General features: G+C 50.5%; 146 protein-coding genes and 1 tRNA gene (1 of these 147 running past the window's edge). 98 read left to right on the top strand and 49 right to left on the bottom strand.

Features of this window, described 5'->3' with window-relative positions:
• Positions 1-386 precede the first annotated feature (386 nt).
• Positions 387-974, top strand: coding sequence for a helix-turn-helix domain-containing protein (locus tag ACEVG1_RS09390; protein ID WP_374743408.1), 588 nt, complete (start codon positions 387-389; stop codon positions 972-974).
• A gap of 33 nt (positions 975-1,007) precedes the next feature.
• Here the strand turns inward: ACEVG1_RS09390 and ACEVG1_RS09385 are convergent, their stop codons facing one another.
• Complete coding sequence (locus ACEVG1_RS09385) at positions 1,008-1,937, bottom strand: Rpn family recombination-promoting nuclease/putative transposase (protein ID WP_374743407.1); 930 nt, start codon at positions 1,935-1,937, stop codon at positions 1,008-1,010.
• A gap of 156 nt (positions 1,938-2,093) precedes the next feature.
• Between ACEVG1_RS09385 and ACEVG1_RS09380 the strand changes: the two genes are divergently transcribed.
• Both ACEVG1_RS09380 and ACEVG1_RS09375 read left to right on the top strand, forming a co-directional pair.
• Positions 2,094-2,303, top strand: coding sequence for a hypothetical protein (locus ACEVG1_RS09380; protein WP_374743406.1), 210 nt, complete (start codon positions 2,094-2,096; stop codon positions 2,301-2,303).
• Between the two features lie 310 nt (positions 2,304-2,613).
• Complete coding sequence (locus ACEVG1_RS09375) at positions 2,614-3,447, top strand: DUF3667 domain-containing protein (RefSeq protein ID WP_374743405.1); 834 nt, start codon at positions 2,614-2,616, stop codon at positions 3,445-3,447.
• A 7-nt stretch (positions 3,448-3,454) separates the two neighbouring features.
• On the opposite strand, the gene ACEVG1_RS09370 is transcribed toward ACEVG1_RS09375, so the two are convergent.
• On the bottom strand, positions 3,455-4,864 hold the full coding sequence (locus tag ACEVG1_RS09370) for a glycoside hydrolase family 140 protein (RefSeq protein ID WP_374743404.1): 1,410 nt from the start codon (positions 4,862-4,864) through the stop codon (positions 3,455-3,457).
• A gap of 120 nt (positions 4,865-4,984) precedes the next feature.
• Between ACEVG1_RS09370 and pruA the strand changes: the two genes are divergently transcribed.
• Positions 4,985-6,619, top strand: coding sequence for an L-glutamate gamma-semialdehyde dehydrogenase (gene pruA / locus ACEVG1_RS09365; RefSeq protein ID WP_374743403.1), 1,635 nt, complete (start codon positions 4,985-4,987; stop codon positions 6,617-6,619).
• 49 nt (positions 6,620-6,668) lie between these two features.
• Here the strand turns inward: pruA and ACEVG1_RS09360 are convergent, their stop codons facing one another.
• From ACEVG1_RS09360 to ACEVG1_RS09350, 3 genes are all read right to left on the bottom strand, one after another.
• Positions 6,669-7,331, bottom strand: a complete 663-nt coding sequence (locus ACEVG1_RS09360) for a carbonic anhydrase (protein ID WP_374743402.1) — start codon at positions 7,329-7,331, stop codon at positions 6,669-6,671.
• 12 nt (positions 7,332-7,343) lie between these two features.
• On the bottom strand, positions 7,344-8,984 hold the full coding sequence (locus tag ACEVG1_RS09355; protein ID WP_374743401.1) for a SulP family inorganic anion transporter: 1,641 nt from the start codon (positions 8,982-8,984) through the stop codon (positions 7,344-7,346).
• A 157-nt stretch (positions 8,985-9,141) separates the two neighbouring features.
• On the bottom strand, positions 9,142-9,486 hold the full coding sequence (locus ACEVG1_RS09350; protein WP_374743400.1) for a hypothetical protein: 345 nt from the start codon (positions 9,484-9,486) through the stop codon (positions 9,142-9,144).
• A 272-nt stretch (positions 9,487-9,758) separates the two neighbouring features.
• Between ACEVG1_RS09350 and ACEVG1_RS09345 the strand changes: the two genes are divergently transcribed.
• A complete protein-coding gene (locus tag ACEVG1_RS09345) occupies positions 9,759-11,615 on the top strand; it encodes a glycoside hydrolase family 2 protein (RefSeq protein WP_374743399.1) in 1,857 nt (618 codons plus the stop codon).
• Positions 11,616-11,655: 40 nt separating this feature from the next.
• Here ACEVG1_RS09345 and ACEVG1_RS09340 read toward each other — a convergent pair whose 3' ends face one another.
• Positions 11,656-12,405: a GntR family transcriptional regulator gene (locus tag ACEVG1_RS09340; protein ID WP_374743398.1), complete on the bottom strand. Its 750-nt coding sequence runs from the start codon at positions 12,403-12,405 to the stop codon at positions 11,656-11,658.
• A 237-nt stretch (positions 12,406-12,642) separates the two neighbouring features.
• Here ACEVG1_RS09340 and ACEVG1_RS09335 point away from each other — a divergent pair, with 237 nt between their 5' ends.
• From ACEVG1_RS09335 to ACEVG1_RS09300, 8 genes are all read left to right on the top strand, one after another.
• Positions 12,643-15,690, top strand: a complete 3,048-nt coding sequence (locus tag ACEVG1_RS09335; protein WP_374743397.1) for a SusC/RagA family TonB-linked outer membrane protein — start codon at positions 12,643-12,645, stop codon at positions 15,688-15,690.
• An 18-nt stretch (positions 15,691-15,708) separates the two neighbouring features.
• Positions 15,709-17,289, top strand: a complete 1,581-nt coding sequence (locus tag ACEVG1_RS09330; protein WP_374743396.1) for a RagB/SusD family nutrient uptake outer membrane protein — start codon at positions 15,709-15,711, stop codon at positions 17,287-17,289.
• A 14-nt stretch (positions 17,290-17,303) separates the two neighbouring features.
• Positions 17,304-20,474 carry a GH92 family glycosyl hydrolase gene (locus tag ACEVG1_RS09325; protein ID WP_374743395.1) on the top strand — a complete coding sequence of 1,057 codons (3,171 nt, stop codon included), beginning with the start codon at positions 17,304-17,306 and terminating at the stop codon, positions 20,472-20,474.
• A 24-nt stretch (positions 20,475-20,498) separates the two neighbouring features.
• Entirely contained in the window at positions 20,499-21,800 is a 1,302-nt protein-coding gene (locus ACEVG1_RS09320; protein WP_374743394.1) for a hypothetical protein, read from the top strand.
• 103 nt (positions 21,801-21,903) lie between these two features.
• Positions 21,904-23,730: a class I mannose-6-phosphate isomerase gene (locus tag ACEVG1_RS09315; RefSeq protein WP_374743393.1), complete on the top strand. Its 1,827-nt coding sequence runs from the start codon at positions 21,904-21,906 to the stop codon at positions 23,728-23,730.
• On the top strand, positions 23,708-25,108 hold the full coding sequence (locus ACEVG1_RS09310) for a sugar porter family MFS transporter (RefSeq protein ID WP_374743392.1): 1,401 nt from the start codon (positions 23,708-23,710) through the stop codon (positions 25,106-25,108). The genes ACEVG1_RS09315 and ACEVG1_RS09310 overlap by 23 nt, the downstream gene beginning before the upstream one ends.
• 29 nt (positions 25,109-25,137) lie before the next feature.
• Complete coding sequence (locus ACEVG1_RS09305) at positions 25,138-26,052, top strand: endonuclease/exonuclease/phosphatase family protein (protein WP_374743391.1); 915 nt, start codon at positions 25,138-25,140, stop codon at positions 26,050-26,052.
• Positions 26,053-26,082: 30 nt separating this feature from the next.
• Positions 26,083-28,350 (top strand): GH92 family glycosyl hydrolase, encoded by a 2,268-nt coding sequence (locus ACEVG1_RS09300; protein ID WP_374743390.1) that lies wholly within the window; start codon positions 26,083-26,085, stop codon positions 28,348-28,350.
• Here the strand turns inward: ACEVG1_RS09300 and ACEVG1_RS09295 are convergent.
• From ACEVG1_RS09295 to ACEVG1_RS09285, 3 genes are read right to left on the bottom strand one after another with little or no spacing between them, the layout of a single operon-like run.
• Positions 28,347-29,141, bottom strand: coding sequence for a response regulator (locus ACEVG1_RS09295; RefSeq protein ID WP_374743389.1), 795 nt, complete (start codon positions 29,139-29,141; stop codon positions 28,347-28,349). The two genes, ACEVG1_RS09300 and ACEVG1_RS09295, sit on opposite strands and share 4 nt — an antisense overlap.
• Positions 29,116-31,842 carry a two-component regulator propeller domain-containing protein gene (locus ACEVG1_RS09290; protein ID WP_374743388.1) on the bottom strand — a complete coding sequence of 909 codons (2,727 nt, stop codon included), beginning with the start codon at positions 31,840-31,842 and terminating at the stop codon, positions 29,116-29,118. The genes ACEVG1_RS09295 and ACEVG1_RS09290 overlap by 26 nt, the downstream gene beginning before the upstream one ends.
• 57 nt (positions 31,843-31,899) lie before the next feature.
• On the bottom strand, positions 31,900-32,310 hold the full coding sequence (locus ACEVG1_RS09285; RefSeq protein WP_374743387.1) for a two-component regulator propeller domain-containing protein: 411 nt from the start codon (positions 32,308-32,310) through the stop codon (positions 31,900-31,902).
• Between the two features lie 222 nt (positions 32,311-32,532).
• Here ACEVG1_RS09285 and ACEVG1_RS09280 point away from each other — a divergent pair, with 222 nt between their 5' ends.
• The 9 genes from ACEVG1_RS09280 (at position 32,533) to ACEVG1_RS09240 (ending at position 45,322) form a co-directional block, all read left to right on the top strand.
• The gene (locus ACEVG1_RS09280; protein ID WP_374743386.1) at positions 32,533-33,681 is read left to right on the top strand and encodes a cellulase family glycosylhydrolase; all 1,149 of its coding nucleotides are present in this window, start codon (positions 32,533-32,535) and stop codon (positions 33,679-33,681) included.
• Between the two features lie 86 nt (positions 33,682-33,767).
• Positions 33,768-36,884, top strand: a complete 3,117-nt coding sequence (locus ACEVG1_RS09275) for a SusC/RagA family TonB-linked outer membrane protein (RefSeq protein WP_374743385.1) — start codon at positions 33,768-33,770, stop codon at positions 36,882-36,884.
• A 17-nt stretch (positions 36,885-36,901) separates the two neighbouring features.
• Positions 36,902-38,695 carry a RagB/SusD family nutrient uptake outer membrane protein gene (locus tag ACEVG1_RS09270; protein ID WP_374743384.1) on the top strand — a complete coding sequence of 598 codons (1,794 nt, stop codon included), beginning with the start codon at positions 36,902-36,904 and terminating at the stop codon, positions 38,693-38,695.
• Positions 38,682-39,902, top strand: a complete 1,221-nt coding sequence (locus tag ACEVG1_RS09265) for a sialidase family protein (RefSeq protein ID WP_374743383.1) — start codon at positions 38,682-38,684, stop codon at positions 39,900-39,902. The genes ACEVG1_RS09270 and ACEVG1_RS09265 overlap by 14 nt, the downstream gene beginning before the upstream one ends.
• 112 nt (positions 39,903-40,014) lie before the next feature.
• Positions 40,015-40,968, top strand: coding sequence for a right-handed parallel beta-helix repeat-containing protein (locus tag ACEVG1_RS09260; RefSeq protein WP_374743382.1), 954 nt, complete (start codon positions 40,015-40,017; stop codon positions 40,966-40,968).
• Between the two features lie 42 nt (positions 40,969-41,010).
• Complete coding sequence (locus tag ACEVG1_RS09255; protein WP_374743381.1) at positions 41,011-42,048, top strand: hypothetical protein; 1,038 nt, start codon at positions 41,011-41,013, stop codon at positions 42,046-42,048.
• A 4-nt stretch (positions 42,049-42,052) separates the two neighbouring features.
• Complete coding sequence (locus tag ACEVG1_RS09250; RefSeq protein ID WP_374743380.1) at positions 42,053-43,021, top strand: glycoside hydrolase family 43 protein; 969 nt, start codon at positions 42,053-42,055, stop codon at positions 43,019-43,021.
• Positions 43,022-43,227: 206 nt separating this feature from the next.
• Entirely contained in the window at positions 43,228-44,223 is a 996-nt protein-coding gene (locus ACEVG1_RS09245; RefSeq protein ID WP_374743379.1) for a glycoside hydrolase family 43 protein, read from the top strand.
• A 28-nt stretch (positions 44,224-44,251) separates the two neighbouring features.
• Positions 44,252-45,322 carry a family 43 glycosylhydrolase gene (locus ACEVG1_RS09240; protein WP_374743378.1) on the top strand — a complete coding sequence of 357 codons (1,071 nt, stop codon included), beginning with the start codon at positions 44,252-44,254 and terminating at the stop codon, positions 45,320-45,322.
• Here ACEVG1_RS09240 and ACEVG1_RS09235 read toward each other — a convergent pair.
• Positions 45,316-46,218 (bottom strand): AraC family transcriptional regulator, encoded by a 903-nt coding sequence (locus ACEVG1_RS09235; RefSeq protein WP_374743377.1) that lies wholly within the window; start codon positions 46,216-46,218, stop codon positions 45,316-45,318. The two genes, ACEVG1_RS09240 and ACEVG1_RS09235, sit on opposite strands and share 7 nt — an antisense overlap.
• A 218-nt stretch (positions 46,219-46,436) precedes the next feature.
• Here ACEVG1_RS09235 and ACEVG1_RS09230 point away from each other — a divergent pair, with 218 nt between their 5' ends.
• The 20 genes from ACEVG1_RS09230 to ACEVG1_RS09135 all read left to right on the top strand — a co-directional run bounded on the left by ACEVG1_RS09230 (position 46,437) and on the right by ACEVG1_RS09135 (position 78,960).
• Entirely contained in the window at positions 46,437-49,781 is a 3,345-nt protein-coding gene (locus ACEVG1_RS09230) for a PVC-type heme-binding CxxCH protein (protein ID WP_374743376.1), read from the top strand.
• 14 nt (positions 49,782-49,795) lie between these two features.
• A complete protein-coding gene (locus ACEVG1_RS09225; RefSeq protein WP_374743375.1) occupies positions 49,796-50,518 on the top strand; it encodes a ThuA domain-containing protein in 723 nt (240 codons plus the stop codon).
• 37 nt (positions 50,519-50,555) lie between these two features.
• Positions 50,556-51,665, top strand: coding sequence for a Gfo/Idh/MocA family protein (locus ACEVG1_RS09220; protein ID WP_374743374.1), 1,110 nt, complete (start codon positions 50,556-50,558; stop codon positions 51,663-51,665).
• A gap of 35 nt (positions 51,666-51,700) precedes the next feature.
• Entirely contained in the window at positions 51,701-52,549 is an 849-nt protein-coding gene (locus ACEVG1_RS09215) for a sugar phosphate isomerase/epimerase family protein (protein ID WP_374743373.1), read from the top strand.
• 48 nt (positions 52,550-52,597) lie between these two features.
• Positions 52,598-53,806 carry an enolase C-terminal domain-like protein gene (locus ACEVG1_RS09210; RefSeq protein ID WP_374743372.1) on the top strand — a complete coding sequence of 403 codons (1,209 nt, stop codon included), beginning with the start codon at positions 52,598-52,600 and terminating at the stop codon, positions 53,804-53,806.
• Between the two features lie 147 nt (positions 53,807-53,953).
• Positions 53,954-57,067 carry a SusC/RagA family TonB-linked outer membrane protein gene (locus tag ACEVG1_RS09205; RefSeq protein ID WP_374743371.1) on the top strand — a complete coding sequence of 1,038 codons (3,114 nt, stop codon included), beginning with the start codon at positions 53,954-53,956 and terminating at the stop codon, positions 57,065-57,067.
• A 31-nt stretch (positions 57,068-57,098) separates the two neighbouring features.
• On the top strand, positions 57,099-58,943 hold the full coding sequence (locus ACEVG1_RS09200; RefSeq protein ID WP_374743370.1) for a RagB/SusD family nutrient uptake outer membrane protein: 1,845 nt from the start codon (positions 57,099-57,101) through the stop codon (positions 58,941-58,943).
• A gap of 5 nt (positions 58,944-58,948) precedes the next feature.
• The gene (locus ACEVG1_RS09195; RefSeq protein WP_374743369.1) at positions 58,949-59,635 is read left to right on the top strand and encodes a DUF3823 domain-containing protein; all 687 of its coding nucleotides are present in this window, start codon (positions 58,949-58,951) and stop codon (positions 59,633-59,635) included.
• 132 nt (positions 59,636-59,767) lie between these two features.
• The gene (locus ACEVG1_RS09190) at positions 59,768-62,626 is read left to right on the top strand and encodes a hypothetical protein (protein WP_374743368.1); all 2,859 of its coding nucleotides are present in this window, start codon (positions 59,768-59,770) and stop codon (positions 62,624-62,626) included.
• A gap of 366 nt (positions 62,627-62,992) precedes the next feature.
• Positions 62,993-64,378, top strand: a complete 1,386-nt coding sequence (locus ACEVG1_RS09185) for a sulfatase (RefSeq protein ID WP_374743367.1) — start codon at positions 62,993-62,995, stop codon at positions 64,376-64,378.
• A 96-nt stretch (positions 64,379-64,474) separates the two neighbouring features.
• A complete protein-coding gene (locus ACEVG1_RS09180; protein WP_374743366.1) occupies positions 64,475-65,056 on the top strand; it encodes an RNA polymerase sigma factor in 582 nt (193 codons plus the stop codon).
• 42 nt (positions 65,057-65,098) lie between these two features.
• Positions 65,099-66,187 carry a FecR family protein gene (locus ACEVG1_RS09175; protein WP_374743364.1) on the top strand — a complete coding sequence of 363 codons (1,089 nt, stop codon included), beginning with the start codon at positions 65,099-65,101 and terminating at the stop codon, positions 66,185-66,187.
• 259 nt (positions 66,188-66,446) lie between these two features.
• Positions 66,447-69,776 (top strand): TonB-dependent receptor, encoded by a 3,330-nt coding sequence (locus ACEVG1_RS09170; RefSeq protein WP_374743363.1) that lies wholly within the window; start codon positions 66,447-66,449, stop codon positions 69,774-69,776.
• Positions 69,777-69,794: 18 nt separating this feature from the next.
• A complete protein-coding gene (locus ACEVG1_RS09165; protein WP_374743362.1) occupies positions 69,795-71,288 on the top strand; it encodes a RagB/SusD family nutrient uptake outer membrane protein in 1,494 nt (497 codons plus the stop codon).
• 36 nt (positions 71,289-71,324) lie between these two features.
• Positions 71,325-72,860 carry a sulfatase gene (locus ACEVG1_RS09160; RefSeq protein WP_374743361.1) on the top strand — a complete coding sequence of 512 codons (1,536 nt, stop codon included), beginning with the start codon at positions 71,325-71,327 and terminating at the stop codon, positions 72,858-72,860.
• A 41-nt stretch (positions 72,861-72,901) separates the two neighbouring features.
• A complete protein-coding gene (locus ACEVG1_RS09155) occupies positions 72,902-74,296 on the top strand; it encodes a sulfatase (RefSeq protein ID WP_374743360.1) in 1,395 nt (464 codons plus the stop codon).
• An 80-nt stretch (positions 74,297-74,376) separates the two neighbouring features.
• Positions 74,377-75,222, top strand: a complete 846-nt coding sequence (locus tag ACEVG1_RS09150; protein ID WP_374743359.1) for an alpha/beta hydrolase — start codon at positions 74,377-74,379, stop codon at positions 75,220-75,222.
• An 8-nt stretch (positions 75,223-75,230) separates the two neighbouring features.
• Entirely contained in the window at positions 75,231-76,343 is a 1,113-nt protein-coding gene (locus tag ACEVG1_RS09145; RefSeq protein WP_374743358.1) for a glycoside hydrolase family 43 protein, read from the top strand.
• Between the two features lie 71 nt (positions 76,344-76,414).
• Positions 76,415-77,953, top strand: coding sequence for a helicase HerA-like domain-containing protein (locus ACEVG1_RS09140; RefSeq protein ID WP_374743357.1), 1,539 nt, complete (start codon positions 76,415-76,417; stop codon positions 77,951-77,953).
• A 95-nt stretch (positions 77,954-78,048) separates the two neighbouring features.
• Positions 78,049-78,960, top strand: a complete 912-nt coding sequence (locus ACEVG1_RS09135) for an NDP-sugar synthase (protein WP_374743356.1) — start codon at positions 78,049-78,051, stop codon at positions 78,958-78,960.
• Positions 78,961-79,055: 95 nt separating this feature from the next.
• On the opposite strand, the gene dnaK is transcribed toward ACEVG1_RS09135, so the two are convergent.
• On the bottom strand, positions 79,056-80,978 hold the full coding sequence (dnaK, locus tag ACEVG1_RS09130; protein ID WP_374743355.1) for a molecular chaperone DnaK: 1,923 nt from the start codon (positions 80,976-80,978) through the stop codon (positions 79,056-79,058).
• Positions 80,979-81,262: 284 nt separating this feature from the next.
• Between dnaK and ACEVG1_RS09125 the strand changes: the two genes are divergently transcribed.
• Together ACEVG1_RS09125 and ACEVG1_RS09120 are read left to right on the top strand one after the other, a co-directional pair.
• Complete coding sequence (locus ACEVG1_RS09125) at positions 81,263-81,622, top strand: MmcQ/YjbR family DNA-binding protein (protein WP_374743353.1); 360 nt, start codon at positions 81,263-81,265, stop codon at positions 81,620-81,622.
• A 30-nt stretch (positions 81,623-81,652) separates the two neighbouring features.
• Positions 81,653-83,080: an arylsulfatase gene (locus tag ACEVG1_RS09120; RefSeq protein WP_374743352.1), complete on the top strand. Its 1,428-nt coding sequence runs from the start codon at positions 81,653-81,655 to the stop codon at positions 83,078-83,080.
• A gap of 69 nt (positions 83,081-83,149) precedes the next feature.
• Here ACEVG1_RS09120 and ACEVG1_RS09115 read toward each other — a convergent pair whose 3' ends face one another.
• Both ACEVG1_RS09115 and ACEVG1_RS09110 read right to left on the bottom strand, forming a co-directional pair.
• The gene (locus tag ACEVG1_RS09115; protein WP_374743410.1) at positions 83,150-85,390 is read right to left on the bottom strand and encodes a multicopper oxidase family protein; all 2,241 of its coding nucleotides are present in this window, start codon (positions 85,388-85,390) and stop codon (positions 83,150-83,152) included.
• A 47-nt stretch (positions 85,391-85,437) separates the two neighbouring features.
• Positions 85,438-86,292: a DUF3347 domain-containing protein gene (locus ACEVG1_RS09110; protein ID WP_374743351.1), complete on the bottom strand. Its 855-nt coding sequence runs from the start codon at positions 86,290-86,292 to the stop codon at positions 85,438-85,440.
• A 634-nt stretch (positions 86,293-86,926) separates the two neighbouring features.
• On the opposite strand from ACEVG1_RS09110, the gene ACEVG1_RS09105 reads away from it, so the two are divergent.
• Positions 86,927-87,484 (top strand): thioredoxin family protein, encoded by a 558-nt coding sequence (locus tag ACEVG1_RS09105; protein WP_374743350.1) that lies wholly within the window; start codon positions 86,927-86,929, stop codon positions 87,482-87,484.
• Positions 87,485-87,489: 5 nt separating this feature from the next.
• On the opposite strand, the gene ACEVG1_RS09100 is transcribed toward ACEVG1_RS09105, so the two are convergent.
• Genes ACEVG1_RS09100 through nirB form a run of 3 tightly spaced genes read right to left on the bottom strand, consistent with a single transcriptional unit; the run spans position 87,490 to position 91,380 of the window.
• Positions 87,490-88,416, bottom strand: a complete 927-nt coding sequence (locus tag ACEVG1_RS09100; RefSeq protein ID WP_374743349.1) for an isopenicillin N synthase family dioxygenase — start codon at positions 88,414-88,416, stop codon at positions 87,490-87,492.
• Positions 88,417-88,471: 55 nt separating this feature from the next.
• Complete coding sequence (nirD, locus tag ACEVG1_RS09095; protein ID WP_374743348.1) at positions 88,472-88,822, bottom strand: nitrite reductase small subunit NirD; 351 nt, start codon at positions 88,820-88,822, stop codon at positions 88,472-88,474.
• 38 nt (positions 88,823-88,860) lie between these two features.
• Positions 88,861-91,380, bottom strand: a complete 2,520-nt coding sequence (gene nirB, locus ACEVG1_RS09090; protein ID WP_374743347.1) for a nitrite reductase large subunit NirB — start codon at positions 91,378-91,380, stop codon at positions 88,861-88,863.
• 168 nt (positions 91,381-91,548) lie between these two features.
• Here nirB and cobA point away from each other — a divergent pair, with 168 nt between their 5' ends.
• The 10 genes from cobA (at position 91,549) to ACEVG1_RS09040 (ending at position 105,882) form a co-directional block, all read left to right on the top strand.
• On the top strand, positions 91,549-92,289 hold the full coding sequence (cobA, locus tag ACEVG1_RS09085) for a uroporphyrinogen-III C-methyltransferase (protein WP_374743346.1): 741 nt from the start codon (positions 91,549-91,551) through the stop codon (positions 92,287-92,289).
• 111 nt (positions 92,290-92,400) lie between these two features.
• Positions 92,401-93,657: an MFS transporter gene (locus ACEVG1_RS09080; RefSeq protein WP_374743345.1), complete on the top strand. Its 1,257-nt coding sequence runs from the start codon at positions 92,401-92,403 to the stop codon at positions 93,655-93,657.
• Between the two features lie 29 nt (positions 93,658-93,686).
• Positions 93,687-97,199 (top strand): molybdopterin-dependent oxidoreductase, encoded by a 3,513-nt coding sequence (locus ACEVG1_RS09075; RefSeq protein WP_374743344.1) that lies wholly within the window; start codon positions 93,687-93,689, stop codon positions 97,197-97,199.
• Entirely contained in the window at positions 97,192-98,685 is a 1,494-nt protein-coding gene (locus ACEVG1_RS09070; RefSeq protein WP_374743343.1) for a rubredoxin, read from the top strand. The genes ACEVG1_RS09075 and ACEVG1_RS09070 overlap by 8 nt, the downstream gene beginning before the upstream one ends.
• A gap of 142 nt (positions 98,686-98,827) precedes the next feature.
• Positions 98,828-99,322: a molybdopterin-dependent oxidoreductase gene (locus ACEVG1_RS09065; RefSeq protein WP_374743342.1), complete on the top strand. Its 495-nt coding sequence runs from the start codon at positions 98,828-98,830 to the stop codon at positions 99,320-99,322.
• Positions 99,323-99,541: 219 nt separating this feature from the next.
• Positions 99,542-99,973, top strand: coding sequence for a MarR family winged helix-turn-helix transcriptional regulator (locus tag ACEVG1_RS09060; protein ID WP_374743341.1), 432 nt, complete (start codon positions 99,542-99,544; stop codon positions 99,971-99,973).
• Between the two features lie 19 nt (positions 99,974-99,992).
• Positions 99,993-102,437: a 3-hydroxyacyl-CoA dehydrogenase NAD-binding domain-containing protein gene (locus tag ACEVG1_RS09055; RefSeq protein WP_374743339.1), complete on the top strand. Its 2,445-nt coding sequence runs from the start codon at positions 99,993-99,995 to the stop codon at positions 102,435-102,437.
• A gap of 2 nt (positions 102,438-102,439) precedes the next feature.
• Positions 102,440-103,615 (top strand): acetyl-CoA C-acyltransferase, encoded by a 1,176-nt coding sequence (locus ACEVG1_RS09050; RefSeq protein ID WP_374743338.1) that lies wholly within the window; start codon positions 102,440-102,442, stop codon positions 103,613-103,615.
• A gap of 70 nt (positions 103,616-103,685) precedes the next feature.
• A complete protein-coding gene (locus ACEVG1_RS09045; protein WP_374743337.1) occupies positions 103,686-104,072 on the top strand; it encodes a four helix bundle protein in 387 nt (128 codons plus the stop codon).
• Positions 104,056-105,882 carry an acyl-CoA dehydrogenase family protein gene (locus ACEVG1_RS09040; protein WP_374743336.1) on the top strand — a complete coding sequence of 609 codons (1,827 nt, stop codon included), beginning with the start codon at positions 104,056-104,058 and terminating at the stop codon, positions 105,880-105,882. Before ACEVG1_RS09045 ends, ACEVG1_RS09040 begins: the two co-directional genes overlap by 17 nt.
• A 64-nt stretch (positions 105,883-105,946) precedes the next feature.
• Here ACEVG1_RS09040 and ACEVG1_RS09035 read toward each other — a convergent pair whose 3' ends face one another.
• The 3 genes from ACEVG1_RS09035 to ACEVG1_RS09025 all read right to left on the bottom strand — a co-directional run bounded on the left by ACEVG1_RS09035 (position 105,947) and on the right by ACEVG1_RS09025 (position 108,729).
• Positions 105,947-106,582 carry a YceI family protein gene (locus ACEVG1_RS09035; protein WP_374743334.1) on the bottom strand — a complete coding sequence of 212 codons (636 nt, stop codon included), beginning with the start codon at positions 106,580-106,582 and terminating at the stop codon, positions 105,947-105,949.
• A 125-nt stretch (positions 106,583-106,707) separates the two neighbouring features.
• Positions 106,708-108,096 carry a hypothetical protein gene (locus ACEVG1_RS09030; RefSeq protein ID WP_374743333.1) on the bottom strand — a complete coding sequence of 463 codons (1,389 nt, stop codon included), beginning with the start codon at positions 108,094-108,096 and terminating at the stop codon, positions 106,708-106,710.
• A 39-nt stretch (positions 108,097-108,135) separates the two neighbouring features.
• On the bottom strand, positions 108,136-108,729 hold the full coding sequence (locus ACEVG1_RS09025; protein ID WP_374743332.1) for a YceI family protein: 594 nt from the start codon (positions 108,727-108,729) through the stop codon (positions 108,136-108,138).
• 315 nt (positions 108,730-109,044) lie between these two features.
• Between ACEVG1_RS09025 and ACEVG1_RS09020 the strand changes: the two genes are divergently transcribed.
• Both ACEVG1_RS09020 and ACEVG1_RS09015 read left to right on the top strand, forming a co-directional pair.
• Positions 109,045-109,605 (top strand): RNA polymerase sigma factor, encoded by a 561-nt coding sequence (locus ACEVG1_RS09020; RefSeq protein WP_374743331.1) that lies wholly within the window; start codon positions 109,045-109,047, stop codon positions 109,603-109,605.
• The gene (locus tag ACEVG1_RS09015) at positions 109,598-110,251 is read left to right on the top strand and encodes a hypothetical protein (RefSeq protein ID WP_374743330.1); all 654 of its coding nucleotides are present in this window, start codon (positions 109,598-109,600) and stop codon (positions 110,249-110,251) included. The genes ACEVG1_RS09020 and ACEVG1_RS09015 overlap by 8 nt, the downstream gene beginning before the upstream one ends.
• Before the next feature lie 18 nt (positions 110,252-110,269).
• Here ACEVG1_RS09015 and ACEVG1_RS09010 read toward each other — a convergent pair whose 3' ends face one another.
• Together ACEVG1_RS09010 and pepT are read right to left on the bottom strand one after the other, a co-directional pair.
• On the bottom strand, positions 110,270-110,845 hold the full coding sequence (locus tag ACEVG1_RS09010; protein ID WP_374743329.1) for a nitroreductase: 576 nt from the start codon (positions 110,843-110,845) through the stop codon (positions 110,270-110,272).
• A gap of 9 nt (positions 110,846-110,854) precedes the next feature.
• Entirely contained in the window at positions 110,855-112,120 is a 1,266-nt protein-coding gene (gene pepT, locus ACEVG1_RS09005) for a peptidase T (RefSeq protein WP_374743328.1), read from the bottom strand.
• A 46-nt stretch (positions 112,121-112,166) separates the two neighbouring features.
• Between pepT and ACEVG1_RS09000 the strand changes: the two genes are divergently transcribed.
• On the top strand, positions 112,167-112,538 hold the full coding sequence (locus ACEVG1_RS09000) for a hypothetical protein (RefSeq protein ID WP_374743327.1): 372 nt from the start codon (positions 112,167-112,169) through the stop codon (positions 112,536-112,538).
• 127 nt (positions 112,539-112,665) lie between these two features.
• Here ACEVG1_RS09000 and ACEVG1_RS08995 read toward each other — a convergent pair whose 3' ends face one another.
• From ACEVG1_RS08995 to ACEVG1_RS08975, 5 genes are all read right to left on the bottom strand, one after another.
• A complete protein-coding gene (locus ACEVG1_RS08995; RefSeq protein WP_374743326.1) occupies positions 112,666-113,160 on the bottom strand; it encodes a DinB family protein in 495 nt (164 codons plus the stop codon).
• A 202-nt stretch (positions 113,161-113,362) separates the two neighbouring features.
• The gene (locus tag ACEVG1_RS08990; RefSeq protein ID WP_374743325.1) at positions 113,363-114,169 is read right to left on the bottom strand and encodes a hypothetical protein; all 807 of its coding nucleotides are present in this window, start codon (positions 114,167-114,169) and stop codon (positions 113,363-113,365) included.
• Positions 114,170-114,184: 15 nt separating this feature from the next.
• The gene (locus ACEVG1_RS08985) at positions 114,185-115,042 is read right to left on the bottom strand and encodes a hypothetical protein (RefSeq protein WP_374743324.1); all 858 of its coding nucleotides are present in this window, start codon (positions 115,040-115,042) and stop codon (positions 114,185-114,187) included.
• 114 nt (positions 115,043-115,156) lie between these two features.
• Positions 115,157-116,587, bottom strand: coding sequence for an NAD-dependent succinate-semialdehyde dehydrogenase (locus tag ACEVG1_RS08980; protein WP_374743323.1), 1,431 nt, complete (start codon positions 116,585-116,587; stop codon positions 115,157-115,159).
• A gap of 71 nt (positions 116,588-116,658) precedes the next feature.
• A complete protein-coding gene (locus ACEVG1_RS08975; RefSeq protein WP_374743322.1) occupies positions 116,659-117,492 on the bottom strand; it encodes a 2OG-Fe(II) oxygenase in 834 nt (277 codons plus the stop codon).
• Positions 117,493-117,630: 138 nt separating this feature from the next.
• On the opposite strand from ACEVG1_RS08975, the gene ACEVG1_RS08970 reads away from it, so the two are divergent.
• The 11 genes from ACEVG1_RS08970 (at position 117,631) to ACEVG1_RS08920 (ending at position 130,901) form a co-directional block, all read left to right on the top strand.
• Positions 117,631-119,229, top strand: a complete 1,599-nt coding sequence (locus ACEVG1_RS08970) for a lipid II flippase MurJ (protein WP_374743321.1) — start codon at positions 117,631-117,633, stop codon at positions 119,227-119,229.
• Positions 119,230-119,240: 11 nt separating this feature from the next.
• A complete protein-coding gene (locus ACEVG1_RS08965) occupies positions 119,241-120,137 on the top strand; it encodes a glycosyltransferase family 2 protein (protein WP_374743320.1) in 897 nt (298 codons plus the stop codon).
• Positions 120,134-121,264, top strand: coding sequence for a non-hydrolyzing UDP-N-acetylglucosamine 2-epimerase (gene wecB, locus ACEVG1_RS08960; RefSeq protein WP_374743319.1), 1,131 nt, complete (start codon positions 120,134-120,136; stop codon positions 121,262-121,264). The genes ACEVG1_RS08965 and wecB overlap by 4 nt, the downstream gene beginning before the upstream one ends.
• The gene (locus tag ACEVG1_RS08955; RefSeq protein WP_374743318.1) at positions 121,212-122,339 is read left to right on the top strand and encodes a hypothetical protein; all 1,128 of its coding nucleotides are present in this window, start codon (positions 121,212-121,214) and stop codon (positions 122,337-122,339) included. Before wecB ends, ACEVG1_RS08955 begins: the two co-directional genes overlap by 53 nt.
• Positions 122,340-122,358: 19 nt before the next feature.
• Positions 122,359-123,246 (top strand): glycosyltransferase family 2 protein, encoded by an 888-nt coding sequence (locus ACEVG1_RS08950; protein ID WP_374743317.1) that lies wholly within the window; start codon positions 122,359-122,361, stop codon positions 123,244-123,246.
• Between the two features lie 9 nt (positions 123,247-123,255).
• The gene (locus tag ACEVG1_RS08945; protein WP_374743316.1) at positions 123,256-124,158 is read left to right on the top strand and encodes a glycosyltransferase family 2 protein; all 903 of its coding nucleotides are present in this window, start codon (positions 123,256-123,258) and stop codon (positions 124,156-124,158) included.
• 119 nt (positions 124,159-124,277) lie between these two features.
• A complete protein-coding gene (locus ACEVG1_RS08940) occupies positions 124,278-125,252 on the top strand; it encodes an EpsG family protein (RefSeq protein ID WP_374743315.1) in 975 nt (324 codons plus the stop codon).
• Positions 125,249-125,992 carry a glycosyltransferase family 32 protein gene (locus ACEVG1_RS08935; protein WP_374743313.1) on the top strand — a complete coding sequence of 248 codons (744 nt, stop codon included), beginning with the start codon at positions 125,249-125,251 and terminating at the stop codon, positions 125,990-125,992. The genes ACEVG1_RS08940 and ACEVG1_RS08935 overlap by 4 nt, the downstream gene beginning before the upstream one ends.
• A gap of 45 nt (positions 125,993-126,037) precedes the next feature.
• Positions 126,038-127,180, top strand: a complete 1,143-nt coding sequence (locus tag ACEVG1_RS08930; RefSeq protein ID WP_374743312.1) for a glycosyltransferase family 4 protein — start codon at positions 126,038-126,040, stop codon at positions 127,178-127,180.
• Between the two features lie 100 nt (positions 127,181-127,280).
• Complete coding sequence (locus tag ACEVG1_RS08925) at positions 127,281-129,788, top strand: SLBB domain-containing protein (protein WP_374743311.1); 2,508 nt, start codon at positions 127,281-127,283, stop codon at positions 129,786-129,788.
• A 15-nt stretch (positions 129,789-129,803) separates the two neighbouring features.
• Positions 129,804-130,901: a Wzz/FepE/Etk N-terminal domain-containing protein gene (locus ACEVG1_RS08920; RefSeq protein WP_374743310.1), complete on the top strand. Its 1,098-nt coding sequence runs from the start codon at positions 129,804-129,806 to the stop codon at positions 130,899-130,901.
• Here the strand turns inward: ACEVG1_RS08920 and ACEVG1_RS08915 are convergent.
• From ACEVG1_RS08915 to ACEVG1_RS08905, 3 genes are read right to left on the bottom strand one after another with little or no spacing between them, the layout of a single operon-like run.
• Positions 130,879-132,099, bottom strand: coding sequence for a bifunctional 3,4-dihydroxy-2-butanone-4-phosphate synthase/GTP cyclohydrolase II (locus ACEVG1_RS08915; protein WP_374743309.1), 1,221 nt, complete (start codon positions 132,097-132,099; stop codon positions 130,879-130,881). The two genes, ACEVG1_RS08920 and ACEVG1_RS08915, sit on opposite strands and share 23 nt — an antisense overlap.
• Before the next feature lie 35 nt (positions 132,100-132,134).
• Positions 132,135-133,646, bottom strand: a complete 1,512-nt coding sequence (locus ACEVG1_RS08910; RefSeq protein ID WP_374743308.1) for an LptF/LptG family permease — start codon at positions 133,644-133,646, stop codon at positions 132,135-132,137.
• Between the two features lie 45 nt (positions 133,647-133,691).
• Positions 133,692-134,069, bottom strand: a complete 378-nt coding sequence (locus tag ACEVG1_RS08905; RefSeq protein ID WP_374743307.1) for an START-like domain-containing protein — start codon at positions 134,067-134,069, stop codon at positions 133,692-133,694.
• Between the two features lie 99 nt (positions 134,070-134,168).
• On the opposite strand from ACEVG1_RS08905, the gene ACEVG1_RS08900 reads away from it, so the two are divergent.
• The 5 genes from ACEVG1_RS08900 (at position 134,169) to ACEVG1_RS08880 (ending at position 139,754) form a co-directional block, all read left to right on the top strand.
• Positions 134,169-134,242: transfer RNA gene (locus ACEVG1_RS08900), tRNA-Met, on the top strand.
• A 365-nt stretch (positions 134,243-134,607) separates the two neighbouring features.
• Positions 134,608-135,729 (top strand): ThiF family adenylyltransferase, encoded by a 1,122-nt coding sequence (locus ACEVG1_RS08895; protein ID WP_374743306.1) that lies wholly within the window; start codon positions 134,608-134,610, stop codon positions 135,727-135,729.
• Positions 135,726-136,427 (top strand): hypothetical protein, encoded by a 702-nt coding sequence (locus ACEVG1_RS08890; protein ID WP_374743304.1) that lies wholly within the window; start codon positions 135,726-135,728, stop codon positions 136,425-136,427. Before ACEVG1_RS08895 ends, ACEVG1_RS08890 begins: the two co-directional genes overlap by 4 nt.
• Entirely contained in the window at positions 136,424-138,592 is a 2,169-nt protein-coding gene (locus ACEVG1_RS08885; protein WP_374743303.1) for a 7TM diverse intracellular signaling domain-containing protein, read from the top strand. The genes ACEVG1_RS08890 and ACEVG1_RS08885 overlap by 4 nt, the downstream gene beginning before the upstream one ends.
• 76 nt (positions 138,593-138,668) lie before the next feature.
• Positions 138,669-139,754, top strand: coding sequence for a hybrid sensor histidine kinase/response regulator (locus ACEVG1_RS08880; RefSeq protein WP_374743409.1), 1,086 nt, complete (start codon positions 138,669-138,671; stop codon positions 139,752-139,754).
• Positions 139,755-139,777: 23 nt separating this feature from the next.
• On the opposite strand, the gene ACEVG1_RS08875 is transcribed toward ACEVG1_RS08880, so the two are convergent.
• The 5 genes from ACEVG1_RS08875 to rplM form a co-directional block, all read right to left on the bottom strand.
• On the bottom strand, positions 139,778-140,239 hold the full coding sequence (locus ACEVG1_RS08875) for a response regulator (RefSeq protein WP_374743302.1): 462 nt from the start codon (positions 140,237-140,239) through the stop codon (positions 139,778-139,780).
• 375 nt (positions 140,240-140,614) lie between these two features.
• Positions 140,615-141,454, bottom strand: a complete 840-nt coding sequence (gene tsf / locus ACEVG1_RS08870) for a translation elongation factor Ts (protein ID WP_374743301.1) — start codon at positions 141,452-141,454, stop codon at positions 140,615-140,617.
• A gap of 148 nt (positions 141,455-141,602) precedes the next feature.
• Positions 141,603-142,466, bottom strand: coding sequence for a 30S ribosomal protein S2 (gene rpsB, locus ACEVG1_RS08865; protein ID WP_374743300.1), 864 nt, complete (start codon positions 142,464-142,466; stop codon positions 141,603-141,605).
• Positions 142,467-142,487: 21 nt separating this feature from the next.
• Positions 142,488-142,874: a 30S ribosomal protein S9 gene (gene rpsI / locus ACEVG1_RS08860; RefSeq protein ID WP_374743299.1), complete on the bottom strand. Its 387-nt coding sequence runs from the start codon at positions 142,872-142,874 to the stop codon at positions 142,488-142,490.
• A gap of 11 nt (positions 142,875-142,885) precedes the next feature.
• On the bottom strand, positions 142,886-143,329 hold the full coding sequence (gene rplM / locus ACEVG1_RS08855) for a 50S ribosomal protein L13 (RefSeq protein WP_374743298.1): 444 nt from the start codon (positions 143,327-143,329) through the stop codon (positions 142,886-142,888).
• 92 nt (positions 143,330-143,421) lie between these two features.
• On the opposite strand from rplM, the gene ACEVG1_RS08850 reads away from it, so the two are divergent.
• From ACEVG1_RS08850 to ACEVG1_RS08830, 5 genes are all read left to right on the top strand, one after another.
• Positions 143,422-145,170 carry a tetratricopeptide repeat protein gene (locus ACEVG1_RS08850; RefSeq protein ID WP_374743297.1) on the top strand — a complete coding sequence of 583 codons (1,749 nt, stop codon included), beginning with the start codon at positions 143,422-143,424 and terminating at the stop codon, positions 145,168-145,170.
• Positions 145,160-145,939 (top strand): DUF4292 domain-containing protein, encoded by a 780-nt coding sequence (locus ACEVG1_RS08845; RefSeq protein WP_374743296.1) that lies wholly within the window; start codon positions 145,160-145,162, stop codon positions 145,937-145,939. The genes ACEVG1_RS08850 and ACEVG1_RS08845 overlap by 11 nt, the downstream gene beginning before the upstream one ends.
• A gap of 117 nt (positions 145,940-146,056) precedes the next feature.
• Positions 146,057-147,343, top strand: coding sequence for a murein hydrolase activator EnvC (locus ACEVG1_RS08840; protein WP_374743295.1), 1,287 nt, complete (start codon positions 146,057-146,059; stop codon positions 147,341-147,343).
• Between the two features lie 124 nt (positions 147,344-147,467).
• A complete protein-coding gene (tatA, locus tag ACEVG1_RS08835; RefSeq protein WP_374743294.1) occupies positions 147,468-147,653 on the top strand; it encodes a twin-arginine translocase TatA/TatE family subunit in 186 nt (61 codons plus the stop codon).
• Positions 147,654-147,895: 242 nt separating this feature from the next.
• Positions 147,896-149,338, top strand: coding sequence for a LysM peptidoglycan-binding domain-containing protein (locus ACEVG1_RS08830; protein WP_374743292.1), 1,443 nt, complete (start codon positions 147,896-147,898; stop codon positions 149,336-149,338).
• A gap of 18 nt (positions 149,339-149,356) precedes the next feature.
• Here the strand turns inward: ACEVG1_RS08830 and ACEVG1_RS08825 are convergent, their stop codons facing one another.
• Together ACEVG1_RS08825 and ACEVG1_RS08820 are read right to left on the bottom strand one after the other, a co-directional pair.
• Positions 149,357-149,869 carry a phosphoribosyltransferase family protein gene (locus ACEVG1_RS08825; RefSeq protein WP_374743291.1) on the bottom strand — a complete coding sequence of 171 codons (513 nt, stop codon included), beginning with the start codon at positions 149,867-149,869 and terminating at the stop codon, positions 149,357-149,359.
• 36 nt (positions 149,870-149,905) lie between these two features.
• The gene (locus tag ACEVG1_RS08820; protein WP_374743290.1) at positions 149,906-150,493 is read right to left on the bottom strand and encodes a C40 family peptidase; all 588 of its coding nucleotides are present in this window, start codon (positions 150,491-150,493) and stop codon (positions 149,906-149,908) included.
• 126 nt (positions 150,494-150,619) lie between these two features.
• On the opposite strand from ACEVG1_RS08820, the gene ACEVG1_RS08815 reads away from it, so the two are divergent.
• Both ACEVG1_RS08815 and ACEVG1_RS08810 read left to right on the top strand, forming a co-directional pair.
• Positions 150,620-152,941 (top strand): DUF4886 domain-containing protein, encoded by a 2,322-nt coding sequence (locus ACEVG1_RS08815; protein WP_374743289.1) that lies wholly within the window; start codon positions 150,620-150,622, stop codon positions 152,939-152,941.
• Between the two features lie 70 nt (positions 152,942-153,011).
• Positions 153,012-153,299: a hypothetical protein gene (locus tag ACEVG1_RS08810; RefSeq protein ID WP_374743288.1), complete on the top strand. Its 288-nt coding sequence runs from the start codon at positions 153,012-153,014 to the stop codon at positions 153,297-153,299.
• Here ACEVG1_RS08810 and ACEVG1_RS08805 read toward each other — a convergent pair.
• The gene (locus tag ACEVG1_RS08805) at positions 153,255-153,878 is read right to left on the bottom strand and encodes a TetR family transcriptional regulator (protein ID WP_374743287.1); all 624 of its coding nucleotides are present in this window, start codon (positions 153,876-153,878) and stop codon (positions 153,255-153,257) included. The genes ACEVG1_RS08810 and ACEVG1_RS08805 overlap by 45 nt on opposite strands.
• Positions 153,879-154,202: 324 nt before the next feature.
• Between ACEVG1_RS08805 and ACEVG1_RS08800 the strand changes: the two genes are divergently transcribed.
• The 3 genes from ACEVG1_RS08800 to ACEVG1_RS08790 are packed head-to-tail and all read left to right on the top strand — an operon-like array spanning position 154,203 to position 160,157.
• Entirely contained in the window at positions 154,203-157,469 is a 3,267-nt protein-coding gene (locus ACEVG1_RS08800; RefSeq protein ID WP_374743286.1) for a SusC/RagA family TonB-linked outer membrane protein, read from the top strand.
• Positions 157,470-157,487: 18 nt separating this feature from the next.
• The gene (locus ACEVG1_RS08795; RefSeq protein WP_374743285.1) at positions 157,488-159,278 is read left to right on the top strand and encodes a RagB/SusD family nutrient uptake outer membrane protein; all 1,791 of its coding nucleotides are present in this window, start codon (positions 157,488-157,490) and stop codon (positions 159,276-159,278) included.
• A 15-nt stretch (positions 159,279-159,293) separates the two neighbouring features.
• Positions 159,294-160,157 (top strand): metallophosphoesterase, encoded by an 864-nt coding sequence (locus ACEVG1_RS08790; protein WP_374743284.1) that lies wholly within the window; start codon positions 159,294-159,296, stop codon positions 160,155-160,157.
• A 24-nt stretch (positions 160,158-160,181) separates the two neighbouring features.
• Here ACEVG1_RS08790 and ACEVG1_RS08785 read toward each other — a convergent pair whose 3' ends face one another.
• On the bottom strand, positions 160,182-160,961 hold the full coding sequence (locus ACEVG1_RS08785; RefSeq protein ID WP_374743283.1) for an MBL fold metallo-hydrolase: 780 nt from the start codon (positions 160,959-160,961) through the stop codon (positions 160,182-160,184).
• A gap of 188 nt (positions 160,962-161,149) precedes the next feature.
• Between ACEVG1_RS08785 and recJ the strand changes: the two genes are divergently transcribed.
• The 4 genes from recJ (at position 161,150) to der (ending at position 166,589) form a co-directional block, all read left to right on the top strand.
• Positions 161,150-162,850 carry a single-stranded-DNA-specific exonuclease RecJ gene (gene recJ, locus ACEVG1_RS08780; RefSeq protein WP_374743281.1) on the top strand — a complete coding sequence of 567 codons (1,701 nt, stop codon included), beginning with the start codon at positions 161,150-161,152 and terminating at the stop codon, positions 162,848-162,850.
• Between the two features lie 68 nt (positions 162,851-162,918).
• Positions 162,919-163,653, top strand: coding sequence for an LPS export ABC transporter ATP-binding protein (lptB, locus tag ACEVG1_RS08775; protein WP_374743280.1), 735 nt, complete (start codon positions 162,919-162,921; stop codon positions 163,651-163,653).
• Positions 163,654-163,732: 79 nt separating this feature from the next.
• Positions 163,733-165,250: a GH3 auxin-responsive promoter family protein gene (locus tag ACEVG1_RS08770; RefSeq protein ID WP_374743278.1), complete on the top strand. Its 1,518-nt coding sequence runs from the start codon at positions 163,733-163,735 to the stop codon at positions 165,248-165,250.
• Between the two features lie 37 nt (positions 165,251-165,287).
• The gene (gene der, locus ACEVG1_RS08765; protein WP_374743277.1) at positions 165,288-166,589 is read left to right on the top strand and encodes a ribosome biogenesis GTPase Der; all 1,302 of its coding nucleotides are present in this window, start codon (positions 165,288-165,290) and stop codon (positions 166,587-166,589) included.
• Between the two features lie 68 nt (positions 166,590-166,657).
• Here der and ACEVG1_RS08760 read toward each other — a convergent pair whose 3' ends face one another.
• The 4 genes from ACEVG1_RS08760 to ACEVG1_RS08745 form a co-directional block, all read right to left on the bottom strand.
• Entirely contained in the window at positions 166,658-167,002 is a 345-nt protein-coding gene (locus ACEVG1_RS08760) for a hypothetical protein (protein WP_374743276.1), read from the bottom strand.
• Between the two features lie 288 nt (positions 167,003-167,290).
• On the bottom strand, positions 167,291-169,273 hold the full coding sequence (locus ACEVG1_RS08755) for a sensor histidine kinase (protein ID WP_374743275.1): 1,983 nt from the start codon (positions 169,271-169,273) through the stop codon (positions 167,291-167,293).
• The gene (locus ACEVG1_RS08750) at positions 169,260-171,044 is read right to left on the bottom strand and encodes a sensor histidine kinase (RefSeq protein ID WP_374743274.1); all 1,785 of its coding nucleotides are present in this window, start codon (positions 171,042-171,044) and stop codon (positions 169,260-169,262) included. The genes ACEVG1_RS08755 and ACEVG1_RS08750 overlap by 14 nt, the downstream gene beginning before the upstream one ends.
• Positions 171,045-171,144: 100 nt before the next feature.
• Complete coding sequence (locus ACEVG1_RS08745) at positions 171,145-171,267, bottom strand: hypothetical protein (RefSeq protein WP_374743272.1); 123 nt, start codon at positions 171,265-171,267, stop codon at positions 171,145-171,147.
• 572 nt (positions 171,268-171,839) lie between these two features.
• Here ACEVG1_RS08745 and ACEVG1_RS08740 point away from each other — a divergent pair.
• A complete protein-coding gene (locus tag ACEVG1_RS08740) occupies positions 171,840-171,998 on the top strand; it encodes a hypothetical protein (protein WP_374743271.1) in 159 nt (52 codons plus the stop codon).
• Positions 171,999-172,010: 12 nt separating this feature from the next.
• On the opposite strand, the gene ACEVG1_RS08735 is transcribed toward ACEVG1_RS08740, so the two are convergent.
• Both ACEVG1_RS08735 and ACEVG1_RS08730 read right to left on the bottom strand, forming a co-directional pair.
• Positions 172,011-172,652: a LuxR C-terminal-related transcriptional regulator gene (locus tag ACEVG1_RS08735; RefSeq protein WP_374743270.1), complete on the bottom strand. Its 642-nt coding sequence runs from the start codon at positions 172,650-172,652 to the stop codon at positions 172,011-172,013.
• Positions 172,653-172,779: 127 nt separating this feature from the next.
• Positions 172,780-174,729: a sensor histidine kinase gene (locus tag ACEVG1_RS08730; RefSeq protein WP_374743269.1), complete on the bottom strand. Its 1,950-nt coding sequence runs from the start codon at positions 174,727-174,729 to the stop codon at positions 172,780-172,782.
• 417 nt (positions 174,730-175,146) lie between these two features.
• Here ACEVG1_RS08730 and ACEVG1_RS08725 point away from each other — a divergent pair, with 417 nt between their 5' ends.
• The 3 genes from ACEVG1_RS08725 to ACEVG1_RS08715 are packed head-to-tail and all read left to right on the top strand — an operon-like array spanning position 175,147 to position 188,320.
• Positions 175,147-185,325, top strand: a complete 10,179-nt coding sequence (locus tag ACEVG1_RS08725) for a gliding motility-associated C-terminal domain-containing protein (RefSeq protein WP_374743268.1) — start codon at positions 175,147-175,149, stop codon at positions 185,323-185,325.
• On the top strand, positions 185,326-186,336 hold the full coding sequence (locus tag ACEVG1_RS08720) for a type IX secretion system membrane protein PorP/SprF (protein ID WP_374743267.1): 1,011 nt from the start codon (positions 185,326-185,328) through the stop codon (positions 186,334-186,336).
• Between the two features lie 34 nt (positions 186,337-186,370).
• On the top strand, positions 186,371-188,320 hold the full coding sequence (locus ACEVG1_RS08715; protein WP_374743266.1) for an OmpA family protein: 1,950 nt from the start codon (positions 186,371-186,373) through the stop codon (positions 188,318-188,320).
• 149 nt (positions 188,321-188,469) lie between these two features.
• On the opposite strand, the gene ACEVG1_RS08710 is transcribed toward ACEVG1_RS08715, so the two are convergent.
• Together ACEVG1_RS08710 and ACEVG1_RS08705 are read right to left on the bottom strand one after the other, a co-directional pair.
• On the bottom strand, positions 188,470-189,078 hold the full coding sequence (locus ACEVG1_RS08710) for a hypothetical protein (protein ID WP_374743265.1): 609 nt from the start codon (positions 189,076-189,078) through the stop codon (positions 188,470-188,472).
• Complete coding sequence (locus tag ACEVG1_RS08705; RefSeq protein ID WP_374743264.1) at positions 189,065-189,562, bottom strand: RNA polymerase sigma factor; 498 nt, start codon at positions 189,560-189,562, stop codon at positions 189,065-189,067. Before ACEVG1_RS08705 ends, ACEVG1_RS08710 begins: the two co-directional genes overlap by 14 nt.
• Positions 189,563-189,712: 150 nt before the next feature.
• Here ACEVG1_RS08705 and ACEVG1_RS08700 point away from each other — a divergent pair, with 150 nt between their 5' ends.
• Positions 189,713-190,090: a hypothetical protein gene (locus tag ACEVG1_RS08700; RefSeq protein ID WP_374743263.1), complete on the top strand. Its 378-nt coding sequence runs from the start codon at positions 189,713-189,715 to the stop codon at positions 190,088-190,090.
• Between the two features lie 46 nt (positions 190,091-190,136).
• On the opposite strand, the gene ACEVG1_RS08695 is transcribed toward ACEVG1_RS08700, so the two are convergent.
• Both ACEVG1_RS08695 and ACEVG1_RS08690 read right to left on the bottom strand, forming a co-directional pair.
• Positions 190,137-190,931: an amidohydrolase gene (locus ACEVG1_RS08695; protein ID WP_374743262.1), complete on the bottom strand. Its 795-nt coding sequence runs from the start codon at positions 190,929-190,931 to the stop codon at positions 190,137-190,139.
• Positions 190,932-191,062: 131 nt separating this feature from the next.
• Complete coding sequence (locus ACEVG1_RS08690; protein ID WP_374743261.1) at positions 191,063-192,037, bottom strand: polyprenyl synthetase family protein; 975 nt, start codon at positions 192,035-192,037, stop codon at positions 191,063-191,065.
• Positions 192,038-192,151: 114 nt separating this feature from the next.
• On the opposite strand from ACEVG1_RS08690, the gene ACEVG1_RS08685 reads away from it, so the two are divergent.
• Both ACEVG1_RS08685 and ACEVG1_RS08680 read left to right on the top strand, forming a co-directional pair.
• Entirely contained in the window at positions 192,152-192,724 is a 573-nt protein-coding gene (locus ACEVG1_RS08685) for an RNA polymerase sigma factor (protein WP_374743260.1), read from the top strand.
• 6 nt (positions 192,725-192,730) lie between these two features.
• A complete protein-coding gene (locus ACEVG1_RS08680) occupies positions 192,731-193,840 on the top strand; it encodes a trypsin-like peptidase domain-containing protein (protein WP_374743259.1) in 1,110 nt (369 codons plus the stop codon).
• An 86-nt stretch (positions 193,841-193,926) separates the two neighbouring features.
• On the opposite strand, the gene ACEVG1_RS08675 is transcribed toward ACEVG1_RS08680, so the two are convergent.
• Positions 193,927-194,562, bottom strand: coding sequence for a peroxiredoxin (locus tag ACEVG1_RS08675; protein ID WP_374743258.1), 636 nt, complete (start codon positions 194,560-194,562; stop codon positions 193,927-193,929).
• 299 nt (positions 194,563-194,861) lie between these two features.
• Here ACEVG1_RS08675 and ACEVG1_RS08670 point away from each other — a divergent pair, with 299 nt between their 5' ends.
• The 3 genes from ACEVG1_RS08670 to ACEVG1_RS08660 form a co-directional block, all read left to right on the top strand.
• On the top strand, positions 194,862-195,236 hold the full coding sequence (locus tag ACEVG1_RS08670) for a helix-turn-helix domain-containing protein (RefSeq protein ID WP_374743256.1): 375 nt from the start codon (positions 194,862-194,864) through the stop codon (positions 195,234-195,236).
• A gap of 126 nt (positions 195,237-195,362) precedes the next feature.
• Positions 195,363-196,118: an SDR family oxidoreductase gene (locus ACEVG1_RS08665; protein WP_374743255.1), complete on the top strand. Its 756-nt coding sequence runs from the start codon at positions 195,363-195,365 to the stop codon at positions 196,116-196,118.
• Positions 196,119-196,193: 75 nt separating this feature from the next.
• Positions 196,194-196,354: the 5' end (the start) of a DoxX family protein gene (locus ACEVG1_RS08660; protein WP_374743254.1), read on the top strand. Its footprint extends 190 nt past the window's final position; only the first 161 of its 351 coding nucleotides appear in the window; its start codon is at positions 196,194-196,196; its stop codon lies beyond the right edge, outside the window.

The raw sequence follows: 196,354 nt of genomic DNA, 5'->3' as shown, positions 1-196,354 counted from the left end.
TTTTGACCAATAAAGGATTGCCAAGCCAAGGGTTGTATGGAATTTCTCGCCGGTAAAGTAAGGCTGCGACTTTTAGGTCCAAAGAGTTGTGTTGCTAAGCGATTTTGGCTATATTCCTCTATAAAAAGTGCTATTTGTTGATCGTGTCGGGGTATAATTCTGCTGCCTTACCACTCGGCTTGAGAACGGGGTGTAAGACTTTAAGTAATACCTCTTCTTAAAAATTGAAACTATCTCTTTATCAGCTCCGGCATACTATATCCCGGAATACAAATGAATTGAATCTTGTCTTTTTTTACACAAATAATTTCATGACAAAAAATAAACTGTGTGTAAAAACCAAAAAGTATCTAGTAAAAAATGTATGAATTTTATTTAGTCATATTTTGGGAAAAGTAGTCAACAAAGTATTAGCTCAAAAAATAACTTCTAGAATCGAAGAATTATTATGTTCTTCTGGATTAACCTTGTTAGGTCTGGCCGTGCTTTGTGACATAGGAAGGAGTTCGATAAAAAGTTACTACAGTGCCACACTGCCAATTTCAGCTGAAATTTTAGATAAAATCTGTAAACCTTTTAGAATCGATTTGTCTCATTTCTTTGCGTTTGATAATTCATTACCCGCGAACCTTAAGAATCAACCTACCATAAAAGCCTTCTACAAAAAATACGAAGGGAAAGGTCTTGGATATTTCCGGTCGGAAGAAGAGGTGCCCCAAAAGCCGGTCGAGCAGACCCGGAAGTACGAGCGTGACACCATCGCCCATATCGTGCTAAAAACCAACTATTTTGACACTGAGCATCTCGTGGGGCAGATGATAACTGACTTTGCCAGGGATCATGACCTGATCCTGGAGTCGGGGAGGCTTTATGAGCTGTTGGCGAAATACGTAGATAAGGAATTGGAGAAAAGAGAAACCACCAAAACAACCAAGGGGGCAAGGTCTCGAAAAAGAAGGTGTTTGCCTACGTGAGGAAGAAGTGAAAGAAAGAACTGTAGGTCTCCGCTATTTCTTCTTCTTGGCTAAATCAGCACGAACCTTGCGCACGAAGTCAACCGAGACTTCCGCTACTCCGGCCGCAGCCGCATCATCAAAGCCCAACTGCTGTATAAGATTGGCTACCACATTGTAGCTCTTCTGCTTGGCACCTTTCTCAAATCCTTTTTCAATTCCTTTTTCTTCACCCTCCCTGCGGGCATATTCAAGCGCACCGGCCGTATCCCACTTACGTTTCAGACTCGTATCATACATCTCCTTCTCCTCCTTTGTCAATTTGCTGTATTCAGCAATATTGAATAGCTTTTCAAAAATCGGCTTCCGTAGATAGAGCGGTATCTTGTTCAGCTTGCTCATGTTCTTCAGCACATACAACCAACCATCAAGATCTGTCTCCAACTCGGACTCCTCTTTGGCAAAGTTACGTAACTCTAGGTAAATAAACCCAAGGTCATCGTAAAAAACTTCGCCCGTATCCCTGTTACACAAGCAAATATCGTGCAGGTACCGGTCGTCATGGCCGCCGCCGGGCATGGCGAACCCGTCCATGAGTACGATGACGTATACTTCGGGGATCGCGTAATCCCATTCTTTCCGCCTGCCTTTGGGAGCCTGATCGGAAATCAGTTTACTTCCATAATACAGCATCCGGCGTTTCAGGTTAATTTGGGCCGTACGCTGCACCTCGATGATGAATTGCTCACCATCGCTGGCTGTACAGGTGAGGTCGAAAATGACGCTACCAAGCTCATCAGTATCACCCACGTGTTCATTTTTATTGTAGACTAAACGTTTGATGTCCTTACGGCCATGGAAGACGCCATTCAGAAAGGCAATTAAGAGATCCTGGTTAGGCTCCGTACCGAATATCCGCTTAAAGCTGAAGTCCAAGAGCGGATCAATGAACTTGCCTACACTAGGTTGCTGAGATTTGGTCATAGGCAAAGATAAAATAATCTGACGAAGATCGCCCTCCCTACCTTCTTCAACTTCGACAAACCTCTTCCCTCCGCTGAAAAACTAAAGGCGCAACTCATCAAATTCCACAAGGCACACGGCTCAGACGCCTACCTAAAACTGTTCAAAGACCCGAAGTTGATTGACCTATTGGAAGAGGAACTGATCCCGTCGGGGTATTTCAAAACTCCGCGAGATGTGCCCGAAGTACAGCAGCATTGCCGCAACACCTATGGTTATAATTACCCCAGTGCCACCGGCACGCTGAACGCGGCAGTTGAAAAAGGGTGGTTAGTGAAGGATGAGAAAACCTCGCCCATGAAGTATAAGCAGGGACCGAAGCGGTAATCTAAAAGTAGTTTTTCCATAGTAATGGCAAATAAATAGAAACAGTTAATAGTTATGAAGATGATTAAGGAACCATCGTTGCATAGGGCAAAGCTATCTGCGAATAATCAGGCTGGCAATACCTAAAACGGTGTATTCTTGGGTTCCTGTAAACACTAGGTTCCACTAAGACCTAGATGGCCACAGGTGTAGGTCTGGCTTCACAAGTCATTCCCCAACTCAAGTAGCGGCGTGTTTTTCTACTTGGCCAATTGCAAGTTGCCGCGGATTTATTTAAGTTTACGCCTTACAATTACAATGGACGATTACCATGGGACAAACCTGCACCAATTGTGGCCATACGTTAACAGGTAAGTATTGCTCCTCTTGTGGCCAAAAGGCCTTTCGGTTGGATGATTGGTCCTTAAAGCGTCTTGTCGTCGGCGTATTTAAGGATTTTTCCCATTTTGACTTCAAGTTGTTCAAAGACATCCCCAAGTTAGTTTTTAACCCGGGGTATCTAACCAATGAATTCGTTGAGGGTCGTATAAACAGCCATATCAAACCAATAACGATGTTTGTTTGGCTCAATATATTATTCTTTATCGGCGGTTACCGGTACGTTTTGCCGCAGAATAAGCTAAGCGCGGCCGATTATTACGTGGCTGGTTTGGAAGAGCGGGTGCTTGCAAAGGCTTCACTGATGCAATTGAGTGAGGCAGCGGGTACCTTGCGTTTCAACACGTTGCTTGAGGGTGCCCAAAAATCGCTCTTCTTTTGGCTGATACCGGTTTTCGCGATGTTGACGATGGTGTTTTTTCTCTTTCAGAAGCGGAATTATTACGTCAAACATTTCGTGTACAGCGTGCATTTTTGGAGCTATTTCTTCTTATTCTTTACGGTAGTGCCGATTCTTCTGGAAATCGTCGGTATTGGGTGGCGATGGCTTACCGGCGCGCCGTTGTTTTCTACGGTAGATGGTTGGGTTTTCTTGACGCTATTTGCCCTTTGCGTTTATCCATATACCTTGCTGGCTATCAAAAAGGTATTCGCCATACGATGGTTTGCTGCAATTTCGCTCGCCTTTTTGATTTCGATTGGCGTACATTTTCTCCGTGAATGGGCGATTGCGTTTACTTACTATCTAGCCTATTGGCGGATGTGACGACCTTCTAAAATTCAGGAATGGAATATCTTGCCGCTTTATGATCGATCACCAATACCCAGTCGTTGCCGAAACCCTGTGTGGGCGTTGTCAGTTCCAAAGGGCGGGTATGGCTTAGCGTGCCCATGTCGATGGTCCGTGCCGTGGCGGGGTTGAACCACCAGCCCCGTAATGCCCCGGCTTTTAGCGACGATACATCCACGGTGATGGTGCGCCCCTGTGGGATGTAGGCCATGAGGTAGCTGCCCGCATCATCCCTAAACGCCCGGATATGCTGTCCCTTTTCTCCCTGTCCGTCTACGATGATGGTTTGGTCGGGTATGCGGTGGGCAGATGGACGCGACTCGATAAGCTGCCGCAAGTAGCCGACCTGGAAAGCCCCCGGTCGATCCAGCGCTTCGGTCCAGTACCGGTTCGCATGGTTGATTTTTTCTTCCCGTGCGCTCCAGAACTGCCAAATGCTATGATGCCCGTAGGTTACACCGCATGCGCCTGCAAATACGGAGCGGTAGGTTTGTTTGCGTACGTCGTAATCATCGAAATATCCATTTTCGGGGTCCCACTGCGGCCAGGGGTTTACGGGGTGGTCCTCGTAGTTGGGTTCGGCATCCAACGTAGGCTTGGTGGGCACCATGGCGCGGTCGCGTGTTATCCAGTCCCATACCGGAACGTCGTGGCCCGACCCGTGGCCGGATTGCATCATGTTTATGTGTAGCCACGGTTCGTCATGGATCTGCTGCGAGCTAGACGCGCCGCCCGAAATGTGGTAAGAGATAAGGGCCTTGCCACTCGTAGCTTCGAGAATACCCCGTGCCATGGCGCGCCATATGGGGCGGGTATCCACCGAATCGTGGATAGCCGGCCGGTCGCCGCCCAGTATCCAGATGATGTTTTCCTTTTCCATATAGCGCTGGCCGAGCCAATGACCATATTTGTAGGCATTCTCGGTTGTGAACACCTCGGGCCCACCACCCCACATACGTGTCACCTTATCGCCCCATGTCGGCAGTAATCCGATGAAGAGGGCTCTATCGCAAGCCGATTGAACCACGTAATCCACCAGCTGGAAATACGATTCATTCGGTTTCTCGGGGTCTTGGTCAATCAATGGGATATCACCATATTGATTGGGTCGGTACAGCCCGTCCATTTCTGCCAGTACCACGGCCTGGATTACATTGAATCCTTTTTCCATCCGGTTGTCGAGGTATCGGATGATTTCTTCTTTCGTCAAGCGATGGAACAGCTCCCAAGCGGTATCACCGAGCCAGAAAAACGGGCTCCCATCTTCATATTGCAGGTAGTGGCCATCGGGTGCGACGGTCAATCGGCCATGCGGCCAATTACCCTGACCGTGGGTGGCTAGTGCGATGGTAACAGCAACCAGTGCCAATAACAAGGAGCGGAGTGGACGCATAACGTAAAAGTAGTAACTTTTGGCTAAAGTTTTACGACGGTGCCGGGATTAGGCGCCAAATAAATTGCAGAGTCTTCCGGGTTTTGGTAGTTTTGTAGCATCACACAAAATGAATGAACAATGTTAAAAGGATTTTTCAATGTACCCGATCCGGTCAATGAGCCGATCTTGTCATACGCCGTGGGAAGCAATGAACGTAAACTGTTGCAGCAGGCCATCCAGGCCGCACTCGCCCAGGAAGTAGACATTCCGATGTATATCGGGGGCAAGGAGGTACGTACGGACCAGAAGATCTCCATCCATCCCCCCCACCAGCACAAACATACTTTGGGGTACTATTCCGAAGGTGACCAAACCCACGTACGAGCAGCCATCGATGCCGCGTTGGCAGCTAAGGAAGACTGGGAAAATCTGCCCTGGGAACAGCGCGCGGCCATATTCCTGAAGGCAGCCGACCTGATCGCCGGCCCTTATCGGTATAAGCTCAATGCGGCGACGATGCTGGGGCAGTCAAAAAGCGCATTCCAGGCAGAAATTGATTCCGCCTGTGAGATTGTCGACTTTTTGCGCTTCAATGTACAGTACATGAGTGAGATATATAGGCAGCAGCCACCGGTTTCGCCAAGGGGCAATTGGAACCGTGTGGAGCAACGGCCGTTGGAAGGGTTCGTGTTTGCACTAACCCCCTTCAACTTCACCGCCATAGCGGGCAACCTACCCACCTCTGCTGCGATGATGGGCAATGTGGTAGTGTGGAAACCGGCCAATACACAGGTTTATTCGGCCAATGTGCTCATGGAGGTATTCCGCGAAGCGGGCGTACCAGACGGCGTTATCAACTTGGTGTATGTGGATGGACCGGCGGCCGGTGAGGTCATTTTCAAGCATCCCGATTTTGCTGGGATTCACTTTACCGGATCTACCGCTGTATTCCAGCACATCTGGAAGACGATTGGCGAAAACATCCACCGGTACCGTTCATACCCCCGTATTGTGGGCGAAACGGGCGGGAAGGATTTTATATTGGTGCACCCATCCGCCGATATCAAGGCCTCGGCAACTGCTATCGTGCGGGGCGCGTTTGAGTACCAGGGGCAGAAATGCTCGGCGGCCTCACGCGTATACATTCCCGAATCGCTGTGGCCGGAGTTGAAGGAGTTGATCATTTCGGATGTTAAGTCGTTCAAAATCGGCCCAACGGACGATTTCACCAACTTCATCAATGCGGTCATCGATGAGAAATCGTTCGATAAACTGGCGAAATACATTGACCAGGCGAAGGAAGACAGCGATGCTGAGATTGTGGTGGGCGGCACGTACGACAAGAGCGAAGGGTATTACATCCACCCCACGGTAATCGAGGCCAAACGGCCCGATTACGTAACGATGTGCGAAGAGCTATTCGGTCCGGTACTGACCGTGTATGTATACAGCGATGAAAAATGGGAAGAAACGCTGAAAGTCATCGACAGCACGTCCATATACGCACTCACCGGGGCGGTAATCGCACAAGACCGGTACGCCATTAGCCAAGCGACCCACGCACTGCGCAATGCGGCGGGCAACTTTTACATCAACGATAAATGTACGGGTGCTGTGGTAGGCCAGCAGCCATTCGGCGGGGCGAGGGGCTCGGGTACCAACGATAAGGCGGGGTCCATGATTAACCTGCTGCGTTGGGTATCGCCACGAACCATCAAGGAAACGTTCGACCCGCCAACGGACTACCGGTATCCGTTCTTAGGAGTGGAATAAATAGGAAGGGCGTCTACCGATTGGCAGACGCCCTTAGCTTTCGAGCTGTTTATTTATAGGCAAACACTTTGCCCAACCCCACGCTATCCGTAAATGTAATATCGAGGTCAATCAATTTGCCAGTGGCGATGTCGATGACCATGCCGTGTACGGCCAGGTCGTTGCGCTCTTTCCATGCATTCTGCACGATGGAGGTGGTGCACAGGTTGAAAACCTGCTCGGCCACATTGAGTTCAACCAGTCGGTTTACCTTTTGCTTTTCATCCGTTATGGCGTCAATCTCCTCGCTATGGAAGCGGTATACATCTTTGATGTGGCAAAGCCAATTGTCTATAATGCCGAATTGCTGCCTGCTCAACGAGGCCGCTACACCTCCACACCCGTAATGTCCGGCTACCACGACGTGTTTCACTTTCAATACGTTTACCGCATAGTCAAGCACGCTGAGCATATTCATGTCCGAATGGACGCACATATTGGCGATATTGCGGTGCACAAAAACCTCGCCCGGTTGTGTGTTAGTGATCTGGTTGGCCGGTACGCGGCTATCCGCGCACCCGATCCAAAGTAACTCGGGGCTTTGCCCCTCGGCTAGTTGTTTTAATTTGCCGGTGGTATCCTCTTCCACTTGTTTGACCCATTCGGCATTGCCGGCAAGGATTTTTTCGAAACTCGCTTTTAATTCGGGGTTATTTAATTGTTTTTTGAACATAGCTTATTATAATTATTGGATTGTATTTGAAGGTCGTTTTACCGACCTGCGTTTCAATGAATCGTTTTGCAGGATACTTTGCGTAAAGCGCCTGATATTGGGGACGTTTTTCTTGTTTACAATGCCCACCAGCTCGATAGAATTCCCTTTGCTTACCGCGTGTTGCTCGAAATCCCGGAGGACTTCAATCACGTCTTTATCGATAAAGCGGCTCTGCGATCCGTCAATGATGATTTCGTTTATACGCCGGGGGAGGCCGTATAGCGCCTTCTGTATCGCCGCCTTGTTAAGGAATGTCACTTCTTCGGCTAAGGTAAAGGTTATTTTGGCTCCTTCCTCATTTTCTTTTATTGTAAATTCAAATACGTTGGAAAGATTGTTCCGCAGGATATAGAACATGGCTACCAATAGGCCGATACCCACACCGGTGAGCAGATCGGTGAATACCACCGCGACGATGGTTACCATAAACGGGATGAACTGATCCAATCCCTTGTGCCACATGCGTTTGAACGTGGATGCCTGCGCCAGCTTGTAGCCGGTATGGAGTAAGATGGCCGCCAAGCACGCGAGGGGGATGAGGTTGATGATGGCGGGAATAAGCAACACGGCCAGGATGAGCCATAATCCATGAAGCATGGCACTCTGCCGGGACCTTCCGCCCGCGTTTACGTTGGCAGACGAACGTACAATGACCGCTGTTAGCGGCAAGCCACCCAACAAGCCAGAGGTCATGTTGCCCACGCCTTGTGCCATTAACTCCCGGTTGGTAGGGGAGACCCGCTTGAATGGATCTATTTTATCCACGGCTTCCAAACTGAGCAGCGTTTCCAAGCTAGCAATGATCGCTATCGTAATCGCTGCCATCCACACATCCTGATTGGCTATCTGGGTAAAATCGGGGAAGGTGAAGAGCCCTAAAAATTCATTGAAGGAATTGACGACGGGGATAACGACAAGGTGATTCGGAGCCAGCTCGAAACCACTGCCAACAAAAAGCAGACCCAACAGTACACCCAAAATAACCACTACAAGCGGTGCTGGTATAATGGTCAATTTCTTGAACCTTGGCCACACGATCAAAATGGCCAACGAAATCGCACAGATGATGAAGGCGCCGTAGTTGATTGCGCCGAAGGCTTTCTGCAGCGCAGAAAACGTATTATCGTTATTCAGCTGAACAAAGCTCTCTTCCCCAAAGAAGCTGGAATCATATCCCACTGCGTGGGGCAGCTGCTTGAGTATAATGATGATGCCAATTGCCGCCAGCATGCCGATGATGACCGACGATGGAAAATAGTTGCCGATCATCCCTGCGCGGATGATGCCCAATGCGAGCTGGATTAATCCAGCCAGCAAAACGGCCAATAAGAAGGTTTCAAAGGCACCCAACTGTTCAATGGCGCCCAATACAATGACCGTGAGCCCGGCCGCAGGCCCGCTTACGCTAAGCTGAGAGCCGCTGAGTGAAGCGACGACGATGCCGCCGATAATTCCTGTTAATAATCCGGCGAATAAGGGAGCCCCAGAGGCTAACGCTATCCCCAAGCACAATGGCAGGGCGACAAGGAAAACCACAACACTCGCCGGCAAATCGTATTTCAAGTCGCGCCTTGATAATTTCAAGAACGCAGACGTACGTGTACCAAACATAGTAGTAAATATGTGTAAATCGTAAGTTGTTCATTTTGTAACCGTTGTACACGAAAGGTTGCTTTAGGTATGCATACTACTGCACGACCATATAGGCATTGAAATTACGTGTAAATGGTTACTCATCAAATGGCCCATCGACTGATGGGATAGAGGCTTACATGAGGCCGTTTGGAGGCGGGGTGGGTACAGATGGATAAAAAGCACGGATGTGCCGGGCGTCGTCCGTGACGAAATTTGCTTCGATCGTGTAGTCGGCCGGCGGCTGGAGGCTGGTTGCACTTGCGAGTTTGAAATAACCTTTGGCAAAAATATCCTTCACAGGGTCACCCAGTCCGGATTTACCATTGTTGTTTTCTATTTCGAGCTGTAAAACAACCTGTAACAACGCCTCCTTGTCAAAACCGTGTACAAAAATAGGGGCAGTGGAGATGGCCATCTTCGCAAAGAAGATGGCGAAGAATAATTTTGCGTATATTTCTCTTGTTATCGCGGTGGACATCTAATATTACCTGCCGTTTGCTACAAAAAAACGAAAAAAATGGCATTTTCTGTGTGGGACACGTTAAAAAGTTACAAAAAAATAACATAAACAGGGGAGCTGTTGAACGCACGCTTGCATAAGAGGGTTTGGGCCGGCATGCGTTGCTGCTAAGGTTATGTATTGGAAATAGTGAGAAGAACAACCGAATGAAAAATATGCAATTGTCTGTTATTTTGCGTAGCATTGTCCGTATTTTCGCAAAAAGTACACCAACAATAAGCACAGATACAATGATGAGAACGATTTATTCCTTCCTTTTCTTCTTCACCTGCATGCAGCTTGGACAGCTGAATGCACAGGAATCACCGTCGTGGCGGCCCGCGGGCGACAAAATCAAATCGCCCTGGGCTACCCACATCGATGTGGCGAAACCGTTGCCCGAATATCCGCGACCGCAATTGGTGCGCGCACATTGGCAAAACCTGAATGGCCTTTGGGACTATGCCATTGTGGCGGGTAAGCTGGGCGCTGCCCCCGGCAACTACGATGGCCAACTGCTGGTGCCTTTTGCTATTGAGTCGGCGCTTTCGGGCGTGGGCAGAACAGTTGGAAAGGACAGCACCCTTTGGTATAAGCAGACCGTTACGATCGACAAGGCAATCCGCAAACAGCGGGTCCTCTTGCATTTCGGTGCGGTCGATTGGCAATGCGAGGTATACGTGAACGGCCAGAAGGCTGGTGCGCATGAAGGCGGATACGACCCTTTTTCCATCGACATCACCCCACACTTGGCAAAAGGTGCCAAACAGGAAATCGTTGTGGGCGTATGGGACCCTACAAATGACGGCCCCCAACCTAATGGCAAACAGGTGGTTCGGCCACACGGTATTTGGTATACGCCCGTTACGGGCATCTGGCAAACGGTATGGTTAGAAGGAGTGCCCGAAACCCACATTACCGCCACCAAGCACACTCCGGATATCGACAACAGCACCCTCTCGGTGCAAACCACGGTGGCAGATGCGCGCGAAGGCGACCAAGTGCAGGTATCCGCATGGAAAGAGGGTGCGAAAGTCGCTGAAGAGACGGTTGCTGTTGGTACGGATGCCACTTTGAAGATTAGCAATGCTGAGCTGTGGTCGCCGGTATCACCGGCGCTGTATGACCTCAAGGTGGCCGTATTGCGCAAAGGGAAGGTTGTCGACGAAGCCGCTTCTTATTTTGCCATGCGCAAGATATCCATGGGCAAAGATGCAAACGGTATCCAACGGATGCTGCTCAATAATCAATTCGTGTTCCAGTACGGGCCACTCGATCAAGGTTGGTGGCCGGATGGATTATATACTGCTCCTACGGATGAAGCCTTGCGTTTTGACGTGGAGAAGACCAAAGCAATGGGTTTCAATATGATCCGTAAGCACATCAAAGTGGAACCGGCCCGTTGGTACTACCACTGCGATCAACTGGGCATGCTGGTATGGCAGGATATGCCGAGTGGCGATCTGGGCGGCAACCATTGGGATATGCGACCGGGTATCACGTCAGGACGGCAGCACGATAAGGACCGTAGTGCCGCATCGGAAGCCATCTACCGCAAGGAATGGAAAGCCATTATGGATGCGCTGCACAACTTTCCCAGCATTGTGGTATGGGTGCCTTTCAATGAAGCGTGGGGGCAGTTCAAAACCAAGGAAATCACCGAGTGGACGGTGGCTTACGACCCCTCACGCTTGGTGAATAGTGCGAGCGGCGGCAACTTCTTCCCAACCGGGCATATCATAGATATCCACAACTATCCAGATGCGGTGATGCCGCGCCCTGAATTGTATGGCGACAAGCAGATTTTGGTGCTCGGTGAGTTTGGCGGATTGGGACTGCCTGTGGAGGGGCATACCTGGCAGAATAAAGACAATTGGGGGTACCAAAGCTTTAAGAATGTAGACGAGCTGAAGCGCCGTTACCGCGGGCTGGTCAACGACCTAGCCCGCTTAATACCCATGGGTCTGTCCGCTGCCGTATATACGCAGACCACCGATGTGGAAGTGGAAACCAACGGGTTGATGACGTATGACCGTGAAGTGGTAAAGATGCCCGAAGCGGAATTGAACGGGTGGCACCAGCAATTGTACCGCGTAAAGGTCGATTGATTGCAGCAACAGTAATGACGGCAGCAGGGTGCATACAGGGTCAGCGTGCGCCTTGCCGCCTGCTTTCTACGGTATAGATAAAGCTGTCCGCTTTGTAATACCCCAAGTTAAATTCCAGCGGACGGTCGGCTTGGTCAAAAACATGCCGTTTGCGGAAAAGTATAGCGGCGCCAACTTGGGTGTCCAATTTGTTCGCAAGGAATTTGTCGGCCACCATCGCACTGATTTCTTCCTTTGATAAATCCGCCACGGTATGGTGGTCGTTCTCCAGGATGTCGTACAATGGCCGTTTGAAATCCTCATCGCCGGTAAGGCCGATGCGTGGGTGGAAATATGAAATAAAGTAAACGAATGGGCCTTCCAGTCCGCCCCGTACGCGCTCCAGCTTCAGGATTTTCTGATCCGGGCTGATACCGAAGAAACTCATTAACCCCTCGTTAGGGGTTTCCCAGGAAATATGGAGCTCGAAATTCTTAACCGGAATACCCCGGGCGGCCATCTCCTGCGAAAAGCTGAGCCAGTTGTTGGAGCGCGAGCTGAAGCGCTTTTTAACGACTTTTGTACCCACCCCTTTCTTGCGTTCCAGCAACTCCTCAAAAACGAGCTTGTTGATGGCCTGCCGCAGCGTGGCCCGCGAAATGGCCAGCCGCTTGGCAAGGTCAACTTCATTGGGCAGCAGTTTCCCCTCTTGGTATTCCGGGGTCTCGATTAGTCTGCGTAGCAGGTTTTCCGCTTGTACGTGCAATGGGATCGGGCTCTTATGATCGATCTTGAAGTTCAATTTTGCCATAATGGATAAAAATGTAAGCTAATTTAAAAAAATGATTTGGTGTTTTAAAACAAAGTCATACATTTGTATGTATGTACATATAGACATTGTTATATAATATTGGTTTTATGAGTTTTATATAGATGTATTCCGAAATCATTTTGACTATCCTGTTTATGTGTATACATAGTTATTCTTTTAAATCACCAATTATTGTGAATTATGGTACAAAATCTAATTATCCTAAAAGCAAAAAGTATGCGATTCGCGTGTTTTTTTGCCATGATGCTGGCGTTGTTGCCATGGATGGGCCATGCACAGGACACGTTCACGGCTACGGGTACGGTCCGGTCGGCCGACGCATCGCAGAACAATCCGGCCTTACAAGGTGTAAGCGTCACATTAAAAGGAAGCAATGCAGGCACCACCACCGATCAGTCGGGCAGGTTCAGTATCGAAGCGCCTTCAACAGGCGCTATCCTTGTTTTTAATTACCTTGGCTACGAAACCCGGGAGGTATCGGTATCGGCTGGTCAGTCGATCGATGTATTGCTGTCGCCTGTCGATCAGCAACTGGAAGAAGTGGTGGTGGTCGGTTACGGTACACAGCGGAAATCCGACCTGACCGGCTCGGTGGGGTTGGTGTCGGGTAAAGAACTGTTGCAGGCCCCCGTCACAAATGCTTTGCAGGGCCTGAAAGGGCGGGTTGCAGGTGTAAATGTTTTTCTAAATTCAGGGTCGCCGACAAGCAGCCCGCGTATCCTCATCCGTGGACTGGGCACCATCAACTCGTCATCCAATCCATTGTTTGTTGTCGACGGTGTCGTGATGGAAAACATTCAATTTCTCAACCCTAATGACATCGAACGCATGGAAGTACTCAAGGATGCCTCCTCCACCGCCATTTACGGTGCGCGGGGTGCGAATGGCGTCGTACTGATCACCACCCGGAGGGGGGCTAGTGTCAACGGAACCATCGTGGGATACGAAGGGTTCATGAATGTGGGCGTGTTGCCCCGTAAACTCGACGTGCTCAATGCTGCCGAATTTATGGAAGTGCTGGAACGCGGGTTTGCCAACCACTCGAAATACCGCACCAGCAACATACCCGCTTTCACGCGCAACGACCCGCGGCTATTCGATGCACAGGGCAACCCCCTGTACGATACGGACTGGCAGGAGGAGGCTACGCGGACAGCGATGTCGCATAACCACCAGTTTTCCGTGCAGACCAAGGGCGACAATTCTTCATTCGGCGCATTTCTCAACTATGCCGACATGCAGGGTATTATGCTCCGCAGCGATCTGGAGCGGATAAATGGCAAAGTTGCCTATGACGCGAAGCCGAAAGACTGGTTGTCACTGGGCGTCAATCTATTGGCTAATTACACCCGCGATAATGAAACGGAAGAAGGTGGGGGCCACCAGATGCCCCGGCGGTCCATGCTGGAGATGCCACCGATATTCCCTGTCAAATTCCCGGATGGCACGTGGTCCAATAGCAGTATGATCACCGACCTGTACGGCCTCGAAGCCATACCCAACCCTGTGCATGTGCTGGAGACGCAGGATCGTATCCGCAAGCGGCAGCAACTGTTCGGCAATGCTTACCTCACATTCCACATACTGCCGGGACTGGACTTGCGCACGCAGTTTGGTTTTGACAAGCACGATACGAATATCCAAGAGTACAGTCCCACTGACTTGATCAATATTTCGGCACCGTTGGGCTCCGCCCGGTTGGAAAACCAGCAGTCGTTTTACTGGCAAGAGGAAACCTACCTCAATTACAATACGGAAATCGGCGATCACCGCATCAACTCCGTATTGGGCTTAAGCTGGCAGCAGCGCGTTTACCAAGGTAACTGGATTACCGCGCAGGGGTTTGCGGACGACTTCTTCCGCTTCAACGCCATCCAATCGGCCAGCCAGCCCGGCGCACCCGGTTCCTCGCACGATAAGTGGGCCATGAATTCTTACTTCTTGCGCGGCAGTTATAGCTACAAGAACCGGTACCTGCTTACCGTGACGGGCCGCGTCGATGGCTCCTCCCGGTTCGGCGAGAATAATAAGTACGGAATATTTCCTTCGGCGGGCCTGGGATGGGTGCTTTCAGAAGAGCCGTTCCTGAGCGATGCCGCAGGGCTGGACGAACTCAAAATCCGGTCGAGCTACGGGATCACCGGGAACACGGAAATCCCAACGTACCAGTCGCTCGGAACGATATCTACCAGTACAACATTGCTCAACGGTACGCGCGTATCGCAAAGCTATATCAACCGGTTGCCCAACCCCAACCTGGAATGGGAAAAGACCAATCAGTTCGACGTCGGTTTCGACCTCGCATTGTTCAACCGACGCCTCAATGCGAGCTTCGATTATTATTACAAGCTCACTACCGACCTGCTCCTTGATAAGCCCGTGCCCACTTCAACCGGCTTCCAGGGTGTGCGGGACAATATCGGATCGGTCTCCAACCGGGGGATAGAGCTCATGCTAAGCGGTACGCCCGTGGCCAATGATGTCTTTGGCTGGCAGTCCACGCTCAATTTCAACTTCAACAAAAATCGCATTGAGGCGCTGGGTGAAAACGATGAAGACATCTTCCCGGGGCCGAACTGGGTATCCGGTAGCCAAACCATCCTGCGTGTGGGCGAGCCGCTCAGCTCGTTCTGGGGCTATCGGCGCTTGGGCATCTGGGGAACGGACGAAGCTGACGAAGCAGCGGCCGTGGGCGCGATACCGGGTGTGGCGAAACGGAGCAGCGAACGGCAGATCATCGGTAACGGGCTTCCCGACTGGATGGGCAGTTTCGTAAACAATGTACGTTACAAAAACTTCGACCTCACCGTGGATGTCCAATTCGTGTTCGGGGTGGATATCCTCCAGCAATTCACGCATTCCATGGAAGACCGTACGGGTTACTCCAACGGATTGGCGGCCACTCTCTACGATAGCTGGACCGAAGATAACCAGAACACCATGATCCAGCAGATCAGAAATGGCCCTTATACGGGGCAGAACAGTGAGGTGGACGATCATTGGGTAGCTGATGGATCATATATCCGGGGCAACTTGATCTCGTTGGGGTATAACTTCGGCGGCGTGTCGCTCAATAGACTCAATCTCAAAGGTCTGCGTATTTACGCGAGTGTGCAGAATGCGTTTCTCATCAAATCGGACGACTTTAAGGGCTACGATCCCGAAGCGACCTCGTGGGGAGGAGACCAGTGGGGGCAGAATATTTTCTTTCACCAATACCCCAATCCACGCACGTTCACCTTGGGCACAAGTTTCCAATTTTAAACGATAACATACGAGATTATGAAGAAGTTAATCACCATTATAGTTGCAGTTGGGGCGTTGGCAACTTCCTGCTCGGATTTTCTTACGGAAATACCGAAAGATGAGATAGCCCCCAGCCAGTTTTTCAAAAATCCTGACCATGCCTATAACGCTGTCAATGCGCTTTACCGGTCGGGCTTGCCTTCGCTGTTCAGCGGAGGGGTGTATTCCGGTTCCCGGATCATGTTTGGCCCCTACACGTCGGGGCTGATCGATAATGAATATAAGGGGCAGGAAGTGCATGTGCAGCACGCCCAGCAATTAACCATGAATGCGGTCAACATGTCGAGCTATCTCGGCGGGATATGGCGGGATCTTTACCTCGGCGTATCACGGGCGAACAACGCGATCAAATATGTACCCACAACGCCCGGTCTGGCCGAGGCGGAAGCCAATAAACTACAGGCGGAAGCGCGGTTTTTCCGGGCATTGAACTATTATTACCTGGTCCGTTTCTTTGGCGGCGTACCGTTGATCACCGAGCCTTATGAAAGCTTGGAGAACCTCTATGTGGCACGTGCGGCTGTTGGCGATGTATATGCCTTGATCGTGGAGGATCTCCAATATGCCGTGCAGTCGGGTATCCTGCCGAACACGACCATGGACGGCAACGGGAACCGCATCACCCATGGCATCGCTAAGTCTTTGCTTGCCGAGGTTTACCTTACCATGAGCGGATATCCGCTCCAAGCCAACCACTACGCGGATGCGGCCCAACAAGCCCGCTCATTAATCAACGATGGTGTCTTTAGCCTTACGCCGCACGACCGGGATGGGTCGGGGAACGTTATTCCTACGGCGAGTGCCTACAACAAAGCGCGGTTGGCCGATCACCTACCCAACGAACACATCTATTATTTCGAGTATACGGTAGGTATCGCTACTTCGGGGTACGCGCAGTGGGCGTTCCCCACGAATATTTCCCCCGAATTGGAATACGCCATCGCCAACAATGCCTATGCGCCTACAGATGATCTATTGGCTGCCTATAGCCCGACCGACGATTTGCGCGGACAGGAGAAGCAATATTTCCATTCTTCGTTTACGCGGGCAAACGGTACGGTAGTCAATTTCCAGGAAGCTCCGTATCTTTGGTATGACGAACAGGCCGCATTTGAAACAGCGACGTCAGAAAAGGACTTACCCATCTACACGTATGCCAATGTACTGCTCATCGCTGCCGAATCGATCGCCCTATCCGAAGGGGTCACGGCTGAGGCTGTCGATTACTTATCACAGGTACGGGCACGTGCTTATTGGAAACAGTCGGCCGAACAGGTCAAAGCGAGTTTGGCCGGTTTAACGCCACAGCAATTCGTGGCCGAAGTATGGAAGGAACGGTTGCGTGAACTGATTTTTGAATTCCACGTCTGGTTCGATATACAGCGCACGCGGCAATTCCCGGTAACAGACAATGGGCAGATCAACTTCGTGGATGTAGTGGGGCATCGCAACGCTTTTGAGGCCACTTATACGGAAGACCATTTGTTGTACCCTATTCCGGATGATGAGATACAGCGTAATCCTGCGCTCGAACCAAATCCGGGTTACACCGAGTAAACGGAGGTTAGTAGATGAAGAAAACGATGCGTTTATCAAGCGTCTTGGCCGCGGTCCTGTGGTCGATGGTCCAATTCGCTTTCGGCCAAAACCATACCATCTGGCAAATCGGGCAGCAAGACGGTTCGCCGGAGGGTATGGCGCTTGCGCCGGGTGAATATACCCAATTCGTGGGGCATGATTTCGGTTACGAAGACCGCTTTTTTCTCGTAGGCCATTCTTCGCCCGAAAGCGATTGGCCTTACGTGCTGCCCGGCCCGGCCAACGGCTGGGGCGGGACGGGCCGAACTGCCGGGATACGCTCACACGTCCTTCAAGCTTATTTCGTGATGAACGAAATCCCGCCGCATGGGGCTTGCAAGTTAGTCGTAGCTATCCTCGATACGGAACAACAGGCGCCGCCCTTACTGAAAGTTACGGTAAATAACCAGTCGTGGACCCACCAATTGAGCGGCGGAAGCGGGAGGGAAGAACCCAAAGGACCGTATACACCTGCGGACACCCAGCATGTCGTGATCGATTTACCGGCGGGCAGCATAAAGGCCGGGTATAATGAGATCAGGTTAACCACGCTCATCGGTGGCTGGTCGGTGTTTGACAACATCCGCCTGGAGGGTCCCTCGGATGCACGTATCGCCACTCCGGGCGATGCCTTGGTAAAGCGGGTGGCAGCGGCCGAATATGAAGTGGCGCAAGATGGCCGGCACCATCAGCCCCTGCTCATCGATGTGGCCCATGTGAAGAACAGTCCCGTGCTTACGGTCGAGATTGATGGTAAGGTCGCATTCAGTGAGCGTATCGAGCGTGGCGAATATGGCTTTGAAGTGCCCATGCCCCACGTAGCTTCCCGCACAACCAGCCGTTACGCATTGTTTCTGGATGGTGAGGCAATCGGCGGAGGCAAAATTGAACGCACACCCCAGCCGTTGATTACGCCCGCCGATTACGTGAATACCATGATGGGTACCGCTCATTCGCGCTGGATGATCGCTCCCGGCCCATGGATGCCGTTCAGTATGGTGAAAATCAGTCCCGACAACCAGAACCGCGGCTGGCAGGCCGGTTATGACCCCACGTTCGAGTCGATCGGTACCTTCAGCCATATCCACGAATGGACAATGGCCGGGTTGGGCACCTTCCCGGTAACCGGCGTACTGACCACGCAGATCGGGGACCAGTCCGATCCCGATTCGGGTTACCGCTCGCGGATCGATAAAGATTCCGAGCAGGCTCCGCTGGGTTACTATAAAGTGCACTTAACGGATTACGACATCACCGCGGAATTGACGGCTACCACCCGCGCCAGCCTGCAACGATACACCTACCACGATGCCGACACAGGCCGTGTGATGGTCGATTTTACCATTCCGGCAGAATACGGCTATCAAGTGGAAGAACTGGATGTGAAACAAGTGTCTCCCTATCGGTTGGAAGGATACAGCAAGCAATTGTCCCCTGGGGTTTGGTCAAAAGATGCCGACCAAGCCTATACCGTTTATTTTGTGATGGAATTTGACCAGCCCATTCTTCGCGCGGGGAATTGGTTGGATGGGCAGGTTGAAACCAAGGGCGAACTTCATGCAACGGCCATAGAAACCGCGGGGATGTATGTCGAGTTCAATACGAAGCAGTCACCCATCGTTCAGGTGCGTACCGCTATTTCGTATGTGAGCACAGCCAATGCCGCAGCTAATTTGGCGACGGAGATTTCAAAACCATTCGGCTGGGACTTCGATGCCGTGCGCAAGCACCAGCGCGACCTGTGGAATGATCTGCTGGCGCGTGTTGCGGTAACCAGTAACGACCGTCGGGAGAAAATGCGGTTCTATACGAACATGTACCGTAGTTTGGCCAGCCGGAACATCTTCAGCGATGTGGACGGAAAATGGCGGGATGCGGACGAACGCGTCCAACAGTTCAGTAATCCAGATGATGTAGCGTTGGGCTGTGATGCGTTTTGGAATACTTTTTGGAACCTCAACCAATTCTGGAATTTAGTAACGCCCGAATGGTCGAACCGTTGGGTGCGCTCCCAACTGGCCATGTATGATGCGAACGGCTGGCTGGCCAAGGGGCCTGCCGGAATGGAGTATATCCCGGTGATGGTCGCCGAGCATGAAATCCCGTTGATTGTAGGCGCATACCAAATGGGTATCCGTGATTTTGATGCCCAGAAAGCATTCGAAGCCGTCTACAAAATGCAAACCACGCCTGCCGAACGCGTGGCCGGCGGTTTGGCGGGCAACCGCGATTTGGTGACTTACCTCAAGCACCGCTATGTGCCTTATGACGAAGGCAGGTTTTCCAATTCATTGGAATACAGCTATGATGACTGGACAGTCTCCCAGTTTGCCAGATCACTGGGAAAGCAGGCCGAATACCGGCAATTTCAGGAACGGGGCCAATGGTGGCGCAACGCCATAGACCCGGCCACAGGGTATGCCCGTATGAAAGATGCTGCCGGTAATTGGTTCCCCGATTTCGATCCGTTCAAATCGGGTGCTAATAAGCACTATGTGGAAGGTAATGCATGGCAGTTGACTTATTTTGTGCCGCAGGACATCCCCGGGCTGGCAACGCTCATCGGTCGGGACACGTTCATCAGCCGGCTGCAATGGGGGTTTGAGGAAAGCTATAAATGGCGGTTCAACGGCCCCAACGACCAATACTGGGATTACCCCGTGGTACAGGGAAACCAACAGTCCATGCATTTTGCCTATTTATTCAATTGGGTGGGCAGACCGTGGCTTACGCAACACTGGAGCCGGGCCATCATGGACCGCTACTATGGGTACGGCGTTTCCAATGCTTACCTCGGCGATGAAGACCAGGGCCAGATGAGCGCCTGGTTCGTGATGAGTGCACTGGGGTTATTCCAGATAGACGGCGGTGCCCGGGAAAATCCCATCTACGAAATCGGCAGCCCCATCTTTGAGCGTGTGGATATCGACCTTGGCAAGCGCTTCGGACGGGGGGAACGCTTTACCATAATAGCTAAAAACACCTCTAAGAAAAACCGTTATGTCCAGCAGGCTCGGCTCAATGGGAAGCCGTTGGAGAATTGCTGGTTCCCCGCATCCGAATTGCTTAAAGGTGGGCAGCTTGAATTGGTTATGGGACCAGAACCAAACACCGATTGGGGTGCAGCAGTCTCACCACCTGTGAGCAATTATGCAACTAAGTAAGAAATACGCAAACACGAATATACAATGAAGAGTGCGTTAGTTTTAATGTTGTCAGTAGGGCTCGGTATAACCGCATGCGGGCCCCGTTCGCAGGCCGACCGTGCGTTGGCCGCTCAAATCAGCAAAGATACGCTGATGCAAACGGTTAAATCCATGGCGCAGGCCACCGTGGGCTCGGGATTCAACGCGGGCGATGGATATGCCGAGGTATGGATCCGCGATTACAATACGTTCATTACACTGGCCACCGAGCTACACCCCGCTGAAACCATCAAGGAAAATCTCCGCGTGTTTTTCCGTCTCCAGGGCGAAGACGGCAACATCGTCGACGGGTTTGTCCCCAAGGATAGGGCCCAGGATGCAAGTGTTGGATATGCCTATATCTATTCCGCATTGGAACCCCATTATGCCGGGCATAAGAATACGGTCGAGACCGACCAGGAAAGCTCGTTGGTGCAGGCGGTGTACAAATACATCGCGAGCAGTGGGGATAATGCCTTTTTGCTCGATACCGTGGGCGGGCAAACCGTTGCCCGGCGCATGGAGCGGGCCATGGATTTCCTGATGGCGCATCGGTACGACCGGAATTACGGCTTGCTGTGGGGTGCTACCACGGCCGATTGGGGAGATGTGCAACCCGAACATCCCTGGGGTGTTTACCTCACCGACAGTACGCATTACGCCATTGATATCTATGATAATGCCATGTTTTTGATTGCGCTTGACAATTTGATGGAGTTACGCCCGGATATGCGGCCGAAGTGGAGCGCGATCCGTGACGAGATTGCTACGCGCTGCATGGCCCATCTATGGGATGGCGAGCGCGAAAAGTTCATCCCGCACATCTACTTGGATGGTTCGCCCTTTCCCGATGGATTCGATGAAATGGAAGTCTACTACCATGGGGGCACGGCCGTGGCCATCGAGGCGGGCTTGTTATCAAAAGCACAGGTAAAGCAAGCGCTTGATCGGATGGTGGCCAACGTCCAGCAATCCGGTGCCGCAACCATCGGGCTCACCTTATATCCCACTTACCCCGAAGGCAGTTTTAAAAACAAGGGCATGTACCCTTATGGCTATCAGAATGGGGGCGACTGGGATTGGTTTGGCGGCCGGATGATTCAACAACTTATCCATTACGGTTTCATGGCCGAAGCGTATGAACAGGTACAACCCATGCTGCGCCGTGCCGTTGACAACCACGGTTTCTATGAGTGGTATACCGTAGATAATCTGCCTAATGGCTCGGGAACTTTCCGTGGGGCTGCGGGGGTGCTTTATGATGCCATCGTTTTGTTTGAGGAGTTTGCTGCCGCGAATCATTGATTTGTTTCGGTAAATGTGCTGCAATGGCGGGCACGGGTCGTTGACCCCAACGGTTCGCTGTGCATTGCTATATGTATTATTGCGTAATTTAATTTTTTTGTGAATGGAAAAGGAAAACGGTGAAACGGAAACAATGGCGTTGAATGCTTCCGCGACATGGAGAAACACGAAACAGGAAATCATGCCTGCCACGGCACGGGCAATGGATAAGAGCGGCTACGCCATCTATCCCTCCCATCCGTTGGAAGATGGGACAATTTACAATGGTTATGAGCCATTGGCCCAATGGATCATCCAGCAAAAAACGGTGGTCATAGACGGCTATGTGGGGGTTTTTTGGAATCGCATCATCGATGAGCTAACCCTGACGTTTAAAGAGCAGGGAGCCGAGGTGAACTGGTGCATGATGGATGATTTCCTGAAACCGGAGGCCACTGTCGAGAAGCTGGTGCAGCCCTTTTTGGGTACGGAGGATTCCGTATGGGGCACAAAGACCTCGCTTCAGTTAGCCGATTTCTACCAAATGGATGCCCTGGCCGCGCTTAAGCCCAACCCCGATTTTCCCGTCAACATCCTCATCGGAACAGGGGCTGCTTTGAGCGGATGGGGGGGGGGCATGATATACGTCGACCTGCCCAAGAATGAATTACAGCACCGTATGAATGCCGGTTCGATTACCAACTTGGGAAAATCGGCCCCCGAAAAACCGGCAGCGATGTACAAACGGTTCTACTTTGTGGATTGGGTGGTTTGTAACCAGCATAAGGCATCCATGCTTCATCGGGCAGATGTGTTGGCCGATGGGCAAGGGATTGACTGGATAACCTGGGCCTTCGCACCGGATATGCGCAACGGTTTAAAAGGGCTTGGCCAATCGGTATTCCGGCCGCGCCCATGGTTTACACCCGGGTCGTGGGGCGGGAAATGGCTGATGGAGCACATCCCGCAAATTAGCGGGGAAGAGCCAAACTATGCCTGGTCTTTCGAACTCATTGCCCCTGAAAACGGCCTGGTTTTCGAGCAGGATGGCGTCAGATTGGAAGTATCCTTCGATTGTTTGATGGTACTTGCCGGAGCACAGGTTTTGGGTAAACACCACGCACGATTCGGCAGTGCGTTCCCCATCCGGTTCGATTTCCTCGACACATTCGATGGCGGCAACCTGTCTATCCAATGCCATCCCTCACTGTCCTATATCCAGGAGCATTTCGGTGAGGTGCTCACACAGGATGAGACCTACTATATGCTGGATTGCGCACCGGATGCGAAGGTTTACCTGGGCTTTCAGGATGATATTGATCCCGCTGTCTTCAAGCGGGAATTAGAACACAGTTTGGCCAACGATACCGAAGTGGCGATTACCGATTATGTACAGTCATTCCCGGCCAAAAAACACGACCTGTACCTCATCCCAAACGGCACAGTACACAGTTCGGGGCGGAACAATTTGGTGCTTGAGATCAGCGCGACACCCTATATTTTTACGTTCAAGATGTATGATTGGTTGAGCAAGGACCTGAATGGCGACCCCCGGCCGATCAATATCGAGCATGCCTTCAATAACCTGCGGTTTGACCGGAAAGGACAACGGGTACCCCGGGAACTCATTTCCAAACCGTATGTTTTGGAGCAGGGGGCCGATTGGAAGACCGTCCACCTGCCTACGCACGAGGATCACTTTTACGACGTGCACCGAATCGAGTTTGAAAATGAGGTGACTGTGCAAACCGACCGGGCCTGCCATGTGATGATGCTGGTGGAAGGTACGGCAATCAAGGTACGGATAGGCAACCGGAAAACGGTGTTCCAGTATGCGGAAACATTCGTTATCCCGGCGGCCGTATCCCAATATACGCTGATCAACACCAGTGGTGTGACAGCCAAGGTAGTGAAAGCGTTTGTAAAAGATGACGATGAAACAACACCGTAGATTACCCAAAATCCTCTGGTGGGCCTGTGCCGTTGCGGCACTTGGGGGCTTCCTGTTTGGATTTGACATGGCCGTGGTATCGGGGATACTGCCGTTGGTTACGAAGCAGTTTTCGCTTTCGGCGTTCCAGCAAGGCTGGTTTGTTTCCTCGGCGCTGGTGGGGTGCATAGCGGGCGTAGCAGTGTCGGGCGAACTCGGCGACCGGTACGGCCGCCGCCCGGTACTGGTGTTGGCCGCCATTTTATTTTTGGCATCCGCCTTGGGGTGCGGATTGCTGCCCACGTTTCAAACGATTATCGTGGCCCGTATCCTAGGGGGTGTTGGCGTGGGCATCGCATCCAGCATGGTGCCGCTGTACATTTCCGAAATCGCACCGGCCAACATTAGAGGGCGGTTGGTGACGTATTACCAATTGGCTGTTACATTGGGCATCCTGGTGGCGTACCTAAGCAACGCTTTTTTAGTGCAGACCCTGTCCGGCGCGGTAGCGCTATCGGGCTGGATCGGTGTATGGTTTCAAGAAGAGGTGTGGCGCGCGATGTTTATTGTGGGGGCTTTGCCTGCACTGGTGTTCCTGCTGGGGTTATTGGGCATTCCGGAAAGCCCACGATGGTTGCTGCAAAAGGGACGGGTAGCCGCAGGGACAGCACTGCTCACCCGGTTCGTGGGGGAAGCAGAAGCCACCGCAGACGCACAAAGCAGGCAGCGGCAGCAAGGGCAGCGCCGAGGGTCTTACCGCGATTTGTTTTCACCGCGGTTGCGGAAGCCGCTCCTCTTGGGGTTACTGCTGCCGTTCTTTTCACAGTTCTGCGGCATCAACGCGATTATTTATTATGGTCCAAGTATATTGAACGACGCGGGCGTGAGCTTATCAAACTCCCTGCAAAGCCAGATTATCTTTGGTGCAGCCAACCTCGCCTTTACATTGATCGCGGTTTGGAAGGTTGATCAGCTGGGTAGGCGGCCGCTCTACTTGATCGGTACCGCGGCGGCGGCATTGAGCCTAATGGCAGTCGGTGCGTGCATGTATACAGAAAACACACAGGGCCTGCTATTGCTATTCTCGGTCGTCATATTCTTGGCGAGCTTTGCTTTTTCAATCGGCCCCCTTAAGTTTGTGGTCGCAGCCGAGATTTTTCCCGCCCATATCCGCGGCAGGGCAATCGCGCTCAGCATCATGGTCATGTGGGTCGCCGACACCGTCATCGGGCAATTGACACCCGTATTACTTGAAAGCATCGGCGCGGGCTTCACCTTTTGGTTTTTTGCGTTTTGGTGTATACTCGCCTTTGTGGTGGTTTACCGGCTATTGCCCGAGACCAAGGGCAAATCGCTGGAAGATATCCAGGATGAATGGTTCGCGAAAAATAGTGGCTAGTTTAATCGATTTAGCTTAACTTTGACAGGATGATACGACTTCTTACACCTTTTATACTGGCCGTTTGCTTTGCCTTAACCGGCCATAGCCAACAGTTGACGATTGCTTCATACAATGTACGCTATCAAAACAGCAATGACGCGAAGGAGGGCAATGGTTGGGAACAGCGCTTACCCGCTATCTGCAACCTTGTGCAGTATCATGACTTTGATATCTGGGGTGCCCAAGAGGTACTGCACGGCCAGCTCAGGGACCTGCTGGATGGTTTGTCCGACTATACCTACGTGGGCGTCGGTCGCGACGACGGCAAGACCGAGGGCGAATATGCGCCGATTTTCTGGAAGAAAGATAAGTTTGACCTGCTGGACTCCGGGCATTTCTGGTTATCCGAAGACCCCACATATTCCAACAAAGGATGGGATGCCGCACTTCCGCGGATATGCACGTGGGGGCATTTCAGGGAGAAAGAAGAAGGTACCCTTTTCTGGTTCTTCAACCTGCACATGGATCACCGGGGTGTAGTAGCCCGCGAGAAGAGTGCCACGTTGGTGCTGGAGAAAATACAGGCAATGGTTCAGTCGGAACCTGTTGTGCTCACCGGCGATTTCAATGTCGATCAGACACATGCTAACTATGCCGTGATTCACGATTCGGGCCTATTGGTCGATGCGTACGAAGCCGCGGCATTCCGGTATGCGCCCACGGGAACATTCAACAACTTCGATATCAATCTCAAAACCAATAGCCGGATAGACCATGTTTTTCTAAGTCCAAGCCTTCGCGTAGACCGATACGGGTTGCTCACCGATTTTTACTTTTCAACCAGCGATACCCCCGCCGATTCCATCCAATCGGCCAATTTCCCCGATGAGGTTTCGCTGATCAAGCATCGGGCAAGGCTTCCTTCCGACCATAACCCCGTGGTCGTAACCGTAAATTTTTAATCATTCAGCACGAAAAATAACGTTCAACTTATGGTATACCTGAGAAAATTAGCTGGCTTGTTTTTGTTGTTTGCACCCGTGGCAGGATCGGCCCAAGACCCTGTGGATTATGTCAATACGCTCATGGGCACGATGTCTAAATACGAGCTTTCCACGGGCAATACCTATCCCGTCATCGCCATGCCCTGGGGCATGAATTTCTGGTCGCCCCAGACGGGCAAAATGGGCAACGGATGGCTGTACACGTATACCGCCGACAAAATCCGGGGTTTCAAGCAAACACATCAACCCAGTCCCTGGATGAACGATTACGGACAGTTCGCCATCATGCCCGTCACCGGAGAAGCCACGTTCGACGAAGACGAGCGCGCAAGTTGGTTTTCGCACAAAGCCGAAATCTCCAAACCGTATTATTACAAAGTGTATTTGGCCGATCATGACGTAACCACGGAGATCGCGCCAACCGAGCGGGCGGCGATGTTCCGGTTTACATTTCCCGAGTCGGACGATGCGTATGTTGTTATCGATGCATTCGACAAAGGGTCATACGTCAAGGTTATCCCTTCGGAGCATAAAATCATCGGGTATACCACACGCAACAGCGGCGGCGTGCCTGAAAATTTCAAAAACTTTTTCGTCATCCATTTTGATAAGCCGTTTACCTACCGGGCAACGGTGGCCGATAGCGTCATCCGCGAGGACGAGCTGGAAGCGGATGAAAACCACGCCGGTGCCATTGTGGGCTTTCGGACCAAGCGTGGTGAACAGGTCCACGCCCGGGTCGCTTCGTCGTTTATCAGCTTTGAACAGGCTGAGCGGAACCTGAACGAACTTGGGAACGATTCCTTCGACCGCGTGGCCGAAAAGGGAAGGGCCCGGTGGAATGACGTGCTTGGCCGCATCGAAGTGGAAGACGGAAACGTCGATAACCTGCGCACGTTCTATTCGTGCCTATACCGTTCGGTACTCTTTCCCCGTGCTTTCTATGAAATCGATAAAGATGGTCAGATTGTCCATTACAGCCCCTATGACGGCAGCGTCCACGCCGGCTATATGTTCACCGATACCGGATTTTGGGATACGTTCCGAAGTTTGTTTCCCCTGTTGAACCTCGTGTATCCATCCATGGGCGTAAAGATGCAGGAAGGGCTGATCAATGCCTACAAACAAAGTGGGTTCCTTCCCGAGTGGGCCAGCCCGGGGCACCGGAATATCATGATCGGCAACAATTCGGCTTCCGTTGTCGCAGACGCCTACATCAAAGGCCTGCGTGGCTATGACATTGAGCTGCTTTGGGGAGCCCTGAAACACGGAGCCAATAATCACCTCAAAGGCACGGCATCCGGCCGTGTGGGTTACGAATACTACAACCAGATCGGTTACGTGCCTGCCAATGTAGACATCAGGCACAGTACGGCACGTACACTGGAATACGCCTACAACGACTGGACCATCTACACGCTGGGTAAAGCATTGGGAAAGCCGGAAAGCGAGATCGGTATCTATGCCCAACGTGCGATGAACTACAAGAACGTCTACCATCCCGGCCATCGGCTGATGACGGGGCGCGATGATCGGGGCGTGTTCGATCCCGATTTCAACCCTGCCGATTGGAGCTGGCCGTTTTGCGAGGGCAACAGCTGGCACTGGAGCTTTTGCGTGTTCCACGATCCGCAGGGGCTGATCGATCTGATGGGCGGGGATCATATGTTCAATACGATGATGGATTCGGTGTTCATCGTGCCCAGCAACGAAGGGATGAAAAGTCGGCGGATGATTCATGAAATGCGGGAAATGCAGGTCATGAACATGGGGCAGTACGCGCACGGTAACCAGCCCATCCAGCACATGATCTATTTGTACAATTACTCCAAACAGCCCTGGAAAGCGCAATATTGGGTGCGGGAAGTAATGGACAAACTCTATTCGCCCGCTGCGGATGGTTACTGCGGCGATGAGGATAATGGCCAGACCTCCGCATGGTACGTGTTTTCCGCATTGGGATTCTACCCGGTATGCCCCGGATCGGATCAATATGTGGTCGGCTCACCGCTTTTCCGGAAGGCAACATTGCATTTGGAGAACGGAGAAACGGTTACCATCTCAGCCGCAAATAACCAGCCGCAAAACCGTTACATCGAATTATTGGCGGTAGATGGTAGTCCGTATACCAGAAATTATGTAACGCATGAAACGCTGACCGCAGGCGCTGACCTTGTTTTCACCATGGGAAGCGATGCCAATACGTCACGCGGAACCGGCGACGAAGATGTTCCTTATTCGTTTTCAGATAACTAATTTTCTTCACGCTTATGCTTCGCTATATACTCGCTGGGTGACATACCAAATTGTTTCTGGAAATTCCGGCCGAAATGGGTCTGTGAACTGTAGCCAACGCGATAGGAAACCTCATAGATTTTGTACCGCCCTTCACTAAGCAGCTCAGCTGCCTTCTTGAGGCGGGCTACGTTGATGAGATCGTTGGGTGTCAAGTCAGATATCCCCTTGATTTTACGATACAACGTGGGGCGGCTGATGTTCATCATATCGGCGAGATGTTCCACATCGAAGCCAACCTCATCCATGTGTTCATGGATCAGCGTGCTCAGTTCTTCCAGGAAAAGTGCGTCAGCCTTGCTATGCGCCATGGTGTTGATGTGTGCCAACGGTGAGTGGGCAAAATATGCACGGATTTTATTCCGATTGGCCAATAAGCTGCCAATTTGTGCCTGGAGGTGTTCAGGCGAGAAAGGTTTTTCGATGTAAGCATCGGCACCGTGCTCCAGCCCTTCGATTTTAGATTTCAACGTATTCTTGGCCGTCAGCAGGATAATGGGAGTATGGCTATAGGCCACGTCGGATTTGATGCGTCTGCACAGTTCATAACCGTCCATTTCGGGCATCATCACATCACTTACCATCAATTGTACCGGGTGGGCTGCAAGGACCTCCAAGGCCTGTTTTCCATTTTCGGCTTGCAGCACTTCGTAATGCTCGCTGAGGTCATCCACGATGAAATCGAGGATTTCCACGTGATCATCTACTACCAAGATGGTCGGTCTATCAATCGTCGGCAATTTCGGTTCCATTTTGTCGTTTATTTCGTCGCCTTTGGTTAGGTTTTTTAAGTGGCAGCGTAAGTACAAATACATTCATCCTGTTTTCTGGGTTTGCCAGCCGGAGATGGCCCCTATGCAGTTGCGCCAGCGAGCGGGCCAACGCCAGGCCTAGCCCTGCCCCATGTTGGCTGTCGGTCATTTTAAGCCGCACAAATGTTTCGAAGATTTTTTCCCGCATCGATAGCGGGATGAGGTAGCCGTCATTTTTTACCAAGATCACGACGGTGCCGGTTGGCGGATCGGCTTGCAGGGCAATTTCAATCGTGCGCTCCGCATATTTCAAGGCGTTGGTCAACAGGTTGCCGATGATTTGGGTAAACGCTTCTTTATCTACCGCTGCTATGCACGAAGCTGCGGGCAAAGTAAGTGCGAGCCGGATGCCTTTCTGTGTAGCTACGAGTTTGAAGGCGGTATAATTTTCCTTCACCAATTTGGCCACGTCCATATCGGTGAAGTGCAACCGATGTCCGTTCACCTCTGTTTTCCTGAAATCGAGCAGCCGGTCGGTCAATTCCAGCAGCCGTTGGGTGTTGCGTTCCATCGTTTGCAGGTGCTTGCGTACGGTGGGCAGTTCCTCGGCCCTTTTCATCACTTTTTCCAAAGGCGCTTTGATGAGGGTAAGCGGTGTCCGTATCTCGTGTGTTACATTTGTGAAGAAGTCGATTTTGGCCCGATAAAGCTCCTCTTCTTTGCGGTGTCGCAACTGCTCCAATTTACGCTTGTTTTTTTCTTTGATTCGACGGTGGTAGCTCCTTATGGCATACCAAACCCCGGCAATAATCAGTAGCGCATAAAGTAAAAAGGCTGGAACACTCGCCCAGAAAGGCGGTAAGATGGTAATGCGGAGTGTCGTTTCCTTGCCCTTGAGATCACCATTGCTGCCGACCACGTTTACCCGGAATAGGTAGTCGCCGGGAGATAATTTGGTGAAATACGCTTTTCGGTTGGTCTGGATATGCGTCCACTCGTTGTCCAGGCCTTCCATCTTATAGGCGTATTCGGTCATGTCTGGCGAGATATAACTCAATGCCGCAAAATCGATGCTGAAAGAAGATTGGTTATGGGTGAGTTCCAGGTGGTCCATGAACGTGATCGACTGCGTGAGCGGCGATCCCTTCCGGTTGATTTCCAGTTCGCGGTCATACACCTGCAGCCCGGTGATGTATACCGGTGGTTGAAAAGTGTTCTCTAGGTACTGCGCCGGGTTGAACCGGATCAGCCCTTTCACGCTGCCGAAATACAAGACGCCATCCGGTGCCCGGTACGCCGAATTGTAGTTGAACTGGTCGCCCAATAAGCCGTTGGCTTTCGTAAAGACCTTGATATCGCCCGTGGTAGAAGTAAATCGTACCAGCCCTTTCGAGGTGGTTACCCATAGCTTCCCTTCGTAGTCTTCCAATAGCGCAAGGATGAGGTTGCTGGGGAATCCTTGGGTGGTGCCATACCGCAGGAAATTGCCATCGCTTGGATTGAACTTGCACAGGCCGCCCTCCGTGGCTACCCAAAGGGTACCACTGCTATCTTCGAATATGCGGTTTACCCGGTTGCTGCCGAGACTGCTAGGGACGTGCGCATCGTGCGAAAAAGAACCTTTATCCCCCGATTGGGGTTTTGAATAGTATAAGCCATTACGCCAGGTTCCGGCCCATATCGTGCCGTGGCTATCTTCAAACAAGGTGGTATAAAAAAGATGTTCGGGGAAATCCGGCAGGTGTTGGAAGCGCTTGGTCAATGTGCTATACGTATATAACCCGCCATCCGTGGCTAGCAGTATGCGCCCGTTTTTCGTGCGGTAAATGTTAAAGATAAAATTGTGGTGCAAGGAGCCGTCCCTGTTTTCCGCATTGTAATGGTCGATGACCTTTCCCGAGCGGATATCGAGCAAATCGAGGCCATGCTCGAATGTGCCTACCCACAGAGTGTCACCGGTAATCAGCAAACCATGGATGTTGGAATGGGTAAGACTCCCCGGTTCGCCCGTTGGCCGATAGCTGGTCACCTGGCCGCTCTTGATATCCATCTTGTTGAGTCCGTCGTCTTCTGTGCCGATCCATAGGTTCCCGTATCGATCGGAACATAGTTCCCGGACGGCATTCCCGGAGATGGTGTTTCCGTTGCCCAACGGGAAGAATTTTTCGAAGAAGGTATTCGCACGAGCGTAGTGGTTGATACCGCCGAAGTAGGTGCCGGCCCAAATGCTGTTTTCCTTGTCTTTGCAAAGCGTATATACCGCATTGTCTGACAACGACCAAGGGTTGCCCCTTTCTTTTTTGAGGTTCGTGTATGTTCCGTTAAGGTGTTGGTAGATGAAAATACCCGATTCGGTAGCCAGCCAGTACTCGTCGGGATGATGTTCAATGATATCCCTAATGAACATATCAGTACCATCTTCATCCTGCGTCAGCAAGTCAGTATACGTGCCCTTTTCGGTATCGAATACTTTAACACCTTGTTTAGACGTGCCTACAAGCACGTAACCTTTTGTAGTGCAAAATACCCGCTCAATCCATTGCGATACCACTTTGGGGGAGTGTTTGAAGAGTTGGTACGGCCGCTGGAAGCCGGTTGCAGGTCGGTAACAAAGCAAGTCGCCGTTGGCGGTGCCCACCCATACGTTGCCCGTTTCGGTGAGGCCGAATGCGCTCACCGAGACGGTAGCGCGATCCGTCACGGATACCAAGCTGTCGGCCGCAGCCGAATAGCGGAATAAGGTCAGGTTGGTGATGAATCAGATATTTCCTAGATTATCGCCTTGTATATCAAGTATTTCGGTGGTAATGGATGGGTTGAAAAATGAAAAGGTTTCCGATTTCGGATCGAATAGGTAGATGCCCTGGTCGGTACCCACCCATATGTATCCGGTTTTGTCTACATACAATGCCCGCACAAAGTTGCTCCCCAGCCCGTTGGGGTTATCCGGGTCATTGTGGAATACCTTGAAAGAATAGCCATCAAAACGGTTGAGCCCATCTTTGGTGCCAAACCACATGAAGCCCATCGGGTCTTGGACGCTACAGAGTACAGCGTTGTTTGACAGCCCGTTCTCTACCTGGTAGTGTGTGAAATAAAAGGGTTGGCCATAGGCGTAGCCCATGGATATCCACGCCAATACAATATATTTTAACAGCAATGGTCTCATCAGTTAACCCAACCCATAATTGGTAGCCAAAGATAATGGTAAATTAATGCTGCAAGATAATATAAAAACTCGTGGCGAAGGTTGTGCGTATCAAGGCAGGCAATTCCAATGAGACAAAATAGAGAAAGATTGAAACAAATTGGTATAACAGCCGGTAGCGATAATGCCGTGATTTGTGGAGAAGAAGGCACAGTGCCGATTTATTAACCAAATGATACGCCAATGAGTAAACGGATTACCAGTACATTTTTGATTTTCTCCACGTTCCTTACCTTACTGTGCAGTTGCCAGAGCGGTAACACCAGCATTGACACTGAATTGCCGAGGGGCATCTGGACGGCCGAGGAGGCCAATGCCTGGCAGGCTGAGCAAGGTTGGCTTGTAGGGCCAAACTACACACCGGCCACGGCCATTAACCAGTTGGAGATGTGGCAGGAAGAAACCTTCGATCCGGAAACCATCGACGAAGAACTGGGGTGGGCTGCCGATCTCGGTATGAACACGGCCCGTGTTTACCTGCATGACCTGCCATACGAGGAAGATTCCACGGGTTTCATTACCCGGATAGACCATTTCCTGCGTTTGGCCGATAAGCACGGCATCCGGCCGTTGCTCGTGTTCTTCGATTCCTGCTGGGATCCATTTCCGGCAGCCGGCAAACAGCGTGCCCCCCAACCACATGTGCATAACTCGGGGTGGGTGCAGAGCCCGGGGCAGCATGTGCTCAAGGACAGCACGCAGTATCCGCGTTTGCAACGCTATGTGAAAGGCATCGTAACCCATTTTGCCAATGACAAACGTATTCTGGGTTGGGACATATGGAACGAACCCGATAACATGACCGGCCCTTCTTACGAGGCCGTGGAGATCAAGGATAAGGTAGACTACGTGTTGCCGCTGTTGGAGCAGGCGTTCGCGTGGGCACGGGCAGCAGACCCCTCACAGCCGCTCACGTCGGGCATCTGGGCGGGCGATTGGTCTACCCACGCAGGGTTGAAGCCTATCGAAAAACTGCAGATCGAGCAGTCGGATATCATCAGTTTCCATAACTACGATGCGCCCGAAGATTTTGAAAAGCGCATACAGCAGCTGCAGCGCTACAATAAGCCGCTGTGGTGCACCGAGTACATGGCACGCCCCAATGGTAGCACGTTTGAAGGCTTCCTGCCGATTGCCAAGAAGTATGATGTAGCCATGTTTAACTGGGGGTTTGTAGATGGGAAGACGCAGACCATCTATCCATGGGATAGTTGGACCAAAACCTACACGGATGAGCCGACGCTATGGTTCCATGATATTTTCCGCGGTGACGGTAGCCCGTACAAACAGGAAGAAGTCGAATTGATCAAATCGATGCTTAAGAGCGAATAAGGCTCGCGGCCTGCATGATTTCCGGTGGGTGCCGCGACCGCGCTATCAATTAAAAACTAACATTCAACATATAAAAGCTAATAATTATGAAAATGGTTAATCACGATTATTTTTTTCTGGTCTGTTGGCATAGGATATTGGCCAACTGCCGGTTTGGTTATCGAAGAATACCGCTGCTGTTATTCACTGCGTTGGCCTGCATGGCCATGCATACGGATGCTTACGCGCAATACGTACTGAATGGGCAAGTAGTGGATGAGCAAGGGGCTCCGTTACCGGGCGCGTCCGTAAAGATTTTGAATACCGACCAGGGCACCGTGGCTGGTGTGGATGGGAAGTTTCTATTGGAAGTGCCGTCCAATTCGACCACCATACAAATCTCCTACCAAGGGTATTTTCCCCTGCAGGTAGTGGTAGGAAGCGCTCGCGAACAGGTATTCACCCTCAAATTTGACGAAGAACAGAGCCGATTGGATGAAGTGGTGGTGGTAGGGTTCGGGACACAGAAGAAAGTGACCGTAACCGGTGCGGTATCTACGGTATCCGTGAAATCCATCCAAGAGGCTTCAACGCCTTCTCTTTCGAATTCGATTGGTGGTAAGTTGCCCGGCATCATCACCCGCCAGTCGTCGGGTGAACCCGGATACGATGCAGCCGCGGTTTACATCCGCGGATTCGGTACATGGGTAGGCCGGACTCCGCTGATCCTGGTCGATGGTGTGGAGCGCGACATGAACCTGGTGAATGCGCAGGAAATAGAGAGTTTTTCCGTATTGAAAGATGCCTCCGCCACTGCGGTATACGGCGTGCGGGGTGCCAATGGTGTCATCTTGATCAATACCAAGCGGGGTGTGCAAGGGAAGCCCAAGGTTACGTTACGGGTAGAGAATGCCATGCTGCAAAGTAAAAGGCTGCCCGACTATATTAACGGTTATGAATATGCGTCGTTGGTGAACGAAGCATTGGCCAATGTGGAGTTATCGGCACGCTATACCAACGAGGAGTTGGAAAAATTCCGTACCGGTAGCGACCCCTATCTCTATCCCAGCGTAAATTGGGTGGATGAAATTTTCCGGAAAAACACCTCCCAATCCATCAATAACCTGAGTATTTCCGGGGGGAATGAATTTACCCGTTATTTTATAAACACAGGGTTTACCCAGCAAAGCGGCATCTATAAGGAAAGTAACCTGAATGATTACAACAGCAATCCGAAGGTTAACCGGTATAATTTCCGCTCCAATGTAGACGTTGATCTTTCCAAGAATCTCGTGTTGTCGCTCGGTCTCGGGGCGGTTATCCAGAAAGGTCATTACCCCGGTGTGGGCGCCCCTACCATCTGGAGCGCATTGCGGCAGACGCCTCCTACTTGGTTCCCTGTACAAAACCCGGATGGTACCCCCGGTGGCGTTTTGGCATTTCTTGGCTCCAACCCGTGGGCATTGGTAACCCAATCCGGATACGAGCGTCAGGATAGAAGTACGTTGCAGGGTACATTCAGTTCAAAGTGGGATTTATCGGAACAGGTGACCAAAGGGTTGTCTGTTCGCGGATTGTTCTCTTTCGACCGCTACGCAGCGACCCATGTGATCCGGAACAAGGTGTACCCCGTTAAACAATACTTGGGTGTGGATCCCGTAAGCGGAGAAGACATGTACCAAGTGTACCGGGAAGAACAGTCGTTGGGGTATACAAGGAATGAGACCGGCAATCAAGCACTTTACTATGAAGTAGGTTTAAACTATGATAATGATTTTGGATCGCATCATCTTTCGGGTATGTTTTTGGGCAATAGGCGCGAATACATCGATTTGACTGCCGGGAGTTCAATCAATAATATCCCTTACCGGAGGCAAGGTGTCGCAGCGCGTTTGACCTACAATTTCGCCGAGCGTTACCTTGTTGAGTTTAACGCGGGTTATAATGGAAGCGAAAACTTCCCGAAAGGTAAGCGGTACGGCTTTTTCCCTTCCATATCTGCCGGCTGGATTGTGTCTAACGAAGCATTTTGGGGATTGGATGCTGTCAATAGCTTGAAAATAAGAGGCTCGTATGGTAAGGTAGGTAATGATGCGGTGGGCGGTTCCAGGTTCTTATACCTCAGTACGGTGAATAGGAGCACAACGGGTTACCGTTATGGCGAAAGTGGCGAGGCCTACTTCAATGGATTTGCCGAAGCGCAGACTGGCTACGAAAACCTGACTTGGGAAACATCACTCAAAACGAACCTCGGTTTCGATTTAGGTCTGTGGGATGACAAGTTGGTATTGCAAGTGGATGCGTTCAGGGAACTGCGCGACGGGATTCTTATCCAACGGGAACAGATCCCATCGTATGCCGGGTATGGTGGCGGGTCCGTTCCCTACGGTAACCTGGGGCGTGTGTTGAATAGAGGGGTAGAAGGGCAATTGGAATTTAAAAACTCCTTGCAGAACGGGTTATTTTACTCGTTGAGAGGTACGCTATCATTTGCACGGAACCGCATTGAATATAACGATCAACCCACGCCGGCTTATGATTACCTGTCAGAAGCCGGCCTTCCAATAGACCAGCCCTTCGGGTATGTAGCATTGGGATTATTTAAAGACGACGCAGACATCGCCAATAGCCCTAAGCAGGAATTGACCGAAACGGTCCGGCCGGGCGATATCAAGTACAAGGATTTAAATGGCGATAACGTAATCAACAGTTACGATAGACAGGCCATAGGGTATGCGCGGACACCCGAAATCATGTATGGTTTCGGCGGAACGATTGCCTGGAAAGGCGTGGATTTGAGTTTATTTTTTGCCGGTGCAGCACGTACGAGCTTTTTCCTACAAGGCAATGTGATGTGGCCATTCAGTGACAACCTGGGGTCGTATAACGTGATGCGTGAATATTACGATAACCGCTGGACAGCAGACAATCCCGATGCTACCTATCCACGGATTATCAACGGTACAAGTCCGAACAATTACGTCCAGTCTACTTTTTGGGAGCGCAATGGAAGTTACTTACGCTTAAAGAACGCGGAGATTGGTTATGACTTTATGCCTGATTTGATGAAACGTTGGGGCATCGGTTCTACGCGTTTGTTTTTGAACGGCATGAACCTGGCCTTATGGGATTCGCTGAAGATTGTTGATCCGGAGTCGGATAGCGGCACCGGATACTATCCGATCCAAGCTACCTACAACCTAGGGTTTCAGATTAATTTTTAACTTTTTTCAGAATGGCAATGAAAGCTAAATCATATATACAACTATTGGTGTTCGTGGGGCTCGCATTCACCGTTACGTCCTGTGAAAAGGACTACCTCGATAAAACACCCGACGAAGACTTGTCATTGGACGATGTGTTCGCAAATAGGAATTACACGGAACAGTTCTTGAATAACATTTATAGCAATCTTCCGGAAGAAGGGAGCTTCAATGAAAACTGGGCACGAAATCCGTTTGTTTGTGCTGCGGACGAGATGAAGATCACATGGACCTATCCGTTTGCCCAACAGATGAATGCGGGTGCATGGAACCCCGTGAATACGCCTACCAATATTTGGGATGCGAGCTACCAAGGTGTCCGTAAGGCAAACCTGTTTTTAGAACGCATCGATGGAGCATCGTTTGATGCGAACCTGAAACAGCGCTGGAAAGGGGAAGCCTATTTCTTGAGGGCCTTTTATCATTTTTGGCTCTTGCGTACATACGGGCCGATTCCGTTGTTGGATGTTTCTGTGTCTACCGATGCCGATTTCAAGCAATTTGTTAGGCGTCCAATTGGCGAGTGTGTTGATTTTATCGCCGCCGATTGCGATAAGGCGGCCGAACTGCTCCAGCTCAGGCTGACCACCGATATGTATGGCCATGCTACGGCCGCGGCCGCTTTGGCGCTGAAGTCGCGGTTATTACTCTACGCAGCAAGTCCGCTATGGAATGGCAATGCTGATTATGCAAAGATGCAAAACCCCGACGGCACCCAATTGATTCCCGCTACTTACGACGAATCAAAATGGCAAGCAGCTGCCACTGCGGCACAAGCAGCCATCACCGCAGCGTCTGGGGCTGGATATAAACTGTTCAAAGATCCAAGTGGCAATCCGGTGTTGAACTATCAGAACGTTTTTCTGGAAACGTGGAATGACGAGGTGTTGTTTGCCCGGAACCAGGGGAATTGGGATTTCTTGGAACGCCTCACTACACCCACCAGTTTGGGAGGCTGGTCTGGCTACTGCCCTACGCAAGGCCTTGTGGATGCCTATGAGATGCGGAACGGTGAGCGGCCCATATTGGGGTACAACGCCGATGGTTCGCCGATCATCAACGCGGCATCGGGTTATGTCGAATCCGGATATGCTACTGAAGATGGGCCGTCTGGTACCTGGTTGGCGGGCCAACGCAATATGTACGTGAATCGTGATCCCCGTTTTTATGCCAGCATCAACTACAATGGCCAGGTTTGGAGGGAGACGACCCTCAGGTTCTACCTTACCGGCGCGGATGGTAAAGGCAAAGGTGGCCCCGATTTTTCGGTCTCCGGTTACACGATGAAGAAAATGTCTGGCCCCACGGTCAATATTCCTCAAGGGAGGTGGATTCCGAATACGTGGATATTTTTCCGTTTGGGTGAATTGTACCTGAACTTGGCGGAGGCGATGAACGAAGCGCAGGGCCCCGTTGCACAGGTTTACGAGTATGTCAACGCCATTCGCGATCGGTCAGGGATGCCGGCGTTGCCTGCGGACCTGTCAAAGGATGAAATGCGGGAGCGGATCAGGCATGAGCGTAGGGTCGAATTTGCATTCGAAACCCATCGGTATTTCGATACGCACCGTTGGAAAATTGCTGAACAAACCGATAACGGACAGGTGTACGGCATGAACATCAATGCAGGTACCTCGTTACAGGATGATAGCTATTACCAACGTATCGTGATTGATAATCGGGTGTTTATAGCTCCCAAACACTACTTGTGGCCCATGCCGCAGAATGAACGGGATATTAACCCTGATTTGGTACAGAATGAAGGGTGGTAATGTGTATTCATTGATGGCAATGTTGGCTAACGCATTTCTCGGTATATTGATCAGTGTTTCTTGTGCCAAGAATACGGTGAAGGAACCCGATGTCGTTGACCAAGTGGATACGACGGCAGCGAAAGGATTGACCATCGAATGGGATATCAGTACACTGCAAAGGTTAGCCCCTGCAGGTAACCGGCATCTTTCGTATGCTGGTTACCCACGGGTTAAGCGCTTGGCGGATGGCCGGGCATTGGCCGTGTACGAAGCCGATGGCAACATAGAGCTTATCATGTCATCAGACGAGGCGTTGTCATGGACGGACCCGCTGATTCTTTTCCGCAAACACGATGTGGTTACCGATAAGGGAACGACCAGCGTGAATACGGCTAATCCGGAGCTGGTGATGCTGGAAAACGGCTGGTTGGTTGCTGCCTGTAATTACCGCCCTTCGCGCGATGAGTACACGCCCTTTTCAATAGCCATAAGCCGAAGTGAAGATGGTGGATATACCTGGTCGGAGCCCGAGGTCGTATTCGAGGCGGAACCCCGCTTTTCAGACGGGTGTTGGGAACCGTCATTTTTGCAGCTGCCCGATGGCACGTTGCAGCTATATTTTGCCAATGAGAAACCATATACCGCATCTAGCGAGCAGGAAATTTCGGTGTTGGAATCCCGTAGTAACGGGTTGACATGGGAGCGTGAACCCCGTACCGTCAGCTTCCGCCAAGGGCGCCGGGACGGCATGCCCGTTCCGTTGTTGGTCGGAAACGAGATCTTAGTGGCGATCGAAGACAATAAAGTAGGGCAGTTTAAACCCTATATTGTTCGCTCATCGGTAGAAAATAATTGGGTAGACCCGGTATATGGCGCCTCGCCGCTAAGGGAATATGCATTGACCACGTCGCTGCCCGATGATGTGTATGCCGGTGCGCCCTATCTAACGCGGCTGCCTTCGGGCGAAATCTTGCTCTCTTACCAAACCACCAGGGGCCGCACGAATGATTGGGAGAAATCTACCATGGAAGTTGCCATCGGTGATGCCAACGGCCGCAATTTCAGGATAAACAGCCAGCCCTTCCCTGTGTCGATAGAGCGGGAAGCCAAGTGGAATGCTATCGCCGTTTGGGATCAAAATACCGTTGTGGCAACCTCAGCTTCCAATATGGAAGGAGGGAGTATTGGCGCTTGGATGATTTTGGGGCATATAAAGCAAAACTAATCAAGCGCGTGTATGTAATAGTATAATATGGTCATGTAAACATCTTTTATAAACCTGAAATTATATCGTTATGTTTAAATCGCCTTTTATCTTATTAGCGGTGTTAGCCGTTATGTTCGCAGCCTGTGAAAAATCCGATTCTTTGACCTGGTCTTCTACTGCTGAACGGGCAGCCGACTTTAACACAGAAATTAATCAGCTGGCTGCATTGGCAGGGACAACCAGGTACCTGCCTGCGTTGAACGGGCCAGACGAAACAAGCGCTTTCCAGACATTGATCAATCAATCTGCCCCGGGAGATGAGATCGTTATCATGGCGGGTAATCATTATTTTAGTGGTACCGTTCATATCAACAAAAATGGCTTAACGATACGGGGCGAGCAAAGTGGCGGTAATCCAACGAGCTGTCTGCGAAAAGCGTCGGCCACACCGGGTGCCGGTGTGTCGGTTATCGATGTCGATGCGGGTGCGATCAACAATGTTTTCGATTGGATCTATATCGATGGAGGGATGCTTCCCGAACCGAATATGCGTGTGTTCGGTAATGGTACAAAAATATACAACAGCCATTTCCGGAATAGTGGGCATTCGGGCATTTTAATCCATCAGGCACATGGACTATGGATAGAAGGGGTAAAAGCGTATTACAATTACATCGTTGGGATTTCACAATGGGGCAGTTCGGATAATTACATCAAGAACAGCCAAGTGTATGAAAATGGGGGGGAAGGAATCACGATCGATGGCGGATCGCATAATTGCTTTGTTGAGAACGTATGGGTTTACAAAAATAACATGTATAATCGGGGTGTGGGTGGTATAGGAATTGATCAGGCCAACGGTGCCAATATATTCAATTGCACGATAGACCAAACATACGGGCACGCCATCCGCTTTCAGAATAACCTTGACCAACCTGACGACGGCTGCCAGATCTACGACAATACGATTACCAACAGCCAAGGTTGCGCCATCAGTATACGTAAGCCCTATTTGGTGACAAATTTGGGTGTATGGGGTAATACGATGGTGGGAAATACGGGTACGATTTGTTACGAGCCCTAAGAAACCAAATAATTCCTTGGCGAATTTATCTAAGTTTGAAAAATGATGATGAAGCAAATCCAAGCCAGCATTGTGCTGTTGTTGACTCCGGTTTTTATGGTAGCCCTCGCCCAGCAACCCGATCCCCCGGGGCAGGTAGAACAGTCCGCGGATGCCGTAAACAAGGCCTACCTGTTTGCCCACATGACCCACCGGGATTATGGCAAGTTATATTACTCGGTGAGCACCGATGGTCTTCACTGGCATGCGCTGAACCGAAAAAAACGCGTATTTGACGAGTATCGGGGGCATCCCGATATCTGCAAGGGGCACGATGGCCGGTATTACATAGCTGGGAACACCAGTGATTCGTCGCCGGATATCAACATCTGGGTATCTGCCGACTTGATTGATTGGCAAATGTACAGCACCTACACGCCCAACCTAAAAAGTACGCCCGAATATACGCAGGCATTGCAACGCATCGGCGCGCCAAAGCTGTATTTCGATGCGCCGTCGCAGCAATACATCCTTACCTGGCATACACCACACAAGGAAGGCACCAAGGAAGATCCCGAACGCTACTGGGCAAGCCAGCGCACGCTGTACGTGCTTTCCAAGGACCTCAAGTCGTTTTCGGACCATCCCACCAAATTGTTTGATTGGGACATGGGCACCATCGATGTGTTTATACGCAAGGTAGGCAGAAACTATTATGCGGTCATCAAAGACGAAACGTATCCCACATTGTATTGGCCTACCGGAAAGACCATCCGTATCTCACGTGCACCGGCACTCACCGGCCCGTATTCAGAACCCTTGGCACCCATCAGCCCCAACTTCCGCGAAGCACCGATGCTGATCCCTTCGCCCGATAACCAGGTGTGGTATATGTATTATGAACAATACCCTGGCGTATCTTATGGCTTGTCGATTGCCGATAAGTTGGAAGGGCCGTGGTACCAGGCATCGGGATATACGTTCCATTCAACGTGGGACAAATATGGCCTGCCGGCATCCGTGCGCCACGGTTGCATGATTACCATCTCCAAAGCCGAATATGATGCATTGGTAAATAAGTTTGGAATTGATAATGAATAGGGAGATGCGAATAATTTTTTTGGTTACACTAGCCATCAGCGTCAATGTGCTTGCATGTTCGTCAAACCATACCGGTTCGGAGCCCAATGTGCGCCAAGAACCCGTTGAAACGAACGTGCTTTTCGGAGACCCTTTTATTATGTTGTACGGTGACACCTACTACGCATACGGTACGTATGCCGAGGATGGGATTGCGGTCTATGTGTCGCAAGACCTGCTTACGTGGGAGGCGGTGCCGGGCAACCGGTTGGCATTGGATAAAAAAGATTCGTGGGGCGACCGTTGGTTTTGGGCACCGGAAGTTTATCACGTGGATGGAAAATTCTATATGTATTATTCGGCCGACGAACATATCTGTGTAGCCACCAGCGACCATCCGTTGGGTCCTTTCAAGCAGGAAGTGAAGCAACCGATGATTACCGACGAGAAATGTATCGATAATTCATTGTTTATCGACGATGACGGCAAGCCTTACCTACTTTATGACCGGTTTAACGACGGCTTGAACGTGTGGGTAGCGGAACTAGAAGATAACCTGACGGAGATACGGCCGGAAACGGCGGTCAAGTGCATCAACGTATCGCAAACATGGGAAGAGGTTTGGCCACGCGTCAATGAAGGCCCTTTTGTCTTAAAACATGGGGGGAAATACTACATGACCTATTCGGCCAATAGCTACGAAAGTCCTTTCTATGGCATCGGTTTCGCTACGGCAGCGCAGATTACCGGGCCCTGGATAAAGTATGAAGGGAACCCAATTTTACAGAAGCCGGGCGACTTGGTTGGGGTGGGCCACAGCGCTATGTTCACGGATAAGGAAGGCAATTTAAGGATTGTATTCCATGCGCATCATAGCGAAACGGAAATACACCCACGCATCATGCACATCAGCACGGTGACCTTTGCCAAAAAGGACGGCGAGACGGTGATGCAGATCGATAAGGATTACATGACCCCGGTGCTTCTGGATTAACTCACTGATTTATCATTGAGGGAGTGTAAGGGTTTCGCACGATGATATAATTTGACCATAAAGGGGCAACATACCGCGGTTTTCCTGCAGCTAATCGGCCTATTTTTGTATAGTTTACGATTATAATACTATTTATGCGGTTTCTTGAACTCATTTGATGTTTAGCATTAACGCATCCATACGGGCCCTTTAAAATAAACAATAGCATGAAACACTTTATTTTCTGTTGCACCTTGCTTATCGCAGGGCTGTTAATCCCCGGCGTTCAACTCGTGGCGCAGGAAAAGCAAGAACTATTTTTTGCGGACCCAACCATCTATATTGAAAATGGAAAATACTACCTCACGGGCACCGGCGGAAGCGGAAAGAGTGCAGCCTCGGGGTTTGCCGTGCTGGAATCGACCGACTTGAAAACCTGGAGAACGCCTGCGGCTACTGGTAGGGTACACATGCTCCTTACCAAGGGAGAGCAAGCCTTTGGTACCCAAGGATTCTGGGCCCCGCAGCTATTCAAAGAAAGCGGTACCTATTATTTGACGTATACTGCCAATGAGCAGACCGTATTGACACAGTCTTCCTCCTTGCTAGGCCCATACACACAAGCGGAAGTTGCTCCCATTGATGGCACGGAGAAGAATATCGACTCCTATATTTTCAAGGATAGCGATGGTAAGCATTATCTATACCACGTTCGGTTTTCCAATGGTAATTACTTGTGGGTAGCCGAATTTGACTTGGAAAAGGGAAAAATCAAGCCGGAAACACTACGGAAATGCTTTGACCAAACCGAGCCGTGGGAAGCGACTCCCGCCTACGAGTCGGCCCCCATCATGGAGGGACCTACCGTTATCAAGTTAGCCGATAAATATTATATGTTCTATTCGGCAAACCACTATCTGAACATCGATTATGCGGTGGGCTATGCCGTGGCAGATTCGCCATACGGCCCTTGGGTCAAACAAAGCGATAGCCCGATTATCCACCGTTCGATTGTTGGCGAAAACGGTTCCGGACACGGTGATTTGTTTGAAGGATTGGACGGTCAATTGTATTACGTATACCACGTTCATTTTGACCAACAACAGGTAACGCCCAGGCGCACGCGCATTGTTCCTGTAACCAAGCGGTGGGATGCCGGAGCGGGTCTTTATAAATTCAGCGTGGACGGTAATGGCGTGATGATCCCTTTGTTGGAAGAATAGTGATATTTCCCATTCAATTTCAAAAGGCATGTTAATCCACAATTTTCTCATCGTGTTGTTGCTTCTGGCGGGGTGCGCCCGTTCCGGCGAGCAATCGGACACGGACAATCCCCAGCAGCCCGGTACGTCCGTAGCAACGTATACCAACCCCGTTTTCGAACCCATCCTAGCGGACCCCACGGTTATCCGTGACCCGGAAACAGGACTCTTTTATGCGTACGGTACCCAGGATAATTGGGGTGACGGGCAAGGTAGCCGGCTGGTGCCCATCCTGCGGTCGACCAACTTGGTAAACTGGCAAGTGGTAGGGCCGGCATTCGAAGAGAAACCCAACTGGAAAGATGACGGCGGGATATGGGCGCCGGATGTAAACCTGGTGAATGGGAAATACCACCTCTACTATGCCTACTCCACGTGGGGCGACCCCAATCCGGGTATCGGTGTAGCCGTTGCAGAAAAGCCAACCGGCCCGTTTACCGACCATGGCAAGGTATTCAATAGTGAGGAAGTAGGCGTGCCTAATTCCATCGATGCTTTCTATTTTGAAGAGGAGGGGGAGAAGTACCTTTTTTGGGGTAGCTTCAGCAATGCGCCCACGCAGGGTACGTATGTCGTGAAGCTGGCAGACGATGGTCTTTCCGTACCTGATCTGTCGCAAAAGGTAAAAATTGCCGCAGGCGACTATGAAGCCGTCATGATCCATAAACGCGGCGGTTATTATTATTTCTTTGGTTCCAAAGGCAGCTGCTGCGAGGGGGCCGACAGCAAATACCACGTGTTGGTAGCACGGTCGGAAAGCCTCATGGGACCGTACTTAGATAAAGGTGGGCAGGCCATCACCGAACGCGGCAGGGGTACGCTTTTCATGGAAGGCAACGCAAGTATTGCCGGGCCCGGCCATAATGCCCGGCTGATAGCCGATGACGAAGGAACGGATTGGTTCCTTTACCACGGTATAGACCGCGATAAAGGCAAGGTGGCAAGTGGTGCGAGCCGGCGGATGCTGATGCTGGATAAGGTTATCTGGCAGGATGGTTGGCCGGAAATCGATGGCCGTTCGCCAAGTACCACACCCCAAAAGGCTTCCGTATTTCAGTGATATTGGTGGTATGAATCGAGTGCGACTTTCTGATATTCGTTGCGGTACTGATGGGGTTGTTTGCCCGTAACCTTCTTGAATTGCTTATTGAAATTGGTCATGGATTGGAAACCGCAAGCAAAGCCGATGTGGTCAATGTTCATCTTGTCTTCTTTGAGCAGCTTGCATGCGTACTCAATGCGGATTTCTTTCAGAAAGTCCGAAAAAGATTGATTAACACGCGATTTGAAATACCGGCTGAAAGAGGTATTCGTCATGCTCGCGATGGAAGCGACCTCCTCCAAGTGGATTTTCCGGTTGAAATTTTTCATGATGAACTCATATACCTTGTTCATCCGGTCCGTTTCGGCCTCGGTATTGTACGATTTGGAATGCGTATCGGTAATGAGGTGGCATTCGTCAGATAGGGCAATGGTATTCAATATCCTGAGGAGTTGGATAATGCTGTCTGCACCTTTCAACTCAAGCAATTCCTTCATCATGCGCATAACGGCGATTTTGGTCTTGCCGGCAATTTCGATACCGCATTGTGAACGTTGAAAAAGATGCTTGATGTGTTCGAATTCTTCTTTTTTGTGGATGTTCTCGCCGAGGAAATGGTCTAAGAAATAAATGACGATGACGGTTGTACTTAGCTGGCTGTCTTTTTCAAAATAGCTGTTGTGGCTGCGCCATACATGGGGTAAGTTGGGGCCGATGAGTACCAGGTCATTCGCTTTGAAGGGCTTTATGCTGTCGCCCACAAACCGATTCCCTTCGCCTTCCATTACGTAAGATAGCTGGAACTCGGGATGAAGGTGGAAGGTGGGGTCAAAGTAAGGTTCCACCTGCTTACGCACTACGAACGTCCGGTTTTCGGGGATGAGTGCCTTGGGTATGACGTGTGTCTTTTTCATCGATTTTGTTTTTTTTTATTGCCGATGAGCGCTCGACGTAAATAATTATTGCCCTATGTATCAATATTATTTACGTTCTCGGTTTCATGATTTGTCATTGCAAATATATAAAAATATAAAACGATGATATAATTTGACTACAAAGAGATAACATACCGCGGTTTTTGGTTGGCTTTGGTACCTACTTTTGTGTTGTTTACGATTATAGAACTATGTATATGAAACTAATTGCCTATTTGTATATTGCCGTTTTTTGTTTGTTGCTCATCCAGTGTACTGGCGACAATCGCGATTATCCCCGGCGTGCCGAGGTGTTGTTCGTAGGGAGCGCGGATGAGGCGGTCGAGTCGGGCAAATATGCATCGTGGCTAGCCATAGAGCTTTTCAAAAGCGGTATAAACCTAACGTACAGTCAGGATCCCGCAGACCTGACCAAGCAGAACCTACGTGTATACGACGGCGTGGTGTTGTTTGCGATTTCCGATTCGCTCGCCGCCGACCAACAACGGGTGCTCGCAGATTTCGTGGCCGACGGCAGAGGACTCCTCTCTTTCGGTACCGAATCGTTGATGATCAGCGGTGCAACAGCCGCGGAAAACATAGATGAACCTGTGGCTGACGCCGTGCAGTATCTTACTAAAGGCAGTGGCCGTATATTCCATACGCCGCTCGGGAGGGAAGTAGCCACGTGGAAGCAGCTGGATTTCTTGCAGCTCATCAATAGCGGTGCGCAATGGGCGCTGGGCGATAAAGTGATGGGACTGGTGGCGCAGTTGCAGATCCCAAGTGTAAGTATTTATGAAGATACCATCGCCGACTTCACGGCCCGGCACTTCGTGCCGAAAATGCAGGATCCGCTATCGTCGGATGAATCGAAGAAGCTGATACAAGTGCCCATTGGGTTTGAACTGCAATTGTTTGCTTCCGAACCCGATATCGTTAATCCCATGGCGATGAGCTGGGATGAGAAAGGCCGGTTGTGGATTATAGAGGCCATGGATTATCCAAACAATTTCGTCGAACTGAAAGGAGAACCCAATGACCGGATTAAGATATGCGAAGATACGGATGGAGATGGAGTAGCCGATAAGTTTACGGTTTTTGCCGATAAGTTGAACATCGCAACAAGCCTTACGTTTGCCAATGATGGCATTATCGTTGCCATGGCGCCCCATTTCCTTTTCTTAAAGGACACGGATGGTGATGACGTTGCTGACGTGCGGGATACCGTAATGACGGGGTGGAACAAGAACGACACCCATGCTGGACCTTCCAACCTGCAGTATGGGTTTGACAATAAAATCTGGGGCGTTACGGGATATGCAGGTTTCAACGGTACCATCAATGGCCAACGGATTGCCTTTGGCCAAGGTGTATATCACTTCAAATCCGATGGAACAGACTTTAAATACCTCGCCACCACCAGTAACAATATGTGGGGCTTGGGGATGACCGAAGACAATAACGTGTTTATTTCGACGGCAAACAATACCCATAGCGCGTTCTATTCAATGCCCGAACAAATGGTGCAGCGCCGGCTCCAAGAGGATGACCGGAAGCTCAACGTCAACGCGGTACAAAAGATTGATGGGCACTACGAAGTACACGCCATGCAACCCAACCTCCGTCAGGTAGATGTGGTTGGTGGCTTTACATCGGCGGCAGGACACCAGTTGTACACAGCGCGGGATTATCCGCAGGATTATTGGAATAAGGTCGCTTTCGTAACCGAACCAACCGTAAGGTTGATCCACAACGCGATCATCGAGCCCGATGGTGCAGGCTTCAAGGAGCACGATGGATGGAACTTGGTAGCTAGTTCGGACGAGTGGTTTGGCCCGGTGCACGCGGAAGTCGGTCCGGATGGTGCCGTTTGGATACTGGATTGGTACAATTTCATTATCCAACACAATGTATTCGTGCCGGCCCAAGCACCTTCAGATAAAGTATTGCCGTTCGTAGAACAACCCCATGGCCCGGGCAACGCGTTCGAGAGCGACTTGCGCGACAAGAAGTACGGGCGGGTTTACCGATTGGTTTACAAAGATGCAAAACACAAATCATCGTATAAACTTTCCAAAGATGACGCCAATGGACTCTTGAAGGCCTTGAAAAGCGACAATAAATTCTGGCGGATGCATGCGCAGCGGCTCTTGGTAGAGCGGCAAAAGGACGATGTAGTGAACGGGCTGATCGGTATCGCGTCAGACAAGAACGTGGATAAAATCGGCCTGAATGCCCCGGCTATCCATGCACTTTGGACATTACAGGGATTAAACGTTATCGAATCGAATAAAGAGGTATTTGACGCTGTCGTGAAATCGTTGAGTCACCCGTCCGCTGGCGTGCGCAAGGCAGCTGTTCAAGTGTTACCGGTAAATGATCAATCGAGGGATGCCATACTGAAAAGTGCAATATTGGCAGACACGGCGCTAAATACCCGATTGGCGGCTTTTGTTCGGTTAGCTGAGTACCCTGCTTCCGCCGAAATTGCCAAGGCCTTGCTGGAGGCAACCGATGATTCGGTCAATGAGGGCGACCGGTGGCTATCCCAAGCCTTGTTTGCAGCCATAGCGCGCCAAGAAGATGCCTTCCTAAAATTGGCGTCAACCCCGGCGGCAAGCAGTTTCGCTACGCGTATACTCGAATCATTAGCTACCGAGGAATACACACTCGGTCGGCGGAGCCGTTTCCCTTTCTCGCCCGATGTTTCTAACAAGGAAATCCATATCCGGATGGAAGTACGCCGGCGCGATAACCAGCCCTACAATGGGCTGATTGTAGGGCAAGGTGGCAAGACCGGCGGTTATGCCGTTTACGCAAAAAATAACCGGTTATTCTTCGAGGTATACCAGCATGGTCAAACCGCCACGGTGGTGTCGCGCGGTAACTTGCCGAGCGAGTTTGTGGCAGATGCCCGCCTGTTGGCCGATGCCTCGATAGAGTTGCTAGTAAATGGTGTGACCCAAGGCACTGCTAAGGCCATGCACCTATTTGCCGAACCATTGGGCCTCAACCTGCGTTCGGGTGAGGATTTCGACGAGGCACATGCCTTTACGGACTATGGCGGCCCGTCTGGATTTACCGGCAATGCCAATAGCATCGCCGTAAAGCTGTTTAAAGCAAACCGATCGGCTACCTCGGCACACGATGGGGCGCAATCCGATCCTGCCGCCAATGTGCCGTCTGAACGGATTGAGCTCAAAGCGGTGAAAGACATCATGCAGTACGACAAAAAACTGATTACCGTTCCTGCGGGCAAGCGCATTACCCTCGTGTTTGAAAATCCCGATGGCATGCAGCATAACCTGCTGATTATCCAGCCGGGCACATTGGATATCGTAGGCAAGGCCGCCGATGACATGCTACGGTCGTCAGAAGCATATGAAAAACAGTATATCCCCGATATCCCCGAGGTGTTGCACCACACCGCCTTGGTAAATCCGGGGGAGAGCGTAACGCTGGAATTTACGGCCCCGACGGAGCCGGGCGACTATCCTTACCTATGTACGTTCCCCGGCCACTGGCGCGGTATGAACGGAATTATGCGCGTAGTTAAATAACGAATTAAAAACAGATGAACTTAAGTATGAACAACACGATGAAACTATTGGCAGGACTGGCTTTGTTGGTCGTCACTGCAGGCAGCGCACTGGGCCAAAGCAAACCCCTCCGGATTTTGATGGTAGGTGGCGGCGGTTCCCACGACTTCGGTCGGTGGTACGGTCAAGAAGACAAAAAGACTATCGAATCAACCGGTAAATATAGCGTAACGTATACCGAACACACGGATTCCATCCCTGCCTATCTGAAACAAGCGGATCTATTGATTTTGACGAACAACCAACCGATTAGCGCACCGGGGCAGGCAGCTATCACTAAATTCATAGAGAAGGGGCATGGCCTGTTACTCTTGCATGCCGCGGTATGGTATAACTGGGCAGACTGGCCAGCCTACAACCTCAATTATGTGGGCGGGGGCAGTAAGAGCCACGAGAAGCTTCAGGAAATAAAGAACCTTGTCGTTAATTCCGGCCATCCCATTACGCAAGGCGTCCCGGCGAAATTCGAATTTGTTGACGAGTTGTATCGATTTGTGCCAGACCCTACAGCAAAAGGAATCGAGGTATTGGTCATTGGCCAGTCTAAGGAAACCGACGCGGTTTACCCAGGCGTATTCACAGTGAATCACCGGAAGGCAAAAATAGCCGGAATTACGACAGGCCACGACGAGCGTAGCCATGAGCACGAAGCTTACAAAACATTGTTAATCAACGCGGTCAACTGGATTGCAAACTAATAAGAACGATATAATTAGCTAAAAATAAGAAGAGAACATGTCACAAATCACTGTCGTTATCGTAGGAATGGGTTTCGGGAAAGAATTTATACCCATTTACCAGAAGCACCCGCATATCAAGGCTGTCGGGATATGCACCCGCAATCAAAATACACTTAACGAGTTGAAAACGAAGTTCAACCTCGATGATGATTTGGTTTTCACCGATTTTGAGGATGTCGTGAAACGCGAGGATGTGGATGCTATCCACATCGTTACCCCCGTGCCGGAGCATGCTCAGATGACCTTGGCATCGTTGAATGCGAATAAGCATACCGCCTGTACCATACCGATGGCGATGACTGTTGAAGATTGCGAAGCCATTGTAGCTGCCAAACGTAAATCGGGCAAGGTATATATGATGATGGAAACCGCCTTATATACCCGCGAATTCCTGTATGGGTTGAAATTGGCCGAAACGGGACAACTGGGTAAAATACAGTTTGTCCGCGGTTCGCATATCCAAGATATGAGCATGGATGGGTGGGCCGAATATTGGAAGGGCTACCCGCCGATGTTGAACGGCACGCACGCCATATCTCCCCTGTTGCGCATCAACAACACCATTGCCGAATCAGTGGTTTGCCACGGCTCCGGACGCTTGTCGGACGATCTTGCCAGCCGCTACAACGCACCTTATGCGGTGGAAACCGCTACGTTCAAGCTGAAAAACTCGGACGTGGTAGCCGAAGCTACGCGGTCGCTCTTTGACGTGGTACGGCAGTACCGCGAGAGCTACGACGTGTATGGTACTAAGATGTCGTTCGAGTGGGAGCAGCTGCAAGATGAGGAACACGTGATTTTCGATGGCGGTGAGAATGCACGGCGTATTGACGTGCCTGACACCGACGAATTGCTGATCCCCGAGATTGCTGATTTTACCAAGCGTGAGCGCATTGACGATCCCAACCACGTGTCGTTCCTGCAAGGTGCGGGGCACGGCGGTTCGCACCCCCATTTGGTGCAGGAGTTTGTTGCGGCCATTGTGGAGGGGCGTGATTCGGCGGTAGACGCTGCGCGGGCAGCAAATTATACATGCGCAGGTATCTGTGCCCACGAATCGGCCATGAAAGGTGGAGTCCGCGTGGAGATTCCAAGTTTCGAATAAGATAAAGTTTGGTTTATAAGTTAGGTTGGTTTTAAATGATGCATATAGGAATTAGCACGTTTGTTTGGGTTTCGCCGTTTTCAACGGCATCGTTCGACGTATTGCGTAAAGCGAAGGATATCGGGTACGATGTAATCGAAATTGCGGTGGAGGACCGGGACCTGATTGACTGGACGGCCTTGAAGAAGGCTAGCCGGGAGTTGGGGTTGAACGTGTCGGTGAGTGGTGCTTTTGGCATGGATCGGGATATTTCCGGCGAGCGGCCAGAAATCCGGGCGAACGGGCTTTCCTATATCATCGATTGCTTGGAAATTGCCAACGAGCTGGAAAGCCCCGTGTTCGGCGGGCCGCTTTACTCGGCGGTGGGGAAGACACGGTTGGTTTCTGCTGAGCAAAAGGCGCAGGAAAGACAATGGTGCCTGGAAAATCTCGAGCAAGCTATCAAACGAGCCGAAGAGTTGGGCGTCATTTTGGCGCTGGAGCCGCTAAACCGGTTTGAGACCGACATGGTTAATACAGTCGACCAGGCCATAGACATCGTGGACGAGCTGGGTAGCCCCTATTTAAAGATTTTATTAGACACCTTCCACAGCAACATCGAAGAGAAGGATATCCCTGCGAGTATTGTGAAGCTGGGCGATAGGCTGGTGCATATCCAAGCCAATGAGAACGACCGGGGCACGCCCGGAACGGGCCATTTGGATTGGGTCGGTATACGCGATGCGCTTCGAAGCATTGGCTATGAAGGAGGCCTGGTTATCGAAACCTTTGGCGCGCCCTCCAAAGAGCTGGCCCGGGCAGCCAGTATATGGAGGCCATTGGCCAATAGCGCCGATGAACTGGCCACGGAAGGGTTCGCATTTTTAAAGAAGACATTTTGTTAACGATACACAATGAACGTGTCGGGAATTAACTAATTAACACTCCAAATTATGAGAAGAAGAGAATTCATCTACATGCTGAATGCCGGGGTAGCAGCAAGCGTCCTATCAAAAACGGCTTTTGGCGGCGTACTCCGCAGCAGACCGGGAGCGGCACGCATGCAAGAAGAATTGGCCTACCATACCATCCAATCCGTATCATTTGATGATGTACGGATGCAATACCCACGTTTCGTAGGGAAGAATGCGCGGCTGGATGTGCATGGATTCGGTCCCCGTATTGGCATTTGTACCATTACCACCGATAAGGGAGCCAAGGGCTGGGCCTCGTTGCGGGGTGGCCGCGACAGCGCGCAACGGCTCGTTCCGGAATTGGTAGGCAAGAAATTATCGGATGTATTCCATGTCGATGCCGGCATCACGGACGACCGTTACCTCCCGTTTGATATCGCGTTGCACGACCTTGCTGGTGTAGCCCTGAACAAACCAGTATATGCACTGCTGGGGCGCGACAAACCATTTACGACAAAATACTATAGCGGCATGATTTATTTTGATGACCTAGAGCCCGCCCATGCGCCCGGGGGCATCGATCAGGTACTTGCCAACTGCCGCTATGACTATGACTACGGTTACCGCCAATTCAAACTGAAAATCGGTCGGGGCCACCGCTGGATGGCTCAGAAAGAAGGGTTGGCGCGCGATATCGAAGTCACCAAACGGGTGGCCGAAGCATTCCCGGATTGTGAGATCTTGGTGGACGGCAACAATGGGTTCACTATAAATGAATTTACGGCTTACCTCGACGGCATCGGTAATACACCGCTTTTCTGGATTGAAGAGCCTTTTCATGAAACTGTTGAAGATTACCGTAAGCTCCGTGAGTGGATGGCCAAGGCCAACGTAAAGAGCCTGCTTGCAGAAGGCGAAGCCGATCCGGACCCCGCGTTGCTGGATACGCTGATGCAGCAAAAACTCATGGATGTGCATATCTCTGATATCGAGGGGCTTGGGTTTACCAACTGGCGCAAACTCATGCCGCAGCTGATCCAATACGGTGTGCAGGCATCTCCCCACGCTTGGGGGTCGCTGCTCAAAACTTTCTATACGGCCCACATGGCCGGTGGCTTGGGGAATACGGTGACGATAGAGGGCGTTACCAGTACGTCTGACGATGTGGACCTCAGTGGATATACCATCAAAGGGGGGCAACTGATCCCACCCGATGCGCCTGGGTTCGGGCTGGAATTGTTGAGATAGACACTCAACAATCTTACTTTATGAATGCGCTTACCGTCTGTACCCAGAAGACATAGGCCGGTTTTGCAGCGGGCTTTTGGACGGATTTATTTGAATGCAGGATTAATCAATACAATTATAAACAATTAAAACAAAAACAACAGAACTATGAGTAAAGCTTTACTTGTAACGTTGCTATGGTGCGTTGGACTATCCATAGCAATGGCCCAGACCCGTTCCGTTACCGGGACGGTGAGGGATGCGGAGGGTAGTACTCCGATTGGCAGCGCGACCATCAAGGCGTTGGTCAGCCAGCGAACTACGTCGAGCTCGGCCGATGGTACATTCTCCATTGAAGTGGCATCCGGTGGCGATTCCCTTTTGGTTACCTACCTCGGTTATGACCAGCGGGTAGTGAGTGTAGGGGCTAATGCCAACAATGTGTCTATCAACCTGACTTCGTCATCCGAATCATTGGACGAAGTGGTCGTAACCGGGTTTGGTTTGGCACAGAAAAAGGAAACGTTGACCGGCGCGATTGCGTCCATCGGTGCTGATGACATCAGTCGGTCGCTGGCATCCACCACGTCGGGTGCGTTGGTTGGGAAGATTCCGGGACTGAATTTCCGGCAGACGGATGGACGGCCCGGAGGTACTACGCAGATCCAAATCCGTAACATGGGGAACCCCCTTTACGTTATTGACGGTGTGCAGAAAGATGCCGGGCAATTCAATAACTTAGATTTCAATGACATCGAGACCATTTCGGTGTTGAAGGACGCATCTGCCGCCATATACGGTGTGCGGGCGGCTAACGGTGTTGTGGTAGTTACCACCAAACGAGGTAAACGGAATACCAAAAATACCATTAGTCTGACATCTAACTATGGCTTCCAGAACTTGTCTACGTTCCCCAAGCCGGCAGATGCCGTCACTTATGTAGAGAACTATATTCAAGCTGAAACGGTGAAGCCTCCGGATTCTCGTACCTACACCATGGAGGATTTGGAGAAGTGGCGGCAGGGCACGGAAAAAGGGTACGTGCCGTTTGATTGGTATGATTACATTTGGGAAACTTCGCCCCAAGTTTATGTCAACGCCAATGTGTCCGGCGGATCGGACAAAATCAACTATTATTTCAGTTTGGGTCACCTTAACCAAAATGACGTTATCGTAAATTACGGAGGTTTCAAACGCACGAACGTTCAAATGAACATCACGGCGGATATTAGTAGCCGTTTTCGGGTAGGGGCTAGCTACAATGCCCGGCACGAGCAGAAGACGAATCCGGGCGTACCCGGTGGCGACGACCTTTGGTTGCCGCGTTTTGGTACGTACAGAAACCTCCCGACAAAGCGACCATTTGCCAACGATAACCCGGATTACCCTGCTATGACCTCTACCGATCCGGGGACGAACTTTGGATGGTTGACCTACGATTTATCTGGTAAGATGCAAAATACCTGGCGGGTCAGCCAACTGAATTTTGATGCAGAATACGACATTATCGATGGGTTGAAGGCCAAGGCGCTTGTAGGGTATTACTATGCAAACCAGCGGCTGGACAATCATGAGTTTACGTATAAACTGTATAAGTATAATGAAGCTGAAGATACATATGAGGTTGATTTCCAAAACAACAACCCTTGGAGAGAGCGTCGGATGGGTCACGTGGAAGAACTGACCTCGAACGTACAGCTGAATTATACGAAAGCTTTCGCCGGTCATAATATTGCTGTAGTGGGCAGTATGGAAACGATTATGCGAAATGAGCCGACAACGTGGATTCACTCCATCCCCGATGCAAATGCGTTGGGATTGATTTATTTCCACAATGCCGACCGTTACGAGGATGTGGGCAACAATACGCAAGCCCGCCTTGGTTACCTTGGAAAGGTCAACTATGATTATTCGGGTAAGTACTTGTTGGAACTTATTGGGCGTTTTGACGGTTCGTGGAAATTTCCGCCGAATGATCGTTGGGGCTTCTTCCCCGCGGCATCTGCAGGCTGGCGTATCTCTGAAGAATCGTTTTGGAAAGATAGTCGCTTAGGGTCGGTGGTTAATGATCTTAAAATCAGAGGATCGTACGGATTGGTTGGTGATGACGACACCGGGCAGATCGGCTATGCGCCTTTTGATTATATAGCAGGTTATAACTATCAATCTGGAGGTGCATTCATCGACGGTGAGTATGTATTGGGTACCCAGCCACGCGGGCTGCCTGTTACCACGCTTTCATGGCTCCGGGCACGACTCGCGAACATCGGCGTAGACGCATCCTTCTTACAGCATCGGTTGACAACCACGATAGAGATTTTCCAACGGAAGCGTACAGGCCTTCCAGCGAAACGTTACGACGTAGTGGTGCCTACGGAAGCAGGTTTTGACTTGCCCAACGAAAACCTCAATTCTGATATGCACCGTGGTTACGAAGCCGTTTTACGTTGGAGTGATCGTGCGGGCGAGCTGAGCTACTCCTTGGCAGGAAATATTACATATTCTCGCTTTTACGATTGGGATCGGTACAAACCCCGCTTTAGTAACTCGTGGGATGAATATCGCTATTCGATTGTACAGCGTTATGGTTACCTGAACTGGGGCCTCGAATCCGACGGTCAGTTTAGCAGTTGGGAAGAAATTGCCACCTGGCCAATTGATAATGATCGTCAAGGCAATCGGCAGTTACGCCCGGGAGACGTTAAGTATGTTGACCAAAACGGTGACGGGGTCATCAATGGGTTAGACGAACGGCCCATTGGCTATCGCCAAGGGTCAACTCCGGTATTGAACTTTGGGTTAAACTTTTCTTTCGCGTACAAGAATTTTGACTTGGCATTGGATTTCTCCGGCGGTGGGATGTACACATTTTACAAGGAATGGGAAATGCGTAATCCGTTCCACGATGGGGGAAACAACCCACAGTATTATTTTGATGACGCGTGGAAACTTTCCGATATCTGGGATGCAAACAGTGAGTTAATCCCCGGCAAATACCCGATGCTGCTGATAGGCAATAGTGGGCATAGTAACTATTGGAATAGTGATTTCTGGAAGCAGAACATCCGGTATATCAAGCTACGTAACCTCGATTTCGGCTACTCGTTGCCGAGCCGTATTCTAGAACCGCTTTCCATTACCGGGGTTCGAGTGTATTTCTCGGGACAGAACTTATATACATTGACCAATCTAATCGGCGTAGATCCGGAGATGGATGCAACAAATGGTTTGGGCTACCCAACCATGCGAATCATGAATTTCGGCATCAACGTGAAATTTTAGTAGGTTGGACATCATTAAAGAAAGAAATATTATGAAAAAGTCAAGCATATCCATATTCAAGGTATTGGTATTGGCGGGCGGATTGCTATGTGCCAGCAGTTGTTCCGATTTCCTTGAACGCGAGCCGGATCAGATACTTACGGAAGAGCAGGTTTTTGGTGATCCGGTAATGATTCGCTCGGTATTGGCAAATTATTACGGCCGGGTAAATTGGGGGCAGCATATAGGTGATTCTTACACGCTCACGGTTCTGGACGAAGCAGGCAAGTCTGACGGTGGACCGGATAATATGCAGAATTTCGGTAACGCACATTGGCGCGTGTATGACTATGGGCTCATCCGGAACATCAATCAGTTTTTAAAAGGGTTGCGTAGTACAACGGTATTGGACGAATTAGACCGGCTTCAGTATGAGGGAGAGGCACGTTTTTTACGGGCTTGGACGTACTTCAATATGGCCAGGGGAATGGGTGGTATGCCTATCGTAGGCGATGAGGTATTCGAGTACGCGAGCGGTATGGACATTACCACGTTACAGTATCCACGATCCACCGAGGCGGAATTGTATAACTATATCATTGCGGAATGTGATGAGATAGCCCCCATGATGTCTATCGATCCAAATACCAATTCGGCCCGGGCAAATAAGTGGGTGGCATTGATGTTGAAAGCGCGTGCGGCCATTTATGCCGGTTCGCTCGCCAACTATAATAATAAGATGCCCAGCCCGATTACTACGCCTGGCGGTGAGGTTGGGATTCCTGCCAATTTAGCTGACGGGTATTATCAAACCGCTCTAGCAGCGGCAAAAGAAGTCATCGATAACAGTCCGTATGAGTTGCAGTTGACCAAGCCGGACGACTTGGAACGTAATTTTTATGAAGCGACTAGTGTCAAAGGCAATAATAAGGAAGTAATCTGGGCGAGAGATCATGGTTATCCCGGCGCCAACCAGCAAGTAAATTTTACAACAGCAAATATCCCAGGTTCGCATGCTGAAGATATCGATCGGGCGTATGCAGGGCCCATCCTGAATCTGGTAGAGGATTTCGAGTATACGGACAATCGAAATGGCGAAATCCGTATTCAGGATAATCAGGGAAACTATGTTTTTTACGATAGCCCGGTCGATGCTTTTGCGAATAAAGACGCACGTCTTGGCGGTTCTGTAATCCTTCCCAATGCCGTATTTAAGGGAACGCCGGTGGGGCTTCAGGCCGGTCAAAAAGTATGGAGTAATGGTGTATGGCAGACGGTTACAGGGCAACCGGGAGAACAAGATGGCAGTGGCCGATTGATTACGGCTGCAAACGGGCCGAACCGTTCAAATGAACAATTTATGAACAAAACCGGTTTCTTTTTCCGTAAGTTTCTCGATGAAACACCGGGTGCTTCTACGCGTGGTCGCAATAGTGATATGTGGTTCCCACGTTTCCGGTTTGCCGAAGCGGTGTTGATTGCGGCAGAAGCGGCTATGGAGCTGGGGCAGCAGCCAGTGGCGGTGGGTTATATCAATCAGGTGCGCGAGCGTGCAGGTATTCAGCCATTAGCGAGCGTGACTGTGGATGATATTATCCAGGAACGTCGGGTAGAGTTTGCTTTTGAAAACCATCGGTATTGGGACCTGAAGCGTTTCCGCAGGGCCCATATTGTTTGGGACGGCGTGGTGAATAATCCAACAGCTCAACAGTATGCATTATTCCCTTATTTGGTGGTAGCGCCAGGCACGCCTAATGATGGTAAGTATGTGTTCGATCGGCTCGTGTTTAGTAATTCACTACACCCGCGTTTCTTCGAGCTGAGGAATTATTACAATTTCATCGACTTGGCATGGCAAAATGCAAACCCTAAGATTGTATTGAATCCGTTTCAATAAACTTTATGATGACAACAATGAAAAAATACGTGAATATGTTATTGCTTCCCGCGATAGTGGCGGTGAGCAGTTGCGGACTGGATAATTATGACGCACCGGAATCAAAATTGATGGGCCGTGTGGTTTACAACGGCGAGCCCGTGGGTGTCAAGGGTACGGGTGAAGCGGTACAGCTTCTATTGTACCAAGACGGATATGCGTTTCGTGACCCCATTCCGGTATTTGTTGGACAGGATGGCACGTTTGAAGCCAAACTTTTCGATGGTGAGTATAAATTGGTTACCCGCAATAATAACGGCCCTTGGGTGAACGACCGCGACACCACGGTGGTGAACCTAAAAGGGACGGCGAATGTAGATATCGAAGTGACGCCATTCTATACGTTATCTAACGTGCAGTTGTCTTTGAGCGGTAATAAAGCCAACGCCTCCTTTCAAATCAACGAAGTGGCCGGTGGCCTTGATATTGAGTACGTAATGATTTTGGTGGGTAAAACCTCCTTTGTCGACGATGTGTCGTACACGGCCCGGGTCAATATCAATGATGCGGCAGCTGGAAGTACCGTCACCGGATCGATCGATCTCACAAATAATGGCGACTTCAAGTCCGGCGGGGCGCTGTATGCCCGCGTAGGGCTGCGGCCAGCAGGCAAAGACCAAGCGATTTATTCGCAGGTCGTAAGATTGCGATAAACGCAAAAAAGGTTATCTTTAGCCGTCTCGCCTTGGGCGAGACGGTTATTTGTATTTATAGGATGCACCGGATCCGGTACATGCTAACCAATGGACCGTGACACTGTCATGGCAGATAAACCGAATTTCTAGATGATGAAGTATATCAGCTGTTTGCTTTCGCTGGGCGTTATCGCTGCAAATTTCGGCTACGGTCAATCGCTGTCTATTGATAACCGTATCGCGGAAGTGGCGTCCATGCGCTCCGCTTTTCCCCGAGAGAAGTTATTCATCCACCGCGATCGCGGCGACTACCTGCTGGGTGATACGTTGTGGTACCGGGGCTACGTGCTACGTGCGGACACGTACATGCCGGGCGATAGCCTCGATGTGGCGTATGTGGAGGTGATAGACGGTGCAGGAAAGGTGGTAAGGCGAGTAAGCTCACCCGGACATTGGGGCGGATTCAGTGGCCGTATCGTACTAGATGAGGAGGATTATGCCCAAGGGGAATACACGTTACGGGCCTACACCAACTGGATGCGGAACTACGGCGACACATCGCTGTATGTGGATCGTTTCCGGGTGGTAGATCCGAACGCTAACGGGTGGCGTGTGCGGGTAGGCGAGGTAGGCTTTTCCAACGGTCGGTTTCTGCTTCACGCCGGCTTGGTGGGCAGCGGAGGTGCGGTTACCGAACGGAAGCCGGTTTCGGTGCGGTTGCTGGATGGCCGGCGTAAGCGGCTGGACGTGCGGATGCTCCCAAGCGATTCGGGTAGCCTTTACCTGGATACGTTGCTGGCAGCGGCATCCAGCAATCGCGATTTGGTGCTGGAGGTTTCCGGCGAGGACGGGCTGGACTTCCGCATGCCGATATCGGCATTTGGCGAGGGCGAACTAGACTTGCAGTTCCTTCCCGAAGGCGGGCACTTCGTTGCCGGGTTCGGCCAACGGCTGGGATTCAAGGCACTGGATATTTATGGCAACGGAACGGGCGTCGCCGGAGTGATTGTCGATGACACGGGTGCAGAGGTTTGTACATTTGCATCGGTGCATCGTGGCATGGGGGTGGTGGAGTTTACGCCCGAAGCAGGCACGAGTTACACGGCGGTACTAGAGGGCGGTTCGCGGCATGCACTGCCGGCGGTGGCACCCTCGGGCACGGTGCTCCGTGTGGCCAGCGAACCGGGATCGGACAGCGTGACAGTGGTAATAGACGCGACGCCGGACTTACACGGCCGGGTGTGCCATTTCACGGCGGAGGCGCGGGATGCCGTGGGCATCCGTGGGTCCACGCCGCCACTGACCGGACCTTACGCCCGCTCGTTCGCCAAAGACCTCTTTCCTTCGGGTGTTATCCGCTTCACCGTTTACGACAATGACCTGACGCCATTGAACGGCCGCTCGGTGTTCGTGTGGCACGGCAATGGCCTGGATATGCAGTTGAATACCGACCGTGCAGCGTACGGCACACGGGACAGCGTGGGGCTGACGCTGCGTGTGCGTGACACCGAAGGCAAACCCATCCCGGTGGGCAGCTTTTCGGTTGCGGTGCTAGACAAGGGGCAGGTCGCCTTCGATGCATACGGCGACAATTTGCTGAGCCACATGCTGCTGGGTTCGGACCTGTGGGGGAAGGTCGAGGATCCCTACTATTACATAAAACATCCGGACTCCCCGGCGATGGACGCATTGCTGCTTACGCAAGGGTGGGTGCGATACGTGCGGAGGCATGACTCCCCGGTTTTCAGTCGTGAAAGGGGTTTTTCGGTTTCCGGGCGTGTTGTTGACGTCGTGGGTCGGCCGGTTAAAGGTTCGGGCATCACGCTGCTGGCGCGGATGGGATCGGCGGGCGCGTTGCTACGGGATACGTCGACCAACGCGGAAGGCGGCTTCCGCTTCGATGGTTTCGGTCCGTTTGCGACCGATACGGTGAGCATGGTGCTGAAGGCACTGAACAAGCGGGACAAGGATTACGGTATCCGTGTGGAGCTGGCGGAACCGTCGTTTCCGAACCCGTCATCAATAAGGTCGGGGAGGCGTTTCATCCCTGGTATGTTGCCGGCCGACACGGCTTCCCGGCAGTTGATGGAATCGCGGGCACGAGTACTGGGGCGGATCGATCCGGGCAGTATCATGCTGGAGGAGGCGGTGGTTACGGCCCAGGCGCAGATACCGGGTTCGAAGAACCTGAACAAGGGCGGCGGGGCGGATCAGGTTATCCTGCAAGCGGCGTTCGAGGACACGCCCAAAAAGACGCTGTTCGATCTGATCCACGAGCATGTGGATAAGTTCGGGATGCAGTATGTGGATGGAAAGGGTCAATATATTCCGACAATGCCGCCCATCCCAGATATCATAAGCCGGGGGCAGGTATATAGCGTGGGCACGAACTACGCTCGCTTTGTCATTGATGGAATGGAGTTAAGCCGATTCTATTATCCGGATGGAAGGTATGTTGCCGATAAATCTATGCCTTGGCTCCCCACTGATGAAACATTGATCGAAGATTTTGATCCTAGGGGTTATATGAACTATCTGCGTCCGTACCTGAAGCTTTTCAAGGCCGAAGATATTGTCGGTATGGAAGTCATGAGCAGTATGCGTTATAAGTCGCGTTACCAGAACCGGCATTTGGGTATGAAGGAAAATATCTTGGCTCAGGGAATAGGTACCCGCGGCCTCGCATTCATTGAAATCACCACACGCCTCGGCACCGGCCCGTTCCTCAACAAGATTCCGGGTGAGTACCGTTTGAGGCCATTGGTCCCGGTGGTTTCGCCGGAATTTTACAGCCCGCGGTATACCACACCGGAGCGCGACGAGTCAGCCGCCGATACGCGGGCGACATTGTATTGGAATCCCGAGGTATTGGTAGACAAAGACGGTAAAGCGAATTTCGCTTTTTATACTTCAGACAACCCCGGAGGGTATGTAGTGGTAGTGCAGGGTACGGATTTATTTGGCGGGATTGGCGTAGCGCATAGCTATTTACGGGTAGAAGATGAATAAAAGGATAGCCCACTTTCCCTTATCCCTCATCCGTGCGATACCCGTATGATATCCGTATGATACCCGTATGTATCTCGTTAAAAAGGCCAAAAGACGGCACTTTATCGAAGGGTATACGGCAAACATACGGGAAAAACGTACATTCGGATAGGGAAAGGATAGGCAAGCCCCTTTGCTGAGCAGCGGCATAAATGCAGCTTACGTATTTGGTGAAGCGTGATTTGTCATCCGTATAGTATCTAGGTGATATGGGATGATATAATTTGACTAAAAAGGGGTAACATATCGTGGTTTTGCGGGAGTGCGTTCCCGTATCTTTGTGTTAGGGACAATTATAACCGATAGGAACACGTAACTTTTATTGGGATGATGAAGAGAATAACCGACCATCGTATATCGACTGTATTGTTGGCCATATTGTTTTTCAGTAGAACCGCCGCATGGGCTCAAGTGCCGGAAAAACCCAATATCATTATCATCATGGCAGACGACTTGGATTCGCGGCAACTGAGTTGCTACGGCGGGCAGAACCTGAAAACAACCCACATCGATCAATTGGCCTCGGAGGGGATGAAGTTCAATGCAATGATTGCGTCAGAGGCGATGTGCATACCTACCCGGGCGTCGTTATTCACAGGGCTGTATCCGGTGAAGCATGGTGCATACCAGAACCATAAGCCGGTATACGGCAACCTGAAAAGTGTAGCCCATTACCTGGCTGACCTTGGGTATCGTGTTGGCCTTACTGGCAAGGACCACATGACGAAACCAAGTAATGTTTTCCCTTTTGACTTGATAGATGGGTTTGAACCGAATTGTGTGGCTTCGACGGATGAGTATTTCCTGGATAGTGTGAGAAATTACATCGTCCAAGATGATCCCTATTGCCTTTTTGTCATGAGCATCAACCCGCATACGCCGTGGACGGTGGGCAACCCGGACGAATTCGATCCGGAGAAACTTGTCTTGCCTGCCCATTGGGTAGATACGGAACTTACAAGATCCGAATTCCGAAAGTACCTTGCGGAGGTACGGCGGCTAGATGATCAGGTGGGCGACATCATGAACCTGCTGGAAGAGACCGGAACCAGCGACAACACGATTGTCATTTTCTTGGGTGAACAGGGACCCCAGTTTCCCGGTGGCAAATGGACGTTATATGACAATGGACAGAAAAGTTCGATGATCGTGAAATGGTCTGGAAATGTGCGGCCGGGTTCGGAAACCGATGCCATTGTGCAGTATGAAGATATTACGCCCACGTTAGTCGACATCGTGGGCGGAAAGCCAATTGCTGGATTGGACGGCCGGAGTTTCAAGCAGGTGCTGTCGAAGAAAGAAATACAACACCGCGATGTGGCCTACGGCATTCACAACAATATTCCCGAAGGACCTGCCTATCCAAGCCGGAGTGTGCGCGATCTCCGTTACAAATTGATTTGGAACCTTATGCCCGATTCGGCCTACTACATCAAGTACATGCTGAATACCGACAATGAGAAGTTGGCATGGACCAGTTGGGTAGATCGTGCTACCGATGATGAGCAGGCAAAATTGCTGACGGAGCGCATTGTGAAGAAACCGGCAATGGAATTTTATGATATCGCCAAAGATCCCGATGAACTGGAAAACCTGGCGGGGGAGCCTGAATTTCGCAAGCTGGTTCAAAGCTATCTAGTGAAGTTACAAGGTTGGATGGACGCACAGGGAGATAAAGGAGCGGCGCTGGATGTGCCGATTAAGAGGGATTAATGGGTATAAAGTGTGCATGGATATGCAGGATTTATGCGCATGGTTTTGAAATCTAATGGAAGAGTAGAAATTTAGCGATCACATTATTCGTTGATCATGGGAGATTTCAGCAAGCGTACAGACGATGAGGTGCTTTGGGCATTGATTCGAAACGACGACCAGGCCGCATTTAAAGCGTTATATGAACGGTATTGGATGCCCCTTTGGAGTTACGCCCGCAATGCCATGTCCGATCCGGATGATGCCGAAGACGTAGTGCAGGAGTTATTCGCCACGCTTTGGGAGAAGCGGGCATCCGTGAAAATAACCAGTTCACTGAAAGCCTATCTATTCCGGGCAACACTCAATAAGGTGATCGATCGTATCGACCGTTCGAAATACCGATCATCCTACCTCGATGACTTGAAACGTACCTACGATCAAGGGAATTACACAACCGATGAACAACTTTTTGAGAAGGAGCTGATGCACCGCTTTGAAGCTTGCATGGATAAAATGCCGCCGAAGATGCGCGCCATCTTCTCATTAAGCCGGCTTGAACAGATGACCCACCAGCAAATCAGCGATTGCTTGCAGGTCTCCCGCGACAATGTGAACCGCCAAATAAAAAATGCCTTGATTATCCTGAAAAGAAGTTTGCTAGGCATCGTGATTATCTTAAATTATTTTTTACCCTAACTGCAGTTTTATCCGTCACCATTATATAGACCGATAATGTTGATGGACAAAAACGACTTGGAAAAGCTATTGGAGCGCTATCGACGGGGGGAGTGCTCCGAAGAGGAGTATTTGCTGATCGAGAGCCTGCATCTGCACACGTATAGCAACGAGCCCACCACGATTGACGCAGCCGTAAAAAAGCGTATATGGCGGCGCATGCAAGAGCGCCTACCAACCCATAACGTCGGCGTAATGGCGCCTTGGCTGGCTGTGGCCGCATCCCTGGTATTGATGGTAGCTATTGCCCTGTTGTACCGTTCGGGGGGCGACCCCTTGCCGGCCGGCCAACTGGCGGATATACCGGCGGGCGGCAACCGGGCCACCCTCACGCTGGCGGGAGGGCAAACGGTGCAGTTGGACAGTAGCCAGCAAGGGGTCATGATGCTAGCGGATCGGTTGCTTTATACAGACAACACGGTGGTAGACGGACTAGACGAAAGTATGGCGACGGATGAGGATGCGTACAATGAAATCATTACGCCGCGTGGGGGCATCTACCAAGTGATACTTACCGATGGCACGAAAGTTTGGCTGAATGCGGATTCCCGATTGCGGTTTCCGCAGCGATTTGCTAAAACAAGGCGTGAAGTGACGCTGGTTGGCGAGGCGTATTTCGAAGTGACCAAAAATCCAGACCATCCATTTGTGGTAAAAACCGCTGGGCAGGAAATTGCCGTATTGGGTACGTCTTTCAACGTGGCCGCCTACGCGGATGAGGTTGGCGAACAAACGACCCTGTTGGAAGGGGAAATCGTTGTTTCTACCGCACAGCATACACAGCGTTTGTCGCCGGGGCACCAGGCAGTGATCCAGGAACAGGAGATAGCGATAGCAAAGGTCGATACATCGCCATTTGTTGCATGGAAATCGGGCGAAATCGCATTTAATGAAGAAACACTGGAACATATCATGCGGAGTATAAGCCGCTGGTACAATGTCGATATCCGTTTTGAGGGCGCGGATAAACAGCTGCGCTTTGGTGGCGCGGTATCGAGGTACGCAAATGTATCGGAAGTATTGCGCCGATTGGAACTGACCGGGCAAGTCCATTTTAAAATTGAGGAAAGGGGGATTGTTGTTATACCGTAATACTGACCAACAACTAAAACCGGAGATGGTGAGACATCTCCGGCCAATTGTGATGATAAATTAACTTTCGGGTAGCCTGCCGCTTGCAATTGACGGGCTTGGCCGATTATCAAAACACCTGACAAACATAACTAACCGTCTGCAGCTTTCAAAGACGATTGATGTTGTTTGTCGCATCGTTAACCATTTTATGGACAATTATTTATTAATGGGCAATCGTAAAGCGATTGCCATCCCGACAACATTGTTATTGAGGGTTATGAAGATCACGTATTTTCTTTTGACGGTCTGCCTGGTTCAGGTCTTTGCCGAAACTTCGGCACAGAAGCTGACCATCCACCGGGAAAACGCGGGGCTTCGCCGTATTTTTTCTGATATCCGTATCCAAACAGGATATTCCGTTGTTTATAGCGTGCGCCACATCAAGGAGATCCCGCCGCTATCGGTATCGTTGACCAATGTGGAACTGAAAGATGCCATGGCGCGGCTCTTGGCAGACCTTCCATTGGATTATGTGATAACAGGCAACGAAATTGTTATCAAGGAACGGCCGGTCGAACGGAGGTCGCCCCGGAGCAGCGTCCGTATTGACAAGGAATTGCAACAGCAAACCGTGTCCGGAAGGGTAGTGGATGAGCAGGGTAATCCGTTGCAAGGCGCCGCGGTGCGGATAAAAGGATTGCCGCACGAAACCAGTACGGCGAGCGATGGGCGATTTTCGCTCAATAATGTGGAGCGAAACGCCGTGTTGGTGATTTCGTTCGTCGGTTACGAAACCCGTGAGCTCGCAGCATCCGCCGATTTGACTTCTATAGCGATGAACCCCACTGTGGCCGACCTGAGCGAAGTGGTTGTGGTCGGGTATGGTACCCAACGGAAAAGCGACATTACCGGGGCGGTGAGTTCCATCCGTGCCGAGGATTTCAATAAGGGGACTAATGCGACGTTCGACCAATTGATCGCCGGAAAGGCGGCCGGCGTGCAGTTTGTCCAAAGCAGTGGTGAGCCGGGTGGAGGCGTTGCGGTACGTATCCGGGGAGCTAGTTCTGTCAACGCCGGAACGAGCCCGTTATACGTCATCGACGGGTTGCCTATTGATAATTCGCCGGTAGCAGGGGGCGGTGGAGCCAATTTCGACTCATCCCCGTCGCCACGAAATCCCTTAGCAGGTATCAATCCCGAAGATATCGAATCGATTGAGATCCTCAAAGACGCTTCGGCTACCGCTATTTATGGATCGAGGGGAGCGAATGGCGTCATTATGGTAACCACGAAAAAGGGGAAGGCAGGCCGTACTACCGTGTCTTACAGCGGGTCGTATGGCCAGCAGCGTGTAGCGAACACCGTTGATTTGCTCACGACGGCAGAATACATCGATGTCATCAACGGGTTAATAGATGCCGGAGCTTCACCCGAGTCCGATCGGGTTGCGGATGTCAATGCGTCCGGTACGGATTGGCAAAACCTCGTGTTCGACAATCATGCGCCCATACAAAACCATAGCCTGGCTTTCAGTGGTGGAAGCGCGCAAAATCGCTATTACCTCGCCTTGAATGCGTTCGACCAAGGGGGGGTGTTGAAAAACACTACGTTTAGCCGGTATGCAGCAAAGCTCAACATCAGTGCTAACATTACCGACCGTCTCGAAGTGGGGACAGCTTTGAACGTGAGCTACGCACATAACGAACAGGTGCCTTCGGGCTTCGGTATTAACGCCCAATCGGGGGCCATGTATACGGCACTCAATTTCGATCCGACACTTCCTATATACAATAGCGACGGCAGCTACCAATTGTCACCGTTCTTAGACATGGACAATCCCATGTCATTGGTCAATGAAGCATTGGCTACATCCAACGGTTACCGGACGTTCGGCACGGCTTATGCGCAGTATAAAATCACTCCTTATCTGACCGCGAAGGTCAATATCGGCGGCGATATCAATACCCAACGCCGGGATGTCTACGTAGGGCAAAAGACCCGGCGCGCTATGGCAGCCGGAGGTAGTGCATCCGTCATCAATGGTATGCAGAGCAACTACTTGTTTGAAGGAACGCTAACCTATGATCGAAGGTGGGATAACCATTACCTGAATGTGATGGGAGGTGCTACAACCCAGCGCTTTGTATACTCGTCTTCCTTTCAGGACGCCACCGGCTTCCCGTCGGATGTCACCGGAACGGACAACATTGGCTTAGGCGAACAGGAAACCTATCGGATAGGTACGGGCCGGGCAGCCAACCGGCTCCTTTCATATCTCGGGCGGGTAAACTACGAGTTGAATAACAAATACCTTATTACAGCCTCGGTACGGGCCGACGGTTCGTCGCGCTTTGGCATCAATAACCGATTCGGCTATTTCCCGTCGTTTGCGCTGGGGTGGAAGCTGATGGAAGAGGAGTTCATGCAAGATATTTCCCTGTTTTCCGAGTTGAAACCCCGTTTTAGCTGGGGGCAAACCGGCAACCAAGACATCGGGAATTACAGTGCTTTAACGACGTTCGGTAAAGGGCCATCGGCCATTTTGGACGATCAGCTCAATGTAGGCACAGACCCGGCCCGGTATCCGAACCCTGATTTGAAATGGGAAACAACCGAGCAGTTGAATGCTGGGATAGACCTGGGGTTCTTGAACGGACGGATTTCCGGAAGCATTGATTACTTTACGAAAACCACGTTCAATATGCTGTTCGCCTTACCCATCCCTTCATCCACGGGGTATTCAACCCGGTTGTCAAATGTTGGGAGTATACGCAACAGGGGATGGGAATTTGCAGTGAATAGCGACAACCTGACGGGCGCACTGAAGTGGAGTACGCAAGTGAACCTCGCAACGCTGGCCAATGAGGTGCTCGACATCGGGCAGGACAATCCCATTATCTCGGGTGGTGCCGGCCAAACCAGCGGTGTCTTTATTCTGCGCCCCGGTTCGCCGCTGTTTTCGTTTTATGGATGGGCAATTGATGGGATTTGGCAAGAAAGTGATGATTTTTCAGTGACGCGTGACGCAGTCGAACCCGGTGACATCAAGTACCGTGATGTTAACGGAGATGGCACCGTGAATGGTGACGATCGTGTGTTGCTGGGCAATTCGTTTCCCAATTTGACGTGGTCTGTAGGAAATCAACTTTCATATAAAGGGTTTGAACTTTCGATTTTTCTGGATGGTGTTTCAGGAGCGAAAATGTTAAATAATAACCTCGCGGAATCCTATTTCCCGGTTAGTTTCAGGAGAAACAAGTATGCGGAGCCTTATTTGAACAGGTGGACACCCGAGAATCCGTCCAACCGTTACCCTTCGTTCGTTAATCCGGGTGGTCAGGGCGACAAGCGAGTGAACAGTTTTACGGTGGAAGACGCGTCGTACGTCCGCATCCGTAACATTTCGCTCTCGTATCAGTTTTCGCCCGGTTGGCAGTACCTCAAGAATGTGGGTGTACGTTTTTCCGTAGAAAACGTGGCAACCTTTACCGATTATTCCGGTTTCGATCCTTCGATTAATCCGAACGGTGGTGCGTTCAATCGCATTGATTATAATGCGTATCCGCTCGCGAGAACATGGATGATTGGGCTGACGGCCGATTTTTAACCATTTATTAGAAAAGTCATGAAAGTAAATTATAGCTTAGTAACACGGCGCCTGCGGTACTTGGTTGGTATGGTAGCTTTGGTGTTTGGCACGGCAAGTTGCGAAAAATACCTCGATGAACCGGTATATTCTGAAATGGATCCGCAAACCCTGTTGGCTACCGAGGCCGGTGTAAACTCGCTGCTGAACGCAACGTTTGGCGAGCTGTTTATGCGGGGGTGGGATGGGAAGTCGCGTATGAACCTGGAAAACTGGTGCACGGATATTGAGTGGGAAACGGGTGGCGGTGAAAACCTCATAGCAACGCAAATGATCAATTTTACCTGGGATGCCTCTTTGCCCTGGTTTAACAATATCCTTTGGCTGCGGCCGTATCGCGCTATCCGAAATGCGAACCTGCTATTGGAAAATATCGATCGGGGTGACTACGATGCGTCGAAAAAAGCAACCTATATGGCGGAAGCCCGTTTTATGCGGGCTTTGGCATACGCTAAGTTGTACGGCTGGTTTGGACCTGTACCCCTCCGTACGTCAAGCGACGATCCGCTGGAGCTGGGAAAGGCTACGGAGGCAGCGATGCAAACATTTATTGAAGGCGAGCTGCAATCGGTCACGGAAACACTACCACTGCCCGGTGAGGAAGCAAACTATGGCCGGCCGAATCGGGGCGCGGCATTCGCTTTGCTCTGTAAATTCTACCTTAATACGAAACAATGGGAAAAAGCAATCGCGGCCGCGGATGATGTCATTGCGCTTGGTAAATACCAACTATACCCGGAATACGAACAACTATTCAGGGTCGAGAATGAGCAAAACAGCGAGTTTATTTTAGTGTACCCGCAATCGCCACAGGATGGGGGCAATGAATACATCAATGGGGCACTCCCTCCGGGTTTTCAGCAGAGTCCGCAAATGGGATTAGTATTTCAAAGTGGTTGGCAGAATTGGGCGGCACAGTACCGACTGTACGACAGTTTCTACCAATCATTTGATGAAGATGATATCCGGAAGAACCTGATCATGACCAGCTATGTCAACGGTGCCGGGCAAACCATATCCTTGCTGAACGGTAACAATACACGGTCCATCAAGTTTAGGCCCGATCCGAACGCCATTGTAAATGACCATGGTAATGATTTGCCGGAAATACGCTATGCGGATATCCTCTTGGCCAAATCAGAGGCACTCGCTGAGCGGCAATGGCCAAGCCAAGAGGCGGTTGATCTCGTCAATCAAATACGGGCGCGGGCCGGCCTTGTTGGTGAAGATGCGGTTTCATTAGCTGATTTCCCCGACTTGCAGGCGTTTCGTAACCACTTGCTCAATGAACGGGCGTGGGAGTTTTACGCCGAATCGGGCATACGCAGAGAAGACTTGATCCGTTTCGGTAGATTTGTGTCTTCGGCCCACGCCCGCGGAAAAACGAATGCAAACGAAACACATATCCGGTTCCCGATACCGCAGGCAGCGAGGGATGCCGATCCTTCATTAGACCGCACGGACGGTGAATGAAAAGTGGTTTACATATAACGTTAACGATAATAGATAATGATGCGTGTAAAAAACAATCAAAGGCACATCGCGCGGTGGAGGCTACTTTTATGGTGTGCCGCAAGCTTTTCGGTATTGGTTGGTGGTTCCTGTACAACGGCCGACAAGCCGGCGCAACCAAATGTTTTATTGATCCTTGTTGACGACCTCCGTCCGGCAATTGGCGCCTACGGAGATACGGCGGCCATTACCCCCCATTTGGATAAACTTGCAGCGGGCGGCCTGCTGTTTGAACGGGCATATTCCAACCAGGCAGTATGTGCCCCTTCACGGTTCAATCTGCTGTTGGGTAGCCGCTCCACGTCATCAGGGATCTATCATTTCGGCCGTAATTTCCGCGACTATTACCCCGATGCGGTAACGTTGCCCCAATATTTCAAACAACACGGTTACCATACTGAGTCGATGGGAAAGGTGTTTCACTTTGGGCATGGCACGCATGGCGATTCGTTGTCGTGGAGCGTGCCGCACCATAAGGACCTGGTCATCGAGTACGTCGATCCGGCCAGTAAGAAAGACGGATTTACGCGTGAAGAGGCACTCTTCTCGAATCAAAGTGCCCGAGGATTGCCCCGTGGGCTGGCGTGGGAATCGCCAGACGTGGCCGATGATGCCTATGCCGACGGTCGTGTTGCCAACCGGGCAGTGGAGCGGCTACGCGCATTGAAATCGGAACCCGACCAGCCGTTTTTCCTGGCGGTAGGGTTCGCCCGGCCACACCTGCCGTTTTCGGTGCCGCAGAAGTATTGGGACCTATACGATGAAAGCAAGCTGCCCATGCCCACCGTTACCACCCGGCCCGAGGGGGCTCCGCCCTATGCCGTAAAATATGGGACCGAGATCGATCAGTACATTCCCGTTCCTACCGAGGTAACGGCAGCGCCGTTTCCCGACAGCCTCGCCCGGAAGCTGATTCACGGTTACTATGCCGCGGTGAGTTATGTAGACAACCAGATCGGGACCGTGCTGAACGAGTTGGCAGCACTAGACCTCGATGAAAATACCATTGTGGTATTATGGGGCGATCATGGCTACATGCTCGGCGAGATGGGTATGTGGACGAAACACGTGAATTATGAGTTGGCCAACCGTATTCCGTTGATTATTTCCGCACCGGGTGTCAGCCATCCCGGCTCGCATACAGCACAGCTTACAGAAACGGTAGATATCTACCCTACGCTGGTCGAATTGGCGGGATTACCGGTGCCACAGGCACAGCAGCCGTTTGATGGCCTCAGCATGGTGCCAGTATTGAATGATCCGGAAACACGTATCCGTGACCACGCCTACCACGCCTTCCCGAGGGGTGGCCGGATGGGTAGGGCCATCCGGACTGACCGTTACCGGCTGGTGGAATGGAAGGAAATAGGCGATGGTACCGGACCAGCGGAATATGAGTTGTACGACTATCAAGATGGGTATATGGAGGTAAAGAACATTGCCGATGAACAGCCCGCCGTGCGTGACACCTTGCGAGCGTTGCTGGCACAACAACCCGCGGCAGCAGCTCCGCAGCCCGAAAGCAAGCAATAATCACCACATATGCGCTAATTTCTCTTATATTGCAAGGAATTATGAGAACCATCAAGTCGATTATCCGCGTGGTATTGGTGTTGGGTCTATTGGCACATAACGTTACCGCCGTTGGCCAAGAGCCACCGAATATCATTGTGATTCTCACCGACGATATGGGTTTCAGTGATATCGGTGCGTTCGGTGGCGATTTTGTCCCCACGCCACAGCTGGATCGGCTTGCCGCGGAGGGGACCAGATTTACCCAATACTACAGTGCGTCCCCGATTTGCAGCCCCTCGCGTACGGGGCTGCTAACGGGTATGTTTCCGGCCGAATGGAATTTCACCACGTTCCTGAACGACCGACGCAGTAACGGTCGGGCCGAACAGGCCAACTACCTGAACGTACATGCCCCATCCATCGCTAAGGTGCTGAAAGCTGCCGGGTACGCCACCGGTCATTTCGGTAAATGGCACATGGGCGGTGGACGCGACATCCAGAATGCACCGGGGTTCAAGCTGTACGGTTTCGACGAGCATGCCAGCACGTATGAAAGCCCCGAACCCGACTCGGCACTGACCGCAACGGACTGGATATGGTCTGATGTGGACAGTGTACAGCGGTGGGATCGGACAGCCTATTTTGTCGATAAAACGCTCGATTTCTTGCACCGCCACGAAGGGACGCCATGCTTCGTCAATCTCTGGCCCGACGATATGCATACGCCCTGGGTACCGGAAGAAAATCGCCGCCACGCGGGGAAGTTTCCGATGGACCCCAACGAGGAGGCGGCTTTCAAATTGGTCCTTGCCGAGTTTGATAAGCAGATGGGTAGGTTACTGGATGGGCTGGACGAACTGGGTATCGCGGAAAATACGCTGATCATCTTCACCAGTGACAATGGGCCTTTGCCAAGCTTCAAAGGCAGCAGGTCTGGCGGATTCCGGGGCACAAAGCTATCGCTTTACGAAGGCGGTATCCGCATGCCGTTTATCGTGAGGTGGCCGGCGTATGTTCCTGCGGGCGTTACGGATAGCGTATCGGTGCTGAATGCAACCGACCTGTTTCCAACCCTTTCGTCGATTGCTTCGGGTACATTGCCGGCCAATTACAAAGGCGATGGCGAAAACCGGGCGCAGGTGCTTACGGGACATCCGGCACCACGGAAAAAGGATATGTATTGGGAGTACGGCCGGAACGAATATGCATTCAATTACCCAAAAGGGCGCGACCGGAGTCCGAACCTGGCCATCCGCTCGGGCAAGTGGAAATTGCTTATGGATTACCAACGTGGTAACGAGGAGCTGTACGATATGGAAAATGACCGGCACGAAACTACCAATATTGCTGAATCACACCCTGATATCGTGGATGAATTGCGGACCAAACTTTATACGTGGCGGGCATATTTGCCAGAGCTGACACCGGAAAGGGCAGATCCGGCGAGGAAGTGATTTTTCATTTCCATTGGCATTATGTATTTTTAGCGACGTGGATGCGGCTTGGCTCCACTATTAACAAACAGGTTTTTGAAATGACCATCAATAGAAAGAAGTATGTAATGATAGGCTGGTGCTTGATCGCATTCGTGATTACCGCACATGCCCAGCGAGCCGCCAATTCGATAACCTATCAACTGGTCGAAAATATTGGATATCGCGGCGATGATGTTGATGATACGTATGCAAAAGAGCGATGTGTGTTGGATGTATACTACCCCGAAAATACGAAGGACTTTCCCACGGTTGTGTGGTTCCATGGCGGGGGCATTACAGGAGGGGAGAAGTTCATCCCCAAGGAATTGAAAGAAAAAGGACTGGCCGTGGTGGCCGTTAACTACCGGCTAAGCCCGAAAGCAAAGGCCCCGGCTTATATCGACGATGCGGCGGCGGCCGTCGCTTGGACGTTCAATCACATTGCCGATTACGGCGGTGACCCAACGAAGATCATTGTTTCCGGCCATTCGGCCGGCGGGTACTTGGTGGCCATGGTCGGACTGGACAAATCGTGGCTGCAGCAGCACGGTGAGGATGCAGACAAACTGGCGGGTATTGTCGATTTCAGTGGCCATGCCATCACGCATATGACGGTGCGTGCCGAACGGGGGATAAAGGATACCCAACCGATTGTTGATGAGTATGCACCGCTATACCATGTGCGGAAGGATGCCCCACCGTTAGTGCTTATCACCGGCGATCGGGAGATGGAGATGCTGGGTAGGTATGAGGAAAATGCCTATTTCTACCGGATGATGAAGTTCGTGGGGCATAACGATGTGCACCTCTACGAACTGGATGGGTTTGACCATGGTGCCATGGCCACACCGGCTTTCCATATCCTGCTCCACTATGTTGACAAATTGACAAAGAAAACGAAATAAAATAGCTGATGAATCTGAATACCGTTATTGCTGTCCTTTTTACTGTAGCACTGCCGTACGTTGCGGAAGCGCAAACAATCCCCACCTCGTCTAACAACCCCTTGGATGTGGCCTTTGGAGATCCGTATGTGATTTATGATGACGCCAGTGCGCGGTATTACATGTACGGTACCGGAGGAGGTGCTAAAAACGGCTTTGCAGCTTATTCCTCTACCGATCTGGTGAACTGGCAATCCGAAGGACAGGTCTATTATGCCGGCAATGAAAACGGTTGGAGTGATTCTACCGCTGCATGGGGCGGCGCATACTGGGCGCCTGAAGTGTATGCGCATAACGATAAATTTTATATGTTCTACAGCGCACAATGGAAGGATAACCCCACCAACGAGTTGGAAAATTTCAAGATTGGCGTAGCCGTGGCTGATAACCCGACCGGCCCATTTATAGATATGTATGATAGGCCGCTGTTCGATCCCGGCTATCCGATTATTGATGCCAATGTTTATTTTGCGGAAGACGGCCGCATGTTTCTGTATTATTCGCGCTGCTGCTATAAACACCCCGTAGAAAGCGAGGTGGCTGCTTGGGCAAAGCAAAAGGGTTGGTATGATGAGATTGAGGAGAGCTGGGTGTATGGAGTGGAGCTCCGGCCGGATTTTTCAGGAGTGATCGGCGAGCCGGTACTGTGTTTGCGGCCGCCGGTGGACATGGATAATGCACAGGCGGAATGGGAAAGCCGCTCGGTAACCAGCCGCGAGGTGAATCGCCGATGGACCGAGGGGTCTTTCACCTTCAAGCGGGGCGATACCTATTACATGATGTATTCGGCCAATCACTTTGCCGGGGAGAACTATGCCGTTGGCTATGCCACCGCGACAAATCCGTTGGGGCCCTATGCCAAGGCGGCCAACAACCCGGTGTTGGAGAAGAATACAGCCAGTGGTGGAGACGTTACGGGTACCGGTCACAATAGCGTGTTATTCATGCCGGATGGAAGGATGCTATGCGTATACCATGGCCGTACAACCAAGACCGGTGACGAGCGGGTGGTTTTCATCGACGAGATGGAGATTGATAGCGATGGCATATTGAAAGTGATGGGGCCCACCACCCAACCTTAAATATCACTGCCGCCGTTTGCATTTCATCGCAGAAGTATGTAGCTTTCGGCCATCTTTTTGTTACATGCGATATGGGAAATCAAGCGAAGTTCATCGAAAAAGTATCCGCCTCCTATAACCCGAAAGGCGCCTTTATTTTCTTGGGGGCAGGGCTGCTGGATGGGGAAATATTGGCCCCGGCCAAAGTGAACCTGCCGCTGAAGATGATGAACAGGCACGGCCTTATTGCGGGGGCTACGGGTACGGGGAAGACCCGCACCTTGCAGCTGATTGCTGAGCAGTTGTCGGATGCTGGAGTGCCGGTCTTTTTGCTGGACGTGAAAGGCGACCTGTCGGGGCTGCACCAACCGGGCGAAGTGAACCCAGCATTGGTAGAGCGCGGCGAAGCATTGGAATGGCCGTTTGAACCAACGGGATTTCCGGTTGAACTTTTTTCACTCAGCGGGAAAGTAGGCAATCCGATGCGGCTTACGGTGGAGGATTTCGGTCCGGTGATGCTGGGCCGCATACTGGATTTGAACGATACGCAAACGGGCGTGTTGGCAGCGGTATTCAAATACGCAGAAGATAACCAACTGCCACTGGTGGATTTTGCCGACCTGAAAAAGTTGCTCAGCTACCTGACGGACGGACCGGGAGCCGATGAGATTAAAGATACGTATGGCCGCATAAGCGGAAGTACCTCGGGAACGATATTACGCAAACTGGTGGCACTGGAGCAGCAGGGCGTATCGGATATCTTCGGCGAGAAGGAATTTGAGATCGACGACCTGTTCGGACGGGTCGATGGCAAGGGAGTCATCAGTCTCCTCAATATTTCAGATATTCAGGATCAGCCTATTTTGTTTTCCACTTTCTTGTTAAGTCTACTGTCCCAATTGTTTAAAAATCTGCCCGAAGTAGGTGACCTCGACAAGCCAAAGCTGGTCTTCTTTTTTGAAGAAGCGCACTTGCTCTTTAAAGACGCGCCGAAAGCCTTCCTCACCCAGGTGGAGCAGATTGTTCGCCTTATCCGTTCGAAAGGTGTGGGTGTGTTCTTCTGTACCCAAGCGCCAACCGATATCCCTGAAAGCGTGTTGGGGCAGTTGGGTAACCGTGTGCAGCATGCACTGCGGGCGTTTACTCCCAATGATGCCGAAGCACTGCGCAAAACGGTGAAAACCTACCCACGGTCGGAGTTTTATGAAATTGACCGTGTGCTCACTTCACTCGGAACGGGGCAGGCGCTGATTACCGTGCTGAATGACAAAGGTATCCCTACGGAGGTAGTAGCCACCCACTTGATACCACCACGGGCGGTAATGGGCCCGGTGGATGCGCAAACCTATGATCAGCTGGTCAAAGCGTCGTCTTTTTACACTAAATACCACCAATCGGTAAACCGTAGGAGTGCGGCCGAAATGCTTGAGGAGAAAACGCAAGTGTACGCGGCGAGGGAAGAACGAGAGGCTGCGGCAAAAGCGAAGAGTAAACCCCGGCGGAGTACGCGGCAAACGCCATTGGAAGCTGCACAGAAAGCTGCAACGACCACACTGGCGCGGGAAGGCACGAAGTTATTGACCAGAATCGCCAATGGGATATTGACGGCCATGTTCAAAAGGAAGCGGTGAGACAATAGGGATACGATGGTATTTTCATATCATGCGGAATTTAGCTAAGTTTGACCATTTGAAGAGTACAAATTCATCATATCATAATTTAAGTAATGAGTAAACCCACCTTGTTAATTCTTGCGGCCGGTATGGCCAGCCGCTACGGAAGCATGAAACAGATAGACCCGTTTGGGCCTAATGGCGAAACGATTATCGATTATTCCATCTATGACGCCATCCGGGCCGGATTCGGAAAAGTAAGTTTCATCATCCGTGAGGAATTTGCTGATAAATTCAAGGAAATATTCGAGCCGAAATTGGCCGGAAAGATTGAGACGGACTATGTATACCAAAGTTATGACCTTACGCCTTTTGGTATCGACAAACAAATTGAGCGTTCCAAGCCATGGGGTACCGCCCATGCCGTCCTTTCTGCACGCAATCAGATCAACGAGCCATTCTGCGTAATCAATGCCGACGATTTCTATGGCTATGAGGCGTTTGAAAAGATGGCCAAATTCCTTACCTATGAAGTGACGGACCATAAGTTTTCGCTGATGGGCTACCAGATAGACAAAACCCTTTCTGACTACGGTTCGGTCTCGCGCGGGGTGTGCAAGGTGGACGATGAAGGTAACATGACTGAAATCAACGAGCGGCTGAAAGTTTACTTCAAGGAAGTGGATGGCGAAAGGCGTATTTTCTTCGAGGAGGACGGCGTGGAAACCGAGCTGCCGCGGAGCAGCCGGGTATCGATGAACTTCTGGGGCTTTACACCGGCAATTTTCAAAATAAGTGAAGAACTGTTCAAAGCATTCGTGCCCGCCAACGAAGACAATCCGAAATCGGAATTTTTGATTCCCAAGGTGGCCGATGAGCTGATCAAGTTAGGTAAAGCAACCTTTAAGGTGCTTCCCACGTCACAAAAGTGGTTTGGGGTCACCTATCCGGAAGATAAGCCTATTGTACAGGAAAGCATTGCTAAATTGGTGAATGGAGGGGTGTACCCCGATAAGCTCTTTTAAGAGCTAGGAAAAATACGTAAGCCATAAAAAAACCTCGCAGGACCATCCCGCGAGGTTTTTTTATGGCTTATGACTAACGACTAGTGACTTACGCCTTATTTCTTGTCGTCGTCTTTGACTTCTTCAAATTCGACATCGGTAACGTCGTCGCCGTTGTCTGACGCTTGTGCTGAGCCACCTTCCGCTGTTTGTCCGTCGGGTGCGCCAGCTTCCTGTGAGGCTTTGTACATGTCCTCGGAGGCAGCGTTCCACGCATTTTGCAGTTCGGCTTGGGCTGCATCGATGGCGGCGAAATCTTTGGCCGCGTGGGCGTCTTTCAGCTTCTTGAGGCCTTCTTCGATAGGAGCCTTTTTATCAGCCCCGATTTTATCGCCATATTCACTCAACTGTTTTTCCGTTGAGAAAATGAGGGCGTCAGCGGCATTCAGCTTATCGATCTCCTCTTTGGCTTTCTTGTCGGCCTCGGCATTGGCCTCTGCTTCCTGCTTCATCTTTTGGATTTCGTCGTCAGTTAAGCCAGAAGACGCTTCTATACGGATTTTCTGTTCCTTACCGGTGGCTTTATCCTTCGCCGATACATGGAGGATGCCGTTTGCATCGATGTCGAAAGTGACCTCGATTTGTGGTACTCCGCGCGGTGCCGGTGGAATGCCATCCAGATGGAAACGCCCAATGGTGCGGTTCTGTGCAGCCATGGGCCGCTCGCCCTGTAAGATGTGGATTTCAACAGAGGGTTGATTATCCGATGCGGTAGAGAATACCTCTGATTTCTTACTCGGGATGGTGGTATTCGATTCGATGAGTTTGGTCATGACGCCACCCATCGTTTCGATACCCAATGAAAGTGGGGTTACGTCGAGTAGCAATACATCTTTCACTTCACCGGTTAACACACCGCCTTGGATAGCGGCACCCAAAGCAACAACCTCATCGGGGTTTACCCCTTTGGAAGGCTCTTTGCCAAAAAACTTCTTCACAGCCTCTTGGATAGCCGGTATACGGGTAGATCCGCCCACCAAGATGATCTCATCGATGTCGGAAGCCGAGTAACCCGCATTTTTCAATGCCGACTTACAGGGTTCGATCGTCCTTTTGATTAAGCTATCGGCCAATTGCTCGAATTTAGCACGGCTCAGTGTGCGCACCAAGTGCTTGGGGCCAGTCTGGTCTGCCGTGATGTACGGCAGGTTAATCTCGGTGGAAGAAGAGCTTGACAATTCCACTTTGGCTTTTTCTGCCGCCTCTTTCAGGCGTTGCAGTGCCATTGGGTCCTTGCTCAAATCAAAACCGTTGTTGTCGTTCTTGAACTCGTCGTTCAACCAATCGATGATTACCTGATCGAAGTCGTCACCGCCAAGATGCGTGTCGCCGTCGGTAGATTTCACTTCAAATACACCGTCGCCCAATTCGAGTACAGATACGTCGTGCGTACCGCCCCCGCAGTCGAACACAGCTATTTTCATGTCTTTATTAGACTTGTCCAGTCCGTAAGCAAGAGCGGCTGCGGTAGGCTCGTTGATGATCCGCTTTACAGTTAGTCCTGCAATCTCGCCGGCTTCTTTCGTCGCTTGGCGTTGCGCGTCATTAAAATAGGCAGGCACCGTAATTACGGCTTCCGATACCTCTTGGCCTAGGAAATCCTCCGCGGTTTTCTTCATTTTCTGCAATACCATTGCAGAAATCTCCTGCGGCGTGTATTTGCGGTCGTCTATCTCCACACGGGGGGTGTTGTTGTCGCCCTTCACAATGCTGTAAGGTACGCGCTTGGCCTCTTTGGCCGCTTCGTCGTAAGTAGTACCCATAAACCGCTTGATGGAAGAGACGGTTTTTTTCGGATTGGTGATGGCTTGGCGCTTAGCAGGATCACCCACCTTGCGCTCACCATTCTCAACGAATGCTACAATCGAAGGCGTGGTACGTTTACCTTCGTTGTTGGTGATGACTACCGGCTCATTACCCTCCATCACAGCTACGCAAGAGTTGGTAGTTCCTAAGTCGATTCCAATAATTTTTGCCATATCTATATTTCCTTTTCTACGTTGATGATTAAATCAATTGCTTTTACTCTTTGTACAAGTTCTTTACACAAGCCTTGTGCCAATCGCAGGTTTGATGCCAATTATAGGCAGATGAGGAAAAAGGGGCGGCCAAGGATGATATAAGCATGACAATGTGTCATTTGCTAGGTTGCTTTTGCTTGTTTGCTTTTTGCTTTTTATTGCCGATGTTTGATCCAAGGTAATCAGTAAGCGACGTAAGACATACGACTAACGACTAGTGACTAACGACATACGACTAAAAAATGCATATCGAACAACTACGTGAATATTGCCTGGCCAAACCTGCGGTAACCGAGAGTTGCCCATTCGGACCCGATGCACTCGTATTCAAAGTAGCCGGTAAAATGTTTCTCCTTGCCGGGTTGGATAGCCAGCCGCTGTCGTTCAGCGCCAAGTGCGATCCGGAATATGCACTGGAGTTGCGTGAGCGGCACCCGCACACGATACAAGGGGCATACCACATGAATAAGCGCCATTGGAACCAGGTAGCCTGCAACGGCGAATTAAGCGACAAAGAGCTTATGGAACTTATTGACCATGGCTATGGCTTAGTGGTAGCGGGGTTACCTAAGCAAGTGCGCGACCGGTTGGTTCTTCAATAGGCGATGAGGTGCCGTTTAACTTTACACCATATGAATAAAGTAGTAATAGCCGTAGCAACGTTTGCCTTGCTCTTTAGCGCGGGTTGTGACAACCAAGCGCAAGACTTGCCACAGCCAAACATCGTCTTTATCTTGGCCGACGACCTCGGCTACGGCGATATAGGAGTCTATGGACAACAACATATCCAAACGCCGAATATTGATCGTTTAGCCGAGGAGGGTATGCGTTTCACGCAATTCTATTCGGGCACAACGGTCTGTGCCCCGTCTCGATCTGCACTGATGACGGGACAGCATACCGGACATACCTTCATCCGTGGGAATAAGGAAATAAAACCCGAAGGGCAATACCCGTTGGCAGACTCCGTGCAGACCTTCGCCCAACTCCTACAGGAAGCGGGTTATGCAACGGGGGCGTTCGGCAAATGGGGGCTAGGCATGGTGGGTACGAGTGGCGCACCCAACCAAAAGGGCTTTGATACCTTCTTTGGTTACAATTGCCAGCGCCAATCGCACCGCTATTACCCAACCCATCTGTGGCATAACGATGAAAAGGTGGTGTTGGAAGGGAACGATTTGGCGAACAAGGCTGTATATGCACCGGAAGTTATTCAGGAACAGACCCTGAAATTTATTGCGGACCATAAGGATACGCCCTTTTTCTTATTTGTGCCCACGGTACTGCCACATGCCGAGTTGCAGGGTCCGGAAGACGAACATTACCGGAAGTATGAAAACAGCTTTGACGAAACGCCACATAAGGGAAATGATTATGGTCCCGAGGCGACAATAGGAGGGTATGCGTCGGTGGAAAAACCGCGTGCTACCTTTGCGGCGATGGTTAGCCGGCTGGATGCCTACGTGGGTGAAATTCTGGCCAAATTGGATGAACTGGGCCTGTCGGAAAATACGATCGTAGTTTTCAGCAGCGACAATGGCCCGCACTTGGAAGGCGGCGCAGATCCCAGGTTTTTCAACAGCGCAGGTGGACTACGTGGGCATAAGCGCGATCTGTATGAAGGAGGGATACGGGTTCCGTTTATCGTAAGGTGGCCGGGAAAAGTACAGCCCGGAAGCCAAAATGATTTTGTTGGCGCATTTTGGGATGTTATGCCAACCTTCGTGCAACTAGCTGGAACCAACCCGCCCAACTATACGGATGGCGTATCCATCTTGCCCACGTTGTTGGGTAACGACGACCAACAACAACAGCATACCTACCTGTATTGGGAATTTCATGAAGGCGGTGGCCGGCAAGCAGTGAGACAAGGGAAGTGGAAAGCCGTCCGTCTGCAAACCAGGAACAAGGAAAAAACCACCATTGAACTGTATGATTTAGCTACGGACCCGGTGGAAGACACAAATTTGGCCGTAGAAAACCCATCGCTCGTCGAACAACTTGCTGCCCTTATGGACGAAGCCCATCAGGAGAGCGATGTGTTCCCTTTTGCGCATTGAATGGCGCCACACCGCTCCATATAGCCTAAGGCTAGGACTATTGCCCAGCCATTGTACATTCACCGTACATTAATAGCTGAGCAATAATCCTGCCCCCAGGCCCATATCACTGTCGTAGTGAGCACGGATACCGATGTTTTTCGTGATGATATACCGAAGATTACCCATATACTCGAGATCCGTGTTAACCATAAAACCTCCCCTTACCCGTTTTGAGATGGGGATATCCTCACGCATCAAAGACAGCCTTACTATGCCGTCATGATAGACCTCGGCCTGGAAATTGACCAACATCGGCAACGTGTACATAAAACCCAAGCTAACGGCACGACGTGTGTCTTTTTCATTTTTCTGCCCGAATAGATTGGTTTCGTGCTCGTCCATCCCCATTTTCCGATATCGCCAGTCAAACCCGACAAACGGCATGAACCACTGCATTTTGCCGATAAATCGTCCCAAATGGGTCTCCACTTCATACCCATGCATCGCGTTATAGCCTAAACGCCATTCGGTGCCCAATGACCACCGAGCATTCTGAAGCATGGCCTCGCCGTCGTTTCCATTGGTGGCGAAATCATTCTGGGCCATAAAATGTAGCATGTTGCTTTCCATCTGCAACGCGTTGTAGGCCTTCGCCTTGTCGGGCAAATAGGGGTTTTGATAGTCGCCTATCGCAAACACCCGGTTCATGCCGGCCATCATGTGATACAGGATGTGGCAGTGGAAGAACCAGTCGCCCTCCTCATTTGCCAGAAACTCAACGGTGTTGGTCTCCATGGGCATCATGTCCATGACGTTTTTAAGCGGCGCGTTATCCCCGTGGTCATTGACAACCCTGAAATCAAATCCATGCAGGTGCATCGGGTGGCGCATCATGGAATTATTGTAGATTGTGATGCGCAATATTTCGCCTTTCTTAACCGGTATCTTATCCGTTTCGGAAAGTATCTTATTATCCATGCTCCATACATAGCGGTTCATATTCCCGGTGAGGGTGAATTTCAATTCTTTTACAGGGGCATCTTCGGGGAGGGCCGTGTTATGTGGCGACTTAAGCATGGCATAATTCAGCGTAACGATATCACCCAGCGCGTTTGCATCATAGCGATTGGATTCATTGTCCATGTCCATGCCGTGCTGGCTGTGGTCCATTTCTTTTCCAGTTTCTCCGGTAATTTCGGGGTACATCACCACGTTCATATCCATCTTGTTCAAGCTCATCTTCATTCCCATATCGTTCAGATCGCCATTCATTTTCATCATTTCGTTCATCATCTTCATTCCCTCAAAATACTTCAGCGGGGGCAGGGGCGAAATGAGCTGTTTGATGCCATTGCCGATAAAGTAGCTTGCGGATTGTGTTCGGTCTTCCGTGGTAGCTAAAAACTCATAGGCTACTCCGTGTTCCGGAATGGTAACGACCACATCATAGGTCTCTGACACGGCAATGAGCAACCTGTCTACCTCAACCGGTTCCACGTCGTTACCATCACTCGCCACAACGGTGATTTTACCCCCTGCGTAACGCAACCAGAAGTAGGACGACGCCCCGCCGTTGGATATGCGGAGTCGTACCCGATCTCCCCCCTTCAGTGCTTGACCATCCACCGTTTTCAGCTCTACGGGATTTTCGCCGTTTATCAGGATTTTATTGTAATACACATCGCTGACGTCCATAGCAAGCATCCGTTTCCATTCATTCGTTACTTTGGTCTGGAATTGGCCTTCTTTGATGGCCTCGGCGTATGACTGCGTAGCACCCTTCTTGATGGCGGCCCAATCATTGGCATTGTGCAGCATCCGGTTGATGTTGTTGGGGTTGAGGTTTGTCCATTCGCTTAGCATGATGGGTACGGTGGGCAAATCATCGATTCCCTTTCTGAAGGTTTTATCGCCGTCACGTTTTTTCATGACGAAATTGCCGTACATTCCGATCTGTTCCTGGAACCCCGAATGGGAGTGGTACCAATGTGTGCCGTTTTGGATAATGGGAAAACGGTACGTATAGCTTTCTCCCGGTGCTATGGGCTGTTGCGTAAGGTGGGGCACACCGTCTTCCTTATTGGGCAGGAATACGCCGTGCCAATGTAATGAGGTGCTTTCGTTGAGCTGGTTGTGTACCACGATTTCGGCCGTATCACCTTCCGTAAAGGTAAGCGTAGGCATCGGGATTTGCCCGTTTACGGCAATTGCCCTTTTTTCTTTGCCGGCATAGTTGACAACGGTATCGCTGACGTATAAGTCGTAGCGCACCACCTGTTGTGCAAACAGCGATTGCGAACAGAGCAGCAGCAGTACGGCCTGTCCCATTTTTTTGGGCACATTTTTACGGTTATTCATTTTTCTTTAACGACAAATTAGTGCATCGGAATCGTTTCTTCCACCGAACCGCAGGCGAGCATCTGGGCACCGTAATACGGGTTTTTAATGGTATTTTCCTTGCTCAGCCAATTTGCTCCGTTGCCATGGTTGTACATCGGGCAATGTTGGTAATACAGGGTGGTTTCCTGCTGGGATACCTTGGCCAGTTCATAGAGTTGCGTGGAAAGTGCAGCGAAAGCTTCCCGTTGTTTTGCAATGTCTTTTGATAGGGAGATGCGTTCGGCATTCGCTGTCAAATCAGTCAATACGTCCATCCAGACAGTATGTTCGGCCGTGGAGAGCTTATCCATTTCCACTGCACGGATAGCCGCAACCCATTCAGTAGCCTTTGCGGATGCGGTAGCAGCAGCTGTTTTTACCAACGCATCCTTTACGGAGAAATAGCCGTCAAATACCGACCGTAATTGCGACGCATTCGCTGCTGTTGCATTTGCGGATGGAACTGCCTGATGATGGTCGTGTGTTGCTTTGGATTTCGCGGCTGGTTTTAAGGTCCTGTCGTACTGGCAACAGTCTGATAATTTTGCATACGCGTCGTCGGGTGCCAGAAAGCTTTCACTGTCGTAGCCGGCTAAGGCAATCCGTTTCAGGATTTCATCCGGATTGGTTTTGCCGCTGTTATAGGTAAGGGTGGCCATTTTGGTGTTTTGGTCCCATGTTACATGGGCTTCTTTTTTTACATTCCCTGCTTGCTCAATGGTCGCTTTGCACATATTGCAATTGCCAAAGATCTTCACGGTTGCTGTTTTCGCCTCCTTGATTTGTGCGAAACTGTTTATGGATGATAGTGATACGGCCATCACCATCAATAGTTTTGATATGGAGTTCATGTTATTTTAAATTATGAATTAATTAAGGATATCCGAAAGCTGGATGTAGCTTTCGACAAGACACACGTATGGCTAGTCAGCCAACTGTTTAGCTTATTTTAGGCGGTAGCCAAATGGAGCAAAAGCCCGAGGAATAGTAAGCAGGTTTAAAGTCGAATCGTTCCTTTTCGGCGTCACCAAACGGACCTCTCTCTTTTGATTCGATGACCGCTGCTAAGCCCGAAGCACCCGTTAGTGTGCTGCATTTGCAAGTGCTGTGCGTGCAATTGCCCCCGCAATCACTGTGCTGCTCCCCTTTGTCATTGGCGTGGGCTTTGCAGCGGTCAGTATGTGCTCGTTTTTCGGGTTGTTCTATCGGACAGGAAGAATGCTCGGTCTTTGGGGATGTTCCACCGCAAGCGCGGCTTTGCATGGGTATCAAAAAGACACCGACGCAAAACAGAACGATTATGCCGATATGTATGCCCAAATTGCTCAACGGTAGTAAACCTACGTAACAAAGCTATAAACAAAAATTGGTTTTTAGTTGTTTTAAAAAAAACTGAATTTCTCCTTTCCTTCTTATTTGACATTCCGCCGACCCAATCATCCGCAAGGAGATGTATTTTTGCGATCGATTAACAAACGAACACACATGGATTTCCAAGCCTATTTGGACGTATTTGGACGGATATTGAATAGCACCGTTCCCGAGGCTCCTTATGATAATGCCGCTTACCTTGATTATACCAAGCTCAACTGGTCGCGGATGAATCGGTGGTTGAAGAAAGGGGAGCTATCCGGCCAGCTGATTGAGGCGGCAAAAAATATTTCACAACCACAGCAATGGATCGTGATTACCGAACCTTGGTGTGGCGATGCGGCGCACTCCGTGCCTTTCATCCAGTTGGCTGTGGAGTTGAACCCGCTGATTTCCGTGGATTACGAGCTGCGCGACTCCGAGCCGTTCCGTATTAATGATTATTTGACCGGAGGGAGCAAGTCTATACCGAAACTAATTATCTGCGATGGCCAAGGGGCCGACCTCGCCACGTGGGGACCACGTCCCGTGGAATGTCAAACGCTGTTTGATCGGCTTAAGGCAGAAAACGCCGATTTCGAAACCCAGAAGACGGCCTTACAACATTGGTACAATGCCGATAAAGGGCAGTCTGTGCAGGCCGAGCTGGCCGCTATTCTCGAGGCATTGTGAGGCTACTACATCTTTAACCCGATTTCCCTGAGCCGCTCGTCCAGGTACTCGCCGGCTGTCACGTCCGGATAGGCTTTCGGGTGGTTGGTGTCGACGCATGATTCCAGCACCGCCAAGCTCATGTCGGCCTTCGGGTGCAAAAAGAACGGCACCGAAAACCGGGAGGTTTTCATCAGCTCACGCGGTGGGTTGACCACGCGATGGGTGGTCGACTTCAGTTTGTTGTTGGTGAGCCGTTGCAGCATATCGCCCACATTTACCACGATGTCTTCACCGTGGGCTTTCACCGGGTACCACGTGCCCTCGCGGGTGAGTACCTCCAGTCCGTCTGCACTGGCGCCGATGAGCAGCGTAATTAGATTGATGTCTTCGTGGGCCCCGGCGCGCACGGCGTCGTCGGGCAAGCTGTCCGGGTCGTCGATGGGGAAGTAGTGGATGGCGCGTAGAATGGAGTTCCCTTGTATGACTTTGGGTTCGAAATAGTTTTCCGCCAATCCCAGGTAAACGGCAATCGCTTTGAGCAATTCACGCCCGGCGGCTTCCAGTCGCCCGAACACTTCGCCGGTCACTTCGTCGAAACGGGGGAACTCATCCACAACCGGGTTGTCATCCTGCCCGCGTTGCCAGAACTCCTTCAGGTCGGGAACTTTCGCATCTTTTGCCTTTTCTTTTCCCTTTGAGGTGTATCCCCGCTGGCCGGCGAGACCGGGGATTTCGTATTTCGATTTCGTGGCCTCCGGTAAGGCAAAAAAAGCCTGCACTACGTGATACAGCTCATCGATCAGCTCCTTATCCATGCCGTGGTTGGCAATGGTGACAAACCCCGTTTCATTGAAGGCTCTGCCGATTTGCTGTGAAAACAGGTGGCGCTGCTCCGCCGATCCGCTGGTATAATCATGAAGGTCGAGCCTTGGGATATTGATATTCGCCATCTTTCCTTTTTTAAGGTAAAGGTACAAGTTTTTGGCGATAAGGCCCGGCGTTCGTTTAGTTATTCAGCGCAATATAAACCAGCCCATCTTCTATCTTGACCGGGTAGGTCTTGATGGCGCATTCGTCGCCCGATATACATTCTCCGGTGTCCAGTGCAAACGTTTTTTTGTGGAACGGGCACGCTACCTTGGGTTGGTCGCCGAGCGATCCGATCATACCGCGGCTCAAGATCATTTGCCGTTTGTGGGGGCACTCGTTTTGTGTGGCATACCATTCATTTCGGCGTTTGAAATAGAACAAGGCAATCTGTTGGTTTTCCAGCTTCAGGCAAACCCCGCCATTGGCAATCGTGTCTTCTACGCGGCAGGCTAACTTCCAGGATGTTGATGTTGCTAACGTTTCCATAAATGTGTTTTAAAGTAGTGAATTAAGAATTTGCGTTTTTAATGAGTTGTTAATGCATTCCAATCGGCCGCTTTTTTCTGCCCCCGCAAAGTCTCGAAACGGATCGTGTCGTCTTTTTCTTCGGGTGCGTTGACAAAATGGACGAAGCGCTTGCGTATTTCGGGGTCTTTTACCGCTACTTTCCACTCGCATTCATAGGCATCCACCAATTCCTGCATGTCCTTCTCCCAGGCCTCGGCCATGCCGAGGCTATCGTTGACGACGACGTTGCGTAGGTAGTCGATGCCACCATCCATCTTGTTCAGCCACGTGGCCGTCCGCGTGAGCGGGTCGGCTGTGCGTATGTAAAACATGAGAAACCGGTCGATGTACTGGATACAGGTAGTCGAATCGACATCGTTGGCCAGCAGCAGCGCGTGCTGCGGCTTGCTTCCGCCATTGCCGCACACATAGAGGTTCCACCCTTTTTCCGTGGCGATAATCCCGAAATCTTTGCTTTGTGCTTCCGCGCACTCACGTATGCATCCGCTTACGGCAGATTTTAGTTTGTGGGGCGCCCGCAGGCCGCGGTAGCGCTCTTCGATCTGGATGGCAAAGGAAACGCTGTCGTGTAACCCGAATCGGCACCAAGTGCTTCCCACACAGCTTTTTACGGTACGTAGAGCCTTTCCATAGGCGTGGCCACTTTCAAACCCGGCGGCAATCAATTCTTCCCAGATAGCGGGCAGGTCATTCAAGTGGGCGCCGAACATATCGATGCGTTGCCCACCGGTGATCTTGGTATACAGTCCGTATTTTTTGGCGACCTCGCCGATGACAATCAATTTATCGGGATGGATTTCACCGCCGGGCACGCGCGGCACCACCGAGTAGGTACCCCCGCGTTGGATGTTGGCCAGGAAACGGTCGTTGCTGTCTTGCACCACGTCATTGCCTCGGCCAAGGATCATCTCGTTCCATAGGCTGGCCAGGATGGAGGCTACCAAGGGCTTACAGGTTTCGCACCCGTCGCCCTTTCCTACACTATCCAAAACCTCGTCGTAGCTTTTCAACTGGTGGATTTTCACCAGGTCGTAGAGCTCCTGCCGGCTGTAGTTGAAGTGTTCGCAGATGGTGGCACGGATGTATTTGCCCTGTTGCTTCATGGTATGGGTGATGAGATCCTTTACCATGGGTACGCAGCCCGAACAGCCTGTGCCGGCCTTGGTGCACTTGCTCACCCCTTCGAAATTTTCGCAGCCCTGGCTGGTTATCGCATCGCATATCTGCGCTTTCGTTACGCCTTCGCAGCTGCAAATCAGCGCCGAATCGGGGAGGGATTCCAGCCCCGAACCGGTAGGCTTGCCGTCTGTTTTTTCACCGAGAAGAAGGATTTCGGGGTCTGGGGGAATGGGCATGCGGTTGTTGACGGTCTGCAGCAGCATGTTGTAGCTGCTGGCTTCGCCCACGAGGATGCCACCGAGTAGCCGGCTACCGTCCGTGCTGATGTTCAAACGCTTGTATACCCCTTTGTGTGTATCTTCCAATAAGAGGGTTCTTGCGTGGGGCTCGGCGATGAACGGGTCGCCGAAGCTGGCCACGTCTACCCCCATTAGTTTTAGCTTGGTGCTCATGTCGAAGCCGTTGAACGATTTTTCTTCTTGGCAGATGGTGCAGGCGGCCACTTCGGCCATCTCATAGCCGGGGGCCACCAAGCCGTAGATCATGCCGTTTGAGAGGGCACATTCCCCGATGGCCAATATGGTGGGGTCCGAGGTGCGCATCGTCTCGTCGACGATGATCCCGCCGCGTGGCCCGGTGGCCAAGCCGCAGGTGGTTGCCAGTTCGTCGCGGGGCTTGATGCCGGCAGATATGATGAGGATGTCGACATCGATTTGGGTATCGTCCGAAAACGAAAGCCCGGTTATCCGCGCATCGCCGAGTATTTGGGTGGTCGATTTCTGCAACAGGCAGGTGAGCCCTAGGTTGTCCAGTTTCGTTTGCAGCGTGCGGCTGGCGCTGTCGTCTATCTGCCGGGGCATCAATCGGGGTGCAAATTCGATGACGGTGGATTCCTTGATGCCTGAATCTACCAGTGCTTTGGCTGCTTCCAGGCCCAGGAGGCCGCCGCCGATGACAGCGCCCTTCTTAGCGCGTACCGCATATTCCTTGATAAGGTCGAGGTCCTGTATGGTGCGGTACAAAAAGACGCCCTCTTTTTCTACCCCCGGGATGGGTGGCACGAAGGCGGCCGATCCGGTGGCCAGTACCAGGAAATCGTAATCAAGTTGGAGCCCTTTTGACGAAATAATCGATTTGTTGTCCCGATTTATAGAAATAACCGGATCATTTAAGTGTAATTCAATGTTGTTTTCATCGTACCACTGGTGTTCAGATAGGTAAAGTTGCTCCAATGGCTTGTCACTGAAGTAGCTGGTGAGGTGAACACGGTCGTATGCCCTTATCGGTTCCTCTCCAAACACTATTATTTTAGAAATTTTGTCTTTTTTTCTAAATTTTTCACAAAATTTATGGCTAACCATGCCATTTCCAATAATAACTATTGTTTTTTGCTTCATATATATGACTATATTATATTAAAAGACAAAAATTATATTATTTATGACTGCTAAATTAGTATTTTTTTTCAAAAATGAATATATTGTATTATTTATTTCACAATAATTTGTATTTTTGTTTATTATATTTATTAAATAATGTAAATTTTAATACTAAATATTCAAAATATGCTTCACATTATTGGTTCTGGTCCGGGCGATGTTGAATTACTTACCATAAAAGCATATAAAATATTGGCTAAAGCGGAAGTAGTGTTGTTTGATAACTTAGTGAATAGGGATTTGCTGGGGATTATGCCGAAAAATTGCATAAAAATATATGTAGGCAAGAAACCTTTTGGCGAATATGTGCCCCAAACCGATATCAATGAGTTAATAGCATACTACTGCACACGTTACGTCCATGTGGTGCGGTTAAAAGGAGGCGATCCGTATATATATGGCAGGGGGTTCGAAGAGTGGGCGGTTGCCCAACAGCTGGGCGTACAGGTGGTTTACGTGCCGGGTATTACGAGCATGCAAGGCATCGGTATGTGGGATATCCCTCTTACCCATCGCGGCACCAGTGAAGGCATTTGGGTGCTCACCGGCATGAAGCGCGACGGTAGCATCGCGTCTGATTTATCACTGGCCGTGCAAAGCAATTCGACGGTGGTTATCTATATGGGCATGCGGAAGCTCTCGGAGATTGCGCGGACGTACGTGATGCATGGCAAAGGCGATACACCGGCGGCCATTGTGCAGGATGCAACCAAACCCGACGGCCGAAGGGCGACCTGCGCGGTGCGCGACCTGGTGAAATGCAGCCGGGAAGCCAATATGGGTAATCCGGCGATCATCGTCATCGGTGAGGTCGTCGCCTTACGTGAAGTGCTTACCTCCTTTTCCGCGAAGCGCCACGTCGTGTAGTATTAAAAATACAAGGAGCATACTAAATAGGGATATAACAGATCAATTGCAATGGTTAACAATCAGCAGCCGCTTTCCAAACTCAACATCTTTTCGTTTAAAGGGATTCAGATGAGAACCTTCCACATTACGTGGATTACGTTCTTTTTCTGTTTTTTCGGGTGGTTCGGGGTGGCACCGTTGATGCCCATGATCCGCGACGAACTGGGCTTGACCAAAAGTGAAGTGGGCAACATTATTATCGCTTCCGTTTCGGCAACGATTATTGCCCGCCTATTGATCGGCAAACTGTGCGACACATGGGGGCCGCGACTCACTTACACCATTTTATTAGCAGTGGGTTCGATTCCGGTAATGCTGATCGGGTTGAGTAACAGCTACATGTCATTCTTGCTATTCCGTTTCGCCATCGGGATTGTCGGCGCGTCGTTCGTCATCACCCAATTCCATACATCCATGATGTTTGCGCCCAATATTGTGGGCACGGCCAATGCGGTAACCGGTGGCTGGGGGAATCTGGGTGGGGGCGTTACCAACCTGGTGATGCCATTGGTTGCTGCCGGTTTTGCTGCGATGGGATGGGTGAGCGACGGCGATTCCTGGCGGCTGGCGATGGTGGTGCCCGGTGTCATCCTGCTGGTCATGGCCTTTGTTTACTATCGCTACACCACGGATACGCCTGCCGGGAATTTCAGGGACTTGGCACGTACGGACGCCGCCGTGCGGCAGAAAAAAGGAAAGGGGTCATTGATGGAGGCGCTGCGTGATTACCGCGTATGGGTGCTGACGCTGGCTTATGCCGCTTGTTTTGGCATCGAGATTACCGTAGACAATGTGGCCGCCACCTTCTTTATCGATCGGTTTGGCACCAGCCTGATCATGGCGGGAGCGATGGCCGGCATATTCGGGGGCATGAATGTTTTCGCACGCGCCCTTGGTGGTATCGTCAGCGACCGCGTTGGTAAGAAATTCGGGATGAGGGGCAAAGGGACCCTATTGGGTTTGCTATTGGTGTTGGAAGGGGTGGTAATCATGCTATTTGCGGTATCGGGCTCGTTGTTGGTTGCGGTTGTTACTATGCTGGTTTTCGCATTGTTTCTGAAAATGGCCAATGGTTGTACCTACGGGATCGTTCCTTTCATCAATAAGGACAACATTGGGGTGGTGAGTGGCGTAGTGGGTGCCGGTGGAAACATCGGCGCCATGCTGGTTGGCTTCCTTTTCAAATCGGAGGAATTGACGTACGTGGATGCCTTCCAGTATATCGGTATCGGTGTGGTTTTTATCGGGCTGCTGGTGGTTGTAACCAAGTTCCAGCCCAGGCCGGTAACCGTTGTAAAACCCCGTGAACTGGTGTTTGAGCAATAATCTAAACGAGTGATGGACCAGCGCTAGCTATGAAGAGAACGGAAGTAACCAGTACTTGCTGTTATTGCGGGGTCGGCTGTGGGGTGAAAATCCAACTGGATAAGCACGACTTGGTCGCGGTGGCCGGTGACCCGGATCACCCGGTAAACCGTGGCAAGTTGTGCAGCAAGGGCATGAACCTACAATATACGGTCAATGACAGGTCCGATCGGCTGCACTACCCGCAGATGCGTTACCACCGCAGCATGCCGATGCAGCGCGTGAGTTGGGACGATGCCTTTGACCGCACCGCTGCGGTGTTTCGTTCGTTGATTTCGACCTATGGGCCAGACTCCGTGGCATTTTACGCATCGGGCCAATGCCTCACCGAGGAGTATTACGTGGTCAATAAACTGATCAAAGGCTTTATCGGGAGCAATAACATCGATACAAATTCGCGCCTGTGCATGAGCAGCGCCGTTGCTGCCTACAAGATGAGCTTGGGCGAGGACTCGGTACCGATTTGCTACGATGACATCGAACTGTCCGATTGCCTGCTGGTGGAAGGGGCCAATCCCGCTTGGTGCCACCCCATTCTCTGGCGCAGGGTAGAGGCTCACAAAGCGGAAAATCCCTATACCAAGATCATCGTCGTCGATCCACGTAAAACAGATTCTGCAGCTATCGCCGATATCCATCTGCAAATACAGCCCGGTACCGACATGGTGCTGAACTATGCCCTCGGTAGGTTGCTGATTGAAAACGGCAACATCGATAGCGACTTCATCGAAAACCACACGGAAGGGTTTTTGGTATACAAAACACGGGTATTCGAACAGACGATAGCGGAAGCAGCATGGATTTGCAAGGTCTCCGAAGCGGATATCCGGCAAGCGGCTGCCTATATCGGGATGTCCAAATCGTTGTTGACCCTGTGGACGATGGGGCTCAACCAAAGCGTGAAGGGGGTAGACAAGAACCTGTCGCTGATTAATCTCAACCTGATCACCGGGCGGATCGGGAAACCAGGGTCGGGCCCCTTCTCATTAACGGGTCAGCCCAATGCCATGGGAGGCCGGGAAGTGGGTGGGTTGGCCAACCTGCTTCCGGCGCACCGCGACCTGAAGAATGATGCCCATCGCCAGGAGGTGGCTGATTTCTGGGGCGGTACGGTCCTATCCGATAAACCGGGGCTTACCGCCACGGAGATGTTTGATGCCCTCGCCGATGGGAAGCTGAAGGCCATCTGGATCCTATGTACCAATCCACTCACGAGCCTACCCTATGCCCGGAAAGTGGAGCAAGCATTGAAGAACGCCAAATTCGTGGTGGTGCAGGAAATCAGTAACAAACCACAGACGCTGGATTATGCCGATGTGATCTTGCCAGCCGCCGGGTGGGCAGAAAAAGAAGGGACCATGACCAATTCCGAACGGCGGATAAGCCACCTGCACAAAATCATCGACCCTCCGGGAGAGGCGCTGCCCGATGCCGAAATCATCTGCCGCTTTGCCCGGAAGATGGGGTATAGCGGGTTTGACTATGCGGGCCCCGAAGCGATATACAAGGAGCACACCCGGCTCACGGCCAAAACGTCCATCCGCGTTGAAGGGTTGGACTATGCTCGGATAGACACCCATAAGACCATCCAATGGCCGTACTGGAAGCACCATGATAAGGGGACGCCACGTTTATTTGCAGACCACCGGTTTCATACGCCCACGAAGCGGGCCATCATCCACAGCCCCGGTGTTGAAATGCCGAGTGAGCAGCCCGACACCGATTTCCCCTTCATCCTAACCACCGGCCGGATTCGCGACCAATGGCATACCATGACCAAAACGGGGAAGGTGAGCAAGCTGAAGCAGCACATCAGGGAGCCCCAATTGGAGATGCATGGAGACGACGCCCGGCACTTGGGGATCGTAGAGGGACAATTGGTGGCAATCACCTCCCGCCGGGGCAATGTGCGGGTGAAAGCCACCATCAGTAGTACCATAAAGCCCGGTTGCGTGTTTCTGCCCATGCACTGGGGGAAACGGTGGGGGTCGGACCTCAACCGGGCAAACAACCTGACCAACCCATTGCTGGATCCGATTTCGAAAGAGCCGGACTTTAAATTTTGTGCGGTACGGGTAGTGCCTTACCGGAAGGAGTTCGAAAGGATCGTGATCGTGGGCGCTGGGGCCGGCGCCTTCGGGTTCGTGAAAGCCTTTCGTGACCTTAATAAGACCGACGAAATCACGGTGTTCAGCAACGAAGACCTCCCGTTTTACAACCGGGTGATGCTGCCACACTATGTGAGCGGCGACCAGCAATGGGGCGAACTGGTTAAAATGCAGGATGAGGAGGAACATGACGTATACCAAATCAAGCATATCCGGGGTGTGACGGTGACCCGCATCGATCGCTCAACTAAACGTGTCGAAGACTCGAGGGGGGGTAAGACGCCCTACGACGTACTTATTTTGGGTACAGGGAGCCGCCCCACGATGCCGAAGGACATACCGACCATGCCGGGGATTTTCAGCATGCGGCGTCGATCGGACGCCGATAACCTACGGAAGTTCCTTCGCAGAGACGCATCGGTCGTGATTATCGGTGGTGGGTTGCTGGGGTTGGAAATGGCGGCGAGTTTGCGCGAAATGGGCGTAAAGATCACCGTCGTACAACGGGTTTCGCGCTTCCTGAACCGGCAGCTGGACGTGTTGGGCAGCCAGATGCTCCACGAGGAGATGGTGGAGCAGGGGTGCGACGTGTACTACAACGACGAGGTGCAACTCTACTATGGTCGTAACAAGGTCAACAAGGTCGAATTGAAAAGCGGCCGGCAGATTAAATGCGATGCGGTGATCGTGGCAATAGGTACCACCCCCAATATCGAACTGGCCAAAGCCGCGGGCCTCCAGTGCCAGCGTGGCGTAGTAGTGAATAACCGCATGCAGACCAGCGATCCTTCCATTTATGCCATCGGCGAGATCGCCGAGTTCGAAGGGGTACTTTACGGCATCACCGCCGCTGCCGAGCAACAGGGGGCGGTGGTGGCGCGGTATCACCATGGCGACGTAGGGAGTGTATACCAGGGGAGCTTGTTTATGAACATCATCAAGATACAGGGGTTCGACCTCTGTAGCATCGGCCTCGTTGATTGCCCCGATGATACGTATGAGGAGATCGTTTTCATCGACAAGGCCAAACGTTATTACAAGAAATGCATCATCCACCAAGACCGGCTTGTGGGCGCTATTTTAATCGGCGACAAGAATGAGTTCCTGGAGTTTAAGGACCTGATAACGAACAAAACCGAACTCAGCGAAAAGCGGTTGCAGCTACTGCGCAGTGGCTCAACGAAAGAACCGGTTATCGGCAAGCTGGTATGCAGCTGTAGCCAAGTGGGCGAAGGGAATCTGGTTAACCTGGTCCAGTCGGGCTGCACCGAGTTGGATGCCTTGTGCGCGAGCAGCGGTGCCGGAACCGGATGCGGTTCGTGCCGGCCACAAGTGATGGCGATCTTGGAAGGTGTGCTATCGGAGACGGAAAAGATGGAGGCAGTACATGGCTAAGAAACGGCAACCCGCTTGGAAACGCGTCAAGGTCAACCTACCGGGTGGCTTTGTATCCGTTGGCGACCTCAGGACGCTATTGGTGGCAATCGAATCCGTAGGCATCCGCACCGTCAAGATAGGTGCCCGCCAACAGATTCTTTTCGCTGCGACGTCCGAGCAGCTTGAAGAGCTGACATATGATCTCTTAAACCAGGAGCTCCTCCACGAAGTGGTCAATGATTATTACCCCAATATTGTGAGTTCCTATGTGTCGGACGGTATCTTCAACCAATCGCGGTGGTTGAGGGAAGGCATTTACAAGGACATCCTGTCGTCGTTTGAGTTCGTGCCGAAGTTGAAGGTGAACATCGTGGATGCGAATCAATCGCTGGTACCTTACTACACAGGCAATCTGAATTTCGTGTCGTCCGATGTCGGTAACTTCTGGCACGTCTTTATCCGCTGGCCAAAAACCAATCAACTATTCGAATGGTCTTCCTTGGTATATTCCATGGATATCGGTGAGATTTGCCGGCAGTTGGAAAAGCTGATCCTCCAGGGCGACGGCTTGCCCAAAGCGGGCGGTAGGGCGTTGGGTGCGAGTCTGGAGGCAAAAGTGAAGGAGGCGGTGCAATTTCATTGCCAGAATTCTGCCCGTCCGTTGGTCGAGTCAGAGTTCCGCCTGCCCTATTATGAAGGATTGAACCGGTACGACGATAAATTTTGGCTGGGTATTTACCGGCCGGACGAGACGTACACGGTCTCCTTCCTGCTTGACGTTTGCGGCGCTTGCCAAACCTCACGTATAGGACAGCTCTATACCACACCCTGGCGCTCATTGATCATCAAGGATATCCGGCAGGAAGACCGGACTGTATGGGATTATATTCTGGATAAGCACCGCGTTAATCTGCGCCATGCATCTAACGAGCTGAATTGGCAACTGGAAGACTGGTGTGAATCTGCCCTGAAACTGAAGCGGTCAATCGTGCGGTATTTCGATCGGATGAATATCCGTACCTACCGGTTGTGTTTCGGCATTAAGATCGGCACGAACAGCGGTATCTGGGGATCGATTATTTTAAAAGATACGACTGGCGGCGGCAAGGAGCCTTGTTTTGACGTGTTGCATACCAAGGACTTCAATGCCAATTCCCGCACGCTTATCCCGTATAAGCAAGGGGTAGCACAGCAATTGCTACCCCGCGTCCTCGAGGAGCTTTGCGACAAATTTTACGATTTAGCGGTGGACGATGGCTTGTCGGCGGACCACTCGACAGCGTATTTGCCCGAGGCCCCCGAGACTTTGCCCGCACATCAGCAATTCCAATGCACACACTGCCTGAGTATTTACGACGCAGCTTACGGCGATGCGCTGATGGCGGTGCCGCCCGGTCTGGAATTTGCCGATCTGCCGGCAGACTATGCCTGTGGTGTGTGTGGTGCGCCGAAGGAAGATTTTAACCCCATCCATCGGACCGATAAGACATCAGCAACACACTGACATGGAATTATATATGGCATTGACGTTATTTGTAGTAGGCTTTCCGTGTGCTCCCTATCGGGGGGCGAATTCGGGTACTATAATACCCCGGATTGTATCGAGGAATGGGAGAAGCTATATATTTAACCAGTAACTATTTCAGATGAAGAAGCACATATTGCTATTGTTTTGTTTTGTTTTAACCCTCGTCACTGTCAATGAAAGCCGCGCCCAAGCTGTGTTGGAAATTGGCGGTGATGTAGGTGAGCGGCTGTCGCTAACGATGGATGAACTTAAGGCACTTCATGTACAAAAGTATCTTGCGCAATCGATGAAGGGCGACACGGCTACGTACGATGTGGTCCGTTTAATCGATGTGCTGGCGTTGGCAGGCGTACCCAGCGGTAGCCAGGTGAAAGGGGAGCACGTCCAAAAAGTCGTTGTTGTTACCGCAGCTGATGGCTATAAGGCGGTGTTCTCACTAGCGGAGCTTGATCCGAAATCGACCGACAATGCCGCCTTACTAGCCATCGGAGTGTACGGTAAATCGTTGGACAAGCGGGTTGGGCCGTTGCGTCTCATCGTCCCTAACGATCAGTTGCATTCGCGTTGGGTGCGGGAAGTCAGAAGCATTTTCGTTGTTTACCCTCAGCTGTAAGATGGTTGTCTGTTAGACATAGATAGTTAACCCATTCCTTAGTGCCGAGCCAAAGTAGGCACGCAGCCCGCCCTGTATCCTTTGCCTTGGGTGCGTCACGACCTCGTACAGCAAAATTCTTTTAAAACAACGTTTTTTATTTCCACAAAAAATTTGCTTTCCAAAATTATTCCACCTAAATTTGCTATGCATGCATAATAAATTATATGCAAAACCGGTATGAATGACGACAATACGATAGACTATTACCTCAAGGCGGCGTGGCAGTCTGCAGCGAATAAATACAACCAGATCGCCTCACAATTCGGGATTACGCAGGCCACGGGCTATGTACTCATCAATATCCACAAGGAGGGTACGCCGGTTTCGCAGATTGCCAATCTGTTGGGTGTAAAAACTACGAGTTTGTCGCGCATACTCAATAACCTGGAAAGTTTAGGGTTGATTTATAGGGAGACCAACAGCGCTGATAAGCGTTCGGTAAAAGTGTTCGTGACGGATTTAGGTAAAGAGAAACGTGAGCAAGCCAAAGATGTGGTACGGAAATTCAACGTATACCTCGATGAGCACCTGTCGGACGAAGAACGGAGATCGGCCATTCATACATTGAAGCGCATTAACCAGTTGGCCGTACAGTATAAACCCGAATGATGGATTTGAGACGTTAGACATGAGACATGAGACAATAGACAAAAGGCGAATCACAAAAGTAGCTGTATTGGGCTCAGGGGTGATGGGCTCGCGCATCGCGTGCCATTTTGCCAATATCGGTGTAGAAGTATTGCTGCTCGATATCGTTCCTAATGAATTGTCACAGCAGGAAACGGCCAAAGGCCTCACGCTAGACAGCAAAGCGGTGCGTAACCGCATCGTGAACCAGTCGTTAGAAGCCGCTATTAAAACCAATCCTTCGCCTGTGTTCAGCAAACGCAGTATAAAGCTGATTAGGACCGGTAATTTCGACGACGATTTTGCTGCCATCGCTTCAACGGATTGGGTCATCGAAGTGGTGGTAGAGCGGCTGGACATCAAGAAACAGGTATTCGATAAGGTAGAACGGTATCGGAAGCCGGGTACACTCGTCACGTCCAATACATCTGGAATCCCCATCCATTTGATGGCAGAAGGGCGGAGCGATGACTTCAAAGTGCATTTCTGCGGTACGCATTTCTTCAACCCTCCCCGTTATCTGCGGCTGCTCGAAATTATCCCTACACCGGATACCAAACCGGAGGTTGTCGATTTCCTGATGCATTACGGTGATAAGTTCCTCGGCAAAACCACGGTGTTGTGCAAAGACACCCCGGCCTTCATCGGTAACCGTGTAGGTGTTTACTCGATGCTGGCATTGACCCACTTGGTAGAACAGCTTGGCCTCACGGTGGAGGAAGTCGATAAATTTACCGGCCCGGCCATGGGCCACCCCAAATCCGCCACCTTCCGTACGGCCGATGTGGTGGGGCTGGATACGTTGGTCAATGTAGCCAACGGACTGGCGGAAAACGCCCCAGATGATGAAGCCAAGGGTGTTTTCCAATTGCCCGATTATATCCGGCAGATGGTCGACAAAAAATGGCTGGGCGAGAAGAGCGGACAAGGGTTCTACAAAAAGATAAAAGACGATAAGGGCAATAGCGTCATCTTGGCGCTCGACCTGAAAACCCTGGAATACCGCAAGCAGGAAAAAGTAAAAGTGGCGACGCTGGATGCCACGAAAGCGGTGGATGATATCCGTAGGCGGATGAAGGTGTATGAACAGGGTACGGATAAAGCGGGTGCATTTTTCCGCGCCATGCACTACCCATTGTTTGAATACGTCTCCCGGCGGGTGCCCGAGATTACGGATGAGCTTTTCCGTATCGACGATGCCATGCGGGCAGGATTCGGATGGGAGTTGGGGCCTTTTGAAGTGTGGGATGCACTGGGTGTCAAAGAGACCGTCGATAAGATAAAATCGGAAGAAAAGCGTGTGCCGGGTTTCAGTGGAGAGGTCGCAGGATGGGTGCAGGAGATGCTGGCAGCGGGCCACGACTCCTTCTACAAGGTAGAAAACGGAGCGCGGCACTATTACGATATCGGGAGCAAATCGTACAAACCCGTTCCGGGTACGGGGGGCTTTATCATCTTAGATAACATCCGCGGACAAAAAACTGTCTGGAAAAACAATGGGCTCACCATTACCGATCTCGGAGACGGCATCCTCAATGCCGAGTTCCATACGAAGATGAATACGATAGGGGGTGATGTCATCCAGGGCTTGCATAAAGCAATCGATCTGGCGGAAAAGGACTTCAGGGGCTTGGTTGTGGGCAATGATGGCGCCAACTTTTCCGCAGGTGCCAATATCGGCATGATTTTCATGATGGCCGTCGAGCAGGACTACGACGAGCTGAATATCGCGGTAAAGACGTTCCAGGATACCGCTATGCGATTGCGTTATTCGGCTATCCCCGTGGTGGCGGCACCGTTCAATCTTGCGCTGGGTGGTGGCTGCGAGTTTTCCATGCATGCCGACTTCGTGCAGCTTCATGCCGAAACGTATATGGGGCTGGTCGAATTTGGTGTAGGGGTCATCCCGGGGGGCGGCGGTTCCAAGGAATTTGCCCTCCGTGCGTCTGATGAGTTCAAAGAAGGGCAAATCGTACAACAGGTGCTGCGCGACCGTTTCCTGACCATCGGTCAGGCCAAGGTGTCCACGTCGGCAGTGGAAGCATTTGAACTGGGGTATCTTGAGGCAGGCAAGTATGCCATCAGCATGAACCGGAGTAGGTTGCTGGCCGATGCCAAGGCGAAAGCCATTGAGTTGGCAGAAGGGGGTTACACCCAGCCGGTACCGCGTTCCGACATCACGGTGCTTGGCAAGCAAGGGCTGGGCATTGTCTATGCCGGGGCCAATTCGATGCGCGCTGGCAATTATATATCCGAACACGACCAGAAGATATCCGAAAAGCTAGGCTGGGTGATGTGCGGCGGCAACTTGTCGTCGCCTACCGAAGTGTCGGAGCAGTATCTGTTGGATTTGGAGCGCGAAGCGTTTTTGTCCTTGTGCGGTGAACGGAAAACGCTGGAGCGGATCCAGCACATGTTAACTAAAGGAAAAGCATTAAGAAATTAACTATGGAAGCTTACATCATAGCAGGATACCGGACGGCGGTAGGGAAGGCACCCCGTGGCGTGTTCCGTTTCACACGGGCAGATGACCTTGCGGCGGACGTCATCAAGCATCTTGTAGCTTCCGTTCCTAATCTCGATAAAGAACAAATCGACGACGTGATCGTGGGCAATGCTACTCCGGAGGCGGAACAAGGTCTCAACATCGGTCGGATGATATCGCTGATGGGACTCGATACGGAGAAGGTGCCCGGGGTAACGGTGAACCGCTATTGCGCTTCGGGATTGGAAACCATTGCCACGGCCGTGGCCAAAATCAAATCGGGTATGGCAGATGTCATAATCGCAGGTGGTGTGGAAGTGATGTCGGGTATGCCCTTCGGTGGCTGGAAGCTGGTGCCCAATCCGGAAGTGGCCAAAAGCCATCCCGATTGGTACTGGGGGATGGGGCTTACCGCGGAAGCCGTGGCCAAGGAGTATAAAGTGAGCCGGGAAGATCAAGATGCCTTTTCGCTGGCGTCGCACCAAAAAGCTGTCGCTGCCATCGCGAATGGGCATTTGAAAGACGGCGTGGTGCCGATTACTGTGAAGGAATCTTACCTAGAAGACGGTAAACGGATAAAGACCCGCGAATACGTGGTGGATACCGATGAAGGGCCGCGGGCCGATACGAGTTTGGAGGTGTTGGCAAAGTTGAAACCTGTCTTTGCGGCAGGGGGCTCCGTTACGGCGGGCAACTCCTCGCAGACGTCAGATGGCGCAGCATTCGTGCTGGTAGTATCCGAAAAGAAAATGAAGGAACTGAATGTCGAGCCCATCGCCCGCTTGGTAAGCTATGGTGTAGCTGGTGTGCCACCGCGTATCATGGGCATCGGACCTATCTTCGCGATTCCAAAAGCTTTGAAAATGGCTGGGATGAAATTGGAAGATATGGAACTCATCGAACTGAACGAAGCATTTGCTGCCCAGTCGCTTGCGGTAATCCGCGAATTGGGCATTAATACGGATATCTTGAACGTAAACGGCGGTGCCATCGCATTGGGCCATCCGCTGGGGTGTTCCGGTGCCAAGCTATCCGTGCAATTATTTCATGAACTGAAACGCCGGAACCAACGATACGGGATGGTAACCATGTGTGTAGGGACCGGACAGGGCGCTGCCGGAATTTTCGAGATGATGTGAGACGTCAGATATGAGATATGAGACGTGAGATATGAGACGTGAGATTTGAGAAATCAGTTAGGTAAGCAGTATGCATCATTTAAAAGAACTTCATGTCTGGCAGAAGGCTATTGAGTTAGCCACGTACGTTTATAAAGTGACGATTGATTTTCCAGTAGATGAACGGTACGGTCTGACAAATCAGATCAAACGTGCTGTGGTATCTATCGCTTCCAATGTTGCTGAGGGTGCAGGACGTAATTCTGATAGGGAGTTTGTTCATTTTCTCGGAATTGCGAATGGATCAGCCTATGAATTGCAAACCCAGATTATCATTGCCCGTAATTTGGGTTTATTAGATGAAAATCACACAAAATATATCGAAGAGCAGTTGAATGAAATTCAAAAGATGATTTATGGATTTCAGAAAAAATTAAAAATAACCTTCAAATCGAAAGAACATGGACAAGGAGTTTAGTGATGAGGCAGGTCTCAAATCTGACATCTCAAATCTCAAATCGATGAAAGGGGGAGAATTCGTTATCCGTGAGACGGAATTTACGGACATATTCATACCGGAGGACTTCGATGAGGAACAAGTGATGATCCGGCAGACGTGCGACGATTTTCTTGCCGCGGAGATCTATCCCAACCTAGAGCGTATCGATACACAGGAGGAGGGACTGATGGAAAGCCTGCTTGACAAGGCTGGCGAGCTGGGCCTGCTGGGTGTTTCTGTCCCGGAGATCTATGGCGGGTTCGGGAAGAACTTCAATACGTCCATGCTGGTAGCCGACGTAATCGGTGCGGGCCATTCCTTCGCCGTTGCCCTTTCGGCCCATACGGGGATCGGTACATTGCCTATCCTTTATTATGGAAACGACGCCCAAAAGGAGAAGTATGTGCCCAAGCTGGCTACGGGCGAATGGAAAGCGGCCTACTGCCTTACCGAGCCCAATTCAGGGTCGGACGCCAATTCCGGGCGTACCAGTGCTAAACTCAATGAAGCGGGAACACACTACCTCATCAATGGCCAAAAGATGTGGATCACCAACGGTGGCTTTGCCGACATATTCATCGTATTTGCTAAAATAGATGACGATAAGAACCTCACCGCGTTTATTGTGGAGCGGGAGTTTGGTGGTATCACTATGAACCCCGAAGAACATAAACTGGGCATCAAGGGTTCATCCACCCGGCAGGTATTTTTTAATGAGTGCCCGGTGCCGGCGGAGAATATGCTCTCCGAACGGGAAAACGGATTCAAAATCGCTGTGAATATCCTCAATGTGGGCCGCATCAAGTTGGGTGCTGCCACCATCGGCTCTTCCCGGCGGGTAATTGGTCAAGCCATCGGCTACGCCAATGAACGGGTACAGTTCGGCTTACCGATTTCCAAATTCGGTGCCATCCGCTATAAACTGGCTGAAATGGCTGTGCGGAATTTTGCAGTGGAAAGTGCTGCATACCGGGCCGGCCAAAATATCGACGATGCGTATGATGCATTGGTTGCAGGGGGGATGGATGCGGCAAAAGCCAAGCTGAAGGCGACCGAACAATTTGCCATCGAGTGTGCCATATTGAAAGTTTGGGGGTCGGAGATGCTCGACTACGTAGTAGATGAAGGGGTACAAATCTACGGCGGAATGGGCTACTCAGCGGATGCACCCATGGAACGCGCCTACCGCGATTCGCGCATCAACCGTATTTTTGAAGGTACCAACGAAGTGAACCGTTTGCTCATCGTGGATATGTTGCTGAAACGTGCCCTCAAAGGGGAGCTCGACCTCATGGGCCCGGCGCAGGCGGTAGCCGGTGAGTTGATGGCCATTCCCGATTTCGGCGAGGTAGACGATGTGCCCTTCGCGTATGAAAAGAAGCTGCTTACCAACCTTAAGAAAGCGGGATTGCTGGTGGCCGGTGCTGCCGTGCAGAAGCTGATGATGACGTTGCAGAAAGAGCAAGAGATATTGACGAATATAGCCGATATCGTCGGATACGTATACCTCGCCGAGTCGACGCTGCTCCGTGCCGAGAAACTGGTGCAACAGCGTGGTGAGGAAGCGGTGCAACGGCAATTGGATATGGCACGTATTTATTTGCATACCGCGATAGACCGCGTATACCTCGCCGGCAAGGAGGCGCTTCATTCCTTTGCCGAAGGTGATGAATTGAAAATGATGTTGGTCGGCATCCGGCGCTTCACCAAGGCCGAACCCTATAACATCAAGGATGCTCGGCAACGGATAGCCCAAGCATTAATTGAAGCAAATGGCTGGTGTTTCTAACGATCCACAAACACATGAAACGGAACCGGGGCGGGGAAACTTGCCCCGGTTTCATTTAGAGGGTTCAATGGCAATTGTTGAGGAGCAAGGTGAAGGTTACGTCGAAATCGTCCTTGACTTTGACGAGGCCACCGGCTTTCTTTGGGGGACTAAGATCGAAATCTGCAAAAGAAAAGGCTCGGCTTCCTTCAAGCCTATAACCAGTACTGGTTTTGGAAAATGAGCACCTGATGTTAAAGGGTTTGCGCTGGCCAGCTAGCTCGATGATCACTTTACCCGTAATGTAATCTGTTCCCCCATCGCAAAGTGGCATCCGTTCCAACGACATGAAACGGATGGCCATTTCGGGATATGCGTCCGCCTTCAGCGTTTTCCGGAGATCGGCAGTGAGCATCCGGTGGTTGCAATCAAATTGACCGATTGCGATACGGATGGCGCCCTTCATGTTTACACTCACCCCGTCTTTCGCCACCATACCCCGCAAGGGCTCGGCTTGGAATACTCCTGACGCTTCGCATCCAAACGTATTAATGTTTGAACTGCCGCTGATGGTGATGAAACTGTTGGGCAACACCGTCCAGTGCAGTTCGCTGGTGGCGTGCTCAAACCCCAGATTAGGCCCCTTGAAAGAAACGAATACACACAACGCTCCAATATAAAGGAAAATTGAAAGTAGACGGGTGTAACAGGTTGCTTTCATGATGTCACGTTTTGTTGGGAACGTCCAAAAAGCCTCGATGGATGTTTGCGATTGGAATGCCTTATATCGGATTGTTTCGCACTGTTGGAGACTTTTTGGACGACTTCTTAATAACCTTTCCGTTTTTAGAACGCAATGATGGCTTCGAGGACTGCCCCGTTGAATTTGCCGTTATGGCGGTAATCCGTAGTGGGGAAGTCGTTATATTTTTGAATCACATACTCACCTTTCATCAGGATATTCTTGGTGATGAACCAACCGGCACCTGCGGCAAAACGATCGATTTTTACGTCGGTGATGTCGCCGAACAGTAGTTCTGAGTTAACTGCGTTATACCGCAAGCCGATATACAGGTTTTCATAGCTGCCAAACCGATATAACCCCTCTAGCGCGTATTGTGTGGTCACCCGGTTTTCGGCGTCTGCGGTTGCTTTGCCCCGGCCGCTTGCGTATTCATACGTGCCAAAGAATTCGAGGCCCTGCATTTTTGCGAAGCCGTTAATCATTACCGCATCCAGTTTGCCGTTGTAGCCGGGATTGAAACGTCCGGAGCTATACATGGCCGTAGCTGCTTTGGCGGTACCATTGGCATAGTACTGTTCCATTACGTTTTGGTAGTTGGAGCCTGTACGGTCGCCGGCATATAAGGTCAGCCCGGATCCGCCGGTGCCGCTATTGTGATACAAGCTGCCGGTCAGGCGTAGCCTGATGTCGTCATTGACCTGCCTGTCAATACCGGCCTTCAGGTAAACAGATGGATTTGCTGTGCCAAATTGGTTGCCGGTGGTCTCTTCGATTTCCTGGGCCGCTCCCCGGATCATCCCGTTGCTTACACCAAGCATTCCGAAGATTCCGTTTTTCTGGACGTATACCTCACCGGCGATTTCCGTTGCAAATGCATCCATGATGTTGCCTTCCATAAAAGGACTGTACAACGTATGTCCACCGTCTGGACGACGGAAGTGGGCATCTCCATAATTGATTTCCATGTGGCCAGCTTTTACGGTGACCAATTCAGCGAGGTCATCCCAGAATTTGCCTTCGAAAGGAAAGCGGTCAATCTGGAGGTATCCACCTTTCACCCAAAACTCGTTGTGGTGGCGTGAAGACATATAGTTGGCCAAATGCAGCCGGATACCTTTGGCCAATTGGGCATCGATATACAGGTTGGCCTGTGCGGTCATGAAACCGGGTGCTAGAGGAAAGAGCGCATTGGCGTCTGTGCCCCCGTTGTTCTCGGCACCCGGGTTCTCGTTTTTCAACGATTGGAACTGCTGGGTGAAACCTGCCCCTAAGCTTATTTTCCTGCCGCTGTAAGGCTTATCCAAATCAGCTTTTGTCGTCTCGAAAACATGGAGGCCACGCTTGTCGTATGGCCGGAAGAAGTCAGGCTCGCCATATTGTATGATTGGGCCCTTTTCCGCGTCTTTTTCTTCCTGTGCAAAGGTGGCCACCGGAATCGCGGCTATGGCGATAGCCGTGAGCATTGTGAGGGCTGTACATGTAGTTTTCATGATTTTTGGATATTAGATGGTGTAAGACGTATTCGTTGTTTATTGTGCCATTAGTTTACCGCTATAGGTTACCGTGATTTCGTCACCTGTCTTGATGGTGCCCATCATGACTGTGGGTGGTTTCACGTCATAGCCTGTCATGTTGAATTTCGTGCTTCCATTGACAGCGATGCTCTTGTCCGACGGGTTGAATTGACCGGTTGCCGCGATGGTCGTCTGTTTGGTCGTACCGGCGATGGTCAGATTACCCGTCGCCCTCACTTGGAAAGTGTTGCTGCCAGTGGCGGCTATCGTGCCCGAAGTCATCGTAAACGTTATGTTTTGGTGCTTGTCTGTCTCCAACGCTTTGTAAGCATTTTTATCCAAGCCGCTTTTGTCGCTTTTCAACGATTCAGCGGGAACAATGAATGTCAATGTGTTTATTTTTTTCACTTGATTACCTTCGACTATAAACGAAGCCGTGGTTTGGCCCTTAGACGAGGTCATGTCCCAGTCGTGCAGGGTTGAGGTACCTTTTATGGTGGCTTGTGTGGCTGCTGATCGATAAGTGTCTTGGGCATTTACAGTTAACCAAGTTGCGGCAAACAGCATCGTCGCTGTTCCGAGGGTTGCTAGTTTAGTTATCGCTTCCATGCTCATCTAAATTTTTGTTTTTACTTGCGGGGTTCGAAGCCTTTCTTCTTACCTTTCCATGACAAAACTAGCGGTTCCGAAGGCTCACTGTGATGCGGATGCACAGTTAAAAAAGTAATCTTCATTAAGTTTTTGTGCGGTTGCCAAACGGTAATAATCCGGCAAATTGATGGCTCGGCAAGCGATTGGCCGATCCGTCTGCCCGAGGGAATTATTTTTTCTGACAAAGGTCATCTTTTGGGCCTGCCATTCAGCCGATGGCACAGCGCTATCAAAAGTCAGGGATATTTCGTACGTTTGGATAACGTATCGCTAATGACATCAGCACTCGAAGAACAGAATCTGTTGGCAAGGTACCGGGAAGCCGGTGATTTGCGTGTGCTCGGCAAATTGTATGAGCCATATATGCCGTTGATCTTTGGGGTGTGCCTCAAGTATTATAAGGACGAGGCGAGAAGCGAAGACGCTGTCATGGAAATTTTTGAGTCATTGATTACCAAGTTACGCGTTCACGAGGTGAGTAACTTCAAGAGTTGGCTTTATACGTTGGCTAGGAACCACTGCCTTATGGACCTACGAACAAGCAAGCGTATAAACACCGTCGATATCGATGATCACCTTGTGGAAAGTGACGCGTTCCTGCATCAACATGATAGTGGGGAGGGAATTCCCGAGGAGCAACTTGCGTTGATGGAAGCTTGTTTGGAAACGCTCAATGTCGAGCAGCAAACGTGTGTCCGGTTATTTTACTTGGAGCAGAAGTGTTATAAGGAAGTTGCTGACGTCACAGGCTTCGATTTCAATAAGGTAAAAAGCCATATCCAAAACGGCAAGCGCAATCTGAAAATCTGTATGGAGAAAAGCAAAAATGAATAATAGTTACCAGATTGTTCGTATACAGCGGTACCTCAAAGGCGAACTTAGCAGGGACGAGATGTATGACCTCGAGCGGGAGGCACTCGACGACCCGTTGTTGCAAGATGCCATTGATGGTTACCGATTGCGGAAAGATGTCAGCCACCGGCAGCTAAGCCTATTGCAGCAGCGATTGGCTGACCGTATCGAGGGCCAGGCAAAAGAGCGGAATGCATTTTTCTTCGGGTGGCAGCGTCTTGGCGTGGCGGCCACCGCCTGTGTACTGATGGTCCTTGTATTGGTCCTGCTGTGGATGCGCCACCAGTCAGCGGAGCAACCGACTACCGAAAAGGAAGTGCATGTCGAGCTAGCCGCTCCCGGATCGCTGGTTAGGGCACATGCAGTCGCTGCGACCGGCCCCGGATTGGACGCTTATCCGGAGGGTGGATGGGACGAGTTCAACGCGTATCTTAGTGATAAGCTTGCAGGTACTTCGCTGACAGGAAAGACAACGTTAACCTTCGATATCAACGCACAAGGAATGCCAATGAATATCCAAGCGGCCGATGATGCGGATACCAACTCACTGAGCGGAGTTCTACAGGCATTGGAGGTGGGGCCGCGATGGACCGGCAGCAGGGGGCAAGTGGAGATTACGTTCGAATAGGTGTGGCCACACGCTGTATTATTCTTCCCACCGGACTTTTTCAGCTATTGGCCGGCGGTTTGCTGTCCGCTGCGGTTCGTCATGATAGCCCATGTAAAAGAAGCCGAGGCATTCTTCGTTCCCTGCCAGGTCTAAGAAATCACCGATATGCTTGATGGTGCCCGGACTACTCCAGTAGCCGCCGATATTGGCCGCCGATGCGGCAAGCCAAAGGTTCTGTACCGCACAGGCCGTGGCTGCAAGTTCCTCCCATTGCGGAACGACACCGCTGTATGATACCACAATGGCCACTACCGCTCCCGATCGAAGCACCTTTTCGCGGGTACTTTCAAACTTTTTCTGGAGGAATTGCTCAGATGGTGTATGTGCTTTGTAAAGCGATGCCAGCTGGTCTGCCAGCCGCTCCAATCCCTGTTCGCGGAATACAACGAACCGCCATGGCTGAGTGAGTTTGTGTGTTGGCGCCGTATTGGCGCAATCCAGCAGTTCAGTCAACAATTCTTTGGGGATCACTCGCTCGTTATAACTTGGTGGAAAAATCGACCGGCGATGGTTGATAATGCGTTTGATGGTTTCGAAAGGAGTTGATGGCATGTGAGTGACTTATGACTTATGACTTACGACTAACACAGCAATGTGCAAAATGGTCCTGACGGCTTTTTCCATATCCTGTACGGATACCCACTCTTCTTTCCCATGGAAGGCATGGCCGCCGGCAAAGATATTAGGACAGGGCAGGCCCATGAATGAAAGCCGCGAACCATCCGTTCCACCCCGGATGCTCCGCCGGATGGGTTCCATGCCCGCACGGCGGATCGCTTCCAGGCCAATTTCCATGATTTGCGGATAGCGGTCGAGTACCTGCTTCATGTTGCGATACTGTTCGGTAACCTCAAATCGATAACGGCAACCGGTATGCCGGGATATCACCGACTTGACGATACCCTCGAGTTCATGCTCATGGCGGCGGAGATTTTCATCATCGAAATCGCGGACAATAAATTCGATAGTGGCCTGTTCGACGCCTCCCTTGATGGACACCGGATGTACAAAGCCCTCACGCTTGGTGGTTGTCTCGGGCGAGAGCCGGTCTTTGGGCAGCGCATCGATGACGCTGGCCGCAATTTTCAACGCACTTTGCAGTTTGCCCTTTGCGAAACCGGGGTGTACGCTGATCCCGTCGATGGTAACGGTTACCCCGTCGGCCGAAAAGGTTTCATCTTCAATGGAACCCGCTGTCTCGCCATCCACCGTATATCCAAAATCAGCCCCCAGTTTGGCTAAATCCACCCGATCTACACCGCGGCCAATTTCTTCATCGGGCGTAAACAGGATTTTGATGGTGCCGTGTTTGATTTCGGGCTGGGTCATGAGTATTTCGGCGGCGGCCATGATTTCTGCTACGCCGGCCTTATCATCGGCACCCAATAACGTGGCGCCGCTGGCGGTGATGATGTCGTTCGCCAGTTGGCTTTTCAGGTCGGGGTGTTCGGCAGGGTTGATGACCACGGTAGGGTCGTCGGGCAATACAATGTCGCCACCCTCATAGTTGCGGTGCACGATGGGTTTCACTGCGGTGCCCGAGCAATCGGGGGCCGTATCCATGTGGGAGCAGAAGCAGATGACCGGTAGGTCTTTGTCGACGTTGGCCGGGATGGTGGCGTAAACATAACCATGTTCGTCGAGATGTGCATCAACGACGCCCATGGCGAGCAGTTCGTCGACAAGTATCCGGCCCAGGTTCTTCTGTTTCTCAGTAGAGGGACAACTTGATGACGTCGGGTCGGATTGCGTATCTATCTGTACGTAGCGGAGAAAGCGTTCCGCGGCGTTGGATGTAGGTAAATTGTTTATTAATGAATCATTCATGGTAGCGCCAAACTTAGATAAAGTTAGTTCGAAATACAAACGAATTATGAGCTATCCGAATCGCATCTTGCATAACGCGCCTGTCGTCAGCCCAAAGTCTTCCAAAGGAGAAAAGCAAATAAAAGTGCGCCATTTTTCAGCATACCCCGAAAATCTTTTTGGCGCACTTTTTTTTGTGAATATGTGCTGGTGGTGTCAAAAACGTCGGTTTTTGCGTTTTTTGCAAAAAGCTGACCTAGGTAAAATCGGAATTTACCTAGGTAAAACGGGAATCTACCATGGACAAAACGAAACTTACCACGGTAAAATCGAAATTCGCCTAGGTCGAACTGGTGTCTACCATGGTCAAAACCAACATTACCTAGGTTGGATGGGGAATGACCACGGTAAAATACAAATGGACCTAGGTAAAATTTGAATGACCGTAGGTAAAATCAAAACATACCATGGTGAAATCGAAGTGTATCGTGGTCAAATTCAAATCGACCAAGGTAAAACTCGATTTTACCAAGGGGAAACCACTATGTCCCCCTGATCAAGATACCTTACCCCATTTCATCAGCACTTGGTCCGTAGCTGCCCGGTATCGGAATATCCAGCAAACGCAGGAAGACACCCAATTGTGCGCGGTGGTGTATTGTTTGGGCAAATGCATGGCGCACCATGCCATACTTGTTCGTATCGAGGTACACCACATCGCCGCCGCGCATCGTCCACGGCTTGTTCAGCAAGTTTTCGGGTAGACGTTCCAGCGCTGACTTACCTGTCTGGTACGATTTTTCAAATAGCGCTAGCAGGTCAGCGTTGCTGCCGACTGGCGTGGGTGTGTAATTTCCCTCGTTGAAGTCCAACACATCCTCATCTACCGCTATTGCATACCACGATGGGATTTCGGCGATATGCGTCGCCAATTGTTTCAACGTCATGCTTTTGGGGTGTGGTGACCAGTCGAACCGATCTTCCGGTACCAGCGCCAGCATTTTGCGGGTGGTTGCTGTTTCGCTTTCCAATTCTGCCAATAATTCTTTGATGATGTCCATTTTGCCTGTATTTTAATTTCTACAGCAAAGCTCGTCTCGGCTGGTGACAACCCTTTGGCAGGAAGGGAATAAGCATGACTAGTTTATTTTCTACTCACCATCTGATGCGTCGCTTCAGGGTATCGATGACGGATGACTCACGGCAATAGAGCAGCCGACCGACTATGCTTGGGACAGGCTTGGTACTGGATGTATTCAGCTGCTAATCGGGCATGCGACCGCCATTGATGCGAAGTGTCCGCCTCGTCAAAAGTGTTGCTGTGCCGTCCGGATTGATGCGGCAAACAACCCCCATGTATTGGTAACGGCGGTGCAGGCGGCTATCCCACTCCCTATGCCAGACAGCTCCAAGGGATTGCAATTTGTACCCAATCGTGTCGGAGACTTCCGAAGGAATCCCAGTACTCATCCGAAAATCGACCAACAAGCCGTCTTCCGAAATGGCTCCACCGAAATTAAAAACAGAGTCGTTCGCTGCCTGCCCATCGGGCAATCGGTACTTCCGGTTCAGGATGGCGTTCAGGTCGCTGATGTCTCCCGCAAAGCGGGCAATGGAATTTGGACGGGTATGAAGATAGGCTGCGTTTGCTGCATCTGGCTTACACCAATGGGAAAAATCATAATGGATGGAATCAACGGTAACCACGGCCTGGATAGTATAGTAATTGTTGCTGTCCTGCAGTCCTGTGATATCGGCTCCGTAGTCGATTGCGACTTGCGGTAGTGGAGGCAAATCGATATAACCCAACGAACTGCTGTACCTCCTGGCGTTCTCTCGGCCCAACGGTTCGACTTGTTCTTTTTCGGAATGCCTCACAAATGCCACGGAAGCAGGTATTTCCGACTCGTAATCGACAACAATACGTACAATATCCGGATGTTTTGCAAAAAACGCTTGGTTTGATGTATTTGGAAAGCCCAGCTTAAACATGGCTAGGAGGTTTTCTTGCCCTATGGCGATGGCCGTAAGGGCGTTGAAAAGAAATGCAAGATACCATTTTTTGTCCATATACAGTCGCTGAGGTTAATCACTTGCCGATGACAGGGCAGATGGTGTGGGAATGATCGTTACCGTCCCATCGGCTTCCAATTGCACATACAATTTTATGGGGACACGCGCCGGCCTGCCCGACGAATGGTAGATCCCGGATGTCCATTTGGCTTGTTCGACAACGATGTTCTCGGATACGAATACGGTTTCGAGTTGGGACTTTATCCATTCGGAAAAGGAGGTCGCATCACCGGACAGCAGGTCCAATCTCGGCAAATATCCCGTTTGGTTGACGACACCGCCAAAGACCAAAATCGAATCCCCCGATGGCTTTACGCCGCTTACTTGGTATGCGCTCGTTATTGCGTGACTTACCGAATCAATTTCGCCTTTAAACCGTGGCGTAAACATGTCAAAATTGCCACCGGATTTGCCGATTAACCGGTACGATTCATAACCATAATATACGACAGAATCACTATGGATAACCATCCACGTACTTCTGCTCGTTTTTCCGGGGTTGTTATCCCCGTCAACGTAAACGGACGTAAAAGACGGCGTTGCAAAATGGATCGGGCTGTATAGTTTCCGGAATAGGTAGGCATCGCCTTCAAATTCCATATCAAACGGCTCGCCGTCTTTCCCGTCGGTCATGGCCGTATCAAACTGCAAATAGAAAGTGGTTGGCGGATTTGCCCCGAAGAACGCCATGATCGATTTCACGAACGGGTACTTTTTGAAGAAAGCGTTATTGGACGTATCCGGCTGCACGATATTCCAGGAAAGACGGGGGAACGAGCCGACCGCAGACGGCTCCCTGTTTCGCTGCCCTGTTGCGGTAAATAAAAAGGAAACACTCAACAAGACGGTAATGAAAGCATATTTCATCATGGTCAGCGTTAGTGAGGATTTTTTAATAATCTTTACTACAAGTATACTGAAAGTTGCTGTAAGGTGCAAACGTACAACGGGATAGGATAGTAAAGATTGTTGTATAGGGGAAAACTATTCACTAAAACAAAGGTACTTGATTTCCGTGTATTCATCCAGCCCATGCTTGGAACCCTCACGGCCGATGCCGGATTGTTTGACGCCGCCAAACGGTGCAGCTGCATTGGACACCAGCCCCGTATTGATGCCTACCATGCCCGATTCGAGCTGCTCGGCTACCCGCCAGCAACGGTTTACATCTCTACTGTAAAAGTAGGCCGCCAATCCGAATTCGGTGTCATTTGCTTTGGCGATACCTTCCGCTTCTGTCTTGAAGCGAAACAATGCGCATACCGGGCCGAAGGTCTCTTCGCGGGCTATCAATGCCGATGCAGCTAAATTAGTTAAAACGGTGGGTTGGTAGAAAAGCTCTTTCGTTGCCTTACCGCCGGTAAGGAGTTCGGCGCCACTGTCGATCGCATCTTTCACGTGTGCTTTCACTTTATCCAGCCCATCTTGGCTGATGAGTGGTCCCACTTGTATGCCGCCATCGAGGCCATTGCCGACTTTCAATTTCTTGACCGCGGCCGTTAATTTTTTGGCAAATGCATTAAACACGTCATCCTGTACGTAGAATCGGTTAACCGCTACGCACGTTTGGCCGGAATTGCGGAATTTCGCGGTGATTGCCCCCGTTACGGCTGCATCGATGTCAGCATCATCGAATACGAGGAATGGCGCGTTCCCGCCCAGCTCAAAAGAAATCTTTTTGATGGTGATGGCGGCATTGGCCATCAGCGCTCGGCCTACGTCCGTGGATCCGGTGAACGATATCTTCCTGACTCGCTCGTTGGTGGTCAATTCTTCACCCATGCCTTTGCTATCCTTGCCTGTTACCACATTAAACACACCGGGTGGGAATCCGGCTTCGTGGGCCAACTTGGCCAACGCCAGTGCAGTAAGCGGTGTCTGCGACGCCGGTCGTAACACCACGGTGCAGCCGCAGGCTAGGGCGGGTGCCACTTTTCGTGTAATCATGGCGAGCGGGAAGTTCCATGGTGTGATGGCAGCCACGACACCCACCGGCTGGCGGATGGTGATGAGCCGCTGGCCCGCTTTGGTGGCCGGGATGGTCTCGCCGTAGGCCCGTTTTGCTTCTTCTGCAAACCATTCGACGAATGAGGCGCCGTAATCCACCTCGGCAAGGCTTTCGGACAGGGGCTTGCCGCTTTCCATCGTCATGGTGCGCGCCAGCTCCTGTTTATGGGCAATGATGAGATCGTACCATTTCCGCACGGTGCGGCTGCGCTGTGTTGCGTCCGTGTCGCGCCAGGCTGGCCACGCACCGTGAGCGTGGTCGATCGCTTTTTTGCAGTCGGCCACGGTAAGATCGGGAACCGAGGCGATCGTCTCGCCCGTTGCCGGGTTAACGACATCAAAGGTCTTACGTCTTGCAATGAATTTGCCGTTGAGATAGGCTTTGTTTGGAAGTGATTTCCACGTCATAACCAACATATAGAACCAGTTAATGATAACAACAGTGATCCATGACGAAGGTTTTCTTATTTATAAAACCGTTACCGCCGCATGAGTTTTACGAAGATGGGTGGAATCAAATCCTTGATAAATTGTTTCACTGGGTTTGGCCGGGGGGTACTATTATTTACATGCTCGTCACCTGCGTGGCCCTCCCTCGCTTTGAAAATCGTACTGTGCTGGGCTAAGCTTTGGTCAACTTCTTCCTTGGGCCGGCCGTTGGAATAATAATAGAGCGCCAAGGATTTCCGGCTGCGGTCTTCCGGGCACTCCAGTGGATTGGGGTGACCATGGTAAGAGAACGTCGTTGTAGAGAAAATAGCCAGCGTATTGAATTCGGGTAGGATTTTCTTTTCGCAACGGGTCATCGTCTTATCCCAAAGTTCGAAGTGCCCGCCATATTCCTCGTTCCAATCCTTGTTGAGGTATACCAAGGCATTGATGCGTCTGTCTAATTTCAATATGGGATGTTTATTGAAATCCGCGTGAATCTTCAACAACCCACCCCGTTTGATTTCGTGTAATCCACCGCCGACGAAATAGGGGTCGCCGATTAAGGTCTCCTGTATGCCGGTCAGTTGCTGTAAAAACTCCAGGAAAGGCTGCGAATTAAGAAAATGCATGAATTTTTTCGTCTCCTCGCCAAATGGATGTTCACCTTTCCCACCTAATTTCTTTTCATTTGGATTGTCGAATCTTACCGCATCTTTTTTGGCGAGGTCGGGAAACTCTTCAAGCACGCGCTCCAAAATATCGGGATTGAAAAAATTCTTGAAATAGATGCTGGGGAAAGGCGATGCATTGGCATACTGGTCTGCATGGTCGCTAGCAACAGCTGATAAATTCAAATATTGCTCATTGATATAACGCTTCATTCGTAGTTATTTAAACAATGGTAACGCTGCCTATGCCGACACGGCAGTTCGTTAGCGCACTATTGGTCAAACTTAGAAAAGTTTGTGGTTCAAAACAAACTTTTCCTTCCCGATTGACCGTTGAAAATAGACATATCGATGAAATTTACTAAAATAAGCGTTTCTTTGCAAGACTTTAAGCACCTCACTCCGAAAAAGAAATTGAAACGGAAAACGATTATATTATTCATCCTTCGGTTTACCAAATTAGCTTTTTCAGTTGTCGGATTGTCATTAGCGGCCAAATACTTCGGTGTTTCCCTAGATCGGGACATGTGGCTGATCGCACTGAACGGCATCGTGGTAGTAAACTTGGCGGTTTGGGGACCGATTAATGAAACGTTCAGGGCCAAGTTTATCATCCTTCGGGAAGAACAGGGCGAAAAACGCGTATTGGAACGAGTACGGTCATTGTTGTTGGTCACCTTGATGATTACACTGCTTCTGATCGGTTGTTTATTTGCTTTCCGATATCCGATTGCACGCATGCTCGCACCCGCATATGAACAGGAGCAGATCGCTGCGTTGGTGTTGATGCTGTTGGTTGTTACCCCTTCCTTATTGTTCGACCAGTTCAGCCAGTTGGGTATCAGCATACTCAACGCCTATAATTCCTTTTTTGTGCCGGAGATTTCCAATTGTGTGGCAGCGTTGGTCAACGTTGTCAGCATGGTCCTGTTGGCCCCTCACATCGGAATCTATGCATTGGCAGTTTCATATTACATTGGCCTGGTATTGATGCTTTCTCTCGTGGGCTATGAGGTATACCTTCGGAAAGTACCCGTTTTTTCGGGTAGTACAAAGATAAGGTTAGGTGATTTCAAGCCCTTTTTTATCTATGCATTGCCCTTCTTTATCCCTTATTTTTTTATTCAAGTCAATTTCCTAGTGGAGAAAGCATTAGGTAACATGTTGGGAGAAGGGGTAGTGTCGATGTTGGATTATTCGCGAAAGTTTGTTGATATCCCCATCAATGTGTTGACGAGCGTGTTACTTACCATGCTAGTGCCGGTACTTTCCAGCCGATTCGCGAAGCGTGATCCTAATGGTTTTTTGAATGATTTCAAACAAATTTACCAATTTGGCTTTCTTATCATCACAGCATTCATAGCGTTTCTATGCTCCTCGGCCCACGAGTTGATAGGAGTGATTTTGTACCACAAAGAACAAATGTCATTTGAAGCGATCACCAAAATCAGCAGCCTCGCCAATTACTACGCGTGGTCGGCATTGATTAACTTTTTCTATATTATATTTGGATTAGCCTTGCTGGCTACCAACAAGGGAAGGATTTATGCTTTTTTTGGGGTGTTAGCCCAATTTATTATGATCGGGTTGAACCTATTATTTTATGAGCGGTTCGGAGCAAACACATTTCCGCTGTCGTTTATCGTGGCACATAGTGTTTCGGCCGTGGCCTTATTTATATATTTCCCCTACCCCAATCGGCGGTTGCTTTTCGGGGTTACATCGAAGTACCTCATTTACCTTGCGCTGGTGGTGGCTGGAAGCTATTTAACGACAGGGCTCATTCCAGGAGACATCGCAGACGTTGCTGTATTGATTGTAAATGGCTGCATAATCCTGGTCGTTATGTTTGCTTTGTTATTTATATTGCGGCTCGAAGAGCGGCTGTTTGTGGTGCAATACTGGCAGAAAGCGAGTGATGTCATCAAGAAATTCAGATCAGAAGGGTAGGACGAAACCATATGGCAGGAATATCGGTATCCTATATCATTGTCAATTTCCGTACGCCGGATCTGGTACTAGCTTGCATTGGGTCGATTCAAAATCACACCAAGCAGCAATCCTATGAGATTATTGTCATAGATAATGCTTCCGGTGGCGATTCCGTGGACAAATTGGGGGAAATACCGGACGTGATTTTTATTGCCAACGGGGATAATTTAGGTTTTGGGGCCGCGAACAACCAAGGGGCGAAATTGGCACGGGGGCGGTATTTGTTTTTCCTTAACTCAGATACCTTATTGTTGGGCAACGCTGCCAATACTTTCGTCCATTTCATGGACCACCCCGACAATGCGCTGGTGGGGTGCTGTGGGGGTGATCTTGTGAATGAAAGCATGGAGAAACAAGCCTCGTATGGCAACTTCCCGTCGCTTAAGGGAATTATTTTCGAGATGGGGCTTCACCGTTTTTTTCCAAGGAAGTTTGAAAAGCAATTTTCGATAGCTGTTAAGAATACGTACTCCGAGCCGCAACCCGTTGATTATATTTCGGGAGCCGATATGTTTGTTAGAAAGGAGTTGTTCGAAAAAATAGGCGGGTTCGATACCGATTTTTTTCTTTATTTTGAAGAGACTGAACTTTCTTATCGGATGAAAAAAGCAGGTTACCGTTCGATATTATTTCCAGCGGTTCAAATTATTCATCTTGAAGGAGCGTCGCATCAACCAGGGGATAGCATGCCTCTTGCGAAGGCGGCATATTTCGAATCAAGCCGGCTGAAATTTTTCCGGAAGACCAAAGGGAATGCAACAGCAACATTGGTCAAGATGTTATTAGCTTTCCAAGCATTGGTGAGGGCTTGCCTGCATCGGAATCGTTACTACCTTAAACTATTTCGTATAATTGTAAAATCGTGACTGAGCAACTAAAAAAGAGGGTCCTGTTGGTGTTTGGTACCCGGCCCGAGGCGATAAAAATGGCGCCCGTCATTAGGGCACTTTCCAAATATGGCTCGGCGATGGACGTTGGCGTGTGCGTCACCGCTCAACATCGCGAAATGCTTGATCAAGTACTCGGTTTTTTTGGGGTGAAGCCTCAATTCGACCTTGATCTGATGCAACAGAACCAGAGTCTATTCGGGCTCACTGCCGACATCATTAAACGGATGGAACTCGTATTGGATGATTTCCAGCCCGATATAGTGCTGGTGCACGGCGATACGAGTACATCAATGGCCGTTTCCCTGGCCTCATATTATGCGAAGGTGCCCGTAGGGCATGTGGAGGCAGGTCTTCGGACATACCAGCGTTATTCACCTTTTCCAGAAGAAATGAATCGCCAGCTTACAGGGAAGTTGGCTACTTACCACTTTGCACCAACCGAAGGGGCAAAAGCCAATTTATTGGGAGAAGGCATTCCATCTTCATCGATTTTTGTAACGGGCAACACGGTTGTGGATGCACTCCATTGGTCCAGCGAGACACTAAATTATTATCAAGATGAAGAAATTGCCGCCTTGAAAGCATTGCTTTCTCCCGCCAGGAAATGCATTTTGGTAACCGCACATCGTCGTGAAAACCAGGCAGCCGGATTACACCGTATCTGTGATGCGCTAGCCCTGCTCGCCGCCCGTCCTGACATGCAGATACTGTTTCCCGTACATCGCAGTCCTGCGGTCAGGGAAATTGTCTATGAGCGGTTGTCGCATATCGAAAACATAAAATTAATAGAACCGTTAGGGTACCCGGCATTTATTTGGTTAATGCTACAGGTTTATTTCATTATTTCGGATAGCGGCGGTATTCAAGAGGAGTCTTCCGTACTGGGGAAGCCGGTGTTGGTTATGCGCGATTTTTCGGAGCGCCCCGAGGCCATTGGTGTAGGTTCGATGAAGCTGGTTGGAACCGACACGGATCGGATTTATCAAGAAGCCATCGCTTTATTGGACAACGACTTGACTTACCAGCGCATGGCAACCAAATCAATGGTGTATGGCGACGGACATAGTGCCGATCGCATTGCCCGAATCATTGCTGATCTTTAGAAGTGATACCATGCTATTAGTTCTTGCAAATTATCCGGGAGAGAGTACGCGACATGAAGGGATGTCGCAGCGTGTAATTGCAATGGACCAACTATGTGCGTCTCGGCGCCGTAGTTACCTTACGGTTTCTCATCGGCTTTATTGGCACGCGGAAGTAGAATGGTTTGCAGAAGATGGGGTGCAGTACCGCTACAACATATTCAGGCATTTCTTGCCGATTATCAAGCTGCTTAGGCAGGCGGATACACTTTATTTTCATTCGGTCATCAATATATTACCGCTTTTACCGTTCCTCGGGTTTATCCGGAGACAGTCGTGCGTCGTATTGGACGCCCATGGGGTCGTTCCAGAAGAAATTCAATACCAGGGAGCAGTACGGAAGAGCAGGTTGTACGAGCTTGCCGAGCAACGAATATTCCGGCGTGCAGATAACGTGGTGACGGTTTCTGACGCGATGACTGCTCATTTCAGACACAAATACCCCACATGGAAAAAGCGGGCAATCCGCTATCCGATCTTGCCTGCCCATGTAGGAAGCCAAGCTCCTATCATAGATGGCGAAAGGGCGGACGATGATAGGGTTCATGTGATTTACAGCGGTAATCTCCAATCTTGGCAAAATATAGATTTGATGGTTTCGCTGATTAGAAGGAACTTGTCTGATCGCATTAGATATACCTTGTTGACCGGGCAGGCAGCAGAATTGGAGAAACGCCTATTGGATTCAGGAGTCCAGTTTGGTAACAACATTCGGGTACTGACCGTTTCGCCCGATGAATTGCAGGCATATTACCAGTCGGCCCATTATGGATTTATTATGCGAGACGATATGTTGATTAATCGCGTCGCGTGTCCAACGAAACTGGTTGAATACCTTTTTTACGGTATCATACCGATTGTAAAGAGCAGTCACATGGGTGACTTTGAGTATGTTGGCTACGAATATCTCCGTTATCAAGATTTTTCCGCAAATTTGCCAGTAAGGAAAAGTAAGAAGAATAGGGAGCTGATGATGCGGTATGCAGGTGATTTGCGCATGGTCGACTTCGAACAATTGATTGCCCGTGAACGATAAGCCGGTAGTTTCTATATTGATGGCTACTTTCAATGGGGGAACGTACCTCCGCGAACAACTTGACTCGTTGATTGGGCAGACTTATACATTTTGGCGCTTGATTGTCCACGATGACGGGTCCGCCGACGATACTCTGTCGATACTGAACGAATACCAGCGGGAGGATGCACGGATTACAGTGATGGATGACGGAGTGGTTAACCTCGGCCCGGCAGCCAACTTTTTACATCTCATGAGGCATGTGGAAGGCGAGCTATATATGTTCTGCGATCAGGACGATATCTGGCTCCCCGAAAAAGTGGGCAAGATGGTTGCGGCTATTTCCAGCTATGACGGCCCGGCAGCACTTTATACCAATTCTTACCTATATGTGGGGGGTAAGGCAGTATCGCAAAAATCAACGGTAATCCATCCCCGTACACTCAACGATACGTTGTTTTTCAACTCAGGTATCCAAGGGTGTGCAGTGATTTTTAACAATCGATTGATGGAGATTATGCAGCCCTTCCCAGGTAGCGTAGCGATGCACGACCATCTCATAACGATGGGCGCAGTAACGTTTGGTCAAATAGTTTACTTGGATGAAGTGTTGGTTTGGTATAGGCAACATGGCCAGAACGCGACAGGTAACCAGCCGATCGGTACGGTGCGGAGGTTGGTCTCTTTTTTCTCGGCCAGAAAGCCGGTTATCAATAGGCTTCACTACAATGCAAACAAGGCTTTCTATGAGCGCTACATCCAGCTAATGGATGCATCCAAAAGGGAGCTGTTCGAAGCCTATTTCCGGTTCGCCTCCAGCCGCTCTGTACTGGAACGATTGTTTGTTGTATTGAAGAACAGATTTGCGCTAGGCAATAAAAAGGGGCTCCTTCTGTTTAAGACGTTAATAAGGACACCGATCAATTGATGATTTAGCATGCACGGCACATCCACCCCATACGTCACTGTCTTTACACCTGCATATAATAGGGGTGCTTACCTTGGGCTGCTCCATGAAAGTTTAAAGAGACAGGATTTCCGTGATTTCGAGTGGGTAATCGTAGACGACGGGAGTACCGACGGCACGGGCGACGCTGTGGCTGGTTTTATAGCGGAAAACGACATCGATATCCACTACTATTATCAACAAAATGCCGGTAAACATGTAGCGGTCAATAAGGGAGTACAGGTAGCTAAGGGAGAGTTGTTTTTTACCGTAGATAGCGACGACACGCTTGTATCACATGCGTTATCTGCTGTCGTTCAACAATGGCAGGCAGTTCTCAGACTGCCGGATGCGACGACAAAGTATGCTGGAGTCTGCGGACTGCGGGTGCATGAGGATGGTGGGGTGATAGGAGGCGAAGTCGATTACGAAACGCTGGATGTTTCGCCCATTGACTATCGTTTTAAATTGCATTATAAGGGCGATCGAGCCGAAGTAATCCGCACGGCTATTATGGCACAATATCCCTATCCTGAGATTTCTGGCGAGCGGTTTTGTGCCGACGCATTGACGCTCAACCGCATCGCCCGCCATTATGTAATGAGATACTTCAAAGACGGTATTTATGTTTGTGAGTATCTGCCCGGAGGGATCACCGATTCCTCCGTACAACTTCGAAAGGATAGCCCGAAAGGAGCTTGCCTGTACTATGCAGAAATGGCAACCTTACCGGGATTGACAAGAATCCAGCGGCTAAAAGCGACATTGAACTACTGGAGGTTTGCGGTTTACGATAGAGGCACATCGTTCAAAGAACACCGGAGGGCTATTGGCTCCCATTGGTCGTACATGATGTACCCGGCTGCGTTGCTGCTGAAATTTGTTTATAATTGAGTTGTCATTTTGGAGAGATGATACCATATTATATATTATTTTTTGTCACTTTCTTATTTACCATCTTTGATTTTATACAATCAAGGTATGTAAGGCTTTGCGCTTATGTGCCACTTTGTTTGTTGTTGATTGGGTTTGTGGGGCTACGTGGACTGGGGGTGGATAATGACGGGGTTGCCTACCAAGATGCCTTCCGCTTGGTGGGCGAGAAATATTCGTGGCTCGATTTACTGCGCGGAAATTATGACGAAACGATGGAGCGCGGGTACTTGCTCTTCAATTTGTTTGTTTTTGCGCTTGGCGGCAATATTCATGTCGTTTTCGTGGTCATGGCATTGCTTACTGGTTTGCTGAACTTCACGTTGATCTTCAAATACAGTCCGATGCCCTTTCTTTCCGTCTTGGTATACCTGTGCTTCTTTTTCCTGTACCGAGATTTTACACAGATTCGATATGCGCTGTCAGCAGCGATGGGTTTTTGGTCGATCTGTTTCTTTGTGGATAAAAAATATGGGTGGTCTTTTACGTTGGTTTTCTTTGCGGCTTTTATACACAGCTCTGTGCTTATTGTGCCCCTGTTTTACTTGCTGTATATAGCCATACGGAGATATACCTTCTATCTGATTTTACCACTGGCGGGATTGGTAATCGGTTTTTTTGATCCAGTGATGTATCTATTCATGCTGGGTGGACTGCCCCCAACGTTGGCTGGTTACGTAGAGCAGGAAGAGTTTGGGAAAAGCGGCTATATGCTTTCTGCGATAGCGGAAATTTTCATGCTGGGCATATTCTATTATCGAAGCAAGCTGACAACTTTTTATGGTGACCGTGCTATTGATCTATTTATGGTCGCTTTGTCGTTTGGTTCGTTCATCAACCTGATGTTTATTTCGTTTGCAATCATGCAGCGGCTATCGTCGCTTCTTTTTACGGTGATCGTCTTGGTGATGCCCTACCTGTTTAATGTAATAGAGGAGGATGTAAAAGACCGCAACATCGGTGTATTAATCAGGTTGGTTTTTGCCATATTCGTATTGTATTACGGATTGAAAATGATTGATATTGAGTTGGTAAGACCTTATTCCATTCTATGATTCCTAAAATAATACATTATTGCTGGCTGAGTGACGATCCTTATCCGGAATTGATCGAGCAATGTTTTGCCAGTTGGAAACTGAATCTGGCAGGATACGAATTATATCGGTGGGATATTGGCAATGCTCCGAAAGTGCCTTGGGTACTGGAAGCGTTTGAAGACAGGAAATATGCCTTTGCGGCTGATTATATTAGGTTTCATGCCTTATATCATATGGGAGGAATTTATCTGGATGCGGATGTGGAAGTCTTCCGATCTTTTGATGCGTTGTTAGCCCGTCGATCGTTTATTGGGTATGACATGATGGGTGATATCGAAGCCGCTGTAATCGGTGCTGAAAAAGGATGCAGTTGGGTTAAAGCTTGTTTGGATGCGTATGAAGGCAGGCATTTTAGACTGGATAATGGACGATTGGATATGGAGACCGTTCCTTATCTAATTGGCCGCGTCATTCAGCAGCAATATGGTGTGGCGGGAAGGAAATGGGACGTTCTAGAGGATAGGCACGAACTTACGTTGTTTCCCGCCACGTATTTTTCCCCGAAAAACCTGTTCACCAAAAAGACCGAAATCGGTCAAGAGACGGTATGTGTTCACCATTTCGAAGGGCAATGGGTGAAACGGACACCGCTATTTGTCCTCAAAAGTTTTGCACATCGGGCCGTATTGTTTTTGTTTGGACAAGAGGTACACAACAAGCTGGCCCGAACCGCCAGAAAACTACTTGGGGTAAATTAAGTAAACGTGCCGGAAGACACAGAAACTGTGTAACAATTGATTGCAATGTCCAGTAAAATATGTTTGGTTTCAAATACGTCTTGGAGTTTCTTGCGCTTCCGGACAGACGTAATCAAGTCACTGGTAAACGCTGGCCATGAGGTTTTGCTGTTGGCACCTCGGGATGAACATACGGAGCGGTTGAAGGAATTGGGCGCGCGGATTATCATTTTGGAATGGCTCTCGAGAAAGGGGCTTAACCCTATCACGGATTTGATGCTCTATAGGGAATTTATGCGTATATATTCCGAAGAACGGCCGGATTTAGTGTTTCAATATACGATAAAACCAAATATCTATAGTACATTGGCAGCCAGGCGTTTTCGCATACCCACCATAGCGGTAATAACGGGTTTGGGTTATGCATTCATTAACAAGGGAGTGGTCACGTTTCTAGCTAGGCAACTTTACCGGCTAGCCTTGCGCAATGCTAGATCGGTGTGGTTTCTCAACCAAGATGATTTCCAATTTTTCGTTACGCACAGGTTAGTAGACAAGAAAAAAGCAAGGCAAATCCCGGGTGAAGGCATTAACTGCCATGATACGTTTAATCCACAACTAGTCGCCGCGGCCAATGTGGATACCTCGACCGTTACATTCTTGTTTATAGGGAGGTTGCTCTATGACAAAGGGATAGCTGAGTATGTTGCCGCGGCGAGACAGATAAAAAAAGATTATCCCCACGCGGTATTTTGGATTATGGGGTATCTAAATGTCGACAACCCCACGGCCGTTCAGCAAGCACAATTGGATGAGTGGGTGAGTGCGGGAACGGTGACATACCTGGGGGCATTGGATGACGTAAGGCCGACCATTGCTTCATGCGATTGCGTTGTTCTGCCTTCCTATCGGGAGGGTATGTCAACTACGCTGCAAGAAAGTGCTTCGATGGCTAAGCCGCTTATTGCCAGTGATATTACAGGCTGCAAGGAATTGGTGGAGGAGGGTATGAACGGTTTTTTGAGCGGCGTAGGCGATGTGGAAAGCCTGGTGGCGTGCATGACGCGTATGTTGCTGCTTACGCCCGCTGAACGGAAAGCGATGGGCGGCATCGGACGGGAGAAGATGATCAAGGAATATTCGGTCGACCGCGTAATTGCAATTTATCAAGAGACAATAGCTACAGTAGAGCAAAAGACAATAAAATAAAGCAAATCTCTTAGTACGCAGCGAAAAAAATCAGTTTATTTGTGGTAATTTAGAAGAATGGTTTTTGATTTTGAGTTTTTAAGGTAAGCAAATCGGGTTGATGAAGTATAGATGTTTTTATTTTGCCAGTATTCTTCTGATGGCTATGGTTGGCTTGTTTGGCGGCCCATGCTTAGGCCAGAGCATCAGCGCAACAGATTTGTCGAATGTCCGTATTGATGAACTGACGGACGATCAGATTCGCGCCTACCTGAAGCAGGCTGAAACGTCTGGATTGAGCGAAAGCCAAATGGAGGCGATTGCGCGCGAGCGCGGGATGCCGTCTACCGAGATCCAGAAGTTGCGCGAACGGATAGCTAACCTGGATGGGACCGAAGCCGACCAACGTACATCATCGGCATCATCGAAAGCACGAAGCGAGCGCGAGGTGATCGATTCGTTATCGACACCAACTAAAGTGGATACTCCAGCGGCTGATTCGGTGCGTAATGGTGGTTTGCGGATTTTTGGTGCCACGCTGTTCCGGGGAGCTTCGCCCGTTTTCGAACCTGATTTGCGTATTGCAACACCCCGGAATTATGTAATCGGGCCTGGCGACCAGATTTTGATTGATATTTATGGCCGGTCAGAAGAAGATCATACGCTCTCCGTTAGTCCCGAAGGGACGATCAACATTCCCTATATCGGCATTGTTTCCGTGGGGGGAATGACTATTGAGCAAGCCACAGCACGCATCGAATCTAAACTTTCTGCTGTCTATTCTGCGATCAGAAGTGGTGATACCAAGGTGAGTGTAACGCTCGGTGATATCAGAAGTATCCAGGTGACGGTCACTGGAGAAGTGGTTCAACCAGGGTCCTATACATTGCCTTCGGTCGCCAAGGCATTCAATGCACTGTATTTCTCGGGGGGGCCTACTGAAAACGGTTCGTTCAGGGATATCCGGGTAATCCGGAACGGAAAAGAAGTAGCGGTACTCGATATCTACGATGTGCTGATGAATGGTTTTTTTTCGACCAACATCCGGCTGGAAGATCAGGACGTACTCATGGTGCCGCCTTACCAAAATAGAGTTTCCGTCATTGGGCAAGTGAAGCGGCCCGCTATTTTTGAATTGAAAGACGGTGAGACTTTTGAAAGGCTGCTGGCGTATGCGGGAGGTTTTACAGAGGATGCCTACCGGGCCCGTATCAAAGTAACTAGGCGCACTGATAAGGAACAGCGTATAGAAGATGTCTTGCAGACCCAATACGCACATTACACACCGAAACTCGGTGATCGATACGAAGTAGCGTCCCTATTGAAGCGCTTTGAAAATCGGATACGGATTGAAGGGGCCGTATTCAGGCCTGGTGATTATGAGTTGAGCCCTGGGCTGACGCTATCCATGTTGATAAAAAAGGCTGATGGGCTACGGGAGGATGCATTCTTGAACCGTGGATATATACTTCGATTGAAGGACGACACGCAAACCGAGCAGTTATCATTCGATGTGGCTGGAATCGTCGCGGGAACGACCCCCGATGTGGAATTGAAACGCGAAGATGTGGTTACCATTGCGTCTATTTTCGATCTGCGTGAGCAGTATACGGTCGATATCGATGGCGAAGTCCGGGCACCGGGGCAATTTTCATTTGCCGAGGGAATGACCCTGCAGGATCTGATCGTTAAAGCCGGCGGTTTTCGCGAAAGTGCCACCAGTAGCCGGATAGAGGTGTCTCGGCGCGTGAAGAATGCAGACGCTCTGTCGCAGTCTGCCCAAACCGCTGAGGTATTTCACGTAATTACGGGTAACGAATTGAGCAAAGCTGACCAGGATTTCGTGCTGATGCCGTTTGATAAGGTCGTCGTTCGGACGGCCACTGGCTATGAAACCCAAAAGACAGTTTGGGTGGAGGGCGAGGTACTTTATCCGGGCGAATATACCATCGCCCGAAAGGACGAGCGGATTTCTGACATCATTAAACGGGCGGGTGGCTTTACACCGTTTGCCTACGTTGAGGGGGCATCACTGAAACGTGCCGGAACCCCAGATACATTGAAACCAGCTGAAACGGGTGCTGAAAGGGGTAGGAAAGAACTTGCGCAGCAGGATGAATATAACCGGATGCTTACTTTACGGCAATTGCAGAGCGACGCGAGCATCATTGATGAGGGTGCCATCAATAGGAATACCGATAATGAATTCGTTGGAATTAACTTGGAGCGTATTGTCAAGAACCCCGGGTATCGCGGCGATCTGATTTTACAGGACGGCGATGTGGTCAGAGTGCCAAAGGAGTTACAGACTGTCAAAGTCTCGGGAGAGGTACTCGCGCCGTCTACGGCGGTATACGCTCCATCGAAAGGCTTCAAGCAGTATATTTCCCAAGCCGGTGGTTTCTCGTCGCGCGCGTTAAAAAAGAGTGCCTATGTGTTGTATGCCAATGGATCGGTGAAAAGTACCAACCGGTTCCTGTTTTTCAACAATTATCCACCGATTAAGCCGGGAGCGGAAATTTTTGTTCCACAGAAGGAAGTAAAAGAACCGATGACCCCTCAGCAATGGTTAGGTATCAGCTCCGGTGCTGCTTCGTTGCTGGCCATTGTGCTAACTATGTTGCGTTGATAAGTTTATGTGCAAATGGGTGATAACACGATGAACTCCCCGCAAGGGCAATATCATGGAATTAGTCTAAGGGAGCTGATTCTGAAGGTAACTGCATTGGTTCGGTACCTTCTGAGCAAATGGGCAATTATACTGACTATCGCGCTATTGGGTGCTGTTCTCGGTCTTTGCTATTCCCTTTTCAAAAAAACCAACTACACGGCTACACTGAGTTTCGTTATGGACGAGTCTAGCGCTTCCCAGGGCAGTTTGGGGGCCGCGGCAAGTATCGCTGAACAATTCGGATTCAACTTGGGTGGAATCGGTGGTGTAGGTGGTTTTTTTCAGGGCGATAATATCATCGAGTTTTTGAAATCGCGTTCGATGATTGATGAAACGCTGCTTACGGAAGTAGAGGTAGATGGAGAGAAGACGTTGTTGGTAGATCGATACATCGCTTATACCAATCTTCGGGAAAAATGGGCATCAAAAAATTCACCATTGGCCAATTTGCAATTTCGCGATACGGTGGGTGTCTTTAAACAAGACAGTCTGATGGCAACGTTTTACAAGGCTATCCTAAAGAATAACCTTGTTATCGATAAGCCCGATAAGAAGTTTAATATCATCAACATCGAAATGGAAAGCGCCGATGAAGTGTTTTCAAAGATGTTTGCCGAGACATTGATTAAAAACGCGACGGATTTTTATATCCAAACGCGTACGCAAAAGGCGAAAGAAAACTTAGACGTACTTACACATCAGGTAGATTCGGTACGCAGGGAACTCAATGAGGCAATCGGGGGCGTAGCCGCGGCCACAGACGCGAACCCAAATCCAAACAAAGCATTTCAAAGTCTGCGCGTGCGTTCGCAGCTATACACCGTAGATGTACAAGCCAATACGGCAATCCTGACGGAATTGGTGAAAAACCAGGAACTTGCAAAAATAACATTACGTAATGAGAAACCCGTTATTCAGGTGTTAGATAGGCCAATTCTTCCGTTGGAAAACGACAAGTTGGGGAAATTGAAGGCCATCATAATCGGGGGGTTCATCGGAGGTTTCCTGACGTGTTTGGTATTATTGATAGCCCAACTTTACCGCCAAATCATGAGTGGGGACCTCGCATGATGGTGTGACCCATACGATCCCGTTTAGCCCGCAGGTACTGTTCGTTGTAAGGGTTGGAAGGGATTTCAATGGGCACGTTTTCCACGATCTCCAATCCGTAGCCCACCAATCCTGCCCGTTTCGTGGGGTTGTTGCTCATCAGTCGCATTTTCGTCACGCCGAGGTCCCTCAGTATTTGTGCGCCGATGCCATAATCACGATGGTCGGGCTTGAAGCCCAATTCAAGATTGGCATCCACGGTATCCAACCCGTTTTCCTGCAGGTTATATGCATGTAGCTTATTGATCAAGCCAATACCTCGGCCTTCTTGATTCATGTAAACAACCACCCCTTTGCCTTCCTCTTCAATCATTTGCATGGCGCGATGTAGCTGTGGGCCGCAGTCGCACCGGCACGACCCGAAAATGTCGCCGGTTACGCATGAACTGTGTACGCGGACCAGAATAGGCTCATCGGGCACCCATTCGCCTTTGTAAATGGCTACATGCTGCTCCCCGGTATTTTTCTGCGTGTATGCCGTAAGGTTGAACTGCCCCCATTCAGTGGGCAAATTGACAGATACCTCCCGGGTAATCAACGAGTCTTTGTTGAGTCGGTATTCGATCAGGTCCTGAATGGAGATGATCTTCAGGTCAAACCGCTTTGCTACTTCCATCAGGTCGGGCAGCCTGGCCATTTCGCCATCATCTTTGAGGATTTCGACCAAAACACCTGCCGACTCGAATCCGGCAAGACGGGCAAGGTCGACCGCAGCTTCGGTGTGCCCCGCACGGCGGAGTACGCCACCGTCTTTCGCAATCAACGGAAAGATGTGGCCCGGGCGCCCGAACTCCTCGGGTTTTATATCGGGATTGATGAGTGCTTTGATGGTTTTTGAGCGGTCTGAAGCCGAAATGCCGGTTGTGCATCCGTAGCCTTGCAAATCTACCGATACGGTAAAATTCGTTTCATAAACAGCCGTGTTATTGCCCACCATCAAGTTCAGGTTGAGTGCTTTGCACCGCTCTTCGGTAAGAGGGGCGCAAACCAAGCCACGCCCGTGGTTGGCCATGAAATTGACAATCTCTGGAGTAGCATTACGTGCGGCGGTAACGAAATCCCCCTCGTTCTCGCGGTCTTCATCGTCTACCACGATAACCACTTTGCCAAGCTGTATATCCCTTATGGCCTCTTCAATCGTATGTAACCTAGTGCTCATTGTCTACCTTCATTACGATGCAAAGGTACGCTTCATTACGATGACTTCATATAATCGCCATGTAAAGATTTATGCTGCGGGGTTTGCATCCGGTTGCCGATACCGAGCCGTCCTTTGACCCAGGCAAGTGCCTTGGCAATCTTAAGGCGGTATTGTTCAATGTCAAACAAGGCTGAGTCGGTAGCGGCCTTATAGGCTAGGAAAATGGCCAAGGGCGATAATACAAAGATAGCCATCCACATGCCCCAAAAGGTATCGATATTGCCCTCTTTAGCCGATTTTTCACTCACTGTGGAGATAATGTGATAGATAAGGAAGAAGATAATCGCCACGACGACGGGTAGGCCCAGCCCACCTTTGCGGATAATGGCACCTAACGGTGCGCCAATACAGAACAACAGCAGGCACGATACCGCTAAGGTAAACTTACGTTGAAACTCGACGTTGTACAAAATGTCTTTATTGCTGTAAAACGTATCCTCATCTGCTTTGAGGGTCACCACATCTTTAATATACCGCACCTGGCTCATGGCGCTACTGATAACCGCGTTGCGCTTCTCGGTTGGAATAGTTGTTACGAAACCCTGTTGGTAATGCATGGGCTCCGAAATTGCTAAAGTAGTGTCTTTGGGTTTATAATAGTCGTTGAAATAATAGTAATATGATTTGATCTCGCGGAATACGGTATTCCGTAAACTGTCCATCTGATGGGCATTGGAATCCGTATACTGTTTCAACTGCTTCAGGTTAAGCATAGCGTGATGGCTTTTGAACAAGTTCTCGTCCGTCCGTTTCATCTGGAAAGCAGACATGTCAAACTTTTGTTCGGTTTCATCGAAATAAAACCGGGTGAATTGCTGCCGCGGGTTGTACACACGGGCATCCTTCACCCGGGTGTCCTCGTAGCTTACACCGTCTTTGAGTTTGAGTATCATGGTATTGTTGTCCGGCGAATTATAGATGTATCCCTCCTTCGCCAGCAGTACTTTGTTGGCGGTGTTGCTTGATTTATGGTCATAAATCATCAAATCGTGCAAGATTTTACCGTCTTTGCTTTTGCCTTTCGCCCGGATGGAATACCCTGGGATGGTGTTGTTGAAAATGCCCGGTTTGATGAAGAAATCAGCTTGCTTGATCCGGACATCGTACAGCAGGGACCCCATTTTGAGGTTTACCACGGGCAGGATATAGTCACTGAATAGGAACGCGCCGGCACTGAATAAACCCACCAGTACAAATAAAGGAGCCATCGCTTTCCGAAGGGATACCCCTGCGGCTTTGATAGCGACCAACTCATAACTTTCGCCCAAGTTGCCAAATGTCATTATAGACGACAACAACATGGAAAGGGGCATGGCCATCGATATCTGAACGGCCGATTGGTAGGCCAATAATTCGAGGATCACGTACCATTCAAAACCTTTGCCTATCAAATCGTCGATATACTTGAAAAGGAAAAGCATAAGGAGAACGAACATCACGATAAAGAACGTGACGATAAATGGCCTGATGAAGGATTTCAGGATGAGAAGATGGATTTTTTTCATCAAAATATGTGCCCCCGACTACCTTAAACGCAAAGGTACTATTTTTTAGGCACCTATCACGCTTTGGAGATATTCGATCTGGTTGTCCCAGATGAGTTTGCGGTCATCGAGGGTCTCTTCCCACGAAAAGTCGGTGATGGCAAGCGCTACGTCATTGGTGAGCTCATCCTGTATGATTTCCATTTCGAAATGATAGGGTTCGTCGTCTATCCACTTATACTTGACCAGCTTATTTTCCCTGAGGCTGATCAGCTTGGCAACGTGCAGTTCACCGTCCCAATCAAATTCGTAAATGCCATCCTTGAAGTTTACATCATCAGCAAACCATTGAGCCAATGCATTGGGCTCATGCAAGAAAGAAAATAGAATTTTCGGAGACGACTTGATTTCGTATTCCAAATGGAATTTGATTTTTTCTGCCATGCAATTGTGATAATTAAGTGGTTCTGCTATTTGTATGAGCTTTGATAACTTTTTTTCTAAAGAAAGGGAAAATAAACTATATTTGCAAACTAATTTTTTGGCGGGGTAGCTCAGATGGTTAGAGCGCAGGATTCATAACCCTGAGGTCGGCAGTTCGATCCTGCTCCCCGCTACGATGAATGGAATGGGTTGCTTTTCAGGCAGCCCTTTTTTTATAATGGGAAGCGGGGTACCTGGCGGTTGGGGGCTCGGGCAGCAGTTTTCAGCACGGGCGATTTGGCATCTTTACCTTATAAAAATGCCGAATCGTAGAAGATGTAGTAGATATGCTACAACAAGTGCAGGAAAGGTTTTATTTTCTGTTACTAAACACTACCTTTATTCCATTGTGGAATTAGCGGCTTTATCCACGTGGTTTACAAGACTTAATGTATAACAATTTCCGCTTTATAAAGTTGGTTAACTGAGGTTGATTAATTTTGAGGGACAGGTGTGTTGAGCCTGGATCATTTTTAGAGACGATTATTAGATGTTTGATATGACGAATCGACAGCAAGGAGAAGCGGGGTATCGGCCCCTTTTCTTTCGCTTAACGAATGATGACGACCGACGGGCATTTGACGCCATGCTACGGCAAAACCCCAAGGCAAGGCAATACGATACGATACAACAGCAACTGGGCGAATTGATACGTATCTCTTCCCCAGGGAAAAAATTCGATAAAGCCGAGTTGCATGCGATGATAGCTGCGCATACCGGGGGTCTCCCCTTCGAAGATTACGGTGTTTGGGTGTATTTCCCTTGGAACGGAAACTGTGTGCATGTGCTCGACGAGGAGGAGTTTGTGAAGGTGCGTACGAATCGGAACGTGTATAAAATTGATTTTCACGAAGTCGATCTGTTGCGGACAAAGAAAGTAGGCATCATCGGCCTGTCGGTTGGTCAAAGTATCGCACTAACGATGGCCATGGAACGGACCTGCGGCGAAATCAGGCTGGCCGATTTCGATGAAATCGAACTGAGCAATATGAATCGGATACGTTCGGGTATACAAGATCTTGGGGTTAATAAGACCATTATTGCCGCTAGGCAGATTGCCGAAATAGATCCCTACATACATGTTGTCTGCTATACAGAGGGTGTTAACGACCAAACCATCGATGATTTTTTCTGTAAGGGCGGAAAGATTGATGTCTTGGTCGAAGAATGCGATGGGATTGATGTGAAAATACTGAGCAGGTTGAAATCGCGGTCGCTCCAAGTGCCCGTGGTTATGGATACCAACGACCGGGGGATGTTGGATGTAGAACGGTTTGATTTGGAAAAAGAAAGACCCATACTACACGGTGCAGTTACAGATCTGGAAGGAATGCGAATGGCAGAATTGGTCTATAAATTAAGAAATTTAAGTCTCGGCGAAAAAGTCGAATACCTTGCCAAGATCATCGGGATGCAAAATATTTCGGGGGAAATGTTGCGGTCATTGGAAGAATTGAATAAAACAATTGTTGGCTGGCCCCAACTAGCATCGGCGGTCGTGTTGGGCGGCGCAATGGTGACCGACGCATGCAGACGGATTTTGTTGGGAAAGCCGATGCCATCAGGGAGATATTTCGTTGATTTCGAAGAGTTATTCAGAGAACCATCCGCTCATAAATGATTCAAATAAGAACTTTTAAGGCTCCCGATGATCCTGAGGCTTGCGAGAAATTCATCATTGGGCACCAGAAATTGCTGGAGATATTCGGGATTTCCAAAATCACGTCCAACCGACAGGATTGGGTAGACGACGAGCATACGATCGTTATATTGGTGGAGGACAAGGATACCCGGGCAGTGTATGGGGGTGCGCGGGTACAAATGGTGAGTGACCGGTTTTCCTTACCGATAGTGACAGCGATCGGCAAGTATGATGATAAAATATACGAGATGATCAACGAAGACCAACAGCGTGGAGGTACCTGCGAAATCTGTGGTCTTTGGAACTCCCGGGAAGTGGCCGGCATGGGGATCGGAAGTTATATCCTTTCCCGTGTCGGAGTAGCCATTACCAAGCAACTGCCGGTTGTCAGTTTATTCGTTTTGTGCGCGCCGATTACGGTAAAGATGGGCCTGCGGTTGGGGTGTACAATCGAACGGGAATTGGGAAACGACGGATTGTTCTACTATCCCAAAGACGATTTGATTGCAACCGTAATGCGGCTGAAAAATATCGATGATTTGTCATTAGCGACGGATATGGAACGGGGGAAAATTCTTTCATTGAGGCAAGACCCGCATCAATTTGTGGTTGAAAGTGGCCCAAAGGGGGCGTTTGAAGTAGAGTATAATTTAGGGATTCCCCATCTGAGTTTATGACACGGACGATACGCACATTGGTTTTGCTGGGAATGGGGCTTTTGCCCTTTTTTGGTTCGGGGCAGACAAATGATACCGTCGTAGTGTTTAATGATGCCTCCTCCCTTTTGAGAATAGACCGCCATGTGTTTGTTTACCAAGATTCGACCAACCAGCGGCACTTAGGCCAGGTGGCCGAATTTCCATTCGAGGAACAGGATAGAGGCACCCCCAATTTGGGGATCACCAATGTTACGGTCTGGGTGAAACTGCACCTGTTGAATGCGACGGAAGATAGTTTGTTGTACATAACCGTACGGCAACCCTCGATCGACCAAATCTGCTTATATCAGGCCGATACCCTTGGATACGGGGAATCATGCTTGGGCGAAATCAAACCCTACCATGAACGCTTTGTCGATAACCCGGCCTATACGTTTCCGATTACCTTAAAAAAAGGGGAAATACAGACTTACTATTTCCGTATCCTGTCGAAAGACCAAATACAATTGCCGATTTTACTGGGCACGTCAACGACCGTTTTTGAAGTATATTCCAAAGATAACCTGCTTTTCGGTATGTATGCAGGTATTATCTTGGTCATGATGCTGTACAATCTCTTTGTTGCACTGACCGTACGGGATGCGGTATACATATATTATATTATTTACATTTTTTTCGTAGGGTTAACGCAGGCATTCTTCCAGGGATATGCATTTAAATTTCTATGGCCCCATAGTACGTGGCTCGCAAGCAACGGCTCTGTTATCATTCCCTTTCTGTCTGGTATTTCGACGATTCTTTTCATTAAGCCGTTTCTGCAGATCCGGCGTTTCCTCCCTCGGCATATTTGGGGGCTCCATGTGTTGATACTATTATACATCGTAAGCCTGGCTTTGGGATTGGCGGGACACTATCATGTCAGTATACTGTTACTGCAGTTGACAGCGTCTGGCGGTTCGGTGTATGTAATCGGGTTGGCATTCGTCATCAGGCAAAAAGGCTACCGCCCCGCTTTGTTCTTTTTAGTGGCTTTCTCCATATTTCTGTCAAGTGTGATTGTGTTTGCACTCAGGAATTTCAATATGATTCCGTTCAATGGATTCACTTCCTATATTTTGGAAATCGGATCGGTTATCCAGATTGTTCTCCTTTCTTTTGCGCTCGCCGACAAAATAAATACATATAGGAAAGAGAAAGAAGATTCGCAATTGGAGGCAATAGCGATTGCCAAGGAAAATGAAAAACTGGTGCGTGAGCAAAACATTGTCCTTGAGCACCGCGTAGGGGAACGCACGCACGCGCTAAAAGAATCAAATGAATCGTTGCAGCGTACGTTGGCACATCTTAAAGAGACACAGTCGCAGCTTGTCGAAGCGGAAAAGATGGCCTCCCTCGGCCAGCTAACCGCGGGCGTGGCCCATGAGATAAATAATCCGATAAACTTTGTGACATCGAATGTGGCGCCCCTAAAAAGGGACGTGAACATGGTTTGGGACGCCATCGCAGAGATAGAACGTATCGCATTGGTTGATAATATGCCAGTTGGAGAGAAAGAACGCCTTATCCAAGCATATAAGGAAGATATTGACGTATCGTACCTCAAGACCGAAATAGATTTTCTCCTCAAAGGAATGCACGAAGGAGCTACCCGGACAGCTGAAATTGTCAAAAGTTTGCGGATATTCTCGCGGGTAGACGAAGAATCGCTAAAATTTGCCGATATCAATGAGGGATTGGATTCCACCCTGGTAATCCTTAATAGTGTCATCAAGGAGGGGGTCACGGTTGTTAAGAAATTAGGTGATTTGCCGCCAATAGAATGTTATCCGGGCAAATTAAACCAAGTCTTCCTGAATATCATCACAAACGGACTTTATGCCATCAATAAAAAATTCAATGGCAAACCGGGCGGTATCCTGGAAATTGAAACAACGGCAGATTCGGAAAATGCGCACATATCCATTCGGGATAACGGGATCGGCATGTCTGACGAAGTGAAAGGTAAAATATTCGAACCTTTTTTCACCACCAAAGAAGTGGGTGAGGGTACGGGCTTAGGTATGTCGATAGTCTATAATACCATCAAAAAACATCACGGCGAAATCAATGTTGAAACATCCGTTGGGGAAGGTGTACGTTTTTTAATCACCATTCCACTTGTTCAACAGGTACAAGTGGAATAAGTTTACATTATTACACCAATTATATTAATTTTGTTAAGTATATCATTAAATTAGCCAGATAGACTTTCCTTGTGTGATGCTTCAATCTCCGGAAATACTTTACATTGATGACGAAGCCAATAACTTGGTTAGTTTCAAAGCAACGTTTAGGTACAGGTATCCTATTCATACGGCAATAAGTACCGATGAAGCTCGGGAGATTCTACGTTCTAATTCGAACATACGGGTGATTTTTTGTGATCAACGGATGCCGGGAGAAACAGGCATCGAGTTTTTGCATGAAATCAAGCAAGATTTTCCCTTGCCCGTACGGATTTTGTTAACGGCCTATGCCGATCTCGAGACCGTGGTCGATGCCGTAAACAAAGGGCATATTTTTCGTTTCGTGCGGAAACCTTGGGTGGAAGAGGAGATTATTTCGTCCATTGAAGAAGCCAATAAATTTTTTGTTACCGACTCGATGTTGGCCATCCGGAATGAGGAACTCCAAAAGGCATATGACGAGCTCGACAAGTTTGCCTATAGTGTAAGCCACGACCTGCGCGATCCATTGACGGGGGTCCTTTCGGCCATTAAGTTAGGGTTGGAGTTCGATTCGGTTGAGCGGATTCACGAGATCCTGGCGCTGATGGAAAGCTCGGTACTGCGACTGAATACTTATATCAACAGCTTGCATGACTATTATTTGCTGAAGCGCGGTGAACTGACCATTTCCGACATTGATTTCGAAGCTCTTTTTGGGTACCTTAAAAGTTTCTACAGTATCTATACCCAAAGTAACAGCGTGGCCTTTTCCGTGAAGAGTAGTCAAGAGGAAGGTTTCAGGTGTGACGAAACGACGCTTAAGCTGATCCTGCATAACCTGCTGTCCAACGCGTTCAAGTACCAAAAGAAGGAAGGGAATAATAAGGCGGTGGAGCTATCGGTAGTCGTCGATGGCGGAAAAGCTACGATAGGTGTTACGGATACCGGGATTGGTATCGCTGAGGGAGACATCGGTGAGATTTTTAAGCTGTTTTTCAGGGGTAGTGATCAAGCGGAGGGCACTGGATTTGGACTTTACAATGTGAAGAGTGCCTTGGCTAAGCTCCGTGGCGAAATCGAAGTCAGTTCGGTCGAAGGGAAGGGGACGACGTTTATCGTGACAATCCCGAGCAAATAACGATATGTGAGGCGGCGGCCAGGCTAAGAAAGAAGCTTCTGTCTTAGCAAAAACTCAAGTTGCTCATTGGTAACCTCGAGCTGTGAAAAGGATTCCTTGATTCTCTTCCTTTCGGAAAGTATTTCATACGCCCGTTGGATTGTATCATCCAATTCCTCCTCGCTCCAAGGCTTACTCAAGTAATGGAATATCTTTCCTTTATTTACCGCGTCAACCACCGCACTCATATCGGCGTAGCCTGTAAGTAAAATCCGCATGGGTTCCGGATTTACCTTGATGACTTCCTCTAAAAACTCAACCCCGGTCATTTGTGGCATCCGCTGGTCGGTAATGATGATATCTATGGGATGCTGTTCGACAATCCGTATGGCTTCTATGCCGCTCAGTGCGGTATATACCCTATACTTCAGACGGAAGGTAGCTTTGAAAGAAATCAAATTGTTCTCTTCGTCGTCTACATATAGAACGGAAATTTTAGTTTCCATGTTTCAATGGTTTTTAACCTAACGTGTGTTTTGTTTACCAACCTGCAATATGATGACATGCGGTGAAGCTCTTCCCCTAGCTTCCTGACCAACGGCGAAAGATAGCCATTACAACAACCAAGTTACTAATTTTTGGATTCAAATAACCATTAATCAATAATATTTTAAATAAAGCCACCCAAAAGGGTGATTTTGACAATAAGGTTGTGCTATTTATTAAATACGTGTGCTTGTTATGACAATTTGTTTCTCACTAGTTCAATAGACAGACGGGCAATTAAAATGCCTTCCTCCCGCAATGGGGTGGGGAGAAAGGCATCATTTCATGTGAGCGGCTGCGGTAGAAGGGAGCCGCTGCTCATACAATACAGGGTTTTATGCTCCGAGCTGAACCCGTTTGAAAACGGTCACTGTCAGCCCTTTTGAAACACTGTCCAAGAATTGGGCAATGTTTTTTGAGGAATCTTTTACAAATTCCTGGTTTAAGAGCGTAGATTCCTTATAGAATTTGTTGAGTTTGCCCTGCGCTATTTTCTCTACCATTTCTTCCGGCTTGCCTTCCGCACGGATTTGTTCTTTGGCTATTTCCAATTCACGCTCAATGGTACGGGCATCTACGTCATTCTTATCGATCGCTACGGGATTCATCGCAGCGATTTGCATGGCAACGTCCCTGCCGGCCTCTTCTGCACCCTCAACTGCGTTGCTGAGCCCTACTAATACACCTAGGCGGAAGTTGCCGTGAATGTAAGCGACCACTTTTTCCGCTTCAACCGTTTCGTAAGTCGATACGTCAATCTTTTCACCGATTTTACCGGTTTGGTCGAGCAATAGGTCCGCGATTTTCACACCGCCGATTTCCAGTTGTTTCAACTCCTCAAGCGAAGCCGGCGCGTGGGCCACAGCTGCATCTGCAATCCCCTCTCCAAATGCAATGAAATCTGCATTTTTTGCTACGAAATCGGTCTCGCAATTCAATTCGATGATGACACCTTTTTTCCCATCTTCTGTCGTTTTTGCGATAACCACGCCCTCATTGGAGTCGCGGTCTTGGCGGCTGGCAGCTACCTTTGCCCCTTTTTTACGCAAATAATCGATGGCGGCCTGGAAATCGCCATTCGCCTCAATGAGCGCTTTTTTACAATCCATCATGCCAGCGCCGGTTTGTTGGCGCAGCTTATTTACGTCTGATGCTGAAATTTGTACTGTGGACATTGTATTTTCCTTGTTTTGTTATGTACGATTTGTCGGTCTGCAGACCATATTAACCTCCGTATCGGATTAAAAAAACCGGATGGCACACTGGTTAACGGAAGTTCGAATCTCTTCCAGCGCCCCTCGTCCATCCGGTTTGAAAAAACGGTTATTCTCCGTCCTGGCTGCTTTCCGCTTCTGCTTTCGCTTTACGAGGACGTTTTCCGCCAGCTTCGATTTCGGCCTTAGCTTCTTCCTCTTTGCCTTCAACTTCGGCTTCTTCACCATTGTCTATTTTGGCTTTCGCAGCTGCGGCTTCCTTCTCGGCCTCTTCTTCTTTGTCGCGTTTGCGTTCTTCCAATCCTTCTTGGATAGCCTTCCCGATGATTTCCGTAATAAGGGAAATCGATTTGGATGCATCGTCATTGGAAGGGATGGGGAAGTCGATATTGGTAGGGTCCGAATTGGTGTCTACCATCGCAAACGTGGGGATGTTCAACTTCAGTGCTTCGCTCACGGCAATATGCTCTTTCTTCACGTCGATGATGAAAATAGCAGCGGGCAAGCGGTTCAAATCGGCGATGCCGCCCAACAGGTTCTCCAATTTGATGCGTTCGCGTTGTATCATCAATTTTTCTTTTTTCGATAATACATCAAATGTGCCGTCTTTCGTCATCTTGTCAATGTTTGACATCTTTTTGATCGACTTGCGAACGGTCGCGAAGTTGGTAAGCATCCCACCAAGCCAACGCTCGGTCACAAACGGCATGTTTACCGCTTTGGCTTGTTCCGTGATGATTTCCTTTGCCTGCTTTTTGGTGGCTACGAAAAGCACCTTTCTCCCAGATTTCACCACCTGTTTGATCGCGGAGGCCGCTTCTTCCAGTTTGGTGAGGGTTTTGTTTAAGTCTATGATATGGATGCCATTGCGCTCCATGAAAATGTACTTGGCCATTTTCGGATCCCATTTACGGGTAAGGTGACCGAAGTGTACACCTGCATCCAGTAACTCTTGATATGTAGTTCTTGCCATTTTTTTGTTCTCCTTAAAAGATTAACGTTTACTGAATTGGAACTTCCTGCGTGCTTTGCGGCGTCCTGGTTTCTTACGCTCTACCATACGGTCGTCGCGTGTTACCAGTCCCTTGGCGCGCAGTGCAGGTTTCACCTCCGGGTCTAGCGTGATCAACGCTTTGGCTATCGCTAAGCGAACGGCCTCGGCCTGCCCTTTGATGCCGCCACCGGCTACGTTAACCTTTACATCATAGTTGCCAGCAGCGCCGGCTACCTCTGTGCTTTGGGTCACAATATATTGCAATGGCAATGTGGGGAAATATTCCTTGTAATCTTTGCCGTTTACAGTAATGTTACCGCTACCGGCACTCAGATAAATGCGGGCTACTGCGGTTTTTCTTCTTCCTGAAGTGTTAGTTGTCGACATTTCGTTGCTCCTTAGAATTTAACAGTTTTTGGATTTTGCGCTGCATGGGGGTGTTCGTTGCCCGCATACACATACAGGTTCTTGAACAGGGCGCGTCCTAACCGGTTCTTGGGCAACATGCCCCGAACGGCTTTTTCCACGATACGCGTGGGATGCTTCGCCAATAATTCTTTGGGAGAATTGAAACGCTGGCCACCCGGATAGCCGGTATACCGTTGGTATACTTTGTCCACGAGCTTGTTGCCAGTCAACTTAACCTTGTCTGCATTGATCACAATCACGTTGTCGCCGCAGTCTACGTGTGGGGTGAACGAAGGCTTGTGTTTCCCCCGGATTACCTTGGCAATCTGGGATGACAAGCGCCCCAAAATCTCGCCTTCAGCGTCAACAACAATCCACTCCTTGCTGACGGTGTTTTTGTTGGCAGAGACAGTTTTGTAACTTAACGTATTCACTTGCTTTGTTTTGAAATAATTAATAAATATATTTAACCCCTTTATTTTAAGGGACTGCAAAGGTACGATAATAAAATTTATTTTTCAAAGTTATGTGGCGAGTAATAATCAAGGTATCCAGGGTTTGGGTGGTGGCAGGCAGCATTTGGTGCGCAACGGGCCTTGTCTTCGCCCAGGAAGCCGCGGTGCAGGATACACGGAAAACCGAGGATAGTCTGTCGGCCAAAAGCCTTTTTGACCAAGGGGTGCGGCAGAAAGCGGCTGGACAGCTAGCGGTGGCCGAAAAAACGTTCGAACGCGTGGTCCAACTACAGCCTGCTAACGACGAGGCCCATTTCCAATTGGCACAGCTATATATGGAAGGCGAGGACCTTACCGCCGCAGGGCGGGCCGCCCTGCGGGCTGCGGAGCTCCAGCCAGACAATCTATCCTACTGGACGATTGCACTGGATATTTACCGCAAAGCGAGAAACGTCAAAGCCATGCCTGTCGTATTGGATGAGCTTATCCGGCTGGAGCCGGGAAATGCTTCTTTTTATCACGAGAAAGCGTATGCATTATTTCTAGATAAGCGCTATGGCGAAGCACTGACCACATGTGATACGATAAGTGCCCGATTCGGGATGACGGATGATCAACACTTTACCAAACACCAGATTTACCTGGCGCAAGGCGATACGAATGCCGCGATAAACGAATTGGAAGTATTGGTTTCGAAAAAACCTGCTGAAAGTAGAGCCTACATTCTGCTGGCCGAATTGTATACCAACACGGATGAGACCAAAAAAGCCATCGCCCTCTTGGATGAGGCGACGGATATTTTCCCCAATGCGCCCCTTGTTTTGCTCGGCAAGGCGGATGCCTACCTGGCCATGGGTAAACAACGGCAAGCCTATGGATACCTTCAAGAGGCATTCCGCAGCGACAGTTTGGGAATCGATGCGAAAGCGGGTATTCTTTATAGTGCGTTGGCCAATATGCGGCGCCCACTTGCAGAGACATACATTGCCGGATTGGCCGATTTGTTTGCCGATACCTACCCGAAGGAAGAGAAGGCACATGCCGTGCGCGGCGATATCTACATGCAATTGCAAAGGGCTGAGGAGGCCCGGGGTGCTTATTTGGACGCATTGGATATCAACCGGTATATAGAAGGGATTTGGCAGCAGCTGTTGCAGGTGGAACTCCAACTGGGGCGTTACGACGATGTCGAAACCCATGGTAAAGAAGCGTTGGCCCTCTTCCCCAATCAGCCGCTTATCCTGTTCTTTACCGGGCATGGCTACCTGGGTAATCGGCGCTATGAAGAGGCCCGCACACATTTGGAGTCGGCGCTCAACAGGGCGGATGAAGAGCATACCCCGCTATTGACACAGCTGTACAGCAGCTTGGGCGACGTTTACAATGCGATGGATATGCATGCAGAATCGGATGTGGCTTACGAGGAAGCTATCGCGCTGGATACCACGAATGCATATGCCCTGAATAACTATGCCTATTACCTGGCACTCCGCAAACAGAAGTTGACGTTGGCCGCCGAAATGTCGAAGCGGTCGAACGAATTGACACCCGGCAACCCCTCTTACCAGGATACATACGCATGGGTGCTCTTCCAGCAGGGTAACTATGAAACCGCGCTGGAATGGATAAAAAAAGCGATCGAGGGCTCCGACCCCGCATCGGAAACATTGCTGGAGCATTATGGCGATATCCTGGCGAAGTTGGGGCAAACTGGCAAAGCCGTGGCGCAGTGGAAGAAAGCCAGGGCCCTTTCCGAATCTGTTGGCAAGGATATTGATAAGCTATCCAGAAAGATTGATGTACAGCAATATGTTGAGTAGGTGGGCCGGCTTGTGCCTTGTGTTGGTCTTTTCGCTTTCGTGCGGGCCAAAGAAGCGGATGGTCCCGGCAGGAGATAGTGAAATACGTGTGCCCGGGGCGGCGAGGAGAGCAGTGATGAGCCGGGTCGCCCAACAGCAGTTGCATTACTCCACGTTCAGCGGACGCGCCAAGAGCAGCCTTACCATCAATGGGAAGGAGCGTTACGATGTAACGGCCAATGTGCGCATCGTGCGCGACGAGGCAATTTGGATTTCAGTAACCGCGCTCATGGGTATCGAAGTTGCCCGTGTGTTCATTACGCCGGATAGCATACGGATCGTCAACCGTTTACAAGCAGCGTATATCAAGAAGCCGTTCGAATACCTGCGCGATTTTACGGGCAGCGGATTGGACTTTCCAAGTCTGGAGCGGTTGCTGGTGGGCGATGTAATAGACCAAGTAGCAGGAGATGATTTGGAAGTTTGGAAAGGTCGGGACGGGTATCTGTTGCAAAGGCAAGTCGATGACATGGCGTATACCGTGCGTGTCGATACCGCCTACCGGAACAGGCATACGTCGATCGCGGAACCGGTACGTGACCAACGGCTCGAAGCCTTTTATTCAGATTACCAAGCTACCACGCGGAACCCCTTTCCGCACCAAATGGACATCTCGATCGTCGCCCCGCGTTTCACCCTTCAATCCGAGGTGAAATACAGCAGGGTGCTTTACGACGAAAACGTCGAATTGCCTTTCAGCGTTCCATCAAGGTACACCGAAATCCAATAATGCAGAACAATGCGTGATTATCGGGGCAGATTTATTACTTTCGCAGACAATAACTGGCTGGCTGACGCGGTTATAGGAGTAGGTTGTATTTCCTATAACGGACTAAGTGGTATATAGATGAGGTATCTAAAAGGAACATTAAGCATCGTTGTATTCTTTTTAACATTGGCGGTTGGCTATGCGCAGAGCAGTGCCGAGTTGAGGAAGCAGCGCGAGCAATTGAATAAGGAAATCGAACGCCTCAACCTAAGCCTGAAGACCACATCGAGTGATCGGAACCTTTCGCTTAAGCAGGTAAATGCACTAAATACCCAGCTGCGCCTTCGGGAAAGGAAAATCGGTACCATCACCAGTGAAATCAGGCTGATCAGCAATCAGATCGCTTCCCATAACAAAACCATCCAGAGCCTGCGCGCCCAGTTGGAAAAACTGCGCAAAGACTATGAAAACATGATCATGTTTGCATTCCGCAACCGGAATGCGCACAACAAGATGATGTTTATCTTTGCATCGAAAGATTTCAACCAAGCGTTCAAGCGGGTCAAATACCTGCAGCAATTTAATGAGTCGCGAAAGCAGCGTGCCAAAGAAATCGAAGATACCCAGCAGGAAATCGCCCTGAAGGTGGCACAGTTGGAAGCCAGCAAAAAGGAGCAGGCCACGTTACTTGCCGACCAAGAGGGCGAACGCAAGACCATTGCGCAGGAGCAAGGTGCCCAATCCAAAGTTTTGCAGGCGCTTACCCAGCAAGAGAAGGGCTTCCAGCAGGAAATCCGGAAGAAGCAGCAGGAAGATGAGCGGTTGGCCCGGGCAATCCGTACGGCCATCCAACGGGAAATTGAGGAGCAACGCCGGTTGGAAGAGGAGGCACGCAAAGCAGCGTTGGCCGTTGAGGCCGAACGCACTGGGAAGACCGTAGCCGAAGTGGAAGCCGAAAAGCCGGCTGTCCGCAAAAGTGATACGGAGGTCCTGGCCAATACGCCGGCTGCGGCTAAACTTTCTGCCGATTTCGCCGGCAACCGTGGGCGCTTGCCATGGCCCGTGCAGCAAGGCACCATTACCCAGCGCTTCGGGCGGCATACGATCGGGCGGAATGTTACGGTGGAAAATACCGGGATCACTATCCGTACCAACAACAACGCGCAGGTCCAGGCCATTTTCGATGGAACGATCATACAAGTTGCCAACATGGCTGGATCGTACGCCGTTATCATACAGCATGGTAAATACTTCACCGTTTACACCAAGCTCGGAAACCCAACGGTAAAACGTGGGCAGACGGTGCAGCGCGGGCAGGTATTGGGTACCGCGCTGGTAGATCCGCAGGATGGTACATCGGAGGTGCATTTCGAGATATGGGAAGGTGCTGCCTCGATTAATCCCGAGCCGTGGCTGGCGCAGTAAACGGCAGATTATCGCGGTTATGGGCCTGGTAACTTAGTGATAAGGAAATAAAATATTATACGTACATTTGCAGAATCGCCCGGTCTTTCGAGGGGGCGAATTTGAAAATTTTAAAACAACGGTTATGGTAGATTCAGTGTTGTTATTTCTTGGTGCCCAAGAAATTATCCTGATTGTTTTAGCGCTCCTTTTATTGTTCGGTGGCCGGAAAATCCCCGAATTGATGCGTGGCATGGGCCGCGGTATCCGAGAGTTCAAGGAAGGGCAGAAAGAGAGCCCCAAGGAAGAACTGGAAGAAAACAAGCAATAAATAGAACGTATCCAATACGGGAACGGACTTTATACCAGATTTCTGCCTTGGTGTAAAGTCCCTTTATTTTGATGGCTATCCTATCGATACTGATTTTTATCGGTGGGCCATACAATAAAAAATAAATAACTGCGTTTTCCACGTAGTATAGACTTAACCAGTATTGTATTGAATGATTCACAACAAGCTAGCCAATAGCTGAAGGGTGTAATTTATGGCATGTACATACCGATTAACAAAGCATGGTGTTGAATAAAATCTCGGCGGTTGCCGTAATCAGTTTGTTTTGTGCCTTGGTGGCACGTTCTGAGCCTTTCCCGCTTGATTCATTGACAGACGTGTTGACCCCGACGGATAGTGCGGCCCGTATGGTCAATATCCAACTGGAAGCGATTTCTGACAGCGTCAGCTTCGTTGACCTCGAGGGGAAGCTGGGTACACCGCCGATGTTCGAGTTCGTGCCCGCCACCATCGAAGGGCGTTTGGCCTATCTGCAGAAAACGGTGCCGCTTACCTACAACGACCAGGTGCAGTCTTATATCGACGTTTACAGTACCGAGCGCTATAAAAGGCATCTTTCGCAAATGATGGGGCTATCTCAGTATTATTTCCCCATTTACGAGCGTATATTTTCGGAGACTGGCGTTCCCGTAGAAATCAAATACTTATCCATCGTCGAGTCGGCGTTAAATCCCCATGCTGTGTCGCGCGTAGGGGCCACGGGCCTGTGGCAGTTTATGTTTGCTACCGCGCGCATGTACGATCTCGCCATAGACAGTTATATCGACGAACGGAAGGATCCGGTGGCGGCAAGTCGCGCAGCGGCTGCCTATTTAACTGATGCCTACAACGATTTCGGCGATTGGCTGTTGGCCATCGCCTCATACAACTGCGGCAAAGGGAATGTGCTGCGTGCTATCGAGCGATCGGGTTTGTCCAATCCCAGCTACTGGGATATCAGCCGATTCCTTCCCCGCGAAACCCGCAACTATGTGCCGGCATTCATTGCCGTCACCTACATGATGGGGTATTGTGAAGAGCATGGTATCATGCCGGCGACGACGGCCATTCCAGTGCAGACGGAGGCGGTTTGGGTGCAGAAGCACGTGCCGCTGAGCGGCGTGGCCAAGGCAATGGACGTGGAAGAGGAAATCATCAAATTGTTGAATCCTGCATATAAGAGGGGGGTGGTGAATGGTACCGCCACCGTACCTAAACGATTGGTATTGCCCGAGGCCCCTCCCCAAGCCTACCCGGCACTATACGCCGTATTGAATACGCCCAATAATCAGATGCAGGCGTCTTATGCAGCCGATACGGAGGCAAGGGGAGAATCTCATGTTGCCGTTATGCACCAGGTACGGAAGGGCGAAACACTCGGTAAGATAGCCAACCGCTACCATGTCAGTGTACAGGACCTGCGTGTATGGAACGGCCTCAAGAAAAATACGATTGTGCCGGGCCAACGGCTTCGTGTGATGACCTCCGAAGGCCAATCGCCTAAAAAAGCGACCACCCCATCCACGAACACCCCATACATCACTTACCGGGTGAGGAAAGGAGATACGTTGTCGGGCATCGCCCAGCGGTATCGCACGGCGACCGTCTCGGCCATCAAATCAGACAACGGCCTGCATAGCAGCCAGATCAAACCGGGGATGACATTGAAAATAAAAGTGAATTAGGCCCCGGCGCCCCGGTCATCAGATGAGCCAGGCGGCATCTTCGCCGCCATCGCATTCCCGGAGGTTCACGGTAACATGCTCTTTGAGGATGGTGGAAAGTTTAAGCCCCGAAAAGTCGCTGAAAATCGGAAACTTATGGTGACTGCGGTCAATCAGTACCACCGTGCGCATCTTTTTCAACGGTACGTCGAAAAACACGCCGATGCCATAAGCCAATGTGCGCCCGCTGTTTAGCACATCGTCTACCAAAATAACCGCTTTGTCTTTTGCCTGTTCGATGGGGGTATCCGTTTCGGCACGGAGCGTACTGCTCGTCTTATCCAATGTAACTTTAATCAAAGATATATCGAAAGTGGAAATCCGCTCCAATTCCGCCTTGAGCCGTTGGGCAAACACATAACCGCGGTCTGCAATCCCTACCAGCACCAACGAGGTTTCCTCGAAATTATCTTCCAGCAATTGATAGGCGATGCGGGTTGTTTTTTTTGCTATCTGCTCCTGATTAAGGACCAATACTTTCTTTGTCGACATATGCTTGGTTGTCATGCAATGGTCTGCACCCGACTTCTAGTGCATCGAGGGCGACAATGCCGATTGCTCTTCATCCGGTTCTCGGGCTGTCGCCGCGGCCAGCATCCGGCCACCATTATAGTAATAGCGTTTCCAGTAGGAGTCGTTCAAGTCGCTTATCATCACACCGCGGCTGGAGGATGCGTGTGCGAATTTATCGTCACCCATGTAAACGCCTACGTGGGTAATGTTGCGGCTGCGTATTTTGAAAAACACCAGGTCTCCGGGCATGAGTTTGTCTTTCGCAATGGGATCTACCTGTGTGTAGATGTTGCGGCTGTTGTGGCCAAGTGTCGTGTTGAAAACTTTATCGTACAGTTCATAGGCAAATCGCGAACAGTCCACCCCCCCTGTTTTGGTTTTTCCACCCAAACGGTACGGGGTGCCTATCCACTCGTAGATAAACTGGTATAGCTTGGTATTGGTAGAGGCCGACACAGCCACCCCCATTATCTGGGAGAAATAGTCTTTTGCTAAATTGTCGGGGTCCGAAGGATTTGCAGGTTGGTCGGCTGAAGTCTGTGCTTGCGACACGGCAAATAGGCAAGCGAATAGCAGGCATGCTACAATTGTTTTCCTCTTCATTAAATTGCCTTTTTATGAAACATGCAGACGTTGATTGTTCAAAGCATATTGCATATGCTAACCGTTAGCGGGCAAATCTATAGTAAATATTTCATTGATGCAAGAAAAAAAAGTGTATACTTGGACATGTTTCATATTATTCGTTTTTCGCTCGTAATAGGCCTTTTTGTAGGGAATTGTTGCCTGGCAAACGCCGGGGGGCAACGGGATACATTGAAAGTATTGGCCATCGGCAACAGTTTTTCCCAAGATGCCGTTGAGCAATACTTGCATGAGCTGGCGGCTGTAGCCGGTAAGCCGATTGTTATCGCGAATATGTACATCGGTGGGGCACCGCTGTCATTGCATTGGAGAAATGTACAAACCGATAGTGCGGCATACAGTTACCGGAAAATCGATGTGGATGGCGTTAAGACGACCAAAGAAGGGGTCAGCATCCGCACGGCTTTGCAAGACGAACAGTGGGACTATGTGTCGCTCCAGCAGGCCAGTCCATTGTCGGGGCAGTTCGATAGTTATGTAGCTCCGCTCACGGCATTGCATCACTACTTCGATAGTGCAACCGCCGGCCGTGCTCAGTACATCTGGCACCAAACCTGGGCCTATGCCGCCAACTCCACCCATTCGGGGTTTGCGAACTACCACAACGACCAACATGAAATGTACGAAGCCATCATGGAAGCATCGGCGAAGGCTGCAGAATTGGTTCCCATCGACTTGCTGGTTCCGTGCGGTACCGCAATCCAGCATGCGCGGACCAGTTTCATCGGCGATAACCTTACCCGCGACGGGTATCACCTCGACCTCCACATCGGTCGGTTCATAGCGGCGTGCACATGGTTTGAAGCGTTGTTTGGACAGCAGGCGCCCGTGGATCGCTACCGCCCGGAAGGGGTGTCGGTAGCACAAGCGGAAGTAGCGCAACGGGCGGCGCATGCCGCGCTCCTCCAGCCCTTTTCCGTCACCCAGGGTGCCTCGCCACGGCGTCCTAATATCGTGCTCATCATTTCAGACGACCATGCTTTTCAAGCAATCGGTGCTTATGGCCACGGCTTGGTAGAGACACCAAATATGGACCGGATTGCCCACGGAGGTGCCCGTTTCGGGGGTGCGTATGTGACCAATTCGATATGTGGGCCGAGCCGTGCAACATTGCTTACCGGAAAATATAGCCATAAGAACGGATTCAAAGACAACGAAACATCCACGTTCGATCATGGACAGGAGTTGTTCGTGAAAGGGCTGCAAAACATGGGCTACCAAACCGCATGGATAGGTAAGCAGCATCTCGGTGATAGCCCGCAAGGCTTTGATTATTATAGTATTTTGCCGGGTCAGGGGGCCTATTATAATCCCGATTTCATCAATACAGGCGGCCAACGGGAACACGTGGAAGGATATGTGACCAACATCATTACCGATAAGGCCGAAACGTGGTTGGACGGGCGCGATCGCGGCGAGCCCTTCTGCCTGATTATCGGCCACAAAGCAACCCACCGCACATGGTTGCCGGATACGGTCGACTTCGGCCGTTACGATCACATGGATTTTCCACTGCCGGAGACGTTTTACGACGACTACGCCGGCCGTCAGGCGGCGGCTATCCAAGAGATGAGTATCGCCAGCGACATCCGGATGGGGTACGACCTGAAGATGGAGCCGGTGGCCGATGCGGACCGAGAAGGAGCCATCAAGCGGATGAATACGGAACAACGACAGAAATTTGACGCCTACTACCAGCCCATATTTGCAGATTTCAATGCGCGTAGCCTAACCGGACATGCATTGGCGGAGTGGAAGTACCAGCGGTACATGCGTGATTACCTGAGTACGGCAGCTTCCCTAGACCGCAATATCGGACGGATATTGGATTACCTCGATGCGAACGGTTTGGCTGGAAATACCTTAGTCATATACCTTTCCGATCAGGGATTCTATTTAGGTGAACATGGATGGTTCGATAAGCGCTTTATGTACGAAGAGTCATTCCGCACACCCATGTTAGCCCGTCTACCCGGTACGATTGAGCCGGGATCGGTAGTAAACGGGTTCGTGGTGAATACCGATATCGCACCGACGGTTCTGCAGCTTGCCGGTGCAGACATACCCGCAGCCATACAAGGCATATCGATGTTGCCGCTATTCCACCACCCCGATACGACCATACGCGAGGCTATTTATTACCATTATTATGAAAACGGCGAGCATGCCGTATCGCCGCACTTCGGTGTGCGCAATGAACGCTATAAGCTCATCCGTTTCTACAAACGGGTGGATGCTTGGGAGCTTTTCGACCTCAAGGAGGACCCCAATGAACTAAACAACCTGTATGGCAAAAAGGGATATGAAGCCATTACAGCCGAGATGAGGCAATTGCTGCAATCACAGATCGAGAAATTCGAGGATCGTGAAGCGGCTGCGTTATTGGCGGCCGTTGGACGTGATTGAATCAACAGCGACCATGCGTTTCCATCACAAAAGTTTCCGTACATTCGCATAACTGAAAAGCACGAACGAGATGACAGAAGCAACGGTGACCATTATCGGATGGCTGGGATTTATTTTTTGCTCATTGGCTTACTTGCTCCTCAACCTCAAAGTATTGCGGTTTGATAACCCGCTGTACCAGGTCTTGAATGTAATCGGAGGAATCGGTTTGGTCATTAGCGCCTGCTATTTTAGGGATACGCCAAACCTTGCAGCCAACGGGATATGGGTCCTCATTGCGCTGTTCGGGATTATCCGTTATTCGCAGCAGCGCTCAAGCGTAAGACGGCGGGACCGCCAAATGATGGAGACCGAGTAAACGATACGCTTCCAGCTTGTAGTCGGCTATTTTCTCATCGAAGGTCTTTGGGTTGGCCGAAAGGCTCAGGTAAAAATAAGCGCCGTCGACCAAGGCGAAAATGAGTTCCGCAATCAGGGAAGGGTTGCCAACGTTCGTCACTCCCGCCGAGTTGCAACGCTCGATGAGCGTCGAAAGCTGCTTCCGCAGGGAGTCCGTTAGGTTCTTGTATTTTGTTTTGACTTTCTTGTCGCGGAATGTCAACGCGTAACAGCTGTAAAACAATCCATCATCGAATAACTTGTTCCACTTCCGCGAAAACAAATCGTCGACTACGGTAACCAATGCATCACGTAAGGGAATGTCGTTGTTTCTTCCTGCCCGGTATATAAGCAGGTATTTTTCCAGTATGTAGTCAATCAACGCATAGGTCAGGTCATCCTTGGTTTGAAAATAATGGATGATGAGGCTGGGGTTGATGTCCATCACTTTAGCAATCTTTGCGATGGACGTGTTTTCCAGTCCTTCCTTTTTGGCAACTTTATAGAAAACCTTGACTATTTCCAGCTGCCTGATTTCTTTTAAACTTTTTCGTCCCATGGATATGCGTCGATAATCGATTACGAAATTAAACAAAATTACATTAACTAATCTCGGTGCCAATATTAATTGTATGTTCATTCAATATTTGTTACAAGAATCAGTTTGTGCAAACGGTTGACTACTAGTAAACAATCGATTGCATGAATTTTTTTCTTGCATAATAGATTAAAAGACAATAACATTGTGCATCAATAAGGCGCTTTGATACTAACCAATAGCAGCAGCTTTAACAAATAGATAATATTGTGATTAACTAACCTTCAAACAATAGAACTATCTTTGATTATTGACTAAATGTTCAATTAATAAATAGTGTAGATTATGAAAAAAGAACGACAATGGAAAACCAGGTTTCGGCCTATTGCGGGTTGGGTGGCTCTCATTGGGATTGCGCTGCTTGCCTTACCGTTTGCGGCCGTAGCCCAGCGCCGGTTGACAGGCACGGTGACGGATCAATCGGGGCAGCCGTTGACCGGCGTGAGTGTGCTTGTTCAAGGCACCTCGTTGGGCACGGCCACAGACGAAGCGGGACGTTACGTATTGGAGAATTTGGAAAGTGGCACTACGCTGATATTCCGTGCCGTGGGTTACAAAATGCAGGAAATCCAATTTACGGGGCAACCCCATGTGGATACCGAATTGGAGACGGATGCAGGCAACTTGGACGAGGTCATCGTGGTGGGGTATGGCACGCAGCGGAAGGTCAACGTGACGGGGGCAATAGACCAGATATCGGGCAAACAGTTGGAATCTAGGCCTGTATCGAATATCATGCAAGGTTTGCAGGGGGTGAGTCCGGGCTTGAACATCACCTATGGGAATGGTAGCCCCGGTTCGATACCGAACATCAACATCCGTGGCACAACATCCATCAACGGCGGGTCGCCGCTGATCGTCATCGATGGCATCCCCGTATCCGATACTTGGGATATGATCCGGCTCAGCCCCAGTGACATTGCGTCTTATACCGTATTGCGAGATGCAGCATCGGCGGCGATATATGGTGCCAGGGCAGCGTATGGCGTCATCCTCATTACAACCAAGCAGGGAGGACAAGGGAACCAAAGTATCAACTATAACGTCACCACGGCATTCGGGCGCCCAACGGAATTGCCCGATCCGGTAACCGACCCGTATATCTTCTCGCGGGTGCTGGAAATATCCACGGACAACACGCCCTGGGACTATGTCAATTACAGCGACCAGCATTATCAATGGGCTAAAGAGCGATCGGATGACCCATCGATCCCCGATGTGCGGGTAGACCCGGATGATCCGACCCGCTGGGCTTACATGGGTGGCAACAACTGGAACAATTATTTCTTCAAGAAGGCGACGGTCTCCCAGACACACAGCCTGGCGCTTTCAGGCGGAGCTGCCATCAATGACAGGCCTGTTTCGTATTACCTTTCAGCGGACTTCACCAAGGATAACGGGTTGAACAAACTAGCCGAGGATTACTGGCAGCGGAAAGGAGTAAGGGGAAGGTTGTCGTTCTCACCGTTGGACTGGCTGAAGTTGGATAACAACATGAATGTGTACCAAACGAATATCGCCCAGCCTTATGCACGTATCACCGATTTATATTACCTGCAACCCACCGATGTTGTGAAGAACCCAGACGGCACTTGGGGGAACAACGCTGCCGGACGACTCGCGGCGCAACTCGTAGATGGCGGAAACCGGAATGAGCAGATGTTCGGCTTCCAGAATATCTTCAATGCGGTGGGTACATTTCTCAACGGAGACCTGACCGTTACCGGCGATGCCAGCTTTAAGCGTGAATACTGGCGCTACCCCCAGCATTCCAAAAAATACAAGATTGGCTACGGCCCGGACGATGTCCGTGAAGAAGGCGGAAACGGATTCGTATACGATCGGCGTGGTGAAATCCAGAATAATGTGTTCAACCTGTACGGCAATTACAGCAAGCAATTCGGTATCCATGCATTTAGCCTCACTGCCGGATATAATCAAGAAGATTACGTATGGGCTACCACCATTGCCCAGCGCGATCAGCTGATTTCCTCGACGCTACCGTACCTGCAACTTACGACGGGCGAAGCGCGTATCAACGCGGAATATAGTTCATACGCAACGAGAAGTTTCTTTGGACGGTTCAACTACACACTCAATGAACGATACATCCTCGAGGCGACCGGCCGTTACGATGGTTCGTCGCGTTTTCCGTCGACCAACCGATGGGGTTTCTTCCCTTCGGTATCCGGTGCTTGGATTGTCAGCAACGAACCGTTTTTCGAAAACTTGAAGCCGGCATTTTCGAACTGGAAGCTACGCGCTTCCTACGGTAGTTTGGGCAATCAGGCTGTGGGCGATTTCTCCTATATCCAAACCATGGGTACCGCGCTTTCCAGCTACCTGATCGATGGTTCCCAGCGTCAGATCATAACCGGGGCTCCCTCACTTACCATCGATCCCTACAACTACACATGGGAAAACGTAGCTACATTGAATTTCGGTACGGACATCGGATTGCTTCGCGATCGCATTTTCGCCGGTTTCGACTACTACATCCGTGAGACGACAGGCATGCTTACGGGGGGCGAAGAACTCCCCGCAGTGCTGGGGACAGGTGTGCCAAGCCAGAATGCTGCTGATTTGCGTACCAAAGGCTGGGAACTTTCGTTGACCTACCGGGACAATTATACGGTGGCTTCCAAACCTTTCGGACTGGAGGCCAAGTTGGTGCTTTCGGATTCGCGGGCTCATATCACGCGGTTCAAAAACGACCAACGCTTGCTTTCGTCCTATTTCGAAGGATATGAGTTCGGTACGTTGTATGGGCTGGTGAGCGACGGGTTCTTCCAGTCGCAGGAGGAAATCGAGCAATTGGACCAAACCGCAGTAATCCCATGGGGGGCATTGACCATCGTACCCGGGTGGCCAAGGTTCAAGGACCTCGACGGCAATGGCGCCATCGAACTGGGGCAGACCGAGGGTGACATGAAAGACCGTACTATCATTGGCAATACGTCCGATCGGTATCGTATCGGGTTTAACCTCAATATGGATTGGAATGGATTCGATGCTTCGGTTTTCCTACAAGGGGTGCTGAAGCGGGATTTCTATCCGCAACATTACCTGTTCTGGGGCCCTTACCAACAACCCTACGCCAATGTGTATCCATGGCACTTGGATTACTACCGGGCCGCTGACGACACCCCGGAGCAAATGGCCAAACATTCAGCTGCTTACATTGCTGCGGGATTGGCCAATGCCAATCCCGACGCCTCATACCCGGTATTGCAGTCCTGGTTAGCCGACTATAATTATGTGGGTGGAAACGGTATTCGTTCAGGGTTGGCTATACCCAATACACAGTATTTGCTTAACGGGGCTTATTTGCGGATAAAAAATATCACACTAGGCTATTCGCTTCCGCATAGGATGATCGAGCGTTGGGGGATGGGCCGGCTGCGGTTTTTCGTGACTGCCGAGAATATTTTTGAGTTTTCCGAAGTGAAGAAATTTGTGGACCCAGAGGCAATAAATAACAGCACCGACAACAGCGCTTGGGCTTATCCTTTCCAGCGTCGGTTTGCATTTGGTTTAAATCTTGGGTTTTAATTAGCTATAAATAAGATCATGAAAAGACAACATATACTGCTGTTGATCGGCTTGGCAGCCACAACCCTTTCCTGCGAAAAGGATTTCCTTGACCGCTATCCGCAGACGTCCATCACACCCGATGTGTTTTTCAATACCGAGGAAGACCTGTCCCTGTACATCAACGGCCTGCTGAGCATGCCGGATCGGGGGAGCTACCTGAACGACCAGAGCACAGACAATGCGGCGACAACCGGGGCGGTTGAAGTCAAAAACATCATGACGGGCTCACCGTCATCGCAGACCATTACCGGAGGTTGGTCATGGGGGCGCCTGCGTACCATCAATTATTTTCTGGAAAACTACCAGAAAGCGAATGTTACCGCCGAGACCAAAAACCACTATGCCGGGCTGGCTCGCTATTACCGTGCGAGGTTCTATCACGATATGGTGAAGCGCTATTCGGATGTGCCGTGGTATTCAGGTACCCTGAACCCCGGTGACGAAGAGCTTTTTAAAGCGCAGGATCCACGAGCCCTCGTGATGGACAGCGTGATGGCCGACCTCGAGTTTGCGGTGGCAAACGTGCGGGAGAGCGTGCCGACAGGCACACCCGGTAAATGGGCGGTAGCGTTCATGGAAGCCAAGATTGCATTGCACGAGGGTACTTATCGCAAATACCATCCCGAGCTGGAATTGCAAAATACGGCCGATGCCTTACTGCAGAAAGCCGCGGCAACAGCCGAAGGTATTGTTGCGGAAGGCGGGTTCAGCATCTACAACACCGGCAACCCTGCGGCCGACTATGCTGCGCTGTTCGACAGCCAAGACCTGCTAAACAATGATGAGGTGATCTTGGTAAATATTTACGACCAAACCAAAAACAGGAGCCAGAATGTCAACAGCGTGGTGTTCGGCGACTATGAGCAGTCGCCCGCGCGCGATCTCGTGCAAACGTACTTGATGGCCGATGGCTCTCCCTTTACAGACCAGGCCGGGTACGAAACATTCGGTTTCGTTGCCGAGTTTTCAGGTCGCGATCCGCGGTTAACACAGACCTTGGTTTATCCCGGTTGGGTAAGGGAGCCCGATGGCGCGCCGTATGTACAGCGGCTTAACAAGAACTTCACGGGCTATCACCAATTGAAAGGCTTTGTAAACAGTACGGACCAGGTGGTATTGAACGGCGTAGATTTTCCCGTACACCGGTATGCGGAAGTATTGTTGATATTAGCCGAGGCAAAAGCTGAGCTGGGTACGCTCACCCAAACTGATTTGGATAACACGGTGAATCTGTTGCGCGGCCGCGTGGATATGCCGCACTTGAGCCTGGCGGCCGCCAACGCGAATCCGGACCTTTTCCAGGCCGCCAAATTCCCTAGCCTTACCGGAGCAAACCAAGGTGTTATCCTCGAAATCCGCCGCGAGCGCCGTGTGGAACTCGCGTTTGAAAATTCGCGTTATGACGACCTCATGCGTTGGCATGCAGGCAAATTGCTCGAAGAGATTCCCGAAGGCATGTATTTCCCCGGTGTAGGCAATTATGATATGACGGGCGACGGCATACCGGACATCAAGCTGATTCCCGATGGCCAGACCATCCCCAGCGACAGGGAAGAAAATTCACTTGGCGTGCCATTGGTCTACTATACCATCGGTGCATTCGGTGGCAACGCAGGCGTTTATCTTCAAAACAGCGTCAACGGTGGCGTGATGGTGACCGATAATAGGGAACGTACGTTTCTGGAACCGAAATACTATTACCGGCCGGTGCCGAATACACAGCGGGTGTTGAATCCGAATCTGAGGCAATTGTTTGGCTGGGAATAATAGTTAAGACAACTCATGAGCATAAGAAAACAGGTAAGCATACTGTTTGTACTGCTGCTGGTACATGGCTTTTGTGCAGCTCAGGAAAGATTTTCGTTTGCCTTCCTTACAGACATCCACCTCAACAAAAGCCCCGGGGCCAATAGTTATGAGGGCTTGAAAAGAGCTATCCAATCAGCGGATGGTTCCGGAGCGGACTTCATTCTCACCGGGGGCGATAATGTAGACGTGGATGCGATGAAGGCCGACAGGAAAGCTGATGCTATGCAATTGTATCAGGATTACAAAGGTTTGGTCCGGGGGTCCACGCTGAATTGGTATTTCACCATCGGCAACCACGATCGGTATTGGGGGGATGGCGAGAAAGGAGGGGCCTACGGAGAAGCGTTGTTTGAGTCGTTTTTCGGGGATACGTATTACACTTTTGACCATAAAGGATGGCGATTCATCGTGCTTAACAGCACGGAGGTTTGCGAGGGGAATTACTGCATCAGTGACGCGCAATACCAATGGTTGGAGGAATTGCTGGACAATACACCCGCCGGTCAGCCCATCGTCGTCTCCACGCATGTACCGTTCCTTTCGCTCTATTACCCCGTTCTGGAGGGGCGCTATACGGCCACAGATACGTTCGGGAACCAGAAACAGGTATTCGACCGTTTTGCCGGGCACAACCTCAAGCTGGTGCTCCAGGGTCACCAGCACCTGTACGAGGAAATCAAGGTGAAGGGTGTACAGTTCATCACAGCCGGAGCGGTGTGCGCCAGCTGGTGGGGCGGAGCGTTCCATGGTACGGAAGAAGGGTACCTGCTCGTACACACCGATGGGGATGGTTTCCGTTGGGAATACGTGGATTACGGATGGGAAGTGAAAAAGTAAGCAGAAAGTGGAATTGGCGGTAAATTAACGCGAAGCATCCACGAGCCGCCAGCCGCCATTTTCTTTTTGCTCCGGCCGCCCGATGGCGATATTGGTGGAGTGGTACATCAGGAATACCCAACCCTCGGCACAGCCCTGGTCCCAGTATTCCTGCCGCAATGCCATCGATTTGCGTCCGTCATAGTCGTACTTGGCAGCGAACTGGCGGAAAAACTGCTCCGGCTCGGGAGCTTCGTCGCCCCCGAAAAAGAAATGCTCGCCGCCTGTCCGGATATGGAATACCTGGTGATGTGGGGTGTGTCCACCGGATATTTCGTAGCTGATTTCGTTGTTGAGCGCGTCGTTTCCTTCAACCAACAGCAGGTTGCCGCTTCGTTGCAGCACATCGAAAATTTCTGTTTGGTAAGAGTCTGATTTGCCACTATAGGCATCTTCCCACTCGCCACGCTGCACCACGTACTCGGCATCGGGAAAGGCCAATCGGAAATTCCCGTCGCGTGCTGTCACCATGCCGCTAGCATGGTCCTTATGGAGATGCGAAAGTAACACATATCGCACGTCAGCGGGATCAAACCCCGTTTTCCGGATGTTGTCGTGCAATTCAAGGCCCCCTTCCGCATTCGTATGGCCTATACCGGTATCGAGCAGGAGCAACCCATTGGCCGATTCAATCAGAAACGGGTGCACATGGATAAAAAGAGAGCCTGGCCGGTCTTTTTTGCTGTCTTTGCTGGCATCAAAGGGGATGAACTTTTTGGAAGAATCTACGGAAAATGAGCCTTCGAATAAGGAATGTGCTTGCATGTTTTTATCTTTACCCTTTCGTAGTGCACAAACTTAGATAAATTTGCCTTCTTTGCAAACCTCGTGGGTTGCAGGAAAAGCAAGGTATCGATTTCTCCGGCTGGTATGGGGAACGGCGACGCCCGCCAGAACACCACCGGGGTAAAGAAATTGTGCAAGTGAAGAAACAGCGTTTATAGACGAAATATATGCAAAAAAGATGGGCAATCGGTTCCTGTCATGACGAGGCCGCGGCACAGCAATTGGGCGAAGATTTAGGTATCCATCGGGTGCTGGCCGGGTTGCTGATAAGCAGGGGGGTCGATAACTTTGAAGATGCGCGGAACTTTTTTAAGCCGGATCTGTCGTCGCTTCACGATCCTTTTCTCATGAAAGACATGGACAAGGCCATCGCCCGGATCGAGAAGGCCATAGGCAATAAGGAAAAGGTGCTCATTTACGGAGACTATGACGTGGATGGCACTACCGCAGTGGCCGTTGTTTATAGTTTTTTCAGGCAGTTCCATTCGGGCTTGGAGTTCTACCTGCCCGATCGATATGCGGAAGGGTATGGTATTTCCAAGCAAGGTATCGACTATGCCGCTGAAAACGGGTTCACATTGGTTATCGCATTGGATTGCGGTATCAAAGCGCTCGATAAAGTGGACTATGCGCGTGAGCTGGGCATTGACTTCATCATCGGCGACCACCACCTTCCGGGTGATGATCTGCCTAACGCGGTGGCCGTATTGGACCCCAAACGCAACGATTGCCCCTATCCCTATAAAGAGCTGCCCGGATGCGGCATCGGATTCAAGATCGTGCAGGCCTTTGTGCAGAAAAACAACATGGACATCAACCGTTGCTACCAATACCTTGATCTGGTTGCGGTAGGCATCGCCTCCGATATTGTGCCGATTTCCGGCGAGAACCGGATACTAGCCCACTATGGGCTCATTAAGCTCAATACGAATCCATGTTGCGGATTGCAGTCGTTGATTGACCTCTCAACCCATCGCAGCGGCCATTTTACCGTGAATGACATCATTTTCCAGATCGGACCCCGCATCAACGCAGCCGGGCGGATAGACCATGCGAAAGACGCGGTTAAATTATTGATTTCAAAATCACTGCAAGAGGCAGGGGAATACAGCCAGCGCATCGACGTACAGAATACCCAGCGGAAAGATTTCGATCTCCGTATCACGGAGGAGGCACTTGCCATCATCGATGGGGACGAAGCGCTTAGGAAGCGGAAGACGACGGTCGTTTTCCAGCCCGGTTGGCATAAAGGCGTCATCGGTATCGTAGCCACACGGCTCACCGAAAAATATTACCGGCCTACCGTCGTCCTCACCCAAACCAACGGGCATGTTTCCGGCTCTGCCCGGTCGGTAGTCGGGTTCGACCTGTATGAGGCCTTGAGTGCATGCAGCGATTTGCTCGATCAATTCGGCGGGCATAAGTACGCCGCTGGGCTTACGATGAGGCCGGAGAACATCGCCCTTTTCCAGGAGCGTTTCGAAAGCGTGGTGGGGGCGAGTATCCTCCCCGGCATGCTGCAACGGGAAATAGGAGTGGATGCGGTACTTGAATTTACCGAGATAGACGCCAAATTTTTCCGTATTTTGCGTCGATTCGAGCCGTTCGGCCCCCAGAATGAGGCGCCGCTTTTCATGAGTAGGCAAGTAGGCGTTTTGGGTACGGCTGCTGTCGTTGGTGGCACCCACCTCAAAATGACCGTTATGCAACCGGGGTCCCCCCGCTTTGACTGCATCGGTTTCGGTCTGGCGGAGTATGCAGAAGCCATCAATACACATCGTCCATTTGACATGTGCTACACGATCGAAGAAAATGTCTGGCGCGATAAACGCAGCCTGCAATTGAATATAAAAGATATACGGATTTAGTCTGGCAAACAGCAAACAGCAAATAGCAAACAGCAAACAGCAAAAGGCAAAGAGCAAACAGCAAAAAAGTGATATTAAGAGCAGAACACCTTATCAAGAAATACCGCCAGCGTACGGTGGTAAACGATGTCTCTTTCGAAGTGGGGCAGGGTGAAATCGTGGGGCTATTGGGGCCCAACGGGGCTGGAAAAACTACGTCGTTCTATATGATTGTAGGGCTGATCAAACCCAACGAAGGCCACGTATACTTAGACGGCGAGGAAATCACCGAAGATCCCATGTATCGCAGGGCGCAGAAGGGAATCGGTTATTTGGCACAAGAAGCGTCGGTATTCCGGAAGTTATCAGTAGAGAACAACATCATGGCCGTACTGGAAATCCATCACCCGGATAGGGAAGAACGGAAGGAGAAGCTGGAGGAGCTGTTGGCCGAGTTCAGTTTGAACCGTGTACGGAAAAACCGGGGTGATTTGTTGTCCGGCGGTGAACGGCGCCGTACGGAAATAGCGCGGGCCCTGGCTGCCAAGCCGAATTTTATCCTGCTTGATGAACCGTTTGCAGGTGTCGATCCCATTGCGGTAGAAGAAATCCAAACCATTGTGTCAAAGCTGAAGCACCGCAATATCGGTATCCTCATCACGGATCACAACGTACAGGAAACGTTGTCGATTACCGACCGCGCATACCTACTCACAGAAGGAAAAATAATGCTCGCCGGCACACCGGAGGAAATCGCTGTGAACGAGATGGCCCGCAAGTTTTACCTCGGCCGGAATTTTGAGTTGCGCCGAAAAAAGCTTTAGTGATTTAGATTTACAATTGCCAGGAACTTACGACAAACGACTTAGGACTTACGACTAATTAGGGACTTACGACTAAAAAATGGCCATCATCAATTCGATATTCACCTGGCTTATGAAAAAGCGCATCCACCAGATTGAGCTTTTCATGAAATATCCGCATGAGGTCCAGGAGGAATGGTTCCAAAGCCTTATTTCCGCTGCCGAGGCCACCGAATGGGGCAGAAAATACGACTACAATTCCATACTCACCGTAGAGACCTATAAAGAGCGTGTTCCCATACAGGATTACAACAGCCTCAAACCGTATATAGACCGCATGATTAAGGGCGAGCAGAATATCCTTTGGCCCTCGGATATCAAGTGGTTCGCCAAATCATCGGGCACCACGGCTGACCGGAGCAAATTTATCCCGGTGAGCGAGGAGGCGCTGGAAGATTGCCACTACCAAGGTGGAAAAGACATGCTCTCCGTGTACTGCCACAACCGGCCCGATACCAAGATACTGACGGGGAAATCGATGGTTCTGGGCGGGAGTTCCCAGATCAATAACTTCCAGTCCGATTCCTATTACGGCGACCTCTCGTCCATCATCCTCCGCAACCTCCCCTTTTGGGCAGAGACCCACCGCACCCCCGATTTGGAAACCGCCCTCAACCCCAATTTTGAAGAGAAGATAGAAACCGTGGCGCAGCTCTCTATACACGAGAATGTAACCAACCTCTCGGGCGTACCTACGTGGTACGTGGTACTGGCCAAACGGATGCTCGAAATCACGGGGAAGGATAACCTCCTTGAAATCTGGCCCAACCTAGAGTTCTACAGCCATGGCGGTGTCAGTTTCAAACCCTATCGTGAGCTTTTCAAGAAGCTAGTGCCATCCGACAGCATGTATTACCTGGAAAATTACAATGCTTCCGAAGGCTATTTTGCGCTGCAGGACCAATCCGATTCCGAAGACCTGCTGCTCATGCTCGATTACGGTATATACTATGAGTTCCTTCCTGTCGAGAACCTCTTTGATGAGCATCCGAAAACGGTGGGCCTGGACGAGGTGGTGCTCGGTAAAAATTATGCGCTGGTCATTTCCACCAATGCGGGGCTGTGGCGCTATATGGTAGGCGATACGATCAAATTTACAACCTTGCATCCCTACCGCATCCAAGTTACGGGGCGCACCAAGCAGTTTATCAATACATTTGGCGAAGAAGTTATCGTAGACAATGCCGACGAGGCGTTGCAGCGGGCCTGCGCGGCAACGGGGGCGAGCCTACGCGACTATACCGCCGGCCCCGTCTATTTTAGTGATGGCAACGCAGGTGCCCATGAGTGGGTCGTTGAATTTGAAGAGCAGCCCGACGATTTCGATCGGTTCTGCCAAGTGATGGATACCACCCTGCGGGAAGTCAATTCAGACTATGATGCCAAGCGATTCAATAACCTGGCCTTGCGTTTCCCGATCATCCACAACGCCCCCGACGGTACGTTTTACCGTTGGATGAAATCGAGGGGCAAACTCGGTGGCCAGAATAAGGTGCCCCGGTTGGCAAACGACCGCACGTATCTCGAAGGTATTTTGGCGCAACTGAAAGGAACTTAATCCGTTTACCATTCCTTATACGTACCTTTGTGGGCTTATGGCAAACATCATCGCAATAGTAGGACGCCCCAATGTCGGTAAATCCACCCTGTATAACCGGCTGACGGAGAGCCGGCGGGCGATCGTAGACGATTTCAGCGGCGTGACGCGTGATCGGCATTACGGACAGGGCGAATGGATCGGCCAGAAGTTTATCGTGGTCGATACCGGCGGTTATGTGCATGGGTCCGACGACGTGTTCGAGTCGGCTATCCGCGAGCAGGTGATGATTGCCATTGAGGAAGCCTCGGTGATCCTCTTTATGGTGGACGTGACCACGGGCATCACCGATCTGGACGATGCCATTGCCGACGTACTGCGGCGCAGCAAAAAGCCGGTTTTCGTGGTGGTCAATAAGGTAGACCATCCGCTACTGCAACAAGAAGCCAGCATCTTCTACAGTTTCGGGCTGGGCGAAATATATCCCCTTTCGTCCATGACGGGCTCTGGCACCGGCGAGTTGCTGGATGAGGTGGTCACGCACTTCGAACCGGAAGAAGAGGAGGAAGACGACCGACCGAAATATACCATCGTAGGTAGGCCCAACGTAGGTAAATCTTCCCTCATCAATGCGCTGATAGGCAAGGAACGCAATATTGTTACACCCGTAGCCGGTACTACAAGGGATTCCATTCGCATCCATTACAATCAATACGGACATGATTTCACCCTGATTGATACGGCCGGCCTGCGGCGCAAGACCAAAGTGAAGGAGAATATCGAGTTCTATTCGGTGATGCGGACCATCAAAGCGCTCGAAGAATCGGATGTCGTCATTCTCATGCTGGATGCCACCGAAGGTATTGAGGCCCAAGACATCAATATTTTCCATTTGGCCGAGAAGAACCGGAAGGGGGTTGTTATCCTGGTCAATAAATGGGACCTGATTGAAAAAAACAACAAAACCACCAAGGTTTTTGAAGAACTCATCCGGGAGAAGATAGCCCCTTTTACCGATGTGCCCATCATCTTCACATCGGTCACGGAGAAGCAACGTATTTTCAAGGCAATCGAAGCCGCGTCAAAGGTGTATGAAAATAAGGTAAAGAAGGTGTCTACCTCGAAGTTGAACGAGGTGATGCTGCCCATCATCGAAAGTTATCCCCCCCCAGCTACCAAGGGGAAATACATCAAAATAAAGTATGTAACGCAAGTGGGTGCCCGATCGCCGATGTTTGCCTTTTTCTGTAACCTTCCGCAATACATCAAAGAGCCGTACAGGCGGTTTGTAGAAAATAAGCTGCGCGAGCATTTTGATTTTGAAGGGGTGCCCGTGGAGGTTTATTTCCGGCAGAAGTAATCCGGATATATAAAAAGAGGCCATCCTTTTGTGAGATGGCCGCTTGCTTTGGCACAACAAATGCCTACTTACAGGATGTTCTTGTCGATGTGGTCGTTGAGCCGTTCAGTCCTGCGGTATATCTTTTCCGATCGTTCGTGCAGCGCGGTGTACAGGTCCAAAACAGCTTCGCCATAATCAAAGTATTCGGACTGCAGGTCGGTCACCTCACCCACCGCGCCGAAAAACTCCTGCTGGTCGCGGTCGAGGGTCACGATATCCACCGACACCTCCTCATACTGTCGAAACACTTGGTGGATTAAGTCGCTGCCCCTGTCGTCCTCCTCGTCAAACCAGTTTTCGTTTTCGTAGATGAAGTCGGCCCACGCATTGAACCATTCCTGTTCGGCAACGACCAGGCCGTGCAGTTCCACCAGACCCTTATTATGCGCGATAACGTCATTGTTTCATAGGGAAAGTATAGGCAACCTACAGGCATATTGCTTATCTTCTGCACACCTCACTGGAAGCCTACCTGAAAACAGCGGTGAAGTGCCAGGTGTACGAAGCGTAAACAATTGCCAATTGGCGACTGCTAAGGTGGTCGATAGGTTGGTTACTAGGAACAATAGAGGGGCTGGTTGAGGTGGATTTGCTCCATCATCCGTAGCCTTGTAATTAGGTTTCAAAAGCTGTTGCATCATTGCATATGGAGGCCTTTCTCATAATAGGGGTACAGATACCATGATTTCCGTCCCCTGATTTCCAGACTGGATGTCCAACTCGCCATTTAAGATGTTTACCCGCCGTTGGATGGATGCTAAGCCCATCGCCGATTTTCCACGTGGTTGGGATTGCTTAACCAATCCGCGACCATTGTCTTTTACTGTCAGGACAAGGCGATCGATTTCTTCGTATATCAGAATATCCACGCCGGTCGCTTTCGCGTGTTTGATGATGTTGGTAATCGCCTCTTGGATAATACGTAGCAGGGTGATGCGGGTGTTCACGCCAACGCGGGCCAGTGCTCCCGAGTCGATGTGGATGGTTTTGATATAACGGCTGTTGGGCAGTGCACTGTTGGCCAATGTGTTGATGCGGTGCTCGAACGACTGGTCCTCCTGGCCTTCTGTGGCGCTGAACCAGGCGTGGCTTTTGTTTCGGGCTACTTTGTAAGCATGCGATACGTCCGACTGCAGTGTATTCAGTTTGTGTTTAAGTGCCGGATCACTGGCATCCAACATCAATACCTCCAGTTGGTGCCGAATGGCCGCGATGGATGCGGAAAGGCCGTCGTGGAGGTCCTGCCCCAGTCGCTGCTGTTCTTCTTTTACGGCCTGTTGTTTTTCTTCCTCCATGGCGATGACCTGCATGTTGGCTGCGTTATTGAGGGCTTCTATTTGTTCTTTCGCCTTACGGCTACGGCGCAGCATGATCAGGTAAATGGCAAGTACGCTTACAGCGGCAATGGATGAGATCACAACCAACCATAGCGTGCGTTTACGTTTCACCTGCTCAGCCCGTTGAAGGGCAATAGCGTTGTGTTCGGCTTGCGTAAAAGCATAGAGTAAATCACTCGATTCGGACATCAGGTTTGCCTGCAAATCGCGTTCGTGCTGCAGCGCCTCGAGGAGGTAATTGTAGGCGCTGCGGTATTCACCCTTCAGGGATGCTAGGTCAGCCCTGAACTCCGACACGTCAGCGCTTTGACTTTTGCCGAAATTCGGAGATGATGCATATTTTTCAATATAATACCGTAGGCTGTCTGTATTGCCCAATTTTTTATGATTTTCGATGCGAAAGCGGACCAAGTTAATGTCGATAAAGTTAGTTGCTTGGTCTTTGTAGGTGGTTTTCAGTTGTTCCATACGGTTGAGGAGCTGGCTGGCATCGTGGTACCGCCGTTCGAAGTCGGCTACGGAGTGCTCGATGTCGATCATCAACATATCATTGTACAACAGTTGGGGCCTGCTAAGCGAATCGTTGTGTTGTAGGAGTGTGCCGATTTGGTTGGCCAGCAACGCTGCGTTACGCACGGATGCCGTATCATTCAATTTGATGTATCCGGTTACCACCGGCGATAGGACATACATGGCGTTAAGTCCAACCGAGTTGTCGACACCACCTTCTCGCAAGAGCTCAGGCAGGCTCTCCAGATAGCTGCGCTCGCTTTCGAATACGGCGATGACCTTATCGTAAAGCCGGAGTTCCTGGTAGATTTTGGTGAGTTGCAGCTGCGCGATCAACGGGTGTTCTTCGCCAATTTCTTTATAGGCTTCGGCAACCTTTTCGGCATAATAAATGGAGGCCCCTTTTTGTTTCGCCATCCGTGCGTTGTTGAAAAACAAGTAATGGTAACTGACACGACCACGCCCATATTGTGGGTCGCTCCAAGCGATATCTTCATACAGGCCGAGCAGGTCTACCAATTTGTTGGTCTCGAAACGCTTGCCTTCAGACAATAGCTGATGCACCAAAGAATCAGCCTTTGCCAGGTATTGATCTGCCGTCAACTGGTGTGCATGGTATTTCTTGTTTAACTTTTCGAATTCCTGTTCTGCTTTTGAATCCGGTTCAGTAAGCGGGGATTGGCCGATCGCTTTCGCTGTTACCAGCGCCGCGACAAGTGTAAAACAAACCATGACTACGAGGGTGTAGTACAGTGTTTTCCGTTTTTTGAAGGGGCAGGGGTTACATGGATACATTTAGGTGTTCATTTGCGTGATCGAAGTGGCGATAATCAAAAGGCATGGTCACGATGATTTCGGTACCTTCTTCCCCCGAACGGATGTCGAATTCGCCGGCCAGTAGGTTAACACGCCGTTGGATGGAGTTCAGCCCAATTGCCGATTTCCCACGAGGGTCGGTTTGTTTGCCCAATCCGCGGCCGTTGTCTTTGACCGTCATGACCAGGCGCTCGATTTCTTCATAAATCAGAATGTCCACCCGGGTAGCTCTCGCATGTTTGATGATGTTGGTAATTGCTTCCTGGATGACGCGCAGTAGGATGATGCGGGAGTTTGTATCCACCCGGAGCAACGAACCCTCATCAATATGGATGGTCTTTTGGTAGCGGCTATCCGGCAGCGCGGTATCCACCAACGCATTGATTCTGTTCTCGAACAACTGTTCTTCCTGACCTTCCGTGGCGCTGAACCAGTCATGGCTTTTGTTCCGGGCTACTTCGTAAGCATGGGTGACCTCCGACCGGAGCTTGGTCAGTTTGCTTTTCAGCACTTCATCATCGCTGTCGACAGCGAGTACTTCCAATGTGTGGCGGATGGCCGCGATGGATGAGGAAAGACCGTCGTGGAGGTCCTGTCCCAGCCGCTGTTGTTCTTCTTTCACTGCCTGGTGCTTCGCTTCCTCCATGGCGATGATTTGCATGTTGGCGGCATTGTTCAGCGCTTCCACCTGTTCTTTCGCTTTCCGGTTGCGGCGGAGCATGGTGAGATAAATGGCGAGCACAATGATTGATGCAGCGAATGAAATAGCAACTAGCCATAGGGTGCGTCGCGCGTTCTCCGCACTCAATAATCTGTTGTCATCCTGTATGGCGTTGAAGCGAACATAGTCACTGATGAATTTCTTTGACTTTTCCCATTCGGCCGCCATCGACTTTTCCAATGCTTCATGCACCTTGATGATTTCATCCTTGTCACCAAGGTGCTCAGCAACTTCCAAAGCATTATTCAGAATATAGATTTCCAAAGATCTGTCTCCACTTTTCTGTGACACTTCATAAGCCTGGTAACAATGGTCAAGTGCCATTTTGGGGTCGGTGTCGCAATAGCCAACCATAAGGAAGTGTGCATTAATTTCCTGATTAGGGTTGCCAGTACGTTGTGCATCGGCTATTAGTTGCCGTACAAGTGGCAATGCTTCCTGCTTCTGACCATTTAAAATTAGCACACGGACTTGCCAAAGCTGGTTATATGCCAACATGCGTTCATCATTATAGCTGTCGGCGATTTCCGTAGATTTGCGCAGATAGTAATCAATGCTATCTTCAGCAAGGTCCGGGCCCCGGTTGACATAGCTCATGTAGACTTCAGACATGATGCTGTCTTTTTTCAGCCTTTTTCCGGTTTGGATAGCCATGTTCAACAGTGATACAATCTCATCCCGATCGGATATGCCTTTGTTTTGAACTTCGACCATATCCAGGTACACCCGTATAATTTGCTCGGTATTATTGCGTTGCTGGTAGTATGATAGTGTTTTTCCAAGCAACTCCAGCGATTCTGCGTATAACCCACGTTTGAAAAAAGCATAGGCAACCAAAAGGTCTGCATCTGCTTGCCCTTGCTGGTACCGTATATCGGTTGCTATGCGCCTGGCCTCCATTCCGTAGTAAAAACAGCTGTCTACGTTTCGGCTTCGGTAAAGTGTTCCCAACCGATTTAAGCTGTTAACCTTGCTAACGCTATCCGAGGCCGATGATAGCTTGTACCGCTCTTGCGCTATCTGTTTCATTTGGCCTAGCGCGTTGTTATTAAAAAAACAAAAGAGGAGTAGGTGTATAAAAGCGATACGTACTGGTCGTTGCATGATGAGCAGATCTACTGAATTCTATCTATTCCAAAAGGCGCTGCTTTCGGGCATAAGCCAACAACTCCGTGATGGATTTGCTCCCCGATTTGGTCATCATGTTCCGTCGGTGGGACACGATGGTGTGTTTGCTTAAATAACTGTTCATCGTCAACTGCATGAACCGATTTGAAAAGCATAAGCCGTTCAAGCATCGTAGAAAAGGATTCCGCACAATAGGTGATCATCATAGATAACCGCTATCGGACGTTGTGTAGGATGCATGAGCAAACTTATTAGTAGAAATCGGAAATTTTCGGAAGTAAATCTAGCAAAATAGTCCGATGCCCCCGATGCCGTTAGCTTAGCAAAAATATGTTATTTAATTGATAATTAATAGCGTCTATTAGCCATAATGTTATCAGATAGCAAGTGTAATTCAATCTAACCCTTTCTTTTGCTTCTGCCGAATGAATAACCTATCACCATTTTTATGTAATCGGCATCGTCCGCGACGGGATAATGGCCAAGGGCTACGGGGAAAACAGACTGCTGAAACCGCTGTGCGGATGGCGTGCCTTATAGCCGCGAGGAGCACCAAGCCAACCGTAGGACCGAAGTAACTGTACTGTCGCACTGATAGGTACGACAACATGGCGGATAATTTAAAGATTGCGTTTTATAGAAAGTTATATGAATGGCATAGTATGTGTAAAAAAAGGGCGGGGTAAATCCGAATGGATGAGAAAAAGGCCCCAAGAAAGCAAATTTGATGAAATCGCCGACCAACCATTAAAGCAGGTGGACATCGTTGCGGCTATTCGATATTATGGTATCACGGAGCTATTGGATCACATCGGCAAATCGGAGATCGAACGTTATCTAGTAGAGAACGGATAGGTTCGTGAACGGTCAGAGTAGTTCTTTGCTTCTTGCATAAGCAAGCAATTCGGTAATGGAATTTACCCGGGCTTTCGTCATCATTTTGCGGCGATGGGCCACAACGGTGTGTTTGCTGAGGTGGGTTTTGTTGGCTGTTTCGATAATCGACAACCCCTGCGCGAAATAATGAAGCATTTCGAGCTCGCGGGCGGTGAACGGTATTTCGTCGGCCAGCGATAACTTAGCATCCATAATTGCTTTGATTTGGGGGCAAATATAGGGCTTGTCTTGTCCAATAGATCGCACGCATTCAATAACGATATCAACGCCAGACGATTTACTCAGAAACCCATTGGGGTTGTAGGTTAAGATATGACTGATGATCGTGGGGGTGGAGATACTGCTTACCACAATAATCTTGGCCTTTTTATTAATCCTCCGCGTCTCGTTGATCAACGTTAACGCGTTTTTTTCGGGTAGGTAGTAATCGAGGAATAAATAGATAGGTTCATCGAAATGCTTGACCAAAAATTGGAGGTAGGCATGTTCGTTATCTACAAATATATGTACCGATTTGAAGAGTTTAAGCCGCTCAAGAACTGCCGAAAAGGACTCCGCAAACAGCAAATGGTCATCGTAGACTACGGCAATTGGGTTTCCTGGTGAATACATGGGTATATTTGCATGAACGACGGGACATTTTTTGATGGCAACAAAGCTAACAATTAGTATAATGGAGAGAAAATGTTAAGTATAACAAAAACGTGTTATTTTATCTGTTAAATATAGCAACAATTAGTTATCGCATATCGGTATACATCCGTGATGGGCGGGCCTGAATTTCCAGCGGCACAGCAGCCGTAATCTGCGTACCGTCCGGACCGGATTCCACATGTAGGCTGCCACCATGTTGTGCTACCCTGTCTTTCATCGATTGCATACCCATGCCCGTTCGGCCCGATTGTTTCCATCTTGCCCCTTTACCATCATCACTAACTGATAAAATCAATGAAGGTTCATCGCGGTACAACAATACGGCTACATGTCGCGCATTCGCATGTTTGATTGTATTCGTTACCGCTTCCTGCACAATCCGAAGCAAGTCAATTCGGGTATCCAACGGGAGATGCGAAAGCGTATCATCGTCTACGTGCACTTCTTTCGTGTAGTGGCGGTCGGCAAGCGCGCTATCCAATAGCCGTTGGATACGGTGCTCGAAATCGGCCTCTGCCGCTCCATTGGCTGTATCATACCACTGGTGGCTTTTGCTCCGGGCAATGGTGTAGGCATGTCCGATTTGCTTTTGGATATCCGTTAACTTCCCCGCAACTTCGGGCGTGCTATCGAACGCCAATAATTCGAGTTGGTGCTTAGTAGCCGCCAATGTGGATGAAAGCCCATCGTGCAGGTCGCGTGCCAAACGTTTTTGCTCATCGCGGATGGCTTGTGCCTTTATCTCCTCCATAGCGGCTATTTGTATATTGGCGGCGTTATTGAGTTTTTCTATTTGTACTTGGGTTTGCCTCTCTCGGCGGCGTATGATCAAATAAACAAGGGTCATGGCTCCAATGGCGAAAACCGATACGGCGACCAACCACATCGTGCGCCGGTGCTTCTGCTGCTCGGAGGCTTGCAATGCCTGTCGGTTATATTCCGCTTCGGTGTGCGCATATAGCAATTCGTCGATATCGTTCACCAGGATGGATTGGATGGAGTCAATATCATGTGTCGCAGCTCTGGCCCACTCATATGCCTGTTTATATTTCCCTTGATTAGCCAACAGCTCCGATTCGAATCGGTTCAACGTAAAATCATGATCGGTGAATACGCCGGGACTTGCTTTCAGTTTGGCAATGTAGAAGGCCGCGCTATCGTTTTGTTTGTAGGTGAGGAAATAATCGATCAGTTTCGTCTCCAATACCGGAGCCAATTGAGGAATCATTCCAGCCTGATTGTCCTTGCTATCGACATACAGTGCATTTCGTATCCCGCTTAGCGCTTCCCACGATTTTTGTTGGTTGTGTTCCGCTGTGAAATATTTGTGGTAATAAAGGTTTTTCATATAGAAGTTAATGATGAAACCCTTGTACGACTCCGGTTTCATCTGCTTTTTCAGCTCGCTGTAAATATCCTCGGCCAGGGCGATTGTTTCGTTGAGGCGCGTGGCGTCGCCCAGCCTGGCGTAGGCGATGGCCGTTGGATTCAGTACATTGATGAAACTGCCAGCGATGTTCAGTTGGATCGCCTTGGCCCGTAGAAGCTCCGGGAACTGAGCGATATAATCACGCTCCTGCTCATACGTGGCAATCACCTTTTCGTAGTTCCGCTTGTCGACGTACATATTGCATTTATGTCCGGCAACCAATAGTGGTTTTTGTCCATGCGCCGCGATAATTTCCTGTTCGGCTTTTTCCAGAAAGTAGACTCCCTCGCCTTCCCGGTTGCCATAGTTGGCGTTGTTGCTTAAGTAAATGTAGTAGTTGATGCGGCTGGAACTCAACGAATCGGCACTCCATGCAAGCTGCCGGAATGTGTAAAGGCGTTGGATGAGCGTGTCGCGATGGAAATGAACGCCCGAAGCAAATTGGAGATTGACCCAGTCGTTGACGGCATTAGTGTACTGCCGGGTATCCAGTTCGCCTTGTTTCCATTGGGCATCCAGTTGCTGGATAGTGGGGTGTTCATCGGCGATTAACACCGCTATAGGTAAAACGACGATAAATATACAAGTCAGGCTTTTTATTTTCATAGCATGCGCGATAACGGCGTAATAGTGTATTCGAGGTTTATTTGGGTAAATCTACACATTTCTCCCGGTTTTTTATTGATTGGTTCTTTTTGCGTCGCGGGCGTTTTTCGGTAATCCCTTGGGTCACATACTTGAGAAATTGCCGGATGAAAAACAGTAGCAAAAAAATGCTATTTGACTACATAAATATCACAAATAACAGCTGTTTTCTATTTGCCCTAACCTATACCTCCAATTCTAAATACTTTCTTTGCGGCAGAGATCCGATATCTACCATCATGCTTGAATTAATGCTGGTCTTCTTTCCACTCATCGTCTGATATGCGGTATGGTTTAACTATCCCTTAACGTACGGGGTAATGTGCTTGAGGTAATTTGTCGAGATCAAGTTTAGCAAATGGATGATAAAACTAGTATATGGAAAACAAATTACGATTATTAGTATTTTTCTTGTTGTTAAGTTTCATCCCGAAGGGTAAGGCACAACAAATTCCCTCATCTGCTGGTTCAGTACTCTGCAGTACGTGTGTTCCGAATGCTGGTTGGGTAGCCGTTACAGGTACTCCCGATGTCTCTAACGCAACAACTGCTGCCACTTCCGGTACACTCGGCGGTGGTAACAACTGGAATCCCGGACCGTTACCGGCACCCCCGAACGGGCATAGTTTCTGGATTTCTATAAGGGATGTGGGAACGTTGGGTTCCGAAGAAGCCATCCGAACCACAATGTCTGATTTATTCCCAGGTCGGGAATATGAACTCACGATTTATACCTCGTCAGCCATCACGGGGGGTGCTACACCCTATGCGGGCCAGTATATCGACCAGTTTGATTTTCAGGTCGGCGCCCGGTCACGAATTAATGTCTCAGACGTCAGCCAAAATATTTGGGGTACGAATAAACTGCGGTTTACCGCAGAGGCAGCGACCGAGACGTTAACATTTTATCCTGGAAATAATTCGGGGGCTTCCAGTGCCGCGAACTTTGAAACCGTCAATATCTCGGTAACACTAAATGCTATAAATTCCATTCCTGTTGCCGAAGACAAGAACGCCACGACCCCAATAGGTGTTCCGGTCGATGTCGACGCAGTGGAGGGTGCGATTGACTATGACGGAAACATCGTTCCGGGTTCGGTAGATCTGGACCCGGATACAGACGGTCAGCAAACATCCGTTACCACACCGGAAGGAACGTGGACGGCAAACCCCGATGGGATTGTCACGTTCACTCCGGCACCCGGATTCAGCGGGGAAGCAACCCTTACCTACACCGTTGAAGATGACTATGCGCTGGATGGCGTGTCTGCTCCGGGGGTATCCACTCCCAAAACCATCACCGTTTTTGTCGAGAATCCTGCATTTTCGTTAGTGAAAGTGCTGACGTCGGTCAATGCCGATGCGGCTGCGGTAGAATATGGTGCGTTGGGCGATTTACTGGCATATACGATCACGGTAACCAACACGGGCAACGTGACCTTAAGCGATATCGAAGTGAACGATGCCCTCACGGGCCTGAACGAAACGATTGCCACACTAGCTCCCGGTGCAAATGAAGTCCTGACGACTACGTACACCATTAACCAGGGTGATCTTGACAACGGCAGCGTACTGAATAAGGTTATCGCTGAGGGAGAAGGTCCGGGTGGCGATCCCGTTAACCCGGAAAACCCCGGGGATGGAGAAGTGACGACTCCCGGTTCGCAGAATCCGTCGCTCAGGTTGGTAAAGGCCGCTGATTTCACCGGGCCTTTAGGTTTGAACGATGTGATTACTTATACCTTCAACCTCAGCAACGAAGGAAACGTGACCATAACGAACATTGCGGTCACCGACCCGCTGTTGGGTGGCCCTATTGCAAATACAAGTACAGCTGCTGGTTCATCGTGGCCATCCGCGCCCGGTACGCTTGCCCCCGGCGAGTCGGTTATCCTTATGGGCAACTACTCGGTTACGGCGGCAGACATAGCTAATGGTCTGATAGAAAACACGGCCACGGTAAACGGTGATGGTCCGACTAACCCTTTACCACCGCAGCTGAGTAATGAGGTCATCGTGAGCGTGGTCGATAACTGTGACCCTGCTTCCGGCAATGTAGATACGGATGGCGATGGCATTGCAGATATATGTGATTTGGATGACGATAACGACGGTATTTTGGATACGGATGAATGCTCGTTTATTCCAAGTCCCCTCATCATAGCCAATACGAACGGAGGCGAATTAGTTGAATATAATACCGTAACCAACAACCTGACTGTCCTTTGTTCGGGGATTACTGTGACGGGTGGTATTGTCGGCGATATCGCGATGGATAGTGATGGTAATATTTGGGGAATCACATCCACGAATAAGCTGATTAGAGTTGACCCGAGTAGTTGTGCGGTTACGGAAGTTGTTCCAGACCTAGGGTTTTCTGGAAATGGGCTATCATTTCTGCCCGATGGTAATTTGTTGGCCGGAGGTGCGGGTAATGCCACCGTGCGAAAAATAGATGTCGTGGGAGGTACGTACCAGGTTTCCACCTGGGCTGATTTTGGCACCGGGTTTTCAAATGGTGATTTCATCTGCTTTGGCGACAAAGTGTACGTACTGTGGTTTGATGCAGGCATTGACCCCACAAATCCCCTCATATTGGAAGTCGCGGTCGATGCTGATTTTGATTACCTCTCGCATACTGTTTTAGGCGCGTTACCCCGGTATACATGGGGCTTGGCTAAGGCCAATGGCGATCAGTTGTTCGGGGTAACAGGTGTTGGGGCCGACGGCGCCCAAGGCCCGATAGGTACCATCGTCAGAATCAATACGCAGGCACCATTTTCCTGGACTCCGATATTTTCTTATCCTCAGCTATTCTATGGAGCGACTTCGGTGGACGAAATGGCGTTGGAATGTGATACCGATGAAGATGGCATACCAAATCGGTTAGACCCCGATAGCGACAACGACGGTTGCCCGGATGCCGTAGAATATTATGGCGTTATCGACCCGATAGGCAACGAGGTGAACGCGGACGGAACAGTTGTCGGAGCATCGTACACGGGAAACTACACGAATGCCATTACGGCAACGCAACTGGCCATCAGCACCCAACCTGTGGATGTTACGGCTGTTGGTGGATCAGCAGCGGTTTTCTCCGCCACAGCGGAAGCTATTCAGGCGACGACGTTTGATGGCGGCTTACCGGACTATACGGAACCCACTGCAATAGACGTTTCGGCGGGATTAATCTACCAATGGCAAGAAAGTGTGGATGGTGGCGATACCTGGAACGATATTTCTGATGGCGGTCAATACAGTGGAACGACTACGGATGAGCTGACCATCGATAACATCGAGCTGGAGCAGAAAGATAATCAATATCGGTTGGTTATTACACACGACATGCACGTGTGCCCGGTAATGTCTACGGCAGCGTTATTGAATGTTCCGTCGCTATCCTTTACGAAGACAGGTGCACTGTCGGCCGACGGCAACACGGTTACCTATACATTTACGGTGACCAACACGGGCGACGTGACGATGGAAGACATCACGATAGACGACCCGAAGATTACCAGCCCGATTGTGCTTGAAGCGACGATGCTGGCTCCGGGCGGAAGTACCACGGGCACGGCGACCTACACGTTGACCCAGGCCGAGAAGGATGCGGGTGAGGTGGAGAATGCCGCAACCGTTACGGGCACACCACCCACGACGGACCCGTCCGATCCGGCAGAACCAATAGAGCCTATTCCGTCGACTCCGGATGTAGACAATCCCGGCACGCCGGGTGACCCCGGCGTACCGACCATCGTGGATGTCCCCGCCGGCCCATCCTTGTCATTCGCCAAAACGGGCGTACTGTCAGCCGACGGCAACACCATTGAATACACGTTCACGGTGACCAACACGGGCAACGTGACGATGGAGGACATTACGCTCGCCGAGGCCGACTTCAGCGGGACGGGCACAGCCCCTGTTCCGGTATTTGCTTCCAACAGTGGCAGCAGTCCGGAGGGCACGCTTATTCCCGGTGAGGTGGCGACGTACACGGCGACCTACACCCTGACGCAGGCAGACAAAGACGCGGGCGGTGTGGAAAATGCCGCCACGGTGACGGGCACGCCACCGTTCGACCCTACGGATCCGACCCAACCGGGCGAGCCTATCGACCCTGTTCCATCGACCCCGGACGTTGACAATCCGGGCGTACCGACGGTAGTTGACGTCCCGGCCGACCCATCCTTGTCATTCGCCAAAACAGGTGTACTGTCAGCAGATGGCAACACGATTACCTATACGTTCACGGTGACCAACACAGGCAACGTGACGATGATGGGTGTCGAAGTCACCGACCCGAAAATCACGGGGGCGATCGTGCTGGGTGCCACGACACTGGCCCCGGGCGAAAGCACGACGGGTACGACGACCTACACGGTTACCCAAGCGGAGAAGGATGCGGGCAAGGTTGAGAACCAGGCCACGGTGACGGGCACGCCGCCGACAACCGACCCGGATAATCCGGCCGCGCCGATGACCCCGGTACCATCGACCCCCAATACCGATCAACCCGGCACGCCGGGCGACCCGGGCATCCCGACGGTAGTTGATGTTCCCGCCGCCCCTGCACTGTCATTCGCCAAGATGGGCGTACTGTCGACCGATGGCAACACGGTTACCTATACATTCGCGGTGACCAACACGGGCAACGTGACGATGGAGGACATTACGCTCGCCGAGGCGGGTTTCAGCGGCACGGGCACGGCTCCAGCCCCGGCATTTGTTTCGAACAGCGGCACCAGTGTCGAAGGAACGCTAGCCCCGGGTGAGATAGCGACTTACACGGCGACTTATACGCTGACACAGGTAGACAAGGACGCGGGCGAGGTAGAGAATAACGCCACGGTAACGGGCACGCCGCCGACAACTGACCCGGATAACCCCGCAGAACCGATCGACCCTGTACCGTCCACACCGGATGTTGACAATCCCGGCACGCCGGGTAACCCCGGCGTACCGACCGAAGTGGAAATCCCTGCCGACCCTGCCCTGTCATTCGCCAAGACGGGCGTATTATTCGCCGAAGGCAACACCATCGAATACACGTTCACGGTGACCAACACCGGCAACGTGACGCTGACGGACATAACCGTCGACGACCCGAAAATCACGGGTGCAATCACCTTCGATGTAACCGAACTGGCCCCGGGCGAAGTAGCCATGGGCACGGCTACCTACACGGTAACCCAAGCGGAGAAGGATGCCGGGGAAGTGGAGAACCTGGCCACGGTGACGGGCACACCACCGACAACCGATCCGGATAACCCTGCCGAGCCGATAGAGCCTGTTCCCTCGACACCGGATCCGGACAACCCCGGCACACCGGGTGACCCCGGTGTACCGACCCTAGTCGACGTACCAGCTGACCCTGCCCTGTCATTCGCCAAGACGGGCGTATTATTCGCTGAAGGCAACACCATCGAATACACGTTCACGGTGACCAACACGGGCAATGTGACGCTGACGGGTGTGGAGGTGACCGATCCAAAAATCACAGACCCAATCGTACTTGCAGCCACCACGCTGGTGCCGGGCGAAAGCACGACAGGCACGGCGACCTACACGGTAACGCAGGCCGAGAAGGACGCGGGCGAAGTGGAGAATGCCGCGACGGTGACGGGCACGCCACCATTTAACCCCGATGATCCGACCCAACCCGGTGAGCCGATCGATCCTGTACCATCCACGCCGGATGTTGACGACCCCGGTACACCGGGTGACCCCGGCGTACCGACTGTGGTCGAGGTTCCTGCTGGCCCGGCATTGTCATTCGCCAAGACCGGCGTACTGTCGGCTGATGGCAATAGTATCGAATACACGTTCACGGTGACCAACACGGGCAACGTGACAATGACCGGTGTAACGGTAACCGATCCGAAAATCACAGGCACGATCACCTTGGACGAGACGACTCTTGCTCCGGGTGAAGTGGCTACGGGCACGGCTACATATACAATAACCCAGGCGGAGAAAGACGCGGGCGAAGTGGAGAACCTGGCCACGGCCACGGGCACGCCACCGACAACCGACCCGGATAATCCGGCCGACCCGATAAACCCTGTTCCGTCGACACCTGACCCGGACAACCCCGGCACTCCGGGTGATCCGGGTGTGCCGACTACCACAAACGTCCCATTGGCCCCTTCATTGACGCTGACCAAAGTGGCAATAGGGGAAGGGCCTTATGCCATCAACGATGATATCGAGTATGAAATTGTCATCCGCAACACGGGAAATGTGACGCTAAAGGACATCGTTATTACGGATGATAATGCGGAGATTGTATCCGGTTCGCCGGTAGCTAGCCTCGCACCGAATACTACAGCCACGGTCGTTGCACGGCATCAAATTACGCAAGCCGATATCGATGCAGCCATCGTGGTGAACCAAGCGAAGGTAACGGGTAACGACCCCGGAGGCAACCCGATACCGGAGGTGCCCTCCAACAACCCGGACACACCGCAGCCCAACGACCCGACGGTAGTGGAACTTACGCAAAGACCCGGCTTGGCGCTCACCAAGCGTGCAATCGGTGAAGGCCCCTATGGTGTCGACGATTATATTGATTATGAAATTGTTATTCGCAACACGGGGAATGTAACGTTGACGAGTGTAACCGTTACGGATAACAACGCGGAGATTACTGATGGTTCGCCGGTAGCGAGCCTCGCACCGAACGCCACGGCCACGGTCATCGCCCGGCACCAGGTTACCCAAACCGATATCGATGCCGGTACGGTAGTGAACCAAGCGACCGCGACGGGCAACAATCCCGAGGGCAACGCGATACCGGAAGTTCTGTCGGATAACCCCGACACACCGCAGCCGAACGACCCGACGGTGGTGGAACTGACGCAAAAGCCAGGCTTATCACTTACGAAGCGGATAACAGGTGAAGGTCCATACACGATAGGCCAATATATCAACTATGAACTCACCGTAACCAACACGGGCAACGTGACACTGACCGATGTAGTCGTGACCGACAACAACGCAGCCATCGTATCTGGTTCGCCGGTAGCGAACCTCGCACCGAGCGCCATGGCCACGGTCATCGCGCGGCACCAGGTTACTCAGGCCGACATCGATGCAGGAACAGTGGTGAACCAGGCGAAGGCGACTGGAGACGACCCGGACGGCGACTCGATACCGGAAGTCCCGTCGGATAATCCGGATACGCCGCAGCCCAACGACCCGACCGTGGTGGAGCTTACGCAAAGTCCAAGCCTGGCACTCACCAAGCGTGCGACAGGCGAAGGGCCGTATGCACTGGGTCAGTATATCAACTATGAGCTCATCGTGACAAACACGGGCAATGTGACGTTGACGGATGTAACCGTGACGGACAACAACGCGGAAATCACGGCGGGTTCGCCGATAGCTAGCCTCGCACCGAACACAGCGACGACGGTTATCGCCCGGCACCGGGTTACGCAAGCCGACATCGACGCTGGTACCGTGGTGAACCAGGCGAAGGTAACTGGCGACGATCCGGATGGCAACCCGATAGCGGAAGTACCGTCGGACAACCCGGATACGCCACAGCCGAACGATCCCACGGTGGTCGAGCTCACGCAGCGGCCGGGCTTGGCGCTTAACAAGCGTGCCACAGGCGAAGGGCCATATACGGTGGGTGACTACATCGACTTTGAAATAACGGTGACCAATACGGGCAATGTAACCCTGACGGATGTGGCCGTGACCGATAGTAATGCGGAGATCGTGTCTGGCTCACCGGTGGCGAGCCTGGCACCTAATAAGGCTACCACGGTCATCGCGCGCCACCAAGTTACCCAAGCGGACATCGATGCGGGTAGGGTAGTGAACCAGGCCAAGGTAACTGGCGACGATCCGGATGGCAACCCGATAGCGGAAGTTCCGTCGGATAACCCTGATACGCCGCAACCGAACGACCCCACGGTTGTCGAGCTCACGCAGCGGCCGGCCCTAGTGTTGGCCAAACGTGCTACCGGCGAAGGGCCATATACAGTGGGTGACTACATCGACTTTGAAATAACGGTGACCAATACAGGCAATGTAACCCTGACGGATGTGGCCGTGACCGATAGTAATGCGGAGATCGTGTCTGGCTCACCGGTGGCGAGCCTGGCACCTAATAAGGCTGCCACGGTCATCGTGCGCCACCAAGTTACCCAAGCCGACATCGATGGGGGTATGGTGGTGAACCAGGCGAAGGTGACGGGTGACGATCCGGACGGCAACCCGATAGTGGAAGTGCCGTCGGACAATCCGGATACGCCGCAACCGAACGACCCAACCGTGGTCGAATTGGCGCAACAGCCGAGTCTGGTGCTTACCAAACGCGTTACAGGTGAAGGCCCTTACGCGGTAAACCAGTACATCAACTACGAGATTGCCGTGCGCAACACGGGTAACGTAACGTTGACCGACGTAACCGTGACAGACGATAATGCGGAAATCACAGCAGGCTCGCCAATAGCCAACTTGGCACCGAATACCACGGTAACGGTCATCGCGCGCCACCAAGTTACCCAAGCGGACATCGATGCCGGCACCGTGGTGAACCAGGCGAAGGTGACGGGCGACGATCCGGATGGCAACCCGATACCGGAAGTCCCGTCGGACAATCCGGATACGCCGCAACCGAACGACCCCACGGTAGTAGAGCTCACGCAAAGACCGGGCTTGGCACTTACCAAGCGGTCAACCGGCGAAGGTCCCTATGCGGTCGGTGATTACATCGATTACGAAATCACGGTCCGCAACACGGGTAACGTCACGCTGACCGACGTGACGGTAACGGACAACAACGCGGAGATCATAGCAGGCTCGCCCATTGCTAGCCTGCTGCCCGGAGCAAGGGCTACAGTCGTCGCACGGCACCCCGTCACCCAAGCCGACATTGATGCAGGTACCGTGGTGAACCAAGCGACAGCGACGGCCAATGACCCAGACGGTACTCCGATACCGGAAGTGCTTTCGGATGATCCGAATACATCCGAACCCAATGACCCGACGGTGATATACATGGAAAGCAGACCGGGCTTGTCGCTAACGAAAGGCGTAACCAGCGAAGGGCCATACGGGGTGGGCGACCAGATCAAGTACTTCAATATTGTGGTCACCAATACCGGCAATGTCACATTAACGGATGTAGTCGTTACCGACGACAACGCCGAAATCCTGGCTGGCTCGCCCATTGCCAGGCTGAGGCCGGGCGAATCCGTTACGGTTACGGCTCGACATGTCGTTACACAGGCGGATGTGGATGCCGGTGAAGTGATTAACCAAGCGCGGGTTTCCGGCAACGATCCTGGTGGAAACCGCACGCCGGAGTTCTTATCGGACGATCCGAATACACCAGAACCGGGCGATAAAACGATAACGGCAATCGCGCAGGCGCCTGCGATACGCATCGACAAAGTAGCCGATAGGGAGCTCGTCGAGAAAGCGGGCGATCGCATCGGTTACCAGTTGCAAGTCATTAACACGGGCAACGTAACGCTTCACGACGTGGAAATCACCGATCCGTTGACGGGCTTTATACAACAGATTGCCCGGATTAGACCGGGCATCATCAATGCACATACCTTCCGGACCACGTATGTCACGACGGCAGCCGATCTGGTGGTAGGCAAAATCGTCAACACAGCGATGGTGATGGCAGTTGCACCGAATGGTAGTGAAGTCAACCATGCGGCCACCGTCGAAGTGGAAGCATACTTAAAGGAAATCGAGGTGGAAAACGACGACTTCGGTCCGGTGAACGGCCGGACGGGTGGAAACGTAGGTAATGTCTTTACCAATGACAAGGTCAATGGCAGTCCGTTGGTTCCGGAAGAAGTGATCCTTACCCGAGTGCCGTCAGACGACCCGTTGCCACTGGCTTTGGAAGAAGATGGCATGGTAACCGTTGCACCGAATACGCCGGCGGGCATGTATAGTTTCGACTACCAGGTGTGCGACATCATCAATCCGAGCAATTGTGAGGTGGCTACCGTAACGGTAGTGGTTGCTCCCGCCGAGATTAAGGCGGTCGGCGACCAAGTGACCGGCGTGAATGGTTACCAAGGCACGTCGAACGTAGCCAATGTGTTTGCCAACGACCAGCTCAATGGTGCCCCCATCGTGCCGGAAGAAGTGACGCTCACCTTGGTCAGCAACGATCCGGCATTGCAGCTCAATCCCGATGGCTCGGTCGACGTGGTGCCCGGTACCCGGGGAGGTACATACACCCTGACGTACCAAATTTGCGAAAAGCTGAATCCCGACAATTGCTCGGTCGCAACAGTGACGGTAACCGTAGTGAACCCACTTAAAATCCCGAACGTATTCACCCCGAACGGGGATGGTAGGAACGACCAGTTCGAGATTATCGGCAGTGAAGGTTTCGACCGCATAGAAGTGACCATCATTAACCGGTGGGGCAGCGAGGTGTACCGGAATAAAGACTATAAAAATGACTGGGCCGGCGAGGGGCTAACCGAAGGCACATACTATTATTTGATCACCACCCACCTGGGTAGCACGAAAGAAGTACATAAAGGGTGGGTATTGATAAAACGTCTGTAAATGAAGAAACTGATAATATTAATGGTTGGGCTGGTGCTGGTTACCGCAACCAAGGACGGGATGGCCCAGCAGAACGTGCAGTTTACGCAGTATATATTCAATTCGATGAGCGTGAACCCGGCCTATACAGGTTACAAGGAGGAATGGTTCGGGCAGCTGGGCCTGCGGAGCCAGTGGGTAGGCCTGAATGGGGCTCCGCAGACGGGCCTGCTGTCCATCGACGGGATTGTCGATCCGGTAAACAAGCGGCACGGTTTGGGGATGCAGGTGACGGCCGACAAACTGGGCCCCCAGTCGGCCACTTCGGCCTATGCCAACTACGCGTTCCGCCTGCGGCTGAACGAGGAGGACACGCAGCGCCTGAGCTTCGGAATCGGTACGGGGGTGACGCAGTACAGCCTAGACGGTGCAGTGCTCGACCCGATCGACGGGAGTGACCAGGTGATCCCTGCCGGCAAGATCAGTAACTGGGTACCGGATGTGCGGTTCGGGGTGTACTATTACAACCCGAAGTGGTATGCGGGGGTATCGGTGATGGACCTGCTTTCGGGCGACCAGAGCAACAACATCTTCCGCTGGGACAACACCACCACGGACAACATCCGCCGCAAGCGGCACATGTACTTTATCGGGGGAGCTTTGTTTAACCTCAACCAGGGACTGGACTTTCGGCCCAGCCTGCTGGTTAAGGAGGACTTCAAGGGCCCCACGAGCCTGGATGTGAACGCGATGTTCATCTTCGGCCGTCGTTTCTGGCTGGGCGCGGGCTGGCGCACGGGAGTGACGGTTTTCAAGCGTGAGTACAACCGGGTGAGCGGCAACAGCCTGAGCGGCCGGAACTCGTTTTCGGCAATCACACAGCTCTACGTGACGGATGCGCTGCGCATCGGTTATTCATACGACCACATCGTGAGCCGGTTGAGTAGTGTGCAGAACGGTTCGCACGAGGTCACGCTGGGTGTCACCTTCGGACGCAAGGCGCAACGGCTGCTCAGTCCGCGGTTTTTTTAATTAGACAACAGACATTAGACAACAGACATTGACCATGAGATACCAGTTGCGACAATTTTTTGTATTTGGGGTACTGCTCTGCCTGGGTGGAACTGCGATTTCACAGGAACAGCCGAGTTTGCGCGACCGTGCCGACGAGCTGTACAGGCGCTATGAATACGCGAATGCGGCTAAGCTATATACAAAGCTGGTGGATACACGCAAACCGCGATTGGAGGATCTGGAGCGGCTGGCAGACAGCTATTGGCAGATGAACGATTATGAGTCGGCCGAGAACTGGTATGCGCGGGTGGTAGGGCACGACGAAAGCCCGGCGGGGAACAGGCTTGCCTACGGGGAGGTGCTCAAGGCGAACGGCAAATATGCCGAGGCCAAAGCGCAGCTGGCGGCGTTTGCGGAGGAGACAGGTGGCGACAGCGCCATAGCGTTACAAATCGCAGGCTGCGACTCGGCCCTGGTATGGATGGCCAACCCCACGGTACACAAGCTACGCAACGAAGGGATAAATACATCGCTGTCAGAGTTTTCGGCCTTTCCGATAAATGGGAAAGTCTACTATGCCGGTGAACCGGACGGGGCGATGCAGGGCATGGATACATATGGTTGGACGGGCAACTCGTTTCTCCGCGTGTATACGGCAGACCGTGCCGGAAACAATGGGCTATCTAATCCGGTCATCGCTACGGATGCACTCAACAATGGCGCATATCATGTGGGTCCCGTGGCAGCTGACGCCACGGGCAATACACTTTTCGTAACGCGTACCTATGTGGGCAAGGACGGGGAGCGGACCAGGGATGGGCGGCGGAAGTACCGCACCAATAAGCTGGAACTGTTTATCTATACGAAGGATGGCGACGGCGACTGGTCGTCCGAGTCTTTTGTACATAACAACGTTCAGGAATATTCAGTGGGGCATGCGGCATTGAGCGCAGATGGCAGCACACTCTATTATGCCAGCGATATGCCGGGTGGGCAGGGCGGTACGGACATCTGGTACAGCGAACGGCAGGCCGACGGCAGCTGGGGCGAACCGGTGAATGCCGGTGCGACCATCAATAGTGTTGGGGACGAGCTTTTCCCCAACATGGGTGAGGGAAATACGCTCTATTATTCGAGCGACGGATTTGCGGGTATGGGCGGGTTGGACGTATTCGAAACCACGGGTAGCAAGGCACAGTGGACTGTGCCACAAAACCTCCGCTATCCGGTCAACTCCTCGGGCGATGACTTTGCATACCTGGTTACCTTCGAGAATGAAGAAGGCATTGCGGGCTACCTTTCGAGCAACCGCAAGGGGGGACATGGGAACGACGATATCTATTCGTTTTCATTCGAGAAGCCGCGGATTGTGATTCTTCTTCGCGGCACCACGTCCGACAAGCAGACGGGCGACCGCATCGAAGGAACGGTAACCCTGTTTGACGGCAAACGTGAAATCGTAGCCAAAAAGAGTAGTGGGGTAGCGGGAGCTTTCGAGTTTGTGCTGGACCGTAACCAGACGTATACGGTGCTGGGACAAAAACAAGGCTACCATGCCGATTCGGCCAAGGTGAGTACGATGGGCATCACCAATTCCGACACGCTGGAAGTGGCGTTGCTGTTGGAACCCATCTTCCAAGTGGGTCAGACGTTCGAGCTTGAAAATATCTATTACGATTTCGACAAGCACAACATCCGTCCGGATGCGGCGGAGATACTGGATGAGCTGGTTCGCACCATGCGCGACAACCCGACGCTGAAGATCGAGCTATCGAGCCATACGGACAGCCGGGGCAGCAACGCCTACAACGAGGCATTGTCGCAGCGGCGGGCGCAGTCGGCCGTTGACTATCTCGTGTCCAGGGGCATCGCCCGCGACCGGATGGTAGCCAAGGGCTACGGGGAAAACAGACTGGTGAACCGCTGTGCCGACGGCGTGCCGTGCAGCCGCGAGGAGCACCAAGCCAACCGCAGGACGGAGGTGACCGTACTGTCATATTGATAGGTACGACAATATAACGGATAATTTAAACGATTGCAATTCCGGAATGGAATTACGACCCTGGGCTAAAATTTACCGACCATGGCAGACGTATTGGAAGCGGGAGCGACCATCATCCAGGTTCTGAAGCCGGGGCAGTCCGTGGTGTTTTACCGCTCCTTGCTTTCGTTGAACTGATCCTTGATCCGTTCCAGGTTGTCAATCATTTCCGCAATGCGCGCATTTTCATTGCGTATGTATTGTTTCATGAAAACGACGTGGCAAATCACAAACCAAAAGATAACGAATACGACCAAGCCAATGAACGTCCATAGTGGGAGGGCGAAATACATCTCAATGCCATACAAAGCGAATGCGATGGCGATGCAGCCCTCGTAGGTGGTGTAGTTGCGAGTATTGAACCGATTGCGTTTCTGCTGGAACGTCTTCAGGTAATGGATGTAATCCTGGGGCTTGGACAGCAGGTCGCGGCTATTGCTGATGGTCCGGTAATCGCGTAGTTGGCTCACAAAATAATAACAGATGCATCCCACAATGATGGCGATGGCCAGGTAAGTGGTCCACGTTGAAAAATCGACGGTCAAGCACATCCAAAGTAGGATCGCTACGGCGACACCCATTGAAATGCTCTGCCAGAACAGCTTTTTGGCAAGCGCCGAACGGCTGTTCTTGATACGTTTCAATACGGTATTAAAGCTAACGCTTGGATCGGGTGCTTGCCCGTGCCATAGCTGTTGTATCTCATCAAACCCTTTCATTGCTATTGTATATTTCTGTTAGCTTATGTTTTATCCGGTGTATTTTTACCCGCAGGTTGCCCTCTGAGATGCCAGCCACTTCGGCAATCTCGGGGTAGGGCACCTCGTCCAATACCATTGTAATGATGATCCGTTCATTTTCTTCCAGTTGAGCGATCGACTTATATAGCAACGCGATCTGCTCTTGTTTTTCCGAGGGCTCTTCCGCATAGTTCTCGATGATGTTATCGTTCAACTCATCGGTGGCCCGTCGTTTTGCGGTGCGCAGGTAAGATAGGCAGGTGTTTACGGCGATACGGTATATCCAGGTGGAAAATTGCGATTGGTTGCGGAACCTATCCAGGTTTTGCCACACTTTGATGAACGTTTCCTGCATCAGGTCGTTCGCCGAGTCGCTGTCGCCGGTATAGCCATAGCACAGGTGGTAGACCCGCTTGGAGTTTTCTTCAAATAATTGCTGGAACAGTTGTCGTTGGTTACTCATGAACGGCAGTTACATTCGTTAGACGCTGATGGATAGCGGGTGTTACAAACTTAGGTAAACTGCCGCTGACGAAAAAGTTATTATAGACGAAGAATAAGGAATATCGGTTGCGATGCATCGGTGTCGGAATTATTTTCTAACTTTATGTCGATGGAAACGTTTATTCCCATACTGATAGCGATTGTCGTTTTTGCGTTCCAGGCGTATGCCAATTACCAAAAGGAGCAGGAAAAAGCGCGGAAACGGAATCCGGGCCAGCCACCGCTGCCCGAAGATAATGCCAAATATATCGAGTCTGCCCCCGTGCCCGCCCCATCGGCGCCGCCGGCGGTTACGTCCGAGTTTGAACGGTATTCGGGCGTGGTAGACCCCGTGGCATCCACCCGGAGTACAGGTAAGCGCCCGCTGATACCGCAACGGTTGGTGGTGGATACCGCAGCCGACGTAGAACCGGCACTGGATGCGGAAGCGTTTGACCTACGTGACGCCGTTATCAAGTCGATTATCCTCGATCGGCCCTATAAATAACGAACTTACGACCAAACACTTGCGATTAAGGACGAAAGAAAAAGGACTACGACTTACGACTAATCCCCATTAAACTGAAATCGTCCATATCTTTGAGGAAGGGCAGATCACGCCGGGTATCGTCCAGGTCCCTCCGGTAAATGGTAAACGTATAGAGGTCTTCATATTCAGGTTTGTAATATACCACATCGCCCGCCGGCGAGATGCACATCGATCCGCCGGAGTAGTATATTTCGTTCCCGTCGTGGCCCACGCGATTCACGCCGATTACGAACGCCTGGTTCTCGATGGCACGCGCTGGGATAAGGCTCCGCCAATGGCTGGACCGTTTATCGGGCCAGCTCGCGATATACAGCAGGATATCGTAGGCCCCGTTGAGGTTGCGCGTCCACACCGGAAAGCGGAGGTCGTAACAGACCATCGGACAGATCTTCCACCCTTTGAGGTCTACGATGACCCGTTGGGTCCCTGCGGTGAAGACCTTGTCTTCTCCAGCCATGCCGAATAGGTGCCGCTTGTCATACGTGATATAATTGCCATCTTTGGTCATCCACACAAACCGGTTATAATAGTTGCCGGCTTCCTCGATGATAAGGCTTCCCGCTACCACGCAGTCGTATTGCTGTGCCATCTCGAGCATCCAGTGCATCGTCTTCCCGTCGGCTTTTTCGGCACACTGCTCGGCGTTCATCGTAAAACCCGTGTTGAACATCTCGGGCAGGACGATTAAATCGGTCTTTTCGCGTATTGCCGAGAGTTTCAGCGCAAGGTTGCTTAAGTTTTTATCGATATTTTCCCAAAAGAGGTATGCTTGGAAAGTCGTAATTTTTAGTGCATCCATATCGGTAAGCTATGGGGTCCTTATTCGTTGCCCGTACGAAAGGCACAAGTTAGTAATAAATCGATAAACATCGAAACTGATAGCACGTTTGCTAGCAATTATACTGCCAGTTTAGGTAAACGGTAAGTCTTTTATTGTCCGCGGTTCAACAGCGCTTGGGCGAGCTCGCGCAGCGGCGCTTTTCGGCGGTCGTCGGCGCGAATGGCATCGAGGGCCGTATAGGCTTGTTTGACATGCCGTTGCTTAGCGGTTTCCACTTCACTCCGTACGCCAAGGGCATCGTATATGGCCGTGATCTGTGCAATTTTCTCCGATGGATTCGAAGGATCCGCCAGCCAACCATCCAGTTCTGTCCGCATGGTGGCATCCGCCATTTCCAATGCCTTCACCAGCAGGTACGTCTTCTTGTTGGCAAGGATATCGCCGCCCCGTTGCTTGCCGAATTGCGCAGGGTCGCCATAGACGTCCAGGATGTCGTCTTGCAGTTGGAAGGCGATGCCCACATCCACGCCGAAGTCGTAGATAAGCTGGGCATCTGTCTCCGTGGCACGGGCCAACAGCGCGCCCATTTTCAACGCCGCGCCCAGCAGCACCGATGTTTTGAGCCGGATCATATGGAGGTATTCATCAATGCCAACCGTAACCGCGCGTTCGAAATCCATATCCAGCTGCTGCCCCTCGCATACCTGGGCAGCCATCGTGTTGAAGGTTTCGAGAATGGCTGTCAGGTTATCGCCGGGGCATGTTGCCAATTGCGCATAGGCCATGATAAGCAGGTGGTCGCCCGAAAGGATGCCTACATTCGGATTCCATTTCTCATGCACGGTTGTGTGCCCACGCCTCAATGGCGCATTATCCATGATGTCGTCATGCACCAACGAGAAATTGTGGAACAACTCCACGGCTAGGGCCGCGGGTACCGCCGTATCCATATGGGTGATGGAAAACAGGTCGGCAGCCATCAACGTGAGAAGCGGCCGGATGCGCTTGCCCCCGATGTGCAGCATGTACCGGATGGGATCGTATAGGTTGGCGGGTTGTTCGGGTATGTTGAGTTCGGCCAGTCCTTTGGTAATCCGTTCCTGCAATGCGTGGGTATGGTACATGGATGTTTAATTTGCGGCTAAGATAGGAATGGAGCCCCCCATTTCAAAATCGAAAAAAATAGCTTAGGTTTGGGGGGTATATGGGTTACTATTTGGGCAAAATCGTATTAATCTGTGAGTAAGCGGAAATCTATCGTGCCGGAGTCGGACGCCGCAACCCTTGCGGGTGTGGCAAGTGGGGATGCAGGTAGCTTGGAAGGGCTGTATCGCGATTATTTTCCGATGATTTTGAACATGGTGGTTCAGAATAACGGTACCGAAGAAGAGGCGAAGGATGTTTTTCAGGAGGCCGTTATCGTTCTTTACGACAATGTTAAGCGGCGCGACTTTGAGTTGACCAGCCGGCTGAGAACGTACATTTACTCGGTATGCCGCCGGCTTTGGCTTAAACAATTGGGCAGTAAGAACCGTGCGTTCCGCGACGTGGCTGCATACGAAGACGTCATTGTCGTGGAGGAGGATTTGGCGCTGCACGAGGAGAAAGACCTCCAATTCACCCTGATGGAGCACGCACTAGACGATTTGGGGGAGCCCTGCAGGACGATTATCCACGATTTTTATATATCGAACCTGTCTATGCAGGAGATTTGTGAAAAATTCGGATATACGAACAGCGATAATGCGAAAACCCAAAAGTACAAATGCCTGCAACGGCTAAAGAAATTGTTTTTTTCAGCGACGAAGTAAGTTGATATGGATAGGATGAATGAGCAGGAATTTATAAAACAGGTAGATAGGTACCTGAACGGTGAAATGGAAGGTGCCGAGCGGGCTGCTTTTGAGTTACATTGCCGCGAAAGCACCGCGGCGGCCGAACAGCTGGCTACCCATCGACTGTTCTTGCTGCAACTGAAAGAACATGCCCACCGTGTGGCATTTAAACATACACTTGCCGCAGCGGCCGAACGGTACCATGCTGGAGGTGGTAGCGCGGTTGAACGGACGGAACCCTTGATCGTGACGCTTTGGAATAAATTCAAGGTCAACTCATTGGTTGCGGCGAGTGTGGCGATTCTGGCGGTATTCTCAACGCTGTGGCTGTCGGGCTATTATAAAACCATCGAGAAAACATCCACCAATTACAGCGCATTGCGGCGTGATATGAACGACGTGAAGAAAAATGTAAACGCCCAAAACGCGGTCATCCGGAATATAAACAGCGGCAAGCCGCGCGACGACCGGTCGGTAGGCAGCTTCGGCGGCACAGGGTTTGTTATCTCTGCCAATGGCTATGTGGTTACCAATTACCACGTGGTAAGGGGTGCCGACTCGGTTCACCTCCAGAATACGAAAGGAGAGTCTTTCCGGGCAAAGGTTATCTACATCGACCCTACCAACGATCTCGCGTTGCTGCGTATCAACGACAGCACCTACGCTCCATTGAAAAGTGCGCCCTATACCTTTAAGGAGGCGCCATCGGAACTCGGCGAGGATGTGTATACGATTGGGTACCCGCGGGACGAGGTGGTGTATGGGCAGGGCTACCTTAGCTCACGTACCGGCTACGCGGGCGATACCACGGCCTACCAGATATCCATCCCGGTTAACCCCGGCAATAGCGGCGGACCGGTACTCGACAGCAAAGGCAACGTGATCGGTATCATCAGCGGTAAGCAAACGGGAATCGATGGGGCCTCTTTTGCGATCAAGACGGAGGCGTTGTTGAAATCGATCGCCGAGGTTCCGCAGGATTCGCTCGAAAGCGACTTGGTCATCAGCAAGAAGAACGCGCTGGGCGGATTGAAACGTACCGAGCAGGTGAAGAAGATACAGGACTACGTGTACTTGGTAAAGGTATATTAGGTACAGGCACTGGTGAAGTAGATAAAAAAAGCGGTTGATGCTATATCAATCGCTTTTTTTATGGTGAACCGTGCGGCCCGCCGGCACTAGATATTCGGCTGCGGGGTGGTGCGGAGATAAGGCTTGATGACCTTATGGCCTTTCGGGAATTTCGCAGGTATATCTTCCGTAGCAATAGCCGGTACCACGATTACATCCTGTCCGTGCTCCCAATCTGCCGGTGTGGCCACACTGTAGTCGGCTGTCAATTGCAGCGAGTCGATTACCCGTAAGATTTCAAGGAAATTCCGTCCGGTTGAGGCGGGGTAAGTCAGCGTAAGCTTGATTTTCCTGTCAGGACCGATGATGAACACCGAGCGCACCGTCGCCGTGGCCGAGGCGTTGGGGTGGATCATGTCGTACAGCTCGGCTACCTTTCTGTCGGAGTCGGCGATAATCGGGAAGTCCACCGTGGTGTTTTGCGTCTCATTGATGTCCTTTACCCACCCGTGGTGGCTATCGATCGGGTCCACGCTCACCGCCAGTACTTTGGTATTGCGTTTCTCGAACTCGTTGTTCAACTGGGCGGTACGGCCCAATTCAGTGGTGCACACCGGCGTGTAGTCTGCCGGATGCGAAAACAATACCACCCACTTGCCTTCGGTGTAATCATAGAAGTCGATTTCTCCCACCGTTGTTACCGCTTTGAAATTTGGTGCGGTATCACCTAATCTTAAACTCATATGTTATTCCTCCTTTTATATATTATAAGAATTTGTAGTCTACAAAGTTAATAGATTTTCTTGCAATACAAAGGTTGTCCCGTTTTTTGTCAGGGCGGTCGGATTTTGTCGCATTCATGCGTTCACTTTGCGCGGCTTCACAAGGATAGCACGCAATCGGGGCCTCTGAAGAGGGATTTATTTCGTATTTTAGTGGAAACAAATAGGGTGCTGCGAGTCTGAAAAAACCGAAAAGTTCACCATAGATAGGTTGGCATAAAGTCAAACCTTTGTGATATCTCTTTAAATTATAGTTCGGAATGAATGATACCAACAAGGGCATGAAAAGAAGTAAAGAAATTACCGAATCGTACTTTCAGTTCTTGGATAAACATATTTCCGATGTAGTATCAGGGAACGTTGGCGATTTTATGGAAATCAACCAAATCGCAAATGAATTATTTATTTCCCATAAGCATCTTTCAGATACCATTCAAAAGGAAACAGGAAGTCATCCCTGCCATTTTTACGATCTAAGAATTATCGAACAAGCACAACAAATGCTAGTCGAAACAGACAAGTCGGTTTCCGAAATAGCAAGAATACTGACCTATGACCCGTCTAATTTTTCTAAATTCTTCAAAAAAATTGTAGGAAAGACGCCGGGACAGTACCGTAGGGATATGATACGATAGGTTGCTTTTAAGAGAATATGTCGACCCGAATCGGTTTTTGAAAGTTCCGAAAAGTTCACCACGAAAAAAAAATTCCCTCTTGCCAACTTTGCTGTATCAAATGTTAAACAGTTAAAAACAAATGAAATGGCAAGAAATGATTTAAAAGGAAAGGTGGTTCTGATTGCGGGTGGTGCAAAAAATTTAGGAGGCTTGCTAAGCCGTAATTTTGCTTCCAAAGGTGCCAAAGTAGCAATTCATTACAATAGCGATCACACCAAATCTGATGCGGAAAAAGCATTGGCCGATATTACCGATGCTGGTGGAGAAGCATTTTTGTTTCAAGCAGACTTGACCGATGTGAAAAATATCACCAAACTTTTTGATGCGACCATCGAAAAATTTGGCGGAATCGACATTGCAATCAATACGGTAGGTAAAGTCTTGAAAAAACCTTTTGCAGACACAACCGAAGAAGAATACGACAGTATGAGCGATATCAACTCGAAAGTAGCGTATTTCTTCATTCAAGAAGCAGGCAGAAAACTGAACGATAACGGAAAAATAAACACGATTCTTACTTCGCTATTGGCCGCTTTCACAGGGTATTATTCTACCTATGCAGGAGCAAAAGCACCCGTAGAACACTTTACTCGGGCAGCATCGAAAGAATTTGGTTCGAGAGGGATTTCCGTAACAGCGATAGCTCCGGGTCCCATGGATACGCCTTTCTTTTACGGACAAGAAAGTGATGAAGCCGTGGCTTACCACAAACAGGCATCTGATTTGGGTGGCTTGACCGATATAGAAGACATTGCTCCGGTAGTGGAATTTTTGGTGACTGACGGTTGGTGGATTACAGGGCAAACCATTTTTGCCAATGGTGGTTATACAACCAGGTAAAAAGCAAAATCGATTACTGTCGAAAAGGCAAATGACACGGTTGTTTGCCTTTTTTTAAGATTTAAATAGGATAAGATGATACTGAAAATAATCAATGCTATTTTAATCCTTTTTGCCGTATTCATGGGGGCGAAACACGGTTGGAATATGCTAATGGCAAAGCCCGAAATGTTGGAAATGTTCGGAAAATGGAACTTCAACAAAAATGCGGTGATGGTAAACGGAGCGGTTACCTT

Origin of the sequence: Parapedobacter sp. 2B3, from assembly GCF_041925275.1 — a bacterium.
Lineage (GTDB): Bacteria > Bacteroidota > Bacteroidia > Sphingobacteriales > Sphingobacteriaceae > Parapedobacter > Parapedobacter pyrenivorans_A.
This window is presented reverse-complemented; position numbering and strand designations above follow the sequence as displayed.

What these genes read in the sequence shown, in the direction of transcription:
- ACEVG1_RS08955 (WP_374743318.1), top strand. Translation starts at nt 121,212, where the DNA reads ATGGCGACGGACATAGTGCCGATCGCATTGCCCGAATCATTGCTGATC.
- ACEVG1_RS09110 (WP_374743351.1), bottom strand. Translation starts at nt 86,292, where the DNA reads ATGAACTCCATATCAAAACTATTGATGGTGATGGCCGTATCACTATCA.
- ACEVG1_RS09020 (WP_374743331.1), top strand. Translation starts at nt 109,045, where the DNA reads ATGACATCAGCACTCGAAGAACAGAATCTGTTGGCAAGGTACCGGGAA.
- ACEVG1_RS09230 (WP_374743376.1), top strand. Translation starts at nt 46,437, where the DNA reads ATGAAACTAATTGCCTATTTGTATATTGCCGTTTTTTGTTTGTTGCTC.
- ACEVG1_RS09225 (WP_374743375.1), top strand. Translation starts at nt 49,796, where the DNA reads ATGAACTTAAGTATGAACAACACGATGAAACTATTGGCAGGACTGGCT.
- ACEVG1_RS09175 (WP_374743364.1), top strand. Translation starts at nt 65,099, where the DNA reads ATGGACAAAAACGACTTGGAAAAGCTATTGGAGCGCTATCGACGGGGG.
- ACEVG1_RS09320 (WP_374743394.1), top strand. Translation starts at nt 20,499, where the DNA reads ATGAAGAGTGCGTTAGTTTTAATGTTGTCAGTAGGGCTCGGTATAACC.
- ACEVG1_RS09200 (WP_374743370.1), top strand. Translation starts at nt 57,099, where the DNA reads ATGAAAAAGTCAAGCATATCCATATTCAAGGTATTGGTATTGGCGGGC.
- ACEVG1_RS09115 (WP_374743410.1), bottom strand. Translation starts at nt 85,390, where the DNA reads ATGGGACAGGCCGTACTGCTGCTGCTCTGTTCGCAATCGCTGTTTGCA.
- ACEVG1_RS09215 (WP_374743373.1), top strand. Translation starts at nt 51,701, where the DNA reads ATGATGCATATAGGAATTAGCACGTTTGTTTGGGTTTCGCCGTTTTCA.
- ACEVG1_RS09195 (WP_374743369.1), top strand. Translation starts at nt 58,949, where the DNA reads ATGATGACAACAATGAAAAAATACGTGAATATGTTATTGCTTCCCGCG.
- ACEVG1_RS08950 (WP_374743317.1), top strand. Translation starts at nt 122,359, where the DNA reads ATGGCTACTTTCAATGGGGGAACGTACCTCCGCGAACAACTTGACTCG.
- ACEVG1_RS08925 (WP_374743311.1), top strand. Translation starts at nt 127,281, where the DNA reads ATGAAGTATAGATGTTTTTATTTTGCCAGTATTCTTCTGATGGCTATG.
- dnaK (WP_374743355.1), bottom strand. Translation starts at nt 80,978, where the DNA reads ATGGCAAAAATTATTGGAATCGACTTAGGAACTACCAACTCTTGCGTA.
- ACEVG1_RS09310 (WP_374743392.1), top strand. Translation starts at nt 23,708, where the DNA reads ATGACGATGAAACAACACCGTAGATTACCCAAAATCCTCTGGTGGGCC.
- cobA (WP_374743346.1), top strand. Translation starts at nt 91,549, where the DNA reads ATGCTTCACATTATTGGTTCTGGTCCGGGCGATGTTGAATTACTTACC.
- ACEVG1_RS09205 (WP_374743371.1), top strand. Translation starts at nt 53,954, where the DNA reads ATGAGTAAAGCTTTACTTGTAACGTTGCTATGGTGCGTTGGACTATCC.
- ACEVG1_RS08785 (WP_374743283.1), bottom strand. Translation starts at nt 160,961, where the DNA reads ATGCAAGCACATTCCTTATTCGAAGGCTCATTTTCCGTAGATTCTTCC.
- ACEVG1_RS09120 (WP_374743352.1), top strand. Translation starts at nt 81,653, where the DNA reads ATGAATAAAGTAGTAATAGCCGTAGCAACGTTTGCCTTGCTCTTTAGC.
- ACEVG1_RS08665 (WP_374743255.1), top strand. Translation starts at nt 195,363, where the DNA reads ATGGCAAGAAATGATTTAAAAGGAAAGGTGGTTCTGATTGCGGGTGGT.
- ACEVG1_RS08840 (WP_374743295.1), top strand. Translation starts at nt 146,057, where the DNA reads ATGAGGTATCTAAAAGGAACATTAAGCATCGTTGTATTCTTTTTAACA.
- ACEVG1_RS09300 (WP_374743390.1), top strand. Translation starts at nt 26,083, where the DNA reads ATGGTATACCTGAGAAAATTAGCTGGCTTGTTTTTGTTGTTTGCACCC.
- ACEVG1_RS09045 (WP_374743337.1), top strand. Translation starts at nt 103,686, where the DNA reads ATGCATCATTTAAAAGAACTTCATGTCTGGCAGAAGGCTATTGAGTTA.
- recJ (WP_374743281.1), top strand. Translation starts at nt 161,150, where the DNA reads ATGCAAAAAAGATGGGCAATCGGTTCCTGTCATGACGAGGCCGCGGCA.
- ACEVG1_RS08750 (WP_374743274.1), bottom strand. Translation starts at nt 171,044, where the DNA reads ATGAAACAGATAGCGCAAGAGCGGTACAAGCTATCATCGGCCTCGGAT.
- ACEVG1_RS08875 (WP_374743302.1), bottom strand. Translation starts at nt 140,239, where the DNA reads ATGGAAACTAAAATTTCCGTTCTATATGTAGACGACGAAGAGAACAAT.
- ACEVG1_RS09160 (WP_374743361.1), top strand. Translation starts at nt 71,325, where the DNA reads ATGATGCGTGTAAAAAACAATCAAAGGCACATCGCGCGGTGGAGGCTA.
- ACEVG1_RS09305 (WP_374743391.1), top strand. Translation starts at nt 25,138, where the DNA reads ATGATACGACTTCTTACACCTTTTATACTGGCCGTTTGCTTTGCCTTA.
- ACEVG1_RS09330 (WP_374743396.1), top strand. Translation starts at nt 15,709, where the DNA reads ATGAAGAAGTTAATCACCATTATAGTTGCAGTTGGGGCGTTGGCAACT.
- ACEVG1_RS09385 (WP_374743407.1), bottom strand. Translation starts at nt 1,937, where the DNA reads ATGACCAAATCTCAGCAACCTAGTGTAGGCAAGTTCATTGATCCGCTC.
- ACEVG1_RS09075 (WP_374743344.1), top strand. Translation starts at nt 93,687, where the DNA reads ATGAAGAGAACGGAAGTAACCAGTACTTGCTGTTATTGCGGGGTCGGC.
- ACEVG1_RS08805 (WP_374743287.1), bottom strand. Translation starts at nt 153,878, where the DNA reads ATGGGACGAAAAAGTTTAAAAGAAATCAGGCAGCTGGAAATAGTCAAG.
- ACEVG1_RS08795 (WP_374743285.1), top strand. Translation starts at nt 157,488, where the DNA reads ATGAAAAGACAACATATACTGCTGTTGATCGGCTTGGCAGCCACAACC.
- ACEVG1_RS08730 (WP_374743269.1), bottom strand. Translation starts at nt 174,729, where the DNA reads ATGAAAATAAAAAGCCTGACTTGTATATTTATCGTCGTTTTACCTATA.
- ACEVG1_RS09100 (WP_374743349.1), bottom strand. Translation starts at nt 88,416, where the DNA reads ATGGCGAATATCAATATCCCAAGGCTCGACCTTCATGATTATACCAGC.
- ACEVG1_RS08910 (WP_374743308.1), bottom strand. Translation starts at nt 133,646, where the DNA reads ATGAAAAAAATCCATCTTCTCATCCTGAAATCCTTCATCAGGCCATTT.
- ACEVG1_RS09040 (WP_374743336.1), top strand. Translation starts at nt 104,056, where the DNA reads ATGGACAAGGAGTTTAGTGATGAGGCAGGTCTCAAATCTGACATCTCA.
- ACEVG1_RS08720 (WP_374743267.1), top strand. Translation starts at nt 185,326, where the DNA reads ATGAAGAAACTGATAATATTAATGGTTGGGCTGGTGCTGGTTACCGCA.
- ACEVG1_RS09030 (WP_374743333.1), bottom strand. Translation starts at nt 108,096, where the DNA reads ATGAAAACTACATGTACAGCCCTCACAATGCTCACGGCTATCGCCATA.
- ACEVG1_RS08735 (WP_374743270.1), bottom strand. Translation starts at nt 172,652, where the DNA reads ATGTATTCACCAGGAAACCCAATTGCCGTAGTCTACGATGACCATTTG.
- ACEVG1_RS09340 (WP_374743398.1), bottom strand. Translation starts at nt 12,405, where the DNA reads ATGGCAAAATTGAACTTCAAGATCGATCATAAGAGCCCGATCCCATTG.
- ACEVG1_RS09245 (WP_374743379.1), top strand. Translation starts at nt 43,228, where the DNA reads ATGAAACACTTTATTTTCTGTTGCACCTTGCTTATCGCAGGGCTGTTA.
- ACEVG1_RS09015 (WP_374743330.1), top strand. Translation starts at nt 109,598, where the DNA reads ATGAATAATAGTTACCAGATTGTTCGTATACAGCGGTACCTCAAAGGC.
- rpsB (WP_374743300.1), bottom strand. Translation starts at nt 142,466, where the DNA reads ATGGCAAGAACTACATATCAAGAGTTACTGGATGCAGGTGTACACTTC.
- ACEVG1_RS08905 (WP_374743307.1), bottom strand. Translation starts at nt 134,069, where the DNA reads ATGGCAGAAAAAATCAAATTCCATTTGGAATACGAAATCAAGTCGTCT.
- ACEVG1_RS09065 (WP_374743342.1), top strand. Translation starts at nt 98,828, where the DNA reads ATGAAGAAGCACATATTGCTATTGTTTTGTTTTGTTTTAACCCTCGTC.
- ACEVG1_RS08850 (WP_374743297.1), top strand. Translation starts at nt 143,422, where the DNA reads ATGTGGCGAGTAATAATCAAGGTATCCAGGGTTTGGGTGGTGGCAGGC.
- ACEVG1_RS09070 (WP_374743343.1), top strand. Translation starts at nt 97,192, where the DNA reads ATGGCTAAGAAACGGCAACCCGCTTGGAAACGCGTCAAGGTCAACCTA.
- ACEVG1_RS08695 (WP_374743262.1), bottom strand. Translation starts at nt 190,931, where the DNA reads ATGGATGCACTAAAAATTACGACTTTCCAAGCATACCTCTTTTGGGAA.
- ACEVG1_RS09350 (WP_374743400.1), bottom strand. Translation starts at nt 9,486, where the DNA reads ATGTCCACCGCGATAACAAGAGAAATATACGCAAAATTATTCTTCGCC.
- ACEVG1_RS09270 (WP_374743384.1), top strand. Translation starts at nt 36,902, where the DNA reads ATGAAAGCTAAATCATATATACAACTATTGGTGTTCGTGGGGCTCGCA.
- ACEVG1_RS08935 (WP_374743313.1), top strand. Translation starts at nt 125,249, where the DNA reads ATGATTCCTAAAATAATACATTATTGCTGGCTGAGTGACGATCCTTAT.
- ACEVG1_RS08815 (WP_374743289.1), top strand. Translation starts at nt 150,620, where the DNA reads ATGTTTCATATTATTCGTTTTTCGCTCGTAATAGGCCTTTTTGTAGGG.
- pepT (WP_374743328.1), bottom strand. Translation starts at nt 112,120, where the DNA reads ATGAATGATTCATTAATAAACAATTTACCTACATCCAACGCCGCGGAA.
- ACEVG1_RS08945 (WP_374743316.1), top strand. Translation starts at nt 123,256, where the DNA reads ATGCACGGCACATCCACCCCATACGTCACTGTCTTTACACCTGCATAT.
- ACEVG1_RS08895 (WP_374743306.1), top strand. Translation starts at nt 134,608, where the DNA reads ATGACGAATCGACAGCAAGGAGAAGCGGGGTATCGGCCCCTTTTCTTT.
- ACEVG1_RS09370 (WP_374743404.1), bottom strand. Translation starts at nt 4,864, where the DNA reads ATGCGTCCACTCCGCTCCTTGTTATTGGCACTGGTTGCTGTTACCATC.
- ACEVG1_RS08965 (WP_374743320.1), top strand. Translation starts at nt 119,241, where the DNA reads ATGGCAGGAATATCGGTATCCTATATCATTGTCAATTTCCGTACGCCG.
- der (WP_374743277.1), top strand. Translation starts at nt 165,288, where the DNA reads ATGGCAAACATCATCGCAATAGTAGGACGCCCCAATGTCGGTAAATCC.
- ACEVG1_RS08975 (WP_374743322.1), bottom strand. Translation starts at nt 117,492, where the DNA reads ATGAAGCGTTATATCAATGAGCAATATTTGAATTTATCAGCTGTTGCT.
- ACEVG1_RS09060 (WP_374743341.1), top strand. Translation starts at nt 99,542, where the DNA reads ATGAATGACGACAATACGATAGACTATTACCTCAAGGCGGCGTGGCAG.
- ACEVG1_RS09145 (WP_374743358.1), top strand. Translation starts at nt 75,231, where the DNA reads ATGAATCTGAATACCGTTATTGCTGTCCTTTTTACTGTAGCACTGCCG.
- ACEVG1_RS09150 (WP_374743359.1), top strand. Translation starts at nt 74,377, where the DNA reads ATGACCATCAATAGAAAGAAGTATGTAATGATAGGCTGGTGCTTGATC.
- ACEVG1_RS09050 (WP_374743338.1), top strand. Translation starts at nt 102,440, where the DNA reads ATGGAAGCTTACATCATAGCAGGATACCGGACGGCGGTAGGGAAGGCA.
- ACEVG1_RS09185 (WP_374743367.1), top strand. Translation starts at nt 62,993, where the DNA reads ATGATGAAGAGAATAACCGACCATCGTATATCGACTGTATTGTTGGCC.
- ACEVG1_RS08680 (WP_374743259.1), top strand. Translation starts at nt 192,731, where the DNA reads ATGGATAGGATGAATGAGCAGGAATTTATAAAACAGGTAGATAGGTAC.
- ACEVG1_RS08915 (WP_374743309.1), bottom strand. Translation starts at nt 132,099, where the DNA reads ATGAGCACTAGGTTACATACGATTGAAGAGGCCATAAGGGATATACAG.
- ACEVG1_RS08740 (WP_374743271.1), top strand. Translation starts at nt 171,840, where the DNA reads ATGAGAAAAAGGCCCCAAGAAAGCAAATTTGATGAAATCGCCGACCAA.
- ACEVG1_RS09170 (WP_374743363.1), top strand. Translation starts at nt 66,447, where the DNA reads ATGAAGATCACGTATTTTCTTTTGACGGTCTGCCTGGTTCAGGTCTTT.
- tsf (WP_374743301.1), bottom strand. Translation starts at nt 141,454, where the DNA reads ATGTCCACAGTACAAATTTCAGCATCAGACGTAAATAAGCTGCGCCAA.
- ACEVG1_RS09125 (WP_374743353.1), top strand. Translation starts at nt 81,263, where the DNA reads ATGCATATCGAACAACTACGTGAATATTGCCTGGCCAAACCTGCGGTA.
- ACEVG1_RS09210 (WP_374743372.1), top strand. Translation starts at nt 52,598, where the DNA reads ATGAGAAGAAGAGAATTCATCTACATGCTGAATGCCGGGGTAGCAGCA.
- ACEVG1_RS09355 (WP_374743401.1), bottom strand. Translation starts at nt 8,984, where the DNA reads ATGTTTGGTACACGTACGTCTGCGTTCTTGAAATTATCAAGGCGCGAC.
- ACEVG1_RS08825 (WP_374743291.1), bottom strand. Translation starts at nt 149,869, where the DNA reads ATGTCGACAAAGAAAGTATTGGTCCTTAATCAGGAGCAGATAGCAAAA.
- ACEVG1_RS09255 (WP_374743381.1), top strand. Translation starts at nt 41,011, where the DNA reads ATGATGATGAAGCAAATCCAAGCCAGCATTGTGCTGTTGTTGACTCCG.
- ACEVG1_RS08670 (WP_374743256.1), top strand. Translation starts at nt 194,862, where the DNA reads ATGAATGATACCAACAAGGGCATGAAAAGAAGTAAAGAAATTACCGAA.
- ACEVG1_RS09275 (WP_374743385.1), top strand. Translation starts at nt 33,768, where the DNA reads ATGAAAATGGTTAATCACGATTATTTTTTTCTGGTCTGTTGGCATAGG.
- ACEVG1_RS08745 (WP_374743272.1), bottom strand. Translation starts at nt 171,267, where the DNA reads ATGAACAGTTATTTAAGCAAACACACCATCGTGTCCCACCGACGGAAC.
- ACEVG1_RS08880 (WP_374743409.1), top strand. Translation starts at nt 138,669, where the DNA reads ATGCTTCAATCTCCGGAAATACTTTACATTGATGACGAAGCCAATAAC.
- ACEVG1_RS08885 (WP_374743303.1), top strand. Translation starts at nt 136,424, where the DNA reads ATGACACGGACGATACGCACATTGGTTTTGCTGGGAATGGGGCTTTTG.
- ACEVG1_RS09165 (WP_374743362.1), top strand. Translation starts at nt 69,795, where the DNA reads ATGAAAGTAAATTATAGCTTAGTAACACGGCGCCTGCGGTACTTGGTT.
- ACEVG1_RS09235 (WP_374743377.1), bottom strand. Translation starts at nt 46,218, where the DNA reads ATGAAAAAGACACACGTCATACCCAAGGCACTCATCCCCGAAAACCGG.
- ACEVG1_RS08985 (WP_374743324.1), bottom strand. Translation starts at nt 115,042, where the DNA reads ATGATGAAATATGCTTTCATTACCGTCTTGTTGAGTGTTTCCTTTTTA.
- pruA (WP_374743403.1), top strand. Translation starts at nt 4,985, where the DNA reads ATGTTAAAAGGATTTTTCAATGTACCCGATCCGGTCAATGAGCCGATC.
- ACEVG1_RS08995 (WP_374743326.1), bottom strand. Translation starts at nt 113,160, where the DNA reads ATGGACATCATCAAAGAATTATTGGCAGAATTGGAAAGCGAAACAGCA.
- ACEVG1_RS08705 (WP_374743264.1), bottom strand. Translation starts at nt 189,562, where the DNA reads ATGAGTAACCAACGACAACTGTTCCAGCAATTATTTGAAGAAAACTCC.
- ACEVG1_RS09190 (WP_374743368.1), top strand. Translation starts at nt 59,768, where the DNA reads ATGATGAAGTATATCAGCTGTTTGCTTTCGCTGGGCGTTATCGCTGCA.
- tatA (WP_374743294.1), top strand. Translation starts at nt 147,468, where the DNA reads ATGGTAGATTCAGTGTTGTTATTTCTTGGTGCCCAAGAAATTATCCTG.
- ACEVG1_RS08675 (WP_374743258.1), bottom strand. Translation starts at nt 194,562, where the DNA reads ATGAGTTTAAGATTAGGTGATACCGCACCAAATTTCAAAGCGGTAACA.
- ACEVG1_RS09105 (WP_374743350.1), top strand. Translation starts at nt 86,927, where the DNA reads ATGGATTTCCAAGCCTATTTGGACGTATTTGGACGGATATTGAATAGC.
- ACEVG1_RS09180 (WP_374743366.1), top strand. Translation starts at nt 64,475, where the DNA reads ATGGGAGATTTCAGCAAGCGTACAGACGATGAGGTGCTTTGGGCATTG.
- rpsI (WP_374743299.1), bottom strand. Translation starts at nt 142,874, where the DNA reads ATGTCGACAACTAACACTTCAGGAAGAAGAAAAACCGCAGTAGCCCGC.
- ACEVG1_RS08810 (WP_374743288.1), top strand. Translation starts at nt 153,012, where the DNA reads ATGACAGAAGCAACGGTGACCATTATCGGATGGCTGGGATTTATTTTT.
- ACEVG1_RS08890 (WP_374743304.1), top strand. Translation starts at nt 135,726, where the DNA reads ATGATTCAAATAAGAACTTTTAAGGCTCCCGATGATCCTGAGGCTTGC.
- ACEVG1_RS09345 (WP_374743399.1), top strand. Translation starts at nt 9,759, where the DNA reads ATGATGAGAACGATTTATTCCTTCCTTTTCTTCTTCACCTGCATGCAG.
- ACEVG1_RS08830 (WP_374743292.1), top strand. Translation starts at nt 147,896, where the DNA reads ATGGTGTTGAATAAAATCTCGGCGGTTGCCGTAATCAGTTTGTTTTGT.
- ACEVG1_RS09035 (WP_374743334.1), bottom strand. Translation starts at nt 106,582, where the DNA reads ATGAAAGCAACCTGTTACACCCGTCTACTTTCAATTTTCCTTTATATT.
- ACEVG1_RS08715 (WP_374743266.1), top strand. Translation starts at nt 186,371, where the DNA reads ATGAGATACCAGTTGCGACAATTTTTTGTATTTGGGGTACTGCTCTGC.
- ACEVG1_RS09155 (WP_374743360.1), top strand. Translation starts at nt 72,902, where the DNA reads ATGAGAACCATCAAGTCGATTATCCGCGTGGTATTGGTGTTGGGTCTA.
- ACEVG1_RS09295 (WP_374743389.1), bottom strand. Translation starts at nt 29,141, where the DNA reads ATGGAACCGAAATTGCCGACGATTGATAGACCGACCATCTTGGTAGTA.
- ACEVG1_RS08800 (WP_374743286.1), top strand. Translation starts at nt 154,203, where the DNA reads ATGAAAAAAGAACGACAATGGAAAACCAGGTTTCGGCCTATTGCGGGT.
- ACEVG1_RS08930 (WP_374743312.1), top strand. Translation starts at nt 126,038, where the DNA reads ATGTCCAGTAAAATATGTTTGGTTTCAAATACGTCTTGGAGTTTCTTG.
- ACEVG1_RS08790 (WP_374743284.1), top strand. Translation starts at nt 159,294, where the DNA reads ATGAGCATAAGAAAACAGGTAAGCATACTGTTTGTACTGCTGCTGGTA.
- ACEVG1_RS09080 (WP_374743345.1), top strand. Translation starts at nt 92,401, where the DNA reads ATGAGAACCTTCCACATTACGTGGATTACGTTCTTTTTCTGTTTTTTC.
- ACEVG1_RS09260 (WP_374743382.1), top strand. Translation starts at nt 40,015, where the DNA reads ATGTTCGCAGCCTGTGAAAAATCCGATTCTTTGACCTGGTCTTCTACT.
- ACEVG1_RS09325 (WP_374743395.1), top strand. Translation starts at nt 17,304, where the DNA reads ATGAAGAAAACGATGCGTTTATCAAGCGTCTTGGCCGCGGTCCTGTGG.
- ACEVG1_RS08710 (WP_374743265.1), bottom strand. Translation starts at nt 189,078, where the DNA reads ATGAAAGGGTTTGATGAGATACAACAGCTATGGCACGGGCAAGCACCC.
- ACEVG1_RS08770 (WP_374743278.1), top strand. Translation starts at nt 163,733, where the DNA reads ATGGCCATCATCAATTCGATATTCACCTGGCTTATGAAAAAGCGCATC.
- ACEVG1_RS09220 (WP_374743374.1), top strand. Translation starts at nt 50,556, where the DNA reads ATGTCACAAATCACTGTCGTTATCGTAGGAATGGGTTTCGGGAAAGAA.
- ACEVG1_RS08990 (WP_374743325.1), bottom strand. Translation starts at nt 114,169, where the DNA reads ATGGACAAAAAATGGTATCTTGCATTTCTTTTCAACGCCCTTACGGCC.
- ACEVG1_RS08755 (WP_374743275.1), bottom strand. Translation starts at nt 169,273, where the DNA reads ATGTATCCATGTAACCCCTGCCCCTTCAAAAAACGGAAAACACTGTAC.
- ACEVG1_RS09000 (WP_374743327.1), top strand. Translation starts at nt 112,167, where the DNA reads ATGAGCTATCCGAATCGCATCTTGCATAACGCGCCTGTCGTCAGCCCA.
- ACEVG1_RS09055 (WP_374743339.1), top strand. Translation starts at nt 99,993, where the DNA reads ATGAGACATGAGACAATAGACAAAAGGCGAATCACAAAAGTAGCTGTA.
- ACEVG1_RS09335 (WP_374743397.1), top strand. Translation starts at nt 12,643, where the DNA reads ATGCGATTCGCGTGTTTTTTTGCCATGATGCTGGCGTTGTTGCCATGG.
- ACEVG1_RS09285 (WP_374743387.1), bottom strand. Translation starts at nt 32,310, where the DNA reads ATGAGACCATTGCTGTTAAAATATATTGTATTGGCGTGGATATCCATG.
- ACEVG1_RS09250 (WP_374743380.1), top strand. Translation starts at nt 42,053, where the DNA reads ATGCGAATAATTTTTTTGGTTACACTAGCCATCAGCGTCAATGTGCTT.
- nirD (WP_374743348.1), bottom strand. Translation starts at nt 88,822, where the DNA reads ATGGAAACGTTAGCAACATCAACATCCTGGAAGTTAGCCTGCCGCGTA.
- ACEVG1_RS09265 (WP_374743383.1), top strand. Translation starts at nt 38,682, where the DNA reads ATGAAGGGTGGTAATGTGTATTCATTGATGGCAATGTTGGCTAACGCA.
- ACEVG1_RS08725 (WP_374743268.1), top strand. Translation starts at nt 175,147, where the DNA reads ATGGAAAACAAATTACGATTATTAGTATTTTTCTTGTTGTTAAGTTTC.
- ACEVG1_RS08690 (WP_374743261.1), bottom strand. Translation starts at nt 192,037, where the DNA reads ATGTACCATACCCACGCATTGCAGGAACGGATTACCAAAGGACTGGCC.
- ACEVG1_RS09240 (WP_374743378.1), top strand. Translation starts at nt 44,252, where the DNA reads ATGTTAATCCACAATTTTCTCATCGTGTTGTTGCTTCTGGCGGGGTGC.
- ACEVG1_RS08845 (WP_374743296.1), top strand. Translation starts at nt 145,160, where the DNA reads ATGTTGAGTAGGTGGGCCGGCTTGTGCCTTGTGTTGGTCTTTTCGCTT.
- ACEVG1_RS09360 (WP_374743402.1), bottom strand. Translation starts at nt 7,331, where the DNA reads ATGTTCAAAAAACAATTAAATAACCCCGAATTAAAAGCGAGTTTCGAA.
- nirB (WP_374743347.1), bottom strand. Translation starts at nt 91,380, where the DNA reads ATGAAGCAAAAAACAATAGTTATTATTGGAAATGGCATGGTTAGCCAT.
- ACEVG1_RS08700 (WP_374743263.1), top strand. Translation starts at nt 189,713, where the DNA reads ATGGAAACGTTTATTCCCATACTGATAGCGATTGTCGTTTTTGCGTTC.
- ACEVG1_RS09375 (WP_374743405.1), top strand. Translation starts at nt 2,614, where the DNA reads ATGGGACAAACCTGCACCAATTGTGGCCATACGTTAACAGGTAAGTAT.
- ACEVG1_RS09025 (WP_374743332.1), bottom strand. Translation starts at nt 108,729, where the DNA reads ATGGAAGCGATAACTAAACTAGCAACCCTCGGAACAGCGACGATGCTG.
- ACEVG1_RS09135 (WP_374743356.1), top strand. Translation starts at nt 78,049, where the DNA reads ATGAGTAAACCCACCTTGTTAATTCTTGCGGCCGGTATGGCCAGCCGC.
- ACEVG1_RS09140 (WP_374743357.1), top strand. Translation starts at nt 76,415, where the DNA reads ATGGGAAATCAAGCGAAGTTCATCGAAAAAGTATCCGCCTCCTATAAC.
- ACEVG1_RS08820 (WP_374743290.1), bottom strand. Translation starts at nt 150,493, where the DNA reads ATGAAGAGGAAAACAATTGTAGCATGCCTGCTATTCGCTTGCCTATTT.
- ACEVG1_RS08970 (WP_374743321.1), top strand. Translation starts at nt 117,631, where the DNA reads ATGAAATTTACTAAAATAAGCGTTTCTTTGCAAGACTTTAAGCACCTC.
- ACEVG1_RS09280 (WP_374743386.1), top strand. Translation starts at nt 32,533, where the DNA reads ATGAGTAAACGGATTACCAGTACATTTTTGATTTTCTCCACGTTCCTT.
- ACEVG1_RS08980 (WP_374743323.1), bottom strand. Translation starts at nt 116,587, where the DNA reads ATGACGTGGAAATCACTTCCAAACAAAGCCTATCTCAACGGCAAATTC.
- ACEVG1_RS09010 (WP_374743329.1), bottom strand. Translation starts at nt 110,845, where the DNA reads ATGCCATCAACTCCTTTCGAAACCATCAAACGCATTATCAACCATCGC.
- ACEVG1_RS08920 (WP_374743310.1), top strand. Translation starts at nt 129,804, where the DNA reads ATGGGTGATAACACGATGAACTCCCCGCAAGGGCAATATCATGGAATT.
- ACEVG1_RS09315 (WP_374743393.1), top strand. Translation starts at nt 21,904, where the DNA reads ATGGAAAAGGAAAACGGTGAAACGGAAACAATGGCGTTGAATGCTTCC.